We start from the raw sequence: 230,686 nt of genomic DNA on the forward strand, positions 1-230,686 counted from the left end.
ACAGAAGTTAAGCCCACCAGCGCCGATGGTACTGCGAAAGCGGGAGAGTAGGCCGCCGCCAGTTTTTATTTTATTTTTAAAAATCCTTTATCTTATGATAAAGGATTTTTTTTGCTTTATACACAACTCAAATCCAAAGCAAACCCAGCACAACTCGAAAGAAAACACAACTCCAAAGCAATGAGTAATCAATAATGATTAATGGTTCCTGTTTCCAACCAATACCAGAGATCCTTCATCATTGATTATTTATCACTTATCATTGATAGCACTCCCTTGTCACTCCGAAGGAGTCTAAACAGTGCATTATTCTAGTCAGTTACTAAGTATAGCTTATCAGATCACTTAAATATTAAAAACTCTGTGCTACTCCTTTGAATCCTTTAGGCTCTAATAGTGTGGCTGGATTCCTTCGGAATGTCATAGTTGGGATATTATTAGATCACTATATAAAATTGATGACTCTTAATCTGTACCCAATAACTCATAATTTATAATTTATAATTCATCATTCGTCTTCCCTAGCCACGATAGTAATGGTTACCCCGCAGGACGAGTGGTAAAGCTGTTGGGTTTGAGCGTAGGAAAGCATAGGAGCGAGGAGTATGAATGGATAGCGGGAGAATGCTCCTGAAATAGTAATAAGTTCTTTAGAAAACGATTCTTTACTATTGATGTAATTTTTGTCAGAATCCTATCTTTATGTATAGGATGTAATATTGTATGAATCTAAATTTAGTATATTATTTACATTAGTTATTATATTATCAATAATATATTCATCCAAATTTCTAATGGCTAAACCTTTTGTTATTTCTAATCTTAATACAAGACTCATCATCTTTTTAAAAATAAATGCATATATAAAAAACACGGCTATCTCAAACTGAAATAGCCGTGTTTATTTTTTATAATTTTATTATCAGACTTGAATTACTCCCAAGTTGAATTTCTCGGTAATAGGAGCGTTATTAGCCGCTTCAATTCCCATAGAAATCCATTTTCTTGTATCAGCTGGGTTGATGATGGCATCTGTCCATAATCTTGCAGCTGCATAAGTAGATTCTGTTTGTTTCTGATATTTTTTTGAAATTGTATCCAAAATTTCGTTGTGTTCTTCTTCAGTAATTTCTTTTCCTTGCTTTTTTAACGTAGACTCCTGGATCTGAGCAAGTACTTTTGCGGCTTGTGCTCCTCCCATTACAGCCAGATCAGCCCAAGGCCATGCAACAATTAATCTGGGATCATAAGCTTTTCCACACATCGCATAGTTTCCTGCTCCGTAAGAATTCCCCGTAATAATAGTAAATTTAGGAACTACAGAATTGGAAACTGCATTTACCATTTTAGCTCCATCTTTAATGATACCTCCATGTTCTGATTTGGAACCTACCATGAATCCGGTAACGTCCTGTAAGAAGATTAAAGGTATTTTTCTTTGATTACAGTTGGCTATAAATCTGGTTGCTTTATCTGCAGAATCTGAGTAAATAACTCCACCAAACTGCATTTCTCCTTTACCACTTTTTACAAGCTTTCTCTGATTGGCTACAATACCTACAGACCAGCCATCAACTCTGGCTGTTGCACAGATAATACTTTTACCATAATCTGGTTTATATTCTTCGTATTCGGAGTTGTCTACAATACATTTGATAATTTCGTAAGTATCATATTGCTCAGCTCTGGAAACCGGCATAATTCCGAAAATATTTTCAGGATTTTCTTTTGGCGGGTAACTTTCAATTCTGTCAAAGCCTGCTTTTTCAGTACTTCCAAGAGATTTCATGATGTTTTTGATTCTGTTCAAAGCATCTTTGTCATCTTTAGCCTTATAATCTGTTACTCCAGAAATAGAGCAGTGGGTGGTAGCGCCTCCCAATGTTTCATTATCAATACTTTCACCGATAGCAGCTTTTACAAGATAGCTTCCGGCAAGGAAAATAGAACCTGTTTTATCCACAATCATCGCTTCATCACTCATGATTGGTAAATAAGCTCCTCCGGCTACACAGCTCCCCATAACGGCAGAAATCTGGATGATCCCCATAGAGCTCATTTTAGCATTATTTCTGAAAATTCTTCCAAAATGTTCTTTATCTGGAAAGATCTCACCCTGCATTGGAAGATAAACACCCGCAGAATCTACCAGATAAATGATTGGAAGCTTGTTTTCCATGGCAATTTCCTGTGCTCTCAGGTTTTTCTTTCCTGTGATAGGAAACCATGCACCAGCTTTTACAGAAGCGTCATTCGCAACGATGATACATTGTCTTCCGGAAACGTAGCCAATAACCACTACAACTCCTCCGCTGGGACATCCTCCATGTTCCTTATACATTTCATATCCTGCAAATGCTCCTACTTCTATGGAATCTGAATCTTTATCGAGAAGATAATCTATTCTTTCTCTTGCTGTCATTTTTCCTTCATCACGAAGCTTTTGAAGCCTCTTCTCACCACCTCCTTTTTTGATCTCAGTGAGTAAGCGATTTATTTCAGATAATTTTAGTCTGTTCTGATCTTCTCGTTTATTGAATTCGATGTCCATAAAATTTTCAATTTTTTACGCTTAAAGATACTATTTTTATGAGGAATACAAATAGGAAGTAAAACAGGTGTTTAATAGTTTGGTTTCTAGTAAATTGTGAAATTTTTAACTAAAAAATATTTTTAAATAATTTATATTTTTTCTAACTTTACACTAGAGTAACAGAGGTGATATTCTCTGCAAATACTCTAAGTTCCTAGTTTATTTTTTTAATAGTTTATTATTTGAAGGCCCTGAAAGTTTAACAAATTTTCAGGGTTTTTTATTGATTGATCTTTATTTTAATTTTTATTAACTTTTTTTATATTAAACGTGTTTTTTTATCAATTTTTGTGATTGGGATTTGTAAATTTGCACGTTAAAAATCAAAAGGAGATAGGTTATGCATAAATTGGCACTTTTCAGGTTGCATTTAATAGTGTTTTTGTGGGGGTTCACTGCAATTTTGGGAAAATTAATTCATGCCAATGCTCAGATCCTTGTGTTTTACAGGATGTTGTTTGCTTCTATCTTTCTTTTTGTATTCATCAGGGGCTTTAAGAAAGAAAGTATAAAAGTTTCAAAAAAAATATTTTTTCAGCTGGCGGCAATAGGTTTTGCAATGGCGCTTCACTGGTATTGTTTTTTCTATTCCATTAAAGTTTCCAATGTTTCCATTGCGTTAAGTTGTCTTTCTTTATCTACACTTTTTGCCTCGATTCTGGAGCCTATTATTTTCAAAAGAAAGATCGATATATCTGAAGTTATAATGGGAACGGTCATCGTTGCCTGTATATTATTAATCTTCAAAACAGAGTTTCATTTTAAAGAAGGTATTATTTATGGAATCCTTTGTGCTGTATTTGGAACTATCTTTTCTGTTTTTAATGGGAAAATGTTTGGCAAAACGAGTTCTGGAAACATCATTTTTTATGAAATTTTCTGTGGATGGTTTATTTTATTGATATTTTATTTGCTTTCGGGGCAAATTTTTCAAATGAACGAAATAAACTACCGGGATTTGGCGTTAATATGCTTGTTAGCCGGTGTTTTTACCGCTTTCCCCATGTTAGAATCGGTGAAATTAATGAAGTATATATCACCTTTTACTTTAATTTTAACAGTTAATTTAGAACCTGTCTACGGAATTATACTAGCTTTTTTTATCTTTGGGGAATCAGAACATATGAGCCCTATATTTTATATTGCTTCAGGAGTTATGATACTGGCAATCATAGTCAATGGATTAATTAAAGCCAGAAAAACTAAAAACTTAAACTAAGCATCAAATTTATATGATGAAAAAATATCTTTTACTTGCATTTTCACTGCTGTTTGGGCTGTCTCAATCTCAGATTATCAGGAAATATTCCAATGAATTCTTAAATATCGGAGCCGGAGCAAGAGGTCTTGCAATGGGTGGGGCAGTAATTACCAATCAGGATGATGTATATTCTCCTATGTGGAACCCTGCAGGTTTGATGTCAGTTGAAAGAGACTGGCAAGGTGCAGCAATGCACGCAGAATACTTTGAGTCTATCGCAAAATACGACTATCTGGCGTATGCGAAAGTACTTGAAGAAGGTGTTTTTGGGGTTTCAGTGGTGAGACTTGGTGTAGACAATATTTTGAATACTACCCAGATGATTGACTCTGAAGGAAATATTGATTATGATAAAATTACTAAATTTTCTCAATCCGATTACGCGGCTATCCTTTCTTATGCTTTCAGGCCAGGAGGAAATCCAAAATTGGATGTTGGGGTAAATGCTAAAATTGTCTACAGAAACGTAGGTAAATTTGCAAATGGTTATGGTTTTGGTTTTGATGTGGGGGCGATTTATAAAGCAGATAACGGATGGAAGTTTGGAGGTATGGTAAGAGATATCACTACTACCGTCAACTTTTGGAGTATCAATCAGAAAGAACTTTCAACTGTTGTCAACGGAGAAGAATTCAACCCCGCACCGAAAGATAAACTGGAACTTACAATGCCTAAGTTGAATGTAGGTGCCAGTAAATTATTTGAAATCAACAGTAGTGTTTATGTATTGCCGGAAGCAGGAATTAATGTAGATTTCGCTAAAACTGCTTCATTGATTTCAACAGATTTTGCAAGTATCAGTCCCTATGCAGGAGCTGAACTGGGATATCAGAAAATGATTTTTGTGAGATTGGGGATCAACAGATTCCAGTCAATTACAGATATAGAAGACCTTAAAAGAAAAGTTTCTTTCCAGCCAAGTGCAGGTCTTGGGATCAGATACAGAGGACTTACACTGGATTATGCGATTACGAATTCAGGGATAGGCGGATCTAATTTCTATTCCAATTTCTTCTCATTGAAACTTGATATGGGAGCATTCAGAAACGATTAAAATTATAGAAATGAAAAAGTTATTAATGCTGACGTTGGTTGTGTGCTCAACAATGGCTTTTACACAAAAGGTTTCAGATTACAAATATGTAGTGATTCCGGAAAAATTTAAAACCTTTAAAAATAGCAGTTTTGGATTGGAAGCTTATCTGGCTAAAGCCTTACAGGGAAAAAAATATGAAATTTTAACCGAAGCGATGGACAAATGGCCGTCTGAGGCTAGAAATAATTCCTGTAATGTAATTAATGCAGAAGTACTAAATGATAAAAGTTTATTTACAAATAAAGTGATTCTGCAGTTCAAAGACTGTAACAAAAAGACTATTTTTGAATCCAAAGGTCGTTCGGATATAAAAGAATTTGAAGAAGGGTTTCCAGATGCATTGAAGCAAGCTCTCATAGACGTTGCATTCTCCAATCCTATAGAGATGCTGCCTGCAAAAATGTCTGATAATACTCAAAACGGACAGAATATAGTTTCGAAAACTATTGTATCTTCAAAAACTCCGGAAGCGAATAGCTACTCAAATGGGAAGTTTACCCTTCAGAAAATACAGATTGATCCTACTCAATTTATCTTAGCAAAATCTGGAAGTTCTGTACCATTTGCAACATTTAAATCAACTTCGAAAGATGCTGTTTTCTTAGTGAAATTGGCTGACGGAAATACTACCATAGGATATTTTGAAAACGGAAGCATTGTGATAGATATGCCACAGGCTGATGGAAAATTTTCTAAAGAAGTTTTTGCGGCAAAATAATCTGGAAATTACAAAATAATAAACATAAAAGGCTCTTGAAAAAGAGCCTTTTATAATATATATGCTGATGTGTTTTTCATTTTTTCAGAAAGTGAGAAGATGCTTTGATCAGACTTTCTACATGAAACAGACATAAGAGGTAAGTCACCATTTATAGTGATAAATGAAAATATAGAAAGATTTATAAAATGAGAAAAATTTTCATAGTATTATTGTTATTAGTTGATATTACTAATTTATGAAAAAATTATAAATAATACTATTATTTAGTAAAATATTTATTTATTTGTGTTTTTCTTTAATGAATTATCCTTATGGTTAAAGGAATGTTGATTTTTGTCACTTGTTGATGAAATAGAAAATAGATGTGAAATTTTATAAAGAAGGACTATTTTGCTAGTGTAACATAACTGTTAAACTGCGCCAGATTATCAATTGGCATTAAAAAACTCCCAAATCACTTTAGCCTTACTTTTCCCTAAAATTTCTTCCAGCGTTTCCATATTGGCTTCTTTGATACGTTTTACAGACTTTAGTTTAGACAGAAGCAGCTCAATAGTTTTTTCTCCAACACCAGGAATTTCTTCCAGTTCAGATTTTATTGTAGAATTTTTTCTTCTCGTTCTATGATGCTTTACCCCAAATCGGTGAGCCTCGTCACGTACACGCTGAAGGATTTTCAATGTTTCAGATTTTTTATCCAGATATAAAGGAATAGGATCTTCAGGGAAGAAAATCTCCTCCAGTCTTTTGGCGATACCTACAATGGTAATTTTTCCGTAAAGTCCCAATAATCTAAGGCTCTTTACAGCTGAAGACAACTGTCCCTTTCCTCCGTCTATCAGAATAAGCTGGGGGAGATCTTCACCTTCATCAAGCATCCTTTTGTAACGGCGGTAGATCACTTCTTCCATCGTAGCAAAATCGTTAGGCCCTTCCACTGTTTTAGGATGGAAAATTCTGTAATCTGCTTTACTTGGTCTGCCATCTTTGAAAACAACGCATGCTGAGACAGGATTAGTTCCCTGAATATTTGAGTTATCAAAACCTTCAATATGTCTGGGCTCAACCGGCATTCTGAGAAGTTTCTGCATTTCCGCCATGATTCTGTTGGTATGCCTTTCAGGATCTACAATCTGAACCTGTTTCAGTTTTTCCAGACGATATTCTTTAGCGTTTTTTTCGGAAAGCTCTACAATTCTTTTTTTATCTCCAACCTTAGGAACAATCAGTTTTACATTAGGAATTTCTACAGACAAATGAAATGGCAACAGTACTTCTTTGGAATCAGAAGAAAATTTCTGGCGGATCTCAATCAACGCTTCCTCCATAATGTCTTCATCTGTTTCTTCAAGAATTTTTTTTATCTCGGTCGTAAAACTCTGGATGATATTTCCATTTCTGATTTTAAAGAAATTGACATATGCTGCCGTTTCATCGCTGGTCATTCCGAAGACATCCACATCGTCAATATTAGGGTTGACTACAGTATTCTTAGCCTGGTAATCTTCCAGAATATCGAGTCTTTCTTTAATAATCTGAGCTTGTTCAAACTGAAGATTGGAAGCAAGTTTCATCATCTGATTGACCAGATAATCCTTAGCTTTTCGGAAATCCCCTTTGATAATCCCGCGGATGGCATCTATCTTTTCATCATACTCTTCCTTGCTTTCAAGGTCTTCACACGGACCTTCACAGTTTTTAATATGATATTCCAGGCAGACTTTATATTTCCCTTCAGCAATTTTGGCCGGAGAAAGATTCAGATTACAGGTTCTAAGTTTGTAAATATGTTTGATGGTATCCAGTAAAATCTTTGCAGGACGTACTTTTGCATAAGGACCATAATATTCGGATCCATCTTTAATTACATTCCTGGTCAGAAAGATTCGTGGAAAATCTTCATTTTTGATGCAGATCCACGGATAGGTTTTGTCATCTTTCAACATGACATTGTAAAACGGCTGATGTTCCTTAATCAGATTATTTTCCAATAAAAGTGCATCATACTCACTGTTTACAATTGTCGTTTCCAATCGCTGGATTTTCCCGACCATTATTTTGATCCTGTATCCGGAAAGGTTTTTGTTGAAATAGGAGAGAACCCTTTTTTTTAGATTTTTCGCTTTCCCAACATACAAAAGCTGTTCGTTTTTATCATAATAACGATAAACGCCGGGTTCGGATGGTAAGGTTTTGAGCTGTAGTTCTAAAGAAGGATTCATATAACAAAATTAAGGAAACTTTCCCTATTTAAAAAAGAAAACCTGCAGATCAGTCCGCAGGTTTTAATTTATTCTTGGAAGTATTTTATCCGTGATTCATTTCTGTATATTGATAGATCAGAAAGCTTAAATAATCCCATTCTACAGAGTTTTTAGGATATTTTTTCATAAACTCTGCATTGTCTCCGAATAGAAAATCGTAGTTATCTTCAAAATCATCTTTATGAAGCCACATCACTTTGTCACCCTTTTTTACATAATAAGATTTTATGACACCGCCACCAAATGCAGGAGCACCACCAAAACCTGTTGACATGGTTTCTGAAGCGAACGGATCATGATAAACCGTAATAAGTTCATTAAATTCAGGATTGATAACCTGCATTAAAAAAGCTTTGGGCTCTTTCTTGTTTTTTAAAGAAACAACCTGGTTTTCATATGGGATTGCATCGTTGGTTACAGATTTACTGTATTTTTTGGTGCTGTAATTCCTCATGTTTGAAATAAACTTTCCTGCTTTCATAGATTTTTCCCTCTCTGTTGCATACAAATACATTTCAGCAATATCTACCGCTGTAAATTTCATAGGCTTTCTCGTATCAACGTCTTCAATGGTAATGGACAGAATTTGTCCTCTCTGTTTTTCCCATGATTTACTGTAACCCTGGTATTCAGTATTGTCTTTTAATATGATTGTGGAGACCTTTTTATCAGATGCAGTATCGAACCCTTCGTTAAACAGATAACGGTTCATTTCTTTTCTTTCTTCTTTGGAATATTTTACTTTCTGGGCGAAAGCTGTTGTGCTTGCTACACATAAAGCAAGGAGTAGAGTTTTCAGTCTCATGTATTATTGTTTTTAATTTCGGGGCTAAAAATAGTAAAATAATTTCCTTGTTTATATAAAAATATAGAAGATTGAAATTTAGCTTTTCCAATTATTGTTAAATGCGTAATTTTAAGAAAATTTTTTAGAAATGATATACGGGGTAGATGTTTTTACTTTCCATGATGTTCTGGAAATCTGTAAAAAGCCAAATAAAGCCAAGCTTAATAAAGCCGCAAAAGAACAAATCTTAAAATCTCAGAAAAACGTACAGAAAATAGTAGAGTCTGACAGATGTGTGTATGGAATCAATACCGGGTTCGGACCTTTATGTGATACTAAAATATCGGCAGACGAAACAGCTCAGTTACAATATAACCTGATTATCTCTCATGCAGTAGGAGTAGGAAAACCGATTGATAAAGAACTTTCCAAGATTATGATGATTGCTAAAGTTCATGCACTTTCAAAAGGATTTTCCGGAGTTTCTCTTGAAGTTATTGAAAGAATGATTCTGATGCTAGAAAAAGATATCATTCCGGTGGTTCCTGAACAAGGATCTGTAGGGGCTTCGGGAGACCTTGCTCCTTTGGCACATCTGGTGTTGCCTTTACTTGGTTTAGGACAGGTTTGGGAAGGGAATCAGGTTTCTGATACCATGGAAGTTCTGAAGAAACTCGACCTTGAAGCATTGGCTCTAGGGCCAAAAGAGGGATTAGGATTGATCAACGGAACCCAGTTTATCCTTGCTCATGCAATCAAAGGGCTTGAAAAATTTGAATATTTATTAGATCTTGCGGATATGACTGCTGCAATGAGTATTGAAGCGTACAGAGGTTCTGCGAGCCCGTTCAAAAAAGAGCTTCATGAGATCAGACCTTTTGAGGGCAGTAAAAAAGTAGCGGCAAGAATGCTTAAATTCTTAAAAGGATCAGAAAATATGCAAGCTCACGAAGATTGCGAGAGAGTTCAGGATCCTTATTCCATGAGATGTGTACCACAGGTTCACGGAGCCAGCAGAAACGCTTTTGAACACCTTAGAATTATGGCGGAAACAGAACTGAACTCCGTAACAGACAACCCGATTGTATTAAGTGCTGAAGAATCTATTTCAGGGGGTAACTTCCACGGACAGCTGATGGCTCTGCCTTTAGACTATGCTACGCTGGCAGCTGCAGAATTAGGTAATATTTCTGACAGAAGAAGTTACTTATTGTTAGAAGGAAAGTACGGATTACCAAGATTATTAACGGAAAGCTCAGGATTAAATTCAGGATTTATGATCCCTCAATATACTTCAGCTGCTTTGGTTACAGAAAATAAAACATTATGTTTTCCGGCGTCAGCAGACTCTATTCCTACAAGTTTAGGTCAGGAAGATCATGTTTCCATGGGGAGTATTTCAGGAAGAAAATTCAATCAGGTTCTTGGTAACCTTGTGAATATTTTATCCGTTGAGCTGATGTTTGCTGCTCAGGGACTGGAATTCAGAAGGCCTGCAAAATGCTCTAAAGTAATTGAAGAAAACTTTACAGTTCTTCGTTCCAAAGTTGCTAAGCTTGAAGATGACCGACTGATCGGTAAAGACATGCTGGCAATTGCAGAGCTGATCAATGAAAGAAAATTTGTTGTCAACTAAACTTTAAATAAATAAAAGCTTCCGAAAGGGAGCTTTTTTGCTTTCACAAATCTTTTAATCTTTAAATCCTTCAATTTTTAAATCAAATAAACATGAATGTACTTAGAACAGATTCTACGAATCCAGACTTTCAAAAATTAGTAAAATATCTTGACGCTACTTTAGCAGAACATAATGGTGAGGAAGATGATTTTTTTGCTCAGTTTAATAAAATTGATACCATTAAAAACTGTATTGTAGTTTATATTGATGCTATTCCGGCAGCTTGCGGAGCATTCAAACCTTTTTCCGAAGATACAGTAGAAATAAAAAGAATGTTTACCAATCCGGATTTCAGAAAAAAAGGACTGGGTTCAACGATTGTAAAGGAACTGGAAAGCTGGGCCGCAGAATTGAATTTTAAAAAGGCGGTTTTAGAAACTTCTCAGGATCTGAAAAATGCTATTTCCGTGTATGAGAAAAGTGGATTTTACAGAATACCCAATTATGGACAATACATTGGAATAGAGCAAAGTGTCTGCTACGAGAAGATATTGTAATTTAATATTCATGTAATGCTAAATTCATTTTTTAAAAGTTTTTAATTCTCATGAAAGTGTTATATTGTGGCTCCAACCAAAATTATAACATATGAAAAAAACTGTATTCCTACTGGCAATATTTTTTGCCTTAAATTCGTGTTCCAGAGAAGAACTTCAGAACGAAAATGTAAAAACAGAAATGGCACAGAAAGATCCACTGACTGCAAAGCAAATCAATGAAAGGATCAATCAGGCTATTAAAACGGACGGAACTTTCAATTGGAAGAATGAATCTGATCATTTCGTTTGGAGTGCTATTTTCCGCGGAAACAAAATGGTGTCTATCGGTTTCGGAGCTTCTAAAGATGATTTTGACAGAAGTAAATCTCCAAACAGTAACGATATGGAAAAAGAAGTTCTTTCTGTAATCAAAAAATATGAAGGAAAAGAGGAGAGAAATTTTCTTCTTCTTTCAGATCAGTATCTTAACCAAATGGATGTTGTTATTGAAAATGAAGAAACCATTGCTGCTCTTCGACAAATGAAAAATATCCGATATGTAGAGCCGGCTGACTATCATTATTTTGAATTTGAAGCTCAATATAATGCAGAAGCAAAATCTTCCGGAAGCGGTTCGTCAGGATGTGGTTTTTCATCATCAACATTAAGTACGGCAGATTACACCTCTACAACACCAAGTGCAAAAATCCCTTGGGCTTTCACCAAGCACAGCATTCCTGAAGCATGGAGTTACAGTACAGGAGCAGGCGTTACCATTGGACTTATTGATACAGGAGTTTCTCCGGAACAGACTTTATTGGGAGGAAGCTTTAACAACGGAGCATCTTCAGGGAGAACAATCAGCAAGTTGGGAGTATATAACTCAGACGGATCCGGAGATCAGTGTGGGCACGGAACAAAAATGGCTTCCGTAATGACAGCTCCGAGAAATAATGCAGGACTGCCTGTAGGAGTTGCTTATAATGCCAATCTGATCGCCTACAGGGCTGCAGAAAACGTTGTTCTGGAAACATCCAGCGAGCAGACTGCTGTAAAAACGGCTTTTACAGAATTAGGCAACAATACCAGTGTGAAGATCATTTCAATGTCAATGGGACATATTTTCTCTGTCGGAAAAATTGAAGACGGTGTTAAATATGCTTATTCTAAAGGAAAACTGATTTTCTGTGCAGGAGGAACTTCTACCAGCTTTACCAGTTTTGTGGGGGTGATTTTCCCTGCATCAATGTCGGAAACCCAAGCGATAACAGGGGTAAAAGAGAATACATCCAATCAGAAATGTGATGTTTGCCACTCCGGAAGTCAGATTGATTTTACCTTCCAGATGGAGAGAGCTTCAGGAAATACAGTTCCGGTTTTGAGCTATTACAACGGACAGGCAGATTATGTGGGTGGTTCTTCAGTAGCTACAGCGGCTACGGCAGGAATCGCGGCATTAGTTTGGGCTAAAAATCCATCATGGACAAGAGATCAGGTCCTTAATAAAATGAGACAGTCTGCAACCTACTATCCGAACGTTAATTCAAGCTACGGTTACGGAAACATCAATGTATTAAAAGCAGTACAGTAATAATTATTACCATTAGAAAAAGAAAAGGAAATATCTCTGCTGAGGTATTTCCTTTTTTTATTGTAATATCAGATTATCCAATCCTTACACTTGTCATGCTCAGTGAGCCTCCGATAAGTTCATCGTTGAATAAAGTAAGTTCTTCAGACTGATCTTTCAGCCCCAAAGTATATAATAAAGGAAGATAATGATCAGGTGTAGGAACTGCATACTGTAAGAAAGTTCCCTGTTTCTGGTAATCAATAATATTCTGGAAATTTCCGTCCAGAAGCCAGTTATTGGTTTTTTCTCTAGCTTCCACAGCCCAGTCCCAGCCAGCTCCCACCGTATTTATATTTTTCCAGTCGATAAGGCGAAGGTTATGCACAATATTTCCACTTCCAATAATCAGAATACCTTTTTCACGAAGCTTATTCAGTCTTTTGGCAAGATCGTAATGGTACTGTGGAGGTTTTGTATGGTCGATACTCAGCTGGATCACAGGAATATCAGCATCAGGATACATATGTTTTATCACAGACCATGCACCATGATCCAGTCCCCAGCTGTGGTCTTCTTCTACATCAACGGGGAGCAAAAGTTCCGCCGTTTCTTTTGCCAGTTCCGGGCTTCCGGGAGCAGGATACTGTACATCAAAAAGGGCTTTTGGAAAACCATAAAAATCGTGGATTGTTTTAGGCATGTCCATAGCCGTTACAAAAGTTCCGTCTGTATACCAGTGGGCAGAAATACAAAGAATTGCATTAGGTTTAGGAATCTCAGAGGCTGCTTTTCGGAAACCCTGTACAAATTGATTTTCTTCAATGGCGTTCATAGGTGAACCATGTCCAAGAAATAAAACGGGCATTCTCTGTGTGCTTTTAAAACTATTGCTTATGTTTTGAAGATCGTTGAGGTTCATAAATTAAATATTGAAGAGTATAAAAAAATAAAAGGTTCAAGGCTTTTAGACAAATCCCTGAACCTTTTATAATATGTGTTATAAATTATGCTTGTTTTACAAACTGTAATTCACCAGCTATCTTTACATCATCACTTACCATTACACCTCCTGCTTCAAGAGCTGCATTCCAGTTTAATCCAAAATCTTTTCTGCTGATTTTTCCTTCAAAAGAGAAACCTGCTTTTGTATTTCCCCATGGGTCTACATTGATTCCTCCGAAGTCTACATCAAGAGTGATAGGTTTTGTAACTCCGTTAACAGTAAGATTTCCAACAATTGAATTATTTAATGCCTGAGATTCAAAAGTGATCGTAGGGTGTGCTTCAGCGTTGAAAAATTCTGCAGACTTCAAGTGATTGTCTCTGTCTGTATTGTTTGTGAATACAGAATCTGTTTGAATAGTAGCTGTAGTTTTTGCGTTTGCAAAAAACTCGTCTTCAGATTCAATTTCAGCAGTGAAAGTTCTGAAGCTTCCTTTTACGTTAGAAATCATCATGTGTTTTACTTTGAAAGTAATTTCACTATGCGTTGGGTCTAAGATCCATTTTGTTGCCATTGTATTTTGTATTTTTTGTTTGTTATTAATGATGCAAATCTAGGATAGAGTACCTATACAAGTCATTGATATAGGATAAGAAATTCATTTTTTTACATCAATCGTCAATTTTGCTTCGCAAGTGAACGGTGAATGATTGTGGCTGTTCAAAATGAAAATTGACAAGCAAAGCGAATTGACAATTCACAATTGACTCATTTAATAATCAATGGTCAATTTTGCCTCATATGTGAATGGTTAAAGCTGTTCAAAAATTTAAAAATTGACAAGCGGAGCGGATTGACCATTCACGATTGACTTATTCTAATCCCTATAAAAATCCAACTATTAAGTTAAGAAATAATTTCTTTGAAAGCATGAATTCCATTTTATGAATGTTTTAATTTAACATTTCTTAACGGATGGTTTTTATTTCTTATTTTTGAAGGATTCAATTTTATACAATGAAATTACATAAATTTTCTTTATTAATGCTGGTTTTGGGCAGTTCAGCATTTGCCCAGACCCAGAAGTTTACCATGGCGGAGGCTGTAAATGGAATGAGAACCAACCTTGCCGTAAAAAATATTTCCCAGTTTTCATGGGCTGCAGACGGAAAATCGTATATCCAGGCTGTGAAAGGCGGTTATCTGATTACAGATTTGAAAACCAATAAACAGGATACCCTGATCTCGTTAAGCCAACTGAATAGAAACTTATCCAATGATAAGCTGAAGGCTGTTCCTGCTATCAAATTTACAGGGAATTCCAATGGATATTTTACTACAGGTGGTAAAATGTCGTGGATTGAAAAATCAGGAAACGACTGGAAAGTAAAAAATACAGCTGTTGTAGATCAGGATGCTGCAAATGTGAAAATGTTTGGTGACGGCCAGACTTTTGCGTTTACAGCAAAGAATAATTTATTTGTAAATAGGAGTGGGAAGACCATTGCGGTAACGAATGAGTCTAATGAAAATATCATCAGCGGACAGGCTGTTCACAGAAATGAATTCGGAATTGATACGGGAATTTTCCCTGCACCCAACTCCGAGAGTGTAGCTTTCTATAAAATGGATCAGAGTATGGTAGCGGATTACCCTATCATTGACTGGTCTGTAACGCCTGCTGTAAATCATAATATCAAATATCCGATGGCTGGTCAGACTTCTCATCAGGTAACATTAGGGGTTTTCAATATTAAAACTCAGGCTACAACTTTCTTAAAAGTTGAAGGTGAAAAAGATCAATATTTAACAGCCGTTACATGGAGCCCGGATTCTAAGTATATTTTTGTGGGAGTTCTGAACAGAGGTCAGAATCATATGAAAATGAACCAATATGATGCTGCAACCGGAGAACTGGTAAAAACATTATTTGAAGAAACAGACAGTAAATATGTAGAGCCTCAGCATCCACTTATTTTTTTCCCAAATTCCAATACAGACTTTATCTGGCAGAGTCAGAGAACAGGATACAATCACCTGTTCCATTATAGTTTAGAAAAAGGACTAGTAGCACAAATCACAAAAGGAGACTGGCTGGTAACAGATATTTTAGGATTCAATGAAAAGAAAAAGGAAATCTATTTCACTTCAACAAAAGAAACTCCTTTAGAAAGACATTTATATAGAATCAACTGGACCAATTTCAAAATGCAGAGACTGGACAGTGCAGAAGGTATGCATGCCGGAACTTTGAGCAGTGATGGAAACTATCTTTATGATGCATACAGCAATGCCAATTCACCTAGAGTTGCTAATATTATTAATACAACCAATTTAAAATCTACAAATATTCTTACTTCTGAAAATCCATTAAAGAATTATCAGAGACCGGAAATTAAAAACGTAGAACTAAAGGCAGATGACGGTACTCCTTTGTATGGGAAAATTATCCTTCCAACAAATTTTGATCCGAATAAAAAATATCCAACTATTGTTTATCTGTATAACGGACCGCACTTACAGCTAATCACAAACAGCTTCCCGGCTTCCGGAAACCTTTGGTATGAATACATGGCTCAGAACGGGTACATCATCTTCACAATGGATGGAAGAGGTTCTTCTAACCGTGGAATGAAATTCGAGCAGGCTGTATTCAGAAATCTGGGAACAACAGAAATGAATGACCAGATGAAAGGGGTAGAGTACTTAAAATCTCTTCCTTATGTAAATGGAGACAAAATGGGAATCCATGGATGGAGCTTCGGAGGATTTATGACGACAAGCTTCATGCTTCGTAAACCAGATGTATTCAAAGTAGGAGTAGCAGGAGGACCGGTAATCGACTGGAGCATGTATGAAATCATGTATGGAGAAAGATATATGGACACTCCACAGGAAAATCCACAAGGATATGCTGCTGCTAATCTTTTGGATAAAGTTCAGAATCTGAAAGGAAAATTACTGATGATTCACGGGGCGCAGGATGATGTAGTAGTATGGCAACATTCTATAAAATTCATCAAATCTGCTGTGGATAACGGAGTTCAGTTGGATTACTTTACGTATCCGGGACATCCGCATAACGTGATAGGGAAAGACAGAGTTCACTTGATGCAGAAAATTACAGATTATTTTGATTTATATCTGAAGAAATAATAATAGAATCCAGCCGGAACGGCTGGATTTTTTTTTTGATAAATAGAGTTGTTGGAAAACGCAAAGGCGCAAAGAATTTTATGATTATGTTGCTATAAGGTGCAAGAAAATCAAAGATTTTCAGCAAGGATTAATTCTTATGGTATTAGAATTATGAAATTTTATCGCAGATAAAATCCTTGCGTCTTACAGCATCATAAGTTTTTCAAAAATTGCGCCTTTGGCTTTCCAACAAATCATAGTTTAGAACAATAAGAACTCTGATCTTACCAAACATCAATGTTTTTGATTTTCCATAGTGGTAACTTTGTATCACTAAAATCGACAATATGGAATTAGGAATAGGTATGTTCGGTGATTTGGCTTTTGACCAGTCAACCGGAAAATATAGAGATGCAGGAATTAAGATCCGTGAAATACTGGATCAGGTAAAATTGATGGATGAGGTAGGGATTGATGTTTTTGCTATGGGAGAGCATCATCGTCCGGATTATGCTGTTTCCTCTCCGGAAATAGTATTGGCTGCGGCTGCAAGCATTACAAAAAATATAAAACTGGCCAGTGGAGTTACTGTTTTAAGTTCCTCGGAGCCTGTAAAAGTATATGAAGATTTTTCAACACTGGATCTGATTTCAGACGGAAGAGCAGAAATATTCGTGGGCCGTGGAAGCTTCATTGAATCATTTCCGTTATATGGTTATTCATTGAATGATTATGAACAGTTATTTGACGAAAAATTAGAATTATTACTGAAAATCAATTCTGAGGAAAATGTAAGCTGGTCAGGAAAACTTCGTGCCCCGATGCAGAATCAAACGGTATATCCAAGAGCAAAAAATGACGGAAAACTTTCCATCTGGAGAGCTGTTGGAGGGACTCCGCAGTCTGTTTTAAGCGCAGCACAATTGGGAATGCCTTTAGTGGTAGCCATCATTGGAGGAATGCCAATTCAGTTTAGAAATCTGATCGAATTCTATAAGCAGGAATACCAAAAGGCAGGACATGATGTGTCGAAGATGCAGATTGCCGTTCATTCACATACTTTTGTGAGTGACGATCAAAAATCAGTAGATGGGTATTTCCATAATTATAAATCCCAGATGGATAGGATTGGGGCTTCCAGAGGATGGGCTCCTTACACAAAAGCGCAGTATGATGGTGGAAGAAGCAAAGACGGTGCTTTATTTATCGGAAGTCCGGCAGAAGTAGCAGACAAAATTGCTTATATGAAAGAGATTTTCGGAATTACCAGATTTATCGGGCATATGGATGTGGGAGATCCTGCTCATGAAGTGATGATGAAGTCTATTGAGCTATTTGGAAAAGAAGTGAAACCAGTCATTAAAGACTTATAAAACAAAACCGCTGTTGAACATTCAACAGCGATTTTTTTATAGAAATCACAAAAATTATATTTCCTGATAATAGGCAATTGCCACCTGAGGATGAAATGGAAGCATGAATGTTTCCCATCCATTTTCCTGATTCACTTCTTTGCTGAGTAAATATTTGTTATCTATAATATCAAGCAGCAACAATTCAGGTGAAAAAAAGGTAAGTCCTATTTTATGTTTGGAAGAATCTTCCAGATGGGAAGAAATAAGATCCAGCTTAAAATTATCAAAAGGGAAAAATGTATTTCCTAAGACATCAGGCAAACTTCTGATCACTCCACCCAATTGTGAAACATAATTACTGGCCGCACCACCCAATAAAAAAGGAATTTGTTTCGCATTTGGATTTCTCTGAAGGAGCTCCCAATAATTCTTTACTGGATTTTCTTTCTCATCAAAAGCCTGATGCTGAATTTTATATTCGAAATAGGTATCATCAAAAACATACCGATCCCAAATCATTTCAGAACTTTGATCAATAACAATACGAAAAGCAAGTTTTATTTTTTTCATCGGTCATCGTTTGAGGTATAAAAGATGTTTAAATTTCCATAAAAAGGATCAATGCATTTTCACTTAATGCTTCAAACTCCAATTCTTCAAGATCCCGGAGAAGGATCGCATCCCGGTTTTCCATCAGTCTGTTTTGAAACTCAAATGCACCATTGATAACCATTCCGAAAATAGATTTGTTTGACTCTTTCAATGCATAATATCCTTCAGCACGGCCATTGTAAAGACCAATGAAATTAGGGGTTTGTACTGTTTTTGAAATTTGGAAAACATTGTTTTTAAGAGTGAAATCCAATTCATTTTTAGAAAACTGCTGAGTATATTCATCTTTTTTAAATTCAAAAATTAAAAAGTCTGATCTGTCATGATGCACCAGATTTTTGATGACAATATCTTTTCCTGATTGAGTATTAAGGGTAAGAGACATTCCTGCTGAAACAGGTTCATAAAAATCAGAGATGATAATTTCCCCATACAAAGGAAGAATGAGAAGAGTTCTTTCATCATCAAAATTGAATCTCACTTCTCCTTCAATGTCCAGAACCACTTCCTTTAGACTAAGTAAAGTATGGATCTGCTCTTCATCTTTCAGAATTTCTGTCATTGTACTTTTCTCGTTTTCCTGCCAGATTCTGAAATCATTTTTGAAAATTTTTGATGGGGTCTGAACTAACATATCTGTATGATTTAATATTTCCACTCTGCACAGACTGATGCATTGCTTTTGAGGATAGGTAACACTAGAATAATTCACATCTTTACCAGGCCTGTGCTTTGTGGAAATGGGGTAATAACTAATATTAAAGAACTTTTCGGAATTTATGCCGAAACTTTTATGGTATGAGTCAGTGCAAAACCTCCACTGACACTTCCGGAAATACTGGACATCTCGTTAGACGTCCCGTCACCAAATACATTATCATTGGCATTGTAGGTATATCCGTTCATTCCTTTATAACCGGTACTTGCTGCTACCTGTACTACTGCGCTGTCGCTTCCTTCAGGAAATGCAATCTGGGTAACCAATAGGGATTGTCCGGCAGAATTATAAACATGAACATGGATATGGGTAGCTCTTCCGTTGTACCAGCCAGGGAAAATAGAAGTAAAGCTGACCTGTCCATTGGCGTCCGTAGTCTGCCTTCCTCTTAAAAAATGAACAGAAGTATAATTGGCAGACTGCATTCCTGTTCCTCCATATTCAGAATAATTTCCATCTTTATCACAATGCCAGATGTCTACAAGAGCACCTTGAAGAATTGCACAGCTGGCATTTACGTTCTGAACAGTAATGGCAATGGTAAAAGGAACTCCTGTTCTGTCGCTTACAATATTATTTTGAACCAGAGTAGACGGAGATTTTGTAGGAAATGGACCTTCTGTTTCTGTGTTTGTGACAGAGCATCCTGTAGAACCGGATTCAGTAGAAGTACCGGATGAGGAACTTATTACATCATCGTCACTTCCGCAGTGGATTAAAAGGGGAGCGGCAACGGCTGTTACTCCTGCTAAGCCCAGACTTTTCAGAAAGCCTTTTCTATTCATTGTTTTCATAATACAGTTTTTTTTAAGATTATACTTTAAGGCTGGAAGAAGGATGCTGGGAGTGGGAAGTTATTAAGAACTATAAAACATATATAGTTCGAGTTTAAACTATCTGAAGAACAAAATCATTAATCATTTGCTCAATAGTAACTTCTATCTTCTTTCTCACAACTTTTAACCTTTTCTTATTCCAAAAGTATTTTCAAAAAACAATGCAGGAAAATTTATGAGGTAAACAAATAAAATGTGTCGGTAAATCTGTGTTTTTTAAGAATTATTAAGAATTTTGATGAGAGTTGGAGGATGAAACTTGAAATAGAGCAAAGTATGGTAAAGATATTCATTACTTCTATCTCCATCTTCCTGCCTCCATCAGAATTTACCCAATTACTTATTCACAATCTTCATGACAAGATCTTTATACGTTTCACCAATAGGAATGATGAATTCTCCGATGTGGATGCTGCGATTGACAATCGTTTTAATGTTTTGTACAGGAACAATATAGGAGCGGTGTACTCTCACAAAATCCTTTTCTGATAGTTTTTCCAGAATGTTTTTCATGGAGGAGCGTGCGGTAATGGTAGAATGATCGGTTAAATGAATCTGGATATAATCATCCAGCCCTTCAATCAGAAGAATATCATTAAAGTTGATTTTATGAAGTTTGTAATCGGCGCGTATGGAAAGGTATTTTATTTCATCGGTATCAGCATTGGTTTTTACTTTTTCAACAGCTGTTTTGAATCTTTCGAAAGAAAATGGCTTTAACAGGTAATCTACAGCATTAATACTGAACGCGTCTACAGCATATTCTGAATAAGCTGTGGTAAAAATAACTTTGGTGTTCTGGGAGATGTTTTTATAAAAATCCATGCCATTTTTGGAAGGCATTTCTATATCCAGAAAGATGAGGTCAACAGGGAATTTGTTGAGGTACTTTTGTGCATCACTTTGAGTATTGAAGATCTTTTCCAGAGACAGATTTTCAATTTTTCCGGCGTAATTCTCAATGATTTTCAAGGCGAGAATTTCATCGTCAAGGGCGATGGCTTTTATCATAGTTTACAGTAAATTAATTTTTAAATCAACTTTGTAGGTCCTTCCGTCATTCATTGTATTTAAAGAATGTTTTCCCGGATAAACCTGTTGTAAATGCTCAAGGGTATTTTTCAATCCGACTTTTAAGCTTTCTTCATCCGTAATAGCGTGGTTTACAATATTATTAAAAACATTCAAATGCACAGATTCTTCCTGGATAATTATTGTGACAGATATTTTTGAATTTTCCTCTGCATTAAAACCATATTTAAAGGCATTTTCAATAAAGTTAACCAAAATAAACGGAGCTATCTGAAGGCTTTTTGTTTCTCCTGTTTCAGTATAGGAAAAATCAAGGCTGCTGTCTGTTCGGAGCAATTGTAAAGCTATATAATCCTTTATATATTCAATTTCTTTGCTGAGCGTTACCAGATCTTTGCTGCTTTCCTGTACCACGTAACGCATGACATTGGAAAGTTTCAGAATTCCATTGGGAGTATCATCAGATTTAAGCAAGGCCAATGAGTAAATAGAATTTAAAATATTGAATAAAAAGTGGGGCTGCAGCTGGTATTTTAAGCTTAATAATTCAGCCTTGGCTTTGGAGCGTTCCAGTTCTTTTTTCTCAATATTTTTAAAGATAAAAAGAGAAGACAGGAATGAAAAAAGGAAAGGGAGAAGAGATGAAAAGATCATCTGTCCATATGAAGCCTTATTTCTTTGCTGAAAATTTTCATGAGAAAATCTTCCTTCCATTGGCGGCGGCGGTATATTTCCGTTTGGGCTTACGGGAGGCGGAAGCATCTGCGAGGGAAAACCTGGGGTAGAAATATTATTTTCTGCCGTAAGGTAATTCGGAACAAAAACCATGAGTCCGAAACATAGCAAGAGACAGATTGTAAACAGAACATACTTCTTCTTGCTGTAAAGCTTTGGGAGAAACAGGTTGAGGTTGACATAGAAAAAAATCACCACCAGCACAAAACGGATAAACTCTCTCTGGAATGGAGAAACCTTAAATACAGATAATGTCCCGTCAAAATCCGGTGAAGAAACGATCGGAATTGTTAAGAGTAGCAGGATAAGGATAATATGTTGACCAATTTTTTTCACGCAGTATAATGAATTAAAATGCAATTCTTTTCTGAATTCAAATGTAATGAAATGACCTATATAAAAATAGACCTGAGATCAAAATGAAAATCTCAGGTGTACTTTTTATAAGATGAAACTTACAGTTTTAGAACTTAAAATGTAGTTGTAATGGTACGTTTACACTATCTCAATCAGACTTCCTCTTTCTTCGTCCTTGATAATATTCAGAGCTGTAGGAATCTTTTCCTTCAGTTCTTCAACGTGCGAAATAATCCCCACAATCCTGTTTTCTTTCATCAGATTGGTGAGCGTTTCAAATACAATGTTTACAGATTCCGTATCCTGAGTTCCAAAACCTTCATCAATAAAGAAGAAATTTTTATCGGCCTGTGCATTGGCCTGAACGCTTTCCGCAAGTGCCAGAGCAAGACTTAAAGATACCTGGAATGCCTGTCCTCCGGAAAGGGTTTTTACACTTCTGCTTTTTCCTTCGTTGAGGTAATCGATGATCTCGAAATCATTATTTTCATTAAGCTGCAGACTCAGCTGATTTCTGGTCATACGGTGAAAACGCACATTGGCATGATCGCAAAGCTGTCTCAGATAAATCGAAGAAACATATTGTACAAAACCTGCTCCTTTAAACAGATTCATCATTACCTTTAAATTCTCAGAACGTTTCTGAAGCTTTGCCAGCTCTTTCAGAAGATCTCCTTTTTTCACGAATTCTTTTTCCAGACGATCTATTTCAGCCGTTTTTGTTACGACAGAATCACTGATTTTTTTCTGCTCAATTTGGGCTTCATTGAACTGTTGCTCAGCCAGAGAAAACTGTTCATTATCGAATGAAAGTCCTTTCAGCTTTAATTCCAACTCATTGATGAATTTCTTCAAAGCTTCAAAATCAACTTTAAAATTCTGGATTTTAGTTCTCACAAGTTGAATATTGATATCCTGAAGTAAGATATTTTCAACCTCTTTGAACTCAATGAAATTCTGATCTGCCAAAGCTTTCGTAATAGCTTCTTCATTACCGGAAATTTCCTTCTCAAACTCTGCGATCTGTTTTTCAGATTGGCTGACAATAGCTTTTTGCTCTGCCAGTTTTGGAGAAAGAATTTTTTCCTGTTGTAATGCCTTTTGATAGTTTTCCTCAGTTTCTTTATTAGATCTTACCAGCTTTTGATACGCATCATCAACCTCTGTTATTTCCTTTTGAGCATACAGATTCCACTCCAGAATTTTAAGTCCTGAACGACTGATATTGATCTGTTCCTGCTTTGAAACTTCTTCCATCCGGAAAGCTTCCAAAGCACTTTTATATTTTTCCAGTGTTTTGCTTTCTTTTTCTAAAGATTCTCTTTCCAAAGCAATGTTTCGCTCCAGTTCTTCAATCTTTTTTTCTAAAGCAAATGAGTCGGAACGTTTTTTCTCAAATTCCTCTTCCTGATCCGGAGAGAATGGTTTCCATGTGAAATTCAGAAGATGATTTTCAAGATCCTTCTGAATCTGAAGAATAATTTTCTGTTCCGAAAGAAGCTGTTCCTCAAAGATTTTTTTGCGGTCCAGAATTTTATCAATTTCAGTTTCCTTCTTTTGAAGGTTATTTACTTCCTGCTCAACAGTTGTAATGTTCTCCTGACTTTCCTGCAGTTCAGTATTGACATCATGAAATTCCACAATATGCGGATGTTCCTTAGAACCACAAAGAGGACAGTTTTCTCCCTCATGAAGCTCGCTGGCAAAACGGGAAAGCTCTTTTTGTATTTTAAGATGATCCAGTTTCTGAGAAAGCTCTTTTTTCTTTACTTCTAATGCTTCTTTCCTGTTTTTGAAATCTTCTTTATAATTTTCGTTATAAGCAAAAGGTTTTAATTCCTTAGCAATTTCTTCAATCTGTTTTTGATGTTTCTCTATCTTTTCAGTCTGTTCCTGCTGTAACTTTTTTAAATTCTTTTGTTGAATAAACCATTTTCCCACCTCAGAAAGTAAAGCGGAATCCAGTTTTTGTTCTTTCAATATTTTAACCTGTGAAGAAAGTTCATCAATCTTCTTTTGAATCTTCTCTTTATTGAGATCTACCTCCTTTACCTTTTCGGAACCTTTCTGAGTTCTTTCATTCAGGGTTTTGATCTCTTCAGAAAACTTCAGGATCTGAATAATAAGATTCATATCATTTTCCTGAATTCTAGAATGGTCTAAAGCATTAAATTGTGGTTCAAGTGCAGCGAGCTGTTCTTTTATGATATTAAACGCTTTTTCAGTTTCCTGCCATGCTTTCACTTGTTCTTCTCTCTCGTTCCGCTTCTCTGCAATTTCCTTTGAAAGCTTATTTTTCTCAATAATCAGTGGATTGAAGAGCCTGAAAACGCGGTCATATAATTCTGTCTGTACTTCCAACGCATCTATCTGAGGTTTCTCTTCAGAAAGTTTACTGAATTTTTCCTTATTCTGCTGTAAACTGTCAAAATCACTTTTTAAGTTTTTCAGCTGTTGATAAGTATTGGAAATCCTTTCCAGTTTTGCATTCGATTCTGAGAGAATTTTCTGTTCTTCGGACAACTGCTCTTTCTGCATTAGGATTTTCTCCTCATTGATTTCTTCAAATCCTTTTAACTGGCCTTCAAGCTGATCCAGTTCAGATCTGTTTTTTACATTGAGTACAGAAACATTGTTCTGAAGATCAAATTTCTGAAGATTAAAGATTTCCTTCATCATATTCGTTCGTTCTGCAGCACCCAATTCAAGGAATTCTTTGAACTGACCTTGGGGAATGATGATGGTTCTTTTAAAATTGGAATAGCTTAAACCGATGATAAGTTCTGCATTAGAGTGGTCCAAAGGAACCCATTTGCCATCGATATTTTCATAGAAAGTAACCGCATTGGGCTTTACCTCCTCAAATTTTTTTGAATTTCTTTTAAAGTCGCGGGTAGCACGGAAGAGTTTATTCTCATAATTCACAAAATCAAATTCAATATAAGAACTGTTTGATTTTAAATTCATCATGTTATAAGCCCTTTTGTCACGCATGTTCAGACGTTCCGTTTCTCCATATAGAGCAAACGAAATGGCTTCCAGCACTGATGATTTTCCGGAACCTACCGCACCGAAAATACCGAACAATCCGGCTTCGGTAAGATTTCTGAAATCAATGGTCTGGCGTTCCTGATAAGAGTAAAGTCCTTCGATAGTTAATTGAACAGGAATCATAGCTTATGCATTTAAAATTTCGTTAAACAAATTCATCAGTTCTTCATTGGCTTCCTGTCCGCCGTTTTTAGATTTAAAATAATCTTTAAATAAGATATCAATATTCTGATTTAAATTGATTTCATGGCCTTGCTCTTCAGCAAGCTCCCGGTTTTTGACTTTTGGAATAAGGTGAACAATTCCGTTATGAGATTGATAAATTAACCTTCTTTCATCAGCTGTTAAAAAAGTCTCACTTTCCAGTGTAAGTTCTATAAATGTGTTGGGATTTTCACCTAACCATTGAACTGTATCTTCTACAGAGGAAAATGTTTTTCTCACCAAATTTCGTCCCTTTTTCAATGCTTTTTTTTCGTAGGTAACTGCCTTTCCCGGTTCCGCATCAATAATCGAAACGTACTTTGTCTGCCCTGCCTCACTGAAACTGTAGCAAAGGGGAGAAGATGAGTAAACAACGGGCTTTTCTTTCGTTCCGATATTCTGAAAGCTATGAAGGTGACCCAATGCCGTATATTGAATCTGTCCAGGAATAGTGTCGGAAAATATCAAATCTGCATTCCCGATTTTAATGGGTTTTTCTCCTTCAGGTTCTTCTAGAATTTCTGCACCCCTCTTATTCATATACAAATGGGCAGTCAGAAGATTAACTCCGCAATCATCGCAGAACTGATCTGCAAGACTTTTCCATGTCTCTGAAAGCACCTTATTGATTTCTTCGTCTTTATTTTCACCAAAATATTCCTTTAGACGGATTTCATTGGCGAAAGGGGTATGAAGAATTCTTACAGGAAAATCTATACCTTCAATTTTCAGTTCTATAAAACCTGCCTTTGAGTTTGAAATGTTGAAATATTCTGTTCCGAAAGGCTTGATCTCTGCTTTGGGATGGCCAATTAAAATAATTCCGCATTCCCGGGCCAGTGGATCAGGAGCGTTGATTAAGCTTGGAGAATCATGATTCCCGGAAATAGCAATCACAGGACGTTTCCCATTCAGGGATAAACGTTTCAGGGTTTTATAAAAAAGCTCAACGGCTTCTACTCCGGGATTAAAATTATCAAAAAGATCACCGGCAACAAGAATAAGATCTGCATGTTCCTCATCGGCAATGCCTATGATCTCTTCCATTACCAGAATTTGCTCTTCCATACGTGAAAAGCGGTCCAGTCTTTTTCCCAAATGCCAGTCGGCAGTATGCAGAATTTTCATAAAATTTATTATTGTTTAAAGTAAATAAGTTGAATAATGAACGGATTTATGGTTGATTATCTGTTTCTTCTTTTACTTTGAAATCTTCCAGAATTTGTTTTAAACGAGCTTTCCTTTCTGCTTCTGCATTCTGTATTTTTCGTTTTTTCTGATCAATTTGCTTTTTATTTTTCTTTCTGTTTGCTTCGTTGTTTTTACTCATATTTGTTGCTAACGAATAATTTTTACAGCTACGAAATAGCTTCATCAAAAATAAGAAACAAAAAGGGAAGAAGGGGTGTGGATTTCCGTATAAACTTATAATAAATTAATTTTGCAAAAAAAAAGATGGAACAACAGTCCAAAGATCCTCTACACGGAAAAAGGCTTGATGCTATCCTTGAAGAATTGGTAGAATACTATCAGGGCTTTGAAGAGTTAGGTAAGCAGATCAATATAAAATGCTTTACAGATAATCCGAGCATCAGTTCTTCTCTGAAATTTTTGCGAAAAACACCTTGGGCAAGAACAAAAGTAGAAAGTTTGTATCTCTTTGTCCTGAGACAGAAAAAAAGAGAGGAGGGCAGAAAAAAATAAAAGCTGTAAAAAGAAGATCTATTTTTCTTTATGCCTTTCATAGTTCCTTCTTCCATCTCCTAACTTCCAAGCTTACCGAATCATTTCAAAAATAGTATATTTGTAACATTAATCGTGAAACGCAATCACGAAAAAAAGAAAAAATATGACAATCGAAAACAATCACGTTGTAGCTGTACGTTACATTCTTCACACTATCGAAGCGGACGGAACTAAAGTTCTTGTAGAAGAAACAACAGCAGAAAATCCACTTACATTTTTGTATGGTGTAGGAATGATGATTCCAAAGTTTGAACAAAATATCTTAGGTTTAAAAGCTGGTGATAAAGCTGCTTTTGTAATTCAGCCTGAAGAAGCTTATGGTGAAAGACAGCCTGACGCTATCGCTCAATTGCCAATTGAGATGTTTAAAGAATCAGGAACTCCACCTCTCGGAGCTATCTTACCTTTATCTGATAACCAGGGGAACAATTTCCAGGCATTTGTGGTAGAAGTAACACCAGAAGTTGTAGTTGCAGATCTTAACCACCCAATGGCAGGAAAAGTGTTAGATTTCGATGTAGAAGTTTTAAGCACTCGTCCGGCAACTGAAGAAGAATTGGCACATGGTCACGCTCACGGAATTGATGGAACAGATGCTCACTAAAAAATATTAATCCAATCATTTTTGGATAAAAGATAAAAAATCCCCACAGAACTGTCTGTGGGGATTTTTATGTATCAATGTACAATATTTACTGAGGCATTCCCCTCTTCCGGAGGGGTGGCGAAAATTCAAAGAATTTTTGACGGGGTGGTTTATAACAGAAAAGTATAAAGTTCTTTGTCGTCGTATTAATCCAAAAACTCCCCTGAAACATAATACCAGCGTTCATGCATTTTCTGAAAAAAGGAAAACTCATGATGAAGCTGCGGATGACCGTCCTGATCTGTATAATAAGCTTTAAACTCTACCTGATTTAAAGCAGGAGTCCTGATAATTTCCAGCTTTGTCCATTGGTTGATTTCTCCCCATTCCTGAAGATCTCTTTTATTGTGGTATTTTCTTTTTCCCGGAAGGGTAGTTTCCATCAGATATTCGCCATTCGGAATGGCAAAAGCAGAGAACCTTGAACGCATCAGTGCTTCAGCAGTAGGAGCATGTTTTTCTCCGGTGTGATAAGGCTTGCAGCATTCTTCGTATGATTTTCCTGAACAGCAGGGGCAATTCATATATTGTATTTTAAATGTTGAATTGCAAAAATAATAAATATCAATAGAACAGGGTTTTGATTCACGAGTTTTATCATTTTAATACTTTGCCCAAATATTATCATAAAGTATTTCAAATTCAATAGAAACGGGCTTTAGCCCGTTAAAAAATAGACAAACAAAATCCAACGGCTTTAGCCAAAACTTGAGACATGAAAATTTCTATTGAATAAATTCTATACTTTTCTCGGATTTAAAAGGTCATGTCAATTTAAATCTAAAAAAAGAAGCACTCTATTTAAAGAATGCTTCCCGTTATTTTTTACTGATTGTCTTCATCAATTTTAGTATCAATAAAGCTATAATTAGCATTTGCCATATCCAACGCCTGTTCTTTTGAATTGAATTTGACATGTGATGGATCTATAACCGTATAAGTATAGATGTCTGTTTTTCCTGAATTAAAGTGGAGTTCATGAAATTCTCCTTTCTCAATCCACCATTGACCTCTCTCGATGACCTGATCGATGTTGCAATCCTGGATAGCTGTGAAAATAAGCATAAAAGTACCGTCTGCTTTTCTTTCCATTACCCAACGTTTTTCCATACCAACGATCTGCTGATCTTTTTCACTTCCTTTCCATAGACCTACAAGCTTGTTGTCTATTTTGTTGGCCTGTGGTTTTGCTTGCCCTTTTTGTGCATATATTGCTCCAAAGGCTAATAATAATGTTGCTGTAATAATTTTTTTCATGGTTATTTAAAAAATAATGTGAGAGGAACCCTGCTGTTTACTGTTATTCCCATAGTCTTGGCAGGGACCCATTTTGTTTTTTTTATAAAGTTTTTAGTTTCGTTGATAAAGTAGGATGAGTACTTATAATTTTTTTTATTCTGGAAGGTAAGATCAATATCTATGTCTGAGACCGTCCCATTTTTATGCAGGGTAAATTTCGCTGAAATAGAAGAATAAAAATCTTTGTCTTTCCGGTATTCAAATTCATCCGGATACTTTATATCTTTCCAAAAGTTTTTTTCATAATCTTTGAAAAAATCTCCGTAAGATTTGCTGCCCGGATACCTTGAAATGGTATCGCATTCTTCAAAATCATAGATCTTGTCTATGTTCTTTTTAATATACTGCAAATCTGCGATGTGTCTCAAAGAGTCAATAAACTTTGGCCCAAATTTTCTCTTGATTTCCTTTGACATTACACCTTCATAACAATTTTGCAGTTCCAGTGGAACAGTGCAGTAATAAAGAGCAGTTCCTGCTTCGATATTATTTTGTTTCAAAAGAACATCCATTTCATCATTGCTTCTGTAACTTTTTACCATTCCAAAGTAATGAAAATAGACAAGCTTGCCTTTTTTTATATCTGCTTCGGCTCTTACCGTTTCAGCAACACATTGGGAATCCAGATATTTTCTTTCTTCTTTAATATATTCTTCTAATTCCTTATTGGTAATGGTATCAGTATGTTTTTTTAATAAAGATTCTGACCTGTTTTCCAATCTTTTATTTTTAATTGAAAAGCAAGTCAGAATGATTAATGAGGACAATACTTTTATACCTGTATTGATGATCATATGATTATTTAATAAAACCTCGGTTTCTCAATAAAGGTTTGATATCCGGATCATGTCCTGTAAAGTCTCTGAATGCCTGGTTAAGATCAACAGAATTTCCTACAGAAAGAATGTATTTTCTGAAACGGTCACCATTTTCTCTGGTTAATCCACCGTTTTTACTGATCCATTCCCATGCATCATTATCTAAAGTTTCAGACCATAAATAAGCGTAATATCCCGCTGAATATCCACCTCCCCAGATGTGTGCAAAATAAGGAGTATGGTATCTTGGAGGAACCGTTGCCAAATTGAATCCATGGCTGGCCAAAGACTGCTTTTCAAAATCTAAAACAGGAATAAACTGACTGTCATTGCTTACGGTGTGCCAATCCATATCAAGTTCAGCAGCAGAAACCAATTCGGTAGTCATATATCCCTGATTGAAAGTAGATGCTTTTTTGATTTTATCTACCAAAGCCTGTGGAATAGGCTGTTTTGTTTCATAATGTACAGCATAGTTCTTCAGAACTACAGGATCTAAAGCCCAGTGCTCATTGATCTGAGACGGGAATTCCACGAAGTCTCTTGGTACATTCGTTCCTGAAAGGGAAGGATATTTCTGGCTGGCAAACATTCCGTGAATAGAGTGACCAAATTCATGGAAAATAGTAGAAACATCATCATAGCTGATTAATGAAGGTTTTCCTGGAGCCGGTTTCTGATAGTTATAACAGTTAACGATTACAGGTTTTGTTCCTAATAAATAAGACTGCTCAACGAAATTGCTCATCCATGCTCCTCCGTTTTTAGAATCTCTTGTATAGAAATCCAGATAGTAGATGGCGATAGATTTTCCATCATGATCGAAAACTTCATAGGTTACTACATCGGGGTGGTAAACCGGAAGATCTGTTCTCTTTTTGAAAGTCAGTCCATAGAATTTTTCAGCAGCGAAGAAAACACCTTTTTCAAGAACTGTTGTAATTTCAAAGTAAGGTTTTATTTCACTTTCATCAAGATCAAATTTAGCTTTTCTTACCTGCTCAGCATAGAAATTCCAGTCCCAAGGCTCTACTTTGAAACCACCTTTTTGCTGATCAATAAGATCCTGAATATCTTTTGCCTCACGTCTGGCTGTTTCCACTGCCGGAGTTGCAATTTGGTTCATCAGATTAGTAGCCGCTTCAGGTGTTTTTGCCATCTGGTCCTGAAGTTTCCATTCAGCAAAGTTTTTCTTTCCTAAAATCTGAGCTTTTTTCAATCTCAGTTTAGCCAGTTTTTCAATAGTTGATCTCGTATCGTTAGCATCTCCTTTTTCAGCTCTTGTCCATGAAGCTTTGAATAGCTTTTCTCTGGTAGCTCTGTTTTTCAAATTTTGTAAAAGAGGCTGCTGTGTTGTATTTTGTAAAGCCAGAAGATATTTTCCAGGTTGACCTGCTGTTTTAGCATCAGCTGCTGCTGCTGCAATCTCATCAGCAGAAAGTCCGTCCAGTTCTTTTGTATCAGCAAAAAATACACCTCCCTGCTTTCTTGCTTCCAATAATTTATTAGAATATTGTGTAGAAAGGGAAGCCAGTTCCTGATTGATCTGCTTTAATTTTTCTTTATCAGCCGCGGAAAGATTAGCTCCTGCAATTTCAAAATTCTGCTTATAATATTGTACAAGTCGTTTGCTTTCAGAATCAAGACCATCTTCTTTGATAGACTGTATTCTTTTATAAAGATTTTCATTCAGGTACAGTTTGTCAGAATGGGCTGCAAAAATAGGTGCATATTCTTCGTCTAATGCCTGCAGTGTAGGGTTTGTATTTGCACTTGTAAGATTAGAGAATACAATTTGTGCTCTTCTCAAGACTTCACCACTTTTTTCCAATGCAACAATTGTATTTTCAAAAGTAGGGGCAGCCGGATTGTTGGCAATTTTTACAATTTCAGCTTCATGCTGCTTCAAACCATATTCAAAAGCAGGTTTGAAGTGCTCATTTTTGATTTTGTCAAACTCCGGAGCTTCGTATTGAAGCTTGCTCTTCTTCATAAAAGGATTTGAAGATAAAGAGGGATCAGGTGCAGGTAGCTCCTGTTGAATATCGGTCTGTTTCATTGTAGTACAAGATTGATTGAACGCCAAGGCAGAAATTAATAATACCGATGAAATATTCTTCATAAATATAGTTGTTATTAAAGCATAAAGATATTAAAAACTTGTCTCATAGAATCTATTTTGACAGACGTATTTACTCAAACCGTTTTGTGAGTGGTTTTAAAATGAATAAGTTAGGTATTACAGAGTACATCAGTTTCATTCTGAAAAAACTGTATTGCAGACAATTGCAGTATTTTCATAGGCAATGTAATATTTTTTATAAATTAGTTGTTATTTAATTAAAGAAATCAACAAAAATAATTAACAAAAGAAATAAGCATGAAAACAAGGACTTTATTTATTTTTTCAGCCTTAGCGGCATTAGCCTCATGTAATGATAAACATGAGAACAGAAACAGAGATAGAGACGGAGACAAGAGTAACTGGGTAGAAAAAGTAGTGAGCAAAGAAAGCGGCCCGATACAGCATAAAGAATTTAACGGAGATTTTGATGAAATTCAGGTTTCCCAAGCAATAGAAGCTGAAATCATAAAATCTGAAACAGAAAAGGTAGAAATCTCAGCACCTCAGAATATTATCGATGAAATTCTTGTAGATAATGATGGCGGAAAACTGCATATTCATTATAAACCAGGCATCAGAGTGATGAACATCAGCAAAGTGACGGCTAAAATTTATACCAAAGACTTTAATAAACTTCTGGCCGATTCTGCCGCGAGAATTATCATAAAAGATAAATTTACTCAGGAAAAAACAGATGTAGAAGCATCAAGTGCAGGAAGTATTTCCGGAGATCTGGAAGCTAATGATATGGATATCAATATAAGCAGTAGTAGTAGCTTCGATGGTAAAATATGGGCCGTAAACCTTGATATTGAATCTTCATCAGGTTCTACTCTTGATATTTCCGGAAAAGCGAAAAAAGCAGATATCAGTGCATCTTCAGGCAGTAGTGTCTCTGCTAAAGGGGTTATCGCTGATAATGTAGAAGCAGATGCTTCCAGTGGTGCAAGTATCCATATCAGTGCTGTTTCCAGTGTGAAAGCAGGTGCTTCATCCGGCGGAAGCGTAGATATCTCGAAAAAAGGAGATCTGAAGAATGTGATCAAAGATGAAAGCAGTGGCGGAAGCGTAAGCATTCAATAAACTAATCCTGGGATTCATCCTCATCTTCTTCATCGGTGGATGAGGATCCTTCCCAATTTTTATTATCAAAATTAAGATTATCGTAAGCTAATAATTCCTCCTCACGCTGGAGGATTTCTTTTGTGGTAAACAACGTAATATCATCATCATTTTCCTTCATTTTTGCCAGCTTTCTGATAGATGCTTTATCAATAGCCATAAACCTTTGCCCGAGACGTCTCGCTGCATATTTTCTCATTCCTGTTTCATGAAGTACATCCACAGCCATATCTACAGCTGTTCCTAATGTCTCGCGGTAGATATGATTGACGCCGCTGTTCAGATAATCATAAGCATCAATCCTGTTTTTGGCTCTCACAAAAATTTTCACCTCAGGGTAATGTTCACGCACAAGTTCTGCAATGAACTTATTATCATCCGGATCATCCAGACACAAAACCAAAATTTCAGCATCTTCAATTCCGGCAGCCCTTAAAATAGGAATTCTGGTAGCATCACCGTAATATACTTTAAATCCATAGCTTCTTAGCAGTTTTACCCGGTCAGAATCACGATCCAGAACTGTTGCTGGTATTTTATTGGCTTTTAAAAGACGCCCCACCGTACTTCCGAAATGCCCAAAACCTACAATAATAATTTTCTTTTGACTGACATCACTTCCGAGAATATTAAAATCATGCTCTTCTTCCGGAATTTCTTTAATGAATTTCGGAGTAATAAACTTCTCATTAATGATCAGAAGAATTGGAGTGATACACATCGTAATTGCAGTGACTGCCATCATTTGTGCATTCATTTCAGGACCTAAGAGATAAAGATCCGATGCATAATTGAGCAGTACAAATGCAAATTCTCCTACCTGAGAAAGCGCAAACGCATAAAAAAGACTTTGCGGAGTATCTATCCTGAAAAACTTTCCGATGGTATATAAAACAACAAATTTTACGGCCAGTACAGCAAAAACAGTACTGAAGATAAACAATGGATCTTTCTGAATAATATTAAAATTGATAGTTGATCCCACACTAACGAAGAAAACGGCTAACAACAGTCCTTTAAAAGGATCGATCTGTGCTTCCAGCTCATGACGGAACTCACTGTTGGCAAGCATTACCCCGGCAAGGAAAGCTCCCAATGCAGGTGAAAGGCCGATAACAACCATAAGCTCTGAAACACCTATGACCAGGAATAGGGAAGAGGCGGTCAACAGCTCAGTCATTCCTGATTTTGAAACATAGCGCAGAAATGGAACAAAGACATATCTTCCCAATAAAATAAGCAACGCTACTCCGAAAATTACCGTTCCCGCCTGAAGCCATTCCGGCAGCTTTTGGATGAGAATCTGAATATCATTATCATGATGCTTGGCTTTATAGTTTGCTACAATAGGCAGTATTGCCAAAATAGGAATAACAGAAATATCCTGAAACAGCAAGGTAGAGAACGAAGCTTCTCCTGCTGTGGTTTTGAGATTATTCTTTTCCTGTAATGTCTGCAGAACAATTGCTGTGGAAGATAAGGCAAAACACATGGCAACAGCAATTGCTTTGTCTACTCTCCAGCCGACACTGATGAATACCAAGAAAAGTAAGAGAATAGTGAGTGCCATCTGAGAAAGTCCCAGACCCATTATTTTCTTTCGCATTTCCCAGAATTTCCGGGGTTCAAGTTCCAGTCCTACAAGAAATAAAAGCATGATAACCCCAAATTCACTGGCATGCATGATGTCATTCACATTGTTTCCCGTAAGTTTAAGGGCATAAGGACCTATAATGATTCCTCCTAAAATATAGCCGATTACAGAACTCAACCCGAATTTTCTGGCTAATGGAACCATAATAATGGCTACACCCAGGAAAATTAATGTGTTCATCGCTAAGCTGGATTCCATATGCTATTGATTGAGAAGTTCTGTAAATTCTTTTTTATGCAGGATAATTTCTTTTTTAGACAGCTTATTAGCTTCGTATACGATCTTGATGTGCCTGATATCTGCTTTGAAAACTTTTAAGGAAACAATCAGTCCGCTGATCAGCTCATCGATTGTATATTGATAGGTGCCGGTTTTACTGAAAGATCTTTCTTTTCCGCCAGTGGTTACCAGAATATAGACTTCTTTTCCTTCCAGAGGATTATGCTCATTTTCTTTCAGCCAGTCTCTGTCGAAAACTTCATCAATCCATAGTCTGAGAAGAGGTGGCATTCCAAACCATATCAGAGGAAACTGAAAGACAAAGCGTTCATAATTTTTAAGACGTTTTCTTTCTCTGAAGGCTGCAATATGAAAATCAGGGTATTCTTCGTAAAGATCTCTTAGGGTATAATGCTGGTGGCGAACGTAGAAATTGATGAGCTCTACATTCGAATTGGAGTGCTCCAGATAAGGGTGTGCAAATACTACCAGCGTCTTCTTCATAATCCTGTTTTCAGTAAATTTAAGAAAAAAATATTGAATAAAAGATGGTTTTTATGGGTTTTTATTAATTTTTTAATATGAAAAAATCAATTTAACATTAAGAAAAGTTAAAAAATCTATGTTATTTTAGGTTTTTAAATAAAAAATCAGGTCCTGGTGACCTGATCTGTTGATATATTTTGAAAATGATTGACTGATTTTACCATCCGCCGGATGCACCACCGCCTCCGAAACTTCCGCCTCCGCCGAAACCTCCGAATCCGCCGCCACCTCCGCCGGAACTTCCACCTCCAAAGCCACCGCCAAAACTGCCAGGGAATGGGAAGAAACCTCCGGGATAACTTCTGCGTCCTTTTCTTGTAATGATTACATCATCATCGTCGTCATTATTTCCACCGCGTCCACCTCCTCTGTTACCGAAAAGTATGGCTATAATGATGAAAATAACGAAAGCAATAATCAGAACCTTAAAAGCGCTTCCATTACCTGAAGGAGCCGTTGTTGCCACAGGTTTGAATTTCCCCTGAACAGCTTCCATAATAGCTGAGGTTCCACCATTGATCCCATCATACCAAAGTCCTTTCTTGAAGTTAGGGGTTACAATATAATCTAAGATCTGTCCTGCTACTGAAGCAGTAAGATATTGTTCTACGGCGCGTCCCTGCTGGATAGACATTGTTCTGTCCTCTGTCGCGATAAGGAAAACAACACCGTTATCTACTCCTTTTTTTCCGATTTTCCATTTTTGCCCGAACATGGTCGCCAGAAAGTTGACATCCTCTCCTTTGGTAGAACGGATAATCACTACTTCAATTTCCGTTGAGGTAGTATCTGCAAATTTGATCAGTTTATTATTTAAGGCATCTTTTTCCTGCTGAGAAAGCAGATTGGCTTCATCAAAAACAGGATAAAGAACGGCCGGTTTTTCAGGAATAGTATATTGTGCTGATACAAAGGTGTAAAAGCAAAGCAATAAAAATGAAAATACTATTTTAAGAGAACGTAATTTCATTTGAGAGTTGGTTTGGATTTTCTCCTTCTACAGGAAAATGTTTTTTGAGTTCAAGTCCTGTTTCCAGGATGGCACTTTTCAGAGCCTGGTAATAGTGTCCTTTGGCAAATTCAGCAGTAATATAGTCATGAAGATGATCCCAGTAAATCTGTTTTACCTTTTCATGGATTCCGATATCTCCAATGATAGTCAGATATTTCTGTTCAAAATTGACATGGAAAAGAACAGCATTCCTTTCAGCGGTTTTGTCCATATTGAGCTTTTTGAAAACCTCAAATGCTGTCTTTGCATCACGGCTATCCGTATTGGAATCAATATGTACCCTGATCTCTCCCGTAGAATGATCTTCCGCAGACTGAATCGCTTCCACAAGGGAAGCGATCTGTTGATTTGTAAGGAAATTACCCATTATTATTTGAATGCTTCAGGGGCTTTTTCAGCACCTGCCTCAGCTTTGAAATAAGGCTTTTCTTTAAAGTTGGTGAAATTCGCCAGAATATTATTCGGGAAAGTCTTGATAGAAGTGTTGTAATCTTGTGCAGCTTCGTTGTAATAAACAGTTTCTGTTCTGATACTGTTTTCGATAGCGGTATATTCTCTCTGGAAGTTGATATACTGTTGGTCTGCTTTTAAGTTTGGATAAGACTCCACTACAGCCATCAATCGGCTCAATGCTCCGGATAGTTCACCCTGTGCTGCCTGGAATTTAGCAATATCAGCGTCCGTCATATTCGTAGGATCGATATTGATAGAAGTAGCTTTAGAACGTGCTTCTACAACCTTCGTTAAAGTTTCCTGCTCAAATTTTGAATACGATTTTACTGTTCTTTCCAGGTTAGGAATAAGGTTCGCTCTTTTCTGATACACCGTTTCTACGTTTGACCATTTTGTGTTGACCGTCTGTTCTTTGGTTACGAAATTATTATATCCGCTTTTTCCCCAGAAGAATAGAACAGCAACAATGATAAGCAGGGCAATACCAATTGTTCCGGCGCCCAAACATCCTTTATTTTTCATAGTTTATTTTTTTAAATTTTTTGTGCTAACCAAATATACAAATTATGTGCTAATTTTGTAAAAAATTATTTGAATGACAACAATAGTGGTGGCAATGGGAGAGAAAAATGAGATTGGTTTTGATAATCAGTTGCTTTGGCATCTTCCTAAAGATTTAAAACATTTTAAAGATATTACTTCAGGGCATCCGATTATCATGGGAAGAAAAACATATGAAAGTATTGGGAAACCTCTTCCGAACCGTACCAATATTGTTGTGTCAAGAAAGAAAGACTGGTTTGAAGAAGGAATCCTTATTGTAGGAAGTATCAAGGAAGCATTGAAGTTTGCTAAAAAGATAGATGAAGAAGTTTTCGTTATCGGCGGAGGAAATATCTACGAACAGACTATGGAGGTTGTAGATAAGCTTGAAGTTACTTTGGTGAAGGCAGACCTTGAAGCTGATACATTCTTTCCGAAAATAGATCCGAAAATCTGGAAAAAAACAAACGAAATCTGCCACGAAAAAGATGAAAAGAATGGGTATGATTTCTGTTTCCAGACGTTTGAAAAAATAAAAAAAGATGCATAGAGATCAATAGTGAATTTTTGCTTCGCAAAGTGAATCGTGATTTCTTACAGGTACAAAATTAACAAGCGCAGCGAATTGACCATTCACAATTGACTTTTTGAACTTTAAGCCTTAAATTTATTATCTTTGCACTTCTAAAATTTAATAATGAATAAATACATAAAAATTGCAATAGCAGCAGTTCTTATCCTTGCAGGACTTTATCTGATGATTTTCACAAGAAATCTTGGATGGGGTATTGTTGTTTTTCTTTTAGCTTCATCCCCGATCTTACTATTCTTTAAAAATGAATATATCCTGTTGGCATTCTGGCAACTGAGAAAACAGAATATGGAAAAAGCCGGCGAGTGGTTGTCAAAAATAACTGACTATAAAGGACAGCTTCATAAAACTCAATATGGATATTTTCACTATTTATTAGGGTTGACACAAGCTCAGGACCATCCTGCAAAAGTAGAACCTTTTATGAAGAAAGCTTTGGAATATGGTTTGAATATGAAACATGACAGAGCGATGGCTACTTTAAACCTTGCAGCAGCGGCTATTTCTAAAGGAAGAAAACAGGAAGGACAGAAATTACTTGAAGAAGCTAAAAGACTAGACAGTGCCGGAATGATGACAGATCAGATCAAAATGATGAAAGATCAGCTGAAAATGCCGACGATGCAGAAACATATGCACAATCCTAATATGAGAAACAGAGGAAAATTCTTCTAATCGACATATAGATATAATATAAAAGTCCTGAATTTTCAGGACTTTTTGTTTTTTATAATGGGAGGAGGTGGTGGTGCTTCCTGCTTAAAAAATGTATCTCTTGGGTAAATATTTTCCCTTACAGTAAACAAATTGTCATGCTTCATAAATTTATCCTGGAGTCCATCATCATAAAATTTACGGCTCTGTTTTTTATAAGTTACAGTAACCAACGGGAAATCTCCTTTTTCATATGGTTTGTCTTCCTTATTCAGAAATTTAAGATAATTTTCAAAAGACAAAGAATCACCAGCTTTTACTTTGTAGATTATTTTTGGTAATGTTTGGCTCCTTTTATCATGTGATGCTGCTTCAGAATATTTCTCCAGAAACAGAGTGTCATTTTGTTTTGTAAATGTATAGATTTCAAATGCAAAGAACATGCAGGCTGAAAGATCAGTCTTTATTTTGATAGTATCTCCGTTTTCCATTCTTTCTGAAAAATGATAAATATCTTTATTCAAATCAAATTTACTTTCATGTTTGCAGGAGCATAAAGAAAGTGAAAGAATGGCGAAAAGTGAGTTTATCACTAAATTACATTTCCGAATTATTATGATCATACCCATAAAATTTAGGCATCTGCCAATGGTATTTTACAGCGAGGGTTCGTATAGCAACAATAAGAAGGATGGTAAGAATCTGTACAAAGGTGTAGGAAAGAAGAGAGTATTTTGTCATCAATAAGAATACTGCTCCTCCCACGATACATGCTGTGGCATAAATTTCCTTTCTGAAAATCAAAGGAATTCTGTTGAGCAATATATCCCGGATAATTCCTCCGAAACAACCCGTTATAGTTCCTAATGCAATACAGATCATAGGATGTATACCTGCATTTAAGCCTTTCTGAACTCCGATAATGGTAAATAATCCAAGACCAAAGCTGTCGAAGATAAATAAAGTTACTTTAAAGTTTTTCTCAAGAGATTTGAATACCATTGAAAAAATACTGGTCACCAGAATCAGGGTACACATCAGAATATCATGCATCCAGAATACGGGAATATCAAGCAGCAGGTCTCTTACAGTTCCGCCTCCCACAGAGGTTACAAATGCAATAATAAGCACTCCGAACGGATCAAGCCGTTTCTGCATAGCCGCAAAACTTCCCGACATGGAAAAGGCAATGGTCCCCAGGACTTCTATGGCAAAATTGAACTGTTCGTGCATATCTGTTATAAATGGTAAATGATAATTGATGAATGATTTTTTGCTTAAGCAAATTCTTGGCCATTGTATCAATTATCATTTATCGCTTATCAAATATTGTTTTGTCTATCTCTCCACTCTCACCGAATCCGGAACCATCAGTTCATATTCGCCGCCGTGGGTGATGATTTCCCTTACGATGCTGCTGCTGATGAAAGATTTTCCTGAAGAGGTCAGTAAGAATACGGTTTCCAGTTTTTTGTGGGCTAACGTTCTGTTGGTGTGGGCAATTGCTTTTTCAAATTCAAAATCGGCCGGGTTTCTTAATCCTCTGATAATGTATTGAGCGTTTTTTTCAAAACAGTAGTCTACTGTTAAGCCTTCAAACGAATCTACTTCCACATTGGGAAATTCTGCTACGGAATTCTGGATAAATTCCATTCTTTTCTCCAAAGGGAACATGTATTTCTTCTGAGAATTCTGTCCGATAGCGATGATTAATTTATCAAATAGCGGTGCCGCTCTTTCTATAATGTCGTAATGTCCTAGTGTAATCGGGTCAAATGACCCAGGGAAAACAGCAATTTTCATGTTGTACGAGTTATGATTTTGGTTAGTGAATTATCTATTATCAATTTTGAATCAATTTCTAACAGATAATTTCTAACTTCTATATTATTTATTTAAAGCTTTTTCAACCTCATTTCCACAAAGATCCATAATGGAAATTCCATAGTGTCTTGCCTGTTGTGGAAGAATACTTGCAGGAGAGAATCCCGGATTGGTATTCATTTCAAGCATATAGGGAATTCCGTCCATCAGGATGAATTCACTTCTTGAAAAACCGCTCATTCCTAGTGAATTGTACGCTCTTTTAGCGATTTCTTCCACTCTTTTTGTGGTTGCTTCATCAATTCTTGCGGGTGTAATTTCTTCAGAAGCCCCTTCATATTTTGCTTCATAATCAAAAAACTCATTGGTAGGAACAATTTCTGTAATTCCCAGAACGATGGTTTCTCCTTTAAAATCGATAACACCTACAGAAACTTCCATTCCGTCCAGGAAACTTTCGATCAGGATTTCATTATCTTCTTTGAATGCAATTTCAGTAGCGGCAATCAGTTCAGATTTTTCTTTTACTTTAGAGATTCCCAGAGAAGATCCGGATTGGTTGGGTTTTACAAATAGCGGAAGATTTAATTCTGATACAATCTCATCTACATTGATGTCTTCGCCTTTTCTTAAATAGATGCTTTTTGCGGAAGGAATCCCATATTTTGATAATACGGCAAGAGTATCTTTCTTATTGAATGTAAGAGCGCTCTGGTAAAAATCACATCCTGTATATTTTTGACCTATTGCATCCCAGTATGCCTGAAGAATTCCGTTTTCTCCCGGAGTTCCATGGATAATATTGAAGCAGGCATCAAATTTTAAGGTTTCTCCATTATCTAAAGTTACAGAAAAATCACCTCTGTTGATCTCGTATTTTTTATCATTTTCCCCTAAAAAATACCACTCATCTTTAAGGACTACTACTTTATATACGTCATAGAGATTTCTGTCTAAAGAATCATAAATCAATTGTCCGCTTTTTAAGGAAACGACATATTCATCAGAATAGCCTCCCATTACTACGGCAACACTTTTTTTGTTCATAACCATATAGTATCAATTAAGGCAAATTTAAACATTTTATGTAATGCAATATGGGAAATCGGCAAATTTTAAGATCAAAAATGAATTGTGTTAAATAAAAAGACCATTCTAAAATTATTAGCTATATTTGCGGTTATAATTAAAGTATTTTTAAGTATGCTTAAATCACTTTTCAATTGGAAAGTTTTACTGAATTTAGTAATAGCCATCGGTGTTTTTGCAGGGTTGGTATGGCTCACATTTCGCTGGTTGGAACACCATACAAACCATGGTCAGGAAATACCTGTTCCTAATATTGTTAATAAATCTATACATGACGCTGTTAAAATTTTAGATGATACAGGATTGGAATATGAAGTAGACAGTGCCAACTATAATCCTAAATACAGACCATTCCAGGTTCTTCAGGTTTATCCTGCACCGGGTTCCCGTGTAAAGGACGGAAGAACGGTACACCTTACAGTAAACCCGAGAACATGGGCACCAATTGCCGTTCCGGATGTTATCAATAAATATTCAGGGCTGGCATTCCAGAGACTGGATCAGGTGGGTCTTAAAATTGGAGATACCATTTATGAACCAAGTATTCAGAAGGATGCCCTTTTAAGAATTTTATATAAAGGAAATGCTGTAAATCCGGGAGCACGTTTACCTAGATTCTCAGTTATTGATGTAGTAGTAGGATCAGGTCCTATGAGAAATATTTCCATTCCAAATGTAGTAGGACTTACGGTAAAAGAAGCAAGAGCTGTTATTACCAAAAGTATGTTTGAAGTTGGGTTGGTAGAACATGAAGATGGAAGCAAAGACGAATCTGATATTATTTATTATCAGGATCCTGCTTCAGGGGATGTACGTGACCAGGGAATGCAGATTGACCTTTGGGCCAGTAAGAAAACTCCGGCAGAATTAAGAGCAAAAATAGAGCAGCTGAATTCTATTTACCGTATGAAGGTGGATACTTCACTTCCTCCGGTACGATATGAAGAAGTACAGCATAATGAACCAAGTTATAGTGCTCCTGTAGTACCTGCTCCTGCACCGAAAAGAGAAATTCCAAAGCCTGAAGTACCAAAAACTGAGACCCCTAAGACTCAGACAACGACTTCTAAACCTGCAGCTTCAGCAACCGAGAAACCTAAAACTTCTAATACTGCCCCTGCTACAGCTAAACCAACGGCTTCAACAACGACACAACAACCTGCTCAAAAGCCTAAAAAAGCTAAAGTGCAAATAGATTAAGAACAGATTAATATCAAAAATACAGGCTTCAACTGCAAAATGTTGAGGCCTTTTGTGTAAAAAATATAAAACAATGTCAGAAGATAACGAAGATTTTTTAGATGAAGAATTATTAGATTCCCACAGTATTGAAAACATCGATATTGACGAGGAAAATAAGGGATTGTATGAACATCTTAATATCACTGTTGACAGTAAACAGGAGCCATTAAGAATTGATAAGTTCCTTTTGATCTACAGACAGAATTCTTCAAGGAATAAAATTTCACAGACCTGCAGAGCCGGAAATGTTGTAGTGAACGGAACTCCGGTAAAGCAAAATTATCGTGTGAAGCCGGGAGATCAGATTTCGGTACTGCTTACCCATCCTCCAAGAGAGAATGTCATTATTCCGCAGGATATCCCTGTAAATATCATTTATGAAGATGATGACCTTGTAGTGGTAGATAAGGAAGCCGGAATGGTAGTACACCCGGGATTCGGAAACTGGGACGGTACATTGGTGAATGCGCTGGCTTTCCATTTTGAAAAGAATGGAGCAAAGTCTGATCTTGACAGGGTAGGACTTGTTCACAGGATTGATAAAGATACATCCGGACTGCTGGTAATTGCCAAGAACGAATATGCATTGAGCTTTCTGGCGAAACAATTCTTCAACAGAACAACCAAGAGACTGTACTGGGCTTTTGTGTGGGGGAACCCGCAGGATGAAGAAGGTACAATCAGAGGTCATATCGGAAGACATCCTAAAAACAGAATGCAGATGTCTGTTTATGAAGACGGCAGCCAGGGAAAACATGCAGTAACCCACTATAAAGTCTTAGAAAGATTCAAATATATGACATGGGTAGAGTGTAAACTTGAAACGGGAAGAACCCATCAGATCAGGGCGCATTTCAGACATATCGGCCACACTTTGTTTAATGATGAAAGATATGAGGGACATACTCCTTTAAGAGGGGTAAATCTTCCGAAATACAAACAATTTATTAAAAATGTTTTCGAAATTTTACCAAGACATGCCCTTCATGCCCATACCCTCGGATTTATACACCCAACGACAAAAAAGGAATTATATTTTGAGAGCCCAATGCCCAAAGATATGGCGGATGCCGTAAAAAAATGGAGAAATTATTTAGAAAACTAAAAATATATTGAGAATTTTTTTATATTTGTTGAATTGAAATCAAGATTTGTTATGAGAAAACTATATGCTATCGTATGTTTAGCTCTTTTGTCAAATGCATACAAAGCACAAGAATCACTACCATACTATCAGCAATATCTTTTGGATGGTGAGTTCCTGTTCAACCCAGCTCAATACGGAAAAACAGATTACGTACAGCTCAACGCCAATTATCAACAACAATTTTCAAAGTTCAACAATTCTCCGAATGTTCAGTCAATCGGGATTAATGCGAATATCTTTGATAGAGTAGGTGCTGGTATTTCCGTGTTCAGAGACAGTAACGGACCTATCTCTGCGGGCGGTATCACGGCTGGTGCTTCATATTTTATTCCTCTAAGTAGTGAAGGAGATAGAAAAGACCAGTTCTCTTTCGGTACAAGTGTTAACTTCTATAACATGAACTTTGATTATTCTAAAATTAATACTGAAGAAGGAGGTGACCCGTTATTGAGAGGTGAAGAAAGTAACATCTTCATGGTGTATGCTAACTTCGGTTTGGCTGCTACTTATAGAGGGTTATTCGGGGGTGTTTCCGTAAATGATATCGCATTAAGTAATGATGCTTCTATCGTAAACAACTACGAGCCTTCTCCAATTAAATTCTTCTTAAACTTAGGATATAACTGGAACATTGCTGATAATATTACAATTGCACCTTCAGCATTGATCAACCTTAATACAAACTCAACGAGAATGATCGACTGGAACTTAATGGCGACTTTCTCTAACGATATCAACGCATTCTCTTTCGGGGTAAGCTACAGAACGGTTCAGAACAGATTTGACAATCAGAACCTGAGTATCTCTCCAATTGTAAAAGTGAGATTCAACAAATTCATGATCGGAGCAACTTATAACCTTGGAATATCTGATATTCAGAGCTATGGTGGAAACAGCTTCATGATTGGTCTTGGTTATAACTTTGACAACTTTATTAATGCTAGAGGATTTAGATACTAATTAATTTAATTTAAATAAATTTGAGCTCTGAAAAATTTCAGAGCTTTTTTTATGATATATATTCACATTCCGTTCTGTAAACAAAAATGCAGTTATTGTAACTTTCATTTTTCAACATCCCTGAATTTCAAGGATGAAATGCTTCGTGCAATGAAAACTGAATTGTTGCTCAGAAAAGATGAATTACAGAACAGAACTCTGAAATCCCTGTATTTTGGCGGGGGAACACCCTCTATTCTTTCCGTGGATGAAATCAATTCTTTAATTGATGAAACATTACGGTACTTCAGTTTTGAAAAAGATATTGAAATCACACTGGAAGCCAATCCTGATGACCTGGACAAAAGTTTTTTAAAGCAGCTAGCCGGAACGCCGGTAAACAGACTGTCTATTGGTACCCAAAGTTTTTTTGAAGAAGATTTAAAATTAATGAACAGAGCCCACACTGCTTCCGAAGCAGAAGGTTCTATCAAACGGGCACAGGATTTTGGTTTTGAAAATCTTAGTATTGATCTGATCTATGGGTCACCAACCTCTAATCTTGAGATCTGGAAAGAAAACCTGAATAAAACAATAGCATTGGAAGTTCCTCATATTTCGTCCTATGCTCTGACTGTAGAACCCAAAACAGCTTTGGAAAACTGGATTTCAAAAGGAAAAGTGAAAAGTCCGAAAGAAGAAGAACAGAACAGAGAATTCTATTACCTGTCTGACTTTTTAAAAGATAATGGCTTTGAACATTATGAAGTTTCCAATTTTGCCAAACCGGGATACTACTCCCGCCATAATTCTTCCTATTGGAAATACCAGGAATATCTGGGAATAGGACCTTCAGCACATTCTTATAACGGCTTTGATGTCAGAAGTTGGAATGTGGCTAATAATCAGCAATACATTAAAAAGCTTAATGATAAATTGCTGGCCAAAGAAGAAGAAATTCTTTCCCAAGAAGATCAGTTCAATGAAATGGTTATGATTGGCTTGCGTACCATCTGGGGCGTGGATCTTACGAGCTTAAAAAATAAATTTTCGGATAGATTACTGGAACATTTTCAGACAGAAATCAAAACAAAGCTGGAAGAAGGTATTTTAATCATTGAAAATGACCATTTAAAAATTCCTGAAAAGCATTGGTTTATGGCAGACGGAATTGCTTCAGATTTGTTTATCGTATAATGTTTGCATGTATATAGATATGCCATAAAATTCACTATTTTTGTATAAAATTTCAGTTCATTTGAAAACTAAAAAACAAGATTATTCACATCTTTCACCAAGCCAGCCTATCGGAATTTTCGACAGTGGGGTGGGAGGCCTTACCGTTGCCAAAGAAATTAAAAGACTTCTTCCTCACGAAGATCTTATTTACTTTGGGGATACAAAACATCTTCCTTACGGAGAAAAGTCCAAGGAAGCCATCATTGAATATTCTACAAAGATCACCAATTTTCTGCTTGAGCAGAATTGTAAAGCGATTGTAATTGCCTGTAATACGGCAACAGCTAATGCTTTGAACGAAGTGATGCAGTCTGTTGCAGGAAAAGTTCCGGTCATAGACGTTATTAATCCTGTCGCTGAAAAAGTATCTTACGAAATCCACAATAATGTAGGAGTTATTGCGACCAAAGCTACTGTAAATTCCGGACTCTATAAAAAGAGTATCCGAAAGCATAATAAATGGATCAAAGTGGATGAATTGGCAACGCCATTGCTGGTTCCTGCCATTGAAGAAGGATTTAAAAACCATCCGATTACCCATGCCATTATTTATAATTATTTAAGTAATAGTAAATTAAAGAATATCGAAACTCTCATTTTGGGCTGTACCCATTATCCTCTTTTAATAGATGAAATCAAGCAGTATTACGGAAACAGAGTCCGTGTCATTGACTCTCCGAATATTGTAGCCAACCATCTGAAGATTATTCTGGATAAGTACAACCTTTTAAATGATAACAATCCCAAACCGAATTATCATTTCTATCTTTCTGATCTTACCAAGAATTTTGAAAAGATCTCTAAGAAGTTCTTCGGAAAAACAATTGATTTAGAATTAAAAGTATTATAAATAAAAAGTCTGCCTCATAGTGAAGCAGACTTTTTATTTGTTACATGTTGTCGTTACAAAATCATGTTTTTAAGGCACAAAGATTTATTTTTGATAAAGTTTTATGCTTCATTGAGTTCCCACGGATTTCACAAATCCCACAGATGATAACGCTTTTAGAATTAAAGGGTACCTAGAAATCTGTGTCCTCTGTGAAATTCGTGTTTAAATTACGCTTCCACAATTACTTTTTCAGCTTTCAGTCTGGTTTTTGGATTAAATTGAGGCTGGTTGGCATCTGTTTCATCTCTTTCCCCGATAGCTACTGCAAATAAGGTCTCATATTTTTCATTATTCAGAACAGCATCATATCCTTCAGGCTCAATTCCTTCCATCGGAGTGGAATCTATTCCCATAGCTGCACAAGCAGAAAGCAGTACTCCTAATGATAAGTAAACCTGATGTCCAAGCCATGATTTTATCTCAGTTTCTCCTTTAGGTTTTACAAAATTGTTGTAGTACGCTACAGATCCTTCCGGAAGATTTTCTTCAATTTGCTTCTCAAAGTTTCCTATGTTTTTGATCACCTGAAAGACAATGATATGGCTGCTGTCCAAAACTTTTGCTTTATTAAAATAAGATTTGTCACCTAATTGTTTTTTCAGTTCCGGATCATTAACAAAGATAAAGTTCCATGGCTGGCTGTTGATGGATGATGGACTCAGATTCAGGATCTCTTTAAGTTCTTCAATCTGTTCTTCACTGATTTTTCCCTGTGGGTTATACTTTTTTACAGTATACCTGTTTTTCATTTTGTTTAAAAAGTTCATAATTTTATACTATCATTTTTATAGTTACAAAATTAATTTAAGTTTCCTAACTTTGCAATAACGGTAAAAAATGATAGTATAAAAATGTATACAATAGATAATAAATCTTATCCCTGCTGTACCAGTGTTACTATGAAATTTATAGGTGGTAAATGGAAGGCAGTTATTTTACACCATCTTATTGGTGGGGCTAGAAGATATAATGAATTAAGAAAATCAATTCCTACTATTACAGAAAGAACATTAAGCTTGCAGCTAAAACAGCTGGAAGAAGATGGAATCGTTAATCGAAAAGTTTTTACGGAAAAACCTCCCTTAGTGGTTGAATATGAATTGACAGACTTTGGAAGAACTTTATTGCCTGTTTTGGAAGCGATAACAAAATGGGGTAAAGAAGCACCTGTAATCTCAAAAAAAATAATCAGGAATTAAAGTTCCTGATTATCTTCTTTATTTGGTTCAAAAAAACTGAAACTCACGTTTCCGTATTTTCGGGTATCTATTAGGTTAGGATGTTCCAACTTCATACGGCTTTGGTGTTCCACGATAAGAGTTCCGTTTTCTTTCAGGTATTTATTATTTAATACCAGAGAGATCAGCTCGTAATACTTTTTCTCTTCCATTTCAAAAGGAGCATCAGAGAAAACAATCTCAAATGACTTTTTATTTCTGAATTTTTTAAGCCAGTCAAATACATCACCTCTCTGCACGTTGATCTGAAGTGCCATATCAAGCTCAGAAGCGGTAGAGTTGATAAACGCGGTATGCTTTGGATTCATTTCCACAGAAGTCACATTCTGACATCCTCTGGAAGCAAATTCAAAGGTAATAGAGCCAATTCCTGCAAAAAGATCAAGCACGGAAATCGACTGCATATCGTATTTGTTTTCCAGAATGCTGAATAAAGCCTCTTTCGCAAAATCGGTGGTAGGCCTTACATCAAAGTTTTTAGGGGCGGCAATTTTCTTGGCTTTCCATTTGCCTGATATTATTCTGAACATATTTTTCTTAGGGTTTAGAATAGATTGTAGGTGGCGGTAATTATCCGGGATCTAATCTCCATTACCTGCGGCCTTCAACCTAATTAAGTATAAAATTCTTGTTTGGAATATTGTCAAAAACGATTTTCAGATTTTTAACAAATTTCTGAAGTTCGGAAATGAATGTTTCATTTTCCGTAGTTTCTCCATAAGCATAAAAGCTGGTTTCATTGATTCCAAAGCCTATCTTGCTCAATGTAAACATAATGAAGTAAAGGAAATCTACTTCTGAGTTGACATCAAGGTTATTATAAAGGATGATTTTTTTATTGTCAATCGCAAAGAACTCACATTGATTATGATAAAGATTGATGTGAATTTCCTTGTTGGTTTTATTATTAATTGAACTTAAAAACTTTTCTCCGGAGAAATTAAAATGAACCGGTATTGCCAGCTCCTTTATTTTCTTATAATAGTTCTTCGGGAAAGTATAATAAAACTGAATATTGAACTTTTTGTTGATAGAAAGCATCAGTTCTTCCTTCTCTCTATCGGTAGGTGCATTAAAAGCTATCAGATCAAATCCTGCTTCATGCTCAGAAAAACCTTCAGGCATCAGGGTAAAATGATTAAATGCTGAAATCACCTGGATCTCATCATAGCGCTGCTTAATAAGAACTTCGTCCAGCTTTTGCTCAATAAGATTGGCCGGGGTTTCTTCAGTAACGAAATAAGATTTTTCCTCCAGAATGTTTTTGTTCTTAACAATCTGGTAGATCAATCCGTCTTTGGTAAAAAGTAAATTAAGTACGTTCATATTTCAATTGCTGCAAATTTAGTGAAATTCTACCATTACCGCACCCGATTGATGGTGAAGTATTTCCTTATTATAAAAATCAATATTAACCTGGCTTTCCAATACATCCCGAACCATCCTCTGCAGAGTGCCGTCACCAATACCATGAACAATTTCCAGCCTTTTAAGGTTGTTTTTTCTGCAAAACTCAATCACTTCAATGAGTTTCTCCTTTTGAATAAACAATCTTTCAAAGCTTTCATAGTCATTGGGATTCTTCACCAAATTATGAAAATGCAGGTCTAAAACCAAATGATTTTTCTGATGTTTCTTAGAAATGATTTTTTTAGGCTCCGCTTTCCTTACCACTCTGATATTTTCATAAAGATCCGAATCCTTAGGAACCAGTTTTTCTTTTGCATATTGATGGGTAAAGCCATATTCATCTTTAAAAACGACAATATTTCCCTTCACGGAAGTTACCACTCCGCTTAAATCTTCATCTACTACCGAAACCTTATCGCCGATTTTCATATTTTTTAGACTTGTCTGAACCCATTATTGGTGCAAAGGTAGAAAGTAAAACGTATTGAAGGCAAACTCATTTACTCTCAAATTCTCAAACCCTCCAACGCTCAAACCCTCATGTTATCATTCATCAAACTCTTGGTCCCAATTCAATGACTTCCAGATCTTTGATTTCTTCACCGTCTACAACAAAGCGCATCATGGTTCTTACTTTATGCCAGCCCTGCTTTCCACAGGCACCGGGATTAAGGTGCAAGAGGTTATTTTTCTCATCATACATCGCTTTCAAAATGTGTGAATGTCCTGAGATAAATAATTTCGGAGCTTTCTCTGCTATTTCTTTTTTTGTGAGCGGAGTATATTTTCCGGGATAACCTCCGATATGAATCATTAAAACCTCCAGCTTTTCGCAGAAAAAACGATTGACCTCCGGAAACTCAGCCTGGATTTTAGCATCATCAATGTTTCCATATACTCCTTTCAGAGGTTTTATCTTTTCAAGCTGTTCAATGACGTCAAGATTTCCAAAATCTCCACAATGCCATACTTCGTCAGCCTGAGAAGCGTATTCCAGAATTCTGTCATCAATATAAGAATGAGAGTCGGAAAGGAGAAGGATCTTTGTCATTATCTAAAGGTTCTTTCTGTAATACTTTCGTGGTATTTATCTTTGAATATCGCTAAACGGTCAGGATTTAGCTCTCCGTCATGATTGATCACTCTTTCTTTTAATAACCATTTTACCATTTTTTCCATTCCTTTTTTAGAATTCATGAAATTGGCAATTTTGGCTATATCTGTTGATTCTACTTTTGTTTTTTCAGGCAGGAAATTCAGGATAAAATAATCATCACTTACATAGCTTGGAGTTTCATTGTCCATATACCGATAAAGAAGAATTTCTTCATCATCCTTCATAGAGAAAAATGAATATTGGGCTACATTGATTTTTTCAGTCTTCAGGATTTGTTTTCCATCCAATAAAACTTTATCGTCTTTGATGGTAACGTTCTGGGAAAAATATAAATTACAGCTTGTCATCAGTAAGAAGAAAGCCAATAATCTGTTTACTGCCATTTTTGATTTTTTAAGATTGCAAATATAAGAAGCTTTAATCAACTTATCAGATCGGTTTACTTTCAGAGAATAATTTAAGAATATCAGTCAGTAATATTTTTTGTTTTCCTGATAGAATCCAGCTTCTTTTCTATATCAGCACTGAAAACTTTTTTTAGTTTCAGTTGATTCTCCGTAAGTTTTGAAATAACAAAAGTACCGGTCATATTCGTATTAGAAGGAAATACCAAAGTCACTGTAGAATCTGAAGCTTTTTTCCAGTTCCCGATATAACGGTCTGGTTTTTCACTTTTAGTAACCGGTTCTTCCAAAGTATCATATCTTAATGTAGATTTAATCAGGTTTCCTGTGATTTTTCCATTTTTCTGAAATCTGATTCCTTCCCTTCTTGCCTCAAAACCATCCTTCTTTTCGTAGGTATAAATATAAGTATCCATTTTACTGAGATTCCAGGTTTGTAAAAGTAAAGGATTGGCAGTTCTGTCCTGGGCTTTGATACCACTGGCTGCGAAAAGAGAGAAAATACAGATACAAATAGGCTTTTTCATGAATACAACGGGTTTATCAGTAAAATAAGTAAACTTTTAATCATGCTAAAATTAGCATCACTTAATATTTAGTAAATTTGGGAAAATTAAAATAAACAATGAAACAGAAACTTTCTTTTTTCATTTTTCTTTTGACCGTAGGATTAGCCAATGCACAGGTTGAAGAAAAAAAGCTGGATGAACTGATCCAAAATACTCTGAAAACTTTTGATGTACCTGGAATGTCCGTAGGGATTGTAAAAGATGGGAAAATGATTTATTCCAAAGGTTTTGGAGTACGTTCTCTTACAACCAAGCAGCCTATGGATGATAATACATTGGTGGGGATTGCTTCAAACTCTAAAGGTTTCACATGTACAGCGTTAGCAATTTTAGCAGATGAAGGAAAACTGAACTGGGATGATAAAGTTTCAAAATATATTCCTGAGTTTCAAATGTACGATCCGTATGTTTCGCAAAATGTAACAATAAAGGATCTTATCACTCACAGAGCTGGATTAGGACTTGGACAGGGAGATCTTATGTTTTTTCCGGAAGGGGGTAACTTAACGGTGAATGACATTGTTCATAATGTGAGATATCTGAAACCTGAAAATCCTTTCAGAACAAAATTAGATTATAATAACATCATGTTTATTGTTGCGGGGGAAGTGATTCACAGAGTTTCCGGATTAAGCTGGGCAGACTTTATTGAACAGAGAATCATGAAGCCTGTAGGAATGACTTCAAGCTTTGGAAGCTATAACAGAGCAAAAGCAACGGTCAACAAAATTGATGCACATGCTCCTGTAGACGGAAAAGCAATTGCTGTTCCTCACGACTGGAACGAAACAGCCAATGCTGCAGGGGGAATTATGAGTAACATCAAAGACATGACAATATGGGCGGAATGTCTGCTAAATAATTTCACCACTAAAGACGGGAAAAAATTAGTTTCAGATAAAAATGTTCAACAGCTTTGGAATCTTCAGATCCCAGACAGAGTAGCGGCAAAGAATCCATATGATACAAGCTTCTACGGATATGGTTTAGGCTGGTTCCTGAGCGATGTTAAAGGACATAAGCAGGTGCAGCATACAGGCGGATTAATTGGAACGGTTACTCAGTTTACTTTAATTCCGGATATGAAGCTGGGAATTGTCGTATTGACCAACCAACAGTCTGGAGCTGCTTTCAATACCATTACCAATACGGTGAAGGATTCTTATCTTGGCGTAGCAGACAGAAACTGGCTGAAAACATATGGCGACAGAATGTCTAAAATGGAAGCAGATTTTAATAAACAAAAGAAAGATGCTTTTGCAAAATCTGAAGCATTTAAAAAAGAAAAATCTCTTCAGCCAAAAGCAGAACAGTTTACAGGAACATATAATGATGCATGGTTTGGTGATGTAGAAATTTCTCAGCAAGGAAATACTTACAGAATTTCATGCAAAAACTCTCCAAGATTAAAAGGGGAATTACTTCCTTATTCCAATAGTTCTTTCATTATCAAATGGGATGACAGAAGCTATGATGCAGATGCTTATATTATTTTCAGTTATGATGAAAACGGAAAGGCAGAATCTGCAAAATTGAAGGCGATTTCCGATGTGACCGATTTTAGTTTTGATTTTGATGATCTGGACTTGAAGAGGAAATAAAAAATGAGCATAAAAATATTCTATGAAGAACGGGCATTGGTCCGTTCTTTTTTGTTTCTATGAAAAAAATACTTCCTCGCGGAATTATAAATAATGACTTTTGATATTCAATAGGAACGGGCTTTAGCCGAAACTTAACCACCCCGTCAAAAAATAAATTTTTTACCACCCCTCCGGAGGAGGGGAATGTGTAGTTGGTAAAAGAAATATTGTTTATTGCAGCAGGTTTAGGTCTTGTTCTGCTAAAGAAAGCTCTGTATTGAGATGCTGTTTTTCAAAGAAATTTTTTAATTCAAGAAGTCTTTTCTTATTATTATAATGTATACTGGCATTCAGCTTTCTCTGGCATAGTGAACATGCTCTTGCGAGGTGATAATCTGTTTCTGAAAGTGAATTGGTTCCATTCATCACGCAGTTGGCATTCAGACAATGGCTGATTCCGAACATATGTCCGATCTCGTGAGAACTGATTTTTATTAATCTCAGAAAGCTCTCATTGAAATTGGAATCCGTTAAATGACCGTTTGCAAATCTATACATGGATGTTACGCCTACACCTTCTTCATAAGAGGCAAGTCCGAAAATGTAGTTCCATTCCGGTTGAGGGAAAAGATCTTTTTCTGTAATCCCCATCAATACTACAGCATCTTTAGGCTTTCTTTTAATGAGAACGCTTTCCAGTACGTAACTTGCCAGAATTTGCTCCTGTCCTTCCTTTGAAATTCTTTTGATTTTTTCAGGAAAGATTGTGTTGGGTAAAGCGGGAAGAACCTTTGTTTCCAGCTGGAAATATATTTTTAAATATTCTTTGGTGAGTACTATTTGTCTTTTCTGAAGTTCATTAAATTTTCCGATCGGCTGGAGGTAAATAATGTTTTTTCCAGGTTTGGGCTTTATCTTTTTTGATTGCTGAAAATCTTCAAACTGCTGAAATTTTTCATCATGATTGTACCGCCAGCTTCCGTGCTTGGGGGAAGAAAGCTTTATATCATTCAGCGCAATCGATTCAAAATAGGTTTTCTTCTGTTTCTGACATGAAAAAAGAAGGATGAATAGGGCTGCATAAGAAAAGAGAAAAGTAATGTTATATTTTCCCCGGTTCATAAAAGAATAGTAATTTCTTTTTAGCACCATCAAATTCGGACCATGATTCACAGTCTACTTCAAAACCAGCGACTCCGCATGTGGGAAAATGAAAAATATCTTCAGAAATAGAATTGGCAAAATTGGAAATTCCATTATTATGAGAGAAAAAGGCAACTGAATTCAAGGTGTCATCCAGGTTATAAATTACAGATTCAAAGCTTCTTTCCGAAGGATTATATAATTTTTCATCTGTAGCACAGTTAAGCTGATACGCCTGATTAAAAATTTTACACGTATTCAGTGCACGCACCGCAGGGCTTGATACAAAGTGATCGATGGAAATATTATTACTTTTAAGGAATCTGGACATGTGCATAGCGTCTGTCAAACCCTTGTCTGCCAATGGTCTGTCAAAGTCCTCCGTTTCCTCCGGCCAGTCGCTTTTTGCATGTCTTACGAGGATGAGTTTCTTCATATAATTGTTTTTTGGAAGATTAAAATTATAAAAAAAATAATGGAATAAAACATGATTTATATAAAAAAACTGCGTTATGAATAAAATCAGTAAATTTTACTAAATTTGCAGACTTATGGGACAAATCCTTGCAATAGACTACGGAAAGGCTCGTTGTGGTATCGCTGCAACAGATGATATGCAGATTATAGCCAGTGGGCTGGAGACTGTGGAGAACCGTTTTTTACTGGAATTTTTGAAAAAATATTTCAATGAAAATAAAGTAGATGAGGTAGTAATCGGACTTCCCATAGATTTGAAAGGAAACGTTTCGGAAGTGGAAACCGATATTTTAAAATTCATTGAAGAATTTAAAAAAGAATTTTCGGATATTGCGGTTCATCGTTTTGATGAAAGATTTACTTCCAAAATGGCTTCATTTTTTATTTCCCAAAGTGGAAAAAACAAAAAAAAGAGGCAGGAGAAAGGATTAATAGATAAAGTAAGTGCAACCATCATATTGCAGAATTTTTTAGAACAAAGATTAAGATGATATTACCGATAAGAGCTTTTGGGGATCCTGTTTTGAGAAAAGTGGGAAAAGATATAGACAAAGATTATCCCGAATTACAGGAACTGATAGATAATATGTTCGAAACCATGTACAGCGCTAATGGCATAGGTCTTGCTGCGCCACAGATTGGTTTGGATATCCGTCTGTTTGTAATAGATGTGACACCTCTTGCAGAAGATGAGGATTATGAAGACATTAAGGATGAGCTGGCAGAGTTTAAAAAAGTTTTCATCAATGCTCAGATTCTTGAAGAATCAGGTGAAGAATGGAAGTTCAATGAAGGCTGTCTTTCTATTCCGGATGTAAGAGAAGATGTAAAAAGAAAAGGAACAATCGTTATTGAATATTATGACGAAAATTTTGTGAAACATACAGAAACTTTTTCCGATATTAGAGCCCGCGTAATTCAGCATGAATATGACCACATTGAAGGGGTTCTGTTTACTGACCACCTGAGTGCTCTGAAAAAGAAACTGGTAAAAGGTAAACTGACAAAAATCTCTCAGGGTGACGTAAACATTGGTTACAAAATGAGATTTCCAAAATAAATTAAACAAGGATAAAAGAAATAATATAAAGCAAAAAGCTTAAGGCTGATTGCAGAATTTACAAAAAATAAAATTATGCTGTTAGAAAAAATAATTTCAATTTCTGGAAAACCAGGACTTTACAAATTAGTTTCTCAATTAAGAAACGGATTCATCATTGAAGATGTTACCAGTAAGAAAAAAGTAAGTATTGGAAACTCAAGCCAGGTAAGTTTGTTGGATAATATTGCCATGTTTACATTTGAGAAAGAAGTTCCTTTGTTTGAAGTATTTGAAAATATTGCTAAAAACAACGACTATAAGGAAACTATTTCTCACAAATCTTCTGATGCAGATCTGAAAGATTTTATGTTGGCATCTCTTCCTAACTATGATACAGAAAGAGTATATTCTTCTGATATTAAGAAATTGGCTCAGTGGTATAATGTTCTTCACAAAGCAGGATATATTACTCCTGAAAGTTTTGTAAAGGCAGAGCCTGAAACTTTGGATGGAGAGCCTGCGGAAGAGCTGAACATTGAAAAAGAAGCTAAAAAAGCTCCAAAAGCAGAGAAACCAGCTGCTCCAAAAGTAAAAGCTACTTCAGCTGCAAAATCAGCTCCGAAAAGTACACACAGAAAACAAGGATAATTCAGTTCTGAATTAAAGATACAAAGCCTTGTCGGGAATTTCCTGACAAGGCTTTTGGTTTTAGCAGGTGGCAGATGATAGGTAGCAGGGATTAGGGATTAGGGATTAGGGAAATTTTCTGCTGAGTTCAAATTTCGTCTTTATCTTTAAACATTAAACATTAAACATTAAACATTAAACATTAAACATTAAACATTAAACGCGAATCTCGTATCCCGTACCTCGCACCCACATCTATAAACTCTCAACTTTCAACGCTAACCTCTACCACAGACCCAAAATATCCCTTACATTTGTATAAGATTGAATTTCCCAATACTTATGAATACGAAACAGGAGAAACTGGAAGCCTTTGGAAGATTACTGGATATCATGGATGATCTTCGTGAAAAATGTCCGTGGGACCAGAAACAGACTTTAGAGTCGCTTCGCCATCTTACCCTTGAAGAAACTTATGAGCTTTCCGATGCTATTTTACAGAATGATCTGCAGGAGATAAAAAAAGAGCTGGGTGATGTTTTACTTCACTTGGTTTTTTACGCTAAAATTGGTTCGGAAAAAGAAAGTTTTGATATTGCAGATGTGATCAACTCCCTTAATGAAAAGCTGATCTTCCGTCATCCTCATATCTATGGAGATGTTGAAGTGAAAGATGAAGAAGAGGTAAAACAAAACTGGGAAAAATTAAAATTAAAGGAAGGAAATAAATCCATTTTAGGAGGCGTTCCGAAAAGCTTACCGAGTCTGGTAAAAGCATACAGAATCCAGGATAAGGTAAAAGGAATCGGTTTTGAATTCCATGATGCCGAAGATGCCTGGAAAAAAGTAGATGAAGAGATTCAGGAGTTTCATGCTGAAACCGATCTTGATAAGAAAGAACAGGAACTGGGTGATGTGTTTTTCTCTTTGATCAATTATGCAAGAATTTCAGGTATTAATCCGGATTCGGCTTTAGAAAGAACCAATCTTAAGTTTATTTCAAGATTCCAAAAAATGGAAAGGCTTGCTGAAGAACAGGATTTAAAATTGGCAGATATGTCTCTGGAAGAAATGGATGTTCTTTGGGAAAAGGCAAAAAAGCTTTCATAGCTCTTTATTGGAACAATTAATGCTTCTTACATTCAATTAAAAAATAAAAAATAAATATGTTACGTTTTCTTATTTTACCTGCTTTACTTTTATTGAGCTGCAATCCAAAAGCTCAGAATTCTCCGTCTAATGAGGATGAATTGAAAATCCAGTTTTCCTTACCTAAAAAGTTGAAGGAAGTTTCCGGAATTACTTTGTCAAAAGATAAGAAAACAATCTGGGTAATAGAAGACAGAGGGAATAAAAATGCAATATATGGTTTGAGTGATAAAGGTGATATGCTGGCAAAAATACCGGTAGAAAATGCTGAAAATACAGACTGGGAAGATATCATATCAGATTCTCAGGGAAATATTTATATCGGAGATTTTGGAAATAACGATAATAACAGACAGGATCTGGCTATCTTAAAAACCGATTTGAAAGGCAGCAGACAAACCATAACTAAGGTTGTTCAGACTACAAAATTCCATTATCAGGGTCAAACGGAATTTCCACCAAAAAAATCAAACCTGTTGTACGATTGTGAAGCTTTTGTAGAAATGGATGGAAATTTTTACTTATTCACCAAAAACAGAAGCAAAGGTTTTGACGGAACTTTCCTGGTATTTCAGGTACCTAATAAAGAAGGTGACTTTGAAGCAAAGTTAATAGGAACATTGAAACTTCAGGGTGGTTATAATGATGCTGCCATCACTTCAGCTACCATCAACAGTACGAAAGATAAAATTGTATTGCTGACGCATAAAAATGTTCATGTTCTTACAGGTTTTACGGCCAACGATTTCAGTTCTGCTAAAATTCAGAAAATTCCATTGAATCATAATTCGCAGAAGGAAGCTATTGTTTTTCTTAATGATAAAACACTAATGATTGCTGATGAGAAAGGGAAGGATGAAGGTGGAAATGTGTATACTTTTTCGTTAAACTAAACTTTTATCCAATACATAAATGATAAATAAAACCCCACAGAGAAATCTGTGGGGTTTTTGAATATATGAATGTATTGAAGTGATTGACGTTTTATAGGCTACGGAGTAAGATATGAGATATGAATATTACCGCTTGACAACCGGAAATCCTGAGTATATCGGCAACGTATTCTGAAGGTTTCTCCCGTATTAAAAAAATTAATGGATGAAAGATTATGATTCAATCCTGTAGTACGTTCTCCATGTCCGGTGGATATTCCTGCAAGTGTTGTAAGGGTAGGCGATACTTTCTGGATATAAGAATTGGCTGTTCCTGCAGTTTGTCCTGACGGATTTAAATTAAGATCATAGGTTGCATAAGGAACAATATTATAAAACCCGGGTTTTACTACTGTAAAAAGTCCTGTTGTTGAATTATAGGTCAGATAAGCTGTATCAATCTTATTACTCACATTAAAAACATAGGTTTGTGAATAACTTTCATGAGTGTTGACCGGAGTAGAATGTGTTCCTGTATAGCTGCCACTGGATGGGCTGATATCAGTTTTATTTCCCACATACACTACTTTTAAGAAGTTTTCAGATTCAATTGTTTTCCAAACCGGAGTATTTCCGGCTCCGTTTGACATGAGGACTTCACCTTTGTTTCCTGAATTTCCCTTTGTTCTGTCATCGCCACCTACATTCAGGTCTTTAACAACCTGTAGAGAACCGTTGACGTGTAATGTATGTTGTGGTGTTGGTGTTTTAATACCTACCTGTGCATTTAAATGAATAAACATAACAAATAATGCCATATACAATAGCTTTTTTTTCATCATCTGTTGATTTTTTGTTGCAACAAATATAAAATGTTTTTAAAATGTCCTTTTTTTAAAGAATTGATAAACATATAGTGCTATGTATTGCATTGACCTATGTAGCTAAAAATATGGCTTTTATTTAAAAGCCATATTTGTTTTATTAATGAAAAATGTAAGCTGAAAATTAGAATTATTAAATTTAATTAAAATTGAAATTTTTTAGATATTCAATAATAATTAATTCTAATATGTTGTTAAACAGTATTTTGTATCTGTCTCAAAATTATAATACTTAGAACTTCATTCCTATCCCTGCAGAAAGTCTTCCACCATCTGAGCCATAGAAATAATTCAGTCTCGCAGACATCATTTCTACAATACTTAACCAAACACCGGCTCCGGCAGATTGGTGCCATTTTCTGGAATTTTCATTGTCATTCCATACACGGCCAATATCATATCCGATAAGAATTCCCATATTCGCAGGAACAATATTGTTTCTTATTCTCCCGAAATCCCATCGTATTTCAGAATTATTGGTAAAATAAGATCTACCTGAGAACCTTTCGTTTCTAAAGGCTCTCATTCCGTTGTTACCGCCAATAGTCGCAGCCTGATAGAATTCAAAATTATTGTTATTCATCCACATGACATTACTGGCATTGGCAAAAACAAATTTTCCCTTTTTATCAATTCTGTGATCAATGGCAAGCTTTCCTTTTAAAGTCAGGAAATTTTTATTAAAGTCAGAAAGAGTTGCTTTCCAGTCGACATTAAGCATAAACTCAAGCCCAAGAGTAGGAAAAGCTGCATTATCTGCATTTTTATAACCAAATGTATAATTGGCTCCAACGAACTGCTGGCTGTTAAATACACCTGGCCTTACGTCCGGTGACTGATTAATGAAGCGGTCGGCTTTTCTCTGTACTTTATTATCTTCAAAAGTCAATTGAAACTGATGACTCAGATTCATCCAGCTCTTCTGAGAAATGGAAGGAGCAAAGTTGAATTTAGAAATTCTGGCTCTGTTATATTCTCTTTCTGTATCTTCCTTATCATATTCACTTTCATTAGACAGTCCAAAGAAGTTTTGAGAAAACCTTGGAGTTGTATAAAATGCATCCAGATTGAAATCCCAACCTGAGATTGCCTTTTTAAATACTCCTTTATACGTAAGGCTGAATCCTGCAGTGGCAGTATAAAAATTAGCTTTTAAGCTGTGTCTTTGGGTATAAGGATCACGGATAAAATTATTAACCGTATAATTAGCCAGAACCCCTACAATGACACCATCATCCGGGTTATAATCCAGATTTGGATATCCGGCAACGGAATTGTATTTCGGGTGCTTGTAATTATAGCTGTTGATGTCATAATCATCAGTAATATTTTTGGTTGCATTACCGGCGTTATAAGTATTCTTTTGAGATTTAAAATCATAGATCTTTATTTTTCTCCCATCAGCAACATTATAAGTATCATGATTATATCCACCAATCAGTCTGATGTTCATTTTAGGATTTCCGGTTCCTGTCACTTCATAGATATCATCATCTTCCAATCCATAGATCCAAAGTTCTTTTGTTTTTGAATCATTGTAAGTCTTTTCAAAAACCAGTTCATTCTGATCTTTATTCTTGCCCAGTTTATATTGCTGTACAAGTACCGAATGCCCGTTTTTGGTGATGACAAACTTATCAGGATTCACAGTTCCTGCCAGAGGTACTTTTTTCTGTAACACATCATAGTACTGAGCGGCATAGCTTTGGAGTTTTGTTTTTCTTACTTTAAGCTTTCTCTGAATTTCAGCAATGGTTTCGTCCTGTACCTCTTTCGGAAGATTATGGAAAGCATCATCAATATCCGCATCCGTAAGGTGTTCCTGAATATATTTTGCCTGTGTTTCCCATTCTGTCTGATCAGCCCCTTTTAAAAAGACAAGGTCCATCGGGTAAGGTTCCATAGCAAGCCACTTCACACTGCTTATATCTTCTGTAAAGGTTTTCATATGGCGGATTGCCGGAACATTCATAATAAGCTTAAATGCAGCTCCGTCATATTTACTGAATGCCTGATCTCTGTCTTTGGGAATAGGTTTATACACTATTTTGTCACCCATTTCATATTCTGCCCATTTCCACTGATCCGAGTGTCTGTCCCAGTCACCGATAAGCATATCAAATAATCTGGCTCTGATGTAAGATTCTCTGTCAACAGAATATTTATTGCTTTTGCTGAGGTTCTTTAATACATCATCCGTAGAGACAATATCTTTTGCATTGCCGAGATAAGCCAATGTCTTAGGATCAGAAGAAAAACGTTCTTCAATCATATACATTTCATCACCGTAATTCTCGTTATATCTACCCAAAGCTTGTTGCTTAGGAATATAATACAGTTTTGGATTGCTATGTAAAATATTCAGTTTCTCTGACATATTTCCAATCGTAAATGGAGTAAACGGATGATTGGTAGTATAAAAATCTAATAGGAATTTTTCAGGAAAGGTATCAGTGAGCTCTTCACCCAATGTACTCTTTGTGAAGGCCATATTGTTAAGAAAACGGATAGCGCTTTTTTTCACTCCACGCATCACAAATTCCTGTCCGTCTGCTGATTTCAGTCGTAAGCTGTTGGACTGGTTTCCTCCACCTTCTCTGAAAGGGGTGTATCCGCCGTTTAATTCTGAAAGATTAGCCGTTGGAGCTTCAATCGGGATTCCGTAATAATTTCTGTAGTGATCTCCCCAAAGCCAGCGGTAAAATTTCCCTTTTTGAGTAAGCTGTACCGGGTAGATGGTTGAGGAAAATGTCTGTGGAAAAGAATTCGGAAAATTATTAACAAATACATCCGGCTTGGAAATTACTGAGATATGTGTCAGCTTTTGAAGCTTTGCATCTTTTGTAGAAAAATATTCTACGTCCGTACTTTCGTCTTTTCTAAAATTTAAAACCGCAAAACCGCTGCCCCCGTAAGAAAAATCAGTTTTTTCTATAATGGTAGAGGGATCTGTTTTAGAACCAGCACCACTGATGATTTGTCTTATGTTTTCATCCTCATGATATTGAAGATTATGATCATGCCCGGAAACGAAAATAATATTTTCCTTATCCTGAACGATACTTTTCAGTCTGTTGGCCAGATCCGCGTAATGCTGGTTATTGATATCTTCAGGACTGGCTCCTGAGGAACTTCTTAAAATATTGATTAAGCTTGCAACACCAGGAACAGGAATCTTACTTTTTAAAGGAAAAAGATGTGATTTTGCAGAATTAAAGCCTGCATGGGTTCCACTGCTGATAATGGGATGGTGTAACGCAACAATGATTTTTTTACCCTGATTTTTGATAATGAGATCTTTAAATTCATCAAAAAAATTCTCGCGGGTTTTGATATTACAGTTTTTATTGATTCCGGGATAATTGTCCCAGTTTGCAATCACCCATTCCGTATCAATAGCAATAAGCTTAATATCTTTAGAGACGTTGATATCATCAATAGGGCATCCGTTTTTAGGCAGAAAAGCTTTTTTGTCGTCGAGGTATTTTTTTACCAGCTCTTCCTGGGTGTTTAATCCTTCCAGGCCGTTATACCAGTCGTGATTTCCGGGAATTACCAATGTTTTACCCTTGAAATTTTTGGTGATGGCAAGTTGATTCTCCAGTTTTTCTTTAGCTGAGGCATACTCTTTATCTGTTTCTTTGGGCATGCCGTTAGGGTAGATATTATCTCCCAAAAAGATCAGCATAGAGTTGCTATCTGCAGAATCCAGTTTGCTTTTCAGTAAACTAAGTGTTTTTTGTGCCTGAGGTTCATCTGCATTTCCTGCATCTCCAATCAGAAAAAGTTTAAAATCATTTTCAGATTTTATCTCAGAATCTTTTACTTCAAATAAGTTTTTGCCCTTTTGTACGTTATATGTAGCACAGGAATAAAGTGCTCCTGCGGACATTACAGTTCGAAGAACAATAGAAGTATTTTTTAGATGAGTTTTAAAGGATAAATTCATAAATTTACATTAACAAAATTTCAGGAATGAGCATTCTACAAAAAGCTAAAAATTATGTTGAAATCTTATTCAAAGATAAGTTATCTTCAGTATATTTTTATCATAATTTTATCCATACTGCCTATACGGTCAATAAGGCTGAGGAAATCATGAAAAACACCCCTGTTTCTGAAGAGGATCAGGAGAAAGTACTCGTAGCATTATGGTTTCATGATACCGGGTATATAGAATGTGCGCTGAACCATGAAGAGAGGAGTGTGGAGGTGATGAAAGCCTTTTTACAGCAGGAAAATTATCCGGAAAATTATATCGCGGATGTTGAAAAACTGATTCTGGCAACGAAAATACACTATGAACCTCAGAATTTGCTGGAAAAAATTGTGAAAGATGCAGATTTCAGTCATTTTGCAGGTCATGATTATAATGATATTTCCGATGCTTTAAGAAAAGAATGGGAGCTGACGAATGTAAAATGTTTTTCCAATGAAGAATGGAATGCCGGAAATCTTGATATGCTGAAAAATAAGCATACTTTTTACACGGATTATGCAAAAGAAAACTGGGAACCCCTGAAAAAGAAAAACATTAAAAAGATCGAAAAGAAGCTGGAAAAAGAAGAAGAGAAAAAAGAGGTAAAAAAGGAAAGCTCAGAGGGCAAAAAAGAAAAGGAAAAGTCAGATAGAAGTGTAGATACTTTATTCAGAGTAACCCTTAACAATCATACGAGACTTAGCGATATTGCAGATAGTAAAGCCAATATCCTTTTATCAGTAAACGCAATTATTATCTCAGTTTGTCTTTCTGTACTGGTTCCGAAGCTGGATGCTCCTAAGAATTCACATCTGATTCTTCCGAGTTTCATTTTGCTGTTATCCAGTGTATTTACAATCATATTTGCTATTTTATCTACAAAACCGAATGTGACCAAAACTACGTTTACTCCTCAGGATATTGCCAACAGAAAAGTAAATCTTTTGTTCTTTGGAAACTTTCAGCAGATGTTGTTTGATGATTACAACAATGCAATGAAAGACCTTATCAAAGACAGAGACTATATCTACGATTCTATGGTAAAAGATCTGTATTATCTGGGGAAAGTTCTGGACAGGAAGTACAAGCTTTTATCCATTACCTATAAGATCTTTATGGCAGGGATTATTATTTCTGTTCTGTCTTTTGGAGCAGCATTTCTTAGTCTTTAATTAAAAAATGTACAGATAAGCTTTCTTAAAGAGAGCCAAAGCTATGATAAACACTCATGATATTTTTTGTGATTGATTTATCATGGCGTCATTTGCTGTACTATGAATTTTTGTTTTTGAACAGGCCGGAATTTTGCAGACAGAATTGATAAATCTGGATGCTTATTTTGTGGATGAAAAATGATCTTCTATTCCTGTGGAAGCGTAAAAGAAACCCTTAGCGCCAACAACCCAGTAATTCCCTGGAGATCCTCTACCTTTAAAAACTCTATATCATGCTGTAAGACACCTTTTTTCTGAAGTTTGGAAATATAATCCAGATATTCTTTCTGGTTTTCCATTCCGAAATAAACAATGGTGATCTTTCCGGGAGCAGTGATACGTTCTGCAGAATCTTTCACATGGGCTTTATCCAGGCGCTTTTTGATGATTTCGTAATAGGAATTGTAGGCGCCATCTACATCAAAACGTTTTTCATCCATTCTGAAACGGATGTCTATTTTTTCATTATATACAAAGATCAGTGAAGCGATATCCAGCTGTACAGGAAGATATTTTTTGAACGACTGAAATTCAAGTTCCATTTTACAGATGGTTTTTAGCTGCCAATATCTTAGTTTGTGAACAACTTTCGAGGTGTAATGCAGTTCAGGAGCAATGGTAGAACCAATGTACAGATTATGTTCCACACCGTCAGACTTAAATCTTTCATAGTAATGTGGGAAAATTTCCTGTGCTTTTACCTGACTTTCATCCAGCATGTCTGCCAGCTTTCGGTTGACCAGCGTGATAGAATCATCAAGGTTCTTCCTGTGGTGATAGAACAGATCCGTAGTGGTAAAGATGTGTGAAAAATAGTCTTTGATTTTTGCCTTTATTTCTCTGGCGGTTCTTACTTCCAGTTTTCCCTGTAAAAAAGGATGAATTTCTTCCCTTAATAATCTCTGGAAACGTTGTTCTGTATCCGCTTTGATCTCATTGTTGATCTCATTTTCAAACACATCCAGTGCCAATACAAATTTTTCTGAATCGGAATTGGTGAGTGTCAAAATTTCATTCAGCCATTCAATCTGCTGATTAAGATCCTGCAGCATCAGATTAAAACGTTTTTCAGAAGAAGAACGGATATCTGAAACACCAAACAACGGAGTAAGATTTTTGAATGCAATTTGCTTTAAAGTATATATTTTCCTTCCAAGCGATGCGGTAAAGTATTTTTCAGCTTCATTTCTGAACTTCCAGACCACACTGTCATGAATGGTAGTATATTCTCGCTGAATAATAGCTTCTATCTGGTAGTTTTTCTCAAAGTAGAATCTGTTCAGAGAGAAAAGAACCATATCGGTAAAGAACTCAAGTTTTTTAAGTTTTAAACCATTAAAACTTCCTGCAATAGGTGATGTGAATTCCATGATGGCAAGGAGTTCGCCGTCTTTCATGATAGGAATTACCATGAAACTATTGACATTATTATCCTTTAGAATATTAAAGGAAGGAAGTAGCTTGACATTCTCGTCCAGGTTGTTTACATTAGAAACAACAACAGGTTTTGAATTATGATTTAAATTATCGAATGTACTCTTACGCGTCTCTTCATCAAATGCATTGATCCAAAAATCAAGAATATGATTGGTAAGAAGACTTTCATAAATCGGAAGTTTATCCAGTTTCTGTTCCTTTTTGTTGAAAGTCATCAGCCCAAAACTGAGTTCCGGAACATCAAAATAGGATTTGAAAATTTCAGTCAGATTTTCGTTGGGATTCATATTTTCCGGATCAATTTCAATCATGCTTGATTTCAGATCAGAAAGTGCTACTTCGGAGGTACAGTCTACCAGTGAAATGATAGTGAATCCTTTCAAAATCCATGATTGTGAAGGGAAATATTTTTTCCACAGTTTAAAATCATCCAGATTTTCCAGCAGCATATCCAGCGTGTCATCGGAAGGAATTTTGGCATCCTCAGTAGGAATGATTTCTGTAAAGTCTGAATTGACCGTAATCTTATAATGCTTCATTATTCCCTGTTTGTTGGGAATGTCATAATAAAACGGAATCGTACTTTTAATATCTTTTTTGAAATAACTTTGAAGAATCAGACAGCAGCAGAATACATAAAATTCATTATCTGAAATATTCCTCAGTTCTATTTCAAAGTCTTTTCCGGCATCTTTCAGAATATCTTTAAACCTTTCGGTATAATTGAACGTAATGTTGGAAAGTGGAATACTGGCTGCTTTTATTTCATTTTTAGTAAGTCCGGTTGGGAAAAGGTCAGCAAGAAGCAATCTGATGAGGTCTTCATATTTTTCGAGAAGGGAAGTATCCTGAAAGCCTTCTCTGAGCTCTTTAAAATTTCTGGTGCTCTCAATCAAAGACTCTGCGTAGTTCACCCTGTATTCCAGTCTGTCGTTATATCGGATATGCTCCAGGACATCCAAATATTTTTTGAATGATATATAAACCTGAAAAGGAGAGTCTTTTTTATAGAGATTAGCCAAAAGCTGAAATTTAAAGTAAAGTTATGAAAAAAGCAGAATATTGGCAGGGTGAAAAATTTATTTTATTGTATATTATTCACTTGTGTCTTCGGAAATTTTGCAAGGTATTTTATAATTCATTGCTCTTTTTTGTAAAGACAGATTATTGAATTACTGATTAGTAAATTTAGATATCTTTTTTCTTCTGTTTCCGTTTTATATTCCAGTTATAGATAATAAAAAAGCACAACTGAAAAGTTGTGCTTTTGATATTTTAAAATTCAGATTTTACAATCCGAACATTCTTGCAAATAAATCCGGGAAAACTCCAAGGATGATAATCAAAGCAATAACAACTACTGCAATGATATTGTAAGTAAGCGTTACTTTTTCTGATGACTTGAATGTAGATTCTTTAAAGAAGAACATTGCGATAATCAGTCTTAAATAGTAAGCAATTGATAGGGCAGAACCTAATACTGCAACCAATACTAAGAAAGCTGCACCGTTCATAGCCTGGGAGAATAAAGCAAATTTCCCCATGAAACCAGCTGTTAACGGAACCCCTGCCATTGAAAGCATAGAGATTGCTGCTGCTGTTGCTAATAAAGGTTCAGTTTTTGCCAATCCTTTGAATGCTCCGAAAGAGGTTTCTCTCTTTAACTTCTCTACCCAGATCAGACACATGAAAACTCCTACTGTAGATAAAGAATAAGCAAATAAATAAAAGGCAAGGTTATAAGTAGAAAGGCTTGTCATTCCGAAGAATACCAATCCGATATATCCTGCGTGAGAAACTGAAGAGTAAGCCAGCATTCTTTTTGCATTTGTCTGAGCAAGACCCATAACGTTTGCCAAAAGTAAAGTAATGATTAAGAATACGCCTAATACGTTGATCCATTCGTGAGTAACTCCGGTGAAACCAAGAGTCATCAATCTGAATAGCGCAAAGAATCCGGAGATTTTTACCACACTCGCCATGAAAGCTGTAATTAATGAAGGAGAACCTGCATATACATCAGGGCTCCACATGTGGAAAGGTGCTAAAGCTACTTTGAATGCCAATGCACAAAGAATAAGTAATACTCCTAAGATGAACATTACATTCCCTGAATTAGCTACTCCAAAATCATGAATCTTGTACAGATCAAAACTTCCTGCACTTCCGTAGATGAACGCAATCCCGAACAATAAGAAACCTGTTGCAAATGCACCCATTAAGAAATATTTAATAGAAGCTTCGTTGGATCTAAGATCAGTTTTATTAGCTCCAGCCATTACATATAATGGAATAGAAAGAATCTCAACTCCCAGGAACATCGTCACTAAGTTCTGATATCCGAAAAGGATGATTCCTCCACATAATGCAAATAGCATCAATGCATATAATTCTGACTGGTGGCTTCTGTGGTTGCTGAATGCAAAACCTCCCAGGAAGAATAATAATAATGTTGTTACGATTGATATTTTAGTGAATAATGCGGTATTGCCACTGTACTCATACATATGCTTATAATGATCGAAGAACGAACATTCCGGCATAAAACTTACGTACAATGCGATGATTAATCCCAAAATCCCAATGTATCTTGCGAATTTTCCTTGTTCAAAAACTCCTGAAAATAACGCAATAACTGCCGTTAGGAAAACAATAATTAAAACACTCATAATATAGATTTGAGATGCGAGATTTGAAGTTTAAAGTTTCTGGTTTAGAGTTAAAAGATTCGGATTCAAAAGTCCTTGTCTCTTCTCTCTTCGTCTTTTATCTTTATTCTCTCTAATCTCTTAATTTTTTAATTTTTAAATCTTTTAATTTTTTAGTTAGCCATCGCCATGTAGATAAACTTCACTGAACTACTCACCATGTCGATTACCGGTTGTGGGAAAATACCTAGTAAAATCACAAAAACCGCTAAGCTTGCCAATACAGAAAACTCTACTCCTGATAAATCTTTTGCTGTACTTAAAACGGCTTCATCTCCTTCTCCAAACATTGCTTTTCCGTAGAATCTCAATAAATACACAGCACAAAGAATTACCGTAAGACCAGCAATTACTGCTGCTGTTCCGTTAAAATCATAAACAGATTTCAACAAGATAAATTCTCCAATGAATCCATTCGTTAATGGAACTCCCATTGAACCTAATATAATGATTAGAAACAATACAGCAAACTTAGGCGCTACTTTAGCTAAACCACCCATTTGTCTGATGTCTCTTGATTTAAATCTCTTGTATAAAATATCACAACAGTAGAATAATCCCACTACGTTGATACCGTGAGCGAAAGTCTGTACCAAAGCTCCTTCAGCACCTTCAACATTGAAAGTTCCTCTTAAAGTAACTACTGCTGAAGCAAAGATACCAGCTACCATTAATCCTACGTGAGAGAAAGATGAATACGCAATGATTCTCTTCATATCCGTCTGGATAATAGCGATCAGGGCACCGTGAACAATTCCTACAATCGCAAGGATGATCACAATCTGTCCTGAGATCCCCGCTATCGGAAGTGGAGTGATTGGAAGTAAGTAACGCATTACACCGTATACTGCCATCTTAAGCATGATCCCTGATAATAACATCGATCCCTGAGTAGGAGAGTAGGTATAGGTGTCAGGCTGCCATGTATGGAAAGGGAATACCGGTAATTTCACTGCAAAAGCAAAGAAAATAAACCAGAATACCACAGTCTGCTGTACTTCGTTCAGTTGTGCATTATATAAATCTGTTAAAGCGAATGATGCAGAGTGATTGTACACATAGATCAATCCAGCTAACATAAATAATGATCCTACGAATGTATATACGAAGAATTTCGTAGTGAATTCAAACCTTTTATTCTCTTGTCCCCAAAGTCCGGCAATGAACCAGATCGGAATCAGGGTTACTTCCCAGAAAATGTAGAATAACAATCCGTCTAAAGAAGTGAACACTCCTACAAGGCCGAACTGCATCAACAGAATCAATCCGTAGAATGTATTTCTGTAGTTTACATTTTCGTTGAAAGATGATAAAATAATGATTGGAGCCAGAATATTGGTCAATAATAAAAGAAGCATACTCATCCCATCGATACCGAAGTGAAGAGAGCTCTTCATAAATTGTGACCAAGGATAATTGATCTCGTGCTGCAGTACACTATCTACCGTCGGAGTAAAATCGAAATCCGAAAGTATATAAAATGTAAGAAGCATTTGTACCAATGCAATTCCCAGTGCCAAATATTTGCTGGAATTACTCTTCCATGCAAAAACTAATCCCGAACCTACTAGAGGTAATAGTAATAATGTTAATAATAAACAAGACATTATTATTGTAATAAAAAGTTAACAATTAATATAATTCCCACAGCTAAAGACATGATAAGAATATACGTCTCTACATTTCCGTTTTGAACACGCTTCATAGCTTTTCCGCTGTCTTCAGCACCATCACCTACAAAGTTTACAAAACGGTCTAAGATACCCTTATCAAACATCTTTCCTCCGCGTCCTAATCCTTCAACAGTTTTTACAATCAATGCGTTGTAAAGTTCGTCAACATATAATTTCTTAGCAGAAAGCTTTTCCCATCCGGTGTAGTTTTCTTCTGCAACAGCCATCTTTTTCTTACTTACATAAGTATTTCTAACGATGAACCATACAGAGAAGAACATAAGCACTGTAGCTGCTAATAAGATCATTTCAGTATTGAAAGGCACTCCTGAAAGAGTAGCTTCCATCTGGCTGTAGCTTTGTTCTGTAAGAACTGGCTTTAACCATTCCATCAGTTTAGCATAGTGCCCGTGACCGATGAAGTGTGGCAGGTTGATAAAACCTCCGATTACAGAAAGGATTGCCAATACGATCAATGGTAATGTCATATTTGACGGACTTTCATGTAAGTGGTGTTTTTGTTCTTCAGTACCTCTGAATTCTCCGTGGAATGTCAGGTAGTATAGTCTGAACATATATGTTGCAGTCATTGCCGCTAATACGAATAAGATTACCCAGTAAATAGGGTTTTTAGCGAAAGCTGCTACTAAAATTTCGTCTTTAGAGATCATCCCTGATAATAAAGGGAAACCTGAGATGGCTAATGTCCCGATAAGGAATGTAGCGTGGGTAAGAGGAATATATTTTTTAAGACCTCCCATGAAACGCATATCCTGTTCGTTGCTCATTGCGTGGATCACAGAACCTGCACCTAAGAATAACAAAGCTTTAAAGAATGCGTGTGTCATTACGTGGAACATCGCTGTAGTATATGCTCCAAGACCTAAAGCAATGAACATAAATCCAAGCTGTGAAACGGTAGAGTAAGCTAATACTTTTTTGATGTCGTTCTGACGAAGTGCATAGAATCCTGCCAAAGCAGCTGTTAAGAATCCGATGAATAAAATTCCTCCCTGTACTGTAGGGGCTAAAGTAAATAAGAAGTTTGATCTTACTACCAAATAGATCCCTGCCGTTACCATCGTTGCCGCGTGGATCAACGCTGATACAGGAGTAGGTCCGGCCATCGCATCCGGTAACCATGTATATAAAGGAACCTGAGCAGATTTACCGGTAGCACCGATGAATAAACTCGCTGTGATAAAGATAATCACTGTTCCGTCCAATTCAAATTTTGAAGCGTTTTCTGCTACAGAAAGATAATCTACAGCATTGGTCTGAGAAGCAATCATAAAGATACCGATCAATAACGCAAGGTCACCAATTCTGTTCATAATGAAAGCTTTTCTTGCCGCTTTACCATATTCTTCGTTGGTATACCAGAATCCGATCAACAGGTAAGAACAAAGACCTACACCTTCCCATCCGATGAATAAGATAAGGTAGTTGCTTCCCATTACTAAAAGTAACATAGAGAAGATGAAAAGATTCAGGTAAGTAAAGAACTTATAGAATCCTTTGTCATGACTCATATATCCGATAGAGTATAAGTGGATCAGTGAACCGATACCCGTGATGATCATTACCATCATTAAAGAAAGCTGATCAATCTGGAATCCAAAATTGATTTGAACTCCATTTACTCTAAACCATTCAAAAGCTTTTACGATTACAGGCTGGCTTTCAGAATTAAAATTCATAAAAAGACTAACAGCGATACAGAATGATCCGAAAACCATTGCCGTGGCCAAAGATCCAACCAATATTTTTGGAAGATTTTTCCCGAATAAACCGTTAATAAGAAACCCTAAAAGTGGTAAAAGTACTATTGCATATACTAGATTCTCCATTCTTATCCTCTTAATTTATTAAATATACTCACATCTACAGAACGGGTATTTCTATACAGCATAGCAATAATTGCCAGACCTACTGCTACTTCAGCAGCAGCCACTACCATAATGAAGAAAACTAAAAGTTGTCCATCGCCGTTGCCTTTATACGCTGAAAAAGCTGCCAATAAAAGGTTTACAGAATTCAGCATAAGCTCTACACAGCCCAGAATCACAATAGCATTTTTTCTAAGCAATACTCCCATTACTCCCAGACAGAACAATACTGATGAAAGAATGATGAAGTAGTCCAAAGGGATGCTTTGTATAAATGTATTTACTTCTCCCATAATTTTATAAATCTTTTTTACCGATTAATACCGCGCCTACAATACCTGCCAGAATTAGGATGGAAGCAAGCTCAAACGGTAAAACATATTCATTAAACAAAAGTCTACCCAGATTTTTCGTAAGACCGATACCTCTGTCTACATTTTCAACCACAATGTGTTTGTCCTGTACGCCTCTGAAAACTCCCAGTACTCCTACTAAAAGAAGACCTGCTGTAAAAACTCCAACAAACTTTAAAGTATTGTTCTTCTTACTTTCGTCTCCTTTATTAAGGTTAAGCATCATCAGGATGTAAAGGAAAAGTACCATGATGGCACCTGCGTACACTATAATCTGGATAATTGCAAGGAACTGTGCATTTAAAAGAACGTACATACCTGCAATTGAAAACATCGTAACAATCAATGACAAAATAGCATAGAGAGGATTTCTTGCAAATACAAAATACACTGCACTTGCCACTGCTAAAAACGCCACCAAGAAAAATAAAAACTGATCCATTATTTTACCGCATTTTTTTGTTTCTCGGATTGTCTTGTGGTGATATCAATCCTTTCATTTATTTTTTCAACTAATTTATCTTTTCCATAGATGAAAGAACCTCTGTTGGTTTCTACGTCTACCAATCTGTCTGTAAGATAGATGGCAGATTTAGGACAAGCTTCTTCACACATACCGCAGAAAATACATCTCAGCATATTGATTTCATATACTGAAGCATATTTTTCTTCTCTGTAAAGACCTTTTTCCTCTTTAGTTCTTTCAGCAGCAGTCATCGTAATGGCTTCTGCAGGACAAGCTACCGCACAAAGTCCGCAAGCTGTACATCTTTCTCTGCCTTCCTCGTCTCTTTTCAAAACGTGCTGGCCTCTCCAGATGGTTGTTCTTGGCTTCTGTACTTCCGGATACGAATATACTGCGGGAGCACCTTTTATCACGGTTCTTACAGCATGCTTAAATGTAATCCCCATTCCTGTAAAGATCGCAGGAAGGTAGATTTTTTCAGCAAGGGTCATTTCTTTATTGGAAACAACTTTTGATCTGTTTGTAAGTTTCATTTAATTATAGATATTAGATGTTAGACACCAGATTTTAGACTAATCTTGTCTGTTATCTTAATTATTTAATATTGATGATTGAATATGATAGGCTAAAGATAAAGCTTTGATTTTATTATCAAATTTTCAAATCAACTCATTTTCAAATTTCTTAGTTTGCAAATGCTAAAATTACAGCTCCTGTAATTAATAGGTTTACCAATGCCATTGGGATTAAAGTTTTCCATCCTAAGTGCATTAACTGGTCATATCTGAATCTTGGAAGCGTCCATCTGATCCACATGAAGATCAGAATTCCGATGACAGTCTTCGTTAAGAATGCTACGATACTCAAGATTCCTGCAGTATTCTCACCCCAGTTCTGAGTTACCCATTCAATACCAGGATAGTTGTATCCTCCGAAGAAAAGAACTACCATGAAAGCATTGGAAATAAACATGTTCACGTATTCCCCGAACATATATAAACCTAGTTTCATTGAAGAATATTCTGTAGAATATCCTGTTACCAATTCAGATTCACACTCAGGTAAATCGAACGGATGTCTGTTGGTTTCAGCCAAAGCTGCTACAAAGAAAACAAGGAAAGCGATCGGCTGGTAGAAAATATTCCAGTTCAAACCGGAAACCCAAGGAATAACTCCCCATAATTTTCCAGTAGTCTGGCTTTCTGTAATTTCTTTTAAATCTAAACTTCCTGTCATCATAATGATAGAAAGAAGTGCTAATCCCATTGCCAATTCGTAAGAAATCATCTGAGAAGAAGCACGGATAGCACCTAGTAATGAATATTTGTTATTCGAAGCCCAACCTCCGATCATAATTCCGTAAACCCCGATTGAAGCCATTCCGATGATGAAAAGTACACCAACATCAATGTTAGCAACCTGAAGATCAAAAGAAGTACCTGCAATATTTAAACTTTTACCCCAAGGAATAACAGCTCCTGTAATCAATGAAATAAACATTACCAAAGCAGGCCCTAATACGAACAGGAATTTTTCTGCATTGGCCGGCGTAAAGTCTTCTTTGAAGAAAAACTTTCCACCATCAGCAAGAGGCTGCAGCAATCCGAAAGGCCCGGCTCTGTTGGGACCAATTCTATCCTGCATGATAGAGGCTACTTTTCTTTCTGCCCAGGTAGAGTAGGCTGCGATCGTAAGCGACAGCAGGAAAAGTGCTAGTACAAGTATAAGTTTAAATGTAAGTAAATCCATTTTTATTTAGATATTAAGATGTCAGATGCTAGATGTCAGATTTAATTTGCTGTCTGAAGTCTGGTATCTGAAATCTGATGTCTTATTAATTATTTTTCGTCTTTTTCACTGATTTCTTTAGCCATAGGATTGTCTAAAATTCTTAGCTCATCCTTAGGCTTTTCGTAGTGGTTCAATGAAATTACAGAGTGTCTGTCGATGTGTCTAGGACCTTCGATGTTCCAGTCTGATAATGCTTTTCTTTCAAAACGGCATGTATCGCAGATGAATTCTTCCACTTCACCCCACTGGTCTTTTCTTGCAGTTACTCTTACGATTTCGTCACCTTTCATCCATACTACAGCTTTTCCTGAGCATTTATCACATTTACAAGAGGCGTTCATTGGTTTTGTAAACCATACTCTGCTTGCAAAACGAGCTGTTCTGTCTGTTAATGCTCCTACCGGACAAACGTCGATAACATTTCCGATAAAGTCATTGTCTAAAGCTTTATTTAAATAAGTTGAAATTTCAGCGTGATCTCCTCTGAAAAGAATACCGTGTTCTCTTGTTTCTGTAAGCTGGTTAGCTGTCAATACGCATCTTGCACAAAGAATACAACGGTTCATGTTCAGTTTGATGTTCGGTCCAAGATCATCAGCTTCGTAAGTATTTCTTTCGAATTCTGTTCTTGTACTGTCTACACCATGCTCATATCCTAAGTCCTGAAGATGACATTCTCCTGCCTGGTCACAGATAGGGCAGTCCAGCGGGTGATTCACCAATAAGAATTCAGTAACCGCTTTTCTTCCTTCCTGAGCTTTCTCAGAAGTAAGGTTTTTTACTTCCATCCCATCCATTACGTTAGTTCTGCAGCTTGCTACTAATTTCGGCATAGGACGAGGATCTGCTTCAGATCCTTTAGAAACTTCTACAAGACATGTTCTACATCTCCCTCCACTGGTCTCTAATTTGCTGTAGTAGCACATAGCGGGAGGTACAGATTTTCCGCCGATTTGTCTTGCTGCTTCCAGAATGGAAGTACCAGGCATCACTTCAGTAGTCTGTCCGTCTATAGTTATTTTGAATTTTTTAACTTCTTCGCTCATATGATATGCTTTAAGCTTTATGCGTTAAGCAATAGGCTTTGTTATTTATATTTCTTAGTATTAAATGTATATCCAATTCCTCCCAGAACCTGTCCGAAAACAAAATCCTGGCGTGCTTTATCCGGCTTATTATTCAACGTGGTTTTGATGTCCCACATATTGATATATCCTGCTTTTCCTTCTAATCTCAGCATCCAGTTTTTCCAGAAAACCAAGTTAAGACTGGATCTGATATCGGTTCCCATACCTGCAACGTGAAAACGGTCACTTCTTTCATTTCCAAAAAGTTTTACATTACTTTTAGGAAACATGAACCCGATTCCGGCTCCATAAGACCATACTAAATCTATATTTTTCTTATGAACAAGATTTTTGTATTTCTCAAGACCTAAGTTTTCATAGTTAAGTCCGTCTGTATGTTCAAAAGTAAGGAACTTCTCATCTGCAAGATTAACCTGCCCGTTTTGAACCATTGCTGCATATTCAGGATCTGAAATATGACCTTTGAAACCTACCGTCTGGTTCTGATCCATTACATATTTCATATGGTCTATCCCAAGTACCAATGCTAAATTGTCTTTAATAAAATATCCTATTCTGAAATTATACTGTGTTACAGTAAACCAGCTTGGATCAAAATAAACAATTCCAAATTTTGTAGGTCGGTCTTGTGCAGTTACGTTATTCAATTGAAAATCGTATCCGTTTCCGGTAAAATGAATGTCAGAATTGCTATAAGCCGCTCTGTTCCATCCATAAAATACGAAAACCTGACCTTTTTTGCTTAATGGTAAAGGTTTTTCCTTTTTCTCAGCTTTAATCTGCTCTTTCTCACTCACTAAATATGACAAATCCTCTTCAACGGATCTGTTATAATTTGCAGTATCTGTTTTCTTATTCTGTGCAAATACAAAATTCGACATCATTAAGCCGACAACCAATAATTTTTTCATTTTACCTATGCATTCTTTTCAACAGCCGGAATAGGATCTGCATAATGTGCCAATCCATAGTTTTGTGTCTGAGATAACTCTGGGTTTTTCACGTGCCACTCAAATTCATCTCTGAAGTGACGGATTGCTGCTGCAACGGGCCAGGCTGCTGCATCACCCAATGGACAAATCGTGTTTCCTTCGATTTTTCTCTGGATATCCCAAAGTAGATCGATATCTTCCATCTTTCCTTCTCCTTTCTCGATTTTCTTCAAAATCTTGTACATCCATCCTGTTCCTTCACGGCAAGGAGTACATTGTCCACAGCTTTCGTGATTGTAGAATCTCGCTAAAGTCATCGTGTGTTCTACAATACACTGGTCTTCATCCAAAACGATGAAACCTCCTGAACCCATCATTGTTCCGGTAGCAAAACCACCGTCTGCCAATGACTCATAGTTCATATATCTTGGCTCTCCGTTCACTGTTCTCAGCAATAGATTAGCTGGAACAATAGGAACAGAACTTCCTCCAGGAATACAAGCCTTTAATTTTTTTCCGTCTTTAATACCGCCGCAATATTCATCAGAATAGATGAATTCTTCTACGGTAATGGTCATATCGATTTCATATACACCCGGTTTGTTGATGTTTCCACAAGCAGAAATTAATTTCGTACCTGTAGATCTTCCTACTCCGATTTTAGCATATTCAGCTCCTGTAATATCAATAATTGGAACAATCGCCGCAATAGATTCAACGTTATTTACTACCGTTGGTCTTTCCCAAAGTCCTTTTACAGCCGGGAATGGTGGTTTTAATCTTGGGTTACCTCTTTTTCCTTCAAGAGATTCAAGCAATGCGGTTTCTTCACCACAGATGTATGCTCCACCACCTCTCTGAACATAAATTTCACAATCGAAACCTGTTCCCAGGATGTTTTTACCTAAAAATCCTGCTGCTTTGGCTTCTTCAATAGCTTCTTCAAGAATATCCGGAATCCATGAATATTCTCCACGGATGTAGATATAAGAAACATTAGAACCTAAACAGTAAGATGAGATCAACATTCCCTCGATCAATACATGAGGAAGGAACTCCATTAAATATCTGTCCTTGAAAGTTCCGGGCTCAGATTCATCCGCATTGACAACAAGGTGTCTTGGAACGCCTTCTGGCTTTGCCAAAAAGCTCCATTTCATTCCTGTTGGGAATCCAGCTCCACCACGTCCTCTCAGTCCTGAAGCTTTTACTTCTTCAAGAATTTCGTCAGGAGTCATCTTCAAGGCTTTTTCAGCTGCTGTATAACCTCCCTGTTTACGGTACGTTTCAAAGTAGCGAATACCTTCTATATGTGCGTCTTTAAGTAAAAGTTTTTTACTCATTGTTATTTGCTTATTGCAATTGGCTTTTGGCTTCTTGCATTAATTATGATTAAACGTTAAGTGAATAATTTAAAATCTAAAATTTAGAGTTTAAAATTTCTATTAGTCTAAAGCAAGTTGTCCCTGTCTGCAAAGCTCAAGGATTTCGTCTACTTTTTCTATTGTTAAATTTTCATGAAAGAATTTTCCTAACTGAAGCATTGGTGCGTATCCGCATGCTCCAAGACATTCAGCAGGCTTTAAAGTAAACATACCGTCTTCAGTAGTTTCTCCATCCTTAATATTCAGTTTGGTTCTGATATGGTCAAGGATTTTTTCGCTTCCACAAACCATACAAGGCCCTGTTCTGCAAACTTCCAAAACATATTTACCTACCGGCTTCATATTAAACATGGTATAGAAAGTAGCTACCTCATATACTTCAATCGGTTGGATACTTAATAGTCCGGCAACATAATCCATTACAGGAACATCTAACCATCCTCCGAATTCTTTCTGTGCTAAGTGAAGTACAGGAAGAAGAGCAGATTTCTGTCTTCCTTCAGGATATCTTGCGATAATTTTATGTACCTGTGCTAAACTTTCCGGTTTAAAAGCTATTGTTTCGCTCATTTTTTATCTAAGATTAAAGAACATAGAAAAAGAGAGAATAGACTCTGAAATTCGTGTCCTAAATTCAATTTATATTGGGTGATGAAAGTCTTTTATCTTTCATCTATTTTCTAAATTCTAATTATGCGTCTAATTCTCCCGCAATAATATTCATACTACACATCGTTACAATGGCATCTGAAATTACAGAACCTGTAATCATTTCAGGATACGCCTGATAGTAGATGAAACATGGTCTTCTGAAGTGAAGTCTGTAAGGGCTTCTTCCTCCGTCACTCACAAGATAGAACCCTAATTCTCCGTTTCCACCTTCTACAGCGTGGTAAACTTCTCCTTTCGGTACATCAGTTTCTCCCATTACAATTTTGAAATGGTAGATCAATGCTTCCATTTTCTGATATACATCTGCCTTTTCAGGAAGATAGAAATCAGGAACATCCGCGTGGAATGGTCCTTCAGGAAGATTGTCGTATGCTTGATTGATAATTTTTAGAGATTCCCAGATTTCCTGTTGACGAACCATGAAACGGTCATAAGTGTCACCAGAAGTTCCTACAGGAATAATAAAGTCGAAATCTTCATAAGAAGAATAAGGTTGTGCAACTCTTACATCATAATCTACTCCTGCTGCACGTAAGTTGGGACCTGTGAAACCGTAGCTTAATGCTCTTTCAGCAGAAATAGCTCCTGTACCGATGGTTCTGTCCATAAAAATTCTGTTTCTTTCTAATAGTGTACAGAATTCTTTGAATCTTGGTGGGAAAGTTTTTAAGAAATCCTTTAGTAACTCATGGAATTTTGGAGTGAAATCTCTTTCAAAACCTCCGATTCTTCCCATATTGGTTGTCATTCTGGCTCCACAGATCTGCTCATACATATCATAAATACGTTCTCTTTCGATGAACATATAAGTAAGACCTGTAATCGCTCCTGAGTCCATTCCGGTTACCCCGTTACAGATCAGGTGGTCACCGATTCTTGCCAGCTCCATTAAGATAACACGCATATAGTCTACACGTTTTGGAACTTTAACGCCAATCAGTTTCTCTACTGTCATGTGCCAACCTAAATTGTTGATCGGTGCAGAACAGTAATTCATACGGTCCGTAAGGGTAGTGATCTGAGAGTAGTTTCTTCTTTCAGAAATTTTCTCAAATGCTCTGTGGATATATCCTACCGTTTGTTCAGCGTGAAGAATTCTCTCTCCGTCCATCGTTAAGATATTCTGGAAAATCCCGTGAGTAGCAGGGTGGGTAGGTCCTAAATTGAGGGTATATAATTGTCCGTCAATCTGTTCCTTACTTTCGTACTGGTTTAGTATATTAGATAATGAGTTATCTTTCATAATATATAATTGATAATTGATAAAGGATAATTGATAATGAATCAACCATCAGTAATCATTTATATTTTTTATCTTCCGAACATATTATCGTCCTTATCGGTTCTGGTACCGTCTTCAAGGCGATATTCTTTCAACATTGGGTGGTATCCAAGATCTTCCATATTCAAAATAGGTCTGAGATCCGGGTGTCCTTTAAATTTAATCCCATAGAAATCATACGTTTCTCTTTCCATCCAGTTCGCTCCGGCATAAAGCTCAGTAAGAGAATCTACTTCAATATTTTCTCTGGACATGAATATTTTCAGACGTAATCTGAAATTGGCCATCATATTATGCAAATGGTAGACAACACCTATTTCTTTTTCAGGGAATTCAGGGTAATGAATACCACAGATATCCGTAAGGAAATTAAATTCCAAAGATGAATCTTTAAGGTAGTGAATGATCTTCTTAATATCTTCTTTCTTCACTTCAATGGTCAGCATTCCATAAGGTTCTGAACTTGAAATGACAGATTCCGGAAATTCTCTTGTGATTGCTTCTAATACAAATTCGTTTGTCATTTCCGTTTAGTTGCTTATGTTGTAAGAATCTAATAATTTCTGGTATTCAGGCATGTCTCTTCTTCTGATGCTTTCGCTTTCTGCAAGAGCCTGTACCTGCATTACTCCTTCAATGATTTGTTCTGGTCTTGGAGGACATCCAGGAACATAAACGTCTACCGGAATAATTTTATCAATTCCCTGAAGTACAGAATACGTATCAAAAATACCACCGCTGGAAGCACAAGCTCCAACTGCTACTACCCATTTCGGCTCAGCCATCTGAGTGTAAACTTCTTTTAGGACTGGTCCTAATTTCTTTGATATAGTTCCGCAAACCATCAGCATATCTGCTTGTCTTGGAGAGAAAGAGTTTCTTTCCATACCAAATCTTGAAGCATCATACGTTGGGTTTAGGGTAGCCATAAACTCAATACCACAACAAGAGGTAGCAAATGGTAACGGCCAAAGTGAAAACTTTCTTGCCATCCCGATTACACTGCTCAGTTTTGTTGCGAAAAACCCTTCTCCTTCATATCCTTCGGGAGCAGGTGCATCTGTTCTTATTACTGGTTTTTTATCTGACATTTTCTTTTGTTAAGTATTTAAAGATTAAAGCATTTAATAATTAAATTATTCAATCTTTTAATGTTAAAATTTATTTATCCCAATCCAGCGCACCGCGTTTCCAAACGTAGAAAAACGCTACGAAGAATATCGCAACGAACGTAAGTACAGCAAGGAATCCTTCCATGCCGAATTCTCTAAAGTTTACTGCATAAGGATAAAAGAATACGATTTCAATATCGAATAGTACGAACAATACCGCAGTCAGGAAGTACTTGATAGAAAACGGCGTTCTCGCATTCCCTTCTACAGGAATCCCGCATTCCCAGCTTTGGTTTTTTACAGAGTTTCCTTTTTTCTGCTGTGGCCCCAAGAAATGTGCCCCAAGCAAAGAAACAGCTACAAATCCTACTGCTACACCAGCCTGGATAAGGATTGGAATATAACTTTCAGGTAAATTCATTTTTGCATTATTATCTCAATTTGCAAATTTAGCGAATAAACAAGAAAGCATGAAATTAATCAGCTTAAAAGTCTGATGAAAATGAGTTAAATCGGTAATTTAGAATCAATAAAAATTAGCTCTTTGTGATTATTTTTTTAGTGTGTTTTTCCCCGTTTTTTGTAGCAACTGTCAAAAGATATACACCATCAGGGATATTTGAGATGTCCAGAGTTCCCATATTGTTTTGATCGGAGAAATTTCTGATAAGCCTTCCGGAGTTGTCAAACAGCTGGATTGAGATGATTTGATTGCTTGCAATATTGGTCTTGTAAAAAATTTTATGGGTAGCAGGATTGCCTACATTAAAATATGTTTTTTGTGAAAGGTTTTCCTTGGTACTCAATGGTGTAAGAGTACAGGTGGAATTGGTGGATGTCAAAGTGTAACGGGCTGCAGCACCGTAGATAAGATGGTTGTAGGTACGTATTGGAGCTCCTATCTGTTTGTTGATCATATCAATTTCAGACAGGGTAGATTTATTGTTTTCATATGTTATAAGGTATGCTTTTGAATATGTTCCGTAATCAATAGAAAAAGCGGCGTATGGATACTGTGTATTGATTGCCATAAAAGGACAGCTCTGTGAAGGATTTTCCATATTGATCTCAACAATACCGCCGGTGATGGTTAGAAAAAGTCTGCCTTCATAGAAAAACAGATCTCCCGAAGGAGTTTGCCCATCAGACAGATTGCCAATCTCTGTGAAAATCCCGGTATTCATATCATATTTGTATAATGCATTAGGATTATTTCCTGCGGCATAAAGATAGTTTCCGGAATCGGCTACTAATGAATTTGCTGTAGTATTACCTGTAGTAAAATCACCTAGAAATTCACAACTGGAATCTGTATTCTTTTTTCTGTACAATAAGCCTGAACCGGTAAGATAGTACATATTGTTATTGCTGTCAATGGCAATATCTGTATAGATTTCATTGGCTATAACATTAGGAGTACAGAATGATTCAACAACTTCTGAAGTACCGGAAATGTCAAATCTGTATACATTATTGATAAAGTTGATATAATTACTTACCGAAAAGGTATTGACGTAAAATTCCTGGGAATATATTGATGCCGGAATAAGGAATACTCCGAAGAATAGTAATATTTTGTTCATGATGGTGGTTATTAGCAGGAGTAAATATATATTTATTTCATAGAATCTGATTATGGTTTAATATTTTTATTTTTTTATTTTTTTCAAAAGTGTATAAGCTATAAAAGAGATGTACCCAAAAAGAATACTGGCAAAAGCAATATTAATCACCGTATTTGTCTTGTCATCTGGTGATTGAAAAAATAAGTTATAACTGATAAATCCAACGATTAAAATAGCGAAAATGATAAGTTGTGGTTTCATAAGATAAAGTTAGGAGTTTCTGGCTTAGGTAGTAGATAAAAGCTGAGAGTTTGCAATTGTTTTCTGGGATGCAGGGATGAAGATTTAAAATTCGTTTAGATTATAAATTATCTGGATTTTATTTATTCTTTCTTATTCCTGCACCCTATAATGCGCTTTTTATATTGTACATTATTTTTACAAATACAGTATTACTTATTCACTTCCATTGAATAGGTTCTTCTTCTCTTATGATTCACCGGATTGTAATCCTGCCATAAGAGCTGCACACTTTTATTTTCTTCAAGTTCAGGATTAGTTTCTGCGAAATTGATTCCCATACTCGTAAACCGGACGAAAATTTCTTTGAAGATAATAGCCGTTACACCGCGTCTTTGGTATTCAGGATGAATCCCGATAAGGTAAAAATTGGCTCTGTCATTTTTTTTGCCGGCCTGTAAGAAATGCCACCATCCGAAAGGAAATAATTTTCCTTTTGATTTTTGTAAAGCTTTAGAATAAGATGGCATCGTAATGGCGAAAGAAACCAGCTGCTGATTTTCATCTACAACGCAGATTACATAATTTTTATCAATGAATGGGAAATATTTTTCTTTGTATGTTTTGATCTGTTCATCAGAAATTGGAGTATAGGTAGAAAGATGCTTATAGGTTTCATCCAACAGTTTAAACATAGGCTCTACATAAGGGAGAATTTCTTCCTTTGATTTGAATTTAAGAACGCTGAGCTTATATTTCTGAGCGATCAGTCCACTGAATTTTTCTACTTTTTCAGGAAGTACTTTTGGGAAATTCATCTCATATTCTACCCATTCTTTTTCTTTGGTTAGTCCAAGATTTTCAAGATGTTTAGGATAATAGGCATGATTGTAAATTCCAATCATTGTTGCCAGTTTATCAAATCCCATTGTCAGCATACCGGCTTTGTCGAGATTGGTGAATCCCATAGGCCCTTCAATCTTATTGATGTTATGTTCTTTGGCGTAATCAATAGCAGTCTGAATCAATGCTTTAGAAACCTCAGTATCATCAATGAAATCTATCCATCCAAAACGTACTTTTTTTATGTCTAATTCTTTTTCCTCCTTGTGGTTGATAATGACTGCAATTCTTCCCACTACCTTGCTGTCTTTTAAGGCCAGAAATTGCCTGGATTCGGAATAGTGGAATGCTGGATTTTCATTAGCATCCCAGATTTTCATTTCGTCTTTGATAAAGGATGGAACATAGTACGGATTATTTTTGTACAGATCCATCGGGAATTTTACGAATTGCTTGAGTTGAACGGCTGTTTTTACTTCAATAATTGAAACCTTAGACATAACTTTTGATGGTAATTTAAGGACAAATATAAATAATAATATCTTATACTTTGGCACAGTTTTTATATCATTATGGATAAAAATTAAACACAAAATCTATATAAAATGGTGGGTTATTATATCATAATTGGTATTTCAATGCTGGTGAGCTGGTGGGTTTCTTCCAGGTTGAAATCAAAATTTGAATATTATTCCAATGTACACCTTCGAAATGGCCTTTCGGGGAAAGAAGTAGCGGAAAAAATGTTGAGAGATAACGGGATAAATGATGTTCAGGTAATATCAGTTCCCGGGCAGTTGACGGACCACTATAATCCGGCAGATAAAACAGTAAACCTTTCTGAAGGAGTTTACATGCAGAGAAATGCCGCCGCAGCTGCAGTAGCAGCTCATGAATGCGGACACGCAGTACAGCATGCCGTAGGATATTCTATGTTGAATTTACGTTCAAAACTGGTACCTATTGTCAATATAAGTTCTAATCTGATGCAATTTGTCCTTATAGCTGGTATCGCGGTAATGGCTGCATCAAGAACAATGGAGAACCCTAATGGAAACACAACAGTTCTTGCCATTGGAGTTGCCATGTTTGCTGTGACAACACTTTTTGCTTTTGTAACACTTCCGGTGGAATATGATGCAAGTAACAGAGCTATGAAATGGCTTAAAGATACAGGAACTGTAACTGCAGAAGAATTTGTAGGTGTACAGGACAGTCTGAAATGGGCTGCAAGAACTTATGTGGTGGCAGCCTTAGGATCTCTGGCACAACTTCTTTACTGGGGATCATTACTTCTTGGTGGAAGAAGGGATTAATCATTAAATTCAAATGAAACATATTGCATCTCGGAGAGTTTTTCCGAGATGTTTTCTTTTTGTGCAAGCTTCAGCGAGGCTGTAAGGATACAGTTTTCATTAGCATCAAAATTCAAAACCTTGGCATCAAATTTTGATAGCAGGGTGAATATTGTATTCTGCTGATTAAAATTAAACTGAATCTCTATCTCTGTTTCCAGTTCACGGGTAATGATCTGCGCTTCTTCCAATGTGATCTTTGCAGATTCTTTATAAGTTTTTACCAACCCTGAAACCCCTAGTTTGGTTCCTCCATAATAACGGACTACAATCACAAGAATATTGGTGACTTCATTTGCCAACAGCTGGTTGTAAATAGGTAATCCCGCACTTCCGGAAGGTTCCCCATCATCATTCGCACGATAGTTTTCACCATTTAATCCCATTCTGAAGGCATAACAGTGATGGGTAGCTTTCGGATGTTCTTCCCTTATTTTTTCCAGTGCACTCTTTAGTTCTCTTTCATTGGTTACCGGGAAAGCAAATCCGATAAACTTGCTCCCTTTTTCCTTTAAAAGAGTATTTTCTATGGGTTTTTCTATGGTTTTGTATTCAAACGTCATTGTGAATTCCGGCTTTAATTATGCAAAAATATTAAATGCTTTAGTATTCTGCATCATGATCACAAATTAAGCCGTCAGAATTTGACGGCTTATCTATTTTTTATGTAAAATTATACTTACATTACATCTCCGCACAGATCCATTGGGATCAGACACATATAGCTTGTAGGGCCGCAAAAATCCTGAGGACATTGATCTCTACATCTTGTAGGTTGCCCGGTAGGTAGTATACATGTTACAAAAACACCACCTTTGATGATTTTCATATGGGTTCTGGATACCTTTTTCAAATTTTTCATGATAATATATTTTATTAATAATATTAACATGGGAATGTTCCATCTACCCAAGGTGGTGGGCAGCTCATACTTGAAGGCGTTGCGCAGCAGTGCTGTAATGAAGGTGGATAAAATGAGCAGCATTCAGGAGCGTTTCCTCCGTTTACTTTCTTTAAACTCTGTCTTGAAACTTTCTTTAAATTTTTCATAGTAATTTTTTTGTAAAACTAATGTAAAGAAATTATTTCATTCAGTGGTGATAAAGTGTTTTTATTTTAGCCTGAAGAAAGAAACTGTATTATCTCTGAAATTTTCAATTTTGGTTGCTGTATGGTTGAATTCCGGTGCTTTTGTTCCGTTTTCCAGCCTCAGATTTTCATTTTTAATGACAATGGCTTCGTCCCAAAGGTTAGCATTGATAAACTGTTGGAGTGTAAAACGACCTCCTTCAATAATCACAGACTGTATCTGTTCTTTATACAATGCTTCCATAAGTTCAGGAAGGAAATTATCCTTGTTGATTTTAATGAATTGAACAGATCCTTCGGTGCTTTCTTTTACAGCATTTAAAACCAATGTCTTTGCTTCATTATTGTAAATGTTGTAACCGGAAGGAACTTTTAAATCGAAATCGATCAGAATTCTGACCGGGTTTGTTCCTTCTGCATTTCTTACGGTAAGACTTGGGTTGTCATTTAAAGCAGTTTGGGTTCCTACTAAAATAGCATGCTCATCAGCTCTTAACTGATGAACAAACTGATTCACGAGAGTGTTGGAAACAGCAGTTGGTTTAAAGTCTTTATCCAAAAAGCCATCACCGGATTCTGCCCATTTTAAAATAATATAAGGTCTTTTCTTTTCATGGTAAGTGAAAAACCTTTTGTTGAGTTCAGTACATTCTTTTTCAAGAATTCCAGAAACAGCTTCAATTCCCGCATTCTGGATGATTTTCTTTCCTTTGCCATTGACTTTATCATGGGAATCCATAGCGCCAATAATGACTTTTTTAAATCCTAATTCTTTAATCTTTAAAGCACAAGGTGGTGTTTTTCCAAAGTGCGCACAGGGTTCCAGAGAAACATAGATCGTGGATTCCGGAATAAGGTCTTTATTTTTAACGGAATTGATGGCGTTGATTTCAGCATGGTTTTCTCCAGCTTTATGATGGTAGCCTTCACCAATGATTTCCCCGTTGTGTACAATCACACTTCCAACAAGAGGGTTGGGATAGGTTTTGCCAAGAGCTTTCTGAGCCAGCTCGATACATCTTTTGATATATAGTTCGTCGTTGTTCATATTGATAAAAAGAAAAAGCGAAGACAAATTGCTTTGCTCCGCCTTTATTTAATTTGTTATCTGTTAATCTCCGCTGATAATGCTGTGGAGATTCTGCTTTAATGTTTCCAGATGAGCTTTTTTCTCATCAATGGTGTTGTAAGTGTCTCTTAAAAGAGGATTTTCTCTTGATGGTTTGTTGAAGAAAGAAAGGTTGTTTTCCAGTTTTACAATTTCAGCTTCAAGATCAGAAATCTGGTTTTTGATCTTTCTTGCTTTGTCAGTAAGTTGGTTTTCAGACAGACCTTCTTCTTTCAGTTCAAGTTCGTTGATTTTGTTTATTTTCAACTTCTCTCTTAATGTTTTGTTGAATTCAGAGTTGATTGAAATTTTATCTCTCGGAACTTTGCCGATGTTGTTCCATGATGTTTTGATCTGCTCAATTCTTTCGATACTGCCTTCTTCATTTGAAACCAGCTTCAACTCATCAAGAAGCGCTTTCTTGTTTTTATAGTTTTCTTTCCAGTTATCAGTAGAAGTATTGCTTTTCTCTCTGTAGTTGTTGAAGAACGCATTACACGCATCACGAAATTCATCCCAGATCTTGTTGGTCATGCTCTTTGGAACGTGGCCTACTTTTTTCCAGTCTTCCTGCAGTTTTTTGAATAATGGAACTGAAATATCCCATTCTTCATTGTTCATATTATCCTGCGCGGTCTGGATCAGTTTTAATTTCTCTTCAAGATTCGCTTGTTGTGAACCTTTTAACGATTTGTAATAATTATTTTTCGTTGTATTAAAACCTCTGAGTGTTGTTTTGAAATCATTCCAGTTTTGGTTGGATAATTTTCTTGGAACACTTCCGGTTTTTAAGAATTCAGAACGAAGATCTTCAACTCTTTTGATAGCATTTTGCCAGTAGTTGTGATTCGGAGTTTCTGATGGTTCAGAAAGTTTCTTTATTTCAGCAATGATCTCGTTTTTCTTTTCAAGATTTACAGTCTGTTCTTTTTCAATAGAAGCGGAAAGCTCAGATTTTCTCTCGTGAATTTTGTTGGAAATTTCTTTGAATTCTTCCCATGTTTTTTCACGGAATTCCTCTGCAACAGGCTCAGCTTCTTCTTTCCAAAGTTTATGAAGATACTGAAGTTCGTTTAAAGCCTTTTGGATTACCGGTTCGTTTTCCAGTTCCTTAGCACGTGCAATGATATGCTCTCTCTTTTCAAGGTTGTGGCTGTATTCCTGTTCCAGAAATTCTTTATTCAGATCCAGCATCTGATAAAATTGGTTCAGGTGGTGGAAATAGTTGTTATTAAGAATTTTGAATTCAGATTTTGCAACCTGTCCGGCTTTTGACCAGTCTTCTTTAATTTCACGGATGGATCTAAAAAGATTGATTCCGGGTTCAGAACTTGTATATAAATTTTTAAGTCTTTCAATAATGTTTTGACGGTGTTCAAGGTTTTTCTTCTGCTCTTCTTCCTGTCCTTTCTGGAAGCTGTCATGTTTTTCCTTGAAAATATTGACTAGTGCAGAATATTTAGTTTGAGAAGGATGCTCGTAGCTAAAATTTTCAGCAGGATTTCCGGCTTCTACATATTCATGCTTTTTATCCTCCACTTCATCATGTATATAGTGACTTGCTTTTTCCTTCAGCAGGTTGAATCTTTTGAAATTCTCACCGGCATTGGGAGTGTTGATGATTTTTTCCATTTCCTTTAAAGCATCAGTCAGGGAAATTTCTACCTCTTCATGTTCTTCCAGGTGTTCTGCATCATCTTCATGTCGGTTTGCATCATGAGAAACCGTGTTTTCTGATGGGTCCTGAGATACTTCGTTAGGATTGTTCTTTTCTTCGTTTTCAGAAAGATTGTTTTCTGTAGTCATAGCAAATCTTTTATGTGAGTGGCGTTTATATCCTTTAAATATAGCTTTAAGGCCAATTAAAGCACTAATTTATGTTATTTTTTTTGAAAATTCCAAATTTCCCAAGCTTTTTCTGCTTGCTGTTCAAGCATATAATATCCGTTCACTGTCTTTGCTCCTTTTTCAGAGGCATTGATGATGAATTGAGTGTAGTTGGGATTGTAAATAAGATCGATGATCAGGTGCTCAGGAGAAAGTCCGTCAAAAGGAAAGTTCAGACAGTCTTTTACATTCGGGAAAGTACCTACCGGTGTACACTGAATGATTATTTTATGTTCTGCAACGGTTTCTTTATCAAGATTTTCAAAATTGATTTCCGTACTTCTGGAAACGGTTATTGAAGGGATATTATGTTTATCTAAAGCATATTTTACAGCTTTTGCAGCGCCGCCGTTTCCTAAGATCAGTGCTTTGTCCTGAGAAGGGGTTTTGTGTAAAAGAAGGGTCTTTTCAAATCCGTAAGCATCTGTATTGTAGCCTGTTTTTTTGCCATCCTGGATAAGAACACAGTTTACGGCACCTATTTTCTCTGCTTCATCGCTTAATTCATCAAGATAATCAATGATTTTTTCTTTGTAGGGAATGGTAACATTGAATCCTAAAAGGTCCGGAGAAGCAAAAAGGTTTTCCACTTCATTGATTTCGTTCAGATCAAAAATATCATAGGAGAAGTTCTTTAGCATGAGCTTTTGGAACTTGTTTTCGAAGAATTTTTTAGAAAAAGAATAAGAAATGTTTTTTCCTATCAATCCTAATTTTTTATTGGAATCCATAGATCAAATGTAAAAAAAAGACCGGATAAATCCGGCCTTGGTTTGAAATATTTTTTAATAATTAATCTACGATAAATTTAGTAGAGAAATTATCTGTTTTCAGGATGTAAGTTCCTTTTACAGTACCTTTAAGGTTGATTTTATTTGAATGTTTGAAAGGATTAGCGATCGTTTCAATTAATTTTCCTGAAAGGTCATAGATATCAGCTTTTGAAATTTTGCTAAGGTTTTCTCCTTTTACAAATAATTCATTGTTTCTTACCGGGTTAGGGTAGATCATGAATTCTGATTTGTCTTTTTGAGTTTCAGCAGTTCCTAATGTACCGAAACATGCCCAGCTAAGGTCATCCAGAGCAACTCTGTTGGAGGTCGAAGAATTTGTCAGCTTAATAACAACATTTCCACTTACGTTTATATTGTTAATGGTAGTTGTAGTGACAACATTACTGTAAGGAATAGTTCCTACATTAACATCGTTTACAAAAACATTGAAATATCCCGCGTTTCCGGAGAATTTTAACTGTGTTGTTAAAGTTAAATTCTGGATTCCACTTGAAAGTGTTGAACTCGTTAAAGAACCATTTCTGATTGTGATCGCTTTATTGTTGATGGTCTGGTCAACTCTTGCGTCTGTAGCAGTCCATGAAATTCCGTTGTTTGTCCAGTTTGCTGTCAGATAAGTATTTGCTGCACCGGTGATCATTTCAAAATCTTCAGTACCACAGCTTCCGCCTCCTGCTGGAGTGTCAAGAGTAGTTGCTGTAGCGGTTGTACTTTGTGGAGAAGAGTTTCCGAAAGCATCTTTAGCAATTACATAGAAAGTATATTGAGTAAGTGGAGCTAATCCAGATACAATAGTAGAGGTTGTTGTGCCGGAAACATTAGCTTTTAAAGTACCGTTAGCATAAACCTGATAAGAAGTTACTCCTACATTATCTGTAGCGGCAGTCCAGCTTACAGCGACAGAGTTTGAAGTAGGGTTGTTGGCAACAACATTGGTTGCTGCTGTAGGTGCCTGGTTATCGATTACCGGAGATCCCCAGATTTGAGCAACATATTCAGGATGATCAATGAAAGGGTTTCTGTTTCCCTGGTAAGTATAAGAAGCATTGTTTCTTGCAATTTCTTCCGGAGATACAGGATCCATTATATTCCATGCTAGGTATTGATTAAGCGCCCAAGGCTGTAGTCCAGGGAAAGCTGTGTTTCCAAGCATATCGCCGGTAGTGAAATTAGGCAGTTGGCCTTCGTATCTCGTTACAAAATAAAAGAACATTCTGGCAATATCTCCTTTGAAAGCGTCAATGGGCTCAAATACAGTACCTGAGTATCCTGGTGATACAGATGTTCCTAATTTTGATCCGTTTTTAGAGATGAAAGAAGTAGCTCCAACAACTCCGAAAGGGTAGTTGGATCTCATTCCGTTTACTTTTCCATCAGTAGCACGAATAAAATGAATATCAGCTACCATAGGAGATGCACTGTTGAATAAACTCTGAGGAATTACGTGTTCTCTGTTGTAACAATCGCCTTCATTAGCATAACCATTAGATCCACATTGATTGGTTCCCAGGATGAAATTATAGTCATCCGGTCCATTTGGATTTTCAGAATAAATATCCAGAATGGTTCCGTCGTTTTCATAAAAATAATCACGGTCAGTAGTAGCATAGCCTGTCCATAAACCGCCATAGCCATGGTCGACATGTCCATTGCTGATAATGTTTTTAAGAGCTGTTTTAAGAGCAGCACCTGTTAAGGTTGGCGATTGATTGTAATATCCTGCCGGAGCCTGTGCCAAAGCGCCTATAAATGTTACGCTTAAAAGAAAAAAAGATAAAAGTTGTTTCATTTATTTAAAATTGGGGCGTAAAGGTACGAAAAAATGAAACCGAAGTATATTAACTTAATGTAATGTATAAACTTAGGATATTACTTCTTAGTAATATATTCCTTGCTGATTTTTGAGAAAAACCATGAAATGGTGATTCCAAACAGAGAAGCTGTAAGCGCTACGATAAGATAATTTTTTCCTACAATTTTTACCGGGAATGGCAGCACTTCATTGGCTCTGAAAAATTCTGTGTAAAGCTGGAAGTAGCAAAGTGCAGTTCCAAGAATCAATCCGGTAATTACCCCGGAAATAACAATAAGAAGGCCGGTGTAGAAATAGGTTAATCTCAAATGGCTTAAAGGAAAACCCAGTGAAATAAGTGATTTTGCCTGTTCCTTTTTATCAAGCTGAAGGATAATGATCGCTCCTGCAAGATTAAAGGTGGTAATGAAGATAACCAGTGCAAAAATCAGGTAGATGAAAAGCTTTTCAGTATTGATCATTTTCCAGAAAGCGGCATTTTCTTCTTCTTTAGTTTTAATCTCAATATTTTTCCCTAGAGAAGAAAGCAGGCTTTGTTTTACAGCATCTGCATTTTCTGGATTTTTTAGTTTAATAACAATCTGATAAGCAGATTTTTTTGGAAGATTAAGTAATTCTTCCGTAAGCTCAATAGGAGAGATAATATAATTGTCCAGCTGATCTTTTCCAGGGAAAACACCGGTTACCGATATATCTCTTTTATTATAAATGTCTTCTTCTTTATTGATAATCCCTGTTCCCGGTTTGGGCATAAAGACTGTCGCATAATGGTTGGAAGAATCTACAGGAATTGAAAGTCTGTTATCCAGACTGTTTTCCATCAATACTTCATTGGAATATTTGAAGCTTGGATACGTTCCGTAGAAAACATCTTTATTGATAGGGTTTACTTTGATATAAGCAGAATCAACGCCTCTTAAATAGGCAATATCTCCTTTCCCGTTGAAGCTGATGTATACTTTTTCTTCAATAACACGGGAGAAATTGTTGATTTCTTTATGACTGCTTAATACTTTATTGACGGTATCCAGATTTTTAATGGTTTTTCCGGAAATGCTTTTTACAGTAAGGTCTGCATGAAGATTAGAAATAAGGTCTTTATTCAGGTCTTCAAGGCCTGAAAAAACAGAAATAATGACGAACATTGCAGCCACAGCAACCGTCATGGCACCCACAGACAGCCACGTAATAAACGTAACAGCAGTACTCCCTTTTTTAGCCAAAAGGTATCTGGATGCTATGTAAAATGCAATATTCTTCAAGATTTATAAAACAGGATTGTCGCCTTCGCCTCTTAATTCTCTTTCCAGTTTTTCAACATCATCCAGAGCGGTGTCAAGGTAGAAGTTAAGCTGTGGAATGATACGTACCTGTTTTGACATTTTTTGTCCGATGAAGTTTCTGTATTGAGGTTTGTTTTCTTCAATCTCCTTCATCACAGCGGTACGGAATTCCTGTGGGAAAATGCTTAAATAAATCTTAGCAATTCCTAAGTCAGCAGTTACTTTTACATCTGAAACAGATACTAAAATACTCTGTTTGCTTTCTGCAGCCTGTTTGCGGAAAAGCTCTGCGAAGTCTTCCTGAATAATCTGTGCTACTTTTCTTTGTCTGTTACTTTCCATAATTTCTGCAAATTTAGTACTTTTGTTTGAATTGATACTTTGAAATTCAACAGGAGTATCAAATTTACGATTTAATTATATTTATTAGTATTTATGAAGCTAGAACATATTGGTATTGCCATAAAGTCTTTAGGAGTTTCTGACGAGCTTTTTGCCAGATTATTGGGAAAAGAATCCTATAAAAAAGAATCAGTAGAAAGGGAAGGGGTTGTAACTTCTTTCTATGAAACGGGAGAAAGTAAAATTGAGCTGCTGGAAGCAAGTAATCCTGACAGTCCGATCTCAAAATTCATCGATAAAAAGGGTGAAGGCATCCATCATCTGGCATTTGGCGTTGAAAATATTATGGAAGAAGTGAAAAGACTGAAAAAAGAAGGATTTCAGTTTATCTCCGAAGAACCGAAAGAAGGTGCTGATAATAAATTAGTTGTATTCCTTCATCCGAAGTCTACAAACGGCGTGCTGGTAGAACTTTGCCAAGAAAAGCAATAAAAAATTTTGTAGTGAAAGAAATTTTACTATTTTTGCAAACACAAAATTTAACCAAGTTTTGAGGTCCTATAGCTCAGTTGGTTAGAGCACCTGACTCATAATCAGGTGGTCCCTGGTTCGAGCCCAGGTGGGACCACGGTTTTGAAGATAGACAATTCTTCGAAAATTTTAAAAACCCCTAAAATAGGGGTTTTTTTATGTTTTTATAGTTGCTATTTATAGACAAAAATAGTCATCGTTCCCAAAATAACTTTCCCCTCTTGTTTCCCCCGTAGATTAAACAGCAGTTTTTCGAAAAAAACCTTTATTACCTAATTCTGGTACGATATGACCTAAGGTAAATTTAGAATGAGAAATTAATAGTATAATATAAAATATTGGTTATCAGTTATTTGTATTTTTATATTTAAAATATTATACCTAAATTAGCTGATTTTTTCCTCTTCAAATTCTCTACTATAGTTATTGAGAATATAAACAAACAAATATTTTCGTTATGAATAACTATTCAATTAAAATTGTCAGAAGAACTGATAAACAAAATGCTAAAGGAGAAAATCCACTGATTTTACAAATCATCATTAATTCTCGTTCAAAGAAGATAGGTTTAAAAGAATCTATTGATCCTAAGTTTTGGGATGATAAAAACTCCAAAGCTATTGGTAAAGGATTTAAAAGTTTAAATGTTAAGTTGAATAAAATAAAATCAGACTTAGAAGCGCATTGTAGCTTAAAAGAAGCTGGAGGAGTATCTATTACGTTTGATTTAATTGATCGGTATTTCAAAGGAAAAAGTGACAATGATTTCTATCAACTTTTTGATGAAATTGTTGAAGCTAAAGGGCTTAAAGAAGCTACGGCTTATAAGTATTTGTTGTTAAGAAAAAGACTTAAAAGTTATAAGTCGAATATTTATACTTCAGATATTGACTATAATTTTGTGAAAGGCTTTGACTCATATTTGAAAAAGTTGGAACTGAAAGAAGGTGGTGCTGTTTACAATATGCACAAATGTCTGAAATCTATTATTAATCAAATCTACTTAATGCAGAAAATTAGTTTTTCTCCGTATAATAACTTTAAGTTTAAAGGTCCAAAAGTGAATGATGAGTTTTTACACGAGGAAGAGGTGGTACGTTTAAGAAATCTAGAATTGGATGAAGAACAAATTAAAAAGTATAAATTAACAAAAGATATGTTTCTATTCTCTTGTTATACTGGATTGAGATTTAGTGATTGTGATCAATTATTAGTTAAAAATGTTGATTTAAATAATTCGGTAATTTCAATCGTTCAAAAGAAAACGGATGATATTTTAAAAATTCCTTTTAGCGCACAAGCTAAAAAGGTCTTATGTAAATATATAATCGGTAAAAAGAAAGATGAGAAGATTTTCCCCAGTATTACTAATCAGACTGTTAATAATAAATTAAAGGATTTGGCTGATTTAGCTAAGATTAATAAAAGAGTTCATTTTCATCTCGCTAGACATACGTTTGGGAGTAGCTTAGTGAATTCGTACAATATTCCTTTACCTTTAGTTAGTAAATTATTAGGTCATAAAAATATTTCAAACACTTTAATTTATACGAATTCTAACTTTTCCATACTTAGAGATGCTATGAAAAACTTTAGTTACGGTAAAAAATCGTAATTTCGTAGAAGATAAAAATATAATTAATATAAAAGCGTAAGCTATCGTATTGGTACAAGAAAACCGCTAAACTTCTTAGATAACCAAATTCGATAGGCTTACGCCCGTGTCATCTATTGGCGTGGGCGATAAGTCATATCTGGTTATCGGGTTCTTAGCGGTACCTCTTGTACGGATTGGCTTAAAGTTCCACGCTTTTTCTATGGATTAAATTGCCGTTTTGGAACTGAATGGTTACTAATAATCATGGGAAACTTTTCTTATCTGATTCAGAAAAAATTTCGAGAGCTGAACTCAGAACAACAACGAATCTTCATTAGCGAATTTGAAAGACAAAAGAAATCTGTAGGGATATCTTACTTACTCTGGTTTCTTTTAGGGTGGCACTATGCCTATCTTAAAAAATGGGGTTGGCTGATATTATATATCCTTACAGCAGGAGGTTTTTTTATTGGGGCAATTATTGATCTCTTTAGAATTCCTAAAATGGTTGAACAATATAATAATGATCTTGCTTTAGAGATATTACGGGATATTTCAATCATGTTTCCTGATGAAGGTCGTGATTCAGAGGTTAAAGATGTTAATAAAAAGGCTGTAAATGATCTTTACATCACTCAAAAAACGCAATCAGGAGAAAGTTATTCATTTTATATAATCGTTGGTATAATCATCCTGTTTAGTGTTTCTGCTTTCTTCTTAAAGCCCAATAATACAGAGATGAAAAATAAGATTGTTGATGATATTATGGCTTATCAGCCTCAACTTTTCAAAAATATAAAAGATTTTTTTGCTGGTGAGAAGCTCCGTGAAAGGCAATCCCAGAGCTTTATAACTTTATTTCTATCAGAGAATGGTTATGAAAATAGTAAGGTATATGATGAAGACCTTGTTTTGCTAAGGAAATTAGTCTATAAAGATGAAAATGATAAACAAAATCTGATAACTGCTTATGGCTTCTTGGGTTTTACAAAGATTATATATGAGGATGAAAATCTGAAAGACAGAAAATTTGGAAGTTATAAAAATAAGCGGAAAACAAAACCTTATGAATATAGTGTAATAGAATCGACGAATAAATATCAAAAATTTGAAAGAACTGATTCTAAAGAAAGCCAAGCGCAATCTGAAATGAGAGAAAAAAGTAAAGTATTCCAGAATTCTGAAGTTGAATATCAGCAAGGAGATTCAATCAAAATCAATTAATCATGAAAAACTTAATCGTACTTATCAATCTCTGCATTTTCTCAGTTTTTTACTCCCAGGATTCTTATGAAAACGAGCTTAGGCAGACTAAGTTGTTTGTAAAAGGGGTTTTGAAAAATCAACCGTCAAAAGTTACTGAATACGTTAAGCTGACTGACGGTAGAATAAAACAAAGTAAAACCGATAATCCGCTTGAAGAATTTGAATTTCAATGGGATATGTTTTATAAAATCATTAGAAAAAATAATAAAATTGTCTATATCAGTAAATCTGATGATTTATGGGGGCATATTGGAGATAGCAAAACATCTTATGACTATTACTTCAATGAAGAAGGAATTTTGGTTGGAGCTGAAAAAAGTTTAGATTTTTTTTTGTTAGATACAACGTGTGCTAACCAAGTCAAATATTATGCTTCCTATATGAATGTAAAAGCTGAAAAACTGGAAAAAGCCGAAATATATAAAGATGATAATGGAAATGTTATTGATTTTACTTCCAGAAAATGCAAAAATAGCAAGGCGTATATTCAGAGTATTACCAATAGTTTAGATAAGATCACCTTCAGAAATTTGGAAGGCTTTATGAAGGCTGAGAAAATCAAATATTACAAATAAGATTTGGAAGGAAAAATAAAACAAGAGGAAAGCAAGTAAAAGCATGATATGTTTTACTGCAATACCGAGTAAAATAGAAGTGAAAATAGAAGTCAGAATACAAGAAGAAGCAAGTAAGGGTTTTCTGAAGAGTTTCTATGAAGTCTAAAGGAAAAAGCCCCGATTCTAAAGGGAAAGCGGGCTTTTAAATTTGTATGAGATTGAGTAATACAAGAGAGAAGTTTTAAAAATGTACTAGTGTCATTATTTTTTAATTAAATTTTCAAAATCATTTTTGAGAGTTAATCTTTCCCCTACATTTTTAAGCTTAAAATGTCTAATATGTCCATTTCTTAAAAAACAGTTTGCTATAATAAATATTTCCTTTTCGCCATCTTCTGTTTCAAATTCAGTCTTTTCACAATTTGTTATAATTCTAGTCGTGAATCGACCTTTTTTATCAGTATAGTTAATCTTGTAAAATTTATTCCCTTCCCATTTTAACTTATTAATATTGTTGTAAGAACGGGAAGAATAGTCAGGATATTTTTCCTCAATTAAGTCTTCAAATTTTAAATTTATTTTTTCTATATCTACTTTTTCTAAAAAAGACGATTCGTTTTTATTTGAGAGCAAATCTCTATATAGAATTTTTACACGATGATTTAGCATGATGATATCTTTAATTTCTACTAAAGAAAAATTAAACATATCTTTCTTATCTGGTTCCATTTGGATTTCCCTCGGGATTTTAAATAAATTTTCCTCCTTTATGCCAGCTTTTACAATTTCAATTTTATCGAAATCTATCGAAACTTTTTCAACAATTTTATATGGAATAAGTTCTTCTGAAAAGGTTTGTTTAGTAGGATTAAACCATTTACACTTCAATAAATATTTGCTTGAGTCTTTTTTAATTTCTCCATCGTCTGAATTTCTCCGATCCTTTAAAAATTTGTCGTTTTCAATGACATCTATCACAGTCATCACAGGTGGCAGAAAGTCTAAATATGATTCTGTTCTAAACTTTTCATCATCTTTATCTTTTGACCAACTTATTTTCTTTTTTCCTAATTCTGCATCAGCAGAAAGTAAAACGACAAGATTATCTTTGAAATTAGTCTTTAATGAGGAGTAGTTTTCTGTAGAATTATCTTTTTTTACATCAGATCCTTCAACCCTTTTAATCTCAATTATTTCATTAGTTTTGAACCAATGTTTTTCATAACAAGAATTTTTTGTATTATAAAATGTGCATAAAACTTGACCAGGTAAATTCTCTTTTTCTTCAGAATCAGGATTGTACTTTTTTTGATTTAGAATTTCGGTGACTACCATTATAGGTGGTGTCATCAGTGCATTAGCTCCAATTTTACTATTCAAACTTAAAATAAAAGGATGGTTTTTTAATGATACTAAATTGCCAATTTGGTACGAGTTCATAATTATAGTTAATAGTTTTAATTTTCCTATATTTGATCTGCTCGTAGAAAGTTGATTTTTTACAATTAGTCAGGACTATAGGACTTCGGTCTTACTGCCTTTGGCAGGAAAAAGGTTTGCAATGCAGTATTCCCGTTAGAAGGAATATAATGCACTCAAGCACTAAGATAAGTAATTTAATTGTAATCTCCAAACACATAAATTCTGATATTATTAGGTTTATAACAGGGGCAACATCAATTAGTTGCAATATATCTTTACGAACATTACAATGACTCAATTAATGGGTACTGGTCCGCTTTCCGTTAGGTATGTAAATCTAATAATCATTATTGCTAGAGCTTTCTACGAGTGTTTTTATGAGAATTGAACAAGAAAAGCCTATTTGGATGCAAAGTAAAGGATATTTACATATATCCAAAAGTTTACAGATTTCCAGTAATTGGAGAATCTACAAATCAAAAATCGAAAATCCTAAGTTTATTGCTAAGTATGCTTTTTATCCTCTAATGCACTCAATTATCAAAGAGAGAAAATATAAAAAGGTAGATAAAAATAAATACAACAATAAATCTAATAGATGTCATAATCTAAAGAAACTAGATGGAAGTTTTGAAAAAACGGCTAAAAAAAGACCTCTTCATTACGCAAGTCATTTTGATGCTTTAATTTATGGATATTATGCTTCAAAATTAAATGAATTGTATGAAAAAGAACTGATTAAGGATTCTTCTTTAAATGAATCTGTTAATGCTTACCGAAAGATCCTTTTAGAAGATACCGGAAAAGGTAAAAGTACAATTCATTTTGCAAAAGAAGTTTTTGACCAGATAAAAGAAAGAAGTTTAGAGAGTTCCGAAGTAAGTGTGTTAACATTTGATATCAAAGGTTTTTTTTCTAGTTTAGATCATGAACTTTTGGAAAAAAAATGGGCGACATTAATAGGCGAAAAAGAGCTTCCCAATGACCATAAGAATGTTTTTAAATCTTGTACAGATTTTCGTTATATTTTAAAAGATGATTTAAGAATCAATACTAAAAAGAATGGCAAACGTTCAGGATTTGATGAAAAAAAACTTGCAAAAATAAGAAGAGAAAAAGGGTTTAAATGTTTTTTTGAATCTAATATTGACTTTAGGAATGCTGTAAAAACAGGAAAATTAAGAATATATAAAAATCCTTTCTTTCAACCAAGAGGAGATAGTAAAGTGCAGGTTGGAATTCCACAGGGACTTCCAATAAGCGCTGTCTTAGCCAATCTATATCTCTTAGATTTTGATAAAAGAATTGTTGATTATATAGTAAAAGAACATAAAGGTTTCTATAGAAGGTATTCAGATGATATAATTGTTGTTTGTAACAGTAGTGATGTTGAAAATATAAAAATATTTGTTGAAAAATTAATTCTTGAAAGTAATCTTGAGATAAGTAGTTCTAAAACGGAGCAATTTACTTTTAGACAAGAAATCTATAATGATGCAGGTGATAAAAGATTAACATCTATAAAAATTATGGGTTTCGAGGAAAAAATAGGTAGTCCTTTAATTTATTTAGGATTTGAATTTAGAGGGTATAGTGTCTGTATAAAATCAACAAATTTGGCTAAATTTTATCGCAGATTAATTTCAATTGTAAAAAGAAGAGCCGGACGAGCAAAAAATAATAAAACCCCTTATATCAAAATTGCGATTTTTAAAAATCAGGTAAAAAAATTGTATAAGAAACCTTTACGGGATTTAGACGGGGAAGATAATGAATTAAAACAATCTTTCAGAAATAAAGTGTTTCTTGTTGAAAATAATAAGGGAGAATTTTCTTCAATAGTAAAGTCTTCCAATTATCAAAATAAATCAAATTATATCAGTTATTTAAATAGATGCAAGAAAATCTTTGGAGATGATATTTTTGTTAGGCAACTGAGAAAGAAAGATCATATTCTTAATTCTGCAATAAAGAAACATTTGAGTTGAGGATATTTAAAAAAGGTTGATGTGAATTCTTATTTCTTGATAATGTTCCTCCATTTGCTGAACTTACATAATCAGTAAACCTAATTTAGGCATAATATGACAGAGCGATCAATTGGTCGCTTTTTTCAATGTGTTTTTTTATTGCTGAAAATCAATGCTTTCTGTTTTTGGTATCAAATGACTCCATGAAATAATCCATGCATTTAATGTTACTGCAGTTAATTAAAATAAAAATTGTTTAACAAATAAAATTAAAGCAATGGATAAAAAATTAGTAATGTATGTATTCAAACAAAATCGAAAGTTAAAAAAAGAAATTAAACAGCTGAGAAATCTTATCAATGAAAAATGTAATTTTAAGGAATTATTGACAGTGAAAGAAGCCTGTGAGCATTTTGGGTTTAGTGAAAAAACTTTTTATCGATACAGAGCCATGGGGTTAAAAGTAGTTCAGAAAGGTCGTAATTCAAAAATATACGTTAGAGTAATTGATGTTGAAAAATTCTTAAATAAATAAAAAATGGTTGATAGAATAAAATTTGTTGTAGATAATGCAGATTTAAGTGATGAAATTCTTAATGAAAAATTCTTTAAAAGCAGACCTAATAAAGAAGGTACAATAGTTTATACTTATAAAAATAATCACATTGAAGAAGATATTAATGAAGATGAAACGGATGATGATAAAGTAATTTTGAAAAGCAGATATAGCAAATATTTGTATGTTCAGTATGTTCAATATAAAATATCAAAAAGGTTACCTAACGTTGACTATAATGTAAAAAACAAATTAATTATTCATAGAAATATCAGGAAAGATTGGTTTGGAAATGGAAGACTCGCTGATTTGGGGTACAAATCGTTTGTGAAGAAGATTAATAGTTATGCTGAAGAATTTCAAATAGATAATAAACGCTTGTGGAATGCTAGAGTGACCAAAATAGAACTAGGAGTAACTTTGAGATTACCAATTAAAATGAATGGAATTTTAAGTTGTTTCAATAGTTTTAGTGGACTAACAGAAAAGAATATCTACGGAAAGGATGGGGTGAGCTTTATTGGTAATAATTTTTCAGTTTCATTTTATGACAAAATAGAGAAAATGGATAAAAATAATGAGCTTTTCATTAAGTCAAAGAATAAGAGGAAACTGAAAGATAAAGTAACAAAGAACAATTATTTTTTACGTTTTGAACTTAAGGTGGAAAAAGTGAGTGGTTTTTACAATAAAAATTTCGATGATAAAATTAATCATTTATCTAAAATCAGAGATAATTGGAACTATCTGCTTTACTCAGTAGGAAATTTATACCAACAAATAAAATATATTGATGTTGTATCTCCAGAAGTTATGGATCTGATTAAAGGCGAAGAAAAAAAGCCGATGGATAATTTATTGAAATTTCAAGGAATTAAAAGTATTACACCAGACGTTTTTTTTGAGGAATTGTTACCTCAGATGAAGAAAGAAAAGCAATCAAAATTTAAAAAGGAATACAGAGAATTTTATAATGATTATGAGCGAAAATTCAGACATGGTTTCAAGGAAGAATTTCGAGCTAAATTAGACGAGAAAATTGACTCATTACTCAGAAGCTCTTAGTATAAAGAGTAATATAATACTTAAATTAGGTATAAATATATTATATGGGTAAAGGGTATAAGGAAGCTAGGAAAGTTTCTTGTTAAATCGAGTAAAATAATATTGGGCTATCGTGTAAAGAATAAGATAGGGAATCTACAATAGCTCATTAAGTAGTTTTTTTCAACCTGTATTCAAATTAATAACCACGAGGAGGTTAATTAATAAGGCAAATTTCGATGTTCTTCTTTCAGTAATATATTTTCTTATTATGGTACTTAAAATAGAATTTTTGCCCTTAAAAATAATTTTTAAAAATGTGATGAGTGGTTCTCTTTATAACATTTTTATTGAATCGTAATTTAAATACACAGTACTGCTTGATTGGAAAATTTTAAGATTGGTTTGCTCAATAATTAAAATATGATGTAAAATTTCATTTTCATATTTAAAAATATATTACGACATCTTTTGTCGCTTCCTTGTATTAGATTTGTAATTAGAAATATAAACATTGAGAAATTAATTAAGGGTCCTAAATTATAAAGTTCTCTCTGGTAGTAATATTGATATTGGTTTTTAAAGCTTATGAAAATAAATTACTATATTAAGTTCTTTCTACTCTTGCAAAATAATTTATAAATATAAACTAATAAATATAATTTATGAAAACTCAATTTGAAACTGATTTAGAAAAACACTTGAAAATATTTAACACTTCTCCCTACTTATTTATAGGCTCAGGTTTCTCAACTAGATATATAAAAACGGAAGGTTGGGGAAGTTTATTAGATAATGTTTCAAAAGAGATAAAATTATCTAAAAACTTTCATTACTACAAATCAAAAGCGGGAAATGATTTTCCTTTGGTCTCGACTTACATGGCAGCAGACCTGTTTGATAACTGGTGGAACTCTGATATTTTTGAAGAAAGTAGAATAGATTTTGAAAAACATTCTATTAATACGGAAAGTCCTTTCAAATTTGAAATCTGTAAATATTTATCAAAAAATAATTATGAAATAGATCCAGATTATGAAGAGGAATACAGGCTATTTAAGAAGATTAATATTGAGGGTATATTAACTACTAATTGGGACTTGCTTTTGGAAAAAACTTTTACTGATTTTAACGTTTTTATTGGGCAGGAAAAACTGATTTTTAATAACTCCTTTGATGTAGGAGAAATATATAAAATACATGGGTGTGTTAGTGAACCTAATAGTTTAGTAGTCTCAAAAAGTGATTATGATTTATTTCACGAAAAAAATCCGTACTTAGCAGCTAAATTATTAACTATTTTCATGGAGCACCCTATAATTTTTATTGGGTATAAAATTGGTGATGCTAATATTCACACTATCTTAGAATCTATAATTAATATATTAGATGAAGAAAATATAGATAAACTTAAAGATAGATTAATTTTCTGTGAAAGAGATAATTCAATTACAGAAACGAGCATTACTGATGGTAATTACTTGATTGGTAATGGAAGAATAAATTTGCCTATAAAAAGAATAAGATATAAATCATTAAATGAACTTTACAGTGTTTTAGCTAATAATAATAGAAGACTTCCCCTGAAAATTTTAAGGCATATGAAGGAAATGGTTTATGATTTTGTAAAAAGCTCTAAGCCAAAAAGTAAGATTTATCTCGCAGATGATACAAATATCGATGATTTGGATTTAGAAAATGTAGAATTTGTATATGGTTTTGGCTTGAAAGATGCTCTAGCAAGTCGAGGTATAAAAGGTATTGATTCCAGAGATTTATTAATAGATTCTATTGAAGATGATTTAAATTTTGATCCATTATCTGTTAGTAAGAATGCACTATCTGAAATGCAAGGAAAATATTTACCGTATTTTAAGTATTTAAGGAATGCCAATCTTTTAAACGATGAAGGATTAATTCCTGCGAATGATGAAACCAAAGAGCTTTCGCCTGACTTCATAAACTTAATAAATAATATAAAGGAAACTGATTTTTATCCCTCTAATAATTATTTATTAAAAAAAGATTATGTTAATGATACATACAATTCTGTTTCCGAACTAATTGCTAATGAAATCGAAAGACATCAAATATTGTATATACCATTATTAGAAATTAATAAAATTAACGTTGAAGAACTATACTCTTTTATTAAAGCAAAAAATTTAAAAAAAGAGGATTTAAATACATCTTTAAGAAAATTAATTTGTTTATACGACTATCTAAAATATAAGCTTCAGAGATAAGTTTTGTATTTTTTAAAAATTCTTAATAAATAGGTTATAATAGAGCCAAAAGAAGCTGGTTTATTTGATAATTTTTTAAAAGCAAATAAATCTTATTAATTGAATTCAAATTAATAAGATTTACAAAACCAAGGGAGGGACAAGACCTTCTTCTCCTATTGGGAATAGGGAGATGTTTTCTTGTTTCAATCTCCCTATTCTTTATTAATGATTAGTATTCTAATCCCATAGGTAGGAAGTAATAAAAATACTACTTCGTAGCAAGAAATAAAGCTACTAGCTTTATAACTGCCCAAGTTAACGTTCTCACGAACCGTGAGGAAATTTTGACATCTAACTTCAATCGCATGGCTCAAAAAGTATTAGTTAAAATTACCTCCCTTAGTATTTGTAGGTTTACAAATATAATATAAGAATTTTAGAAAATGAATGTTTAGATACTATATCAATTAATTTAATCAGCAAATTCAACGTAAATGTGAAGAAATATTGAATGTTAATCGAGAAGCTTTTGTTAATATTGAGGACGTATGCATATATCTTTTGATTAAAAGCTCCTTAAAAAAACAAATTATACAATTATTAAAAATAATTTTTCCCCTATACTTTCCCCTTTTTAAATACAATTGCTTGAAATTCCCATAAATAAAGGAAAAAATAAAAAATATTCGAGCCCAGGTGGGACCACAATAAATCAAGCACTTACAGAAATGTGGGTGCTTTTTTATTTCCTTTTAAAGGTAAATGAATATTTTTGTAGAGTATAGAAAAATTAATGAAACAGATATTTTTACTTTTATTTACCTTCCTTTACAGTCTATTTTTTACTCAAAACAAAATTGATAGTTTAAGACTATGGAATTATGAAGAGTTAAAAAATAAATTTACCATTTATGATGAAGATAACAAGAGATTAGAAGCTAGAGCTGTTTCTCAATACTATTTAACAAAAGCAAAAAAGGAAAAAAATATTCTTGAAATTGCAGAAGGTTATAATCTTATGCATTTAACTGAAGATTTCCCATTGGCGTTAAAATATATTGATAGTCTGGCCATGATTACAAAAAATGTAAAAGGAGATATATACCCTGCCAGAACATTTATCATAAAAGGAAACCTATATTATAAGTATGGTAACTTAAAAGCTGCCCTTGATAATTATATTTTAGGTTTAGAGTATTCAAAAAAGCAAAAAAATGTAAAGCAGATAGCTTATGCAAATATGAATATTGCCTATTTGAATAGTTATATGGGAAGAAATAAAGAAGCTGCAAAAATTTTTAGATATCATTTATTGAACTCCCAAAATATAACAGATGAATATCAGCATGATCAAATGCGGGTAAGTCTTGTCTACTGCTATATTAAAATAAATAAAATTGATTCTGCCGGTTTTTTTATTCAGGAAGGTCTCAATTCTCCTTTTGTGCGAAAGAATAAATATAATATGAATCAATATTTATATTTATCCGGTCAGCTCAATCTTGCAACTAAAAACTATCAGACAGCTATTGCTGAACTAACAAAGGCATATGCTTACTTTTCAAGTATTAATGATAACAATCAAAATTATGTATTATATAGCCTTGGAAAATGTTATAATGAATTAAATAATAAGCAAGAGGCGATAAAATATTTCACTGAAATAGATTCCAATATCAAAAAAACAGAGATTACCTTTCCGGAATTGACAGATATATATACTTTTCTAATAGATTATTATAGAGAAAGTGGCGATAAGGAAAAACAACTCTATTATATTGACCGTTTTCTAAAAGTTGACAAAAAACTAGATGAACAATTTCGATATTTATCAACAGAGTTGCACCAAAAATATGATACCCCCAATCTTCTGCAGGAAAAAGAAGATATAATAAAGGAATTAAAAAATAAAAAAACATTTTTGTATGTTTCCGTTAGTGTCTTAACATTAATATTATTTTTTCTTACTTATTTTTATTATAAATCTAAAAAAGGCGAAAAAAAACATCAAAAAATTGCTCAGGATTTAATTCATTTAATTGAAAAAAGAAGTCCAGAAACAATTCAACATCAAAACGGAAAACAAATAGAAATATATCAGCCGGTAAAAGTTGAAAGCGGCAGCAAAACAAATAAAGCTCTTCCCGAAGAGGTTGTTCAATCTATTTTAAAGGATTTGGATACTTTTGAAAACAAGCTTCATTTTTTAAAAAATGGTATTACATTAACAAGTCTGGCAAAAAATATAAAAACCAATACTGGCTATCTGTCAGAAATCATCAACAATCATAAAGGTAAAAATTTCACAACTTATCTTAATGATTTACGTATTGATTATGCGTTAGATCAACTTGTAAAAGATAAAAAATTTCGTTCCTATAAATTACCGGTTATTGCTGAAGAAATAGGTTATAATAACGTACAGGCATTTTCGATTGCGTTTAAGAAAAAAACAGGAACTACTCCATCTATTTATATTAAAGAGATTGAGAAATCAATTTCACATTAAAATAAAACACATATAGTTTTAGTATAGAACGTATTTTCTGCATAATTCAAATAATTTTTATTTATCAAAGATTCACTTAAGAATCAAAATCGGTAATTTATATCTGTCAAACTGACTTATAATAGTAAGCAAATGATTATTATCTACAGGTGTTGTCCAGCCTGTAGTTCTGTTTTGGAGTCCTAAACTGTTTTTATCAAGAGAAATTTCACTTTCAAAAACTAATACATTGTCGGAGTATACATACATTTTACTTTGTATTGTTGAGACATCTGAATTGTTATACCTGAAATTACAATTAAGCAGATCGTGTATCAAAGCTGTATTGTCAGACTTTAAAACTTTCCATTTAGGAATTGTGGGGCTGAGATTTTTTCGGTCTTCCTGAGTTAAAGTAATATATACAGCCATATTTTGAGAACTTTTCAGTTCAGGAATATCTTTTAATTTAAATACCTGATCAGGTTTAAAGTGAATAGATTCAGGATCTTTCACAGCTGTTAAGGCTATGATCATTGGGTTATAGAAAAAATATCCGGTTATTAAGAGAAATAGCGAAAGAATGATTTTTTTAGTCATATCATTAATCATAATTATTAGCCTGGTGAATGTAATAAAAAAGCAGAACAACTTTTAAAAATATTTACATAAATTCCCACTCTTATTTTCTTAAAAAGAGACATTTTATACTTTTAAATTTCCTATGCACAACATTAAACATTTGTTTAAAAAATCATAAAATACATTTAAAATTCAGTTAACAGCCTTCTTCCACAGATACCGTTGCTTTGCAAAAAAAGTAATGATGGAAAACAACAACCAATTCAACAGAAGAAGATTTCTTAAAAATTCACTATTGGCAGCCGGAGGGATTTTCATTGCCCCTTTAATTGAAAGCTGTAGCGATGATTTCACTGAAAACGGTAATGCTCCTGACGATCTTAAAAACGGAGGATTTGAATCCGGAGTAGCAAGCTTTGATCCAAGCGCTACGGGAATCATCATCTGGACAAGATATTCTAAGGGTACAGATGCGGAAATTACATGGGAGATCAGTAAAAACAGCAACTTTTCAGAAGTGGTAAGAAGAGGCCAGGCCAATGCTACTGGAGTGAATGACTTTACGGTAGCCGTAGATGTGCAGAATATCTCTTCCAATACAAAATATTACTACAGATTCTATAATATCAAAACTAAAGAAGCAAGTGTAACAGGGGAAACCCTTACTTTGCCTTCAAAATCAGATGCTGTAAATGATGTGAAAATGGCTGTGGTGTCATGTTCCAATTTTCCTGCAGGACTTTTCAATGTCTATGGGGCGATTGCTAAATCTGAAGCCGATGTAGTGGTACATCTTGGAGATTACATCTATGAATATGCTCCGGGACAATATGGAACAAACCCTTATACCAATCAATTAGGAAGAGCCCATCAGCCGGCTAAGGAAATTCTTAACCTCAGCGATTACAGAGAACGTTACAGACAGTACAGAGGTGACAAAAACCTTCAGCTTCTTCATCAGAAAAAACCATTTATCTGTGTTTGGGATGACCATGAATTTGCCAATGATACCTATAAAACCGGAGCAGAAAATCATCAACCGAATGAAGGTGATTTCCAGGTTAGAAAAATGGCAGCTTTCCAAGCGTACAGTGAATATATTCCTCTTAAAACGGGGAAAGATATGAGAATTTACAGAAGCTTCAACTTCGGAAATGTCGTTTCTCTTTACATGATGGACACGAGGGTGATTGCAAGAGATAAACAAATGGAATATTCTGATTATCTCGATAATGCTGGAAATTTCAATCAGGTACAATTTAAAACAGACTTTCTGAGTAGCAGCAGAAAACTGATCGGGAACGAACAGATGTCATGGCTGGGTTCTCAGATCAATGGAGATACTGCAAAATGGAAAGTACTCGGACAGCAGATTTTAATGACTAAAATGATGGTTCCTGCAGAGCTTCTGATGTTACTGAATCAGATTTTAGCAGAAATAAAACAACATGGAAGCGCACAGCCGGCCACCATGCAGGCTCTTCAGAATACCATCACACAATTAATTATTCTTAAGACAAGACACCAACAGCAGGATCCGACATTAACACCACAGGAAATTGCAAGAATCACAACTACTTTGCCGTATAATTTGGATGCGTGGGATGGATATTTCATAGAAAGAGAACAGCTGTATTCCCTTCTTGCAGGGAAAAATGTAGTGGTATTGGCAGGAGATACCCACAATGCGTGGTTAGGAAAGTTAACTGATGCTCAAGGCAAATTTATCGGAACCGAACTGGCGTGCAGCTCCGTTTCTTCTCCGGGATTGGAAGGCTATCTGGGAATCACGTCTGATCCTACAAAAGCAATAGAACTGGCGCAGGCTTTTTCATTACTGATTGATGATCTTGATTATGCCAATCTCTATAAAAGAGGGTATCTGCATGTGAAATTTACAATGGGAAGTTCCGTGGCAGAATGGAGATTTGTAGACAATGTCATCTCCGATACGTACAATACAACGACAGAAAAAACACATACGATTTCATAGTTTCAATTTAATTATATCTTATTTTCAATTTAGTAAAAAGAGTCATGGTGTGCCACTATGGCTCTTTTATGGTATTTACTTTTTTCGTATCTTGAACAGATGCAAGAGGATGTAAGAAAAGATTTTTTGCCGTTAGTTTCTAAATCATGGAGGTTCATGACCTGGCTGACCCGAACGTCGGCTGCACTTTTATTACTGGTGATGTCTTTAGTGTTATTGATATTGCCTGTTATGATTTGTAAAAATGTTACAATACTTGTTGTAGTATCAATATTGTACTATCCGGCCTTAGGTTTTGGTTTGTACCGTTTTATTCTTTACCAGAAGACAGTCAGAAACAGAGAAGTTAAAAAGATTATAGTTGATGATAAGGGAGTTCATTACGAAAGAAAAAATGGTACAACAGACCATATTCTTTACGATGATCTGGAAAAATATAACCTTGCAGATGAATATGATGTAGATCTTAGCCCCCGAAATAAAATCTATGTATTAAAAGTAAAACACAATGACTCTGTAATAAATATAGATTTTGATGGAGTGGACGCAGGTTACAGCAGCTATATTGTCAATCTCAATGCTTTACGGAGAAAATATATTCAGGGAATTGTTTACTTCAGACCGGATTTGCGTATAAATCCTTCCGTTTATACTGCATACAATATCAATCCTGTAGATTTTACATTTGATAAAAAGGAATATTGGACAGTATTTGCGAAGACTTTAGCTGTATTAATCCTGCTAGGTTCAATATTGGGATGTATTATGCTTGGACTTGTTAAATGGCTTTCTAAAGATCAGATTTATTTACACTAAACATCATCCGGCAAAAATTTCACAGTCTATTAAATTTATTCTCACTTCTCAAAATCTTATGCTTATATTTATTTTTCTTTTAAATTTTGTTATTTGGTAAACAGAGACATGATTTAAAATTAATTGAAAAGCAATGGTGGAAAATTTTATTTATTACTTAGGACTGGTCCTTGTCATTATCGGGGCCATTATGCTGGCCAATCGGCTGAAAGTAGCCTATCCTATCATACTGGTTATCGCAGGACTTCTTATCAGTTTTATCCCTGGACTGCCGGTGTTAAAAATTGATCCCGAACTGATTTTTATTATTTTCCTGCCTCCGCTTTTATATGAAGCAGCCTTCGCCGTTTCATGGAAGGAAATATGGAAAATGAGGCGAATCATTACCAGTTTTGCCTTCATTGTGGTTTTTCTTACCGCAATAACTGTTGCTTTTGTAGCAAATTCATACATTCCCGGATTTTCATTGGCATTAGGCTTTGTATTGGGCGGAATTGTATCGCCACCGGATGCTGTGAGTGCCGGAGCTATTTTAAAATTTGTAAAAGTTCCTAAAAATCTATCAACCGTTTTAGAAGGGGAAAGCCTGTTCAATGATGCTTCTTCGTTGATCATTTTTAGGTTTGCAATGGTAGCGGTGGCTACAGGACAGTTTATATGGCAGGATGCGGCCACTAGTTTTGGATGGATGGTCTTCGGAGGTCTGGGAATTGGAGTCATATTAGCTTTTGTATTCCTTAAAATTGAAAAAATATTCCCTACCGATGTTAATATGGATGCTATCCTTAGCCTGGTAGCTCCTTATGTGATGTACATTGCCGCGGAAGAAGTTCATTCTTCGGGAGTATTGGCTGTAGTGAGCGGAGGATTATTCCTTTCCGTAAGAAGACATGAAATTTTCAGAACTTCACAATCCAGGTTAAAAGGTTCCAATGTCTGGGAAAGTTTTGTATTTCTGATCAATGGAATCGTATTCTTACTCATCGGATTGGATCTTCCGGAAATTATGGTAGGTTTAAACAAAGAAGGAATAAGTCTATCCGATGCTGTCGGTTATGGACTGTTGATTACAGTTGTACTGATTATTGTTCGTTTGCTTTCTTCTTTCGGTGCCGTTTTTGTAACATTGATTATGAGAAACTTTATTAATGTAGCCGATAGAAACCCCGGAATGAAAGCTCCAATACTGATGGGCTGGACGGGAATGCGCGGAGTGGTTTCTCTTGCAGCGGCATTATCTATTCCGGTAGTGATGGAAAACGGGCAGCCTTTCCCACATCGTGATCTTATTCTCTTCATTACTTTTATTGTAATTCTTGCCACTTTGATTGTCCAGGGGCTTACATTACCTGCTTTGATCAAAAAACTCAATTTATCTGATGCCGGAGGAGGATATTTGTCTGAGGAAGAATCTGAACATTTTCTGAGAAGGGAAATGCGCAGGATAGCTTTTAAATATCTGGATGAAAATTATAAAGAAAGAAGAAGCGAAAATGAATATTTTAGCAAACTCATGGATCGTTGGGAACAGGAGGATAAAGAAGATTCCATTCATAAGATGTCAGAAGAAGCTAAAGCAATCTATTTTGAAACCCTCGAACAGCAAAGAATCTGGCTGCGGGAGGAAAACAGGCGCAACCCGAATATTGACGAAGAATATATAAGACATTATCTAACAAGACTGGACCTTGAAGAAGAAAGGCTCAGAATGTAAAAAATAAAGGGAATGAAAAATTTAAAAAAACAGCTCGGGCAATTTCCCGATGAAAAAAGAAAAGAATATTTTAATACACTTCCCAATTATCTTAATGGGAGATTTCAGAATATATTGACAACACCTTCTTTACTGGAAGGAGAAAGTATGACCAAAGTACTTTTCCATACTTTGTGTAAGGTGGAAAATACTTCGCCAAAAACGGCACTCCCATTTGTAATAACAGATCTAAAGAACCTTCATCCGGAAGAAAATGTTTTGGTATGGTTCGGGCACAGTTCCTATTTCATACAGGTAGATGGCAAAAAATTTCTGATAGATCCCGTTTTCAGCGGAAATGCTTCCCCAATGCCGGGTTCGATAAAAGCTTTTCAGGGAGCAGATTATTATAAACCGGAACACATGCCGGAGATTGACTTTCTGCTTATCTCACATGACCATTGGGATCATCTCGATTATAAAACCGTTCAGGAATTAAAAGATAAAGTTGGTAAAGTCATTTGTGGTTTGGGTACGGGCCAGCATTTCGAATACTGGGGCTGGGATTTTGACAAAATTATCGAAAAAAACTGGTGGGAAAGTATAGACATCGCGGAAGGTTTCAGAATTACGCTTACCCCTGCAAGACACTTTTCAGGAAGATTACTGAACCGTAATATCTCACTCTGGATTTCCTTTGTTTTAAAAACACCTACGAAAAAACTATTTTTGGGCGGAGACAGCGGTTATGGAAATCATTTTACAGAAATTGGAGATAAATATGGCCCGTTTGATCTGGCCATTATGGAAAACGGACAGTATAACGAAAAGTGGCCTTACATTCACACTTTGCCGGATCAGCTCATCACAGAAATAAAAGAATTGAAAGCCAATAATTTTATTCCTGTCCACAATTCCAAATTTAAGCTGGCTCAGCACGCATGGTATGAACCTTTAGAACTGGCCTCAAAAAATGCAGAAGAAAATAATATCCCCATTACCCTTCCCATGATTGGTGAAAAAGTAGACCTGAACCAATTGGGAACCATAACCTGGAAAAAATGGTGGGAGGACTGTTGGTAATGCATACATTCCTTTTAGTTTAAATATAAAAACCTGCCCATTACTGAGCAGGTTTCTTCCCTCTTATCAAAAAAGTAATCACTACAAAGGTTCCTTATGGTTAACCTTCGTATGAATGATGTCGTAAAATACAGCTGGTGTATTGGTATCAGGAGTAATTCTGTAAGTGAACGTTGTTTCATTCAGAACCAGAATATCCACAACACGTGTAAAAGTTGGAGTGGTAAGAGTTCTCTTCTTCCCGTCAGGAGAAATAGACCATGTACCTTCCGATCTCAATACATCATTTAATCCGAAAATTTTAAAAGTTCCGTTAGCTTTGAAGTAAGAATATCCTACGAATCCGGCAACACTGGCATCATTTAATGCAACATTATTTCCGCTTTTATCCTTCGCACCGGTTGTTTCCCATGGAGTAGAAGCTAATGTAAGCTGTCCGTTGGTGGGTTCCATATGAGAAGTTCTTGTGTGGATGATGTCATAATACACAGAAGGATCACCTGAATTAGGACGGATTCTGTACGTGAATTCATTTTTGTTCAAAACAAGAATCTCAACATCACGGGTGAAAATAGCAGTTCCATCGGGGTTCAATGCGGCAATTGTTCTTGTTTTTCCCTGAGCATCTACAGACCATGTTCCCATAGATCTCAATACATCAGTCAGATTATAGATGGCAAACTTTCCGTCTGCCTTGAAGTAAGCAAAACCTACATATCCGGCCACGCTGGCATCTGTAAGTGCTACACTATTTCCGTTTTTATCTTTAGCTCCGGTAGTTTCCCATGGAGTAGATGAAAGTACCTGTGAGGGAGTCTGCTGTTCAATAATAATTTCATTGTCATCACTTGAACATGCAACGAAAGATGCTGACAACAGTGCCGCTACAGACAGATAACATAATTTTTTCAGTGTATTCATAAGGGTATTTTTTAAGTCTTTGCAAACTTATTTCTAATAAATATCAAAACGTTGTACAGAATATCTCTTTTGTTGTAGAAAACATAACAGATCATGAATTGAGGTAAAGGAAATAATGTTAATATTGAATTCTGTTCAAGATATCAATATTGGCAAACATTACTATTGATAGGGGGAATTCCCCTCTTTTGGAGGGGTGGCGAAAATTCAAAGAATTTTTGACGGGGTGGTTTTAATATTCCTGGATAAAAACATATTTTTTACCCTAAAAATTCACCAAAAATTCTATTTTTGAGTATGAATAACAGAAACCGCGGAAAAAACACGGGCGATGATACCTTGTTTGGTTCAGAGAAACAGATCAGTAAACTGAAACTGGCTGTTGAGGATATGCGGTATCTTCTGACCAGAGAGTACCCGGAAAAAGCGACTTCAGACCTTGTTGGTAACCGATATAGATTGAAAACCCGCCAACTACAGGCTTTAAGGGGGGCATCAGCATCAGATTCCCAACTTTCTAACAGAGAATCGAAACACGTAGAAACTTTAGATTTAAAAGGGCAAACGGTTTACCTTGATGGTTTTAATGTTCTGATTTTATTGGAAAGTCTGCTTTCCGAAGCATATATATTTGAAGGATTGGATGGCTGTTTCAGAGACCTTTCCGGAGTTCATGGAACCTATAAAAGAGTCAATCAGACGGTAAGAGCGGTAGAATTGACGGCTGCTTTTTACAAGAAAAATCAGATTCAGAAGCTTGTCTGGATATTTGACAAGCCGGTTTCCAACAGCGGACGAATTAAACAGATTATTCTTGAATTTGCAGAACAACACCAACTCAACTGGGAAGCTGATCTGCAGTTTAGTCCGGATAAATTTCTGGCTGAAAGTTCAGAAATTATTATTTCTTCTGATGCCTGGATTCTTGATCACTGTAAAAAATGGTTTAATCTGATTGGTTATCTGATTCACGAAGAAAATCTTTCTGTTAATCTCATCAAAACGAAGTAAGTATGAATTTGTTTCAACCTTACATTCCTCTGTTTTCAGAAACATGGAAAAGCACATATAAAGCTGTTTTAGCAGAAGAACATCTGGAAGCTCTGGGGGAAAATATTAGTAGATTTAAGCAAAATAATTTAGAGTTACACCTTCCTTATTTTAATGAAGAAATAATCATTGACAGGAAAGAAAGCTTTGAAAAATTTATCACCATTATTGAAAGTAACAATTCAGATGAGGTGAAAACACAACTTTTAGAAACAATTCCTTTTGAACATTGGCTGAATATCTTAGGACAAAGATTAACCTCAGCAAGCATTCGTGATGAAAATGGGATTCCACCCTTGAAAACAACGCTGATCAATGCATGTCAGGAACCTTTCAATAGTGAAATTACCATTGCACAGAGAGCCTGGGAAAAACATATTGGAAGAATGGATGACGACTTTTGGGGAGAAATCAAAGGAAACAATCAAGAGAAACAGGAAAAAGTAATGGCGAAAATCCTTGATATCCTTGACAACAGAACCTGGTGGAATGTTTTCTTCCATTACAAACACAAACTGGTTTTTGAAGTCAGAGAAAAAGATGGCCACGGAATCCGCTGGAGCCATGGAGGAACAAAGTTAATCGGCTTTCTGGAAAAATTTCTTAACGAATAAATCTGTACCAACTACGGGAAAATAAAAAATCTCAGATTATAGTAAGCGTTCACCTATATTTTTAGTCTTTTTTCATTCTTTTTTTATTGCGTAAAAACATTGCGCAGAATACTTATAGTTTTGCAGACATAAATCAGAAGCTATGAATCAATCAGACCAAAGATTTTCAACCGAAGAATGGGAAACATGTCTCAAGGTTTTGAATGCCTTGAAAGAAAACCCTTTCCTGAATCCTGATAATAAAATATTTTCAGGGCTGATTACAAAAATTCATAAAAGTGCCAAAAAACAAAGCCGTCATGGGAATTATTCAGAAATGAAATCTCATGACCTGGCGGTGAATTCTGCCTCTGTATTGATGCAGAAGGCATTGGCAGGCGTTTCTGATTTTTATGATGATGAAAAAGAAGAAGTACAACTTACAAAACTTCAGATTCCCAAAAACTGCTACTGCTGTAACCAGAGTTATCAGTATGCACATTCTTTTTATTCCAGATTATGTCCTGTCTGTGCTGAAGAAAACTATGAAAAACGTTTTGAAACGGCAGATCTTACAGGAAGAAACGTAATCCTTACAGGAGGAAGAGTGAAGGTAGGTTTTGCCACCGCATTGAAAGTATTGAGAAATGGGGCCAATTTGGTTTTGACAACCCGTTTTCCGGCACTGGCGATGGAATTGATGCAGCAGGAAGCAGATTATGACAACTGGAAAGACAGATTGTGGATTTACGGTCTGGATTTAAGAAATCTAAAAGCTATTCAGGATTTTATCAATTTTTATAAATTCAATTTTGATACGCTGGATATCCTGATCAATAATGCTGCCCAGACCATAAAATATCCCGATGAATATTATCTTCCGATTATAAAACGTGAAAAAGAAAAACTTGTAGAATTTAAAAATATTCAGACTCTGATTCCGAATCAGACAGAAATTTCAAGCGAAACAGCAAAACTGGAATATGCCCAAAATGAAGAAACTCAGGTAGCACTTACCCGTTTTGGACAGCCTGTGGATAACAGAGACAAAACCAGCTGGAATTCTACTTTGGAGGAAGTTTCCATGTATGAATTGGTGGAAGTAAATCTCATCAATCATATAGCGCCTTACTTCCTGATCAAAGAACTGAAACCATTGATGAGAAATTCAGCATTTAAAGAAAAATTCATCATCAATGTAACCTCATCAGAAGGAATTTTCAGCTATGGAAATAAAACGGTTTTTCACCCGCATACCAATATGACAAAGGCTGCTCTGAATATGATGACATTGACGTCTGCAAAAGAATTTGAAAATGATCAGATCTATATGAGTGCTGTAGACGTAGGATGGATTTCTACAGGAGCGAAAGAAAGTCTCAGAAAAAAGCAGTTTGAAATGGGGTACATTCCGCCGCTGGATTCAGTAGATGGAGCAGCGAGAATTCTACATCCCGTGATAGAAGGAATAAAAGGAAATCACTTCAGTGGAATTTTATTGAAAAATTATAAAGTTCATACCTGGTAAAATCCATACGGAGATAATAGTAATAATGGAAAAATACATTTTGCTGAAATGAGTTGCAGGTTCGATTCCTGCTTATCTCCCATCATAGAAACGGTAGCTCAACGGAAGAGCGTTGGCCTTCCACGCCAGAGGCTGCGGGTTCAATTCCCGCCCGTTTCACAGGAGTACATGGTTTAAAAGGAGAAAAATACGTCTAAGAAACGGACGAGTTGCAGGTTCAAATCCTGCTGTACCTCCCAAATATAAATAATGGAGATAATAGTTTAAATGGAAAAATCATTCCTGCACAGAATGGTTGCGTGTTCGAATCACGCTTATCTCCCTAAGAAAATATCATAAAATAAAACAAAATGAACACATACATTGATATTGGCATTAATCTGACCAATAAACAGTTCTATAATGAACACGAAGAAATTATCAACCGGGCCTTGGACCAGGGAGTAGAACATATGATTCTTACAGGAACCAGCGTGAGAGGAAGTAAAGAATCTGCTGAGATTGCAGAAGAGTATCCGGAAATTTTATTTTCGACAGCAGGGATTCATCCTCACGATGCCAAATCTTTTAACGAAGAAAGCATCATTGAACTCAGGAAATTATTAAAACAGGATCATGTAATTTCAGTAGGTGAGTGCGGACTGGATTTTGACCGTGATTTTTCCCCCAGACCTGCTCAGGAAAAATGTTATAAAGCCCAGCTGGAACTGGCTATAGAAGTCAATAAACCACTTTTTCTTCATGAAAGATCCGCATTTAAAAGATTTAATGACATCACAGATGAATACCTTTCCCAATTACCTGAAGCCGTTGTACATTGCTTTACCGGAACATTGGATGAAGCGAAGATCTATCTGGACAAAGGATTTTATTTAGGATTTACCGGAGCTATCAGTGATGAGAAAAGATTTAAACATCTCGAAGACGTTATAAAATATGTTCCTCTTGACCGGATGATGATTGAGACAGATGCGCCATTTATGCTTCCGAAAAATATGCCTAGAATGCAGAACAGACGAAATGAACCCTCCTTTTTACCTTATGTAGCACAAACAATTGCTCATTTGAAGAGAATCAGTATTTCCGATGTCGCAGACGAGACTACAGAAACGGCCAGAAATTTTTTCAGACTATAAAAAAGAGCTCGACTGATAAAGTAAAGCTCTTTTTTTATAAACAAATTTGTCTTTCTACTTTTACAGACTCTTTATTGCTGATTCTAAAGCCAGTTCCATCATTGGGTTCAAAGCTTTTTCTCTTTCGTCAGCAGAGATTTTTTCATGCGTAGGGATAATATCCGTTACGGTAAGGATAGTCGCAGCATTTTTTCCTAAGTGCTGAGCATTGGCAAATAAACCGAACGCTTCCATTTCTACAGCAGGGCAGTTGTATTTTGTAGCAATTTCAGGAGTAGCAGGATCTTTTCTGTAGAAAATATCACTACTGTGGATGTTGATTGCCTTAGCGTTTAATGATAATTCTTTAGCCGTTTCATTGATGGTACCAAAGATATTTCCCTGGTGAGGAAGGATTTCATCTTCAATTCCCCATGCATATTTGGCATAAGTACTTTCGCTGGCAGCATTTTCAATATTTAAAATATCAAAAAGTTTAAGATCCGTATTGTAAGCACCACAAGTCCCGATTCTGATAATTGTCTCTACTTCATATTCTGTAAATAACTCAAAAGAATAGATCCCGATACTTGGGAAACCCATTCCACTAGCTCCTACAGTGATCTCTTTTCCTTTATAAAGACCTGTATAATAAAAAATTCCTCTGGTTTTACTTACCAGCTTAGCATTTTCTAAATAATTTTCAGCAATATACTGTGCACGAAGCGGATCCCCCGGCTGCAATACTACTTTGGCAATTTCTCCTTTTTTTGCACTGATGTGAATACTCATAATGTTATTTTGAATGGAGCAAAGATAATAACTTTTAGATTGTCTCCATGATTACGATAATGGAAACAGGGAAGCCTTCTCAGATCAACAGAATATATAAGATGTTATCAATAAATGTTTTAAATAATATTATATATGAAGTCTTTTGTATAATTCAAAAAGTAATCTGGTAAATGCAGAACAATAAAAGAATAATACGGAGCAGGTATGGTGGAAGCAGTCAGACTAGTTTTGCAGAAGTAAAACAATAATTTTTTTTTAAATGAGAATAGAACATATTGCCATCTGGGTTAAAGACCTTGAAAAATCCAGAGCATTTTATCAGAAATATTTCGGAGCTGTTTCCAATGAAAAATACCATAATCCTGTCAAAAATTTTCAGTCTTACTTTTTAAGCTTTGATAATGGCTGCCGTCTTGAAATTATGACCAAACCAGATCTCAGAGAAAGCAAAAATTCTTACGAATCCCAACAGTATGGAATCATCCATCTTGCATTTTCAGTAGACAGCATAGAAAAAGTAGATGAACTTACAGAGACGTTAAGAAAAGACGGATATACAGTTGCGGGAGAAGCACGTACCACCGGAGACGGTTATTATGAAAGTGTAATCCTTGACCCGGAAAACAATATTATTGAAATCGTAGCCTAAACCGTCATTACGGGAAGCTTCAGCGACGAAGCAATCTCTTAATAGGTTGGAAAACGCAAAGGCGCAAAACTTAATCAGTGCTGTGTATTAAGTCGCAAGGATTTATCTCCGATAAAATTAATACTACAAATTATAATCCTAATAAAGCAAATTATTGAGTCTTATCCTTGCTGAAAATCTCTGATTTTCTAGCGCCTTAAAAACAGTATAAAGATTTCAGCTTAACGTCTTTGCGTTTTCCAACCTTATAATTACTCCAAAGAATCCATATTTAACATGAATCTTCACTTTAAAAATTTTATTCTCAACGAAATAATTTTATTTTTGTTAGATCATGGAAACCAAGTCACCGTTTTTAGACACGATCTTTTTGCTTCGTAAGGAGGAATGTATTACCCTCTTCTCAAGCTTACAGCAAATTTCCCCTCAGGAAGAGGCGGAAGCAGGAGATTATTTTGAAACAGAATTTGAAAAAGAAAGACTGGAGTTTCTATCTGACCAACTTACCTGTAATAAGGAAACTGCCGTATGGGCAGCAAAAATTCTCTATCACAGCGCACAGCTTTATCTGATCAGAGAAAACACAGAGAAAAATATTGAAAATCTTATTCCCGTATTTAAAGGAAGCCGGAATATCTCTTCTATCTTATCCGCAGACTTATCATTGAGGTTTTTACCACAAGTTATTGTTGCTTTAAACTCTGTAGATCCGGAAGATCCTTTAATTGCCATGCTGGAAAATATTCTGACACAGTTTCATTATTCAGGAATCGGGTATGATCTCGATCTGAAAAATATCAATTGGCAGGAAGAATTGAAAGACACAACCTATAGAAAACTCTATCTGGAAAGAATTGTTGAAAAAAAAGATTATAAACTGGCGGAAATTCCGTTCATCAATAAACTAATAACAGCCGAATTCGGAATTCACAAAGACGCATTCTGGCGAGAACTAAAAACTATAACCGAGGAAAACAATGAAAACGTATGAGAAAGTATTTGAATTTTTAACTGACCCTACTAAAGAAACCTTTCTGAAATGTCGTGAGCTGGTAATCAATGATCCTGAATATGACCCTTATTCCGAAGACATTGAAAACATCCAGAATTTACTCAATGAAGGAAAATTTGAAGAAGTTATACAATATGTAAATGTCAATATTCTGTTAAGCCCGAGAGCCCATATTTATAAATATTTTGCATACAAGGAATTGGGTGATGAAAAAGGAAGGAGTATTGAAATGACAATCGCTCAGATTATTTTTGAGTGTCTTGAAAGAACCGGAGACGGAACCAAAGAATCTCCCTATATGATTACAAGAATTTCTGACGAAAGAGATTTAGCAAGGCATCACCTCAACAAACAGGACGTATCCCAAAATCTGGTTAAAGATGGAGATAAAATCATGGATGTCCTTACACTTGATGACGGAACGCAACTGTACTTTGATATCAAAGATCCTTATCAGAGACTCGCTTTTTCATTCAGCAAAAGAAATGAAAAGGCAGAAAGTAAAGACGAAGAGAAACCCCACAAGAAAAAATGGTGGAAATTTTAATTTTTTAAATCAATGAACCAGAATATCAATCAACTCAATACAGTCCTTACCTACGTAAAAGAAACCTTTGTAGGTAAAAGTGATGTCGTAGATCTGTTGGGAATCTGCCTTTTGGCAAGAGAAAATGCTTTTTTATACGGTCCTCCGGGTACGGCAAAATCGGCGATTGTCAGAACGTTGGCAAAAACCGTAAAAGATGGCAAAAACTTTGAATATTTATTAACCCGTTTTACAGAACCGAACGAGATCTTCGGACCTTTTGATATCAGAAAACTGAAAGAAGGAGAACTTCTGACCAATACGGAAGGAATGATGCCTGAAGCTTCCATGGTTTTCCTGGATGAAATCTTCAACGCCAACTCTGCTATTCTGAATTCCCTTCTGATGGCACTTAACGAGAAGATTTTTAAAAGAGGTAAAGAAACAAAACACTTACCTGCACTGATGTTTGTGGGGGCAAGTAACGTTCTTCCCGAAGATGAAGCATTGAACGCGTTGTTTGACCGTTTTCTGGTGAGAATTAATGTAGATTATGTAAAACCTGAACTGTTACAACAGGTGCTTTTAGCCGGAAGAAAACTGGAGAACCAGGAAGAAGTGGAAATTCCGGAAATCCATGCCGATGAGATCAGGCAGCTTCAGAACCTGTGCAGAACCATAGACCTTAAACCAATCTATGAAGTTTATCTGAATACCATTATGAGTCTTCGGAATACAGGAATTGCCATCTCAGACCGTAGAGCCGTGAAGCTTCAGAACCTGATTGCTGCAAGTGCCCTGATCTGTGGAAGAAAAGAAGCCGTGCTTTCTGACCTCTGGGTATTGAAGCATATCTGGGATACCGAAGAACAGATTGAAATTCTGGAGGGAATTATCAACAGGACCATAGAGAAAGACGATCATCCGGACTCTCATCCACAGGCGATGCACAACAAAACTCCCAATCCCGAGGAAGTCATGAAAGATGTGACAATTCTTGTGGAAAAATGGAATGGCGGAATGCTGAGCTTTGAAGAACAGAATGTAATAAAAGATAAACTGAGATACCTGCAGACCCGTTGTGACTGGATCAGAAATCCTGAACAGAAGCAGTATATCCAGCAAGAAATTGAAAGCTTATGGCAGAAGATCCTTCAAAGCGTTTAAAAGAATTCTGGGCAGAACTTCCCCGTGCCGATGAAGACTTTCTGGGCTCCATCAGAGACTGGAAAAACATTCAGATTGCATTGGATGAAGAAACAATCTGGCTGAAAGGCTTTACCGATGAACAGGCAGAATCTCCGGAAGTACAGCAGTTACCGGACTTTATCCTGTATGAGCTTCGTGATGGCCTTTTATTCAGGAAAGAAGCTTTGGTTCCGAGTAAAAAAATGAGGACAGCATTACTTTGGATATCCATAGACAAGGCATTACAGCTTACTTTCCCACCTTCCAATCAAAACTATTTTGGAATTCAGGAACAGGTTCGGGTAAGATTAAAAGAAAGTAATGAAGAGAAGCCTGTAATCGCTTTATTAAGCAATATTGCTGATATTAAAGAAAGTATAGCAGCATTACCAAAGTTTAAACTGGAAAAAATAAAATGGACTGTTTTAGGAAATAAAGCCCTGTTTATAGGCATTCCATTATTAAGCTTTCCCGGAAAAACCTATTGGACAAAAGACAGACATTTATTGCCGGCCGGTCTGGATTTTGAATTTAAAAATCTGAGTACGCTTTTACAGCAGAAATATAATAATGAGCCGGAAGGATGGCTACTTTGGGATGAAAACGGGAATTATCTTTTAATAAAAGAAACAGATTTCCGTCCTTTATCTATAAGTTCATTCCGTCTTACAGAAAAATCAAGAGAATGGAATTAAAGTTCTATTTCCAGTCCTATGAAAATTACTTTTGGGAATGGAAAACTGATGAAGATGTTCCCGGTGATTCCGGTTATCATGAAAACAATCTCCTCTCGGTTCCGGGAGTGGGAGCGATAGCTTACAGGCCTTATGTGATGGAGATTCTCAAAGAACTTCAACCACAGGGATGGCCTCCCTTTGGAGCGTTGCTGATGGTTTTGTATGCTATGCAGGATGGCTATATTGATTTTACAGGCCCTTTGAGACATACCGCTGAGTTTTACAGTGGGGAAGACTTTGAATTCAATGTGGAAAAACAAATTGAATTTCTTGAAAAGATCCAATCACTTCCCAATGTTTATAAGCAGAAACAAAACAGAATTGTACTGCTGCAGACCTTATTCAGCAATGGTCATAACAGGGTGGCCTCTCTTCATGCGGATATTTATTTAAAGATCTATTATAAACGACCGCAGGAAATTGCTATCAGTGCAGAAAAACAAGACGAAGGTTCAATAGCTTTAAACAAAGATCTGAGTGCTTTGAATCTGAATGAAAAATTTCCTACAGTACAATCCATCATTGATGCAATGAAAGGTTTGATCGACGAGCCTGAGCTGGATGATGAGGTGGTAGAAGAAGAAACAACAGCAGATACGGATAAAGATTTCATCAAAGAATTAATTGAAGAACCAAAAACATTTCAGGTAGGAAGCCTCATCAAAAGAATATGGAGCGGTCTGAAAATTCCTATGCGCCACCTTTCTCCCGGAGAACAACCTATCGGAGGAATTTCTGATATGACCAACAAAGGTGATTTTCACAGGATGCTTCTCTCCGAATTTGCCAATGAAGATGAGGTTTTCATGAATCGGGTAGCCAATAATGAAGCACTTTATATTCAAAGAGAAATTCCTCCTGAAGAAAATATTTTTGAAAGAATTATTCTCATTGATACTTCCCTCAGAAATTGGGGAACTCCAAAAGTATTGGCTTTTGCCTCTGCAATTGCTGTTATCAAACATCCGAAAGCCCATTCTGAATGTAAAGTTTTTGCCCTAGGACAGGCAGGTGTTCCTATTGCCCTTAATAAAGTAGAGGAAGTGGTTGAAAACCTCAATCAGGTGAGTCCGGTTCTGGAAGTTTCCGAAGCGTTGGAACATTTTTTTAATCAGGAACATACTGAAAAAGATATTGAAGTGTTCTTCATTACCCATGAGGAGAATATGGAGGATGAAAAAGTGCAGCGGGTAGTTCATCAGAACAGAGACAGACTTAAGTTTCTGGTAACTACAACATCAGATGGTGAAATTAATTTTTATAAACATCATAAAGGAGCCAGAAAACATATTCAGAAAATAAAACTTCCATTACAGGAGCTTTGGGCCAATCCGCCACAGCAGAAACAGTCCGTTCATAATTTCAATGGAAAGAAAACCGATCTTCCGCAAAATTATCCTGTCTTATTTCCAACTCCTGTTAATAAGATTGCCAAGTTTTTATATGATGGCGAATTTTTCATTCTTAGTTCTAAAAAACAATTATTGAAGACTTATCTTTCTGATAATTATTACGACAAACATTCCTATGATTACTATAAAACACATCATGGCTGTGAAGTTCTGTTTGATAACATTTCCATAAAACCTAAAGGACAGTTTGCCCTTGCAAAAAACAAGCAGCAGCACTTTATTCTGTGCCAGTATCAGCATGATCAGAAATTAATATCAAAGCTTAACCTTAATACAAGAGAATATTCCGAGCAGAATCTTACAGGGATGAATATTCCGGAGTCGTACAAACTGATTTATTTTGGACGGAGCTTTTATCTTCATCATCCGGATAATTCTACCCACTATAAAATAAACATGGAGGGAAATATCTCTGTAGAACCTATTACCGGAAAAGATAAAGAGTTTGAAAAAAATAATATAAAAGCTGAAGCCGAAGTTGCGAAACTGAAGGGAAGCGGATTGAGAATTATCAATAATTTTAACAAAATAGGAATCAATCAATATGAAAATCTGGTTATTTCCGGACATGAATTGTACAGTTCTTCAGAAAACACACTGGATTTTTCCAAAAATAAATATGATATTAAAATTTTTGCTGAGCAGAACAAAAATAAATTTACATTTCCCGATGGAAGCGAAATTATTACAGACTCACGGGGAATGCTGACTTTCCGAAGCAGTAACAAAAGTATCGAAGAATTTTTTATTCCTTCCACAGCTCATGGGTTTCTCTCTTTGGCAACCTATACAGAATTTGGCGGATCAGAATATTATCTTCCGGAACATGCCTTGTTGAAAGTAAGAACAATGGATGATATGTGTGACAGGTTTTTAAAACCGTTTATAGAACAGATTTTGGATTATGGAGCTTAGAATAAAACCTTTCCCGAAAAATAATTATCCCAAAAAGGGGCTTTTGATCAGAGGCTCTTCACCTGTGGTATGGCTTCAGGAAATGGAAACGCTTGGTATTAATTTAAGCCAGATAAGAACTTATGCAATTCCTGCCAACAGTCCTAATGTGCTGTATGGTTGTTTTCTTGTTTTTAATGATTATGCTCCGCAGGAAATAGGTAGAAATGCTTACTTTCAATGTATAGACAACAGGCTTTTCATTCCTGAAAACACTACTTTTTATCCCAAAATAAATACAGAAGACTGGGCACAGCTTGATTCCCGCTTTCTGGTTATGCATCCTGAATTCGGACTCGTAAAACTCTCTGAAGAAATCGAATGGATTTCATTAATTCAACAGCCTGGTATTATAGACGAAAACATCAGAAAACCGCTGAACGGAGTTTCAATTCCTCAAAAAATTGAAAGCTATACCGTTGAAATAGATGATGAAAAAGTAATGGAAGCTTTACAGCCAAAACAAACCGAAGAAGAATGGATGAATAACCTCCCATTTGACCTTAAAAAAGTGATGGCCGGAAATAAAAAAGAAATAGAAAAGTACTTACAATATATTGAAAAATATCCTGAAAGAGCAGTAGAACTGGGTGTTTCGCTTGATGTAATGGGAACTTCCAGAGGTGACGGCTTTGGCAAATTTACCTGGCTGGAAGGGTTATTTGGCGGAGGTTCAAGAGGGAAAACCGAAAGTCCCGGAACAAGAAACTTTCGCAGAATATTCTGGGCGGTGATTATTGCGGCAATAGTCTTAAAGATAGCATTACCTTCAGATAAAGATAACCCCGGACAGGAAGAAAATACAACCTCTTCCGGAAAAATTGAAAATAATGCTGTGCAAGCTCCTTCTGATATGATTGCTTTCCAGTCCGGGACCTCAGAAATTGATCTGAAAATAGATTCTATATATCATCAGGAGAGAAAAGAGTTGTCCAAAGAACTGGTTCACGCCGGGATCATAGAATCCAAAACAAAAGAAGACAAAGAAAATTATAAAAAAGCTGGTGGAAGAGAGGTCAGTGAAATAGGGAGAGATATCGGAAAGCTTGTGAATAAAGAAAAACAAAGCCGGGATTCTCTTAAAACCATTTATACCCAAAAGATCACAAAGCACCTTGAACAGAAATCTGAAAAGCTGGAACGTAAAATTTCAGATTCTCTCAAGCAGTATACCAAAGGAAAACCTGTAAACGGGGAAGTCGTAAAATTTCTGTTGAAAAAGAAAAAAGCTTTGATGGCTGATTCCTTGGGTAAACTTTACGGAACATTGGATATCGTAGACCCTTCTTCAGCTTCCATTGATAAATCAAAAGTGAAAGCTGTGGGGAAGGAAGGAATTCCATTGGATAAAAAAGCCCCGGTTTCAGATATTATGTATATGGTTATCCTGATGATTGCAGGAGTAGGATTGTATTTGTTCTTGTTTAAAAATAAATCGTTAAACCTTGGTGGCGATAACGTACCTGCTTGGGTGAAATTTATTTTAATAGCAATTCTTGTGGCGATGCTGGTATACTTATTTTATCCGTTGGTAAAAATGTTTGGCTATAACTGGTTTGTATGGGGGCTGGTGATCTGTGTGATGCTGCTTCTTTACCGTTTGTTCAGAGAAGATAAAACCATTTTAAAATCCGATGATGATGAATAAACAGAAATTTATAGACAAATTTATGGCAGCATTTGTACTGCTGGCCATATTTAAGGTCATCGGAATCTTTGCCCAGCTATTCCATGAAAGCTTCTGGAGCGTGGTCGGAACATTAGGAATCTTCCTAATTATAGCCTTTATTATCCTTCTTGTGATCAGATCCTTAAAAGATAAAGAACAGAACAACAGAAATTCAACAGGAAGAAAAGGCAGTGGAAGCAGTAATTTTTATCTGGAAAACTCACTTTTTGACAGAATCCGTAGCAAATACGAAGAACTCGCCGAAAAATATATTGCGGAAAACGATTATAAAAAAGCAGCAAGAGTCTATATGAATTTGTTGCAGGATAATTACAGAGGTGCAAAAACACTTGAAAATGGCGGGTTCTATAATGAAGCAGCTGTAGTATACCTTAAGAAACTGAACAATAAATCCGATGCAGCAGTTTGCTATGAAAAGGCAAAGCAATACAAAAAGGCAATTGACCTTTATAAAGATATGGAGCAGAAAGAAAAAGTAGGTGATCTCTATAAAGAAATCAACGATCTTAAAAATGCCCACCATTATTATCAAATAGTTGCAGATGACTATACAATCAATAACCAGATGGTAAAAGCTTCCCTGATATACCGTAAAAAAATGGAAAAAGCTGAAGAGGCACAAAAAGTACTGCTGAAAGGATGGGAAGAAGACAGAGACGCTTTCAATTGTTTGAATAACTATTTTGCCAATATTTTTGATGTTAAAAAACTGGAATCTGAAATACAGCATTTATATCAGAAAACTCCGGCTCACAAAAAGATCACTTATCTGGAGGCTCTGAAATATGAATTTAGAAAAGATCCGAAATTACATACCGTCACAAGAAATATAGCCTACGAAATCATTTCTGAAAAAGTTGCTACCCGTTCAGAAATTGTCAACGAACTGAAATACTTTAATCCCGATGATGAAGTGATTCTGAAAGACATTTCCAGATTTAAAACCGGAAGAAATAAAATGTTTAGGAATTAAATATTTAAAAATTGAAGAATTTAAAAATTAAAAGAAAAATTTTGCTTCATTAAATCAATGTAATTATTTGCATTATTCAGAACAATATTATTAGCGGTATTAAATTTTATCGCAGATAAAATCCTCGCGCCTTAAAGCATATTTTTTTAATATTATTTTGCGCCTTTGCGTATCTAAAACCTTCCAGAGATCGTGACAATTATAAAATAATAATAAAAAAGATTTATCTTTGCCCCAGAAAATTATGACAATACAAAGAGCACATATCAATGCAGAACTATTCGGAAGTCCTTCTAATAAAGGATTATTCGGGTATGATGAGATGATATGGAATGAGGCGAAATGTGCTGACTTTGGAAATTATTTACTGTAAACTTGTAAAAAATTAATCAAAATACAACAGAAACGCCTCGGAAAACCGAGGCGTTTTTTGTTTTTTAGGTCAGAAATTATTTAGAATGAAAAAAAATAACCATAAACATGAAAATTTTTTAATTAACAATGAAACTTTAATACGATAAAATAGAGTGATAAGCAACCCGGTGAGAGACAGTCATTTAGGTATTTAAGATATCTGCAAAATATTGCGGACAGAAATTCTCTATTCCAAAAATAAGACGTAATTAATTGGTTGTCAATGATTTGAATTGAAAATTTATTTGCGGATTCCAAAAATTCATATTTACTTTGCAACCGAAAATTGAAAGCAACAGGTTTTCAGGATTCAATTAAAAATAATTTAGAAACAAACAAAAATAAAATGAAACAGTTACACAACATATTCAATCAATATTCAAGACTATTCGGACATGAGCCGGCAGGAGTTCTGTGTATTCTTGATAGTGAAATTGTGGATGAAAGGTGCTTATATACGTGGGTCAGCTAATGATCTCTTACGTTTAAAAATATGAAGCGCCTCCCGAAAAGAGGCGCTTTTTTTATGGTTTCTTTAGCTTATTTGGTAAAGCGCCGGTCTGTGGAACCGGAGAACAGGGTTCGATTCCCGGGGATACCCAAAATATAAAATCTCATAGCTCAATTGGTTAGAGCATCGACCTGATACGTCGAAGGTTGAAGGTTCGATTCCTTCTGGGATTACAAAAATGTGAATTGTAAATTAAAAATTGACAAGCGAAGCGAATTGATTATTGACGATTCACAAAATTAAAACAATCTCATAGCTCAAATGGTTAGAGCACCGGTCTTTTAAACCGGGGGTTGAAAGTTCAAATCTTTCTGGGATTACAAAAAAGGTTCCGTAGCTCAACTGGATAGAGCATGGGTTTTCTAAACCCAGGGTTAGAGGTTCGAATCCTCTCGGAATCACAAAAAGGTTCATGGAAAATTTCCTATCCGGCTGTCTCCCGGAAAAGAAACAGAAGTGAACCCCAAAGCTGGAAAGATAACGGTGGTTGTTTACCCGTCTTGGACGCGGGAGGTCGCAAGTTCGAATCTTGCTTTCCAGACAATTTGTTCCATTAGCATAGTGGTAAGTGCGTTCGGCTTTCTACCGAACGACAAGGGTTCGATCCCCTTATGGAATACAAATGATTTCGTAGCTCAAGTGGTTAGAGTGTCGGTCTGATACACCGAAGGTTGAAGGTTCGAGTCCTTCCGGAATTACAATGATTTTGTAGCTCAATGGCAGAGCACCGGTCTGTTAAACCGGAAGTTGAAAGTTCGAGTCTTTCCAAAATCGCAGGTAACTAATTGTTAATTGTTTCAGGAGAAAAAGTAAAAGTTTGTCGAGAGCAGAAGATCTTTACGCCAAATACGAAAATACAGACAGGCTTTTCTTCTCTCCGGATTAATTAAAAATTAAGAATATCATTTATAAATTTTTAGGTAAAAATAAAGTTTGTCAAGCGCAGAAGTTCTTATATCAAACAATTTTAGACAGACTTTATTTTTTTAATCTGATGGTTCGCCGAAGTGAAAGAGTCGGGGCGGTCTGCAAAACCGTTGTGTAAACTGAGTGGGTTTGAATCCCATAACCATCTCAATGTAAAAATATAGGAGATATAAGAATCTTTTATCATCTATAGCAAAGAATATCCTTTATTAATAAAAGAAAAAGGCTGTCGAGCGCAGAAGATCTTTAATTAAACATTCAATAAAGACAGACCTTTTCTTTTTTAAGGAAAAAATGAAAAATCCGGAAGTACGCCGAAGTTGGAGAGTCGGGGCAGACTGTAAATCTGTTGCTTCATAGCTGAGTAGGTTCGAATCCTACTACTTCCACCAACCACTGATAATGTAATGGCAGCATGCAGGAAATGTACTCTTGTTGTTCAGGTTCGATTCCTGGTCAGTGGGTTAACGCTCTATTCGTCTAACGGTGAGGACGCCTGCCTTTCGAGCAGAAAACAAGGGTTCGATTCCCTTATAGAGTACTGGATGTGAATAGCTGGTCAATAATGAATTGATATAATACCATGAAAGTTCAGATTTTTAAAAAAAATTGGCCAGTTACCATTCACACAAAAAATGAAGAAAAGAGAAAAAAGGACTGTCGAGAGCAGAAGATCTTTAGTCAATAAAAATAGACAGCCTTTTACTTTTTTAAAACAAAATACATTAGGAAATGAGAAAGGTTTGTCAAGCGCAGAAGATCTTTACAAATACTAGCAGGCATAATTTATAAACAGACAGAGCTTTCTCAAACCTAGCATGACATAGGTAATAAGCAATGAGCAATAAGTAATAATCAAAAGAGAAAATATTACTCATTACCTATTACTCATTACTAATAAAATAACGCCTCTCTATTCCAATTGGCAGAGAAAACGGCTTTAAACCCCGTAAAGTCCCAGTTCGAATCTGGGGAGAGGTACAGAATATGAGTAATAAGAAATGAATAATGAGTAATTAAACAGCATAAAAAATTACTTATTACCAATTACCCATTATTGAGAAAAAAGCTGCGGGAATGGTGGAATGGCAGACACTCTTGATTTAGGATCAAGCTTTTGAGGGTTCGAGTCCCTCTTCCCGTACCAAAACATAAATGATAAGAGATCAATGATAAAAATTCATCAATTATCAACCATCATTTATCAATTATAACATGGAAGAGTGGTGTAGAAGGTCTGCACGTTAGTCTGAAAAACTAAAGGTACAGGTTCAATTCCTGTCTGTTCCACAAAATATGAATGATAACTGATCAATAATAAATGATTGCTGGGCATTTCATCAATTATCAATCATCATTTATCAATTAATTAAAACTGATTCATAGTGTAATAGGCAGCACACAAGATTTTGATTCTTGGAGTTTAGGTTCGAGTCCTAATGAATTAACAATTTACTCTGATAATGTAATGGCAGCATCTCAGTCTCCAAAACTGATGGTACTGGTTCGAGTCCGGTTCAGAGTGCAAAAGATGAAACCAGTGGCAGGTTATCATTTATCAATTATCAACAATCATTTATCAATTTAAAATATGTAGAAAAAATGGAAACGCAACAACAAACATGGCAGAATATGAACGGAAAATTTTTCCATAACTCTATCACACAGCTGGTAGAAGAAGCCATTATCCGCGAACAGGCAAACGGACACCGTCTGAAAGTATGTGTGGGATCAGATTCTCATGTATACGGAGATGCCATCAATTATGCTACGGCAGTAGTATTTATTCGTGAGGGAAAAGGAGCGTTTACCTTTATTAGAAAAGAAAGAGAAATACAGAGTATCAGTATCAAAGAGCGAATGCTGAATGAGGTCAACAAATCCGTGGAAATTGCATACGCTATCTGCTCTGTGTTGGATACTTATGGTGTGGAGATGGAGGTACACGCAGACATTAATACCGACCCGGATTTTAAATCCAATGTAGCATTAAAAGATGCCATGGGATACATTCTGGGAATGGGATATGTGTTTAAAGCAAAACCTTTTGCCTTCGCAAGTTCCAACTGTGCTGATACGATGGTGTAAAAAAGCTGGAAGAGGGATGTTGGGAGTTGGAAGCTTAAAAAAATTATAAAAATTAAATCATGGAAAAAACAAAAAGATTACTATTTCTGGATGATATAAGATATCCTGTTGAGGCATATCATTATACCAAACAGGAGATTTTCCTCAGAAACGACTGGTATATCGTTCGGAATTACGAGCAGTTTGTCAGCAGGATTTTGGAAAAAGGACTTCCGGAAATGATTTCTTTTGACCATGATCTTGCCGATGAGCATTATCTCAAACATGATTCTCAGGAATTTGTTGAGAAAACAGGATACGACTGCGCCAAATGGCTGGTAGAATATTGTATGGACAATTATTTGGACCTTCCAAAATTCTATAGTCACTCCATGAATCCGGTAGGAAAGGAAAATATTCTTTCCCTTTTAAAAAACTTTAAAAAACTGTAATGGACATTTTTAGATATATTCAGGATATAAAAACACATCTGAAACTCACATTTGATGAGGTAGACGGATGGTTTAAAAAAGATAAAGAAACTTTGAATCATCAGCCTTCCAACGGAGGCTGGACGGTTCAGCAGATTTTAGAACACATTTATCTTACGAATTTTTACTTGCTGATCCTTATTGAAAAAGGCTCCAAAAAAGCAATGAAGAATTCTTTGAATCTTGACCTTGAATCTGAAATAAAAAACTACAGTTTTAATAAGAAAAACTTTGACAGGGTTGGTGAACATGGTGCTTTTGAATGGATAAGACCGGAACATATGGAACCGAAAGGAGAATTAGGTCCGGATAAAATCAGAAGTTTAATGAGCCAGCAGTATCTACAATGTTTACATTATCTGGAAGTGATGAAAAATGGTGAAGGACTCTTGTATAAAACGACAATGACAGTGAATGAACTGGGGAAAATCAATGTATATGAATATATTTATTTTCTGTCACTCCATGCTCAGCGACACATTACCCAGATGAAGAAAAATGAATCAGAAACGATTAAAAACTAAGAACAAAATGATTTTTAAAACATATAACTCTATAGAAAATGCTTACCAGACCCGTGTGATCGAACAGATCAGGATGCAGGGTTTTGGGGATGAGGTTTTCATAGTACAGGAAAAAGTTCACGGAGCTAATTTCTCTTTCTTTACCGACGGAAAGGAAATTAAAATCGCGAAGAGAACTGCTTTCATCGAAAAAGATGAAAAATTTTTCAATGCACATCAGATTTTGGAACGCTACAGAAAAAATGTAATAGAAGTGTTTCAGAAAGTGAAAACCATACACCCGGATGTAGAAACTGTAGTGATCTACGGTGAACTGTTCGGTGGCGGTTACAAACATAAAGAAGTAGAACCTGTAAAAGATGCTGTGAAGGTACAGAAAGGCATTGAGTATGCCCCTTACAACGAATTTTACGCTTTCGATATCAAATTGAATGGGATTACCTATTTGAATACAGATGTTGTCAATCGGATTTTTGAGGAGACAGGATTTTTCTATGCTAAAATTTTGTTTCAGGGAACTCTGGAAGAAGCTTTGAAATTCCCCAATGTTTTCAATTCACAAATTCCGGCCTGGCTTGGATTACCAGAATTGGAGAACAATATGTGCGAAGGTACCATCGTAAAAACCTTGAAAACCAAATATTTTGGAAACGGTGCAAGAATTATTCTGAAAAATAAGAATGAAAAATGGGTCGAAAAAGCTAAAATGGTTAAAAAGGAAGCTAAAACTGTTCAGAAACAGGTTCATTTCAGCGAAAAAGCTCAGGAAATCTGGGAGGAAATCCAAAAATATGCTACTGTCAACAGACTGAATAATGTTATCAGCAAAATTGGTGAATTCCAGCCTAAAATGATAGGCAAGGTGATTGGCCTTTTTGCTCAGGATATTTTAGAAGATTTCGAGAAAGACTTTCCGGCAGCTTTTACTGCAATTGAAAAAGAAGAGCAGAAAAGGATCAACAAAAAGTTGAATTCTTTAGTAATTGATTTTATAAAAGAAGAGTTGATGACTCTTAAAGTGTAGTTTCGGTATTTTTTTACCGAAACTTTTTTATGTATAAAACTTAACCATAAATGCTGCGTGAGTTTAAGAACCTGATTTTCATTATGCAGTAAGTTTGTCATTCCGTAGGAATCTCAACCGTTAAAAGTGAAAATAGGCTTTCTTTTATGGTTTAAAAAAGAAAAAATATGTTACAGGCAGAAATAAAAAGTCTTTTAAAAGAAGACATCAGTATATTAATTAAAATTCCTAACTCAGGAAAGCATTATTTGTGTGATTGCGGAGAAGCAAGTTTATTGACGGTGAGAGAAGTACAATCTATATCAGCTGTATTTATCAGTCATACCCACATTGATCACTTTTCGAATTTCGATGGAATTTTCAGACATCAGATCGGAAGCGGAGAAAAAGTGGTGATTTGCGGACCAAAAAATATTCATCAACAGGTTGAAGCAAGGTTAAAATCTTACACCTGGAACCTGATTGATGAAAAAGCAATTGAATATGAAATTCGTGAAATTGTTTCAGAAGATGAAATTACTATTTATACCCTTCGTCCACCACATTGGAATCTGGAGTTGATAAAGACTCAGAGCTTCCTGTTCCAAGACGAGTATGTCAATGTTGATTTTGCTATTCTGGATCATAAAACAGATTCTATCGCTTACTTATTTAAAGAAAAAGATTCGGTCACCTTTAATGAAAATGCTTCCGGTTTCAGAAAAGGAAAGTGGATCAGCGACCTCAAAACCGCTTTTGAAAATAATGATGATGATAAAGAAATTGAGATTGAAGAAACTGTTTACAAAGCAGCTGATCTGTTCCATCTATTGACCCATAATGCGGGTTATAAACTTGGCGTAATCATGGATCATGCAGCAGATGAAAACAATTATGAAAAAATCAGAATAGTATTTGAAGGTGCAGATCTAGTGTATATCGAAAGCTTTTATAAAGATACGGATCAGGAATTTGCAAAGATCAATTACCACAGCTTTGCTTCTGCATCAGGAAAAATCATGAATGAATGTCAGGTGAAAGAAGCTATTCCAATTCACTTTTCAAGAAGATATACGGAAAGCGATCAGGAAGAAATTGAAACTGCTTTTTATAGAGCGTTTCGTAAGAATTAATTAAAAATATTTATTAAACAAAAACTACGAAATTAAACATTGAATGTGTCATTCTGACAAAGGAAGAATCTCTTTAAGGAGTAAGATTCTTCATTCCACTTATGAACTGCGTTCGTAGACTTTCAGTCTGTATTCAGAATGACAGTGAGGATTTTGTAGTTAAAAAACAATTAAAAAAAATGAAACCCAATATATTTTTTACAGCAGACCATCATTTTGGTCACGAGAATATTATAAAATTTTCAGAAAGACCTTTTGAATCTCTGGACCATATGAATGAAGAACTCATTAAAAGATGGAATGAGAAAATTCAACCCGGTGATACGGTCTACCATTTAGGAGATATAAGTCTGGGAAAACCGGATTTTACAAAAGAGATTTTAGACAGGTTAAATGGTAATATCCATCTGATAAAAGGCAACCACGAAGGTGCAGCTTTAGCTTATCCCAAGCGCTTTGCTTCCATCAGAGATTATCACGAACTGAAAATTGATGAAGCAGATAACAGCAACGGAAAACAGAAAATCATTCTTTTCCACTACGCCATGCGCACCTGGAATGGCTCGCACCGAGGTGTTTGGCAGTTATACGGACATTCACATGGAACATTGCCGGATGATGAGATGGCACTGAGTTTTGACGTAGGGGTAGACTGCCACAATTTTTATCCGATTTCCTACGAGGAAGTCAAAGAAATTATGAAAAGGAAAAAATGGACACCACCATTTGGTCCAAGAAATTAATGATGAGTAATAAGTAATGATTTGATGGAGGGAAAAATGAGAATGATATTTCATTGAGTATTCAACAGCCTTCATCATATATTTTACTTTTTACATCGTACATTTTATAATAACATGAAAACAACCAATGAGATCATAATTATCGATCTGGAAGCTACATGCTGGGAAAACGACAGAATTCCCATCGGGCAGAAAGTCGATATTATAGAAATAGGGATTTGTAAATTAAACTTAACATCAAAAGCAATTTCCCAAAAACAAAGCATTTATGTAATTCCTGAAAGATCAGAAATCAACAGATTCTGTACACAACTGACCGGAATTAGTCCTAAACTGATAGAAGAAAGAGGAATCTATTTTGAAGAAGCCTGTGAAATGATCAGAGATCAATACCGTTCTGCACCGCTTACATGGGCAGGATATGGAAACTTCGATGGAGTGCAGATCATAGAACAGTGTGACTGGCTTGGAGTAAAAAATCCTTTTTCAGAAAATTACATGAATGTGATGCATGAATTCAAAAGACATTTCGGACTGCATAAACAAATAGGGCTTAAAAGAGCCTTGAGTTATCTGAATATGGATTTTGAAGGCACCCATCACAGTGGAGCAGACGATGCTTACAATACAGCCAGAATTTTAAGTAAAATTCTGTAAATAGTAAATAGTAAATAGTAAATAGGTTGGAAGGCTGGAGGTAAAGTAGACACTATGAAAACTTCCCACATCTATCCTCCATCCTTTAACAATTAAATTTTAAACAAGTGAAAACAACAGAAAATATATTAATAGTAGACCTCGAAGCAACATGTTGGGAAAACCGACCGCCAAGAGGCCAGGAGAGCGAGATCATCGAGATCGGTGTATGCATCATGAATGCAAAAACCGGTAAGATCTCCAAAAATGAAGGGATTTTAATAAAACCACAATATTCAAAAGTAAGTCCGTTTTGTACAGAACTTACTACCCTTACCCAAAATATGCTGGATAATGAAGGAATAATGCTGGATGATGCATTCGATATCCTGAGAGCAGAATATGATTCAGAAGAACTAACGTGGGCGAGCTATGGAAACTACGATCTGAATATGCTTCAGAATCAGGCAAGAAGATTCTATACAGACTATCCTATGAGCGATGACCATATCAATGTGAAAACATTATTCGGAGAAATTCATCCTACCATCAGGAAAAGTGTTGGGATGAACAGAGCTCTGGGTGAGTTGGGTCTTACTTTAGAAGGCACCCACCACAGAGGAGTGGATGATGCTAAAAACATTGCAAAAATTCTGCATTGGTGCATGAAAAACTATTAAAGGAATTTTGTATCTTCAACATTATCAGTCAAATGGACTCTCTTGAAAAAGGGAATCTTATTTTTTATAAATAGGGTGTTTTAGCTTTATATAAGTTAACTTTGATGAAAACTTTTATTCATTGGACGGACTCACCGAATTACTTGAACATACCAGCAGAAATGTATTTTTGACAGGGAAAGCAGGAACAGGGAAGACTACTTTCCTGAATGAGTTTGTAAAAAAGACCCGCAAAAAACACATTATTGTTGCACCCACAGGTATTGCAGCTATCAACGCTGGCGGTGTAACAATTCATTCATTATTTGCAATTCCTTCACGTACATTTGTTCCCACCACAGAGCCTGTTGATCCCAATCTGGCAATGAATATTAATGAACTTTTCCCTCATTTTAAATACCGTAAAGATAAACTTGATCTTTTCCGTGAAATTGAATTAATTATTATTGATGAAGTTTCAATGTTGAGAGCCGACCTGCTGGATATGATGGACCATTCATTAAGGAGAGTCAGACGAAATCAATTGCCATTTGGAGGGGCACAATTGCTGTTAATAGGAGATTTATACCAACTGCCTCCCGTGGTAAGGGATGAATCGGAGCGTATCCTGTCAAAATTTTATCATACACCGTTTTTCTTTTCTGCCAAAGCATTTCAGGGCATTCCATTGATAACAGTAGAGTTACTGAAAGTATATCGCCAGCAGAGTCCGGAATTTCTTGAAATACTCAATGCAGTAAGACATGCAGATATCCGTAATTTGGATTTTGAAAAATTAAATTCCAGATATAATCCTGATTTTGAACCTGAAAATGAAACATATATCCATCTTTGCTCTCACAATCGGATAGCCGATCATATTAATCAGAAAAAACTGAATGAGCTCCCTGAAGATTCCTATTTTTATAAAGCGGTTGTCATTGGTGAATTTAAAGAAACCCAATATCCCAATGATGAAACGTTAGAACTCAAAATAGGAACCCAGATCATGTTTATCCGAAATGATTCATCTCCTGAAAAAAAGTTTTACAATGGCAGGCTGGCAAAAATTTCCTATCTGGATGAAGACCTTATCAAGGCTGTATTTGAAGAGACGGGAAAAGAAATAACAGTGACGAAAGAAGTTTGGGAACAAAAAAGATATACCCTTGATGGAGAAAAGAATATCAAAACAGAAGTATTGGGAAGTTTTGAACAATATCCGATACGTTTGGCCTGGGCAGTTACCATTCATAAAAGTCAGGGGCTAACGTTTGATAGGGTAGTCATAGATGCAGGAAGGTCTTTTGCCAGCGGACAGGTATATGTTGCATTAAGCCGATGCCGGACTCTGGAAGGAATTGTTCTGAAGTCTAAAATTACACCGGAAGCTATATTTTGTGACCACAGGATTGAACATTTTCAGCAGTCGACCCATGCTAATAATATTTTGGAGCAGCTTGTTGAGCAGGAAAAGTATGATCATACACTGCATAAACTCCGTATGACTGTAGATGCTGGCTGGCTGAAAGATGCTGTCATGATTTGGGCATCGACGGCCTTATCAGCAGAAATACCGGATCAGGCAAAATTAAAAAGACTATTAAAAGACTTTGAATCAGAAAGTGAAAAACTCTTTGCCATTTCCTGGAAATTTAGAAAAATTATTCATCAAAAAGCATTAAGTTTTGCGGCAGGAACCTGTCATTGGACTGAAATTGAAGATAAATGTAAAGGAGCTGTAAATTTTTTCTATAAAAGCATCGCGGAAGATTTCTTGCTGCCTTTAAAGGACTTATATTCAGAAACTGCAGGAATAAAAGGACTTAAAGCCTTTAATGAAGAAACTAAAGTATTTCTCTATGATCTCGCAGACTATATTGAAAAACTGAAAGAATGCTACCTCCTAGACCTTCCTTTATTTGACAGAATACTTGAAGTAGATACATCGATAGTCATTGCGAAAAAACCTACACATCTGATTACCTTTGAATTATTTGACAAAGGAATGCCTCCTTTTGAAATTGCAGAAAAAAGAAATCTTACCTTGCCAACAATATACAAACATCTGGCAAAAATGGGGTTGACAGAGGTGGAAAAAACTTTTAAGATGTAAGTCATTGATATCATAAAATTATCAGTTTTACAGTCAGGAAGTGATGATCATATTATCTGGCTTTACAATCCTGAAATTAATACGATCTCCGATTGCTGACCTTCTCAAAAATTCATGCTACAATATTTTAAATAAAATTAACGTATCTGTACAATAGAATGTTTTTATTATATAACATTACAAATTCCAAAAATAAGACACCAAATAATGTGTAAATATCAAAGTAGAGAGTATTTAGCCACTTTTTTACCAATATATCTTTAAACAGGGAATTGTTTTTGTGGTGCTAAAGTGAAGCTATCAGTTGTTTTATTAACTTAATATTTTGTTAAAAAATTCACTTTAACGGGATAATTTACTGTCTGTCAGTCATTTTTTTTTATTTTAGCTGATAAGAATGAATTTATGCTTATTGATGAGGGTTTTAAGAGAAAATGTTTAAACTGTAAAATAAAGGAGATGGTTTCTTTTCTTAAAAAGCTTACACCAAAAGATAAAAAAGAAGTCGTTACTCAATAACCTGAAACAAATTTATACATCAAATTAGAAGCACATGAAAGAAAGACTTTATGAGATCCTTAATGAGGAAAAGATACATGAGATTATCCCCTTTCTAAAAGAGCTTAGTAATGAAGAAAGGAAAACACTGGTGCCATCTATAAAGAAAATGGACAGGGAGATCAGTAAAATTGTAATGACTAAAAATTCCTATCATACGGCAGGATCTGTGAATCAGCATTCCATTATTGATATTGCTTCATTTGTCTGCATGGACAAAAAGAATTTCGGTAAAAATTACTGGAGTCTTTTCCGTAACGCAGAACAGACCGAACAGATTCTGGAGTGGGGCTGCCCGGAATGGTTTTCAGACTTCATCAATGAATCTGTAGAAGCTGAATTTACAGCATTTAGCTATAAGGATATTTTAGGATGGACAGAAAAAGGCTATGTACAACCCAAACCGGAACTGCTGGGACACCATCTGAGCAATTATCCAGCTGAACTGGACCGCCATCCCGAAACCCTTAATACACACTTTTGGTATTTATGTGAATATCCTTCCAAATCTTTACCCTTCCGTAAAGAATGGTTTCCTATTGTTCAGAAGCTGATCGCAGAAAAAAAGATTGAAAGGAAAAGATTTTTGAAAGAATGTCTTCTGGCTTCCAACAGAAATTTTAATAAAAATGTCACAGGCTGGTTTATGGATGCATTTACTTCATTAAAACCAACTGAAGAAGAGCTGTCTGAACTGCAGGGTGAATTGCTTGCAGGGCTGGCTTCCTCACAGTCAAAAGCTGTGAATACCATATTATCACATTTGAAAAAAATTGTGGGAGTTCCTGATTTTAAAAATGATGAATTTTCCCATTACCTTCCGAATCTGTTGAGCTCGGAAGTGAAAACAGTGGTTGTATCCAGTCTGGTACTGACCGAAAAAATATTCCAGAGAAAGAAAATAGATCCCGAAATGTTGGGAATGGCTTTAAGTACGGCATTTGTCAGCAAAGATGATGGCATACAGTCAAAAGCTGCAAAGATCATTCTTAAATATATTCCGGCTTCAGAAAATATGATAGAGGCACTTTCCCATTATTCAGACAATATACTGACCAATGTACGTCCTCTTCTTGTAAAATATATTGAAGAAACACAGCCGGAACTGGTAGCAATAGCTTCGGAAAAATTATCCCTGACTACAGAAGAAAATGCAGTGAAAGTACTTCAGAACTTTGAAGATCTCATGTTTTATCTTCCTTTGGCGATGGATGATCCGTACAGTCATCATTGTGATATTGCTTTGGCTGGATTTATCCGTTTTGCCGGAGATGTAAATGCCGAATCCGTGAAATTAATAGAACCGGTATTTTTGAAAGCCTGTAAAACAATTTCGAAATGGGAAGTTCCTTATCTGAATGTTTTAATATGTAATGCCATTATTAATTATGGCTTGGATCTGCTGGAAAAATATCCGGTTCAGCTTAAAAATCTGGAAAGAATTTATCATAAGACCAAAGAAGAGGAGGCCACAAGAGAGTCTTACTCCAATTATCAGAAAAAATTGGGGCCGATTGAAAATGTCGGAGCAGATTGCCCTGCAAGAATCGCGTTTAAAGAGCTGGCCATCTATGCTTATGAAAAAATAAGATCAGGAGATAAGATCCCGTTATTGTTCACGGTTACCCATGCTCCATGTTGGATTTCTCCAGTAACGTTGGTTGAAAGATTGGAAAGCTATCAGAATAATAATGTTAAACCCCATCATCTGGATATTCAGCTGGCATTGCAGCGTTGTGCTTTAGACAATACTTCAGAAGCGATCATTGAAGTTGAAAAAAGATTAAAAGGAGAATACAAAGAACTTTTACTTTTCTTCTTTGGCAAAAATACTAAGCCGGAAGGAAAATTTGAACATCCTTCATGGTGGATGACTGCAGGAATTACCCGTTCTCCGGAAACCTTATTTGAAGAATTCAGTGGTTTTGGGTATGATGATATTCCTGTAGAATTCTTTTCAGGGGCTTACAAATGGAAGACCATCGATAATAAGAAAAACTCATATTATCCTGTAGAGCTGAAAATTGTTATTCCTAAATATCATCTTGCAAAAAGGAAAGAGCCTTTATTTGTGGAATATTTCGTTGCCGAACAGAAAGAGCTTATCGAAATTCCTGCCTTGATGCTTTGTTTTCCGAATACTCCGGCAAATGCTTTGGCGAAAGTAATCAAGCACTGCCTTTTCTTTTCAGGAATTGCCGAAGTCTATGAAAGAAGTCTGGTTTTGAACACAGCGAATGCACTTTATCAGATCAAAAACCCATTAGACGAAATCGGGTATCTGTTCTTAGGAACTATTTTCCTGGACAGTGATAAAACTATTCGTAGTACAGCCGCTGAAATATGGCTGGAGCATGTTTCTTCCCAAACGATGGATAATGCATGGTTAGGAAGGGTGATAGGTTTGCATGAAAAACTGGAATGGGCACCTGTTAAAAGATTAACAGATCTTATGCAGCATCACATGCTGAATGTCAGTAAGAATCATAATATTGCCCTGGAAGAATTGATTTCCAATATATTGCTTCAAATGGAAACACCGGTTACCAATCTGAAAAAGATTTTAGAAATCTACCATGAAGTATTGGCTTTGAATCACTCAGATGCTCATAATGAAATAATAGGAAAATTAAATAGCTGGAAAGAAAATTCAAGTCTGAAAAAGATCTGTGGCCTTCTTCTGAAGAAATAGATATGGAAGGTACACTTATTTACAGCTATTCAGGAACATCCTCTTTAGTAAGGAGAGATGCACTTGAAGAATTGTTTCTCGCTAAATACAGTGAGATACATAAAAATACTGATGCTCCATGTTTTTTCTGGGGAAATGTTGGGCAGCCTTTTATTCTAGCGCGTTGTCTGATTACACTGTCCAATATTGTAAAATCAAGTTTTAACCTGTCCCCGTTTCAAATGGGGCTTCTTAAAGATCCGATCATAACAGCCGGAAATCACAGATTACGCTTTGAAGGTTTTTCTCACTGCGCCGGAGTTTATGCAAGGGTTGACGTATTGCCTGAAGGTCTGGAAGGTGAATTCCTTGAAAATGGAACTACAAATGTAGACTTCAATCAACCAATGATAACTGCGCTGGGAAGCATCCGCCCAAATGAAAAAATTATGCTTTCCGTGGGTGAAAAAGAAGTGGGACTGTATAAAGAAGAAGAGAAAATAATAGAAAGAAAAGTTCCTTTACCCGCAAAATGGATCAAAGGATTGGGAACAGTTCAGGTATATTTATCGGAATCCGAAAAACGCTATACTTTCAATAAAATTCAGACCCAGCAACTATTCCGCGGGATGCCGAAAGGCGTGGTAAAGTCTGATTATTATTTGATCGTGAGAGGAAATAAACCCATTTTTTCTCCGGTAAAATCTATGGATGCTGTTTGCATAGGCGGGCTTCACAGGCTTCGTCTTTTAGAGTCCCTGCTTCCTTATATTGATTATATGCAGGTTTTTTCACATTCTACTATGCAGTCTACAACGTGGCAGCTTTATATGGGACCTATCAGATTTAGTTTTTCTTTGTCAAGAGAGTGCTGGAGAGGTTTCTCAGGAGAAGGAGCAGTCTTAGAAAGCCTGATTTCTGAAGTTTCTGATGAGTGGATTGATGCTTTGGATAAGTACGCTTATGCCAATCAATCTTTTAATCCAAACATGCTTGCTCTGGAAGAAAATCTGAGTTTCAGCAAAACTGATACTATTACAGGAAGGCTTGCAGCAATGGGATTATTGGGTTATGACCTTGATGATCATGAATTTTTCTACCGCAGGCTACCTTTTAAATTAAGCCGTATTATTGGACTTAATCCCCGTATAAAAAATGCCGAAAAATTAATAGAAGACGGAAAAGTAGAAATTTTAAACAACAATAAAGCAAGAACAGAAGCCAGAGTAGAAGGAACCGGTGTACATCATACGGTAATTATTGAAGAAGAAAAAGAACGCTGTACTTGTGAATGGTTCAGTAAATATCAGGGCGAAAGAGGTCCTTGTAAACATGTGTTGGCAGTAAAAAAACTGATAAACAGTTAAAGCTTTTTCTACCTTATTTTATTATCTTGTTGACAGTCGCAGGGACGCAAAAATTTTGTTAAATAAGAATTCAATTTTGATCTCTTTAAGTCTTTGATTTTCTTGCGCCACTACATTATATCAGCATCTAACAATTTTTTATATCAATTTTTTTCCGAGTTTATCCATTCCTCATAACTAAGCACACCTAATTCCGGTTTGCTTTCTCCCTCAAGAATAGAGATGAATTCAAGCTGATTTCCATCCGGATCATTAAAATAAATGGCCAGCGCGGGCATCCACGCAAACACCATTGGTTCAACACTTCCATTTTTTAGAAAATTATAAGGCTTTAAATCTTTATTTTCTAAAAACTCTACTGAATAGTTTAAAATATCTTCTTTACTGCTGGAAAAAGCAAAATGTCTGGTCTGAAGATTCTCCTTCTGCTCCCATAATCCTAACATAAATTCTTTCCCTTCTCCAACCCATAAAAAAGCAATAGGCCTGGTTTCATCTCTGTGAGCCAGTTTCAATCCTAACACTTCCGTATAAAATTGTATTGCATTTTCCAGATTGCTCACCTGAACATGGGTTTCATATATTCCTTTAATCATAGCTTAATTTTAGTAATAGCAAATCTAGAAAACCCTCATTAGAAAACGTAACATTGCCCATTTCTTTAATTGAAATGAATGATAGAAGGATTTTATAATTATGAATTATAAATTATAAGTTATAAATGATGAATGATGAATGATGAATGATGAATGATGAATGATGAATGATGAATTAGATTGTTATCAAATATCAATGATTGTTTTCAATATTAATTCAATAGGGGTGGGCTATTATCCTGAGCGTAGACGAAGGAAGCCCATCTTATAAATGCCCCATTCATACGGCTTTAACTAAAACTTAAAATCTCTAAGATCCATTTTAAAGAAATCTATCCACAATAAAAATGTTCAATAAAAAAATCTACGCAAAAAGGTTGCGCAACACTGTTTTTACTTTGCATGAGAAATCAGAGAGGAAGTATCAATCCTTCCCAATGTTTAACAAAAAACAGTAACCATGAAATTTAATTTTTTAAAAAAAGAAACGAAAGTAGTATTGAACTACGAAGGTGCAAAAGCATATGCGATGACACCTGCAGAAGAATTGTATAGTGCTGTTGTTACAACAGGACTGTCAGATGCCAACTATGAAAAAGGAAATGACAGATTGGAAAGAATTCAGTCTCTGATCAAAAAAAATGACCCGGAATTTGTGGCAAAACTGGCGGTATATGCAAGAAAAGATATGTACTTGCGTTCCATTCCATTGGTGTTGACAACTGAACTGGCAAAACAGACTTCCGGTACGGATCTGGTAAGCAAAACAGTGGAAGGTGTCGTTCAGAGAGCTGATGAAATCACAGAATTGCTGGCATACTACCAACTTGCAAACAAAAGAACAGATACTAAAAAACTGAATAAACTGTCAAAGCAGATTCAAAAAGGCCTGGTAAAGTCCTTCAACAAATTTGATGAATACCAGTTTGCAAAATACAACAGAAAAGCGGAGGTAACCTTGAAAGACGCATTATTCCTGGTTCACCCGAAGGCTAAGGATGAAAACCAGCAAGCTGTTTTCAACAAAATTGCCAATAATACACTGGAAACTCCATACACATGGGAAGTAGAGCTTTCCGTTTTGGGTCAGACGAAATTTGCTAATGATGCAGAAAGAAAGTTAGCCTTCAAAAATAAATGGGAAGAACTGATCTTCAGCAATAAATTGGGGTATATGGCAACCATGAGGAACCTGAGGAATATCCTTGAAGCGGGGGTATCATCTGATGCAATGAATAAAGTATGCAGATATCTTTCAGATGAAAGAGCGGTATCCAATTCAAAGCAGCTCCCATTCCGATTTCTGGCGGCTTACAGAGAATTAAAAACGATAGATTCTCCTTATTTGTCATCCGTGTTGGAAGCATTGGAAGATGCTGTGGTAGTAAGTGCTAAAAATATCAAAGGTTTTGGTTTTGATACTTCGGTAGTGATCGCTGCAGATGTATCCGGTTCTATGCAGAAAGCAGTTTCCAATAAAAGCAAAATCTTGCTGTATGATATCGGTTTACTGATGTCGATGATCCTTCAGTCACAGTGTAAAAATGTGGTGACAGGTATTTTCGGTGACCGTTGGCTGAGAGTTCCAATGCCTAAAAATGGTATTTTAAGAAATGTAGACGCTTTCTACAAACGCGAAGGTGAAGTAGGGTATTCTACGAATGGTTATCTCGTTATCGAAGATCTGATCAAAAGAGATGAAAAAGTGAACAAAGTAATGCTATTCACCGATACTCAGATGTGGAACAGCACCGGAAACAGAAAATCTTTTGAAGACGTGTGGAACAGGTACAAAACGATCTCACCCAATGCAAAGCTGTATATCTTTGATCTGGCAGGTTATGGCAGACAGCCAATTGATATCAGAAAAAATGATGTACATCTGATAGCTGGCTGGTCAGATAAAATTTTCGAAGTACTGAACGCGTTGGAAGACAAAAAATCAGCCGTAGAAATGATTCATAAAGTAGTGCTGTAAAAGGCACTGCTTTTAATTAAGAACAAAAAATAAATTTTAATAATCAAAACCTATGAAAATCATAAATAAATATCCTGTGTTTGCAGACGTGATACAGACTGGAGAGAAATCTTTCCAATTTAAATTTAAGAATTCAAAATGCTTTGATTATTCAGGAGATCTTTTTATTGTAAATATTCATGGAATGCTTATTAATAATGTTGAAGAATGGATAAAAGCTATAAAAGCGGATCATATCAATATGGATTCGGTTATTACATTTGATGAAAATGTTATGGAAATCTTTACAGGAAAATTTGACGAAGATCAATGGGGTGATTGGTGTACGAGTTTCTCTCCATTTAATTTTGAAAGTTATGATACAAAGTATATTCAAAAGGAGCAAAAAGACTGGGATGATGAATTATTATTAACTATCAGAATGCAGGTCATGGAAAAAATGTTTCGTTCTGTAACAGCCGCTGATTTTAGAAGTTTTGTACAGGAATATTGTGAGATTAATTTGTCCAAGGCAGAATTGCAAGAAAAGCAAAGAGAAAAGTTAAAAGAAACTTTGGAAAAGATTAGTAAACTTAATGCTTCCAGTTTTTATGACATCTTTGTTTGGCAATCCGCATTTAAAATAGATTAATAATATATCGGGATTGCAAGAAAATAAAGCAAAAAATGGATTATGGGAAATTTATTCTACAGAATTGAAGAAGATTTAAAGGAAGGCAGAAAGAAAAAAGCCTGTGACAGATTAAGAAATATGATCAATCAGTTTCCTAATGATATTTCTCTGAGAAAAAGATTAGGACAGATTTATTTTGAAGCTGGATTTCTTGATGAAGCGGGAAAATTCTGGATTCTGTCTGCTCCTGAAAATAATGAAATGGAAAATGCGGTAGAGTTATACAGAAAATCTTTAAGCAATTCAGGAAATGCAATTTTAAAAGATATTGTTTTCAGAGGAAATAAAGATTTGCTTGATGAGCATGCAAAGAAAGTAATCATAGAGCTTGAGCAAGATAGCTTCAAAGCGACCAAACAAATTCCTGCTTTTAAAGCTAAAACTAGAGAAAAAGAAAAGTATCAGGAACATCATACAGGTTTTCTAAGCAAGATTGGAATCTTTCTATTGATTGGATTTATTATTTTACTTCCGGTTTTAGGGATTTTTAAATTGTCGGAATTGATCTCATCATTATTTTCTCAATAAAAATAAACTACGTAAAAAGATTGCGTACATACAATATAATTTTGCAGTATTAAAATAATATCAGTGCCGTTAGAAAGACATTCTTCGATTCTAAACTGACAGAGTCTTTCGACAGATTGCCCGGTAGCTATAACCAATGTCGTTCATAAGAGTTCCATCATCAAACTTTTAATTTGACTAGAATCAAAAACTCTTATTCCTAGTTACTTGGTTTTTAATAGAAAAACAACTGCGTAAATAGAATGCGTACCAGCGATATAAATTTGCAAAAGATAAAACTAATAATCATGAATAACTATAAAAGCAAGTGTCGTAAAACAGAGTTACTTCTTTAGGGACGGTAATACAGGTTCGAATCCTGTTCTGCAGCAGCAGATAGTAGAAATGGCAACACCCCGTATTAGTCTCTGTTTGATCTAATTACCTTGTTTTAATTATATCAGGTGTAGTTTTGTAGTCATACTTCGAGTTAAGTCTTCAGATGTAGGTTTAATTCCTGCTATTCCTGTTGTAAACGGAATGTAGCTCAAAAGATAGAGCAGAAGAAAAAGAAAAGATTCCGCCATTTTGCCCTGATACTATAAAAATTGTAGTAGATATATAAATAAACAAAAAAATTAAAAATCAAGTGTCGTTTTAGAATCATACTTCGAGATTGAGTAAACATTGGGTCGCAGGTTCGAATCCTGCCTTTTCCCTCGAAAAGGAGAGGTAGCTCAGCATGTAGAGCAAATGCACGGAAGATTCTGAGAATTTTACCTTGATTATATAAAGAGTGCCGTAGAGAAGGCCTACTTCGGTTTAATTTGGTTCGACTCCAGAAGGTCATGGAAATGATCTTGTACAAGTCTTTTCGAATCTTGCCTCTTTTTATTTTTAAATTAATAACAATGAATATACCAGTTAATCTGACTGAGTTTTTATACTGGGTCAAAGACCGTACAGAAAAATTATGGTCGGTAGATGATGAAAATTGTCCAAAAGGATTTTACGGAGCCAGATGGCAGGGGCTTTCCGAAGAACAGATTGATCAGGTTGAAAAAAAATATCAGGTCAGTTTTACTTCTGAACATAGAGAATTTCTAAAAATTCTTCATGCCATCGACAAAAAAGAAATTGTGGAATATGAAGATGAAGGAGAACTGATTACGGAAGAATGTACTTTCTTTTATAATTGGCTTGAAAATGAAGAGGAAATAAAAAAAATATTGAATACGCCATATGATTGGATGTTGGATGATATTGATTCAGTTAATAAAGTTTGGTTGAAATCATGGGGAATAAAGCCTGCATCCTTGGAAAAGAGAAAAGAAATTTTTGATGAATGGTTTTCACATGTTCCAACACTTTTACCACTTATGGGAACTCGTTATATAATAAGTGATGTAGATCTTGTTTGGAGACCTGTGCTTTCTATAAGAGGTTCAGATATTGTCATTATGGGATGGGATTTCAGAACTTATTTATTAAATGAGCTAAGAGGTTATCTTGATATTCATATTGATGTTTTTGATGAAGAAGATCAAATGTTTTATCCGGAGCTTATTGATGAAGTACAACAAATATTTAATGAAAACTATAAATATGATGAGACTAAAGACATTCCTTATCTCAAAGAAATGATTCTTTACTGGTCTTCCGGATGGAGTAGTTTCGGTTTAAGTTATCACCCGGAAAATGCCAGAGTTCATCCTATTGTTAAAACATATATAGCTGAAGAAGAAAAATAAAATAAACAAGTGCCGTAGAAAAATGTTACTTCGCTCATCACGACGGGGTCACGGGTTCGAGTCCCGTCTCTTCCACAGCAAAAAAACACGATGTATATAGGAAGAGTAGCTCAGTTGGTTAGAGCACGACTGCATTATTCGGATGCTGCCTTGTTTTCATAAAATCAGAAGCCGGAAGTGGGACGTTGAAAGATATCTTTGTATTATAATTTTCTATAGAGTCGGAGGAATCTCAGACTTGCCATCTTTCTTCTTCCCACTTCCAGCTTCTTTATAGTACTATTATGAAGTGTCGTTAGGAAAAAATTCATCGTACACAATTAAGGGAGGAATAGCGAAGCCGGTCATTCCGGCAAGGTTATCCGGTTCGACTCCGGCAAACGTACAGCCTTGTTTTTTCCTTATCATTACCTTTATAAAATGCCGGTAAATTATTTACCGGCATTTTTCATTGTATCAAGCTCTTCTTCAAACATAAGTTTCCATTTTGAAAGAGTAGTTCTGCTTATTTTATATTTTCTGGACATATAGCTTGTTGAATGGCCATGCTTTTTCTGATACTGAAGCAATTTTAGCATAGTCTGCCTGTCATAGGTTTTGAGTTTTTGATTTTCTCTGGACTGCTTGAACAGCTTTTCATTGAACTTCAGAACATCCTCACTGGTATTAAGTTTTTCAAGAAGTTCTTTGATTTTCGGATCTTTTAGCTTTTCCGGATATTCCATCTTTAGCATATCCTGATAAATTTTTTTGTAATTGGGGCGCATGTTTTATCTGTTTATCCGTTTACATTATCGCTCTTCTGAAGCCATCTGTGAAGGGTGCTTTTCGGAATAGAATACTCTTTAATGACTTCACTTTGGGTCATTTCACCGGAAAGAATTCTCTTCATAATAAAATCTTTAATTTCCTGAGTGTAAATGTTTTTCCTGAAATAAGGCGTTTTTTCGGACTTCTGCTGGTTTTTGTTGATAGCAGAAGGAGGTGCATATAAAATCAAATGTGAGCTGTAAAGTCTGAAAAAATCATATTCCAATAATTTACTCCATCTTAGAAGAAGATCTGTATCCATTGATTTGCTGTCATACATTACCTCGATTGCTCCTTCATCTTTGCTTAAAAATTTGCATATCCTTTCTATTGTTATTTCATTTTCATCTACCCTTTCCTTAATAAATTTCCCAATATGGATTTCTTTGTATAACATTTTTATTGAATATTATTCTTTTGTTTAAACTTATGTATCAAAAAAACGAAAATAGAATATATATATTATCTCATGTGGCGGAAAATAATTCACTTCAATTTGAAATTGATAAGAAATAGAAATTATGACGTAAGAATGTTAAATTGCGTTTAATAAGATGATGAGTCTTAAAAAACGAATCAATAAATTACCAAATATCTTAAAAAAAGGCGGGTAGGAGTCACCTTAATGTACTTGGGATATATTCTTTATTTTCAATGGGTTTCTTCTTCTTCTCTTTCAAACCTCTCTTCCTGCCATTTGTGTAAATAATATATAACCTATTAAGGTTTTTATGCAATTCTATGAGTTGAAGCTGTAGATAGATTGGTATACAGCTTTTTACGCGTTGAATTTTTTAATTAGTACCAAATAATTGCTTATTCGCTTTCAAATGTAAACAAAAATAAGTAGTAAAAAGAGATAGAAATGTAAAAATCATACTTTATATGCTTATTTTAATTAAAATTAACATATTATAACAATTAATGTGTGAATTGCTTACAAGTGATAGGCTTCCTCATAGAAAAATGATAAAAAGAAAAATTGTATTCCATACCTTTGCAAATCAATGAAAAATACTATAAGCTTATTCGATTTTTCGAAGAAAATAAATTATAAAAATGAACTGCTGGCCGGTTTTACGGTAGCGATGACTATGATCCCTGAATCTCTTTCATTTGCTATCCTTGCCGGTTTGTCTCCGCTTACAGGGCTTTATGCAGCTTTTATGATGGGATTGGTAACTGCTGTTTTTGGTGGACGTCCGGGAATGGTTTCCGGTGGAGCTGGTGCAACCATTGTTGTATTGATTGCTCTGATACAATCTCATGGCATAGAATATCTTTTTGCTACTGTAGCACTGGCGGGGATACTTCAAATGTTGGTAGGTATTTTTAAACTGGGAAAATTTGTGAGATTGATTCCACAACCGGTTATGTACGGATTCCTGAACGGATTGGCCATTATTATTTTTATGGCACAGGTGGAACAGTTTAAAATTACAGACAGCAGCGGAGCCGTAAGCTGGCTGCAGGGAATGTCTTTGTATATAATGGCTGGTTTAACTGCCGTGACAATTGCAGTAGTCTACTTTTTTCCAAAAATAACGAAAGCGGTTCCTGCTTCTCTGGTAGCCATTATAATTGTATTTGCTGTCGTTCTTGGGTTTAATATTCCAACCAAAACAGTAGCAGATATTGCCCATATCAGTGGAAACCTTCCAAGTTTTCATATTCCGAAAATCCCTTTTTCTCTGGAAACTTTACAGATTATTTTTCCTTATGCCTTAATTATGGCTGGAGTAGGTCTTATAGAATCTCTTCTGACCTTATCCATGGTGGATGAAATCACCAATACGAAAGGAAGTGCCAATAAAGAATCCGTAGCTCAGGGATTGGCCAATATTACCAACGGTTTCTTTGGAGGAATGGGAGGTTGTGCAATGGTAGCACAGACTTTAGTAAATCTTAATGCTGGTTCCAGAGCAAGATTATCGGGAATAATAGCATCACTTCTAATTTTAATAATCATTTTGTGTGGAGCGCCTGTTATTGAAAAGATTCCTATGGCTGCTTTAGTAGGAGTGATGATGATGGTGGCCATCAGTACTTTTCAGTGGGTGTCTATCAGAATTATTAATAAAATGCCGAAATCAGATATCTTCGTAGGAGTTACCGTTGCATTGATTACCGTGATTTTACATAACTTGGCGTTGGCAGTGTTAGTTGGAGTTATCATCTCGGCGTTGGTTTTTGCCTGGGATAATGCCAAAAGAATCCGGGCAAAAAAGCATGTAGATGAAAACGGAGTGAAACATTACGAAATATACGGACCGTTGTTTTTCGGCTCAGTAACGGCATTTACAGATAAATTTGATCCTATGAATGATCCAGAGCAAGTGGTTGTGGATTTTAAAGAAAGCCGTATTGTAGATATGAGTGCGATAGAAGCTTTAGGTAAATTATCTAAACGCTATAAAGAACAAAATAAAACTTTACACTTACGACATCTCAGTGAAGACTGTAGAAAAATATTGAAAAATGCAGAAGCTGTAGTAGAAGTTAATATCCAGGAAGATCCGACTTATAAGGTGATGCCGGAAAAATAGGGAGGTGGTCAATGAGTGAATTTTGCTTCGCAAGTGAATAGTGAATTTTTGTAGTATAAAAAAATTGACAAGCGCAGCGAATTGACGATTGCCCATTCATAATTCCATTATCAATAAATGAATTTTGCTTTGCAAGTGAATAGTGAATTTTTGTAGTATGGAAAAATTGACAAACGCAGCGAATTGATGATTGCCCATTCATAATTCCATTGTCAATGAGTGAATTTTGCTTCGCAAGCGAATAGTGAATTTTTGTAGTATGGAAAAATTGACAAGCGCAGTGGATTGACGATTGCCCATTCACAATTTCATATTCAATAAATGAATTTTGCTTTGCAAGTGAATAGTGAATTTTTGTAGTATGGAAAAATTGACAAGCGCAGTGGATTGACGATTGCCCATTCACAATTTCATATTCAATAAATGAATTTTGCTTCGCAAGTGAATAGTGAATTTTTTATAGTCTGTAAAAATTGACAAGCGCAGCGGATTGACGATTGACCATTCACCAAACATCCCATAACCAGACAAGGACTGTAAGAAAAAAAATCTACAGTCCTTGCTTGTTTAGGTGATTAATGTATTTGCAATAAAATCAGGCACTAAAGCATAGTGCGACAATTTCATGCTGATGGAAGCTCTTCCGCTTGTCAGCGTTCTCAGATCAGAAATATACCCGAAAGTTGAAGCCAACGGAACTTCCGCTGCAAAAATCTTTCTTCCTGATTTTTCATCAATAGAAGTGATGATTCCTCTTCTTCTGTTGATATCCGCAGTGACAGCACCCGTATATTCTTCAATACTTTGGACCTCCACCTGCATGACGGGTTCCATAAGTTTGGGACTGCAACCTTTGGCCCCAGCTTTGAATCCTTCTCTTGCCGCAATCTCAAAATCAAACGCCGCGGAATCCTGCGCGTGGAAAGAACCGTCCAGAAGAGTAACCTTCATGTTTTCCAGAGGATAACCTTTTAAAGGTCCGTTTTCCATAGCTTCTCTGAATCCTTTTTCAACAGAAGGAATAAATTCAGTGGGAATAACTCCTCCTTTGATCATGTTGATGAATTCCAATCCATGTTCATTATCAGTCCTTGGGCCGACTTCAAAAGTGATATCAGCGAACTGCCCGCTTCCTCCGTTCTGCTTGGAAAGTTTCTCTCTATGAACTTTGGTTGCTGTTAAGATTTCACGGTAAGAAACTTTAGGTTTTCCCTGATTGACTTCAATACCGTGATTCAGACGGATTTTTTCCAAAGTAACCTCAAGATGAAGCTCTCCCAGTCCACTCAATAAAGTTTCTCCGGTCTGTTTATCCCTTTCAACCACCAAAGAAGGATCTTCTTCCTGGATTTTTGCCAGCACCAAACCAAAAGATTTCTCATCACCATTGGTTTTCGGTTCAATAGCCACCCTGATAACAGGAGTCGGGATTGTAATCGATTCCAGCAATATCGGCTTGTCTGCAGAAGATAAAGAGTCTCCGGTTTTGGCATCTTTTACTCCTGTTAAAGCAACAATATCTCCTGCTCTAGCTTCTTCCAGAGATAACGTTTTGTCAGACTGCATTTGTAAAATCCTGGAAATCCTGAAACTTTCGCCCGTTCTTACATTCAGTAAAGTATCTCCGGATTTAATTTTTCCGGAATATACACGGAGCATAGCCAGTCTTCCCATATGCTTGTCAATCAAAACTTTAAAGACAAGCCCTGAAAAAGAAACCGTTTCATTTCTTTCCAGTATTACTGTTTCTTCTGTATGAGGATCTCTTCCATGCAGGTCAGCAAGCTGATCAGGTGCCGGAAGATACGTTACAACCGCATCAAGAAGAGGCTGGATTCCCTTATTCTTAAAGGCAGAACCACATAAAACGGGAACGGCAGATCCAGTTCTGCAGACTCTTTGTATAGCTTCTGTAACCATTTCAACAGTGACTGTATGTTCAGTATCCATGAAGATTTCAAAAAAAGTCTCATCATATTCTGCCAGAGTTTCCAGTAATTTGATTCTGTATTCATCAGCTTCAGGCTGGGAAGTGGCTGGAATTTCCTTCTCTGCAATAGTTTCTCCGTTTTCATCGGTCCAGTATAATGCTTTCATTTTGACAAGATCAATGACACCTTCAAAATGACTTTCAACTCCAATCGGGATTTGAAGAGCCACAGGAACAGCACTTAGCTTGCTTCTTATCTCATGAAGAACGGCAAAGAAATCTGCACCAATTCTGTCCATTTTGTTGATGAAACAAATCTTGGAGGTGCCATGTTTTTCTGCCTGGAACCAAACATTTTCAGTCTGTGGCTGAACGCCTGATGAAGCACAGAAAACTGCGACTACACTGTCCAAAACTCTTAGAGAACGCTCTACTTCTACTGCAAAATCAATGTGCCCCGGAGTATCAATAATGTTGATATTATAAACATTATCATCTTTTTTCCATTGTGTTGAAACCGCAGCGGATGAAATGGTAATCCCTCTGTTTCTTTCCTGGATGTCTTTATCCATGGTGGTATTTCCGTCATCTACATTACCTATTTTATGAATAAGTCCTGTGTAATACAGAAGTCTTTCGGATAAAGTTGTTTTTCCTGCATCTACGTGTGCTATAATCCCTATATTTCGTGTGTTGTATTTCATTTTGTTAAATTTAAATTGTTGATTTTTAGATCTGTATTTAGAAAAGGTTCTGAAAAAAATAAGCACAAAATACACTCCGGTCTCATAGAGCCGGTAAAAACATTTTTGTATTGCGTATCAAAGTGAAATTTTCAGAGATCTTAACAAATAACAGAAGTTGTTTGAATTGTTAAAGTCTGAAATTAGGGCAGCAAAAAAGACCTATCCGAATAGACAGGTCTTCAATATATTTTTGGGTATAAAAGATCTATAGAACTATTCAGATAAATATTCAGTGCTGCCAAAGAACACAGCTCTGACAGGATTGCTTAATGTAATAATATTTATCATTTTTGTTGACATTGTTGATTTTTAATCGGTTGCGAAATTATAATTTTTTTTTGATTTCCAAAGAATTTTTGAAAATATTTTTTTAAACGCTCCAAAAATCATCTTCTGCGAGTCTTTCAAATTCATAGAATTTCATAAAAATATCTTAAAACAGATAATGAACGTAATGCTTTTATGATAAATATTTTATCTTTGGGAAGAATAGTATGGTAAACACTTGTTGATGATTAAAAAATTTTAAATCTTTTTCAAGAAGCTAAATAAAAACTTTTAACTTAAAACCTATTGAAAACAGATATCGACATCCATAACCACTGTCATTTTTCCTTTGACCTGTGGCTCACTTTAATCAAATCTCATCCTGAATTTAAAGCAAAAAGAGTTGAGCTGTTCTCCTCATTTTTCAACGTAGATAAACCGATAGAAGAAGTTGCGAAAACTGTAAAATATTACGATGATCTTTGCAATACTATTAATGAAGTCACGGGAGGAAATATAGACACTTTTGAAATTTATCTGATGATTCTTGGTTCTCTGGGTGTGGATGTAAAACAATTGAATAAAGAAAAACTCAATGAGTTTTACGGAAAAAGTGAAGATTTATTTCTGGAATACAGACCGATTGTGATTTTTGAGAATATCCATGATTTTTTTGAGGATATTAAAAATCAGGGAAAGACCATCAATATTCTGAGCAATACAGGATTTATCAAAGGAACAACCATGAGAAAATTTCTGATCCACGAAAACCTTGATCAGTATATAGATTTCCACATTTATTCTGATGAAATCAACTGTTCCAAACCGAACCCGCTTATTTTTCAGGAAGTGAAAAATAATATCAAAGATCAGGATTTGCCAATGCACCAGATTCTGCATATCGGAGACAATCCGTTTGCTGATTATGAAGGAGCAAAGAACTTCGGTTTCAGTGCCCATTTACTTAAACACTAAAAATAAACATGAATACAAGATACAGCTTACACCACATTCATTCCGCAGATGAGTTTACATTCTCACCTGCAGAATACAGCTATTTCAAATATGGCGATAAGTCGTATGCTGAAAAATTTGCAAAAGAATTATTTGACGGATTTATTTCCGGAAACGAAGCACTTTTAGATACTGATAAAGAAATTATTGTACTTCCAAGCCCTTATATGGCGATTCCTACGGCTTCTAATTTCTTATGTTTTTTCTTTAAAAAACATCTGGATTTTTATCTGTTTCAAAAAGGGAAAAAGTCAAGTGTTTTATCAAAAATCAACCGTAATCACACCTATATCACAGATTACGGGAACCTCAATTTTGAAGACCGTAAAAATCTGATCGCAAATGATACTTATTATATCGATAAAGATTTTTTGAGAGGAAAACTTTGTATTTTTATAGACGATATAAAAATCACGGGAAGTCATGAATATACAGTCAACAGAATTCTGGATGAATACAGCGTAGAGGCAGACTTTATGTTCCTGTATTATGCTGAACTGATGAATTTTGACCTTAATCCTAAGATTGAAAACTTTTTCAATTATTATGCAGTAAAAAATGTAAAACATGTTGCAGAGGTTATGAATAAAGAGAGTTTTGAGTTCAACACAAGGATTGTAAAATATATTTTAGGCCTGGAATCAAGTAATTTTGATTATCTTACGTCTAAAGTAAAAAGAGAACAGATGGATCTGCTTTTGGAGCTGGCCATCAGCAACAATTATCATTTAATAAAAGAATACGAAAATAACATCAATACTTTAACACAAACGGAATTATATTATGGCTATTAACTTACAAAAAGGACAAAGAGAAAACATTAACGCACCTAAATTTACTGTAGGTTTAGGATGGGATATCAATAATACTTCTACAGGTACAGGGTTTGACCTTGATGCCTCTTTGTTTTTGCTTGGAGACGATAAAAAATTAGTTTCAGATAATCACTTTATTTTCTATAACAACCTTGAATCTCCGGACAAATCGGTGATCCACACAGGAGATAACCTTACAGGGGAAGGAGCTGGTGATGACGAGCAGATCAAAATTGATCTGACAAAAATTGATGATGCGATCAAAGAAATTACAGTAGTAGTAACGATTCACGAAGCAGATTCAAGAAAGCAAAACTTTGGACAGGTAAGAAATTCTTTCATCAGAATTTTCAATACAGATACCAATGAAGAAATCTTAAAATATGAATTAGATGAAGATTTCTCAATCGAAACCGCTGTAGAATTCGGAAGAATTTACAACAGAAACGGAGAATGGAAATTTGAGGCTGTAGGGGCAGGACAGAGAGACGGCCTTGAGAAATTTGTATCAATTTATCAGAAGTAATCATGGACAATCAGGAAAATCAACCCATAGATCCGCTAGGATCAATAGAACCTCTTAAAACCTTTGAACCTACTCCAATGGTTCCTCCAACTCCGGCTCAGCCTGTTCAAAATGCAGCACCGGCAGTTCTTGTGGACAGAGAGGGAAATGTAAATCTGACTCAGCTGCAGTCAGAAGAACGTCAGAAATATGAAGTTCTTGCGAACTCTATTGATGAGGCCAATCCGGGGTCTATTGTGAATTTTGGAGCAGAGCTTCAGAAAACTCTAACCAATCAGAGTGACAGCTTTTTAGGAAATGTAAGAAGATCAAATTCCGGAGAAGTAGGGGGACTTATCAATGACCTTTTGGTAGAGCTTAACTATGTGGATGTAGAAGAGCTTAACGGAAATAAAGTAAAAAGCTTCCTGAGTAAATTACCATTTATGAAGAAGGTAATGACGCAGGTGGAAAATTTATTTGCAAAATATGACAAGATCATCAATAATATTGAGCAGATCTCTTATAAAGTAAATGCAGGTATTATTACTTCTACAAAGGATAATGCGGTACTTCAGACTATTTTTGAAAGCAATGTGAATTCTATCAAGCAGATTGAAGAACTTGTAATTGCAGGAAATATAAGAATGGAAAGAGCTGCAGTAGAACTTGCTCAAATGGAAACTGCTCCTCAGAATTTTCAGGATTATCAGATTGCGGATAAGAGAGATTTCATTGCAAGATTAGACAGAAGAATGGCGGATCTTAAAGTGGTGCGTGTGATTATGATGCAATCACTTCCACAGATCAGACTGGTACAGAACAACAACGTTTCTATTGCTGAAAAAGCACAGACGATTCTTACCACTACGCTTCCTGTCTGGAAAAACCAGCTTTCACTGGCTGTAGCAATGTACAGACAGCAGCAGAATATTGAAATCCAGCAGAAAGTATCTTCTACTACAGAAGAAATTTTAAGAAAGAATGCAGAGCGTCTTGGCCAGAACTCAATAAATGTTGCCAGAGCGAACGAGCAGACTATTGTTTCTGTGGAAACATTGAAAGAAACAACATCAATGTTGATCAATACATTGAATGAAGTGAAACAAATCCAGAAACAGGGAGCAGATAACAGAAGAAAACTGGATCAGGATCTTCAGACATTGGAGCATGAACTTAAAGCGAATGTCAGAGGTTAATTTATAGAATACTAAGGTGGGGGATGATGCAGCAACCATATTGTCGCAAAGCAAAAGGAGATTAACCAAGCTTAAGCTTCTTGCGAATTTTTTTGAACATATTGACATAATATCTATTTACATCAAAACAGATATTATCCACAATCTGTTCCAGGAAAATACGGCTTTGGATTACAATAAACTGGAACTTTTCCATCTGCAGTATACCGACAGTCTCATAGAACTTCTTACTAAAATTAAAAAACAGAAGGAAAATGATATGCTGGCTGTTATCAATGAAATTAACATCAACAGTAAATATATTTCAGGTTTTGAAGAAAGACGGGTAGACAGTTTTCAAACCGACAGGAAAATGTACAGCGGTGTATTTTCCCAACATCTGAAAACATTATATAAAGACCTTACAGAAGATAGTTTTACAGCCAATTGGGATAATGTACTGTATTTTCATAAAAAATATGCTCAGGAATTTTACAGAACGGAAGCAGATGAATTATTGTTGAAATCCGATTCTTTTCCTGCTTATCAGTATAAAGATTATTCCATTGAAAGAAAATTACTAGGAAGGCTTAATATACAAGGGTTTAAAGTCCGTTTTGTCTGTGGTTACCTTATCGGAACCCACGATTATGAACTTTTCAAAATCTTTCAGTCTGATGATTATTTTATTTTCAGTGTAGACGAAAAGAAATTGTATCTTTTTGACAAAGAATTGGATAAGCTGGATATTTCTGAAAATCAGTCTAACCAGAGTTCCATTATCGATCAGCTGAGAAATAAAAATGAACAGCTGGAAAATAGTATGAACGAAAGAAAACGTGCTTTACCGGCTGAAGTGGAAGGTGTTTTGAAAGATTATATTAAAAACCTTGAAAATATGGACATTATGAGCAAGATATTTGATTTTGACGAAGAAACGAATATCCTGCGCGCGATGCTTAATCTGAATTTGAATAATAACTAAAACAAAATTTGAAAAGCAAAGAAGTATGCTTTTTTGCAAAAAGTAAATAACAACTAAACATAAAAAGATGGCTATCAACTTACAAAAAGGTCAGAGAATCAACCTTAAAAAAGAAAATGGAGCTGAGCTTTCTCAAGCTTGTGTAGGAATCAACTGGGGAGCAATTGAAAAGAAAGGATTTTTTGGAACTAAAAAAGAAGCAGTAGACTTAGACGGAAGCTGTATTTTATATGATTCAAACAAAAATGTTACAGAAGTAATCTATTTCGGAAACCTTAAATCCAGAAACGGATCTGTAAGACACAGCGGAGACGACCTTACTGGTGATGTGGATGGTGATGACGGATTGGATAATGAAGTAATCACTGTAGATTTCAGCCAACTGGAGCCTAACGTAGAACACGTTGCAATGGTGCTGAACAGCTACAGAGGTCAGGATTTCGGAACCATTCCTTTTGCTTCTATCCGTATTTATGAAGGTTCACCTACCAACGTAAGAGAAGTTTTTGCAAAATATGATATTGCAAATGATGCTTCTTTCAGGGGACATGTTGCCATGGTAATGGGAGTTTTCTACAAGAGAAACGGAGAGTGGAAATTCAACGCTATCGGAGATCCTACTGCAGACAAAAAACTGGAACAGACGGTTCAGACAGTTCAGATGAATTACCTGTAATCAATTGTCAATCAAAAGATAAATAAAATAGCAATATTTGTACTCTGTGCATCTATTGCTTTTATCATATAATAACATAACTAAAGTGGAACATCAAAGTATTTTAGAACTGCACCCAGGTCTGGTGTGGGGATTTGCAGTAACAGTCGTTATCATGCTGCTCCTGGACTTAGGGGTATTTAATAAAAAAAGTCATGAAGTATCTTCCAAAGAAGCTACCATCTGGTCAATAGTATGGATCTCGCTTTCAATGGTTTTTTCAGGAGTGGTGTATTGGGTATTCAATACCGATGGAAGTCCTGAAAGCCATGCTTTGGCAATAGAAAAATTTACCCAGTATCAGGCTGCCTACTGGATTGAAAAGGCCCTGTCTGTAGATAACTTATTTGTATTTATCCTCGTTTTCGGTTTCTTTAAAGTTCCGAAGTATCTTCATCACAAAGTTCTTTTCTGGGGGATCATCGGGGCGTTAATCTTCAGAGCCATATTTATCTTTGCAGGAGTAGGATTAATAAACTTGACTTACCTTCCTGAAATGAATATCTTCGGAGAAGCAGTGAAAATCAACGTTGTAATGACATTGTTCGGATTATTCCTTGTGTACGCGGGAATCAAATCCTGGGGTGATGGTGACGATGATGATGACGAAGATTACAGCAATACAGCAGGAGCAAGGCTAATCAAAAGTTTCTGGAAAGTTTCCGATAACTACGATGGAGATAAATTCTTCACCATTCAGAACGGAATCAAAATGGCAACTCCTCTTTTAGTGGTAGTTGGTGTTATTGAATTTACAGACGTTCTTTTCGCAGTAGATTCCATTCCGGCGATCTTCGCGATTTCCAATGACCCTTTTATCCTTTATACATCGAATATCTTTGCGATTTTAGGATTAAGATCACTGTATTTCCTATTGGCGAACTTTATCCATATGTTCAGCAAACTTCCGTACGGATTGGCGATTATCCTGTCCTTTATCGGGGTTAAAATGCTTATCGCACCATGGATTCATATTCCGTCTCCGGTTTCTTTGGGAATCGTAGGAGGAGTATTGGTAATCTCTGTTCTGTTATCCATCATCTTCCCTGAAAAAGAAGAAGAGAAGAAAGAAGAATTGGAAGAAAAATAATTTTATTTAAAAAATATCTTAAAAGCCTCTGGAATTTATTTCTGGAGGCTTTTTGTTGGAAAACGCAAAGGCGCAAAAAGGATAAGCATTGTGCTGTTTTTAAGGCGCGAGAATATCTTGGCTTCGCTCAATATAGGATTTACAGCAGAAGTCATATGATTAGCAGTATTAAATTTTATCGAAGATAAAATCCTTGCGCCTTAACACATTATTTTTCATGAAAACTTCGCGCCTTTGCGTTTTCCGACATTTTATCCAAAAATTATTTTAAAATAAAATAGACAGACTGGTCTGTATATTGTTTTTTTTCATACATTTGTTCCAGAAAAGAAAAGCATATGAAATCTCCAAGAGAAAGAATAGTAGAAAAAACCTTTGAATTGTTTGCAAAACAAGGGTACAATTCTACAGGAATCAACCAGATCATTTCCGAGGCAGAAGTAGCCAAAGCAAGCTTTTATCAATATTTTAAATCCAAAGAAGACCTATGTGTAGAATTTCTGAAGGTAAGACATGAATATTGGTTCAGTGAACTCAATAGTTTTCTGTCAAAGGAAAAAGGCCCGAAATCTAAAACCATCCAGGCTTTCGATTTTCTGGTATATATGAATAAAAAAGAAAATTTCCGTGGGTGCAGCTTTCTGAATATTTTATCAGAAATACCAATGGATAATATTAAAATTCTGAGTGTAATTCAATCTCATAAAGCTGATCTCAGAAACTTTTTTTTAGAATTGCTAAATAATGATGATGAACTTTCCGATCATGTCTATATGCTTTTTGAAAGCAGTATTATAGAAAGCCAGCTTTTCAAATCCAATGAACTCATTGAAAAATCAAAAAAAATAGTCACCAATTTAATACAATAAGTTATGGAACAAAAACATCCGCTTCCGCCTTTCACCCTTGAAACGGCACTGGAAAAAATTCAAATGGCAGAAGATGCATGGAACAGTCAGGATCCCGAAAAGGTTTCCAAAGCATATACTATCGACAGCGAATGGAGAAACAGAGATACATTTGTGAATGGCAGAGAAGAGATTGTAGTATTTCTTCAGAAAAAATGGGAGAAGGAGCTTCATTATAAGCTTAAAAAAGAATATTGGGCACACACAGATAATCGCATTGCTGTCCGCTTTGAATATGAATATCAGACTAAAGATGGCAGCTGGTTCCGGGCGTATGGAAATGAGAACTGGGAATTTGATGAAAACGGGCTGATGGCGAAAAGATACGCAAGCATCAATGATTTGGCTATCAGGGAAGAAGACCGGAAATTATAAGTACAAGACTGTTATAACGACAGTCTTTTTTTAGGTGGAAATTCATTTTCTTGTTTTATATTTGTGGAAAATTATTCGATGTTATAAACTAATAACCATCTGAATTATATGCTCATCTGAAAAATAATTCGGATATAAAACTTAAATACAAATGAGAAAAAATCGATCAATCGAAAAAGTATTCTTACTTTTTTTACTTACGCCTTTTCTGGCTTTTTCCCAATGTTGGAAAGAAATCTCTACAGGAAGATCGAATTCTGTTGGTTTAAAAAATGACGGAAGTCTTTGGACCTGGGGAAATAATTGGTATGGACAATTGGGTGATGGAACCAATGTGTATAAAACAAGCCCGGTTCAGATAGGGAATACTAACTGGAAAAGTATCATATCAACTCCTGCAGAAGATTATGTTATGGCTATAAAATCTGATAATTCACTCTGGGGATGGGGAAGTAATTTTATGGGAATACTCGTGAGTACTACCAATGAAAATATAACCAGCCCTACAGAAATCGGAAACGCTGCAAATTTAAAGAGTGTCGCTCCAGGAGTGCATATTTTAACTATACGAACAGATGGAACGCTTTGGGCTAAGGGAAATAATACTTTTGGGCAATTAGGAGACGGAACAATAACAGACCAGAACTATAATTACATTCAAATAGGAACGGATACTAATTGGAAAGCTGTTGCAGTCGGAGTATTTCACAGTATTGCACTTAAAACTGATGGAACACTTTGGGCCTGGGGTTTTAATGCAACAGGACAACTGGGAGATGGTACTACAATTTGGAAAAAAATTCCCGTTCAGATAGGAACAGATACTAACTGGAAAAGCATATCAGTTGGAGCTAATCACACTCTTGCATTAAAAACAGACGGTACAATTTGGGCCTGGGGGTATAATTCTTCTGGAAAGTTAGGTGACGGTACAAGTATAGATAAACTTGTTCCTACCCAAATAGGTACTGCTTCTGATTGGGCAAGTGTTTTCGCTGCAGTCAATCATTCATTAGCTATTAAAAATAATGGAACACTTTGGGCCTGGGGAGATAATATGACAGCCCAATTAGGTGATGGTACATATCTTACTAAAATGACTCCTATACAAATAGGTACAGACAGTAATTGGAAAAGTGTAGTTGGAGGGTATAATCATACACTTGCTTTAAAAACAGATGGTTCACTTTGGTCTTGGGGAGATAATACCAGCGGCCAGCTTGGAAATGGTACTAATGCTGAAAGAATAATACCTACAGCCATTTCATGCCCTACGACCATGACATTGCAAGTAGGAGAAAACAGTAGAAAAAATGAAGGAATAATATTGTATCCAAATCCTACAAAGACTTCATTTATAATTAAAAATCTATCAGGAATTAAAACAGTGGAAATCTATAACGAAGAAGGAAGGCTAGTCGGTTCCTATGCAGACAGTAATAGTATTAATGTACAATCCTTACCAGAAGGATTATACTGGGTAAAGGTAGAAGATGTCAAAGGCATGATAATCATTAGAAAATTAATTAAAACTGAAAAATAATAATTTATAAATAGTAGAAAAGGAACAGTCTAAACACTGTTCCTTTTTTGTCCTCTATATTAATATCTTTTACGTTATGTGCAAAAATTCATAACTCATCATTTATAATTCATCATTATATTAACCGTTTTTCCCATGCAGCAGTTTATTAATCTTTCTCCTCGTCTGTACAGATACTTTATAAGCTTCATCACGCAGTTTCTGTATTTTTCCTACAGGCTGAAAAAAGATTTTACTTTCAAAAGGATTGAATGACAGCAGTTCATTGGTACAATCACGGGAATCGAGCAATGAATCCTTATTTATTTTTACCTCACCGATTTTAATGAAAGGAGAGTTTTTCCATTCTACATTCAACTTATTGATCGGTTGATCCTGAAGATCGTAACATAGCTGTATCAATATATCAGCAGAAAAATCATGAGACTGCAGGTAATTTTTTAATGAGTCTTTGATCTGCTGCTTTTTCCCTGTATGTTTATCCACATTCTTAGGAGATAATTTTATTTTAATGATTTGATCTCCCAGTCGGTAAGCACCTATAGAATAATAATCAAATGACAGGATAAAATCATTTCTTTTACCTATCAGCTTGATCATATTACGAGCCATATCACCCGTCAATGCAGAAGGAATTACTTTAATTATCTGAAGCAGCATTGGAAACAGGCTGCTCCATTTTTTGATGTAAAACTTATTAATAGCGGTAAATAGCTTCAGAAAAGTAGATACAGAATTAATTGGGAACAACGGAAAATTTACCAATGGATAATTGGCAAGTAATCCACCGTTCTCATCCTTGATCTGCACGGCAAACCCATAAGCAGGAATATCCTTTTTAGAGTTTTTAATTTTCAGCTGGGCATTGGAAAACCGGATAGTCAGATCAAATTTTTCCTTATCAAAAAAAGGCTGCAGTGATTCCGGAATATCCGGTTCAGTCCAGAATGTTCCCTTTGCTACAGCATACGTTTTTGCATGAGCATTTCTTGTAGCATAATTGACATCACTGATAGAAGAGGATTGTTCAACAAAATCCGCTATTGTTTTTTTATTGAGTTCCAGAAGTTTTTTTTCCTCCTCATTCAGTTCATCAAACTTCTTATTATATTTTAATGGATTTGGCATTTAGTTTTTAAAATCCAATTATAACGCCAAGTTTCGAAATCTGTGTTAAGTAAGTATTACAATTATTTGAATTTTGTGGAAAAGATGTTTAGAAATAAGGAAATGTAAGACAATATGATTAGTGAATATTGAAAAATAGATTGGTTAACCTGTTGATTTTTAATGTTTAGTTTTTTTAATAAAAATGAATCAGAAGCATGTTGTTATGATAGGAAATGCTTTGGATTTTTAACCTTCCCTCATCGTGCTTCCATCTTCCAACTCTAAAAAAGCCTTATCTTTGTAAAAAAATTATAATATGGGAGTAGCAGATATGTTATTTAAACGTAAAAAAGAATTGGCAGAAAAGAACCTGAAAGATGGTAAAGAATATATGGAAGAGTATGGTAAGAGAGAAAGCGTTGTGCAGTTACCAAGCGGCTTACAGTATGAAATCATTACAGAAGGTGATGGGGCAAAACCAGGGCCTAAGTCTACTGTAAAATGCCACTATCACGGAACTACTATTTCCGGTAAAGTATTCGACAGCTCTGTAAAAAGAGGTACACCTGCATCTTTCCCTTTAAACAGAGTAATTTCTGGATGGACGGAAGCTCTTCAATTAATGCCTGTTGGAAGCAAATGGAGACTGATTATTCCACCGCATTTAGCGTATGGAGATCAGGAGATCAGCAAAGAAATCGGACCAAACAGTACGCTTGTTTTTGAAGTTGAATTGCTGGATATTAAATAATCCTTCTTAAAAATAGATTAAAAAATTACCTGATTTCAGGTAATTTTTTTTATTTGTACTATATTCGTATTGATAATTGCAAAACAAAGGTGACAGGAAAAGATTTGTTTTATAATACGTCCGGTAACACAAAAATATGACTGAATGAAAAAACTCTTCTACCTTCTCGCTGTGGTAAGCTTACTGGTGTCCTGTGTTTCCAAAAAAAATCAGGCAATCCAGCAGAATATTCTTACCCTTAAGGACAGCTACTGTAAAGCTCCCTTTAAGTATAATTACAATAATAAACTTCCGTCTTATAATTCGGATTCTATTTTAGCAGCCAATAAAGAACTCAGCGGAATGTTTACCGATCAGAGTGTTTTAATTTTAAATGCATTGGGTAATCTTGATGATGTTCACAAAATCATCGAACTGAAAAAAGATTCTTCCCTCACTTCACAAGTGAAAATATTGCAGCTTAAAACCAAAATCAACAGCAGGATTACGATTGCTTTAACAGAACTGGATGCGGTGGCCGCAGAATTTGACTGTGAAGGAGAGAGAGTAGCTCAGATCGGAAGTTATGTGGATAATCTAAATGCCTCAAGAAATAATAAACTGATTTTATATTCAATCATTGCCGGTGCAGCCTCATCCATTGCCGGAGGAATTGTGAAAAGTGATGGTTGGGATAATGCAATAGGTATCGGAGGAGGTATTTTAGGAGCAGGTTTTGGTTTGGCAACCCTTAACCCGAAAGGAAAAAAGGTAGAATTTATTCATCAGAGGAATCTTTTGAGAGATATCTGGAAAGAAAAACTGGAGTCTCCCAACTTCCCACCTTTCATTTGGTATATGTATACCGAGAAAAAGTTTTCCAACAAAGAAGAATATTCTATTATAGGAAATATGAAACAGAGGTGGCTTCATTATCAGTTTGATGATGTAAAAGAAGCTGCAGATAAGTCTGTGATTTTCAGTGATGGTGGGTTTTACAGAGCAGATGATCTGAATAACCGTGCTGCCATGCTCAATCAGATGCAGTCAGCAACCCGTACCATCAATCAGAACATCAATTATCTGCTGCTTGATCTGGATAAATTAATCCTTTAAGAAAAAATTAATTGTAATAAATTTTATTACAGTTAAAAAATGTGTATATTTGCAGTGTAATTACAATGAACAATACAAGATTTGCTACGGCAATACATATTATGACCTTATTGGCGAAGAGCCCTCAGGAGTGGCTTACTTCCGAGTGGATAGCCGGTAGTATCAATGTGAATCCGGTGATTATCCGAAAGGAAATCAGCGTATTAAGAGAAGCAGGCTTGATTATCAGCAGACAGGGAAAAGAAGGAGGAAGTCAGCTTGGCAAAAATGCGGAATTGATCACTATTTCTGAGATCTATAAAGCAGTGAAAAATACAGAAGTATTAGGGAAAAAAAATCAGAACCCTAATCCAGCCTGTAGTGTTGGTAAGGAGATTAATACTCATTTAAATACATTATTTGAAGAAACAGACCATTTAGTAGTAAAGTTTTTAGGAGACAAGTCATTACAGGTATTCGCTGACCAGTTCGAATAAAAATTTTTTATCTTTAAATGTAACAAAATTTATTACAATTTAATTAAAAATAAAACATTATGAAAAAAGTAGCAGTAATTGGTGCAACAGGATTTGTAGGATCAAATGTAGTAGCAGAATTAACAAACAGAGGTTATGCTGTAGAAGCATTGGTAAGAGATGCATCTAAAGTAAAATCACAGGAGAATGTAACGGCAAAAAGCGTTGATGTAAACAATGTAGATGAATTAGCTGAAGCATTAAAAGGAAGCGATGCCGTTATCAGTACTTTCAACGCAGGATGGACGAATCCTAATCTATACAATGATTTTTTGAATGGTTCTGAAAATATTCAAAAAGCAGTAGAGCAGTCCGGTGTAAAAAGACTGATCGTAGTAGGTGGAGCAGGAAGCCTTTACACTCCGGATAATGTACAAATCGTAGACACACCTGATTTCCCGGATGCTTACAAACCAGGCGCTACAGCAGCAAGAGATTATCTGAACAAAATCAGAGAAAACAAAACATTGGATTGGACATTCTTCAGCCCTGCAGTGGAAATGAACCAGGCGAATGTAGGAGAGAGAACAGGGAAATACAGAACTTCATTAGAAACTCCGGTATTTGATGAAAACGGAAGAAGCCGTCTGTCTGTAGAAGATGTAGCTGTAGTTTTGGTAGATGAACTGGAACAGAACAACCATATCAGAGAACGTTTTACAGCGGCTTATTAATTATAAAAAAACGGAAATGATACAAAAGAAATTATTGTCATTATTGACGTTGTTTGGATTTATCAGCATATTTGCGGGAAACCTCAAAGTGAAAGTATATAATCCGGGAACCAAAGCTATTTTCCCGATTACTTCCACCATTATTTATGGAGATAAAGATGCCATACTTGTTGATGCCCAATTTCAGAAACAATACGCAGAGCAGCTTGTGAAAGAAATAAAAGCGACAGGAAAAAACCTGAAAACAGTTTTTATTTCTCACAGTGACCCTGATTTTTATTTTGGGCTGGATGTGATCAGAAAAGCTTTTCCTAATGCAAAAATTATTTCAACAGCGCAGACAGCTTATCTGATATCAGCTTCAAAAGATGATAAACTTGCAGTATGGAAACCACAGTTGAAAGCAGATGCTCCATTGGAAATTATCGTTCCTGAAGCTGCTGTTTCCATTCCTGATCTTGAAGGAAACAAAATTGAAATCAGACAAAATCCTGAAGATCCGGCACACAGTTTTCTTTGGATTCCTTCCATTAAAACCATTGCTGGTGGGATTTCAGTGTCAGTAGGTTCACACCTTTGGATGGCAGACACTCAGAATGCAAAAGCAATTGACCAATGGATAGGGCAGATTGATGCCATGAAAGCTTTGAAACCGGAGCAGGTAATTCCTTCCCATTTTGCAGAACTTTCTACATCACCACAATCTCTTGATTTTGTGAAAAGCTATCTGGAAAACTATAAACAGGCAGTGACAGAAAATAAAACTTCGGATGCTATTGGAGATTTTATGGTTAAAAAATACCCCGATCTTCCAGGAAAAGAAGAGCTTGGAATGGGAGTTAAGGTTTATCTTAAAGAAATGGATTGGGATCTGAAATCTCCATACCCGGCCATCGGTCATAAAGTTGAAGTTGATTTTGGAACCGTAAAATTCCTTCTTGATTTTAAAGATAATAAAACAATGACCTTCACCGGAACAGCCGGAAGTTCAAAAAACAGTACAGATACTGTAGAATATACGGCTGTAGAAGTAGCGAAGAATATTTTTATGATCTATTGGCATGAGCCGCATCTTGGCTTCAATGTAACCCATATTCAGGATTATAATAAAAATATAGTGTATTCAAATATTGCAGGTCCCGATGGTACATTTACCCATCCAAAAGGAACTCTTAAAATTTTGAAATAATGATAAGAATCAAAAGTACATGTAAATTTTTGCATGTACTTTTTGTTATATTTGATTTGCAGAAAATCGTTTTTTAAAAAGAGAAGAGGATCTGTAATTTATTTTTAAAAATCAAATAATAACTCATGAAATCAATTAAAATTCTACCCTTTCTGTTGTTGACCTTATTTTTATTCAGCTGTGGTAAACTGGCGACAACATCCCAAGATAAAAAATCTGTTGACGAAGTTCTGAAGTTTTACGGAGGTTATGTTGAAACGATGAAAGGAGTACAAACACTGAACGGAACATCCAGCGATTTTTTTGAAGTACAGATTAAAGACAGTAAACTGATCAATAATCAACCACAAAGAGCGATATCCAATGCTGCCAATATTGCATTTATGGTTTTTCAGAATCAAAAACCCGGAGTCTATGATGTTGTTAAAACAAAATTACTTTTAGCTGACGGGGCAAGTTTTACAAAATCATTTACCCAAAAAGAATTGCAGGAAGTAAAAAATATATACCCGGAAATTGATAAGATCAATTCATTTTTGATGAATAAAGATTACCATGGAATGCTTGAAATGTTTGATCCAAAATTTAAACCTAAAGAGGAAGTGGCTAAAGAGACACTTTCAGGAATGGATTCTCAATTAGGAGCAATAACAAAAATACAGTTTCAGGGATTTGAATTCATTGAAGATTCCAATTTGGGACCTATCATTTTAATAAGGGAAGTGGGTCAGAGGAAGCAGTTGTTTCCTTTTATCAATCTGGCATTTGACAGAAAGACAAAAAAGCTGTTGAATATTGAATTTCCATAAAAAACAGATCAACCTATTTCCAGAATTAAAATAAAAAGGCCGTTCTATGTGAACAGCCTTTCTTTTTATAGATTCATAAACAATTTCGGGTTAATCGGAGTATTGTTTTTGTGTACTTCGTAATGAAGATGAGGACCTGTAGAACGTCCTGAATTTCCGGATTTGGCAATCACCTGACCTACTTTTACCTTATCATTTACCTTAGATACAAGTTGAGATAAATGTCCGTATAGTGTAGCCAGACCATTTCCGTGAGAAACAATCACGCAGTTCCCATAACCTCCTTTCTGCCCGGAAAAAATAATTGTTCCGGCAGCCGCAGCTCTTACATCAGAACCATAGGCAACAGCAATGTCCAGTCCTTTGTGGAATTGCATCTGATCAGCTTCAGCAGGTGGATTGTTTTTTTCAGCAGCAGCAGTTTTAGTCGTAGTTGTAGTTCCAGCCACAGCTTTTGTTGTAGAAGGTGCGGATGCAGCAGCCACAGGAGCTGCCTTTGGAGTAACCATTACTTTCACTTCCCTTTTATTTCCATAGCTGTCTGTAAGTTCAATAATTTTTTCAACAGGTTCAGCTTTTACTTCAGGCTTTGGAGCTGCAGCCACTGCCGGTTTTGCTTCCGTTGCTGCACTTGTTTTTACCGAAGCGAAAACAGTTTTGAATGGAATCGGGTTTTTTCTCACGCCAAAATTAGAGGAAATATATCCGTCTGTAGGCATACCTAAAGGAACCTGCATCAGTTTTTTCTGAAGATCCATCAGATACTGGCTGTATCGGTTTGCTTGTTTGGAAAGATAAATAGAATTTGAAATACTGTCCTGGTTGAGCATCATCAGTTTTTCGTTGGTAATGTCTTTGGACTTCAGGAAGGAGTTAAGTTGACCCACTGTCTGATCTACGAGGGTAAGATCAGTTTTCATTTTTAGATAATCTACACTGTCTTTTTCAGTGTTTATTTTTACAAGATTGACTTCGTAGGTTTTGTCGTCTCTTTCAGAAAAGAGCTTCGCAATGAAGACACCTTGTGCAAAAACTACTAGCAAAAGTCCTCCCAGGAGAATGTTTACGTTCTTCTTGCTGCTTAGAAATTTTTTCATATTTCTTCTCTTAGTAAATTTAAAACGGTTTTGAAGCTGCAAATTTAATTAAAAATAAGCTTTGCCGGTTATTTTTAATTAAAATTCAGTTTTTTCTGTATTTAACGGTTAATTAGCTGTTTAATTGTGTTGAAGTGTTAATTTTTTCAGAAAATGGCGTTTATCATAGTTTCAAAGCCTTTGTTACGTCTTTGTTTTAATATCTTTGCAGTTCACATTCCAATTATGGCTAAAAAGAAAATTATTTCAGAATCTTCGAATCCAAAAAAGAATAAAAAGGATATTTCTGTAGGAGTTGTAGGGAGCGGAAGTTTTGCAACCGCTATCGTAAAAATGCTTGTTGAAAACTGTAAAGTTGTACACTGGTGCGTAAGAAGTGAATTTGTAAAAGGAGCCATTGAGCTTCGCGGACACAACCCCACTTATCTTACAGCTGCTCACTTCAATCTGAAAAGCTTAAAATTAACAACGGATATCAATGAACTGGTTTCTGCCTGTGATGTTATTGTTCTGGCAACTCCATCTATCTACCTGTCTGATACACTGGACAAGATGACCTGTGATTATTCAGATAAGATCTTTATCTCTGCAATTAAAGGGATTATTCCTAAAGTAAATGATGTGGTAGCCCATTATCTGCGTGATGAATTTAAAATCGGGTTCAGAAATCAGGCTGTTATTGCAGGACCTTGTCATGCAGAAGAAGTAGCAATGGAAAGACTTTCTTACCTTACCATTGCGGCAGTAGAAGATGAAACGGCTGAAAAACTTGAAGGAATCTTCAGTTCAGACTTTATTAAAGTACATACAAGTAAAGATATTTTAGGAAATGAGTACAGTGCCATTCTTAAAAATATTTTTGCGATAGGAGCGGGAATAGCAAGTGGATTGGGATATGGCGATAACTTTACCGCTGTTTTTGTTTCCAATGCAATCCGTGAAATGGAAGCTTTCCTGGAAGCCATCTATGAAGCACCGAGAGATGTGAATGAAAGCGCCTATCTGGGGGATCTTCTGGTGACTGCTTACTCACTTTTCTCAAGAAACAGAAACCTTGGAAATCTTATCGGAAAAGGATATACCGTGAGATCTGCCATTCAGTCTATGAATATGGTGGCTGAAGGATATTATGCTGCCGATTCTATTTATAAAACAGCGAAGCAGAAGAATCTTAAACTTCCGATTATAGATACCGTATATGCCATTCTTTATGAAGGTAAAAACGCTGAAAAACAGTTTAAAAAACTGACGGCAAAATTGAACTAAAACAAGACTTTATCACTGAAATCTTGTTTGTAAAATAAAATTAACTGAAACTTAAGCATTCCAATGCTTAAGTTTTTTTATGCTCATTCTGATAATCCGGGAGGTAATAATGCTCTCATATTATCAATCATTTCAATGATGTTTTATTGAAATTTTCCATGGTTTTTTGTTGTGTACTCAAGAAGTGTTTTTGCAGCAAAAAATAACGTGTTAAAATCGTTAAACGCGTTCCTGTTTTTAAAACTTTTCCCGAAATTTGAAGTAAAATTTAAAATTATGTCACAATCGCTTACAAGCAGAACACCGAAACCTAAATATGACGTTGTACTGATAGGCGGCGGAATCATGAGCGCCACTTTAGCAACGCTGCTTCATGAATTTGATCCAAATCTTGAAATCGCAATCTTTGAAAGACTCGGAAGATTTGCCAAAGAAAGTACAGCAGCATGGAACAACGCCGGAACAGGGCACTCCGCATTTTGTGAGCTAAATTATACCCCGGAAAAACCAGACGGGTCTATTGATATCACCAAAGCAGAAAGTATTGCAGAACAGTTTGAAATTTCAAAACAATTCTGGGCATATCTGCTCACCAAAGGCTATATTCATGAGCCAAAAGAATTTATCAATTCATGCCCGCATATGAGTCTGGTATTCGGAGAAAAAGATGCTGAATATCTTAAAAAACGCCACGATAAAATGGCAGAATCTGTTCTTTTCTCAGGAATGGAATTTTCTACAGATCATGAGAAACTGAGAGAATGGATTCCTTTGGTAATGAGCAAAAGAAATCAATCCGAAGTAATGGCGGCGACGAAGATGGATATGGGGACGGATGTGAATTTCGGAACACTGACAAGAAAAATGGGAAGACATCTTCTGGAAGATTCCAATGTTGAGGTTTTCCTATATCATGAAGTGAAAGACATAGATCCAAGAGAAGACGGGAAATGGGGAATGAAGGTAAAAGACAGAATCCATAGTCACAAGCAGGAAGTGGTGGCAGACTTTGTTTTCATTGGAGCAGGAGGATATGCGCTTCCGTTATTGGACAGTTCAGATATTAAAGAAAGTGAAGGTTACGGAGGTTTCCCGGTTTCCGGACAGTGGCTGGTAAGCCATAACCAGGAATTGGTAGAAAAACACCAGGCTAAAGTATATACACAGGCTACGGTAGACGCACCTCCAATGTCTGTTCCACACCTTGACCTTAGAATTATTGATGGTAAGAAAGCTCTTCTTTTCGGGCCTTTTGCAGGTTTTTCCACCAAATTCCTGAGAGAAGGAAGCTATCTTGATCTTCCTGAAAGTGTAAACACCAAAAACCTGAAATCGCTTTTCGGAGCATGGTGGCATAATATTCCTCTCACGAAATATCTTATTCAGCAGGTTGCCATGACAAAATCTCAGAGAATGCAGCATTTGAGAGAATTTGTCAAAGATGCTAAAGAAGACGACTGGGAATTGAAAGTAGCAGGCCAGAGGGTTCAGGTCATCAAAAAAGATGAAAAAGAAGGAGGTAAGCTGGAATTCGGAACTGAAGTGGTGGTGAATAAGAGCGGAACAATTGCTTCTCTGCTGGGAGCTTCGCCAGGTGCATCTACAGCAGTATATGCCATGTTGAATGTGCTGGAAAAATGCTTCCCGGAAAAGCTTCATGGAGAATGGAAAGGAAAACTGCTTGAAATGGTTCCTTCTTACGGACAAAAGCTGGCTGAAAACCCTGAACTGACCAATGAAGTGAGAAATTATACAAAAGAAAAATTAGAATTAGAATATTAATACCAATAATGAGCAATGAGTAGCAGCATCTATTACTCATTGCTCATTATTTATTACTTATTAAAAGGTGGAAGAAGTAATTGTAAAACCTGTTATTGCCAAGGAAATCCTGGAATCTCTTCAGGCGAAAACGGAAGAGGAGAAGCAGGTGATTGTACACTGTTGTTTTCCGGCATCACCGTTTTTAGGAAACCTGATCAGGATCTGGCATTCGACCTATCTTTTTGATAACCAGTCTGAGCATAGAAGTAAATTGATTCATGCAGAAAACATCTCAATTTCTCCTTACTGGACTCCGGTTCCTTTTATGAAAGATTTTTGGTTTACCCTGATATTTTCTGGGCTTCCGAAAGACTGCAAAAGTTTTGATTTAAAAGAAGTAATTCCTGAGGAGGGCGGCTTTTTTGTAGAATCAATCAAAAGAAATTCTTCCGATGTGTACCGTGTAAAAATTTCAGAATCTTATTAATATGAAAGTAAGGGAAGAAAAACTGAAACAGATTATTCATTGGGCCGAAAACAACCCTGATATCCGTGCTGTGCTTCTGACCAGTTCACTGGTAAACCCTTATGCTCCCGTAGATGATTTAAGTGATCTGGATGTAGAGCTTGTTTTTGAAAACAGGACATCTTATGAGTCCGGAAATGAATGGATCAGACTTTTTGGTGATCCTATTTCCATGATTGAAGAAGATGACCATGTTTTTGAGGGAAAACATGCCATGAAAATGGTTTTGTATAAAGACCATGTGAAAGTTGACTTTAAGCTCTACCAGGTATCTGAATTTATTGAAGAAATCAATGAAGAAACTCTTCCCGAGGATTGGGATGTAGGATATCAGGTTTTAATAGACAAAGATGGTCTGACAAGAAATATGAAACCCCCGACCTATCAGTCGATCATGATACATCAGCCTACGGAAAAAGAATTTCAACAGCTGTTCAATGATTTCTGGTGGGATACAACCTATGTGGCAAAATGTCTTAAACGTGGGGATATTTTTTATGCCAAATTCATGTCTGAAAATGTCCTGCGTACAGATTATCTGGTTCCTTTGATTGAATGGTATATTGCCGGAAATCATGACTGGAATACTATTACCACCAATAAACACGGAAGACTTTTCAAACAATATTTATCTTCGGACTTATGGAATAAAGTGGAAGCTACTTTCTCAGGAAATGATATTGAAGAAAACTGGAAAGCACTATTTGCCTGTGCCGATCTGGTACATGAGCTGGGAACTTCTTTAGCCGAAAAACTTCACTTTATCTATCCGGTGAAACTGGAAGACGATATTCGTAACTATCTTACAGAAATACAATCAATACCCTGATTTCAGGCAAATTCATTGTGTTTGATGAGGTTTTCAATACAGTATTCTGCAATCGCTGTAATGGTAACAAACGGATTAACCCCAATGGTTCCGGGAATTAATGATCCGTCCAGAACATACATATTTTCGTGATCTTTTAGTTTTCCGAATTCGTTGGTAGCTTCACCCAGAACACACCCACCAAGCGGATGATAACAGATATCAGCTCCGAAACCATTATTGAAAAGCAGATGGCTTCGGGTTCCGCCATTGGCTTTATTCATTTTACGGATAAAATATTGGGCATTTTCTCTCATTTTGGCAGTATTGCTTTCGTCCCAGTTCAAAGTCAGAGATCGGCTGGCTTTATTGTACACAACTTCTCCCTTTTTATCAACTCTGTTGATTAGCAGGTATAAAGCGGTAGCGACATCCATTCCCATTGGTAAAGGAGCAATCTCTGTAAAAAACGGGTGATCAGGATCGTCCCAGTTGTCAATGCCGCCTACCGGAATAGTAGATTGCTTGGCTCCTGTACCGCCAGACAAAGGTTTTACCCAGTTTCTTCCGGTCATAAAATTCCCGTTATTTCCCCATTGTTTTCCGATCTTTTCATGAACAGGGAAATTGTTTTCCGCATGAGATTGTAGCAGAAGCTGTAAAGTTCCCATTGTTCCTGCGGAAAGAATCAGCTTTTTACAGTTGAAAACTTTGTCAGCAACCGGAATTCCTGATGTATCAATCTGCTGGACATTTAATGTATAGCTTTTATCATCATTAAGTTTTATCGTTTGGACACAATGAAGATCAAGAATTTCTAAATTTCCGGTTTCCAGTGCTTTTCTGAGATAAGTTTTATCCAGACTGTTTTTTCCATAATTGTTACCATAAATAACTTCGGTATTAAGAGCTGAGCGGGGAACTTCATTCCGGAATTCTTTTTCCATATACTTAAAATCATACACGTTCGGAACTCTCATGGTCTTAAAACCAGCTTTGTGGGCCTCTTCTTCACCTACCCGTGTGAATTTATAATAAGGACAGTCTTTCAGAAACTGTTCATCAATTACATTTACCTTGAGCTCTTCCCGTACCAGAGGAAAGTAATGATTGTAAAACTTTTCAGCATCAAGATCTGGAAAAACTTCCTTGAAATAGCTTTCTTTGGGAGTAACAGCCATACCTCCGTTCACAAGAGAGCCCCCGCCAACGCCTCTTCCTACCCAGATATTGATATGTTCAAAATCCAGACGGTCTAATATTCCGGTAAAAGGTGTTAAAGAAAAAATATTCATGAAAGGTGCAATGCTTTTCTTTTTCAGCCATGCAGAACTTTTCCCGGGTTTTAAAAGATTGGAAAACGGAATTCCTGCTTTCTCCCAGTTAAGACCCATTTCAAGCATCAACACTTTTTTTCCGGCTTCACAAAGGCGTAATGCAGATACAGCTCCTCCGTACCCGCTGCCAATGATTATAATCGGAACATCAGTATTTTCTGTTATCTGGCTGTTTTTTCTTTCCGCGGCCCGGAATAGTTCAGATTGAAGAAAATAGAAACCTGATATCGCTAATGCACTGGTCCTGATGAAATTTTTTCTGTCCATGAGCTTTGTTTTTCAAAAAGTATGCTAGATCAGCCGGTGCTTATTTTATTTAAAACAGATTATATTTTTTTATTAGAATTTTAACTTTTGTTGTTCCGGAAATTCATAGTTTTACTTATAATTTTATATTCATGAAAAAATATATAGTACTCTTTTTACTCCTTCCATTATGGGCTTTTTCTCAGAAAACGGTTTCAAAGGAAGAGAAAGATGTTCAGAAATTTCAGAAAGAGCTCAATGCTGAATATCTTAATCCAAAAGAGACTCCGTTAAGAGGAGATAATTTTAAAAACTTTAAAGGGCACCCTTTCTTTCCTTTTGATGCCAAATACAGAGTAACCGCTAAATTTGTTAAATCAAAAGATACACAACCCTTTGAACTTCCTACTTCTTCAGGAAAAACAAAAACATATCAGGAGTACGGAAAAGCCACATTTATGCTGGATAATAAACCCTATACAGTCACTTTATACCAAAGTCTGGCTTTAATTAAACAGGATAAATACAAAGACTATCTTTTTCTTCCGTTCCGCGATGCTACCAATGAAAAAGAAACCTATGGAGGAGGGAAATATATGGATCTGAAGATTCCGAAAGGAAACACTATTGTACTTGATTTTAATCAATCTTATCATCCTTTTTGTGCTTATAATGCGTACGATTACAATTGCCCTATTGTTCCTGAGGAGAATAAACTTCCCGTGGAAATCCGTGCAGGAGTAATGTATGAAGATATTTACCATCACTAAAACTATGATACATTTAGAATTCTATAAACCAGAAGATCTTTCCGGAGTCAGTTATGCTTTGGATGAAAACCAAATGCAATTTACCGCGACAGCTCAACAGGCTTTGAAAAGTATCAGCGAACGGGATGACGACGACGCATTTCCGGTGACTATATTTGAAAATGATCAGGTTGCAGGTTTTTTTGTCCTTGATTTCGGGAAAGATAAATTTGAACTTACCGATGATGAGACATCAGTTTTACTGCGTTCTTTATCTGTAAATCCTCAGATGCAGGGAAAAGGAATAGGAAAAATGGCTATGCTGGAGGTCGGGAATTTTGTAAAAACTCACTTCGGGGATTGTAAAGAAATTGTACTGGCCGTCAATCAGAAAAATGATTCAGCTTATCATATTTATCTTCAGTCAGGATACATTTTTGACGGTAAAACCAGAATCGGAAGGAGCGGGCCTCAATACCTGATGCACAAAAAACTTTAATAAAATTTTAAAATCATAATTTTTTATCTGCTGATATCTTTCCATAACTTTGAGTAACATCAAATTACAAAACATGGAAATATCACTTCAAAATCAGGTTGCTGTGGTTACAGGAGCCTCCAGCGGAATAGGTTCAGGAATCGCAAAATCATTAGCGGAAGCAGGAGCAACAGTCATTGTCAACCATTCTTCGGAAAGATCTACAGAGGAAGCCAAAGCTGTTTTGAAAGAAATCACTGATGCCGGAGGAAATGGGATCACTTATGCCTGTGATGTCTCTAAAGAAGACCAGGTAATCAAAATGTTTCAGGATGTTGTTTCCGAATTTCAAACCGTAGATATTCTGGTGAATAACGCAGGCATTCAAAAGGATGCAAAATTTACCGAAATGACAATAGACCAATGGAATGCTGTCATTGGTGTTAACCTGACGGGACAGTTTCTATGTGCCAGAGAAGCCATTAAAGAATTTCTGCGGCGTGGGATAGATCCTTCACGTTCTGTAGCTTGTGGAAAGATTATTCATATCAGTTCTGTGCATGAAATTATTCCATGGGCCGGACATGCTAACTACGCATCAAGCAAAGGAGCCATCAGAATGTTGATGCAAACCCTTGCGCAGGAATATGGAGCAGCCAAAATCAGGGTTAATTCTATCTGTCCGGGAGCCATTCAGACTCCTATTAATCAGAGTGCATGGAGTACTCCTGAAGCACTCAATTCTCTTCTTACCCTTATTCCTTATAACAGAATCGGACAGCCGCAGGATATCGGAAATTTGGCAGCTTTTCTTGCCAGTGATCTTGCTGATTATATCACAGGAACAAGCATTTTCGTAGATGGTGGAATGACTACGTTTGAGAGTTTTTCTACCGGAGGATAGTGTAGTTTTAAAGTTCAAGGTTTAGGGTTTAAAGTTTTGAGCTTATTGTCATCAATACATGAATACATTTTACAATTGTACAAAACATCTTGTCTATGTCAGAAAAACAGAGAATTTCAGATATTTCATGGAAAAAATGGGGCCCATATGTAAGTAACCGGGAATGGGGGCTTGTTCGTGAAGACTACAGTGAAAACGGAGATGCATGGAATTATACCAGCCATGATACTGCTGAAGCCAAAACCTACCGTTGGGGCGAGGAAGGCATATGTGGAATCTGTGATGATCTTCAGAAACTTGTATTCTCTGTCGGATTCTGGAATAAAAAGGATAAAATGGTGAAAGAACGATTCTTTGGACTGACTAATGGACAGGGAAATCATGGTGAAGACGTAAAAGAATATTTTTATTATCTGGATTCTACACCTACGCATTCCTACATGAAAATGCTATATAAATATCCGCAAAATATTTTCCCCTATGAAGATCTTGTAAAAACAAATGCTTCGAGAAGTAAGGATGAAACGGAATATGAACTGATTGATACCGGAATTTTTGATAACAATGAATACTTTGACATCTTTATTGAATATGCAAAAGAAAGTCAGAATGATATTCTGGTCAGACTTACCATTATCAATAAATCTGAAAAAGAGTCTTCTCTTGTAATATTGCCTACGGTTTGGTTCAGGAATACCTGGAATTGGGGATATGATGACTATCAGCCACAATTACATGCTGAAGATGCAGACCGCATTAAAGTAAATCATCAGGATATTGAGATTAAAAACGTGTATGCAAAACAATCGTTGAAGACCCTGTTTTGTAACAATGAAACCAATAATGAAAGACTCTACCAGTCGCAAAATGGATCAAAGTTCTGTAAAGACGGGATCAATAATTTTGTGATGACGGGTAATTCTCAGTCTGTAAATCCAAAAAATGTAGGAACCAAAGCTTCTTTTTTTATTGATGAAGATTTTAAAGCCGGTGAATCCAGAACATTTGAATTCAGAATATCAGATAAAGATTTACGAGAGCCGTTCGGTGATTTTGAGACTCTTTTTAATCAAAGGCAGAAAGAAGCAGATGAATTTTATGCCGAAATCCAGAAAGGAATCACTTCGGAAGATGAAAAACTCGTACAAAGACAGGCTTTTGCAGGAATGTTGTGGAATAAAATGTTTTACCACTACAATGTTGAAAAATGGCTGAAAGGTGATCCGGCTGAAATGCCTCCTCCAAAATCGAGGGAAAAAATAAGAAATTATGACTGGAAGCATCTTAATAACGAACATATTATTTCCATGCCGGATAAATGGGAATATCCGTGGTATGCCACCTGGGATCTGGCGTTTCACACCATTAGTTTTTCCCTGATAGATCCGGACTTTGCAAAACATCAGCTGAAACTTTTTCTGTTTGAATGGTATATGCACCCCAATGGACAGCTTCCCGCCTACGAATGGAACTTTAGTGACGTAAACCCTCCGGTACATGCATGGGCGGTTTTCAGAGTATTTAAAATTGATGAATATTTAAAAGATAAACCCGACCTGGAATTTTTGGAAAGTGCTTTCCAGAAATTATTGATGAACTTTACCTGGTGGGTAAATAAAAAAGATACCAATGGCAACAACATATTTGAAGGAGGTTTCTTAGGGCTTGATAATATTGGAGTTTTTGACCGGAATGCTGTTTTACCCAACGGAGAACAGCTGGAACAGTCGGATGGGACAAGCTGGATGGCTATGTTTGCCCTGAATATGATGCGGATTGCTCTGGAGCTGGCTCTTTATAATAATGTGTACGAAGAAATGGCGATGAAGTTTTTTGAGCATTTCCTGTCAATTGCCAATTCACTGGATAATATGGGGGATGAAGAATTCAGTTTGTGGGATGAACAAGATGAGTTTTTCTATGATGCCATAGCTTCTAATGACGGAACGCATATGTATTTAAGATTAAGAACCATCGTAGGACTGATCCCGATGTTTGCCGTTGAGGTTATAGATGATGAAATGATTGAAAATCTGCCCAATTTTAAGAAAAGAATGAAGTGGGTACTGGATAATAAACCGGAACTGGCTTCTCTGGTTTCAAGATGGGAAGTCAAAGGTCAGGATTCCAAGCACCTTTTGTCTTTGCTTCGTGGACACCGTTTGAAAAGATTGTTAAACAGAATGTTGAATCCGGAGGGATTTTTAAGTGATTATGGGGTAAGAGCACTATCAAAAGAATATGAAAACAATCCTTATACTTTAACGCTGAATGAAACGGATTATAGTGTAAAATATACACCTGCAGAAAGTGACAGCGGACTTTTCGGAGGGAACAGCAACTGGCGTGGCCCGGTGTGGTTTCCGATTAATTTTTTGATTATTGATAGTCTTCAGCGTTTTTTCTTCTACTACAGCCCCGATTTTTTAGTGGAATATCCTACAGGAAGTGGAAACTATTCAAATCTGGATCAGATAGCAGATGCTTTAAACAAAAGGCTTGCAAAGATTTTTTTAAAGGATGAAAATGGAAAAAGACCGGTTCATGGACAGTATGAAAGATTTCAGACCGATCCGGATTTTAAAGATTATATTCTGTTCTATGAATATTTTCATGGGGATAACGGCCGTGGAGTAGGAGCTTCCCACCAGACAGGCTGGACCGGACTTATTGCCAAGATCCTGCAACCAAGATTCTCCAAAAAAGAAATTGCAGAATCTGAAACTGAAATGCCCGAAGATGTTGAAAAGACAAAAGAACCATAAAAGAATTCTAGCAATCAGGAATTGGTCTATTCAAATATCTGCTGGATAATTTCCAATGAAGCAGGCGTCTTGAAGTCTGTGATATGATAATGGTAGTACACGAGAAGGCTGTCCAGAAATTCTTTTCTTAATGAAGAATGGATTTTTGTAGCATACAGATTTTCGGCACAAAGTGCTTCTTTCCATAATGTAGAAATTTCTTCATTGAATTGCTGATGACAGATCACCTGGGAAAAAGTTCCGGTTTCCGGATCTAAAAATTTACCATCACCCAACAATGGAGCAACCCCTTGAATTTTTAAAACAGCCAGTAAAAAAAGCAAGTGTGCCTGATAATTTCTGCTTGTCAGTTCATTGATAAAATGATTAATGCCGGTATAGATAGGAATATTTTTATCCTCATATTTAAGGATATGACTCAAAAAATCTGAAATAAAGAAAATAACGGTATTGACTTTTATATCTGTATAAATGTCGTTATTTTTTACCAGTTCAAACTTTGAAACAGTTGGTATACCATTGCCACGGAGCGGATGTATTGAAAAATTCAGCTGGCTCAGTGGCTGCAGTAGGGCTTTCTTTTTGTTCTTTTTAGAATAAATTCCTTTTAGAAAATAGCTTTGAAAACCCTCTTCTTCAGTAAAACAATGCAATACAGCATCATTTTCTCCGTATTTTATAAACGAAAGTAAAAAACCGTTTTGTGAATTCATTAATTAATTGACTACTCCTATTTTGGCTGTAGCTTTATCAGACCCATCTTCATTGGTCATCAGAACAAAATACATTCCTGATGCTACTCTTACCCCTTTCTGGTTATTAAGATCCCATTCATAATAACCTCCTCTTGCTACTGCAGAGTGTACCACATTTCCTGCTGCATCTACAATTCTTATATTGGTTTTTTCTGCAAGGCCTTTGAGGGTCACTTTTCCTTTAAAATTAGAATACACAACAGGGTTAGGATATACTACAACATCCCCGAAATTGGACGTTACATCAGCAACATCACCCTGATAGGTTACAATACCATTATACGTTACGAAATATACTTTTCCGGTTTTCTTATCAACTTTTATATCTGTAACACTATTGGTAGGAAGAGGCGAATTTTCTTTAGTAAAATGTTTTATTGTTTTCTGACCGTCAGCAGAAAGGTAATATACACCACCGCCATCAATGGAAACCCACTTGTAGTTTCCTTCATCTACTGCAATCTGAAGAATAGCTGATTCTCTGAAAAGCTCTTCACCCAGTCCGTTTTGTTCTATGACTATAGGTTCTACTTCAGGCTGCGGGGTTTTTATTTCAGACGCAGCGTTAGACATAATTCTTAAACCACCGTCTGTACCGATCCATGCATCTCCGGACTTATCAAATGCTACCGATAAGATTCCTCCTGAACTGTTAAATCCATTAGCAGAGCCCAGAATATAATCTGAATCATCAGAAAGGTTGGTTGCATTTTTATAATCATATACCCAAAAGTTATTAGATCTCGGCAGTGGAGTCCATAACATATTTTCATGATAAACAGTCTTTTGGATACCATCACTGGCAAGAACTATTTTCTTTATAAGAAAGTCATCAGAGGCTTTGTCATAGATTCCTATGGAAGGGTTTCCGTCATTAAATCCAAAAGAAACAAAAAGGTTGTTCTGAGTATCTGTTGCAAAACCTACAGGACGTCTGAGGTAGGGTTGTGCCCCAAGATTATAATATTTTACCAGTTCAAAATCTTTGCTTGTTGCATTGTATTTCATTTTATACACCCCGTTATCCAGCATTGTATAATTGGTAAAGAGAACTTCATTACTGTTATAAGGACTTATGATAGCATCCAGCACGTTGATGAAGATTGGACGGTTGGGATTACTTTTATTGAAGAATGAAGGATAAATCCAATCTGTACCGTTGAAATAATAAAATCCAGGTTCTTGTGGCTGAATAAACGGATGGTTGTAGTTATTTGCTCTGGCACCAGAAGAAACCAGAAGCTGATTATTATCAAAAAGATTAATATTATACGCAAAATTGAAGTAAGGACCCGATGGTTTAAAAGTATTGTTACTTTCATCCTTGATCCCTGATAATACAGTTCCTCCAAAGATCTTTCCACCAGCTGTTATTGCGGTGTTACATTCTTCACCAAGGCTTACCGCATTTTGTGCTACTCCGTTCGTTCCGTAGGTATATACCCGGTTGTCAGTAACAATAATATTATTTGATGTGATAACGAGGTCACGGATATTTTCGAAACTTGTAGGAAGTTGTGTCGGAGTACCGTTGTTATAAAAATAAGCCGCTGTTGCGGATGAATATACCAGTTCAGATTCTGAATCTATATGTTTGAATGCTCCGGGAGCTTCCGTGGTCCATGTAGAATATACCGGAAAGGTCGTATTCATCTGATGGCTCTTCAATCCTGTATTGGTTACAGAATATACTTTATTCCCGAATATGGTTGCTTCATTACTCGCTTCATAAACTCCGCCAGTAAGGAAGAAGGTAGAATCTCCGAACTCTTTATTGTTCAGATTAAATATGGAAAGTCCATAGCCTACAGAAATGACAGCCTGATTTCCGGTTATGGAAATATGATTGATTTTTTTATTTCCGCTATAGCCGGTAGCAATAGGAATATCAACAATATATTTGATTTCCTGTGGGGTGATAACATCCATTGAACCGTTTTCATATCCAATAAGTCCTGTTTTGGTCTGTGGATTATAGTCAAAGGCTGTTATACCAATATTATGCAGACCATTGGCTTTGGACAACTTCGTAATTTCTCCTGTTGATATGGTATAATAGAATATTCCGTTTTCTGTAGCTGCAATGATTTTCCCATTGTCTTCTTTCATAGCTAAGACTTTGTTGTAGGAAAATAGATCTGCCCATTTTTTTGATGAAATGACCTGAGCTTTTGTAAACTGCAGGGATGCTAAAATACCAAGAGAAATTATAGAGAGTTTTTTCATATTATGCGGTTATGCTATGCTGCTGTCTATTGCCTGATTGTTCCAGGAAATATGCTGTATGTTTTTGTTTGTATCAAAATAAAAATCTATTCTACCCAAAAGAAGACCTGCCCATCCTACCTGATTGACAAGGACGTTTTTGCCCTGTCTGTTGGTATAAGTTTGAGGTTCCGGTAAGAATGTATGAGTATGGCCTCCCAGAATAATATCAATATTTTCTGTACTGGCCGCTAAAATTTTGTCACTTATTTTATTCGGCTCATCTTTATAATCATAACCGATGTGTGAAAGACAAATCACAAGATCACATTTCTGATCTTTTTTAAGATAATTGGAATAATGCTGTGCTACATCTACCGGATCGGAATAAACGGTTTCTCCATACTGTTTTTTACCTACAAGGCCGTCCAGTTGAATTCCCACACCGAAAATTCCTACTTTGATTCCATTCTTGTTGAAGATCTTATATGGGGAAGTTTTTCCATCAAGAATTGTATTTTTAAAATCATAATTGGAACAGATAAAAGGAAACTTCGCATTGGGAAGTACTTTTAAAAATCCATCAAGACCATTATCAAAATCATGATTCCCCATGGTAGAGGCATCATATTTCATCATGGACATTAATTTAAACTCCAGTTCTCCTCCAAAGAAATTGAAATATGGAGTTCCCTGAAAAATATCTCCAGAATCAAGAAGCAGTACATTGCTTTCCTGATTTCTGATCTGCTGAATTAAGCTCGCCCTTCTTGCAAAACCTCCCTGGTTAGGATTCTTTGTATAGCTTGCATCGAAAGGTTCTATTCTGCTATGCTGGTCATTGGTATGAAGGATCGTCAGTTTATTTGCGGATTTTAAATCAAGAATTTTCAACTCTTCCGCCATCATCATATTGGGAGCTAAAGCCATTGCCAAAGATCCGCCTCCTATTGCTTTTAAAAAACTTTTTCTATCCATTACTTCTTCCCGATAAAAATTAAACGAACATCTGAATTTACTACAACTTCAGGAGTTTTCTTAAAATAATCAATAAACAGATCTCTCATTTTAATTCCTGTTGAGATAGATTCTCCTTTTGCAAAGAATTTCATATTGTCTCCTCCCAGTGCAAGATAGTCTGAAGTGGCAATATAATAATCTTTAGCCGGATCCACTGTTTTTCCGTTGATTAAAGATTTGATTACCTGTCCGTTATTGGTCTCAATATACAAGTGAGAAACCGGATTGTTGACCTGCGTTTTTGCATAATACTCAAAAAGCCCCTGTAAATCTGTTCCTTTCATTTTCACAATTACCACCTCATTTTCAAAAGGCATTACTTCAAATACATTTTTGAGTAAAATGTCTCCCTTTCCGATAGTGGTACGGATTCCTCCGATATTGATCAATGCAGCGTCTACATTTTGCTTAAGATGAGTTTTTATCCATTCATTACCTCCTTCAAACGTGTAGTCAGCTAAAAGATTGCCCAGATTGCTGTTATCACCTTGCTTAGTAAGATCCACATTGGTATGAGAGATCTTCTGGTTCATTTCTTTATCCAGTTTTTGCTTATAAGGTTCAATAAATTTTGCAATCTCCTCATCATTTTTCAGCTCATTATTAACAGAAATATTTTTCTGGGTCTTTACATCCGCAAGTTGCAACGTAGAAGCTGTTTTGCATGCTGTAAGGGTCGCCAGGGCAATTCCTATTAACAAGAATTTATTTTTCATAATATCTTTTAGTATATGCAAATATAACTATATGTATAATAAAACATTATTATTTATTACAAATTCTTACTGTAAATTATTAAATTTGACAAAAATAATTCTAACAGATGAGCATTTTAAAAGGAGTAGGTGTTGCATTGGTAACGCCCTTTAATGAAGATTTATCCGTTGACTTCGATAGTTTAACAAAACTAGTGGAGTACAATATCGAAAACGGAACCAATTATTTGGTAGTATTGGGTACTACGGCAGAAGCCGCAACGCTTTCTGCAGAGGAGAAGAAACAGGTAATTGAGCATATCATTAAGGTGAATAATAAACGTCTTCCTTTAGTTTTAGGGATTGGCGGCAACGATACTCTTGACGTCAAGAAACAGATTGAAGAAGCAGATCTTTCTGCATTTGAAGCAGTACTTTCAGTATCTCCTTATTACAATAAACCAAACCAGGAAGGTCTTTATCAACACTATAAAATGTTAGCTTCCACAGGGAAAAATATTATTATATATAATGTTCCTTCAAGAACAGGACAGAACGTAGAAGCAGATACTACTCTTCGTCTTGCAAAAGAATTTCCTAATTTGTTCCTGATTAAGGAAGCTTCACCTAATATTTTACAGTATTTTGATATTCTGAGAAAGAAGCCTGAAGGATTTTCACTGGTTTCCGGAGATGATGAATACACATTACCGGTAACACTGGCAGGAGGAGATGGTGTGATTTCAGTAATAGGACAGGCATATCCTAAAGAATTTTCTACCATGGTACAACTGGCTTTTGAAGGGAAAGTGAAAGAAGCTTACGCAATTCACAATAAGCTGGTTGATATTACCCGTTTGATTTTTGCAGAAGGAAACCCTTGCGGTATTAAAGTAATACTGGCTGAAAAAGGAATCATTAAAAACTTCTTAAGACTTCCTTTGGTTGCAGCTTCAGAAGGTCTTCATGCAAAGATTAAAGCTGAAATGGCAAACATTTAATTATGAATTGAATTTTAAAATTCAGCAGTTCATATTGAAAAATATAAAGGGTGGAAAGTTTAGGCTTTTCACTTTTTTTAATCATTAATAATACAATAAATCATGAAATTAAGACAGGCAACAGCTGTAGATATCCCTTTAATTCAGGATCTGGCACGAAGATCATGGGAAAATGCCTATGCAGACATTCTTTCAACACAACAGATGGAATTTATGCTTTCTGAAATGTATTCTGAAACAGAAATTCTGAACCACCTTCAGAACCCCCATTACCATTATTATCTTATTCAGGATGAAAATAATGATTCTTATGAAGGTTTTATCGGATACGAACATCATTACGAAGAGAAAACAACCAAGCTGCACCGTATTTATCTGGTTCCGGAAAGTAAAGGAAAAGGATTTGGCAAAAAAGCACTTCAGTTTCTTCATGAGAAAGTTTCTGAGAATGGAAATGAAAGAATTATTTTGAATGTGAATAAAAATAATTCTGCCCGAAACTTCTATGAGTCCCAAGGATACAGGGTTTATGGAGAAGGTGTTTTCGATATCGGGAACGGATTTGTAATGGATGATTACATGATGGAATTTCTAATTCACTTATGATTGACTTAAAATTTTGTAACTTTATCCTGTAATTCTATAACAAGTGAGTTCTTTTTTTGAATGATCTTTGCTTCAGAACCAAATCACTTATAACAATACATTCATATGCTTGGTTTTGAGCTGACACAGCTTTTTATCAGTATATTTTTTTCATCCTTAGTGTTTAAATTCCTGTATTCTTAAATACAGGAGTTTTTGCGTCTATATGGCAAAAATAAAAAAAATACACCTATTTCACTTTTAAATGAAATAAATTATTATATTTACTAAATAAAACAGGCTTATATATACTAGGATGAAAATGTATGTTAAATTTGATTTCAATGCCCTTTGTAAAAAGGTATTGGACGAAAAACTTAAAGAACACGGGCTGAAGTACAGGTTGCTGAACTTCGGTGAAGTGGAATTTTATGAGCCCCTCACAAAGGAACAGCACAGCCTTTTTAAGCAAAATCTTGAAGACTATGGTATCGAAATCATAGAAAGTCAGAAGACCGCGCTGGTACAGAAAATAAAAGATGCTATCGTAGAACTGGTCTTTTCTGATGAGATCATACCGGTAAAAGCATCCATATATATTTCTGAGAAACTGAATCACAGTTACGGATATCTTTCCAACCTGTTTTCCGAAGTTGCCTATACATCTATTGAGAATTTTATTATTCTGCAGAAGATAGAGCACGCAAAAGCCCTGATCATAAGAAACAAACAAAGCCTTACAGAAATAGCCCACAAACTAAACTACTCCAGTGTGGCACATCTGAGTACCCAGTTTAAAAATACAACTGGAATCACTCCCTCCCAGTTTCAAAAAATTATTGGAAAAAGAAGAAGAGCTCAGAGCACGGTAATAAACCCTAAAATGCAGTATGAATAAAGAATTTCTGAACGTAATAGTAGCAGATAACGATGAAAACACCTTGATTTTCTTTAAAAATATTTTGAAAGAGCTGAAAATCTCTATAAAAGTTCAATGCTTCTCTAACGGTAAAGATATGATGCTGTATCTGAATAATGATGATGCCGTAGTTCCGGAAATTGTTTTTATAAATTACACCATCCCTGGAAAAGACAGCATGGAATGTCTGGAAGAAATCGAAGCAAATTCAAAATTCAATAACATGGTCACCGCCATTTTTTCGGAACCGATTCCGGAAAATGAAATTGAAGATATTTTTGTAAAAGGAGCCAATATTTTCATGAAAAAACCTGAGTCTTTTGAGAGTCTGAAAAAGGTGCTTACAGAAATTATTACAATCAATTGGCAGTATCATGCTTCAGGATTGAATAAAGATAATTTTATTCTGAAAGTGTGATGAATAAAGGTTTTATGAATTTAATATTAAGAAAATATTAATCGTATTTGATGCATACTATTCACAAATAAGTGAAAATTTTATAACTAATACTTAAAATCATATAAAAAGGATCTGAATTAATATACTGACATTTGTAAAAGTAATCTGAGACACAAATTTCATTATATAGTATAAGATACAGATGAATGAGAAGTAATTGTTTCTAAAAACAAAATTATATAAATCACGATGTTAGTTAACAAAATGAATTATACTAATTTTCCAATTTTAAAGCACAGAAGATCTTTAAACAAAACGGTACAATCATGAAAACTCAAAAGTAGTTGGAGGTATTTTTATTCGTTTCATTCCCTCATCTCCACCGAAACTCAGTTAGTTTTTATAATAAGCAAGTTGGAAAAAAATAATTCATTTTGTTTTTCATAATTTGTTTTAATAGTTAAGGTTTTAGCTTATCAAATAATATTGTTATATAGATATTTTCACACCACATCACAAAATATTAAGCCTTAACTATTAAAATGAATTTTTTGGATATACCAAAAAGTAATTTCTTCTAAATAACAGTTTTATAAGGGGGCCGCAGGAAGTATTTTCTGCGGTTTTTTTTATGAAATTTTACTCCATTTGTTTTTTCCTTTGTAATATCTGATATAATAGTTTTTAATGATCAGATTATCAGGTCTGGACAGCATTGGATCAGCTTCCAGAATTTTTTCTACCGTATTTTTTGTTGTTTTGATGATCGCCGAATCATTAATCAGGTCTAATCTCTTAAAATCTACCACACCACTTTGCTGGGTACCCAGAATATCTCCAGGGCCCCGAAGCTGCATATCCACTTCTGAGATTTTAAAGCCGTCATTGGTTTCAGTCATTGTCTTGATGCGCGTTCTGCTTTCTTTCGACAATTTATCCGATGTCATCAGGATACAGTAACTCTGTTCAGCACCTCTTCCTACACGTCCTCTCAGCTGATGGAGCTGTGAAAGGCCAAACCTTTCTGAACTTTCAATAACCATTACAGAAGCATTGGGAACATTTACCCCAACTTCAATTACTGTAGTTGCTACCATAATTTCAGCTTTCCCTGAAGCAAAATAAGCCATTGCTGCGTCTTTTTCATCCGGTTTCATTTTCCCGTGAAGCATGGTCACATTATATTCTGAGAAATAATCCATGACATGTTCCAGGCCTTCCACCAGATTTTTGTAATCTAAGGTTTCAGATTCCTCAATAAGCGGATATACAAAATAGACCTGTCTGCCTTTCTTAATTTCATCTTTACAGAAGTTATAAACATAAAGCCTGTCTTTTTCACGTCTGTGAGCAGTAATGATGGGTTTTCTTCCCACAGGCATTTCATCAATCACGGAAACATCCAGATCAGAATAAAAACTCATCGCAAGTGTTCTTGGAATAGGAGTAGCGGTCATCACCAGAATATGGGGCGGAATTTTATTTTTGGCCCAAAGCTTAGCCCGCTGGGCAACTCCGAATCTATGCTGCTCATCAATAATTGCGAGACCCAGATTTTTAAATTTAACCTTATCTTCTAAAACAGCATGGGTTCCTACCAGAATTGAAAGTGTCCCATTTTCCAGTTCTTCATGGATAATTCTCCTTTGTGCTGCTTTGCTGGATCCGGTAAGAATACGGATGTTGATTCCGGTTTTTTCTAACAGTTCTTTGATCCCGTTATAGTGCTGCTGGGCAAGAATTTCTGTTGGAGCCATCAAACAACTCTGAAAACCGTTGTCCATAGCAATAAGCATGGTTAACAATGCCACCATCGTTTTCCCTGATCCTACATCACCCTGCAAAAGCCTGTTCATCTGAATCGGCCTTTTCATATCAATCCGGATTTCCTTTAATACTCTTTTCTGTGCATTGGTGAGTTCAAAAGGAAGATGGTTTTCATAGAAATCGTTGAAGTGATCCCCAATAATTGGGAAAGGATTGCCATAAGCCTGTGTTTTATGGTGAAGTTTTTTCAAACCATATCCTAATTGAAAAAAGAACGATTCTTCAAATTTTAATCTGTAATCAGCCTTATCGAAATGCTCTTTATCCTTTGGAAAATGAACATTCAGGAAAGCGTGCTGTCTTGACATGAATTTAAAGGTTTTCATCAGGTCCTCCGGGAAATTTTCTTCAATCAGACTCGGAATTTCTTTGCAGATATTTCTCAATGCATTCTGAAAAAACCTTTGACTTAATCCTCTTTTAGTCAATTTTTCTGAACTTGGATAAATAGGTTTAAGTCTTGTATCTCCTTCTTTATTTTCCTCAGCTTCTATTTCAGGATGCGGCATAGAAAACTGACGGTTGAAAACATTAATTTTTCCGAAAATATAAACCTCTTTGTTAATAGGAAGCTGCTCTTTCAGCCATTTTGAATACTGGAACCATACCAGATCCATACTGCCTGTTTCATCATTGAATTTCGCAGATAATCTTTTAGTCTTCCCGGTCTGGATTTCCTGAACATGAGTGATTCTTCCCCTCAATTGTATTTCCTGGCTGCTTTCTTCCTGAAGCTGAGAAACTGTATAAATTTTACTTTTATCCAGATAGCGGATAGGGTAGAAGTTCAGCATATCTTCAACAGTGGTTAGGCCCAATACACTTTTAATAAGTTTGGCTCTTTCCGGACCTATTCCTTTTACGTATTCTATGGAGGTTTCGAGATTCATTTTCAGATTTCAGGATGCGGGTTTTTGAATTTTTTGATCCTTATTTTTTGACAAAAGAAATAAAGGTTCGAATTTCGGTAAAATTAAAAAGACTTCCAAAAAATTGGAAGTCTGTATGGTGAATTTTTAGCATTTAATCCGAAATCGGGATCTCTAAATTAATCTTTGATTTTAGATTTGAACTTTTTCTGGTAATCTTCCCATTGTTCTCTGGTTTTAATCTTTTTGAACAAATCTTTTGAGATCAGTTCCAGATAAGGCTCCAGTTCTTTGGCAGACAATTCTCCCTGAAGAATGGTGATAGGATCTCCATGTTCATCCAGAAATACGGTACTGGGAACAGCACCTACATTCATATACTGTGTAAACTCATGCAGTGAATTTTTTCCTTTTCTGTGCTCAGTATTGGGATTAGAAAATGTTCTTCCAAAGATATCAATACTCTTTTTTTCTTCTGCATTAAACTTTACAGGATAATAGTTCTCGTTCAGATTTTGAGCAATCACAGCATGTCCATAAGTTTTTTTATCCATGATTTTGCATGGGCCACACCAGTCTGCATAAAAATCGATAAGTATTTTTTTTGGATTTTCCTTTTGAGCTTTTAAGGCTTCCTCAATGGTCATCCATTTTACCTGGGCAAAACTAAAGTTTAATAAAAGTAAGAGAACTATGCTTAAAATTTTATTCATATTGTGATATTTAGGTAAAAATAAGCATAATTACTTATTTTCTATTTTACATCTTGCATTAATTTTTTCACGTACGGAGATATCAAAATTAATACCACTCCGGCAATTACCGCGTATAATCCCAATTGTTTATATCCATCAGTATAAGTGATCAAAGCATCATAGTTGGTAGACCCTTCTTTTGAGGTAGCAAGGCTGGCTCCGATAATCCCTGCAACATACTGCCCATAAGCAGAAGCAAGGAACCACATTCCCATCATCATTCCCTGAAGATTTTTAGTAGAAAGCTTCGTCATAATAGACAATCCGATAGGAGAGAGGCATAATTCCCCGAGGGTAATGATTAATAATGCCAGAGTAAAGAAGTTCAATGAAGTAACTCCTTGAAGGTCTGCAAATAATCGGGTAGCAAATAGAACATAGTACCCTAATCCCAGGAAAATAAATCCTAATCCGAATTTAATAATAGTATTAGGTTCAATTTTTCTCTTATTAAGCCAGATCCAAAGAAGTCCGATCAATGGAGCAAGGAAAATAATAAAGAAAGCTCCTCCGGAGTTATTCACACCATTCGGGTCTAGTCCGAAAAGATCTTTGTTCAGGTTTTTAGCGGCAAAAATGCTTAAAGAACCTCCACTTTGTTCATAGATTCCCCAGAATATGATTGAAAATATAATGAAAACGAGTGCTGCCCAAAGCTTTTTGCGTTCCGAAGCAGTTACTTTAGACATTTCATAGAATAAATAGATTAGGGTCAATGGGCCGATTGTCCACATGAAATAATCTGTATATTCTGTTTTAGCAACCATTGTCATAATAATAGGTACAAAAACCAATGACAAAACATATACTCCGTATTCTTTCCATTTTGGAATTGGAGCCGCCTTTGTTTCTGCTAAAGGATGTCCAGGCTGTAAACCGATAGTACCTAATGTTCTTTGTGTAAATACAAAGTTAATCAGGCTGACCACCATTACTATTGAAGCTAATCCGAAAGCAATATGCCATCTCATTTCTTCTGCAATAATATTGCCTAGGAATTCTCCTTTACCAATAGCAATACACAAATAACCACCTAACAATGCTCCAAGATTAATTCCCGCATAAAAAAGCGAAAAACCTGCATCAGCTCTTGAATCATTAGGTTTATAAAGTTGTCCCACCATAGATGAAATATTAGGTTTAAAGAAACCTGTCCCTACTACGGTGAATGCTATTCCGAGGAAAAAGAATTTATGGGGATCTGTAGCAAGAATTAAACTTCCTACGATCATAAGGAGACCTCCCCAGAACAGAGATTTTCTGAATCCTAAAATTTTATCGGCAAAAAGACCTCCTACAAAAGTAAAGGCATATACGAAGGCCTGGGTGGCGCCATATTGAAGGTTGGCTTCTTTTTCATGGAAATTAAGCTGTGAGATCATAAAGAAGACCAGCATTCCACGCATTCCGTAGAAACAGAAACGTTCCCACATTTCAGAGAAAAAAAGGCTCCAGATCTGTCTGGGATATTTTCCTTTGAAATTTTGTATTTCATCTAAAGTTAAGCTCATAATGATATATGATTAAGTTCTAATTAAGGGTTTTTATCTTTCTGATCCAGTTCAAAACGGATTCTGTCCTGATCAATAATTTGTTTTAATTCTTCTTCTTTTGGGAGGTACAGCAGGTACTTGCTGGCAAATAAATTGTTTTTATCATTCAAAATGGAAATTGATTTGTCTTTTGAGATCTCTGTAGTTCCAGTTATTTTGTACGGATTCATTTAGATAATAATGTCTTTTGTCTTTATTATCCTGAATTGAAAGTAATCTGTAATGTGACCAACTCAATTGTTGAGACAATGTGTCAACAATTGGAAACGCTGTGTAAAACTTTCGCATATTGGATAAGTTGGTATAATCAAAACCTTTTCCAAATTCTAAGGTAAGCTTCTGAGAAAGTCTTTTGAGCGTATATTTTCCATATTCTGCCCGTTCTTTTCCTTGTTGTTCATCTTCAACAATAAGTTTTCCAATCTGCCAGTAGGTAAGCAGTAGAGTAGAATTCGCTATCCGAAAAACTTTTTCGCGCGACTGTCTAATGATTTCCTTTACGGATTGGAATAAAGAATCTTCGGAAATTTCCATCATACGAAAATAAAAAAAACCTCTGACTTAGCAGAGGTTTTATTCATATTTTGTTAATGCAGCTAGTTTACACCGTGCATCATTTTCTTTAAGATAGGTGAAATTAAACCTAAAATTACAGATGCAATACCACAAAGTACTACGAATACCATGAAGAATTCAAATAGATTGTGAATTTCAAATCCTACAAAAGTAGGGTTATGTAATGGAAGCTGAGCTTTATCAAAAGCAGCTACCTGATCCGCAGTTAAAGTTACTTTTTTATCTAATACATCCTGTAGATTAACACCCAGTTCTTCAGCTTTCTTGAATTTATCACCTGTTGCAGGGATAAGTGCTCCTAATGAACCAGCTAATGCATAACCAGCTGCGTTAGAAATGAAGAAAACACCATATAGTAATGAAGCAAATCTTTTTGGAGCAAGTTTTCCAACCAATGATAAACCAATTGGAGAAAGACACAGCTCACCACAAGTCTGGATGAAGTATAAAAGCATTAACCATTTGATTGCTAATAATCCTGAGTTTCCAAGATCTTTTACATTGTGTGCAATGATGAAATAAGAAAGAGCAATTAATGCCAATCCCATTGCTTGTTTGAACGGAGACACAGGCTCTTTTCCTTTTGCTCTCAGTTTATCCCAACACAAACTGAAAGGAACAGCCAAAAGAACTACGAAAATTCCGTTGAAAATCTGAACCATTGAAGGAGGCATATTCCATCCGAAAATGTTTCTGTCTGTTTGGTTATCTGCGATAAATGTTAATGAAGATCCTGCCTGCTCGAATGCAGCCCAGAAGAAAATAATAAAGAATGATACAATATAGATTACCCAGATTCTTTGTCTTTCAACTTTGTTTTCTGCAGAAGACATAATCAGGAAGGCAAGAGAAATACCTGCTGAATAGATAAAAGGATAAATAATTCCCTTGATCATTTGTCCCATTTCCACTGAGTTAAACCCAAGTTCTCCTACCAGTAAATATCTGAATACAAAGAATAGAACAACAAATATAGCTACAGTAATTCCTAAGAATGTACCTGAGAATTTAGCAGTCTGTGTTTCTCCTTCTTCAAAATCTGCACTTGTATTGTTTTTTGGTAATCCTCCGATAGGTCTTCCTTCCGGAGTAACTACATATTTGTTTTTAAGGATAAAGAATGTTATTGTTCCTATTACCATCGCAATAGAAGCAGCTAAGAATCCCCATTTGAAAGCGAAGATATCTCTTACTCCGGTTGCAGCATCTTTTACATCTCCTACATATGGACAGATAAACTGACCTAAGAATGCCCCGATGTTGATACCCATATAGAAAATGGTGAAAGCTGAATCCAGTTTAGATTTTTCCTGTTTTGGATAAAGACTTCCTACCATTGAGGAGATATTCGGTTTGAAGAATCCATTACCAAAAATGATAACGAATAATGCCAGCCACATAATCAGTTTAGCACTTCCAATGTCTGCTGAGAAAGTTGAAGCACTGATAAATAACAAGAACTGGCCAATAGCCATTAGCGATCCCCCAATGATGATCGCAAATCTGTTTCCGATATACTTATCAGCAATAAATCCTCCCAAAAGAGGTGTTAAATAACATAACGCTAGAAATCCACCATAGATGATTGCAGCATCAGCTTCTTTTATTAATAAGGAATTTACCATGAAGAGCGTCAAAAGTGCTCTCATTCCATAAAAGTTGAAACGCTCCCACATTTCTGTTCCGAAAAGAACCCATAATCCTTTAGGATGCCTGGAATTCTTATTCTCTACAAATTCATCCGGTTTCGGACTCAATGCTTCAATATTATCCATTTCTATTGTTAATTTTTGTTAAGACTGACAAATATAGTTTATTTTGGGTTTTTGGCAAGGTTTTAATTTTATTTTTAAATAAAAAAGCTGCGGGACTATTCCGCAGCTTGCTAATCTTTATAATATCAATGATTAATGTCCTTTTTCCTTCATAATTTTGTTCAGTCTTTTTAACATAGAAAGACCCAAAAGTGTAGCAAATATTAACAAACCGAAGTTTACAAGGAAATAATTCGTCTTGTTTTCGTAATTATACCACGTACTTGCCAGGATTCCTGAAAGTTTATTTCCCACAGAGTTGGCCAGAAAGAAACCTCCCATCATCAATGCGGTAATCCTTGCAGGCGAAAGTTTTGAAACGAATGAAAGTCCCATAGGAGACAAACATAATTCCCCGATAGTAATTACTCCGTAGCTGGCAACAAGCCATAGAGGGGATACTTTTACGGCTCCGTTATCTCCTGCCATTACTGCTAAAACCATTACAAGACAGGAAAGTCCGGAAATAAATAATCCTAAAACAATCTTAGTAGGGGTTAAAGGCTCTTTTCCTCTTCTTCTCAACAATGCCCAGAACCCAACAATCACTGGTGTCAATGCTATAACCCAGAACGGATTGATAGATTGAAATAATTCTGTATTGTACAGATAAACTTTATTTTCAGGATTTTTCTCAAGGGTAGCGCGTTGTTCAGGAGATATGTTTTTAAAATAAACATCTTTGCCCATTTCTTTCTTCGTCTCTCCTTTGTCATCCTTTTGAGATCTGAACTGGTTGTCATAAACTGGAGTTTCTTTGTTTTCATAGCTCTTACCTTCCACCATATAAATACCTTCCAACGGCTTTTCAAGAGAAGCAGGAACACTTCTGTCTGTGTAATAATTGGCCCATCTTGTCAAAGCAGTTCCATTCTGTTTGAAAACAGCCCAGAAGAACATACTGATCAGGAATACAGAAAGTAATGCTCCGATAGAGGCTTTTTCATCAGGTTTAGCCTTAAAGTAAAGAGAGGCGTAAAAGTAAATAACAGGTATACAAGCAAATATAAAGGCATCTGTACTGTCACTTCCAAAAATATTGTTAGGAACAAACCAACCTATTGCTCCGGCAATAATGGCAGGAACAAATACTTTAAGCATGATTTCCGAAAGTTTTGTATCTCCTTCCTGTACAGGTTTCATTTGTGCAGCATGGATATAATGCTTTCTTCCGATGGTAAAAATCACCATACCGATAAGCATTCCCACTCCCGCAGTGATAAAAGCTTCACCCCAGCCAAATTTATTACGCATAAATGCAGCAATAATGTTACAGATAAATGCTCCGATATTGATTCCCATATAGAAAATATTATACCCGGAGTCTTTATTAGCTTTATAAGGTTCTTCAGAATAAAGATTTCCTAATAGCGTTGAGATTGTAGGCTTAAAGAAACCATTTCCTATAATAATTAGCGCCAGTGAAGCATAAAACAGAGGTAAATCTTTAAACACACCCATTCCTATATATCCGGCGGCCATTAAAAAACCTCCCAGATAAATAGATTTAATATATCCTAAAACTCTGTCTGCCAGGAACCCACCAATAAAGGGAGTCAGATAAGTTAAGGCAATATAAGTTCCGAAAATATCATCAGCAGTTTTATCCGGAAGTCCAAGTCCGCCTTTCATACCCGTAGGCTCAATAACATACAGAACAAAGATTCCAAGAATCAGGTAATACCCGAAACGCTCCCACATCTCTGTGAAAAAGAGGAAGGGCAGCCCTTTAGGATGTTTAGTCTTCATATATTCAATTTTCAAATTTCCCAAAAATAAGTTTTTAATTTTAATTGATAAAATAAATAATACTTGTCTAAATGATTAATGAAATAAATATAAAATCGCTTTGACTGAGACATAAAGTTTTTTAAATTGACCCAATTAAACTATGAAAAAGCTATTATTTTTATTATTGGGAACATTTACCTGTTTTGCTCAAAGCAACAGATTTGTGTATGATGTTGTATCAAAGAAAGATTCCACCTCAAAAAATCTTATTAAAGAAAATTTTAATCTGGATATCTCTAAAGATGAAATGAAATATTATAATAGAATATACTATATCAATGATTCAATATTTGCGACTAAAAATCAATATGGATTTAAAGGGTATAAACAGACTTCATTTCTGATTAAAAAAAATAATAGTAATGAATACCAAAACTATGAATATATAGGAGATGTGAATTTTTATAAAATTGATGAGAAGGCGGAACAGAACTGGAAAATTACAGATAGTATCAAGATAGCTGATGAACTTCACCTTCAAAAGGCAACAACACAATTTGGGGGAAGAAGTTGGGTAGCATGGTTTTCTAAGGATATCCCCATTCCTTATGGCCCTTATAAATTTAATGGATTACCAGGGCTCATTGTAGAGTTGTATGACACAAAGGAAGATTACCATTTCAAGGTCATAAAAAGCGAAAAAATTGTAGAGGATTATAAACAGGTTTCGCTAGAAAACTCTATTTCCAGAGCAATTCCCGTTAATCAGGCCAAGCTGGATAAATTGAAACTGGAATTATATGATAGTCCTTTTAAATATATAATGAATGGAAGACTTGTTTTACCTGAAGGAAAGAAGTTGCAACTTGAAGACGGTACCATTCTCACCAAAGAACAGTTGAAACCCGCTGAGGCCAATGAAAGAAAAAAAATAAAGTCTTTTAATAATCCAATAGAACTGGATAAAGCTGTAAAATACCCTTAAATAAAAAAACCTTTCAAACTTTTGAAAGGTTTTTTTTATTAGATATAATATACTGTTTATAAATTATTCAATATGAAATCAGTCATTTTCTGATACAACTGAGGTCTTGTCTGTCCACCATAGATTCCGTGGTTTTTATCCGGATAAGCCATGAAATCAAACTGTTTTTTATTTTGAATTAAAGCTTCGGAGAATTCCATAGAGTTCTGGAAGTGAACGTTGTCATCAGCAGTTCCGTGAATCAAAAGGAATTTACCTTTCAATAAGTTTGCATATTCTGTAGGAGAGTTTTTATCATATCCATCAGCATTTTCCTGAGGAGTTCTCATAAATCTTTCCGTATATACAGAGTCATAATATCTCCAGTTGGTTACCGGTGCTACAGCAATTCCCATTTTGAAAACATCTGCTCCTTTAGTCATTGCCAGACTGGTCATATATCCACCGAAACTCCATCCGAACATTCCAATTCTGCTTTTGTCAACATAAGATTGGTTTCCAAACCACTTTGCCGCAGTGATCTGATCCTCAATTTCATATTTCCCTAAATTCATATAGGTTACTTTCTTGTACTTTGCTCCTTTGTAACCCGTTCCACGACCGTCTACACAAGCTACAATATATCCTTTTTGTACAAGATGGTTGAACCACATTGCATTTCCGTTATCCCATGAATTAGCAACCTGCTGAGATCCTGGCCCGGAATATTGGAACATAAATAAAGGATATTTTTTATTCGGATCAAAGTTTTTAGGCTTCATGATCCAGGCATTCATCTGATCACCTACCGCATTCGGAATGGTGATGAATTCTTTTTCAACAAAATTATCCGTTTTTAATTTCTGTAACTGATCATTGTTGTTCTGAAGTTCTTTTACTGCTTTCCCGTTCCCGTCTTTTAAAACGTAAGTGTAAGGTTTTGCTGCTGTAGAAGAGGTTTCAATGAAATAATTATAGTTCTTGCTGAAATTAGCAGAGTTATTTCCTTCTGCATTGGAGATCAGCTGAGATTTTCCGTTTTCAATATTTACTTTGGAAATAACCTTGTTGATACTCCCTTTTTCGGTAGTTTGAACGTAAATTTCTTTCGATTTTGGATTGAATCCATAATAATCTGTTACTTCCCAGTTTCCTTTTGTGATCTGCTTTTTAAGCTTACCATCTTTGTCATACCAGTAAAGGTGGCGGTTTCCGTCTCTCTCAGAAGCCCAAAGGAAAGAATCATCCTCAAGAAACTCAAGAGTAGGGCTGTCTGTATCGATCCATTTGTCATCCGTTTCAGTAAATAATTTCTGAACAGCTCCTGTTTTGGTATTTACCTTTAAAATATCCGAAGCATTCTGAATTCTCTCAGAAGTAATTAAAACAATTTCATCTGCTTTTGCAGTCTGGAATACATTCGGAATGTAATAGTTTTTGAAAGAACCTAAGTTTAGTTGCATTGTTTTTCCGTTATCAAGACGGTATAGCTGTGCGGAAACAACAGAGTTTTTCTCACCTGCTTTTGGATATTTATAGCGCATTTCAGCCGGATAAAGACTTTTTCCGTAGATAGGAATATAGATTTCCGGTACTTGTCCTTCGTCAGATTTTACAAATACGATGGCATCAGAATTCTTGGTCCATTCATACTGTCTTGCATGTCCGAATTCTTCTTCATAAACCCAATCTGCCAAACCATTCAGTATTGAATTCTTTTTACCATCAGTAGTAATCTGCGTGATTTTTCCTGAAGCAAGATCCTGATAGAACAAGTTGTTGTCAGAAATGAATGCCACTTTTGTTGCATCCGGTGAAAATGTAGGCTCCTGAACTGTTTTACCTTCATTCAGACTGATTACTTTTCCGGATTTTAAATCTTTTACATCGAATTTTCCAAGGAAAGAATGTCTGTAAATAGGCTGGCTGCCTGTCTGTAAAAGGATTTTAGATTCATCATCAGAAAAAATATAGCTTTCAAATCTTCCGTCCACAAGATTTCCTTCCTTCTGTGAAGTTTTATAAGAATATTTTGCAATTCCTGAAGGTTCAATCACAAGATAATTTTCACCGTTTTTCATGGAAGTGATTCCTGCGATCCCTTTTCCACGGTAGTATCCTGAATATATTTTATCTAAAGTAATTTCCTGTGCCGATACATTTTGGAATACAGCAGCAACGGTAAGAGTTAATAGGAGTTTTTTCATTTTCAATTTTAATGATTCCAAATTTAATAATTCTTACTTATATAACCATATAAAATGCAAAATCAGGATTTGATATCCTTTTCGTACTCTAATAATATTCAATAATGAAATTTTTAAAAAAAGACAATTTGGCAAAAAAATTGAATATATAATAACTATAAATCAAATCAAATGATAATTATGGAAACGAATGCATACAACCAGAAACTGAACCGTTATGTATTAAACGACCAGATTGTTTATACAGGTTTTTCCAGTTTTAATGACGCAGAAGAATGCGCCCACAAAAAAGGAGGAACATTGGTAGAAGTGGTGTTTAGAGACGGGAATGATAATCCCGAAATTACTGATGAAGCAGGTTTGATAGAGAAAAAAATTCATTACCATGTGGATGCAGGCGATGAATACAAATTTATTCATTCCTCAGATCCTGGATTCAGAAAATATGCGGATGAGTTGCAAAAAATAAAAGCTAGACAACAGCAATCTCCACCCGATGAAAGATATTTTGCCAATTTTGAAATTGAAAATGCGGAAGACCCGATCATTGTGATCAAAAATGATCATTTTGAATCGGTAACATCAAGAGAGCGTTCAAAGTATTTGAAACATGCCTGCGTTTATGAAATAGGGGTTTCCCTGCCAAAATCTTAAAAAAATCAAATCATGAGCAAGACTAAATATTCAGAAAAAGCTCAGGACAAAGTAGGAAAAGTTATGCACGAATTCAAGGAAGGAAAACTGAAATCTTCTTCCGGAAAGAAAGTTACAAGCAGAAAGCAAGCCGTAGCCATCGGCATTTCTGAAGCCAGAGAAAAGGGTCTTAAAGTACCAACAAAGAAAAAAAGTAAATAAACCTATAAAGAAAAGCCCGGAAATTTTCCGGGCTTTTTTTATGAGAAGTGAAAATTTTCTCTATTTCGTTTCATTATAAAGCACTTTGTAGTACTCATCTGCCATCCTGTCGCTGTTGAAATGATCTTTCACATCATTCATTGCATTGTGCTGGATTTTTCTCCATTCATCAGGATGATCGTAATAGGTCGGAAGAATTTCGTTTTCAAGGATTTCATATAATTTGTTTAAATCATAGTTGTCCTGTTCATAGATGCTCATGTTCATATAATCAGCTTTCGGGACAACGAAAGAATTTTCTCTATGTTTGGCAAATTCCGGGATCCACCCATCATCGGTAGATAAATTCACAGAACCGTTCATAGCAGCGGTCATACCGGAAGTTCCTGAAGCTTCCCTTGGAACTCTGGGGTTGTTAAGCCATAGATCCGAACCTTGTTTTAAAGATTTACTTAAACTAAGTTCATATCCTGTAAGAACAGCCATACTTTTATGATTTTTACTTTCCTCAACCAGAGTATTGAATGTGGAAATGGCGGAATAGTCCATTGGATAAGGTTTTCCTGCCCAAATGATCTGTACCGGATATTTCGGGTTGTTAAGAAGTCTGTAGAATCTTTCTTTATCATGCAGAAGAAGTTCCGCCCTTTTGTAGCCCGCAAATCTTCTTGCCCAGACAATGGTAAAAATATTAGGGTTAAATAAATTTCCCGTTTGATCCGCAACGATACTGAAAAGCTTTTTCTTCAAATACTTTTTACGGTAGTCAAAAACGGTGGCATCATTTTCATCTTTAGCGTTGTATAAAGGTTTATCAGACCAATATTTAAATTCCTGTGCGTTAGTGATAGACGTAATTTCACAGATGTCAGAATATTTATTCCACATGGCTCTGGAAACCACACCATGAAGCTGAGAAACGCCGTTGGCAATTCTGGCCATCCTTAATGCACAAAGGGAATGATTGAAGCGGTCATCATTGGAACCTTCAATCTTTTTTACTTCTTCCATGCTGTAGCCGGAGAAATAGGACATATCATAACATAATCTGAAACTATGTTTTTCATTTCCTGCTTCTTCAGGCGTATGTGTTGTGAAAACCAGTTTTTCCTTAACTTTATTAAGGTCTCCGTTATATTTTTTCAACAGATAAAAGGCTGCCGGAAGCCCGTGAGCTTCATTAAGATGGTAAACATCTCTTTCAATATTCAATTCATCTAATAGTTTGGCACCTCCTTTTCCTAATAAAATATATTGGGCAAGCTTGGTAGATTCATTGGCATCATATAATTTGTGACAGATTGTTTTGGAAACATGATCGTTTTCCGGAACATCTGTGGAAAGAAAAAACATAGGTGCCGTATTGAACGTTTCAGGATCAAGGTACCATACTTTTACCCAAACCGGAGCACTGTGGATCTCGATTTGAAATTTTATTCCGGTGTCTTCCAGAAAGCTGTACATTTTTCTCGTCCATACAGGCTGTAAAGTCTGATCATGATTTCTTGCCTGGTCATAATAACCAAACTTCCATAGAATTCCAATTCCTATAAGATCTTGTTTAAGATTATAGGCGCTTCTCATATGAGATCCGGCCAGAAAGCCAAGTCCTCCCGAATATATTTTAAGTACCTGCTCAAGAGCAAATTCCATCGAGAAATAGGCGGTTTTTTTGGAATATTGAGGATTGATATTGTAGGGTATTCTGAAATTCCTAAAATCCATAAATGTGCGTTTGTGTTAGAAAAAGACAAAGGTATTAATTATGAAAATAAACTTTACATTAATTAACAGATAAATTAATTTTAAAACTAAGCATCGAATTGTTTTTTTACTTACCTTTAAGTGTGTAAATTTTTGATTATCAAAAACTTTTAACGATGAAAGCCCATGGCTGCATGTGTTCTTAATTAAATAAAAAAATCACACATGAAAAAGACGTTTTCTGAGGAAGATCTGATAAAGAATCTGAGTTTATATTACCTGAACAGGCATTTGAAAAAAAAGCCCATGGAGAAGTATCACCGTACCATAGACGAATCTCCGCTTCATGACCGTGAAAAATACAGAAAGAAATCCGAGATTCTGCTTCTTAATTCTTTTATGCATCACTTCCCCGAAGTGAAATTTGAAAACCTTACCTGCGAGAGCCCGGACTTTATCGCAAAGTTAAACGACAAAAAAATCGGAATAGAACTGACTGAAGTAATCAATCATCTGGAAATGAAGAAAGTGGAAAGCACTTTGAATAAAATGTTCCGTCAGGCAGAAATATTATTAGAACAGGAAGACACTACGAAATATCGTGGTGTTTATTTTTTAGAATTCCATCCGGCAACTAAATTTGATCATCTTGAAGCACAGCAGGAAAATATCATTAATATTTATAAAAGCATCAAAAAAAACAAACCTGTGGGCTGTGTAAAAAGCATAAGGAAATCTTTTCATCGAAGAAATGTCTTTATTACTCATGAATACAACATGAACCTTTTTGATGAACTCTGCTCGGAAAAAATTCTTGAACTCATTGAAAAGAAAAATGAAAAATTTCCTTACTACGATACCTCGGTGGATGAATGCTGGCTGGTGATTGTTTCAGATATGAATTCTATTGCTTCAAGATATACCTTTATTCAGGATAAAGAACATTTGACAGAGGTGAAAAGTCCTTTCCATAAAATATTTCATCTTGAAAATCTGTGTGGGAATATTACCAGTATAAAATAAAATTTCTGGTGTTTTCTTGTGTTTAGGTATTTCGTGCTTTAAATTGTGTTTGTGTGAACTATTTTAAATTATTTCGTGTTTTAATTTGAAATAGTTTAAAATTATATAGATTTTATTGTTTGTAATTAAAATATGGGTATATTTGGTGTACGTTGAATATCAATATGATGTATAACTAATAAACCATAAAAACATGTAATCTATGAGAAAACTTTTACTTTTCATACTTCTGTGCATCTCTCATACTTATTATTCTCAGGCAGATTGTGCTACCGCATTATCCGTCTGCGGAAACTCAAATATCACTTACAGTCCTACAGGATATGGTAATATAAAAGAATTGGTAAACTCAGGAAGTTGTATAGACTTCACCGGAGAGCATAATTCCATTTGGTATAAAATTACGATTGCTACCGGAGGTACCCTTACTTTTGATCTGGTTCCGAATAATCCGGATGCCGATTATGACTGGGCTATTTTTGGTCCTAATGTAAACTGTGGAAGCTTAGGTTCACCCATACGTTGTAATGCTGCAACCGTTATCGGGCCTGGCCCGGCTACAGGATTAAATATGACAAGTACTCTTCTGAGTGCTGCCGGAGGTTCTCTGACACCCTATTGCAGATATATGGATGTTTTGCCAGGACAGACGTATTACTTGTTTATTGATAACTGGGTAAGCAGTACCAGTTCTACAACGGCTCCGTTTTCTTTGACATGGGGTGGAACTGCTACACTGGCTTCACCATTTACAGACCCTAATATTCAGACACAACCATTTACACCTCCTGGAATTCCTGCAGCTAACCCTGCCGATCCGAGAGAAGTGGTAATCTGTTCAAGTACAGCTCTGTTTGATTTTTCTACATTGTCTGCAGGAATTCTCAATGGAAATCAAAACTTTAATGTAAGTTATCATCTGAGCCAGAATGATGCTTTAACGGGGAATAATCCTATTACGGCTCCAATCACAGTAAATACAACCACTGTTTATTATTACAGTATCAATTATACCGATCCAACTAATGCCAGCAATCCGCTTAATAAGTGTAAGCAGGTTGGAACGTTTAAATTCAAAGACGGTTCCATTACAGTTAAAAATGTAACATTAACCGAATGTAACAATAATAATGCAGGTACAGCTTTATTTGATTTAACCACAGCAGATGTTATTGGAAACCCGAATGTCACTAAAAAATACTATCATACGATGTCGGATCTCAATGCCGGTATCAATGAGATTACTACTCCTATGGCATTTGTATCTGCAGAAGGGATGGTTTATGTAAAAGTCATCTCAGAATTTGGCTGTACTGCGGTGGCACAGATCACCTTGAAGTTTTATCCGGTAGTGGTGGTGAATGAAGTGACACTGAGATCATGCTTCATCGAGGGCAATCCATCTACTGCATCTTTCAATCTTGTTAATGCTTCAGTAACCGGCCAGACCAATCCGACCAAGAAATATTATCCTTCATTGACCGATGCTGTCAATCAGACCAATGAAATTCTGAATGCTAATAATTATATTGCTCCTAATGGATTTGTATATGTAAGAGTTTCCAATGCTCAGGGATGTTATGCAATAGCCAGAATTACTTTAGTTGTTATTGCTCCGGTATATTCTGATAAACTTAAAGATGTAACTATTTGTGCAGAAGATCAGACGACACTGGATGCTGGGCCAGGATTCAAAAGCTACGAATGGAACACGGGTGCCACTACCCAAACGATCAAAGCAGGAATTGGAGTATATTGGGTAAAACTTAAAACAGGAGAATGTATTGCTACACAAACAGTAAAAGTACTTCCTTCCGAACAGCCGGTTGTTTCCGGAATTGATATCTCAAATAATACAATTACAGTTTCAGTAACAGGAGGAAATCCGGCGTATAAATATTCAATAGACAATATTATCTGGCAGGACTCTAATGTATTTAATAATCTTTCAAGAGGAGATCATAAAGTTTACGTAAAAGACGCTTACGATTGCGATCCCATAGAAATAGGAGTGGTTGTACCTAATTTGGTCAACGTGATTACCCCAAATGCTGATGGAGTGAACGATGTGATTGATTATTCAGCATTAGGCAATAAACAAAACCTTATTATGAATATTTTTGACCGTTACGGAAACAAAATATTCCAGGCTGACAGATCAAATGGTTATAAATGGGATGGTACACAGGGCGGAAGAAGAGTGCCTACCGGAACATACTGGTATTCTATCACATGGAATGAAAATGATAAAAATAATACAGCAATCAAATTTACAGGTTGGGTATTGGTAAAAAACAGAGAATAACAATAAATATAATACATAGATAAAACCACTTCATTTGAAGTGGTTTTTATTTTTAAAAGTTTTTAAATTAGGTATCAAAATAGAAAAAATGAAAGACCTGTTTGTAAAACGTTTTGAATATTATAAATCCCTGGGAGATAAAACATTTGACCAGCTTTCTGAGGAACAGATGTTCTGGCAGTATAATGATGAAAGTAATTCTATTGCCGTCATTGTGAAACATATTGCAGGAAATATGCTTTCAAGATGGACTAATTTTCTTACTGAAGATGGAGAGAAGTCATGGCGTAACCGTGACGGAGAGTTTGTCAATACATTTACTACTAAAGAACAGGTGCTGGATTTTTGGGAAAAAGGCTGGGAATGTTTTTTTGATGCCCTTGAAAAGATAAATGATGACAACCTTTACTCAACAACTTATATCAGAGGGGAAGCTCACCCTGTTATTGATGCTGTTCTCCGCCAGTTAGCTCACTATCCTTATCATATTGGTCAGATTGTTTATATCGCGAAAATGATAAAAAATGAAGATTGGAATACACTGTCTATTGCCAGAAACCGTTCTCAGGAGTTTAATACAGAAATGAAAAGCAAATTTTTAAATAGTGAACCAGATACCAATTCATCACCCGTCTGCTTTCAAAACAGCCCTGAAGTAAGGGATGAATATAAACAATAGATTGAATCAATCTTGGATTCTTATTAAAATTACTATCTTTGCACCCATAAAATTCAGGAGTAACAAATGTCTACTTTTCATAGAACTGCCGCGTTTCATACACTTGGCTGCAAATTAAATTTTGCGGAAACATCTACTATTGCCCGTCAATTAACAGATGCAGGTTATGATAAGGTAAGTTTTGATGAAAAAGCAAACGTGTATGTTATCAATACATGTTCGGTGACAGAAAATGCTGACCGTGAGTGTAAACTGCATGTAAAAAGAGCCATGAAAGCCAATCCGGAAGGACTGGTTGTTATTGTTGGATGTTATGCACAATTGAAACCAGAAGAAATTTCCCAAATTGAAGGTGTTGATCTTGTTTTAGGAGCGAAAGAAAAATTCAATATTCTGAGCTACCTTGATGATTTGGAGAAATCTGAGAATGAAGGAGTAGTGCACTCATGTGAAATTGAAGAAACAGACTTCTTTATCGGAAGTTATTCTATTGGTGACAGAACCAGAGCTTTCCTGAAAGTACAGGATGGCTGTGACTATAAATGTACATACTGTACGATCCCGTTAGCAAGAGGAATTTCACGTTCTGATACTATTGAAAATGTTCTCAGAAACGCCACAGAAATTGCTGCAAAAGACATCAAAGAAATTGTTCTTACAGGTGTGAATATCGGTGATTATGGTAAAGGTGAATTCGGAAATAAAAGACACGAACATACTTTCCTTGATCTTATTTCGGAACTTGATAAAGTAGAAGGGATTGAAAGAATCCGTATATCTTCTATTGAACCCAACCTTTTGAAAGATGAAAGTATCGAACTGGTTTCTAAAAGTAAAAGCTTTGTTCCGCATTTTCATATCCCGTTACAGTCCGGAAGTGATGATCTCCTGAAAAAGATGAAACGCCGTTATCTGACAAAACTATACAATGACAGAGTCAACAAAATCCGTGAGGTAATGCCTGATGCGGCTATTGGTGTAGATGTTATTGTAGGTTTCCCGGGTGAAACAGAGGAGATATTTATGGAAACCTATAATTTCCTTAATGAACTTCCTATTACTTATCTTCACGTATTTACCTATTCTGAAAGAGAAAATACGGAAGCTGCTGCCATGGAAGGTATTGTTCCGGTAGCTGAAAGAAAAAAACGTAATAAAATGCTTAGAATTCTATCTGAAAAGAAGAAAATGGCATTTTATCAGACACAACTTGGAAAATCGCTTCCAGTTCTTTGGGAGCACGAAAATAAAGACGGGAAAATGTTTGGCTTCACAGAAAACTATGTGAGAGTCCAGAAAGACTTTGATCCTGCATCCGTAAATCAAATCGAATTTCTAAATTTAGAAAAAATCCTGTCAGATGGCACGGTTTCTGTGCAATCTTCTTACCAAAATTTTTTAGCAAAAGCGTAGGCTCTTTGCTAAAATTCTACTAAATTTATTTTTAAACTTTTAAATACTACATTCATGAGAGATAAGTTTTTATCTTGGGGAATTGTATTAGTAATTGCTACATGGATTATAGCAATACTGATCAGAGCGCATTATTGGATACCAACGCTGTTATCCGCAATTTATGCATTAGGTGTATACAATGCTTACCAATCGAAACATGCTATTTTGAGGAACTTTCCTGTATTGGGATACTTCAGGTATTTTTTCGAGAGTATTTCACCTGAAATGCAGCAGTACTTTATTGAAAGGGAGACAGACGGGAAACCGTTTCCAAGAAATCAGCGTTCTGCAGTATACAGACGTGCAAAAAATTTAAGTGATACCGTAGCTTTTGGTACACAGCTGGAAGTTAATCACAGAAAATATGAAGGGATCAAGCATTCTATTTATGCAAAATCACCATCAGAAGAGCTTCCTAGAGTATGGGTAGGAGGAGAACAGTGTACACAGCCTTACCACGCTTCATTATTTAATATCTCAGCCATGAGTTTCGGGGCATTGAGTGACAGAGCTCAGATCTCCCTGAACAGAGGTGCCAAAAAAGGAAATTTTTATCACAATACAGGAGAAGGAGGAATTTCGCCACACCATATGGAAGGAGGTGATTTATGCTGGCAGATCGGAACAGGGTACTTTGGATGTCGTGATGAAGAAGGAAAGTTCAATCCGGAGCTTTTTGAAAAATATTCAACTCTTCCTAATGTGAAAATGATTGAGATCAAACTATCACAAGGGGCAAAACCAGGGCATGGTGGAGTTCTACCGGGTGTAAAAAACACTCCGGAAATTGCAGCGATCCGTCACGTAACGCCTGGAATGACTGTTATTTCACCACCATCACATACCTCATTCTCTGATGCAGCAGGATTGCTGAGGTTTGTACAGCAGCTGAGAGAACTTTCAGGAGGAAAGCCTGTAGGATTCAAGCTTTGTATCGGAGATACCAAAGAATTTGAAGATATCTGCGTTCAAATGAATGTTTTGAAAATTTATCCGGACTTTATTACCATAGACGGAGCGGAAGGAGGAACAGGAGCTGCACCGCCGGAATTCTCAGATGGAGTAGGGATGCCATTGGAACCAGCTTTGATATTTGTCAACAGAACGCTTAATAACTATAATGTAAGAAACAAACTAAGAGTGATTGCCAGCGGAAAAGTTCTTACCAGTCTGGATATTCTGAGAGCAATTTCGATGGGTGCAGATATGTGTAACAATGCAAGAGGATTTATGTTCTCTCTGGGATGTATTCAGGCGTTGAGATGTAATACAAACAACTGCCCTACAGGAGTTGCTACCCAAGATAAAATGCTTATTAAGGGGCTTGAAGTAACGGATAAAGCAGAAAGAGTATATCACTTCCATAAAAACACGCTTCATACATGCAATGAACTGATTGCTGCTGCAGGAAGAAGTTCTTATGAAGAAGTAGATGCTACCATGTTTATGAGAGGAGATGAGTTTGACCACCTTGCAGATCTTTATTTCCCGGATATTTTAGGAAATGTGAAGCAGAAGGCAAGATCGTAATCCACATTAAGTATAACAAAAAACACCGCCATTAAGACGGTGTTTTTTATTGTATGAATATTTTTTATTGTTGTTGTTCTGTTGTTTGTTTCTCACCACTTGGTCTGTCCTCTCTTCCATAAATCTGAAAGTTGAATACAAAAGATTTATTTCTGTAAGAAGTATTTAAGTAAGGATAATGAGGGTTTCTAGCAAAAGCAGCTCTGGAAGGAACAATAATTACTCCTTGTAAGTTATAAGGAGCCTCGCTAGAAGGATTATTGAATGCTTTGAACTTTTGTAAAGCTTCTCTGAAACCAGGAATCTGGTAATATTTTGCTTTTTTTGCAGCATCAGTTGTACCAGCCTCTAATATTGATTTCTTCACATAATAAAACATTGGGTCGATAACAGGAATACCTGTTCCGTCAATGGTATTTAAAAACGCGGCTTTTGACGTGAATGATGTGTTTCCGTCAGAATTAACAGCCAGATAAGAGTAAGTTCTTCCCATGATTTTGATAATATCATCATCTTTGATTGTAGATTCATAAGGAGGAGTGGGGTTAGCAGGAGGTTGTGCTCCATTTCTGATAATATAGATAGTTCCTGAAGGAAGTGTTACGGGATTCAGTTCAGATAATTTTTTTTCATTATCATCCGCAGTATCCGTAGAACTGAAAGCTTTTATATTACCTTGTGCATCCAGATAATTTTCATCCATCAATTTTTTAATGGCTTGATCATCATATGTGTTTTGTGTTGTAATGTCTTCCGGCTCTACATAAGGTTCTGTCGTATCATCTTTTTTACAGGCGGAAAAACACAAAGATCCTGCAAGGATATATAAAAATATTTTTTTCATTTCAAAAAACTTTAATTACTTTACAAATAATATAACGGCAAAAGTATAAAAAAATATGAGAATAGATAAATTTTTATGGAGCATTCGTTTTTATAAGACGAGAAGTATTGCAGCAGAGGAGATTAAAAAGAACAGAGTTTCTATAGGAACGTCTGCCGTAAAGTCATCTAAAGAGGTAAAAGAAGGAGATACTATTAAAATCCGTAAGAATCAGATTGATTATAAAATAAAAGTAATTCAGATTCCTAAAAGCAGGATAGGAGCCAAATTGGTGCCTCTTCATATTCAGGACGTAACGGATAAAGAACAGTATGAACTGTTGAAACTTCGTAAAATGTCACAAGACTATTACAGAAACAAAGGAGAAGGAAGACCTACGAAGAAAGACAGAAGGGAAATGGATGATTATGTAGGTAACGACATTGATTCTGATTTTACAGACTGGGATGATTTCTTTGGAGAGACAGATAATGGGGAAGAAAACGAAGATTAATATAAAATAAAAAAGCTCTAGAGATAGAGCTTTTCTATTATTTCGTTGACAATATCTTCCGGTTCTCTGGAATCTGTACCTACAGTGAATTGTGCTTTACTGTAAAACTGATTTCTTTCAAATAAATGTTTAGCAATGAATTCCGGGAGGTCTTCATCAGATATATTGGCAATCAACGGCCTTTTTTCTTTCTGTTTTGAAAGCCTTTCAACCAATGTTCCTACAGAGCTTCTTAAAAAAACACTTTTGGAATTATGATTGATGATCTCCATATTATTGTAATAAACAGGAGTTCCTCCACCAAGACTTAAAACTACATTTTCTTCCGAAGCCAATATCTCTTCCAAGGCCTCTCTTTCCAGCTTTCTAAAGTAAATCTCACCCTTCTTTTCAAAAATTTCCGGGATGGTTAATTTGTTTCTTCTGGAAATCTCTTTATCGAGATCAATCAATTTAAAATCGATTTTTTCGCTTAATATTTTGGAAATGTGAGATTTGCCGCTCCCCATGTATCCGATCAATGAAATTACCATGAATTTTTTTTAAACAAATTTGCGAAAAAGTTTTGAGATAAAGAAAAAAGTCATATCTTTGCACCACTTAAAACAAGGGACATTACTTAAATGAAAACTTGATGAGTAAGTGACCGACTCGGTAGCTCAGCTGGTAGAGCAATACACTTTTAATGTATGGGTCCTGGGTTCGAATCCCAGCCGGGTCACAAGCAATAAAAATTACTGGATTTTGTAATTTTATTGCCTGCGTGGTGAAATTGGTAGACACGCCATCTTGAGGGGGTGGTTTCCTAAGGATGTGCTGGTTCGAGTCCAGTCGCAGGCACTGCAAAGAAAAATTTATAATTAATATTGAAATTTATTTCATTTTAATTGTGGCCGACTCGGTAGCTCAGCTGGTAGAGCAATACACTTTTAATGTATGGGTCCTGGGTTCGAATCCCAGCCGGGTCACAAGTTTACTGAAAAGTAAATTTTTTTCATATTAATATTTTGTGATTTGGTGTTTCAAAGGCTTCCTTCAGGAGGCCTTTGATTTTTTGTATTCTACGTAATAAATAAATTTAACAATACCAGACATATCTGAAATGATTGGGTTTTATTATAATAAATCAAAAAAACTCTGATGACAACATCAGAGTTTTTATCTTATAAAAAATATGTTTTCTTGTCGTATTAATCTAAATGCATATTGTCAATTAATCTTACACCATCTACCACCACAACAATGAATGCTCTGAATTTTCTGTCTTTATAGAAGAAATCAGTTTCCTGTAGGGTATTTTCATCGGCAATCAGGAAGTATTCCAGCTTCATTCCCTGCTGATTGTCAAAAATATCTGTTACTCTTTCCTTTATTTCCGGTATGCTAACGGTTCTGAACCAGTCGTTTACTTTTTTTAAAGTCTCATAAATGACTTTAGAAGCTTCTTTTCGGTCTGCATGAAGTCTCTGGTTTCTTGAGCTTAATGCCAGTCCGTTTTCTGCTCTGTAGATTGGAACTCCTGATATCTTAACAGGAAGATGCTTTTTATCTACCATTTTTTTAATAATAGCAAGCTGCTGAAAGTCTTTTTCTCCAAAATAAGCATTGTCAGGCTGTATCTGTCTGAAAAGCTCTTCTACAACGGTTCCTACACCGTCAAAATGTCCAGGTCTGGATTTTCCTTCCATCTCATTTTCCAATCCATCAAAATCATAGCGCTGGCTTTCAGTTTTCTCAGGGTAGATATCTGCTACCTCAGGAATGTAAACGGCATCTACAAGACCTGAAGTTTGAAGAATAAGAATATCTCTGTTAACATCTCTTGGGTATTTTTCAAGATCTTCAGAATTATTGAACTGGGTTGGATTTACAAAAATTGAAGAAATAACAAGGTCATTTTCTTTTCTTGCCTCTTCATACAGAGAAAGATGGCCCTTATGTAAAGCGCCCATTGTAGGTGCAAAGCCAATTCTTTTCCCCATTTCTTTCTGTCTTTCAATGAAATCCTGAAGGACTTTCCTGTTTTTTATAACTTCCATAGTTTATTTTAATGCTATTTCAAAAATACTAAAAATATCGCATAATAATATGCACTTTTAATAATTTGGAAAAGGGAATTTTCGTAAAAAAATGTTAATTAAAATAATGTTGGATGTTTTTTTGTAATTTTGCACATTAAAGCATTTTTACAAAAATTAGATAGAAAGTTTATGCCGAATCAAAAAATACTGTACATTACTACAGAGATGTATCCATATCAGGAAGATACAAATATGGCTGCAGTGGTAAACAAAATGGCACTTAAGATGCACCAAGAAGGCAATGATGTAAGAGTTTTTATGCCAAGATTTGGACAAATAAGTGAGAGGAAATTCCAGCTTCATGAGGTAATCCGTCTTTCAGGAATGAATATTATCATCAATGACCTGGACCAGCCTCTGATCATTAAAGTAGCGTCTCTTCCGGGGGAAAGACTTCAGGTTTACTTTATTGACAACGAAGAATACTTCAAAAGAAAACAATACTATTTTGACGATGAAGGAAATCCTTTCGAAGACAATGACGAAAGAGCGATTTTCTTTGCCAGAGGAGTTATTGAGACGATTAAGAAGCTAAACTGGGTGCCGGATATCATTCATTTAAATGGATGGATGGCTTCTTTTGTTCCAATTTATCTTAAAACTTACTACGAATCAGATACTTATTTCAAAGACGCGAAAATTGTACTTTCTCTGTATAATGAGAAGGATGCTGATTTGGATAAAAAGATCGACGAAAAACTACAGTTTGATAATATTTCAGGATTAAAAGCGTTAGATAACCCAACAATTAAAAGCTTTGTTATCGAAAGTATGAACTATGTAAACGCTGTTGTGAAAGGTGACGAGTTTCTGGATGAAGACCTGGATAAGGCTTTCAACGAAACTACTACCGAGAAGTCGGAATATCTTGACATAGATTCTATAAATCAACTTTATTAAAAACACATTTTTAATGACTCATAATCTTAAAAGGACCTTCGCCATGCTTTTATTGGCGATTTTCGGAAGTACAATCCTTTATAACTGTGAACCGGATCCAGATTCTCTTGGTGAACAGTTGTTCAATGATGATGCAGCACAAGGTAATGAAATTGCATATCCAGTTATCGCATACAATTATAGCAACAATGATTCAATCAGAAGTGATGCTGCCAGATTAATCAGCGGTGTGAGTGAATCTGGTGCGGCTTCATATGTTGGTGTTCTTGGAGCTTTTACTGAAAACCAGTTTGGAATGCAGAGAGCATCTTATGTTACTCAGCTGAGAATGCCGGTAGATAATTATGATTTTAACGGAGCGAATCCAAAAGTAGATTCAGTTGTTCTTGTAGTAAGACCACCAGCGAATACTACTGCAAGTACTTATTTCTTTGAAAGCGATTCATTAAAAACAAATACATTTGAGAAAAGCGATTTTCCGGTAGATGGAGTAGCTACAGCCGTTTCTATTGAGAGAAAAACATATCCTGTTCGTAAATACGGTAAAATAGGTGGTGCTTCAAAATCAATGAAAATCAATGTACATGAAGTTACCACGTTCTTAGATTCAAATGATGATACCTTTAAACGTTCCAATAAATCAATAAGCACTGGCGAATTGTTAGGATCAGGAGTGTTTGACGGTAACATTAATTCTATATCTATTACTAAGAAATCTGATAATTCAGTTGTGTTTACAGGAAATCTTGGTTTCAGAATGAAATTGAGCAATACAAACTTTTTCCAGACTCATATCCTTGATAAAAAAGGAAAGCCTGAACTTCAGGATGCTTCTAACTTTATCAGATATTTTAAAGGAATAAAAATTTCTGTGGATGAAACGGATAAATATCTTTATCAGTTCTCTCCTAATGATCTGCAGCTTATCATGTATTACAAATATGACAAAACAGATAACGGAACAACAACAAGACCACAAACAAATCTTGTTTTCAACTTAGGAGGTTCTAATGCTCATATCGGATTATATGAATACAGCAGAACTAACTCGTCTGTTGAAAAAGCATTGGCTGCAATTAATACTTCTGAAGGTGATGAAAAACTTTATGTTCAGGGAATGGGTGGTCCTTCTGTAGTAATGAAAATTAAGGATGAGACCATTGCAGACCTTAAGAAGATCTATGTTGAAAAGAAAGCAGGTATTTTAAGTGCTAAGATAAGAGTATATGTAGATCCTTTAAGCTGGAAGAATACCAACTCAACAGAAGATCGTAGATTTTCAATTCTAACCAATACATTAAATAGTAATGGTACTATTGATTTCTCAAAATTAGCTTATACTTCAGACTTGTCAACAGGGCTTGGGTTGTATAATTATAACAAGGATAAAGATTATTATGACATTGTAGTAACAAAAACAATCAAGGATCTTGTTGAAGATGTAAAAGATAGTGATGGGAACTTCATTAAGAATAAACCACTAATAATCAGTGCTGGAACATTTGCTGCAAATGCTACAGGAACCCTTTTAGGAGTTCGTAATACAACAAGAGCATTTGATATGAACAGAATTATTCTGACAGGTATAGATAAAGCGAATGCCAATCCAAAAAGAATCCAGCTGATGGTGACTTATGGTACGAAAAAATAGAATACAATAAATACAAAATACACTAGACAAAATATAATATGTGCGGAATAGTAGGATATACAGGTTTTCAAGACGCTTACGAAATTGTAATTAATGGTCTTAGAAGATTAGAATATAGAGGGTATGACAGTGCCGGAATTGTTTTAGAAGGTTCAAACAATAAGCTTGAAGTAGAAAAAACAAAAGGCAAGGTTGAGGATTTGGTGAATATTTCGAAAGAATTAAAAGGGAAATATAAAATTGGAATGGGACACACCCGTTGGGCAACCCACGGAGTTCCAAGTGATAGAAATTCCCATCCGCACTTGTCAAACAACGGAAAAATAGCTATTGTACATAATGGTATTATCGAAAACTATGATACCATTAAAACAATGCTTACTGAAAAAGGCTTTACTTTCAAATCAGAAACAGATACTGAAGTATTGGTAAACCTTATTCAATATTTTATGGATATTAATCCTGAAACGGATTTCCCGACTGCAGTAAGATATGCATTGAATGAAGTATACGGAGCTTATGCTATTACTGTACTTCACGAAGATTATCCTGGAGTATTGGTAGTAGGAAGATTAGGTTCTCCTCTGGCTATTGGTATCGGAGAAAAAGAATATTTTATAGCATCTGATGCTTCTCCTTTCGTGGAATTTACAAAAGAAGCCATCTACCTTGAAGAAGGACATATGGCAACAATCTCTCTTGAAAATGGAGTAGATATCAGAACCATCAATGATAATTCTAAAATTGAGCCGGAAATTCAGGAGCTTAAAATGAGCCTGGAGCAGATCGAAAAAGGTGGATATGAGCATTTCATGCTTAAAGAAATCTTTGAACAGCCTAAGTCTGTACACGATACAATGAGAGGGAGACTTCTTGTAGATGAAGGAGTGATCAAAATGGCAGGGATCTGGGATCATGTGGAAAGATTCAAAAATGCTAACAGAATCATCATTATTGCTTGCGGAACGTCTTGGCATGCAGGTCTTATCGGAGAATATCTGATTGAAGAATATGCGAGAATTCCTGTTGAAGTAGAATATGCATCAGAATTCAGATACAGAAATCCAATCATTACTGATAAAGACGTAGTGATCGCAATTTCTCAGTCAGGAGAAACAGCTGATACAATGGCTGCTTTAAAACTGGCAAAAGAAAAAGGTGCATTTATATATGGTATATGTAATGTTGTAGATTCTTCAATTGCAAGAATTACAGATGCCGGTTCATATACACATGCTGGTCCTGAAATCGGGGTTGCTTCTACGAAAGCATTTACAGCACAGCTTACTATCCTTACTTTAATTGCATTTAAACTAGGAAAACACAACGGAAACTTAGGAAACGCTGAATTTATGAGCTTAATTGCTGAGCTTGATGCTATTCCTAAGAAAATTGAAGAAGTGCTGAGTACGACCCATGAGCTGACTCAAAATATTGCAAAAGATTTTGTAAAAGCTACAAACTTCCTTTATTTAGGAAGAGGATACAATTATCCGGCTGCCCTAGAGGGAGCATTAAAATTAAAAGAAATTTCTTACATCCATGCAGAAGGATACCCGGCTGCAGAAATGAAGCACGGTCCCATTGCCCTGATCGATGAAAATATGCCAATTGTAATTATAGCGCCTAAAAAGGGTCACTATGATAAAATTGTAAGTAATGTTCAGGAAATTAAAGCGAGAAAAGGAAAAATTATCGCTGTAGTGAATAAAGGAGACCGTCAGGTGAGTGAAATGGCAGATTATGTTATTGAAATCCCTGAAACTTCAGAATGTTTCTCACCAATCGTTGCTTCCGTACCTCTGCAACTGCTTGCTTATTATATTGCAGTATATAGAGGGGCAAACGTAGATCAACCGAGAAACCTTGCAAAATCTGTTACCGTGGAATAAAAAGTTGTTGTAAATAAAATAAATTTAGATTTCTTCCGTTATTTCAAAAAAAATCTTAAAAGTTTCTTAAAAAAATTATATATTTACGGCTTAATTATAAAAATTAACATGAAAAGGATATTTCTTTTATTATTGTCTGCGTCGGTAGCATCGGTATCTTGTTCAGGTGGTGGCAGCTCTTCTGTAGGGAAGCCAGGAACAAAAGGAGAATTGATACCAAGAGAAAAAACTAAATCATTTGTTGCGGAAAGACCATACGGAATGGTCGCAATTCCTGCAGGTTCATTTGTTGCTGGTTTAGCAGACCAGGATCCAACAAATACTCCTGAAAAAGCAGCATTGAAGACTGTTACTGTTTCTTCTTTCTTCATGGATGAAGCAGAAACTACCAACTCGGAGTACAGAGTATTTATCAACTATGTAAGAGACTCTATCGCGAGAACTTTACTTGCTGAAGCTGCCGGAGAGGGTGGTGATGAAGGCGGACGTAAAGGAGCTAGCATAGGGGATTATGCATACCTTGCTAAAAAAGAAGAAAATTTAACACCTTATCAAGAATATATGGAAGGCCAGGGTGGCCGGGAAGACGGAAGTTATGATGCCAGCAAAAGATTAGATTGGAAAATCCCCTTGCACTGGAGCACAACAAAATATCCGGATGTAGAATACGCAGAAGTTCTAGAATCTCTGTATCTACCTTCTTCTTCCAGAATTGGAAACGAAAGAATTTTAGATGTAAGCAAGCTTAAGTATACTTACCGTTGGGGAGATATGGATGCGGCAGTTGCAGATAACGAAAGAGGAGCTAACTACCTGAAAAGCGAAAGTATCGCGATCTATCCTGATACTACAGTTTGGGTAAAAGATTTCCACTTTGCTTACAATGAGCCATTGTTTGAACAGTACTTTTGGCACAAAGCTTATAAAGACTATCCTGTAGTAGGGGTAACCTGGGATCAGGCAAGGGCTTATTGTAACTTCAGATCTAAATTGAAATCTGATTACAACGAAAGTTTAAAAAGGAAAAAACAAAAACCATTAGTATTCCGTCTTCCAACAGAGACAGAATGGGAATATGCTGCCAGAGGAGGAATGCAGAATGCTACTTATCCTTGGGGTGGTCCATATTTAATGGATGACAGAGGTTGTTACCTTGCCAACTTCAAACCGAAGAGAGGTAACTACATGGAAGATGAGAAAAAAGGTACTTATACATATACAGCTCCAGTTAAGAAATTTAAGAAAAATGGGTTTGGGTTATTTGATATGGCTGGAAACGTTTCTGAATGGACATTATCTTCGTTTAACAATTCATCAGCTGGATTCACTTCTACATTAAATCCTTCTACTAAAGATAAAAAGGATACGAAGAAATCAGTAAGAGGTGGATCTTGGAAAGATATAGGATATGCACTAATGACAGGTGCTAGAGATTGGGAAAGAAAAGATTCCGCAAGAAGCTATATCGGATTTAGAACTGTACAGGATATTCCTGAAGCAGCTGTTAAGCCAAGAAGAGTTAACAGAAATTAATCAGACAATTTTTCAATAACAATTTTATTTAACATTAAAAAAACTAACTCAATATGTTTAAGACTAAAGATGCTTGGATGAATTTCTTTTATTCATTCGGTGCTGCAATTGTAATTCTTGGAGCTTGGCTTAAAATTACTCACATTACCTTGGGACCAATTAACGGTAACATCGCTCTTACCGTGGGACTTATTACTGAGGCGATTATCTTTATCATTTTTGCATTTGACCCTCCAAAATCTGAAGAGTCTTATGCTTGGGAAAATGTTTATCCTGAATTATTAGATAAGCATGCTAACCCAAATCCATTACACTCTAATGTATCTTCCAGAAATAACAATGCTGCAGCTCAATTTGCAGAATTAGAAAATTCTCTTTCTACCAAATTGGACAAAATGCTTGAGGATGCTAGGTTAGATGTTCAATTATTTGAAAGACTGAGAACAGGAATTGATAAATTTTCAAACTCTGTTGATCAGATCAATCAAACTGTTGATGTATCTGCTTCTACTCACAAATATAATGACCAATTAAATAAAGCTGCTCAGCATATGGAAAGCATGAATGCTCTTTATGCAATGCAACTTGAAAGCGGTAAAAAACAATCAGAATTTGCTAACAAATATGTAGCAGATATGCAGAAATCTGCAGAGCAATCTGAGAAATTCAATCAAGAGCTACAAGGTTTAACTTCTAATCTTAACAACTTAAATAGAGTTTATGGTGGTATGCTAACTGCTATGAAGTCTTAATTCCTAACCATTTCTAAATTTAACTACTTAATCAAAAAACAAAGAAAAGAGAATGGCACAAGGAAAACAGACCCCTCGTCAGAAGATGATCAACCTTATGTATTTGGTGTTCATCGCGATGATGGCCCTAAATATTGATGCAGAAATCATCAGATCATACTATGACTCTACCAGAGCATTGAATGAAACCAGAACTTTAACAGAAAAAAAGAACGAGAAGATCTTTGAAAGAACATTGGAAGCTAAGGCTCAGCAAGTTCCGGATACCTATGCACAGCCTTGGGCTCAGTACAAAGTATTGAAAACCAAAATTGATGCGTTGGTGAAATCTGCTCAGGATGTTAAAGATTTGTTGAAAAAACAATCTGAGTTTCACGATAAAGATAAGGACGGAAAAGATATTGACGTAAGTGAAAACTTTGCCGCACTTAACAACAACGAAGCAACTACTGAATATTTCTTCAAAGAAGGAGATGAAAATACTCCATCAAAGAATGCATTAGATCTGAAAGCTAAAATTGATGACGTAAGAAACTATATCAATTCTACTTTTGGAAGTAATGGCCAGTTACAGGATTTAGTAGCAAGAGCTAACAAGTCTCTTATTGCGGAGTATCCTAAAGGGACATCTCCAAATGAAAAGACTTGGTTCCAGAATAAATTTTACCATCAGCCGCTAATTGCTGCAATATCTAATTTGGAGATTATCCAAAATGATGCCAGAAACGTTCAGTCTGATGCATTGGCACTATTACTTCAGGAAAAAGTAGATGCGAATATTAAATTCTCAAGCTATGAACCTATTGTTTCAGGTCCGGTTGATATCCAGGCAGGAAAACAGGCTGAAGTAAAAGTAATGTTAGGAACTTATTCTAACAGTAATAAAATCAGTATCTCTGGTGTAAGCAGAGTTGAAAACGGTAAAGGTATTACACAAATTTCAGGATCTGGAATTGGTGAACATAAATTAGGAGGTACAATTACATTAACAGACGCTTCAGGTAAGCCACAATCTTTCCCTTGGACGCATACTTATAATGTAATCGCAGGACCTAGAGAAGTAAAACTTGAAAAAGGATTATTGCTTTCTGCTGATAAAATGAATGTAATGTATAGAGGACTTGAGAACCCTGTTTCAGGATCAATCTTAGGTGCTGACAATTCTAAACTTTCATTATCTGCTGCAGGAGCTACTGTGAAAGGTAAAGGTCCGGGTAAATGGGATGTAACTCCTACTACAGGAAATGTAGTGAAGTTAACATTATCAGGAACAGATCCATATGGTAAAACAGTTTCTCAGGTATTTGAATACAGAATTAAGAACATTCCTAGACCTCAGGGTCAGATCAGAGGTAAGGCTGTAAACTTTATGCCGGCAGGTTCTATACCAAACCAGATTGTAGCTGCTACTTTACCTGACTTTGACTTCCCTGTTTCGTTTACTGTAAATAGCTTCATTATCAAGCTTCCAGGAAAAGCAGGTACTCTGATTCAAGGTAGTTCACTATCAGGAGCAGAAGGAATGCTTAGAAACCTTAGACCTGGTGATGTAGTTCAGATTTATGATATTCAGGCTACGGCTACAGGATTGGGTAACCAGAGACTTAAGGAAATTTCACCTGTAATTATTAATGTACAATAAGGTTAATTTGTAAAATCATATTATGAAAAAATATATTAGCACCCTTTTAGTTTTAGTTTCGGGATTCGCATTTTCCCAAACTATTCTGAATGCTGCTTCTCCCGAAGAATTCAGACAAATGAGATCTGAATCAATGAGAAAAGCAGGGGATACTGTTATCAGCAATAAAGTAAAGCCTCTTGAATATGGTTTCGTTGATGACAAAGATATTTACAAGAGTATGTTTGTTTGGGAAATCATTGATATGAATGATAAGATCAACCAGCCATTCTATTATGACAATCCGGATGGTCTTCTTTCAAGCTCTACAAGATCTTTATATCAATTATTACTTGATGGAGCTCTTAAAGGTGACATTAAGGAAGTTTATGATGACGAAAACTTTGTGACAAGACTTTCACCTGAAGCAATTCAGAAAAGACTGGAAAGCATAAGACTTGACGAAGAAGCAATCGATATTCTTAACTCTGGAAGAACCCTTACAGAAGACGAGAAAAAAAGATTAACAGATATCATCAGAACAACAACTGATAAAGTAAAAGTTCTTAAAGTGATGGGTATGTGGTTTATCGATAAGAGAGACGGTCAAATGAAATACAGACCTCTAGGTATCGCAGCTATGGGACCAGATCCTACATCTGTTGGAAGAATTGGTCCTGACGGTCAGCCTTTAGCTGGTGCTGATGAATTGATCGACTTATTCTGGATCTATTATCCAAGTGCTCGTGATATTTTGGCAAATAATTATGTTTTCAATAGAAAAAATTCTTCTGCTGACTTATCTTTTGATGATATCATCAATGCGAGAAGATTCTCTTCTATTATCTACAAGTCTTCAAGCGGCTTAGGAGATGGTACTATTAAGGACTATATTCCTAAAAACGCTGATGAACAGCTTGAAGAAAGCGATAGAATCAAGTCACAGATTCTTGACATGGAAAATGATATGTGGAATTACTAGATTTCACTTGATATTTATAGAAAACCTGAGTATTTTTACTCAGGTTTTTTTATTATGAAATTGCCCTTTGCTTATTGCCGATCAATAATCAATGCATAGGCGATTACATATGACCTTTAAACAAATGAAATTTCTCATATGAAAAATGTAGATTATATTATTGTAGGAGACGGATATGCAGGGCTTTTCATGGCTCATCAGCTAATTAAAAACAATAAATCCTTTGTGATCTTTTCCGAAGGCAGAAAAAGTGCTTCACAGATTTCAGCCGGAATTATAAACCCTGTTGTTCTCAAAAAGTTTACCACGTTCTGGAAAGCACAGGAACAAATAGACTTTCTTAAAGACAGTCTCAAAGAAATAGAATCCTATACCGGAGAAAATTATCTCATCAATGCTCCCATTCATAGGATTTTTCATGATGAGAACGAACAGAATCTTTGGTTAAAAAAATCAGGGAATGAAGAATTATCAGCTTTTCTTGATCAAAATTTTGATTCTTTAAACGGGGTAAAAAACGATTTTCAGACCGGAAAGGTGAATCAGTCTGCCAGACTTAATGTTAATGGATTTTTTAGTGGTTTATTCAATTATTTAGAAAAAAATAACCATTTGGTAAAAGAAAGATTCAATTACACCCAATTGAACCCTTCTGAATCGGTTTATAAAGATTTTTTTTTCAAAAATATTATTTTCTGTGAAGGAATGGGAGTGAAAGATAATCCTTACTTTTCAGAAATTGCTGTGGTTCCCAATAAAGGGCATCATATAAAAGTGAAACTTTCCCAACCGATTCCGGAAAATATCACCATTAAAAAGAAACACTTCTTATTCCCCACCGGAAACGGACTTTATTTTTATGGTGGAACCTACGACAGGGATCAACTTCATCACCATATCGACGACTCGGCGGTTACTCAACTGGTTAATGGACTTTCTGAGTTCTATCCCTGTGATTTTGAGGTGGAAGAAGTACATTTTGGCTTTCGTCCCACTGTAAAAGACAGAAGACCAATCATTGGAAGACATGAAACATTAAATAATTTGTATGTTTTTAATGGAATGGGAGCCCGTGGTATCCTGAATGGTTGCTATTTCTCCCGCGATTTGTTCCATTTCATTGAAAACGATATTCCTTTACATGAAGAAGTTTCATCAAAGAGGTTTCAATAGCATATCTTAGTATAGAGATTCAAAACCAGAACTTATGGACGTAAATATATTAGGTATTATTGCCGGTTTTCTTACTTCGGTTTCGATGATTCCGCAGCTTGTAAAGGTGATCCGGGAAAAGAATGTAGAAGATATTTCTCTGCTCATGCTTCTCGTCCTTATTTCCGGGTTGTCACTATGGGTATGGTATGGTTTTGAAAAAGATGAACTACCAATTATTTTATCAAATTCATTTGCAGTTCTGGTTAATATAAGCCTTCTGATTTGCTATATAATGTTCAATAAAAAAGAGTAGTCCTATATAAATGAAAAAGACACCTTATCAAAAAGGTGTCTTTATATTTTTACTGTAAAAAATTCTTACTGAAGAACAAATTTAGCTAAAGGAGCCATCCTTGCCTTGTTTAATGTAAGCGTATTTCCATTTACAGAGTAGTTATCTGCAGCAAGGACTGCTTTTGTAAACTGGTTTTCAATATCCAGATCTTCACAAGCCATCATCGTAGACATTCCCTGATTGAATTTTATTCTCATGATTTCAGGTTTGATCTCGAAGGTTCCTCCAAATCCGTTACATCCGGCATGACCTTCATATCTCATTCCATCCATATTAAGTTTGAAATGAGGATTGTTTTTAGGGTTTTTAAGATCAATCGGTTTCCCGTTAAGCTCTGTAAGTTTCCAGGTTTTCCCGGTAATATCAGTAGTCGCTTTTTGTGCGTTTTGTGTCTTACATGAAACAACAAGGAATGTTGCAATTACAAGTGCCGATAAGTAATAATATAAACTTTTCATAATGCTTATTTTTTTTAGATGAATGCTAGTCCTTATGCTAATACGATGCCATTTTTGCCGGGCCAGACTGTTTTTTTGCCTGTTTAAGATGGAACAGTACCATGTCTACATTCTTTTTAAGGAAAGTTATATTTCCTTTAATATCAGAATATTGATACTCTTCATTGGAGGCCGTATACTCAGGTAAAGCATCACTTTTTTTAAGGTCAAAAGTTTTACCGTTTAAATGTATTGTTGCGGTATTTTTAGTGTTGTTGATCGTTACTTCTATCTTTTCTCCATAGCTGTCAACATACACATCTTTGAAAATCTCATCTGTGTTTTCGGGTGCAGCAGCGGTAATGGTTTCAGCTTCTTTTCCGGGATGTTTACACGCTGTTAGGGAAAGAATGGTCAATCCCAGAAGGATTGGTGTTAATAAATTTTTCATAGTGATAAGTGATTTTAAAGTGTTTCATGAATTGTGATATTAATACTATATAAATTTACAAATATTTTTAATAAATATATGTTAATTTTACATAAAGTAACAGTAATTTTAAATTTATACAATTTTAACTCACTGTTTTTTGAAAAATTGTTCATGAAACAGAAAGTAATTATTATTGTAGAAAATTGTGGATAATCGTTATTAATTCAGGGATTTTAACGGACTTGTTTTCAGTAATATAGTATACTTTTTTTTCATTTTTCATTTGTTGTGTAAATTTTCGGCAAAAATAATTCAAAAAGAAGAGAGTAACAATAAGTTAATGTTAATAATCAGAAATTATGATAAAGTTTAGGTTTGTTCACGAAAAATTTCAAAATAGAGTTCCAGGCCATTAAAATGTTCAAAAAAGAAACAACTTAAAAATTAAAATTTCCTTAATTCAAAAAAAATGGCTTGGTTTTTGAAAATTGAAACTTGCACAGATGAGATATCAGAATTGCTCGAATTATCTTTGAATAAAGGAAATATTTAATATTTATCATGTTTTTAGATTCAGGTAATTTAAAGGATAGTTAAATTTTGTTAATCCATGATGATAATATCATAATCTGGGTGTACATTTGCCACTTCAAAATGAGAAACTTTATAGTATACTTTTTAACCGGTCTTTTTCTGCTCTTTGTAGTAGAAAGCAGACTTGATGTTAAAACGCTTCGAAATGACTATTCCGGTCATGTTTCTCATCATATGCCAAAAAGAGCCAACCGTTTGAATCAGACTTTTGAAAAACTCTCTGTTCAGCAAATGGCCGATACTGTAGACAATCCTACATTAGAACTTGCCGAAAATGATTTCCAGCTTTCCGATGTATGGCAGGCTATTGTTGTTTTTGCAGGAGTTTTCAGCCTGGTCTATATTTTTGGATTAAAAAGCCATAAAAGGTTTAGACCTGATATTCATGGCTTTATTCTTGGTTTCGCCACCAAAAGATTTATTCTTATTCGTTCCATTAGAATTTAAAATTCAAACAATCTATTCTCTTTCTGCCCTGATTTTCGGGTGGAAATACTTTACGTTGTGTATATATTGGTAATCGGCACATCGTCCCCCTTTTATTACCGTTTTATTTCTATCAAAACATTAACGATTTATATAAACTCTAGAATTATGATAAAGAGAGTTGCTTCGGGAATTGCGCTGAGTTCCCTTCTGCTGGCGGTTGGCTGCAATAAGAAAAAAGAAGAAAAAGAAGAAGTTACCGTATATCCGGTGACATCCCCTGTAGTAATGGATACAGTAATCAACAAAGAATACGTAGCCCAGATTCAATCTGTAAAAAACATTGAAGTAAGAGCACAGGAAAAAGGTTTCCTGGAAAAAATCTTTGTAGATGAAGGACAGTACGTGCAGGCGGGACAGACCTTGTTCCGAATTATGCCTAAATTGTACCAGGCAGAATTATTAAAAGCAAAAGCAGAGGTAGAACAGGCTTCTATCGAACTGAAAAATGCAAGTACATTAGCAGGAAACAATATTGTCTCTAAAAATGAGAAAGCCATGGCAAAAGCCAAACTGGATGCTGCCAATGCCGAAATGAAGCTGGCTCAGATCCATCTTTCATTTACTGATATCAAGGCACCGTTCTCAGGTGTTATCAACAGAATTCCTTTGAAACTGGGAAGTCTTGTGGATGAAGGTGATTTGTTGACTTCATTGTCTGATAATACGAGTATCTACACGTACTTTAACGTTTCCGAACCGGAATATTTAAGTTATCAGACTCACGCTGCAGACAGAGGAAGCAAACAGGTATCCCTGATCACGGCAAACGGAGAAACCTACTCGCAGAAAGGAGAGATCCAGACTATTGAAGGAGAATTTGATAACGAAACAGGGAATATTGCCTTCCGTGCCAAGTTCCCAAATCCTGATAAGCTCTTGAGAAATGGAGAAACAGGAAAAATACAGATGTCAATGCCTGTTCATAATGCGCTCATTATTCCACAGAAAGCTACTTATGAGATTCAGGATCAGAAATATGTATTCGTCATTGATAAAAACGGAGTAGCTAAATCCCGAAATATCAAAATTGCTTATGAACTTCCGGATCTTTATGTAGTAGGTTCAGGAATCTCAAAAGGAGATCAGATCCTTTTGGAAGGGGTTCAGAAAGTGAAGGATGATCAAAAGGTGAAAACAAAATTCCAGAATCCTGAGAAAGTTCTTCAATCATTGAAATTAAAAGCAGAGTAGTGG

Annotated in this window: 210 protein-coding genes and 20 tRNA genes; 137 read left to right on the plus strand and 93 right to left on the minus strand. The window is 35.7% G+C overall.

Features of this window, described 5'->3' with window-relative positions; translation table 11 throughout:
- Positions 1 to 922: 922 nt before the first annotated feature.
- Positions 923 to 2,551, minus strand: coding sequence for an acyl-CoA carboxylase subunit beta (locus LC457_RS17195; RefSeq protein WP_223600993.1), 1,629 nt, complete (start codon positions 2,549 to 2,551; stop codon positions 923 to 925).
- Positions 2,552 to 2,933: 382 nt separating this feature from the next.
- Here LC457_RS17195 and LC457_RS17200 point away from each other — a divergent pair, with 382 nt between their 5' ends.
- From LC457_RS17200 to LC457_RS17210, 3 genes are read left to right on the plus strand one after another with little or no spacing between them, the layout of a single operon-like run.
- Positions 2,934 to 3,812, plus strand: a complete 879-nt coding sequence (locus tag LC457_RS17200) for a DMT family transporter (protein WP_223600994.1) — start codon at positions 2,934 to 2,936, stop codon at positions 3,810 to 3,812.
- A gap of 13 nt (positions 3,813 to 3,825) precedes the next feature.
- Positions 3,826 to 4,908, plus strand: a complete 1,083-nt coding sequence (locus LC457_RS17205) for a PorV/PorQ family protein (RefSeq protein WP_047377696.1) — start codon at positions 3,826 to 3,828, stop codon at positions 4,906 to 4,908.
- A gap of 10 nt (positions 4,909 to 4,918) precedes the next feature.
- Positions 4,919 to 5,668 carry a hypothetical protein gene (locus LC457_RS17210; RefSeq protein ID WP_223600995.1) on the plus strand — a complete coding sequence of 250 codons (750 nt, stop codon included), beginning with the start codon at positions 4,919 to 4,921 and terminating at the stop codon, positions 5,666 to 5,668.
- A 431-nt stretch (positions 5,669 to 6,099) separates the two neighbouring features.
- On the opposite strand, the gene uvrC is transcribed toward LC457_RS17210, so the two are convergent.
- Entirely contained in the window at positions 6,100 to 7,893 is a 1,794-nt protein-coding gene (gene uvrC / locus LC457_RS17215) for an excinuclease ABC subunit UvrC (protein WP_223600996.1), read from the minus strand.
- A gap of 85 nt (positions 7,894 to 7,978) precedes the next feature.
- Positions 7,979 to 8,740 carry a hypothetical protein gene (locus tag LC457_RS17220; protein WP_223600997.1) on the minus strand — a complete coding sequence of 254 codons (762 nt, stop codon included), beginning with the start codon at positions 8,738 to 8,740 and terminating at the stop codon, positions 7,979 to 7,981.
- A 130-nt stretch (positions 8,741 to 8,870) separates the two neighbouring features.
- Here LC457_RS17220 and hutH point away from each other — a divergent pair, with 130 nt between their 5' ends.
- The 3 genes from hutH (at position 8,871) to LC457_RS17235 (ending at position 12,470) form a co-directional block, all read left to right on the plus strand.
- Positions 8,871 to 10,358 carry a histidine ammonia-lyase gene (hutH, locus tag LC457_RS17225; protein ID WP_223600998.1) on the plus strand — a complete coding sequence of 496 codons (1,488 nt, stop codon included), beginning with the start codon at positions 8,871 to 8,873 and terminating at the stop codon, positions 10,356 to 10,358.
- A 92-nt stretch (positions 10,359 to 10,450) separates the two neighbouring features.
- Positions 10,451 to 10,897, plus strand: coding sequence for a GNAT family N-acetyltransferase (locus tag LC457_RS17230; RefSeq protein ID WP_223600999.1), 447 nt, complete (start codon positions 10,451 to 10,453; stop codon positions 10,895 to 10,897).
- A 91-nt stretch (positions 10,898 to 10,988) separates the two neighbouring features.
- A complete protein-coding gene (locus LC457_RS17235; protein ID WP_223601000.1) occupies positions 10,989 to 12,470 on the plus strand; it encodes a S8 family serine peptidase in 1,482 nt (493 codons plus the stop codon).
- A 73-nt stretch (positions 12,471 to 12,543) separates the two neighbouring features.
- Here the strand turns inward: LC457_RS17235 and ygiD are convergent, their stop codons facing one another.
- Entirely contained in the window at positions 12,544 to 13,371 is an 828-nt protein-coding gene (gene ygiD, locus LC457_RS17240; RefSeq protein WP_223601001.1) for a 4,5-DOPA dioxygenase extradiol, read from the minus strand.
- Between the two features lie 85 nt (positions 13,372 to 13,456).
- Positions 13,457 to 13,969: a YceI family protein gene (locus LC457_RS17245; protein WP_213278042.1), complete on the minus strand. Its 513-nt coding sequence runs from the start codon at positions 13,967 to 13,969 to the stop codon at positions 13,457 to 13,459.
- Between the two features lie 443 nt (positions 13,970 to 14,412).
- Between LC457_RS17245 and LC457_RS17250 the strand changes: the two genes are divergently transcribed.
- Together LC457_RS17250 and LC457_RS17255 are read left to right on the plus strand one after the other, a co-directional pair.
- Positions 14,413 to 16,551: a DPP IV N-terminal domain-containing protein gene (locus tag LC457_RS17250; RefSeq protein ID WP_223601002.1), complete on the plus strand. Its 2,139-nt coding sequence runs from the start codon at positions 14,413 to 14,415 to the stop codon at positions 16,549 to 16,551.
- A 329-nt stretch (positions 16,552 to 16,880) separates the two neighbouring features.
- On the plus strand, positions 16,881 to 17,906 hold the full coding sequence (locus LC457_RS17255; RefSeq protein ID WP_223601003.1) for an LLM class flavin-dependent oxidoreductase: 1,026 nt from the start codon (positions 16,881 to 16,883) through the stop codon (positions 17,904 to 17,906).
- 54 nt (positions 17,907 to 17,960) lie between these two features.
- Here LC457_RS17255 and LC457_RS17260 read toward each other — a convergent pair whose 3' ends face one another.
- The 8 genes from LC457_RS17260 to LC457_RS17295 all read right to left on the minus strand — a co-directional run bounded on the left by LC457_RS17260 (position 17,961) and on the right by LC457_RS17295 (position 26,763).
- A complete protein-coding gene (locus tag LC457_RS17260) occupies positions 17,961 to 18,458 on the minus strand; it encodes a hypothetical protein (protein WP_223601004.1) in 498 nt (165 codons plus the stop codon).
- Between the two features lie 28 nt (positions 18,459 to 18,486).
- Positions 18,487 to 19,134 (minus strand): hypothetical protein, encoded by a 648-nt coding sequence (locus LC457_RS17265; protein ID WP_223601005.1) that lies wholly within the window; start codon positions 19,132 to 19,134, stop codon positions 18,487 to 18,489.
- A 143-nt stretch (positions 19,135 to 19,277) separates the two neighbouring features.
- Positions 19,278 to 20,012 (minus strand): intradiol ring-cleavage dioxygenase, encoded by a 735-nt coding sequence (locus LC457_RS17270; protein ID WP_223601006.1) that lies wholly within the window; start codon positions 20,010 to 20,012, stop codon positions 19,278 to 19,280.
- 378 nt (positions 20,013 to 20,390) lie between these two features.
- Positions 20,391 to 21,065 (minus strand): LytTR family DNA-binding domain-containing protein, encoded by a 675-nt coding sequence (locus LC457_RS17275; protein ID WP_223601007.1) that lies wholly within the window; start codon positions 21,063 to 21,065, stop codon positions 20,391 to 20,393.
- A gap of 3 nt (positions 21,066 to 21,068) precedes the next feature.
- On the minus strand, positions 21,069 to 22,157 hold the full coding sequence (locus LC457_RS23465; RefSeq protein ID WP_223601008.1) for a sensor histidine kinase: 1,089 nt from the start codon (positions 22,155 to 22,157) through the stop codon (positions 21,069 to 21,071).
- 159 nt (positions 22,158 to 22,316) lie between these two features.
- Positions 22,317 to 25,352 carry an AAA family ATPase gene (locus LC457_RS17285; protein ID WP_223601009.1) on the minus strand — a complete coding sequence of 1,012 codons (3,036 nt, stop codon included), beginning with the start codon at positions 25,350 to 25,352 and terminating at the stop codon, positions 22,317 to 22,319.
- 3 nt (positions 25,353 to 25,355) lie between these two features.
- The gene (locus tag LC457_RS17290; RefSeq protein WP_223601010.1) at positions 25,356 to 26,561 is read right to left on the minus strand and encodes an exonuclease subunit SbcD; all 1,206 of its coding nucleotides are present in this window, start codon (positions 26,559 to 26,561) and stop codon (positions 25,356 to 25,358) included.
- 46 nt (positions 26,562 to 26,607) lie between these two features.
- Complete coding sequence (locus LC457_RS17295) at positions 26,608 to 26,763, minus strand: hypothetical protein (RefSeq protein ID WP_167498927.1); 156 nt, start codon at positions 26,761 to 26,763, stop codon at positions 26,608 to 26,610.
- A 125-nt stretch (positions 26,764 to 26,888) separates the two neighbouring features.
- Here LC457_RS17295 and LC457_RS17300 point away from each other — a divergent pair, with 125 nt between their 5' ends.
- Positions 26,889 to 27,137: a VF530 family DNA-binding protein gene (locus LC457_RS17300; protein WP_223601011.1), complete on the plus strand. Its 249-nt coding sequence runs from the start codon at positions 26,889 to 26,891 to the stop codon at positions 27,135 to 27,137.
- A 145-nt stretch (positions 27,138 to 27,282) separates the two neighbouring features.
- The gene (locus LC457_RS17305) at positions 27,283 to 27,783 is read left to right on the plus strand and encodes a peptidylprolyl isomerase (RefSeq protein ID WP_223601012.1); all 501 of its coding nucleotides are present in this window, start codon (positions 27,283 to 27,285) and stop codon (positions 27,781 to 27,783) included.
- A 188-nt stretch (positions 27,784 to 27,971) separates the two neighbouring features.
- Here LC457_RS17305 and LC457_RS17310 read toward each other — a convergent pair whose 3' ends face one another.
- The 4 genes from LC457_RS17310 to LC457_RS17325 form a co-directional block, all read right to left on the minus strand.
- Complete coding sequence (locus LC457_RS17310; protein ID WP_223601013.1) at positions 27,972 to 28,349, minus strand: YchJ family protein; 378 nt, start codon at positions 28,347 to 28,349, stop codon at positions 27,972 to 27,974.
- A 301-nt stretch (positions 28,350 to 28,650) separates the two neighbouring features.
- Positions 28,651 to 29,082 (minus strand): hypothetical protein, encoded by a 432-nt coding sequence (locus LC457_RS17315; protein WP_223601014.1) that lies wholly within the window; start codon positions 29,080 to 29,082, stop codon positions 28,651 to 28,653.
- Positions 29,083 to 29,084: 2 nt separating this feature from the next.
- On the minus strand, positions 29,085 to 29,843 hold the full coding sequence (locus tag LC457_RS17320) for a hypothetical protein (protein WP_223601015.1): 759 nt from the start codon (positions 29,841 to 29,843) through the stop codon (positions 29,085 to 29,087).
- A gap of 79 nt (positions 29,844 to 29,922) precedes the next feature.
- Positions 29,923 to 32,064, minus strand: coding sequence for a M3 family metallopeptidase (locus tag LC457_RS17325; protein WP_223601016.1), 2,142 nt, complete (start codon positions 32,062 to 32,064; stop codon positions 29,923 to 29,925).
- Positions 32,065 to 32,322: 258 nt separating this feature from the next.
- Between LC457_RS17325 and LC457_RS17330 the strand changes: the two genes are divergently transcribed.
- Positions 32,323 to 33,150: a GIN domain-containing protein gene (locus tag LC457_RS17330; protein ID WP_223601017.1), complete on the plus strand. Its 828-nt coding sequence runs from the start codon at positions 32,323 to 32,325 to the stop codon at positions 33,148 to 33,150.
- Position 33,151: 1 nt separating this feature from the next.
- Here LC457_RS17330 and LC457_RS17335 read toward each other — a convergent pair whose 3' ends face one another.
- The 5 genes from LC457_RS17335 to LC457_RS17355 all read right to left on the minus strand — a co-directional run bounded on the left by LC457_RS17335 (position 33,152) and on the right by LC457_RS17355 (position 37,595).
- Positions 33,152 to 35,041, minus strand: coding sequence for a monovalent cation:proton antiporter-2 (CPA2) family protein (locus tag LC457_RS17335; protein ID WP_223601018.1), 1,890 nt, complete (start codon positions 35,039 to 35,041; stop codon positions 33,152 to 33,154).
- Positions 35,042 to 35,044: 3 nt separating this feature from the next.
- The gene (locus tag LC457_RS17340; protein WP_223601019.1) at positions 35,045 to 35,566 is read right to left on the minus strand and encodes an NAD(P)H-dependent oxidoreductase; all 522 of its coding nucleotides are present in this window, start codon (positions 35,564 to 35,566) and stop codon (positions 35,045 to 35,047) included.
- 199 nt (positions 35,567 to 35,765) lie between these two features.
- Positions 35,766 to 36,578, minus strand: a complete 813-nt coding sequence (locus LC457_RS17345) for a YgcG family protein (RefSeq protein ID WP_223601020.1) — start codon at positions 36,576 to 36,578, stop codon at positions 35,766 to 35,768.
- Positions 36,559 to 36,987: a TPM domain-containing protein gene (locus LC457_RS17350; protein WP_223601021.1), complete on the minus strand. Its 429-nt coding sequence runs from the start codon at positions 36,985 to 36,987 to the stop codon at positions 36,559 to 36,561. Before LC457_RS17350 ends, LC457_RS17345 begins: the two co-directional genes overlap by 20 nt.
- Before the next feature lie 2 nt (positions 36,988 to 36,989).
- Complete coding sequence (locus tag LC457_RS17355) at positions 36,990 to 37,595, minus strand: LemA family protein (RefSeq protein WP_047423924.1); 606 nt, start codon at positions 37,593 to 37,595, stop codon at positions 36,990 to 36,992.
- Positions 37,596 to 37,668: 73 nt separating this feature from the next.
- Between LC457_RS17355 and LC457_RS17360 the strand changes: the two genes are divergently transcribed.
- Both LC457_RS17360 and LC457_RS17365 read left to right on the plus strand, forming a co-directional pair.
- The gene (locus tag LC457_RS17360) at positions 37,669 to 38,166 is read left to right on the plus strand and encodes a dihydrofolate reductase (RefSeq protein ID WP_223601022.1); all 498 of its coding nucleotides are present in this window, start codon (positions 37,669 to 37,671) and stop codon (positions 38,164 to 38,166) included.
- A 147-nt stretch (positions 38,167 to 38,313) separates the two neighbouring features.
- A complete protein-coding gene (locus LC457_RS17365; protein ID WP_149835090.1) occupies positions 38,314 to 38,883 on the plus strand; it encodes a DUF2892 domain-containing protein in 570 nt (189 codons plus the stop codon).
- A gap of 35 nt (positions 38,884 to 38,918) precedes the next feature.
- On the opposite strand, the gene LC457_RS17370 is transcribed toward LC457_RS17365, so the two are convergent.
- The 4 genes from LC457_RS17370 to LC457_RS17385 all read right to left on the minus strand — a co-directional run bounded on the left by LC457_RS17370 (position 38,919) and on the right by LC457_RS17385 (position 41,733).
- Positions 38,919 to 39,386: a hypothetical protein gene (locus LC457_RS17370; protein WP_223601023.1), complete on the minus strand. Its 468-nt coding sequence runs from the start codon at positions 39,384 to 39,386 to the stop codon at positions 38,919 to 38,921.
- A gap of 73 nt (positions 39,387 to 39,459) precedes the next feature.
- On the minus strand, positions 39,460 to 40,095 hold the full coding sequence (locus LC457_RS17375; protein WP_223601024.1) for a trimeric intracellular cation channel family protein: 636 nt from the start codon (positions 40,093 to 40,095) through the stop codon (positions 39,460 to 39,462).
- A gap of 105 nt (positions 40,096 to 40,200) precedes the next feature.
- Complete coding sequence (gene coaD / locus LC457_RS17380) at positions 40,201 to 40,665, minus strand: pantetheine-phosphate adenylyltransferase (RefSeq protein ID WP_047098871.1); 465 nt, start codon at positions 40,663 to 40,665, stop codon at positions 40,201 to 40,203.
- A gap of 84 nt (positions 40,666 to 40,749) precedes the next feature.
- Positions 40,750 to 41,733, minus strand: a complete 984-nt coding sequence (locus LC457_RS17385; RefSeq protein ID WP_223601025.1) for a D-alanine--D-alanine ligase — start codon at positions 41,731 to 41,733, stop codon at positions 40,750 to 40,752.
- A 156-nt stretch (positions 41,734 to 41,889) separates the two neighbouring features.
- On the opposite strand from LC457_RS17385, the gene LC457_RS17390 reads away from it, so the two are divergent.
- The 5 genes from LC457_RS17390 to murI all read left to right on the plus strand — a co-directional run bounded on the left by LC457_RS17390 (position 41,890) and on the right by murI (position 47,192).
- Positions 41,890 to 42,975 carry a PASTA domain-containing protein gene (locus LC457_RS17390; RefSeq protein ID WP_223601026.1) on the plus strand — a complete coding sequence of 362 codons (1,086 nt, stop codon included), beginning with the start codon at positions 41,890 to 41,892 and terminating at the stop codon, positions 42,973 to 42,975.
- Positions 42,976 to 43,048: 73 nt separating this feature from the next.
- The gene (locus LC457_RS17395) at positions 43,049 to 44,122 is read left to right on the plus strand and encodes an RluA family pseudouridine synthase (RefSeq protein ID WP_223601027.1); all 1,074 of its coding nucleotides are present in this window, start codon (positions 43,049 to 43,051) and stop codon (positions 44,120 to 44,122) included.
- 51 nt (positions 44,123 to 44,173) lie between these two features.
- A complete protein-coding gene (locus LC457_RS17400) occupies positions 44,174 to 45,124 on the plus strand; it encodes a PorP/SprF family type IX secretion system membrane protein (RefSeq protein WP_047377725.1) in 951 nt (316 codons plus the stop codon).
- Between the two features lie 51 nt (positions 45,125 to 45,175).
- Positions 45,176 to 46,300, plus strand: coding sequence for a radical SAM family heme chaperone HemW (gene hemW / locus LC457_RS17405; protein ID WP_223601028.1), 1,125 nt, complete (start codon positions 45,176 to 45,178; stop codon positions 46,298 to 46,300).
- Between the two features lie 61 nt (positions 46,301 to 46,361).
- Positions 46,362 to 47,192 carry a glutamate racemase gene (gene murI, locus LC457_RS17410; protein WP_047423941.1) on the plus strand — a complete coding sequence of 277 codons (831 nt, stop codon included), beginning with the start codon at positions 46,362 to 46,364 and terminating at the stop codon, positions 47,190 to 47,192.
- 209 nt (positions 47,193 to 47,401) lie between these two features.
- Here murI and LC457_RS17415 read toward each other — a convergent pair whose 3' ends face one another.
- On the minus strand, positions 47,402 to 48,001 hold the full coding sequence (locus LC457_RS17415; protein ID WP_223601029.1) for a nitroreductase family protein: 600 nt from the start codon (positions 47,999 to 48,001) through the stop codon (positions 47,402 to 47,404).
- A gap of 84 nt (positions 48,002 to 48,085) precedes the next feature.
- Between LC457_RS17415 and LC457_RS17420 the strand changes: the two genes are divergently transcribed.
- Entirely contained in the window at positions 48,086 to 48,433 is a 348-nt protein-coding gene (locus LC457_RS17420) for a helix-turn-helix domain-containing protein (protein ID WP_223601030.1), read from the plus strand.
- On the opposite strand, the gene LC457_RS17425 is transcribed toward LC457_RS17420, so the two are convergent.
- The 6 genes from LC457_RS17425 to LC457_RS17450 all read right to left on the minus strand — a co-directional run bounded on the left by LC457_RS17425 (position 48,430) and on the right by LC457_RS17450 (position 51,930).
- Positions 48,430 to 49,002: an RsmD family RNA methyltransferase gene (locus tag LC457_RS17425; RefSeq protein ID WP_223601031.1), complete on the minus strand. Its 573-nt coding sequence runs from the start codon at positions 49,000 to 49,002 to the stop codon at positions 48,430 to 48,432. The two genes, LC457_RS17420 and LC457_RS17425, sit on opposite strands and share 4 nt — an antisense overlap.
- A gap of 79 nt (positions 49,003 to 49,081) precedes the next feature.
- On the minus strand, positions 49,082 to 49,798 hold the full coding sequence (locus tag LC457_RS17430) for a DUF3822 family protein (protein WP_223601032.1): 717 nt from the start codon (positions 49,796 to 49,798) through the stop codon (positions 49,082 to 49,084).
- A gap of 18 nt (positions 49,799 to 49,816) precedes the next feature.
- A complete protein-coding gene (locus LC457_RS17435) occupies positions 49,817 to 50,311 on the minus strand; it encodes a Smr/MutS family protein (protein ID WP_223601033.1) in 495 nt (164 codons plus the stop codon).
- A 124-nt stretch (positions 50,312 to 50,435) separates the two neighbouring features.
- Positions 50,436 to 50,933 carry a metallophosphoesterase gene (locus LC457_RS17440; RefSeq protein ID WP_223601034.1) on the minus strand — a complete coding sequence of 166 codons (498 nt, stop codon included), beginning with the start codon at positions 50,931 to 50,933 and terminating at the stop codon, positions 50,436 to 50,438.
- Complete coding sequence (locus LC457_RS17445) at positions 50,933 to 51,382, minus strand: hypothetical protein (protein WP_223601035.1); 450 nt, start codon at positions 51,380 to 51,382, stop codon at positions 50,933 to 50,935. The genes LC457_RS17440 and LC457_RS17445 overlap by 1 nt, the downstream gene beginning before the upstream one ends.
- Positions 51,383 to 51,465: 83 nt before the next feature.
- Positions 51,466 to 51,930, minus strand: a complete 465-nt coding sequence (locus LC457_RS17450) for a hypothetical protein (RefSeq protein WP_223601036.1) — start codon at positions 51,928 to 51,930, stop codon at positions 51,466 to 51,468.
- Positions 51,931 to 52,028: 98 nt separating this feature from the next.
- Here LC457_RS17450 and LC457_RS17455 point away from each other — a divergent pair, with 98 nt between their 5' ends.
- Complete coding sequence (locus LC457_RS17455; RefSeq protein ID WP_223601037.1) at positions 52,029 to 53,573, plus strand: serine hydrolase; 1,545 nt, start codon at positions 52,029 to 52,031, stop codon at positions 53,571 to 53,573.
- Between the two features lie 213 nt (positions 53,574 to 53,786).
- Here LC457_RS17455 and LC457_RS17460 read toward each other — a convergent pair whose 3' ends face one another.
- Both LC457_RS17460 and LC457_RS17465 read right to left on the minus strand, forming a co-directional pair.
- Entirely contained in the window at positions 53,787 to 54,677 is an 891-nt protein-coding gene (locus LC457_RS17460) for an archaemetzincin (protein ID WP_223601038.1), read from the minus strand.
- Positions 54,658 to 55,134 (minus strand): histidine phosphatase family protein, encoded by a 477-nt coding sequence (locus LC457_RS17465; RefSeq protein WP_223601039.1) that lies wholly within the window; start codon positions 55,132 to 55,134, stop codon positions 54,658 to 54,660. Before LC457_RS17465 ends, LC457_RS17460 begins: the two co-directional genes overlap by 20 nt.
- A 115-nt stretch (positions 55,135 to 55,249) precedes the next feature.
- Between LC457_RS17465 and ruvX the strand changes: the two genes are divergently transcribed.
- From ruvX to LC457_RS17490, 5 genes are all read left to right on the plus strand, one after another.
- Complete coding sequence (ruvX, locus tag LC457_RS17470) at positions 55,250 to 55,666, plus strand: Holliday junction resolvase RuvX (RefSeq protein ID WP_047423964.1); 417 nt, start codon at positions 55,250 to 55,252, stop codon at positions 55,664 to 55,666.
- A complete protein-coding gene (gene def, locus LC457_RS17475; RefSeq protein WP_034693378.1) occupies positions 55,663 to 56,235 on the plus strand; it encodes a peptide deformylase in 573 nt (190 codons plus the stop codon). Before ruvX ends, def begins: the two co-directional genes overlap by 4 nt.
- A 75-nt stretch (positions 56,236 to 56,310) precedes the next feature.
- Positions 56,311 to 56,865: a DUF5606 domain-containing protein gene (locus tag LC457_RS17480; protein ID WP_047377741.1), complete on the plus strand. Its 555-nt coding sequence runs from the start codon at positions 56,311 to 56,313 to the stop codon at positions 56,863 to 56,865.
- A gap of 321 nt (positions 56,866 to 57,186) precedes the next feature.
- Complete coding sequence (gene mazG / locus LC457_RS17485) at positions 57,187 to 57,954, plus strand: nucleoside triphosphate pyrophosphohydrolase (RefSeq protein WP_047423966.1); 768 nt, start codon at positions 57,187 to 57,189, stop codon at positions 57,952 to 57,954.
- 56 nt (positions 57,955 to 58,010) lie between these two features.
- Positions 58,011 to 58,886 (plus strand): SdiA-regulated domain-containing protein, encoded by an 876-nt coding sequence (locus LC457_RS17490; RefSeq protein ID WP_223601040.1) that lies wholly within the window; start codon positions 58,011 to 58,013, stop codon positions 58,884 to 58,886.
- Between the two features lie 98 nt (positions 58,887 to 58,984).
- Here LC457_RS17490 and LC457_RS17495 read toward each other — a convergent pair whose 3' ends face one another.
- A complete protein-coding gene (locus LC457_RS17495; protein ID WP_223601041.1) occupies positions 58,985 to 59,707 on the minus strand; it encodes a hypothetical protein in 723 nt (240 codons plus the stop codon).
- 274 nt (positions 59,708 to 59,981) lie between these two features.
- Positions 59,982 to 63,698: a metallophosphoesterase gene (locus LC457_RS17500; protein WP_223601042.1), complete on the minus strand. Its 3,717-nt coding sequence runs from the start codon at positions 63,696 to 63,698 to the stop codon at positions 59,982 to 59,984.
- A gap of 26 nt (positions 63,699 to 63,724) precedes the next feature.
- On the opposite strand from LC457_RS17500, the gene LC457_RS17505 reads away from it, so the two are divergent.
- Complete coding sequence (locus LC457_RS17505; RefSeq protein ID WP_223601043.1) at positions 63,725 to 64,900, plus strand: Pycsar system effector family protein; 1,176 nt, start codon at positions 63,725 to 63,727, stop codon at positions 64,898 to 64,900.
- Positions 64,901 to 65,088: 188 nt separating this feature from the next.
- On the opposite strand, the gene LC457_RS17510 is transcribed toward LC457_RS17505, so the two are convergent.
- The 18 genes from LC457_RS17510 to LC457_RS17595 form a co-directional block, all read right to left on the minus strand.
- Positions 65,089 to 67,401 carry a GAF domain-containing protein gene (locus LC457_RS17510; RefSeq protein ID WP_223601044.1) on the minus strand — a complete coding sequence of 771 codons (2,313 nt, stop codon included), beginning with the start codon at positions 67,399 to 67,401 and terminating at the stop codon, positions 65,089 to 65,091.
- A 267-nt stretch (positions 67,402 to 67,668) separates the two neighbouring features.
- Positions 67,669 to 69,048 carry an NADH-quinone oxidoreductase subunit N gene (locus tag LC457_RS17515; protein WP_047423978.1) on the minus strand — a complete coding sequence of 460 codons (1,380 nt, stop codon included), beginning with the start codon at positions 69,046 to 69,048 and terminating at the stop codon, positions 67,669 to 67,671.
- Between the two features lie 152 nt (positions 69,049 to 69,200).
- Positions 69,201 to 70,694, minus strand: coding sequence for a NuoM family protein (locus LC457_RS17520; protein WP_047423980.1), 1,494 nt, complete (start codon positions 70,692 to 70,694; stop codon positions 69,201 to 69,203).
- A 2-nt stretch (positions 70,695 to 70,696) separates the two neighbouring features.
- Complete coding sequence (nuoL, locus tag LC457_RS17525; RefSeq protein WP_223601045.1) at positions 70,697 to 72,610, minus strand: NADH-quinone oxidoreductase subunit L; 1,914 nt, start codon at positions 72,608 to 72,610, stop codon at positions 70,697 to 70,699.
- Positions 72,611 to 72,612: 2 nt separating this feature from the next.
- On the minus strand, positions 72,613 to 72,942 hold the full coding sequence (nuoK, locus tag LC457_RS17530; RefSeq protein WP_002983557.1) for an NADH-quinone oxidoreductase subunit NuoK: 330 nt from the start codon (positions 72,940 to 72,942) through the stop codon (positions 72,613 to 72,615).
- A gap of 4 nt (positions 72,943 to 72,946) precedes the next feature.
- Positions 72,947 to 73,444 carry an NADH-quinone oxidoreductase subunit J gene (locus tag LC457_RS17535; RefSeq protein WP_047423983.1) on the minus strand — a complete coding sequence of 166 codons (498 nt, stop codon included), beginning with the start codon at positions 73,442 to 73,444 and terminating at the stop codon, positions 72,947 to 72,949.
- A complete protein-coding gene (locus LC457_RS17540; RefSeq protein WP_040996950.1) occupies positions 73,444 to 74,001 on the minus strand; it encodes an NADH-quinone oxidoreductase subunit I in 558 nt (185 codons plus the stop codon). The genes LC457_RS17535 and LC457_RS17540 overlap by 1 nt, the downstream gene beginning before the upstream one ends.
- A gap of 151 nt (positions 74,002 to 74,152) precedes the next feature.
- Entirely contained in the window at positions 74,153 to 75,217 is a 1,065-nt protein-coding gene (nuoH, locus tag LC457_RS17545) for an NADH-quinone oxidoreductase subunit NuoH (RefSeq protein ID WP_213278082.1), read from the minus strand.
- Between the two features lie 89 nt (positions 75,218 to 75,306).
- Complete coding sequence (locus LC457_RS17550) at positions 75,307 to 76,305, minus strand: 2Fe-2S iron-sulfur cluster-binding protein (protein WP_223601046.1); 999 nt, start codon at positions 76,303 to 76,305, stop codon at positions 75,307 to 75,309.
- A 41-nt stretch (positions 76,306 to 76,346) separates the two neighbouring features.
- Positions 76,347 to 77,258, minus strand: coding sequence for a hypothetical protein (locus tag LC457_RS17555; protein WP_223601047.1), 912 nt, complete (start codon positions 77,256 to 77,258; stop codon positions 76,347 to 76,349).
- 5 nt (positions 77,259 to 77,263) lie between these two features.
- A complete protein-coding gene (gene nuoF, locus LC457_RS17560) occupies positions 77,264 to 78,622 on the minus strand; it encodes an NADH-quinone oxidoreductase subunit NuoF (RefSeq protein ID WP_047423995.1) in 1,359 nt (452 codons plus the stop codon).
- Positions 78,623 to 78,724: 102 nt separating this feature from the next.
- The gene (nuoE, locus tag LC457_RS17565) at positions 78,725 to 79,234 is read right to left on the minus strand and encodes an NAD(P)H-dependent oxidoreductase subunit E (protein WP_076553058.1); all 510 of its coding nucleotides are present in this window, start codon (positions 79,232 to 79,234) and stop codon (positions 78,725 to 78,727) included.
- Positions 79,235 to 79,355: 121 nt separating this feature from the next.
- Positions 79,356 to 80,579 (minus strand): NADH-quinone oxidoreductase subunit D, encoded by a 1,224-nt coding sequence (locus LC457_RS17570; protein ID WP_223601048.1) that lies wholly within the window; start codon positions 80,577 to 80,579, stop codon positions 79,356 to 79,358.
- 68 nt (positions 80,580 to 80,647) lie between these two features.
- Positions 80,648 to 81,142, minus strand: a complete 495-nt coding sequence (locus tag LC457_RS17575; RefSeq protein WP_047424001.1) for an NADH-quinone oxidoreductase subunit C — start codon at positions 81,140 to 81,142, stop codon at positions 80,648 to 80,650.
- A gap of 6 nt (positions 81,143 to 81,148) precedes the next feature.
- Positions 81,149 to 81,709 (minus strand): NADH-quinone oxidoreductase subunit B, encoded by a 561-nt coding sequence (locus tag LC457_RS17580; RefSeq protein ID WP_002983540.1) that lies wholly within the window; start codon positions 81,707 to 81,709, stop codon positions 81,149 to 81,151.
- A 70-nt stretch (positions 81,710 to 81,779) separates the two neighbouring features.
- Entirely contained in the window at positions 81,780 to 82,151 is a 372-nt protein-coding gene (locus LC457_RS17585) for an NADH-quinone oxidoreductase subunit A (RefSeq protein WP_047377762.1), read from the minus strand.
- A 115-nt stretch (positions 82,152 to 82,266) separates the two neighbouring features.
- Positions 82,267 to 83,313, minus strand: a complete 1,047-nt coding sequence (locus tag LC457_RS17590; RefSeq protein WP_223601049.1) for a T9SS type A sorting domain-containing protein — start codon at positions 83,311 to 83,313, stop codon at positions 82,267 to 82,269.
- A 434-nt stretch (positions 83,314 to 83,747) separates the two neighbouring features.
- The gene (locus tag LC457_RS17595; RefSeq protein WP_223601050.1) at positions 83,748 to 84,878 is read right to left on the minus strand and encodes a GNAT family N-acetyltransferase; all 1,131 of its coding nucleotides are present in this window, start codon (positions 84,876 to 84,878) and stop codon (positions 83,748 to 83,750) included.
- 105 nt (positions 84,879 to 84,983) lie between these two features.
- On the opposite strand from LC457_RS17595, the gene LC457_RS17600 reads away from it, so the two are divergent.
- Positions 84,984 to 85,694, plus strand: a complete 711-nt coding sequence (locus LC457_RS17600) for a zinc metallopeptidase (RefSeq protein WP_213278088.1) — start codon at positions 84,984 to 84,986, stop codon at positions 85,692 to 85,694.
- On the opposite strand, the gene LC457_RS17605 is transcribed toward LC457_RS17600, so the two are convergent.
- The 9 genes from LC457_RS17605 to rbfA form a co-directional block, all read right to left on the minus strand.
- A complete protein-coding gene (locus LC457_RS17605; protein ID WP_223601051.1) occupies positions 85,691 to 86,296 on the minus strand; it encodes a YigZ family protein in 606 nt (201 codons plus the stop codon). The genes LC457_RS17600 and LC457_RS17605 overlap by 4 nt on opposite strands.
- A 116-nt stretch (positions 86,297 to 86,412) precedes the next feature.
- Positions 86,413 to 86,595, minus strand: a complete 183-nt coding sequence (locus LC457_RS17610) for a hypothetical protein (protein ID WP_223601052.1) — start codon at positions 86,593 to 86,595, stop codon at positions 86,413 to 86,415.
- 23 nt (positions 86,596 to 86,618) lie between these two features.
- The gene (locus tag LC457_RS17615) at positions 86,619 to 86,783 is read right to left on the minus strand and encodes a hypothetical protein (RefSeq protein ID WP_167510754.1); all 165 of its coding nucleotides are present in this window, start codon (positions 86,781 to 86,783) and stop codon (positions 86,619 to 86,621) included.
- Between the two features lie 61 nt (positions 86,784 to 86,844).
- The gene (gene ribD, locus LC457_RS17620) at positions 86,845 to 87,870 is read right to left on the minus strand and encodes a bifunctional diaminohydroxyphosphoribosylaminopyrimidine deaminase/5-amino-6-(5-phosphoribosylamino)uracil reductase RibD (RefSeq protein WP_223601053.1); all 1,026 of its coding nucleotides are present in this window, start codon (positions 87,868 to 87,870) and stop codon (positions 86,845 to 86,847) included.
- Between the two features lie 63 nt (positions 87,871 to 87,933).
- Positions 87,934 to 89,736 (minus strand): DUF349 domain-containing protein, encoded by a 1,803-nt coding sequence (locus tag LC457_RS17625; protein WP_223601054.1) that lies wholly within the window; start codon positions 89,734 to 89,736, stop codon positions 87,934 to 87,936.
- Between the two features lie 74 nt (positions 89,737 to 89,810).
- Positions 89,811 to 90,548, minus strand: coding sequence for a shikimate dehydrogenase (locus LC457_RS17630; RefSeq protein WP_223601055.1), 738 nt, complete (start codon positions 90,546 to 90,548; stop codon positions 89,811 to 89,813).
- Between the two features lie 61 nt (positions 90,549 to 90,609).
- Positions 90,610 to 92,400: an endonuclease gene (locus tag LC457_RS17635; protein ID WP_223601056.1), complete on the minus strand. Its 1,791-nt coding sequence runs from the start codon at positions 92,398 to 92,400 to the stop codon at positions 90,610 to 90,612.
- An 80-nt stretch (positions 92,401 to 92,480) separates the two neighbouring features.
- Entirely contained in the window at positions 92,481 to 93,686 is a 1,206-nt protein-coding gene (locus LC457_RS17640) for an ABC transporter permease (RefSeq protein WP_223601057.1), read from the minus strand.
- Positions 93,687 to 93,689: 3 nt separating this feature from the next.
- A complete protein-coding gene (gene rbfA / locus LC457_RS17645) occupies positions 93,690 to 94,049 on the minus strand; it encodes a 30S ribosome-binding factor RbfA (protein WP_047377769.1) in 360 nt (119 codons plus the stop codon).
- A 93-nt stretch (positions 94,050 to 94,142) separates the two neighbouring features.
- Between rbfA and mce the strand changes: the two genes are divergently transcribed.
- The 5 genes from mce to LC457_RS17670 all read left to right on the plus strand — a co-directional run bounded on the left by mce (position 94,143) and on the right by LC457_RS17670 (position 98,018).
- A complete protein-coding gene (gene mce, locus LC457_RS17650; protein ID WP_223601058.1) occupies positions 94,143 to 94,541 on the plus strand; it encodes a methylmalonyl-CoA epimerase in 399 nt (132 codons plus the stop codon).
- A gap of 62 nt (positions 94,542 to 94,603) precedes the next feature.
- A tRNA-Ile gene (locus LC457_RS17655) sits at positions 94,604 to 94,677 on the plus strand.
- Positions 94,678 to 95,037: 360 nt separating this feature from the next.
- The gene (locus LC457_RS17660; protein WP_223601059.1) at positions 95,038 to 96,195 is read left to right on the plus strand and encodes a site-specific integrase; all 1,158 of its coding nucleotides are present in this window, start codon (positions 95,038 to 95,040) and stop codon (positions 96,193 to 96,195) included.
- Positions 96,196 to 96,441: 246 nt separating this feature from the next.
- Complete coding sequence (locus tag LC457_RS17665) at positions 96,442 to 97,401, plus strand: TM2 domain-containing protein (protein ID WP_223601060.1); 960 nt, start codon at positions 96,442 to 96,444, stop codon at positions 97,399 to 97,401.
- A gap of 2 nt (positions 97,402 to 97,403) precedes the next feature.
- Entirely contained in the window at positions 97,404 to 98,018 is a 615-nt protein-coding gene (locus LC457_RS17670; RefSeq protein WP_101240819.1) for a hypothetical protein, read from the plus strand.
- A gap of 243 nt (positions 98,019 to 98,261) precedes the next feature.
- On the opposite strand, the gene LC457_RS17675 is transcribed toward LC457_RS17670, so the two are convergent.
- Positions 98,262 to 99,440, minus strand: coding sequence for a hypothetical protein (locus LC457_RS17675; protein WP_223601061.1), 1,179 nt, complete (start codon positions 99,438 to 99,440; stop codon positions 98,262 to 98,264).
- 359 nt (positions 99,441 to 99,799) lie between these two features.
- On the opposite strand from LC457_RS17675, the gene LC457_RS17680 reads away from it, so the two are divergent.
- The 5 genes from LC457_RS17680 (at position 99,800) to LC457_RS17700 (ending at position 107,729) form a co-directional block, all read left to right on the plus strand.
- The gene (locus tag LC457_RS17680; protein WP_223601062.1) at positions 99,800 to 101,410 is read left to right on the plus strand and encodes a reverse transcriptase/maturase family protein; all 1,611 of its coding nucleotides are present in this window, start codon (positions 99,800 to 99,802) and stop codon (positions 101,408 to 101,410) included.
- A gap of 259 nt (positions 101,411 to 101,669) precedes the next feature.
- Positions 101,670 to 101,927: a helix-turn-helix domain-containing protein gene (locus LC457_RS17685; RefSeq protein WP_223601063.1), complete on the plus strand. Its 258-nt coding sequence runs from the start codon at positions 101,670 to 101,672 to the stop codon at positions 101,925 to 101,927.
- A 3-nt stretch (positions 101,928 to 101,930) separates the two neighbouring features.
- A complete protein-coding gene (locus tag LC457_RS17690) occupies positions 101,931 to 103,013 on the plus strand; it encodes a hypothetical protein (protein WP_223601064.1) in 1,083 nt (360 codons plus the stop codon).
- 644 nt (positions 103,014 to 103,657) lie between these two features.
- A complete protein-coding gene (locus LC457_RS17695) occupies positions 103,658 to 105,238 on the plus strand; it encodes an SIR2 family protein (protein WP_223601065.1) in 1,581 nt (526 codons plus the stop codon).
- Between the two features lie 775 nt (positions 105,239 to 106,013).
- Complete coding sequence (locus LC457_RS17700; RefSeq protein WP_223601066.1) at positions 106,014 to 107,729, plus strand: helix-turn-helix domain-containing protein; 1,716 nt, start codon at positions 106,014 to 106,016, stop codon at positions 107,727 to 107,729.
- Positions 107,730 to 107,801: 72 nt separating this feature from the next.
- Here LC457_RS17700 and LC457_RS17705 read toward each other — a convergent pair whose 3' ends face one another.
- Entirely contained in the window at positions 107,802 to 108,245 is a 444-nt protein-coding gene (locus LC457_RS17705; protein ID WP_223601067.1) for a hypothetical protein, read from the minus strand.
- Between the two features lie 286 nt (positions 108,246 to 108,531).
- Here LC457_RS17705 and LC457_RS17710 point away from each other — a divergent pair, with 286 nt between their 5' ends.
- The 4 genes from LC457_RS17710 (at position 108,532) to LC457_RS17725 (ending at position 113,875) form a co-directional block, all read left to right on the plus strand.
- Complete coding sequence (locus tag LC457_RS17710; RefSeq protein WP_223601068.1) at positions 108,532 to 110,283, plus strand: alkaline phosphatase; 1,752 nt, start codon at positions 108,532 to 108,534, stop codon at positions 110,281 to 110,283.
- A 99-nt stretch (positions 110,284 to 110,382) separates the two neighbouring features.
- The gene (locus tag LC457_RS17715) at positions 110,383 to 111,099 is read left to right on the plus strand and encodes a hypothetical protein (RefSeq protein WP_223601069.1); all 717 of its coding nucleotides are present in this window, start codon (positions 110,383 to 110,385) and stop codon (positions 111,097 to 111,099) included.
- A 133-nt stretch (positions 111,100 to 111,232) separates the two neighbouring features.
- Positions 111,233 to 112,813 (plus strand): Na+/H+ antiporter, encoded by a 1,581-nt coding sequence (locus tag LC457_RS17720; protein ID WP_223601070.1) that lies wholly within the window; start codon positions 111,233 to 111,235, stop codon positions 112,811 to 112,813.
- Positions 112,814 to 112,825: 12 nt separating this feature from the next.
- The gene (locus LC457_RS17725) at positions 112,826 to 113,875 is read left to right on the plus strand and encodes an MBL fold metallo-hydrolase (protein ID WP_223601071.1); all 1,050 of its coding nucleotides are present in this window, start codon (positions 112,826 to 112,828) and stop codon (positions 113,873 to 113,875) included.
- Positions 113,876 to 113,956: 81 nt separating this feature from the next.
- On the opposite strand, the gene LC457_RS17730 is transcribed toward LC457_RS17725, so the two are convergent.
- Positions 113,957 to 114,796, minus strand: coding sequence for a DUF4822 domain-containing protein (locus tag LC457_RS17730; RefSeq protein WP_223601072.1), 840 nt, complete (start codon positions 114,794 to 114,796; stop codon positions 113,957 to 113,959).
- A gap of 297 nt (positions 114,797 to 115,093) precedes the next feature.
- On the opposite strand from LC457_RS17730, the gene LC457_RS17735 reads away from it, so the two are divergent.
- From LC457_RS17735 to LC457_RS17760, 6 genes are all read left to right on the plus strand, one after another.
- Positions 115,094 to 115,807, plus strand: coding sequence for a DUF434 domain-containing protein (locus tag LC457_RS17735; RefSeq protein WP_223601073.1), 714 nt, complete (start codon positions 115,094 to 115,096; stop codon positions 115,805 to 115,807).
- 2 nt (positions 115,808 to 115,809) lie between these two features.
- Entirely contained in the window at positions 115,810 to 116,460 is a 651-nt protein-coding gene (locus LC457_RS17740) for a hypothetical protein (protein WP_223601074.1), read from the plus strand.
- A gap of 142 nt (positions 116,461 to 116,602) precedes the next feature.
- Positions 116,603 to 117,967 carry an SDR family oxidoreductase gene (locus LC457_RS17745; RefSeq protein WP_223601075.1) on the plus strand — a complete coding sequence of 455 codons (1,365 nt, stop codon included), beginning with the start codon at positions 116,603 to 116,605 and terminating at the stop codon, positions 117,965 to 117,967.
- 87 nt (positions 117,968 to 118,054) lie between these two features.
- Positions 118,055 to 118,126 (plus strand) — tRNA-Gly (locus LC457_RS17750).
- Between the two features lie 3 nt (positions 118,127 to 118,129).
- Positions 118,130 to 118,206: transfer RNA gene (locus LC457_RS17755), tRNA-Leu, on the plus strand.
- A gap of 111 nt (positions 118,207 to 118,317) precedes the next feature.
- Complete coding sequence (locus LC457_RS17760) at positions 118,318 to 119,103, plus strand: TatD family hydrolase (RefSeq protein ID WP_223601076.1); 786 nt, start codon at positions 118,318 to 118,320, stop codon at positions 119,101 to 119,103.
- 60 nt (positions 119,104 to 119,163) lie between these two features.
- Here the strand turns inward: LC457_RS17760 and deoD are convergent, their stop codons facing one another.
- Entirely contained in the window at positions 119,164 to 119,874 is a 711-nt protein-coding gene (deoD, locus tag LC457_RS17765; protein WP_047424056.1) for a purine-nucleoside phosphorylase, read from the minus strand.
- A gap of 262 nt (positions 119,875 to 120,136) precedes the next feature.
- Here deoD and LC457_RS17770 point away from each other — a divergent pair, with 262 nt between their 5' ends.
- The 34 genes from LC457_RS17770 to LC457_RS17935 all read left to right on the plus strand — a co-directional run bounded on the left by LC457_RS17770 (position 120,137) and on the right by LC457_RS17935 (position 144,838).
- Positions 120,137 to 120,526 (plus strand): VOC family protein, encoded by a 390-nt coding sequence (locus LC457_RS17770; protein ID WP_223601077.1) that lies wholly within the window; start codon positions 120,137 to 120,139, stop codon positions 120,524 to 120,526.
- A gap of 334 nt (positions 120,527 to 120,860) precedes the next feature.
- A complete protein-coding gene (locus LC457_RS17775; protein ID WP_223601078.1) occupies positions 120,861 to 121,517 on the plus strand; it encodes a hypothetical protein in 657 nt (218 codons plus the stop codon).
- Positions 121,504 to 122,085 (plus strand): DUF4919 domain-containing protein, encoded by a 582-nt coding sequence (locus tag LC457_RS17780; protein ID WP_223601079.1) that lies wholly within the window; start codon positions 121,504 to 121,506, stop codon positions 122,083 to 122,085. Before LC457_RS17775 ends, LC457_RS17780 begins: the two co-directional genes overlap by 14 nt.
- Before the next feature lie 12 nt (positions 122,086 to 122,097).
- Complete coding sequence (locus tag LC457_RS17785; RefSeq protein ID WP_223601080.1) at positions 122,098 to 123,231, plus strand: AAA family ATPase; 1,134 nt, start codon at positions 122,098 to 122,100, stop codon at positions 123,229 to 123,231.
- Positions 123,204 to 123,947, plus strand: coding sequence for a hypothetical protein (locus tag LC457_RS17790; protein ID WP_223601081.1), 744 nt, complete (start codon positions 123,204 to 123,206; stop codon positions 123,945 to 123,947). Before LC457_RS17785 ends, LC457_RS17790 begins: the two co-directional genes overlap by 28 nt.
- A complete protein-coding gene (locus LC457_RS17795; protein WP_223601082.1) occupies positions 123,938 to 126,316 on the plus strand; it encodes a hypothetical protein in 2,379 nt (792 codons plus the stop codon). Before LC457_RS17790 ends, LC457_RS17795 begins: the two co-directional genes overlap by 10 nt.
- On the plus strand, positions 126,306 to 128,003 hold the full coding sequence (locus LC457_RS17800; protein ID WP_223601083.1) for a nicotinamide mononucleotide transporter family protein: 1,698 nt from the start codon (positions 126,306 to 126,308) through the stop codon (positions 128,001 to 128,003). The genes LC457_RS17795 and LC457_RS17800 overlap by 11 nt, the downstream gene beginning before the upstream one ends.
- Positions 127,996 to 129,018, plus strand: coding sequence for a soluble NSF attachment family protein (locus LC457_RS17805; protein WP_223601084.1), 1,023 nt, complete (start codon positions 127,996 to 127,998; stop codon positions 129,016 to 129,018). The genes LC457_RS17800 and LC457_RS17805 overlap by 8 nt, the downstream gene beginning before the upstream one ends.
- A 244-nt stretch (positions 129,019 to 129,262) precedes the next feature.
- Positions 129,263 to 129,391 carry a penicillin-binding protein gene (locus tag LC457_RS17810; protein WP_142719492.1) on the plus strand — a complete coding sequence of 43 codons (129 nt, stop codon included), beginning with the start codon at positions 129,263 to 129,265 and terminating at the stop codon, positions 129,389 to 129,391.
- A 569-nt stretch (positions 129,392 to 129,960) separates the two neighbouring features.
- Positions 129,961 to 130,034 (plus strand) — tRNA-His (locus LC457_RS17815).
- A gap of 8 nt (positions 130,035 to 130,042) precedes the next feature.
- Positions 130,043 to 130,116: transfer RNA gene (locus tag LC457_RS17820), tRNA-Ile, on the plus strand.
- A gap of 73 nt (positions 130,117 to 130,189) precedes the next feature.
- A tRNA-Lys gene (locus LC457_RS17825) sits at positions 130,190 to 130,263 on the plus strand.
- 7 nt (positions 130,264 to 130,270) lie between these two features.
- Positions 130,271 to 130,344 (plus strand) — tRNA-Arg (locus LC457_RS17830).
- 68 nt (positions 130,345 to 130,412) lie between these two features.
- Positions 130,413 to 130,484: transfer RNA gene (locus LC457_RS17835), tRNA-Pro, on the plus strand.
- A gap of 6 nt (positions 130,485 to 130,490) precedes the next feature.
- Positions 130,491 to 130,562: transfer RNA gene (locus tag LC457_RS17840), tRNA-Glu, on the plus strand.
- 5 nt (positions 130,563 to 130,567) lie between these two features.
- Positions 130,568 to 130,641, plus strand: a tRNA-Ile gene (locus tag LC457_RS17845).
- A 4-nt stretch (positions 130,642 to 130,645) separates the two neighbouring features.
- Positions 130,646 to 130,717 (plus strand) — tRNA-Asn (locus LC457_RS17850).
- 458 nt (positions 130,718 to 131,175) lie between these two features.
- Positions 131,176 to 131,262: transfer RNA gene (locus LC457_RS17855), tRNA-Tyr, on the plus strand.
- Between the two features lie 77 nt (positions 131,263 to 131,339).
- Positions 131,340 to 131,411: transfer RNA gene (locus tag LC457_RS17860), tRNA-Glu, on the plus strand.
- Between the two features lie 366 nt (positions 131,412 to 131,777).
- A tRNA-Leu gene (locus tag LC457_RS17865) sits at positions 131,778 to 131,851 on the plus strand.
- Positions 131,852 to 131,941: 90 nt separating this feature from the next.
- Positions 131,942 to 132,017 (plus strand) — tRNA-Leu (locus LC457_RS17870).
- A 70-nt stretch (positions 132,018 to 132,087) separates the two neighbouring features.
- A tRNA-Phe gene (locus tag LC457_RS17875) sits at positions 132,088 to 132,160 on the plus strand.
- A gap of 164 nt (positions 132,161 to 132,324) precedes the next feature.
- Positions 132,325 to 132,395, plus strand: a tRNA-Trp gene (locus tag LC457_RS17880).
- 77 nt (positions 132,396 to 132,472) lie between these two features.
- A complete protein-coding gene (locus LC457_RS17885; protein WP_223601085.1) occupies positions 132,473 to 132,958 on the plus strand; it encodes a ribonuclease H-like YkuK family protein in 486 nt (161 codons plus the stop codon).
- Positions 132,959 to 133,017: 59 nt separating this feature from the next.
- Positions 133,018 to 133,389, plus strand: coding sequence for a cyclic-phosphate processing receiver domain-containing protein (locus LC457_RS17890; RefSeq protein ID WP_223601086.1), 372 nt, complete (start codon positions 133,018 to 133,020; stop codon positions 133,387 to 133,389).
- The gene (locus tag LC457_RS17895) at positions 133,389 to 133,952 is read left to right on the plus strand and encodes a DinB family protein (protein WP_223601087.1); all 564 of its coding nucleotides are present in this window, start codon (positions 133,389 to 133,391) and stop codon (positions 133,950 to 133,952) included. Before LC457_RS17890 ends, LC457_RS17895 begins: the two co-directional genes overlap by 1 nt.
- 7 nt (positions 133,953 to 133,959) lie before the next feature.
- Positions 133,960 to 134,976, plus strand: a complete 1,017-nt coding sequence (locus LC457_RS17900; RefSeq protein ID WP_223601088.1) for an RNA ligase, Rnl2 family — start codon at positions 133,960 to 133,962, stop codon at positions 134,974 to 134,976.
- Positions 134,977 to 135,143: 167 nt separating this feature from the next.
- A complete protein-coding gene (locus tag LC457_RS17905; protein WP_223601089.1) occupies positions 135,144 to 136,088 on the plus strand; it encodes an MBL fold metallo-hydrolase in 945 nt (314 codons plus the stop codon).
- Between the two features lie 179 nt (positions 136,089 to 136,267).
- On the plus strand, positions 136,268 to 136,831 hold the full coding sequence (locus LC457_RS17910) for a metallophosphoesterase family protein (protein WP_223601090.1): 564 nt from the start codon (positions 136,268 to 136,270) through the stop codon (positions 136,829 to 136,831).
- 114 nt (positions 136,832 to 136,945) lie between these two features.
- A complete protein-coding gene (locus LC457_RS17915; protein ID WP_223601091.1) occupies positions 136,946 to 137,488 on the plus strand; it encodes a 3'-5' exonuclease in 543 nt (180 codons plus the stop codon).
- 107 nt (positions 137,489 to 137,595) lie between these two features.
- Complete coding sequence (locus tag LC457_RS17920) at positions 137,596 to 138,147, plus strand: 3'-5' exonuclease (RefSeq protein ID WP_223601092.1); 552 nt, start codon at positions 137,596 to 137,598, stop codon at positions 138,145 to 138,147.
- Positions 138,148 to 138,268: 121 nt separating this feature from the next.
- A complete protein-coding gene (locus LC457_RS17925) occupies positions 138,269 to 140,242 on the plus strand; it encodes an AAA family ATPase (protein WP_223601093.1) in 1,974 nt (657 codons plus the stop codon).
- 553 nt (positions 140,243 to 140,795) lie between these two features.
- The gene (locus LC457_RS17930; protein ID WP_223601094.1) at positions 140,796 to 143,492 is read left to right on the plus strand and encodes a DUF6493 family protein; all 2,697 of its coding nucleotides are present in this window, start codon (positions 140,796 to 140,798) and stop codon (positions 143,490 to 143,492) included.
- 2 nt (positions 143,493 to 143,494) lie between these two features.
- Positions 143,495 to 144,838, plus strand: a complete 1,344-nt coding sequence (locus LC457_RS17935) for an SWIM zinc finger family protein (RefSeq protein WP_223601095.1) — start codon at positions 143,495 to 143,497, stop codon at positions 144,836 to 144,838.
- A 143-nt stretch (positions 144,839 to 144,981) separates the two neighbouring features.
- Here the strand turns inward: LC457_RS17935 and LC457_RS17940 are convergent, their stop codons facing one another.
- Positions 144,982 to 145,434 (minus strand): VOC family protein, encoded by a 453-nt coding sequence (locus LC457_RS17940; protein WP_223601096.1) that lies wholly within the window; start codon positions 145,432 to 145,434, stop codon positions 144,982 to 144,984.
- Between the two features lie 460 nt (positions 145,435 to 145,894).
- Here LC457_RS17940 and LC457_RS17945 point away from each other — a divergent pair, with 460 nt between their 5' ends.
- The 4 genes from LC457_RS17945 (at position 145,895) to LC457_RS17960 (ending at position 150,343) form a co-directional block, all read left to right on the plus strand.
- Positions 145,895 to 147,412, plus strand: a complete 1,518-nt coding sequence (locus tag LC457_RS17945) for a TROVE domain-containing protein (protein ID WP_223601097.1) — start codon at positions 145,895 to 145,897, stop codon at positions 147,410 to 147,412.
- A 52-nt stretch (positions 147,413 to 147,464) separates the two neighbouring features.
- Complete coding sequence (locus tag LC457_RS17950) at positions 147,465 to 148,043, plus strand: hypothetical protein (protein WP_223601098.1); 579 nt, start codon at positions 147,465 to 147,467, stop codon at positions 148,041 to 148,043.
- 42 nt (positions 148,044 to 148,085) lie between these two features.
- Positions 148,086 to 148,613, plus strand: a complete 528-nt coding sequence (locus LC457_RS17955) for a DUF6584 family protein (protein WP_223601099.1) — start codon at positions 148,086 to 148,088, stop codon at positions 148,611 to 148,613.
- Between the two features lie 890 nt (positions 148,614 to 149,503).
- The gene (locus tag LC457_RS17960) at positions 149,504 to 150,343 is read left to right on the plus strand and encodes a hypothetical protein (RefSeq protein WP_223601100.1); all 840 of its coding nucleotides are present in this window, start codon (positions 149,504 to 149,506) and stop codon (positions 150,341 to 150,343) included.
- 431 nt (positions 150,344 to 150,774) lie between these two features.
- On the opposite strand, the gene LC457_RS17965 is transcribed toward LC457_RS17960, so the two are convergent.
- Together LC457_RS17965 and LC457_RS17970 are read right to left on the minus strand one after the other, a co-directional pair.
- On the minus strand, positions 150,775 to 151,077 hold the full coding sequence (locus tag LC457_RS17965; RefSeq protein ID WP_223601101.1) for a helix-turn-helix domain-containing protein: 303 nt from the start codon (positions 151,075 to 151,077) through the stop codon (positions 150,775 to 150,777).
- A 44-nt stretch (positions 151,078 to 151,121) separates the two neighbouring features.
- On the minus strand, positions 151,122 to 151,550 hold the full coding sequence (locus LC457_RS17970; RefSeq protein ID WP_142719503.1) for a transposase: 429 nt from the start codon (positions 151,548 to 151,550) through the stop codon (positions 151,122 to 151,124).
- A gap of 610 nt (positions 151,551 to 152,160) precedes the next feature.
- Here LC457_RS17970 and LC457_RS17975 point away from each other — a divergent pair.
- Positions 152,161 to 153,699: a SulP family inorganic anion transporter gene (locus tag LC457_RS17975; RefSeq protein WP_223601102.1), complete on the plus strand. Its 1,539-nt coding sequence runs from the start codon at positions 152,161 to 152,163 to the stop codon at positions 153,697 to 153,699.
- A 567-nt stretch (positions 153,700 to 154,266) separates the two neighbouring features.
- Here LC457_RS17975 and fusA read toward each other — a convergent pair.
- Positions 154,267 to 156,333 (minus strand): elongation factor G, encoded by a 2,067-nt coding sequence (gene fusA, locus LC457_RS17980; RefSeq protein ID WP_223601103.1) that lies wholly within the window; start codon positions 156,331 to 156,333, stop codon positions 154,267 to 154,269.
- 615 nt (positions 156,334 to 156,948) lie between these two features.
- On the opposite strand from fusA, the gene LC457_RS17985 reads away from it, so the two are divergent.
- The 10 genes from LC457_RS17985 (at position 156,949) to LC457_RS18030 (ending at position 165,770) form a co-directional block, all read left to right on the plus strand.
- Positions 156,949 to 157,617, plus strand: coding sequence for an HAD family hydrolase (locus tag LC457_RS17985; protein WP_223601104.1), 669 nt, complete (start codon positions 156,949 to 156,951; stop codon positions 157,615 to 157,617).
- An 8-nt stretch (positions 157,618 to 157,625) separates the two neighbouring features.
- Complete coding sequence (locus LC457_RS17990; RefSeq protein WP_223601105.1) at positions 157,626 to 158,450, plus strand: phosphoribosyltransferase family protein; 825 nt, start codon at positions 157,626 to 157,628, stop codon at positions 158,448 to 158,450.
- Positions 158,440 to 158,997 (plus strand): TerD family protein, encoded by a 558-nt coding sequence (locus LC457_RS17995; protein ID WP_047377805.1) that lies wholly within the window; start codon positions 158,440 to 158,442, stop codon positions 158,995 to 158,997. The genes LC457_RS17990 and LC457_RS17995 overlap by 11 nt, the downstream gene beginning before the upstream one ends.
- 2 nt (positions 158,998 to 158,999) lie before the next feature.
- Positions 159,000 to 160,175, plus strand: coding sequence for a toxic anion resistance protein (locus LC457_RS18000; RefSeq protein WP_223601106.1), 1,176 nt, complete (start codon positions 159,000 to 159,002; stop codon positions 160,173 to 160,175).
- A 16-nt stretch (positions 160,176 to 160,191) separates the two neighbouring features.
- Positions 160,192 to 161,139, plus strand: a complete 948-nt coding sequence (locus LC457_RS18005) for a hypothetical protein (RefSeq protein ID WP_223601107.1) — start codon at positions 160,192 to 160,194, stop codon at positions 161,137 to 161,139.
- Between the two features lie 67 nt (positions 161,140 to 161,206).
- The gene (locus LC457_RS18010) at positions 161,207 to 161,815 is read left to right on the plus strand and encodes a TerD family protein (RefSeq protein WP_213278133.1); all 609 of its coding nucleotides are present in this window, start codon (positions 161,207 to 161,209) and stop codon (positions 161,813 to 161,815) included.
- 85 nt (positions 161,816 to 161,900) lie between these two features.
- The gene (locus LC457_RS18015; protein ID WP_129042352.1) at positions 161,901 to 162,944 is read left to right on the plus strand and encodes a TerC/Alx family metal homeostasis membrane protein; all 1,044 of its coding nucleotides are present in this window, start codon (positions 161,901 to 161,903) and stop codon (positions 162,942 to 162,944) included.
- A 338-nt stretch (positions 162,945 to 163,282) separates the two neighbouring features.
- The gene (locus LC457_RS18020) at positions 163,283 to 163,813 is read left to right on the plus strand and encodes a TetR/AcrR family transcriptional regulator (protein WP_223601108.1); all 531 of its coding nucleotides are present in this window, start codon (positions 163,283 to 163,285) and stop codon (positions 163,811 to 163,813) included.
- A gap of 3 nt (positions 163,814 to 163,816) precedes the next feature.
- Positions 163,817 to 164,227 carry a nuclear transport factor 2 family protein gene (locus tag LC457_RS18025; RefSeq protein ID WP_223601109.1) on the plus strand — a complete coding sequence of 137 codons (411 nt, stop codon included), beginning with the start codon at positions 163,817 to 163,819 and terminating at the stop codon, positions 164,225 to 164,227.
- Between the two features lie 151 nt (positions 164,228 to 164,378).
- Entirely contained in the window at positions 164,379 to 165,770 is a 1,392-nt protein-coding gene (locus LC457_RS18030; RefSeq protein WP_223601110.1) for a T9SS type A sorting domain-containing protein, read from the plus strand.
- A 120-nt stretch (positions 165,771 to 165,890) separates the two neighbouring features.
- Here LC457_RS18030 and LC457_RS18035 read toward each other — a convergent pair whose 3' ends face one another.
- On the minus strand, positions 165,891 to 166,898 hold the full coding sequence (locus LC457_RS18035; protein WP_223601111.1) for a catalase: 1,008 nt from the start codon (positions 166,896 to 166,898) through the stop codon (positions 165,891 to 165,893).
- Positions 166,899 to 167,196: 298 nt separating this feature from the next.
- Between LC457_RS18035 and LC457_RS18040 the strand changes: the two genes are divergently transcribed.
- From LC457_RS18040 to LC457_RS18065, 6 genes are all read left to right on the plus strand, one after another.
- Positions 167,197 to 167,631 carry an FKBP-type peptidyl-prolyl cis-trans isomerase gene (locus tag LC457_RS18040; protein ID WP_051934256.1) on the plus strand — a complete coding sequence of 145 codons (435 nt, stop codon included), beginning with the start codon at positions 167,197 to 167,199 and terminating at the stop codon, positions 167,629 to 167,631.
- Between the two features lie 144 nt (positions 167,632 to 167,775).
- The gene (locus LC457_RS18045; RefSeq protein WP_223601112.1) at positions 167,776 to 168,726 is read left to right on the plus strand and encodes a hypothetical protein; all 951 of its coding nucleotides are present in this window, start codon (positions 167,776 to 167,778) and stop codon (positions 168,724 to 168,726) included.
- Positions 168,727 to 168,791: 65 nt separating this feature from the next.
- The gene (locus LC457_RS18050) at positions 168,792 to 169,202 is read left to right on the plus strand and encodes an Rrf2 family transcriptional regulator (protein WP_223601113.1); all 411 of its coding nucleotides are present in this window, start codon (positions 168,792 to 168,794) and stop codon (positions 169,200 to 169,202) included.
- A gap of 59 nt (positions 169,203 to 169,261) precedes the next feature.
- A complete protein-coding gene (locus LC457_RS18055) occupies positions 169,262 to 169,915 on the plus strand; it encodes an NAD(P)-dependent oxidoreductase (RefSeq protein WP_223601114.1) in 654 nt (217 codons plus the stop codon).
- 16 nt (positions 169,916 to 169,931) lie between these two features.
- Positions 169,932 to 171,104, plus strand: a complete 1,173-nt coding sequence (locus tag LC457_RS18060; protein ID WP_223601115.1) for an MBL fold metallo-hydrolase — start codon at positions 169,932 to 169,934, stop codon at positions 171,102 to 171,104.
- A gap of 125 nt (positions 171,105 to 171,229) precedes the next feature.
- Entirely contained in the window at positions 171,230 to 171,913 is a 684-nt protein-coding gene (locus LC457_RS18065) for a hypothetical protein (RefSeq protein ID WP_223601116.1), read from the plus strand.
- Between the two features lie 65 nt (positions 171,914 to 171,978).
- Here LC457_RS18065 and LC457_RS18070 read toward each other — a convergent pair whose 3' ends face one another.
- Positions 171,979 to 173,010 (minus strand): M23 family metallopeptidase, encoded by a 1,032-nt coding sequence (locus tag LC457_RS18070; protein WP_223601117.1) that lies wholly within the window; start codon positions 173,008 to 173,010, stop codon positions 171,979 to 171,981.
- Positions 173,011 to 173,235: 225 nt separating this feature from the next.
- Between LC457_RS18070 and LC457_RS18075 the strand changes: the two genes are divergently transcribed.
- From LC457_RS18075 to LC457_RS18090, 4 genes are all read left to right on the plus strand, one after another.
- On the plus strand, positions 173,236 to 174,276 hold the full coding sequence (locus LC457_RS18075; protein ID WP_149835180.1) for an NAD(P)H-dependent glycerol-3-phosphate dehydrogenase: 1,041 nt from the start codon (positions 173,236 to 173,238) through the stop codon (positions 174,274 to 174,276).
- Between the two features lie 276 nt (positions 174,277 to 174,552).
- Positions 174,553 to 176,058, plus strand: coding sequence for a malate dehydrogenase (quinone) (gene mqo, locus LC457_RS18080; protein ID WP_223601118.1), 1,506 nt, complete (start codon positions 174,553 to 174,555; stop codon positions 176,056 to 176,058).
- A gap of 67 nt (positions 176,059 to 176,125) precedes the next feature.
- The gene (locus LC457_RS18085) at positions 176,126 to 176,527 is read left to right on the plus strand and encodes a hypothetical protein (RefSeq protein ID WP_047424135.1); all 402 of its coding nucleotides are present in this window, start codon (positions 176,126 to 176,128) and stop codon (positions 176,525 to 176,527) included.
- A gap of 1 nt (position 176,528) precedes the next feature.
- On the plus strand, positions 176,529 to 177,395 hold the full coding sequence (locus LC457_RS18090) for an AadS family aminoglycoside 6-adenylyltransferase (RefSeq protein ID WP_223601119.1): 867 nt from the start codon (positions 176,529 to 176,531) through the stop codon (positions 177,393 to 177,395).
- 2 nt (positions 177,396 to 177,397) lie between these two features.
- On the opposite strand, the gene LC457_RS18095 is transcribed toward LC457_RS18090, so the two are convergent.
- Positions 177,398 to 178,978, minus strand: a complete 1,581-nt coding sequence (locus tag LC457_RS18095; RefSeq protein WP_223601120.1) for a GMC family oxidoreductase N-terminal domain-containing protein — start codon at positions 178,976 to 178,978, stop codon at positions 177,398 to 177,400.
- 131 nt (positions 178,979 to 179,109) lie between these two features.
- Between LC457_RS18095 and LC457_RS18100 the strand changes: the two genes are divergently transcribed.
- The 4 genes from LC457_RS18100 (at position 179,110) to LC457_RS18115 (ending at position 183,853) form a co-directional block, all read left to right on the plus strand.
- A complete protein-coding gene (locus tag LC457_RS18100) occupies positions 179,110 to 179,727 on the plus strand; it encodes a DUF1684 domain-containing protein (RefSeq protein WP_213278148.1) in 618 nt (205 codons plus the stop codon).
- Positions 179,728 to 179,731: 4 nt separating this feature from the next.
- On the plus strand, positions 179,732 to 180,205 hold the full coding sequence (locus LC457_RS18105) for an N-acetyltransferase (RefSeq protein WP_223601121.1): 474 nt from the start codon (positions 179,732 to 179,734) through the stop codon (positions 180,203 to 180,205).
- Positions 180,206 to 180,278: 73 nt separating this feature from the next.
- On the plus strand, positions 180,279 to 181,088 hold the full coding sequence (locus LC457_RS18110) for a glucose 1-dehydrogenase (RefSeq protein WP_223601122.1): 810 nt from the start codon (positions 180,279 to 180,281) through the stop codon (positions 181,086 to 181,088).
- 95 nt (positions 181,089 to 181,183) lie between these two features.
- Positions 181,184 to 183,853, plus strand: a complete 2,670-nt coding sequence (locus LC457_RS18115; RefSeq protein ID WP_223601123.1) for a glucosidase — start codon at positions 181,184 to 181,186, stop codon at positions 183,851 to 183,853.
- A gap of 26 nt (positions 183,854 to 183,879) precedes the next feature.
- Here LC457_RS18115 and recO read toward each other — a convergent pair whose 3' ends face one another.
- From recO to LC457_RS18135, 4 genes are read right to left on the minus strand one after another with little or no spacing between them, the layout of a single operon-like run.
- Positions 183,880 to 184,566 (minus strand): DNA repair protein RecO, encoded by a 687-nt coding sequence (gene recO, locus LC457_RS18120; protein ID WP_223601124.1) that lies wholly within the window; start codon positions 184,564 to 184,566, stop codon positions 183,880 to 183,882.
- 3 nt (positions 184,567 to 184,569) lie between these two features.
- Complete coding sequence (locus LC457_RS18125) at positions 184,570 to 186,834, minus strand: T9SS type A sorting domain-containing protein (protein WP_223601125.1); 2,265 nt, start codon at positions 186,832 to 186,834, stop codon at positions 184,570 to 184,572.
- Between the two features lie 9 nt (positions 186,835 to 186,843).
- Positions 186,844 to 187,791 (minus strand): bifunctional UDP-sugar hydrolase/5'-nucleotidase, encoded by a 948-nt coding sequence (locus LC457_RS18130; protein ID WP_223601126.1) that lies wholly within the window; start codon positions 187,789 to 187,791, stop codon positions 186,844 to 186,846.
- Entirely contained in the window at positions 187,791 to 188,549 is a 759-nt protein-coding gene (locus tag LC457_RS18135; protein ID WP_223601127.1) for a 5'-nucleotidase C-terminal domain-containing protein, read from the minus strand. Before LC457_RS18135 ends, LC457_RS18130 begins: the two co-directional genes overlap by 1 nt.
- A gap of 107 nt (positions 188,550 to 188,656) precedes the next feature.
- On the opposite strand from LC457_RS18135, the gene dapA reads away from it, so the two are divergent.
- The 4 genes from dapA to LC457_RS18155 all read left to right on the plus strand — a co-directional run bounded on the left by dapA (position 188,657) and on the right by LC457_RS18155 (position 191,451).
- Positions 188,657 to 189,529 carry a 4-hydroxy-tetrahydrodipicolinate synthase gene (gene dapA / locus LC457_RS18140; protein ID WP_213278156.1) on the plus strand — a complete coding sequence of 291 codons (873 nt, stop codon included), beginning with the start codon at positions 188,657 to 188,659 and terminating at the stop codon, positions 189,527 to 189,529.
- Between the two features lie 102 nt (positions 189,530 to 189,631).
- A complete protein-coding gene (locus tag LC457_RS18145) occupies positions 189,632 to 190,135 on the plus strand; it encodes a GNAT family N-acetyltransferase (protein ID WP_223601128.1) in 504 nt (167 codons plus the stop codon).
- Positions 190,136 to 190,430: 295 nt separating this feature from the next.
- Positions 190,431 to 191,012, plus strand: coding sequence for an AraC family transcriptional regulator (locus LC457_RS18150; protein ID WP_047424159.1), 582 nt, complete (start codon positions 190,431 to 190,433; stop codon positions 191,010 to 191,012).
- On the plus strand, positions 191,005 to 191,451 hold the full coding sequence (locus LC457_RS18155) for a response regulator (RefSeq protein WP_223601129.1): 447 nt from the start codon (positions 191,005 to 191,007) through the stop codon (positions 191,449 to 191,451). The genes LC457_RS18150 and LC457_RS18155 overlap by 8 nt, the downstream gene beginning before the upstream one ends.
- Positions 191,452 to 192,062: 611 nt before the next feature.
- Here the strand turns inward: LC457_RS18155 and recG are convergent.
- The 7 genes from recG to LC457_RS18185 form a co-directional block, all read right to left on the minus strand.
- A complete protein-coding gene (recG, locus tag LC457_RS18160; protein ID WP_223601130.1) occupies positions 192,063 to 194,150 on the minus strand; it encodes an ATP-dependent DNA helicase RecG in 2,088 nt (695 codons plus the stop codon).
- A 158-nt stretch (positions 194,151 to 194,308) separates the two neighbouring features.
- Entirely contained in the window at positions 194,309 to 194,842 is a 534-nt protein-coding gene (locus tag LC457_RS18165; RefSeq protein WP_223601131.1) for a thioredoxin fold domain-containing protein, read from the minus strand.
- A 41-nt stretch (positions 194,843 to 194,883) separates the two neighbouring features.
- Entirely contained in the window at positions 194,884 to 196,395 is a 1,512-nt protein-coding gene (locus tag LC457_RS18170) for a peptide MFS transporter (protein WP_223601132.1), read from the minus strand.
- A 23-nt stretch (positions 196,396 to 196,418) separates the two neighbouring features.
- Positions 196,419 to 196,547, minus strand: a complete 129-nt coding sequence (locus LC457_RS23430; RefSeq protein ID WP_262904091.1) for a hypothetical protein — start codon at positions 196,545 to 196,547, stop codon at positions 196,419 to 196,421.
- The gene (locus LC457_RS18175; RefSeq protein WP_223601133.1) at positions 196,540 to 196,974 is read right to left on the minus strand and encodes a DUF1016 N-terminal domain-containing protein; all 435 of its coding nucleotides are present in this window, start codon (positions 196,972 to 196,974) and stop codon (positions 196,540 to 196,542) included. The genes LC457_RS23430 and LC457_RS18175 overlap by 8 nt, the downstream gene beginning before the upstream one ends.
- A 59-nt stretch (positions 196,975 to 197,033) precedes the next feature.
- Entirely contained in the window at positions 197,034 to 198,788 is a 1,755-nt protein-coding gene (locus LC457_RS18180) for a peptide MFS transporter (RefSeq protein WP_223601134.1), read from the minus strand.
- A gap of 132 nt (positions 198,789 to 198,920) precedes the next feature.
- A complete protein-coding gene (locus LC457_RS18185) occupies positions 198,921 to 200,576 on the minus strand; it encodes a peptide MFS transporter (protein WP_223601135.1) in 1,656 nt (551 codons plus the stop codon).
- A gap of 142 nt (positions 200,577 to 200,718) precedes the next feature.
- On the opposite strand from LC457_RS18185, the gene LC457_RS18190 reads away from it, so the two are divergent.
- Positions 200,719 to 201,543 (plus strand): GLPGLI family protein, encoded by an 825-nt coding sequence (locus tag LC457_RS18190; RefSeq protein WP_223601136.1) that lies wholly within the window; start codon positions 200,719 to 200,721, stop codon positions 201,541 to 201,543.
- 56 nt (positions 201,544 to 201,599) lie between these two features.
- On the opposite strand, the gene LC457_RS18195 is transcribed toward LC457_RS18190, so the two are convergent.
- Entirely contained in the window at positions 201,600 to 203,729 is a 2,130-nt protein-coding gene (locus LC457_RS18195; RefSeq protein WP_223601137.1) for a S9 family peptidase, read from the minus strand.
- A 180-nt stretch (positions 203,730 to 203,909) separates the two neighbouring features.
- On the opposite strand from LC457_RS18195, the gene LC457_RS18200 reads away from it, so the two are divergent.
- Complete coding sequence (locus LC457_RS18200) at positions 203,910 to 204,383, plus strand: hypothetical protein (protein ID WP_223601138.1); 474 nt, start codon at positions 203,910 to 203,912, stop codon at positions 204,381 to 204,383.
- Positions 204,384 to 204,395: 12 nt separating this feature from the next.
- The gene (locus LC457_RS18205; RefSeq protein WP_223601139.1) at positions 204,396 to 204,584 is read left to right on the plus strand and encodes a DUF6496 domain-containing protein; all 189 of its coding nucleotides are present in this window, start codon (positions 204,396 to 204,398) and stop codon (positions 204,582 to 204,584) included.
- 60 nt (positions 204,585 to 204,644) lie between these two features.
- Here the strand turns inward: LC457_RS18205 and glgP are convergent, their stop codons facing one another.
- Positions 204,645 to 206,309, minus strand: coding sequence for an alpha-glucan family phosphorylase (glgP, locus tag LC457_RS18210; protein WP_213278168.1), 1,665 nt, complete (start codon positions 206,307 to 206,309; stop codon positions 204,645 to 204,647).
- Positions 206,310 to 206,513: 204 nt separating this feature from the next.
- Here glgP and LC457_RS18215 point away from each other — a divergent pair, with 204 nt between their 5' ends.
- The 5 genes from LC457_RS18215 (at position 206,514) to LC457_RS18235 (ending at position 213,280) form a co-directional block, all read left to right on the plus strand.
- Complete coding sequence (locus LC457_RS18215) at positions 206,514 to 207,311, plus strand: hypothetical protein (RefSeq protein WP_223601140.1); 798 nt, start codon at positions 206,514 to 206,516, stop codon at positions 207,309 to 207,311.
- Positions 207,312 to 207,513: 202 nt separating this feature from the next.
- Positions 207,514 to 209,616, plus strand: coding sequence for a T9SS type B sorting domain-containing protein (locus LC457_RS18220; RefSeq protein WP_223601141.1), 2,103 nt, complete (start codon positions 207,514 to 207,516; stop codon positions 209,614 to 209,616).
- Positions 209,617 to 209,704: 88 nt separating this feature from the next.
- Positions 209,705 to 210,295, plus strand: coding sequence for a DUF1572 family protein (locus LC457_RS18225; RefSeq protein WP_223601142.1), 591 nt, complete (start codon positions 209,705 to 209,707; stop codon positions 210,293 to 210,295).
- A gap of 66 nt (positions 210,296 to 210,361) precedes the next feature.
- A complete protein-coding gene (mtaB, locus tag LC457_RS18230; RefSeq protein WP_223601143.1) occupies positions 210,362 to 211,708 on the plus strand; it encodes a tRNA (N(6)-L-threonylcarbamoyladenosine(37)-C(2))-methylthiotransferase MtaB in 1,347 nt (448 codons plus the stop codon).
- Between the two features lie 54 nt (positions 211,709 to 211,762).
- Positions 211,763 to 213,280 (plus strand): FMN-binding glutamate synthase family protein, encoded by a 1,518-nt coding sequence (locus LC457_RS18235; protein WP_223601144.1) that lies wholly within the window; start codon positions 211,763 to 211,765, stop codon positions 213,278 to 213,280.
- 64 nt (positions 213,281 to 213,344) lie between these two features.
- Here the strand turns inward: LC457_RS18235 and LC457_RS18240 are convergent, their stop codons facing one another.
- Entirely contained in the window at positions 213,345 to 214,124 is a 780-nt protein-coding gene (locus tag LC457_RS18240; protein WP_223601145.1) for a hypothetical protein, read from the minus strand.
- A gap of 55 nt (positions 214,125 to 214,179) precedes the next feature.
- Between LC457_RS18240 and LC457_RS18245 the strand changes: the two genes are divergently transcribed.
- Positions 214,180 to 214,617 (plus strand): RNA-binding S4 domain-containing protein, encoded by a 438-nt coding sequence (locus LC457_RS18245; protein WP_213278173.1) that lies wholly within the window; start codon positions 214,180 to 214,182, stop codon positions 214,615 to 214,617.
- Between the two features lie 17 nt (positions 214,618 to 214,634).
- Here the strand turns inward: LC457_RS18245 and LC457_RS18250 are convergent, their stop codons facing one another.
- Positions 214,635 to 215,150, minus strand: coding sequence for a shikimate kinase (locus LC457_RS18250; RefSeq protein WP_047377852.1), 516 nt, complete (start codon positions 215,148 to 215,150; stop codon positions 214,635 to 214,637).
- 115 nt (positions 215,151 to 215,265) lie between these two features.
- On the opposite strand from LC457_RS18250, the gene LC457_RS18255 reads away from it, so the two are divergent.
- From LC457_RS18255 to LC457_RS18265, 3 genes are all read left to right on the plus strand, one after another.
- Positions 215,266 to 215,338: transfer RNA gene (locus LC457_RS18255), tRNA-Lys, on the plus strand.
- A gap of 36 nt (positions 215,339 to 215,374) precedes the next feature.
- Positions 215,375 to 215,457 (plus strand) — tRNA-Leu (locus tag LC457_RS18260).
- A 55-nt stretch (positions 215,458 to 215,512) separates the two neighbouring features.
- A tRNA-Lys gene (locus tag LC457_RS18265) sits at positions 215,513 to 215,585 on the plus strand.
- Positions 215,586 to 215,807: 222 nt separating this feature from the next.
- Here the strand turns inward: LC457_RS18265 and panC are convergent.
- Positions 215,808 to 216,656, minus strand: a complete 849-nt coding sequence (panC, locus tag LC457_RS18270) for a pantoate--beta-alanine ligase (RefSeq protein ID WP_223601146.1) — start codon at positions 216,654 to 216,656, stop codon at positions 215,808 to 215,810.
- 171 nt (positions 216,657 to 216,827) lie between these two features.
- Between panC and LC457_RS18275 the strand changes: the two genes are divergently transcribed.
- From LC457_RS18275 to LC457_RS18315, 9 genes are all read left to right on the plus strand, one after another.
- Positions 216,828 to 217,598 carry a glycogen/starch synthase gene (locus tag LC457_RS18275; RefSeq protein WP_149835216.1) on the plus strand — a complete coding sequence of 257 codons (771 nt, stop codon included), beginning with the start codon at positions 216,828 to 216,830 and terminating at the stop codon, positions 217,596 to 217,598.
- 13 nt (positions 217,599 to 217,611) lie between these two features.
- Positions 217,612 to 219,249 carry a DUF4270 family protein gene (locus tag LC457_RS18280; protein WP_223601147.1) on the plus strand — a complete coding sequence of 546 codons (1,638 nt, stop codon included), beginning with the start codon at positions 217,612 to 217,614 and terminating at the stop codon, positions 219,247 to 219,249.
- Between the two features lie 38 nt (positions 219,250 to 219,287).
- The gene (glmS, locus tag LC457_RS18285) at positions 219,288 to 221,141 is read left to right on the plus strand and encodes a glutamine--fructose-6-phosphate transaminase (isomerizing) (RefSeq protein WP_223601148.1); all 1,854 of its coding nucleotides are present in this window, start codon (positions 219,288 to 219,290) and stop codon (positions 221,139 to 221,141) included.
- A 108-nt stretch (positions 221,142 to 221,249) separates the two neighbouring features.
- Positions 221,250 to 222,674, plus strand: a complete 1,425-nt coding sequence (gldK, locus tag LC457_RS18290) for a gliding motility lipoprotein GldK (RefSeq protein ID WP_223601149.1) — start codon at positions 221,250 to 221,252, stop codon at positions 222,672 to 222,674.
- Between the two features lie 53 nt (positions 222,675 to 222,727).
- Positions 222,728 to 223,426, plus strand: coding sequence for a gliding motility protein GldL (gldL, locus tag LC457_RS18295; protein WP_047377858.1), 699 nt, complete (start codon positions 222,728 to 222,730; stop codon positions 223,424 to 223,426).
- Positions 223,427 to 223,478: 52 nt separating this feature from the next.
- A complete protein-coding gene (locus LC457_RS18300; protein WP_223601150.1) occupies positions 223,479 to 225,068 on the plus strand; it encodes a GldM family protein in 1,590 nt (529 codons plus the stop codon).
- Between the two features lie 22 nt (positions 225,069 to 225,090).
- Positions 225,091 to 226,029 (plus strand): gliding motility protein GldN, encoded by a 939-nt coding sequence (gene gldN, locus LC457_RS18305; RefSeq protein ID WP_047382413.1) that lies wholly within the window; start codon positions 225,091 to 225,093, stop codon positions 226,027 to 226,029.
- A 138-nt stretch (positions 226,030 to 226,167) separates the two neighbouring features.
- Positions 226,168 to 227,202, plus strand: coding sequence for an FAD-binding oxidoreductase (locus LC457_RS18310; RefSeq protein WP_223601151.1), 1,035 nt, complete (start codon positions 226,168 to 226,170; stop codon positions 227,200 to 227,202).
- Between the two features lie 34 nt (positions 227,203 to 227,236).
- Positions 227,237 to 227,497: a SemiSWEET transporter gene (locus tag LC457_RS18315; protein WP_223601152.1), complete on the plus strand. Its 261-nt coding sequence runs from the start codon at positions 227,237 to 227,239 to the stop codon at positions 227,495 to 227,497.
- Between the two features lie 65 nt (positions 227,498 to 227,562).
- Here LC457_RS18315 and LC457_RS18320 read toward each other — a convergent pair whose 3' ends face one another.
- Together LC457_RS18320 and LC457_RS18325 are read right to left on the minus strand one after the other, a co-directional pair.
- On the minus strand, positions 227,563 to 227,997 hold the full coding sequence (locus LC457_RS18320) for an META domain-containing protein (RefSeq protein WP_223601153.1): 435 nt from the start codon (positions 227,995 to 227,997) through the stop codon (positions 227,563 to 227,565).
- Positions 227,998 to 228,034: 37 nt separating this feature from the next.
- Positions 228,035 to 228,427, minus strand: coding sequence for a multicopper oxidase domain-containing protein (locus LC457_RS18325; protein WP_223601154.1), 393 nt, complete (start codon positions 228,425 to 228,427; stop codon positions 228,035 to 228,037).
- A gap of 636 nt (positions 228,428 to 229,063) precedes the next feature.
- On the opposite strand from LC457_RS18325, the gene LC457_RS18330 reads away from it, so the two are divergent.
- Together LC457_RS18330 and LC457_RS18335 are read left to right on the plus strand one after the other, a co-directional pair.
- Complete coding sequence (locus LC457_RS18330) at positions 229,064 to 229,450, plus strand: hypothetical protein (RefSeq protein WP_223601155.1); 387 nt, start codon at positions 229,064 to 229,066, stop codon at positions 229,448 to 229,450.
- A gap of 147 nt (positions 229,451 to 229,597) precedes the next feature.
- The gene (locus tag LC457_RS18335) at positions 229,598 to 230,683 is read left to right on the plus strand and encodes an efflux RND transporter periplasmic adaptor subunit (protein WP_223601156.1); all 1,086 of its coding nucleotides are present in this window, start codon (positions 229,598 to 229,600) and stop codon (positions 230,681 to 230,683) included.
- Positions 230,684 to 230,686: the final 3 nt, after the last annotated feature.

The sequence above is a fragment of the Chryseobacterium sp. GVT01B genome (genome assembly GCF_019970045.1).
Lineage (GTDB): Bacteria > Bacteroidota > Bacteroidia > Flavobacteriales > Weeksellaceae > Chryseobacterium.

Excerpts from the sequence above, each read along its gene's own strand:
- LC457_RS17350 (WP_223601021.1), bottom strand. The coding sequence starts at position 36,987 with ATGGGTAATTTCCTTACAAATCAACAGATCGCTTCCCTTGTGGAAGCG.
- LC457_RS17265 (WP_223601005.1), bottom strand. The coding sequence starts at position 19,134 with ATGTTAGTTCAGACCCCATCAAAAATTTTCAAAAATGATTTCAGAATC.
- LC457_RS17585 (WP_047377762.1), bottom strand. The coding sequence starts at position 82,151 with ATGAATTTACCTGAAAGTTATATTCCAATCCTTATCCAGGCTGGTGTA.
- LC457_RS17435 (WP_223601033.1), bottom strand. The coding sequence starts at position 50,311 with ATGAAAATCGGCGATAAGGTTTCGGTAGTAGATGAAGATTTAAGCGGA.
- LC457_RS17810 (WP_142719492.1), top strand. The coding sequence starts at position 129,263 with ATGACAATACAAAGAGCACATATCAATGCAGAACTATTCGGAAGTCCT.
- LC457_RS17710 (WP_223601068.1), top strand. The coding sequence starts at position 108,532 with ATGATGGAAAACAACAACCAATTCAACAGAAGAAGATTTCTTAAAAAT.
- LC457_RS18055 (WP_223601114.1), top strand. The coding sequence starts at position 169,262 with ATGAAAAAAGTAGCAGTAATTGGTGCAACAGGATTTGTAGGATCAAAT.
- LC457_RS18245 (WP_213278173.1), top strand. The coding sequence starts at position 214,180 with ATGAGAATAGATAAATTTTTATGGAGCATTCGTTTTTATAAGACGAGA.
- LC457_RS18135 (WP_223601127.1), bottom strand. The coding sequence starts at position 188,549 with ATGAAAAATAAATTCTTGTTAATAGGAATTGCCCTGGCGACCCTTACA.
- hutH (WP_223600998.1), top strand. The coding sequence starts at position 8,871 with ATGATATACGGGGTAGATGTTTTTACTTTCCATGATGTTCTGGAAATC.
- LC457_RS17220 (WP_223600997.1), bottom strand. The coding sequence starts at position 8,740 with ATGAGACTGAAAACTCTACTCCTTGCTTTATGTGTAGCAAGCACAACA.
- LC457_RS18215 (WP_223601140.1), top strand. The coding sequence starts at position 206,514 with ATGAAAAAGACGTTTTCTGAGGAAGATCTGATAAAGAATCTGAGTTTA.
- deoD (WP_047424056.1), bottom strand. The coding sequence starts at position 119,874 with ATGAGTATTCACATCAGTGCAAAAAAAGGAGAAATTGCCAAAGTAGTA.
- LC457_RS18180 (WP_223601134.1), bottom strand. The coding sequence starts at position 198,788 with ATGGATAATATTGAAGCATTGAGTCCGAAACCGGATGAATTTGTAGAG.
- LC457_RS17495 (WP_223601041.1), bottom strand. The coding sequence starts at position 59,707 with ATGATGAAAAAAAAGCTATTGTATATGGCATTATTTGTTATGTTTATT.
- LC457_RS17900 (WP_223601088.1), top strand. The coding sequence starts at position 133,960 with ATGATTTTTAAAACATATAACTCTATAGAAAATGCTTACCAGACCCGT.
- nuoL (WP_223601045.1), bottom strand. The coding sequence starts at position 72,610 with ATGGAGAATCTAGTATATGCAATAGTACTTTTACCACTTTTAGGGTTT.
- panC (WP_223601146.1), bottom strand. The coding sequence starts at position 216,656 with ATGGAAGTTATAAAAAACAGGAAAGTCCTTCAGGATTTCATTGAAAGA.
- LC457_RS18195 (WP_223601137.1), bottom strand. The coding sequence starts at position 203,729 with ATGAAAAAACTCCTATTAACTCTTACCGTTGCTGCTGTATTCCAAAAT.
- LC457_RS17955 (WP_223601099.1), top strand. The coding sequence starts at position 148,086 with ATGGGAAATTTATTCTACAGAATTGAAGAAGATTTAAAGGAAGGCAGA.
- LC457_RS17455 (WP_223601037.1), top strand. The coding sequence starts at position 52,029 with ATGAAACAGAAACTTTCTTTTTTCATTTTTCTTTTGACCGTAGGATTA.
- LC457_RS18205 (WP_223601139.1), top strand. The coding sequence starts at position 204,396 with ATGAGCAAGACTAAATATTCAGAAAAAGCTCAGGACAAAGTAGGAAAA.
- LC457_RS17780 (WP_223601079.1), top strand. The coding sequence starts at position 121,504 with ATGAAAACGTATGAGAAAGTATTTGAATTTTTAACTGACCCTACTAAA.
- LC457_RS17360 (WP_223601022.1), top strand. The coding sequence starts at position 37,669 with ATGACAACAATAGTGGTGGCAATGGGAGAGAAAAATGAGATTGGTTTT.
- LC457_RS17305 (WP_223601012.1), top strand. The coding sequence starts at position 27,283 with ATGACAATCGAAAACAATCACGTTGTAGCTGTACGTTACATTCTTCAC.
- LC457_RS17550 (WP_223601046.1), bottom strand. The coding sequence starts at position 76,305 with ATGAGCGAAGAAGTTAAAAAATTCAAAATAACTATAGACGGACAGACT.
- LC457_RS17590 (WP_223601049.1), bottom strand. The coding sequence starts at position 83,313 with ATGAACAAAATATTACTATTCTTCGGAGTATTCCTTATTCCGGCATCA.
- LC457_RS18185 (WP_223601135.1), bottom strand. The coding sequence starts at position 200,576 with ATGAAGACTAAACATCCTAAAGGGCTGCCCTTCCTCTTTTTCACAGAG.
- LC457_RS18220 (WP_223601141.1), top strand. The coding sequence starts at position 207,514 with ATGAGAAAACTTTTACTTTTCATACTTCTGTGCATCTCTCATACTTAT.
- LC457_RS17385 (WP_223601025.1), bottom strand. The coding sequence starts at position 41,733 with ATGAACAAAAAAAGTGTTGCCGTAGTAATGGGAGGCTATTCTGATGAA.
- LC457_RS17695 (WP_223601065.1), top strand. The coding sequence starts at position 103,658 with ATGAAAACTCAATTTGAAACTGATTTAGAAAAACACTTGAAAATATTT.
- LC457_RS17295 (WP_167498927.1), bottom strand. The coding sequence starts at position 26,763 with ATGAGTAAAAACAACGAAGCAAACAGAAAGAAAAATAAAAAGCAAATT.
- LC457_RS17660 (WP_223601059.1), top strand. The coding sequence starts at position 95,038 with ATGAATAACTATTCAATTAAAATTGTCAGAAGAACTGATAAACAAAAT.
- dapA (WP_213278156.1), top strand. The coding sequence starts at position 188,657 with ATGAGCATTTTAAAAGGAGTAGGTGTTGCATTGGTAACGCCCTTTAAT.
- LC457_RS18105 (WP_223601121.1), top strand. The coding sequence starts at position 179,732 with ATGATACATTTAGAATTCTATAAACCAGAAGATCTTTCCGGAGTCAGT.
- LC457_RS17245 (WP_213278042.1), bottom strand. The coding sequence starts at position 13,969 with ATGGCAACAAAATGGATCTTAGACCCAACGCATAGTGAAATTACTTTC.
- LC457_RS17415 (WP_223601029.1), bottom strand. The coding sequence starts at position 48,001 with ATGAACTTTTTAAACAAAATGAAAAACAGGTATACTGTAAAAAAGTAT.
- mtaB (WP_223601143.1), top strand. The coding sequence starts at position 210,362 with ATGTCTACTTTTCATAGAACTGCCGCGTTTCATACACTTGGCTGCAAA.
- LC457_RS17365 (WP_149835090.1), top strand. The coding sequence starts at position 38,314 with ATGAATAAATACATAAAAATTGCAATAGCAGCAGTTCTTATCCTTGCA.
- hemW (WP_223601028.1), top strand. The coding sequence starts at position 45,176 with ATGATATATATTCACATTCCGTTCTGTAAACAAAAATGCAGTTATTGT.
- LC457_RS18200 (WP_223601138.1), top strand. The coding sequence starts at position 203,910 with ATGGAAACGAATGCATACAACCAGAAACTGAACCGTTATGTATTAAAC.
- LC457_RS17400 (WP_047377725.1), top strand. The coding sequence starts at position 44,174 with ATGAGAAAACTATATGCTATCGTATGTTTAGCTCTTTTGTCAAATGCA.
- LC457_RS18100 (WP_213278148.1), top strand. The coding sequence starts at position 179,110 with ATGAAAAAATATATAGTACTCTTTTTACTCCTTCCATTATGGGCTTTT.
- LC457_RS17445 (WP_223601035.1), bottom strand. The coding sequence starts at position 51,382 with ATGGCAGTAAACAGATTATTGGCTTTCTTCTTACTGATGACAAGCTGT.
- LC457_RS18125 (WP_223601125.1), bottom strand. The coding sequence starts at position 186,834 with ATGAAAAAACTCTCTATAATTTCTCTTGGTATTTTAGCATCCCTGCAG.
- LC457_RS17600 (WP_213278088.1), top strand. The coding sequence starts at position 84,984 with ATGGTGGGTTATTATATCATAATTGGTATTTCAATGCTGGTGAGCTGG.
- LC457_RS17270 (WP_223601006.1), bottom strand. The coding sequence starts at position 20,012 with ATGAAAACAATGAATAGAAAAGGCTTTCTGAAAAGTCTGGGCTTAGCA.
- LC457_RS17340 (WP_223601019.1), bottom strand. The coding sequence starts at position 35,566 with ATGAAGAAGACGCTGGTAGTATTTGCACACCCTTATCTGGAGCACTCC.
- LC457_RS17885 (WP_223601085.1), top strand. The coding sequence starts at position 132,473 with ATGGAAACGCAACAACAAACATGGCAGAATATGAACGGAAAATTTTTC.
- LC457_RS17420 (WP_223601030.1), top strand. The coding sequence starts at position 48,086 with ATGTATACAATAGATAATAAATCTTATCCCTGCTGTACCAGTGTTACT.
- LC457_RS17990 (WP_223601105.1), top strand. The coding sequence starts at position 157,626 with ATGAATACAAGATACAGCTTACACCACATTCATTCCGCAGATGAGTTT.
- ribD (WP_223601053.1), bottom strand. The coding sequence starts at position 87,870 with ATGAACAACGACGAACTATATATCAAAAGATGTATCGAGCTGGCTCAG.
- LC457_RS17325 (WP_223601016.1), bottom strand. The coding sequence starts at position 32,064 with ATGAAGAATATTTCATCGGTATTATTAATTTCTGCCTTGGCGTTCAAT.
- LC457_RS17745 (WP_223601075.1), top strand. The coding sequence starts at position 116,603 with ATGAATCAATCAGACCAAAGATTTTCAACCGAAGAATGGGAAACATGT.
- LC457_RS18175 (WP_223601133.1), bottom strand. The coding sequence starts at position 196,974 with ATGATGGAAATTTCCGAAGATTCTTTATTCCAATCCGTAAAGGAAATC.
- coaD (WP_047098871.1), bottom strand. The coding sequence starts at position 40,665 with ATGAAAATTGCTGTTTTCCCTGGGTCATTTGACCCGATTACACTAGGA.
- LC457_RS17890 (WP_223601086.1), top strand. The coding sequence starts at position 133,018 with ATGGAAAAAACAAAAAGATTACTATTTCTGGATGATATAAGATATCCT.
- ygiD (WP_223601001.1), bottom strand. The coding sequence starts at position 13,371 with ATGAACCTCAACGATCTTCAAAACATAAGCAATAGTTTTAAAAGCACA.
- LC457_RS17730 (WP_223601072.1), bottom strand. The coding sequence starts at position 114,796 with ATGAATACACTGAAAAAATTATGTTATCTGTCTGTAGCGGCACTGTTG.
- LC457_RS17760 (WP_223601076.1), top strand. The coding sequence starts at position 118,318 with ATGAACACATACATTGATATTGGCATTAATCTGACCAATAAACAGTTC.
- LC457_RS17575 (WP_047424001.1), bottom strand. The coding sequence starts at position 81,142 with ATGACAAACGAATTTGTATTAGAAGCAATCACAAGAGAATTTCCGGAA.
- LC457_RS18090 (WP_223601119.1), top strand. The coding sequence starts at position 176,529 with ATGAAAGTAAGGGAAGAAAAACTGAAACAGATTATTCATTGGGCCGAA.
- LC457_RS17235 (WP_223601000.1), top strand. The coding sequence starts at position 10,989 with ATGAAAAAAACTGTATTCCTACTGGCAATATTTTTTGCCTTAAATTCG.
- LC457_RS18035 (WP_223601111.1), bottom strand. The coding sequence starts at position 166,898 with ATGCCAAATCCATTAAAATATAATAAGAAGTTTGATGAACTGAATGAG.
- LC457_RS17945 (WP_223601097.1), top strand. The coding sequence starts at position 145,895 with ATGAAATTTAATTTTTTAAAAAAAGAAACGAAAGTAGTATTGAACTAC.
- LC457_RS17595 (WP_223601050.1), bottom strand. The coding sequence starts at position 84,878 with ATGTCTAAGGTTTCAATTATTGAAGTAAAAACAGCCGTTCAACTCAAG.
- LC457_RS17775 (WP_223601078.1), top strand. The coding sequence starts at position 120,861 with ATGGAAACCAAGTCACCGTTTTTAGACACGATCTTTTTGCTTCGTAAG.
- LC457_RS17505 (WP_223601043.1), top strand. The coding sequence starts at position 63,725 with ATGAGCATTCTACAAAAAGCTAAAAATTATGTTGAAATCTTATTCAAA.
- LC457_RS17950 (WP_223601098.1), top strand. The coding sequence starts at position 147,465 with ATGAAAATCATAAATAAATATCCTGTGTTTGCAGACGTGATACAGACT.
- LC457_RS18190 (WP_223601136.1), top strand. The coding sequence starts at position 200,719 with ATGAAAAAGCTATTATTTTTATTATTGGGAACATTTACCTGTTTTGCT.
- LC457_RS17740 (WP_223601074.1), top strand. The coding sequence starts at position 115,810 with ATGAATTTGTTTCAACCTTACATTCCTCTGTTTTCAGAAACATGGAAA.
- LC457_RS17630 (WP_223601055.1), bottom strand. The coding sequence starts at position 90,548 with ATGGATTCCAATAAAAAATTAGGATTGATAGGAAAAAACATTTCTTAT.
- LC457_RS17300 (WP_223601011.1), top strand. The coding sequence starts at position 26,889 with ATGGAACAACAGTCCAAAGATCCTCTACACGGAAAAAGGCTTGATGCT.
- LC457_RS17205 (WP_047377696.1), top strand. The coding sequence starts at position 3,826 with ATGATGAAAAAATATCTTTTACTTGCATTTTCACTGCTGTTTGGGCTG.
- LC457_RS18320 (WP_223601153.1), bottom strand. The coding sequence starts at position 227,997 with ATGAAAAGTTTATATTATTACTTATCGGCACTTGTAATTGCAACATTC.
- LC457_RS18155 (WP_223601129.1), top strand. The coding sequence starts at position 191,005 with ATGAATAAAGAATTTCTGAACGTAATAGTAGCAGATAACGATGAAAAC.
- recO (WP_223601124.1), bottom strand. The coding sequence starts at position 184,566 with ATGAATTCACAAAACGGTTTTTTACTTTCGTTTATAAAATACGGAGAA.
- LC457_RS17425 (WP_223601031.1), bottom strand. The coding sequence starts at position 49,002 with ATGTTCAGAATAATATCAGGCAAATGGAAAGCCAAGAAAATTGCCGCC.
- LC457_RS17490 (WP_223601040.1), top strand. The coding sequence starts at position 58,011 with ATGTTACGTTTTCTTATTTTACCTGCTTTACTTTTATTGAGCTGCAAT.
- gldK (WP_223601149.1), top strand. The coding sequence starts at position 221,250 with ATGAAAAGGATATTTCTTTTATTATTGTCTGCGTCGGTAGCATCGGTA.
- LC457_RS18065 (WP_223601116.1), top strand. The coding sequence starts at position 171,230 with ATGAAATCAATTAAAATTCTACCCTTTCTGTTGTTGACCTTATTTTTA.
- LC457_RS17625 (WP_223601054.1), bottom strand. The coding sequence starts at position 89,736 with ATGACTACAGAAAACAATCTTTCTGAAAACGAAGAAAAGAACAATCCT.
- LC457_RS18300 (WP_223601150.1), top strand. The coding sequence starts at position 223,479 with ATGGCACAAGGAAAACAGACCCCTCGTCAGAAGATGATCAACCTTATG.
- nuoF (WP_047423995.1), bottom strand. The coding sequence starts at position 78,622 with ATGAGTAAAAAACTTTTACTTAAAGACGCACATATAGAAGGTATTCGC.
- LC457_RS18030 (WP_223601110.1), top strand. The coding sequence starts at position 164,379 with ATGAGAAAAAATCGATCAATCGAAAAAGTATTCTTACTTTTTTTACTT.
- nuoK (WP_002983557.1), bottom strand. The coding sequence starts at position 72,942 with ATGGGAGAAGTAAATACATTTATACAAAGCATCCCTTTGGACTACTTC.
- LC457_RS17515 (WP_047423978.1), bottom strand. The coding sequence starts at position 69,048 with ATGAGTGTTTTAATTATTGTTTTCCTAACGGCAGTTATTGCGTTATTT.
- LC457_RS17285 (WP_223601009.1), bottom strand. The coding sequence starts at position 25,352 with ATGATTCCTGTTCAATTAACTATCGAAGGACTTTACTCTTATCAGGAA.
- LC457_RS17480 (WP_047377741.1), top strand. The coding sequence starts at position 56,311 with ATGCTGTTAGAAAAAATAATTTCAATTTCTGGAAAACCAGGACTTTAC.
- gldN (WP_047382413.1), top strand. The coding sequence starts at position 225,091 with ATGAAAAAATATATTAGCACCCTTTTAGTTTTAGTTTCGGGATTCGCA.
- LC457_RS17790 (WP_223601081.1), top strand. The coding sequence starts at position 123,204 with ATGGCAGAAGATCCTTCAAAGCGTTTAAAAGAATTCTGGGCAGAACTT.
- LC457_RS18325 (WP_223601154.1), bottom strand. The coding sequence starts at position 228,427 with ATGAAAAATTTATTAACACCAATCCTTCTGGGATTGACCATTCTTTCC.
- LC457_RS17715 (WP_223601069.1), top strand. The coding sequence starts at position 110,383 with ATGCAAGAGGATGTAAGAAAAGATTTTTTGCCGTTAGTTTCTAAATCA.
- LC457_RS18095 (WP_223601120.1), bottom strand. The coding sequence starts at position 178,978 with ATGGACAGAAAAAATTTCATCAGGACCAGTGCATTAGCGATATCAGGT.
- mce (WP_223601058.1), top strand. The coding sequence starts at position 94,143 with ATGAAGCTAGAACATATTGGTATTGCCATAAAGTCTTTAGGAGTTTCT.
- LC457_RS17960 (WP_223601100.1), top strand. The coding sequence starts at position 149,504 with ATGAATATACCAGTTAATCTGACTGAGTTTTTATACTGGGTCAAAGAC.
- LC457_RS17555 (WP_223601047.1), bottom strand. The coding sequence starts at position 77,258 with ATGAAAAAATTATTGGTTGTCGGCTTAATGATGTCGAATTTTGTATTT.
- LC457_RS18040 (WP_051934256.1), top strand. The coding sequence starts at position 167,197 with ATGGGAGTAGCAGATATGTTATTTAAACGTAAAAAAGAATTGGCAGAA.
- LC457_RS17975 (WP_223601102.1), top strand. The coding sequence starts at position 152,161 with ATGAAAAATACTATAAGCTTATTCGATTTTTCGAAGAAAATAAATTAT.
- LC457_RS17795 (WP_223601082.1), top strand. The coding sequence starts at position 123,938 with ATGGAATTAAAGTTCTATTTCCAGTCCTATGAAAATTACTTTTGGGAA.
- LC457_RS17800 (WP_223601083.1), top strand. The coding sequence starts at position 126,306 with ATGGAGCTTAGAATAAAACCTTTCCCGAAAAATAATTATCCCAAAAAG.
- LC457_RS17685 (WP_223601063.1), top strand. The coding sequence starts at position 101,670 with ATGGATAAAAAATTAGTAATGTATGTATTCAAACAAAATCGAAAGTTA.
- LC457_RS18235 (WP_223601144.1), top strand. The coding sequence starts at position 211,763 with ATGAGAGATAAGTTTTTATCTTGGGGAATTGTATTAGTAATTGCTACA.
- LC457_RS18165 (WP_223601131.1), bottom strand. The coding sequence starts at position 194,842 with ATGAATAAAATTTTAAGCATAGTTCTCTTACTTTTATTAAACTTTAGT.
- LC457_RS17465 (WP_223601039.1), bottom strand. The coding sequence starts at position 55,134 with ATGAAGAAACTCATCCTCGTAAGACATGCAAAAAGCGACTGGCCGGAG.
- mqo (WP_223601118.1), top strand. The coding sequence starts at position 174,553 with ATGTCACAATCGCTTACAAGCAGAACACCGAAACCTAAATATGACGTT.
- LC457_RS17255 (WP_223601003.1), top strand. The coding sequence starts at position 16,881 with ATGGAATTAGGAATAGGTATGTTCGGTGATTTGGCTTTTGACCAGTCA.
- LC457_RS18150 (WP_047424159.1), top strand. The coding sequence starts at position 190,431 with ATGAAAATGTATGTTAAATTTGATTTCAATGCCCTTTGTAAAAAGGTA.
- LC457_RS17705 (WP_223601067.1), bottom strand. The coding sequence starts at position 108,245 with ATGATCATAGCCTTAACAGCTGTGAAAGATCCTGAATCTATTCACTTT.
- LC457_RS17275 (WP_223601007.1), bottom strand. The coding sequence starts at position 21,065 with ATGATAAAAGCCATCGCCCTTGACGATGAAATTCTCGCCTTGAAAATC.
- LC457_RS17670 (WP_101240819.1), top strand. The coding sequence starts at position 97,404 with ATGAAAAACTTAATCGTACTTATCAATCTCTGCATTTTCTCAGTTTTT.
- LC457_RS17250 (WP_223601002.1), top strand. The coding sequence starts at position 14,413 with ATGAAATTACATAAATTTTCTTTATTAATGCTGGTTTTGGGCAGTTCA.
- LC457_RS18170 (WP_223601132.1), bottom strand. The coding sequence starts at position 196,395 with ATGAGCTTAACTTTAGATGAAATACAAAATTTCAAAGGAAAATATCCC.
- LC457_RS17520 (WP_047423980.1), bottom strand. The coding sequence starts at position 70,694 with ATGTCTTGTTTATTATTAACATTATTACTATTACCTCTAGTAGGTTCG.
- LC457_RS17335 (WP_223601018.1), bottom strand. The coding sequence starts at position 35,041 with ATGGAATCCAGCTTAGCGATGAACACATTAATTTTCCTGGGTGTAGCC.
- mazG (WP_047423966.1), top strand. The coding sequence starts at position 57,187 with ATGAATACGAAACAGGAGAAACTGGAAGCCTTTGGAAGATTACTGGAT.
- LC457_RS17610 (WP_223601052.1), bottom strand. The coding sequence starts at position 86,595 with ATGAAAAATTTGAAAAAGGTATCCAGAACCCATATGAAAATCATCAAA.
- LC457_RS17430 (WP_223601032.1), bottom strand. The coding sequence starts at position 49,798 with ATGAACGTACTTAATTTACTTTTTACCAAAGACGGATTGATCTACCAG.
- LC457_RS18045 (WP_223601112.1), top strand. The coding sequence starts at position 167,776 with ATGAAAAAACTCTTCTACCTTCTCGCTGTGGTAAGCTTACTGGTGTCC.
- LC457_RS17725 (WP_223601071.1), top strand. The coding sequence starts at position 112,826 with ATGAAAAATTTAAAAAAACAGCTCGGGCAATTTCCCGATGAAAAAAGA.
- LC457_RS18275 (WP_149835216.1), top strand. The coding sequence starts at position 216,828 with ATGCCGAATCAAAAAATACTGTACATTACTACAGAGATGTATCCATAT.
- LC457_RS17375 (WP_223601024.1), bottom strand. The coding sequence starts at position 40,095 with ATGCACGAACAGTTCAATTTTGCCATAGAAGTCCTGGGGACCATTGCC.
- LC457_RS18250 (WP_047377852.1), bottom strand. The coding sequence starts at position 215,150 with ATGGTAATTTCATTGATCGGATACATGGGGAGCGGCAAATCTCACATT.
- LC457_RS18050 (WP_223601113.1), top strand. The coding sequence starts at position 168,792 with ATGAACAATACAAGATTTGCTACGGCAATACATATTATGACCTTATTG.
- def (WP_034693378.1), top strand. The coding sequence starts at position 55,663 with ATGATATTACCGATAAGAGCTTTTGGGGATCCTGTTTTGAGAAAAGTG.
- glgP (WP_213278168.1), bottom strand. The coding sequence starts at position 206,309 with ATGGATTTTAGGAATTTCAGAATACCCTACAATATCAATCCTCAATAT.
- LC457_RS17310 (WP_223601013.1), bottom strand. The coding sequence starts at position 28,349 with ATGAATTGCCCCTGCTGTTCAGGAAAATCATACGAAGAATGCTGCAAG.
- glmS (WP_223601148.1), top strand. The coding sequence starts at position 219,288 with ATGTGCGGAATAGTAGGATATACAGGTTTTCAAGACGCTTACGAAATT.
- LC457_RS18025 (WP_223601109.1), top strand. The coding sequence starts at position 163,817 with ATGGAACAAAAACATCCGCTTCCGCCTTTCACCCTTGAAACGGCACTG.
- LC457_RS17735 (WP_223601073.1), top strand. The coding sequence starts at position 115,094 with ATGAATAACAGAAACCGCGGAAAAAACACGGGCGATGATACCTTGTTT.
- nuoH (WP_213278082.1), bottom strand. The coding sequence starts at position 75,217 with ATGGATTTACTTACATTTAAACTTATACTTGTACTAGCACTTTTCCTG.
- LC457_RS17770 (WP_223601077.1), top strand. The coding sequence starts at position 120,137 with ATGAGAATAGAACATATTGCCATCTGGGTTAAAGACCTTGAAAAATCC.
- LC457_RS17940 (WP_223601096.1), bottom strand. The coding sequence starts at position 145,434 with ATGATTAAAGGAATATATGAAACCCATGTTCAGGTGAGCAATCTGGAA.
- LC457_RS17345 (WP_223601020.1), bottom strand. The coding sequence starts at position 36,578 with ATGAAATTACGTTCTCTTAAAATAGTATTTTCATTTTTATTGCTTTGC.
- LC457_RS17605 (WP_223601051.1), bottom strand. The coding sequence starts at position 86,296 with ATGACGTTTGAATACAAAACCATAGAAAAACCCATAGAAAATACTCTT.
- LC457_RS17460 (WP_223601038.1), bottom strand. The coding sequence starts at position 54,677 with ATGAACCGGGGAAAATATAACATTACTTTTCTCTTTTCTTATGCAGCC.
- LC457_RS17690 (WP_223601064.1), top strand. The coding sequence starts at position 101,931 with ATGGTTGATAGAATAAAATTTGTTGTAGATAATGCAGATTTAAGTGAT.
- LC457_RS18335 (WP_223601156.1), top strand. The coding sequence starts at position 229,598 with ATGATAAAGAGAGTTGCTTCGGGAATTGCGCTGAGTTCCCTTCTGCTG.
- LC457_RS18240 (WP_223601145.1), bottom strand. The coding sequence starts at position 214,124 with ATGAAAAAAATATTTTTATATATCCTTGCAGGATCTTTGTGTTTTTCC.
- LC457_RS17700 (WP_223601066.1), top strand. The coding sequence starts at position 106,014 with ATGAAACAGATATTTTTACTTTTATTTACCTTCCTTTACAGTCTATTT.
- LC457_RS17540 (WP_040996950.1), bottom strand. The coding sequence starts at position 74,001 with ATGAAACTTACAAACAGATCAAAAGTTGTTTCCAATAAAGAAATGACC.
- LC457_RS17210 (WP_223600995.1), top strand. The coding sequence starts at position 4,919 with ATGAAAAAGTTATTAATGCTGACGTTGGTTGTGTGCTCAACAATGGCT.
- LC457_RS17395 (WP_223601027.1), top strand. The coding sequence starts at position 43,049 with ATGTCAGAAGATAACGAAGATTTTTTAGATGAAGAATTATTAGATTCC.
- LC457_RS18280 (WP_223601147.1), top strand. The coding sequence starts at position 217,612 with ATGACTCATAATCTTAAAAGGACCTTCGCCATGCTTTTATTGGCGATT.
- LC457_RS18130 (WP_223601126.1), bottom strand. The coding sequence starts at position 187,791 with ATGGATAGAAAAAGTTTTTTAAAAGCAATAGGAGGCGGATCTTTGGCA.
- LC457_RS17785 (WP_223601080.1), top strand. The coding sequence starts at position 122,098 with ATGAACCAGAATATCAATCAACTCAATACAGTCCTTACCTACGTAAAA.
- LC457_RS18070 (WP_223601117.1), bottom strand. The coding sequence starts at position 173,010 with ATGAAAAAATTTCTAAGCAGCAAGAAGAACGTAAACATTCTCCTGGGA.
- LC457_RS17935 (WP_223601095.1), top strand. The coding sequence starts at position 143,495 with ATGGAAGGTACACTTATTTACAGCTATTCAGGAACATCCTCTTTAGTA.
- LC457_RS17535 (WP_047423983.1), bottom strand. The coding sequence starts at position 73,444 with ATGGATCAGTTTTTATTTTTCTTGGTGGCGTTTTTAGCAGTGGCAAGT.
- LC457_RS18020 (WP_223601108.1), top strand. The coding sequence starts at position 163,283 with ATGAAATCTCCAAGAGAAAGAATAGTAGAAAAAACCTTTGAATTGTTT.
- LC457_RS17355 (WP_047423924.1), bottom strand. The coding sequence starts at position 37,595 with ATGAAAAATAAAGGATGTTTGGGCGCCGGAACAATTGGTATTGCCCTG.
- LC457_RS17635 (WP_223601056.1), bottom strand. The coding sequence starts at position 92,400 with ATGAAACAACTTTTATCTTTTTTTCTTTTAAGCGTAACATTTATAGGC.
- LC457_RS17260 (WP_223601004.1), bottom strand. The coding sequence starts at position 18,458 with ATGAAAAAAATAAAACTTGCTTTTCGTATTGTTATTGATCAAAGTTCT.
- recG (WP_223601130.1), bottom strand. The coding sequence starts at position 194,150 with ATGAATCTCGAAACCTCCATAGAATACGTAAAAGGAATAGGTCCGGAA.
- LC457_RS18145 (WP_223601128.1), top strand. The coding sequence starts at position 189,632 with ATGAAATTAAGACAGGCAACAGCTGTAGATATCCCTTTAATTCAGGAT.
- LC457_RS17965 (WP_223601101.1), bottom strand. The coding sequence starts at position 151,077 with ATGCTAAAGATGGAATATCCGGAAAAGCTAAAAGATCCGAAAATCAAA.
- nuoE (WP_076553058.1), bottom strand. The coding sequence starts at position 79,234 with ATGAGCGAAACAATAGCTTTTAAACCGGAAAGTTTAGCACAGGTACAT.
- LC457_RS17315 (WP_223601014.1), bottom strand. The coding sequence starts at position 29,082 with ATGAAAAAAATTATTACAGCAACATTATTATTAGCCTTTGGAGCAATA.
- LC457_RS17330 (WP_223601017.1), top strand. The coding sequence starts at position 32,323 with ATGAAAACAAGGACTTTATTTATTTTTTCAGCCTTAGCGGCATTAGCC.
- LC457_RS18315 (WP_223601152.1), top strand. The coding sequence starts at position 227,237 with ATGGACGTAAATATATTAGGTATTATTGCCGGTTTTCTTACTTCGGTT.
- LC457_RS18000 (WP_223601106.1), top strand. The coding sequence starts at position 159,000 with ATGGACAATCAGGAAAATCAACCCATAGATCCGCTAGGATCAATAGAA.
- LC457_RS18075 (WP_149835180.1), top strand. The coding sequence starts at position 173,236 with ATGGCTAAAAAGAAAATTATTTCAGAATCTTCGAATCCAAAAAAGAAT.
- LC457_RS18110 (WP_223601122.1), top strand. The coding sequence starts at position 180,279 with ATGGAAATATCACTTCAAAATCAGGTTGCTGTGGTTACAGGAGCCTCC.
- LC457_RS17805 (WP_223601084.1), top strand. The coding sequence starts at position 127,996 with ATGAATAAACAGAAATTTATAGACAAATTTATGGCAGCATTTGTACTG.
- LC457_RS17500 (WP_223601042.1), bottom strand. The coding sequence starts at position 63,698 with ATGAATTTATCCTTTAAAACTCATCTAAAAAATACTTCTATTGTTCTT.
- LC457_RS17720 (WP_223601070.1), top strand. The coding sequence starts at position 111,233 with ATGGTGGAAAATTTTATTTATTACTTAGGACTGGTCCTTGTCATTATC.
- LC457_RS17895 (WP_223601087.1), top strand. The coding sequence starts at position 133,389 with ATGGACATTTTTAGATATATTCAGGATATAAAAACACATCTGAAACTC.
- LC457_RS17675 (WP_223601061.1), bottom strand. The coding sequence starts at position 99,440 with ATGAACTCGTACCAAATTGGCAATTTAGTATCATTAAAAAACCATCCT.
- LC457_RS17910 (WP_223601090.1), top strand. The coding sequence starts at position 136,268 with ATGAAACCCAATATATTTTTTACAGCAGACCATCATTTTGGTCACGAG.
- LC457_RS18310 (WP_223601151.1), top strand. The coding sequence starts at position 226,168 with ATGAAAAATGTAGATTATATTATTGTAGGAGACGGATATGCAGGGCTT.
- LC457_RS17915 (WP_223601091.1), top strand. The coding sequence starts at position 136,946 with ATGAAAACAACCAATGAGATCATAATTATCGATCTGGAAGCTACATGC.
- fusA (WP_223601103.1), bottom strand. The coding sequence starts at position 156,333 with ATGAAATACAACACACGAAATATAGGGATTATAGCACACGTAGATGCA.
- LC457_RS17570 (WP_223601048.1), bottom strand. The coding sequence starts at position 80,579 with ATGAAAGATAACTCATTATCTAATATACTAAACCAGTACGAAAGTAAG.
- LC457_RS18060 (WP_223601115.1), top strand. The coding sequence starts at position 169,932 with ATGATACAAAAGAAATTATTGTCATTATTGACGTTGTTTGGATTTATC.
- LC457_RS17390 (WP_223601026.1), top strand. The coding sequence starts at position 41,890 with ATGCTTAAATCACTTTTCAATTGGAAAGTTTTACTGAATTTAGTAATA.
- LC457_RS17970 (WP_142719503.1), bottom strand. The coding sequence starts at position 151,550 with ATGTTATACAAAGAAATCCATATTGGGAAATTTATTAAGGAAAGGGTA.
- ruvX (WP_047423964.1), top strand. The coding sequence starts at position 55,250 with ATGGGACAAATCCTTGCAATAGACTACGGAAAGGCTCGTTGTGGTATC.
- LC457_RS17290 (WP_223601010.1), bottom strand. The coding sequence starts at position 26,561 with ATGAAAATTCTGCATACTGCCGACTGGCATTTGGGAAAAAGACTGGAC.
- LC457_RS17230 (WP_223600999.1), top strand. The coding sequence starts at position 10,451 with ATGAATGTACTTAGAACAGATTCTACGAATCCAGACTTTCAAAAATTA.
- LC457_RS17195 (WP_223600993.1), bottom strand. The coding sequence starts at position 2,551 with ATGGACATCGAATTCAATAAACGAGAAGATCAGAACAGACTAAAATTA.
- LC457_RS17580 (WP_002983540.1), bottom strand. The coding sequence starts at position 81,709 with ATGTCAGATAAAAAACCAGTAATAAGAACAGATGCACCTGCTCCCGAA.
- uvrC (WP_223600996.1), bottom strand. The coding sequence starts at position 7,893 with ATGAATCCTTCTTTAGAACTACAGCTCAAAACCTTACCATCCGAACCC.
- LC457_RS17200 (WP_223600994.1), top strand. The coding sequence starts at position 2,934 with ATGCATAAATTGGCACTTTTCAGGTTGCATTTAATAGTGTTTTTGTGG.
- LC457_RS17440 (WP_223601034.1), bottom strand. The coding sequence starts at position 50,933 with ATGACAAAGATCCTTCTCCTTTCCGACTCTCATTCTTATATTGATGAC.
- LC457_RS17680 (WP_223601062.1), top strand. The coding sequence starts at position 99,800 with ATGAGAATTGAACAAGAAAAGCCTATTTGGATGCAAAGTAAAGGATAT.
- LC457_RS17665 (WP_223601060.1), top strand. The coding sequence starts at position 96,442 with ATGGGAAACTTTTCTTATCTGATTCAGAAAAAATTTCGAGAGCTGAAC.
- LC457_RS17615 (WP_167510754.1), bottom strand. The coding sequence starts at position 86,783 with ATGAAAAATTTAAAGAAAGTTTCAAGACAGAGTTTAAAGAAAGTAAAC.
- LC457_RS18330 (WP_223601155.1), top strand. The coding sequence starts at position 229,064 with ATGAGAAACTTTATAGTATACTTTTTAACCGGTCTTTTTCTGCTCTTT.
- LC457_RS18225 (WP_223601142.1), top strand. The coding sequence starts at position 209,705 with ATGAAAGACCTGTTTGTAAAACGTTTTGAATATTATAAATCCCTGGGA.
- LC457_RS18115 (WP_223601123.1), top strand. The coding sequence starts at position 181,184 with ATGTCAGAAAAACAGAGAATTTCAGATATTTCATGGAAAAAATGGGGC.
- gldL (WP_047377858.1), top strand. The coding sequence starts at position 222,728 with ATGTTTAAGACTAAAGATGCTTGGATGAATTTCTTTTATTCATTCGGT.
- LC457_RS17450 (WP_223601036.1), bottom strand. The coding sequence starts at position 51,930 with ATGAAAAAGCCTATTTGTATCTGTATTTTCTCTCTTTTCGCAGCCAGT.
- LC457_RS17930 (WP_223601094.1), top strand. The coding sequence starts at position 140,796 with ATGAAAGAAAGACTTTATGAGATCCTTAATGAGGAAAAGATACATGAG.
- rbfA (WP_047377769.1), bottom strand. The coding sequence starts at position 94,049 with ATGGAAAGTAACAGACAAAGAAAAGTAGCACAGATTATTCAGGAAGAC.
- LC457_RS17995 (WP_047377805.1), top strand. The coding sequence starts at position 158,440 with ATGGCTATTAACTTACAAAAAGGACAAAGAGAAAACATTAACGCACCT.
- LC457_RS18010 (WP_213278133.1), top strand. The coding sequence starts at position 161,207 with ATGGCTATCAACTTACAAAAAGGTCAGAGAATCAACCTTAAAAAAGAA.
- LC457_RS17905 (WP_223601089.1), top strand. The coding sequence starts at position 135,144 with ATGTTACAGGCAGAAATAAAAAGTCTTTTAAAAGAAGACATCAGTATA.